A 191,107-nucleotide genomic window follows, 5' to 3' on the forward strand; every position below is an offset into this window, starting at 1 on the left:
CATCGCAATGCGCGCCGACAAGACCGACCAGAGCTTCACTTCAATGATCTATCTGGCCGCGGCCGCGATAAACTCCAGATGAATCCCAACAGACCCTAGGTCCAGCAAGCAGACGAGCTGCAATTGATCGTTGGGAGCTGGATCGAACCAAAGTTCGATCACGTCATATCGCTCGCAGAAGTCCGCAAGGGGCAAGTCTTTGCGATCCTTGATGCCCTTGGGCCACCGGATGCCCCAATCAGACCAATGATCACCTGGCCCGAGATTCGCGGAGCGCGCCGCGAAATAGGCTGCGAGCTTTTCGGGCGAGGGCAGCGGTCCCCACTCGAAGTGAAACGAGGATGAAATGACAAGCTCCGCTAACCCCGATCGGGCGAGCCCGCTTCCGAACGAACTGGTCAAGATCAGACGCTTCATCGCACCACCTGATCAATGCAACGCAAAACGAAACGGGCACTGACGACGTCGGCAACTCAACGTCTTCAGCGCCCGCTCCTCGCGAAAAACTCTAGGCTTGACGCTTACTCGTCCGCCGGCTCGTCGCCGTCGGCGTCACGCTCGGGGCTGCCGGCGAGAATCTGCTCGGCGATCAGGCCGGAGTTCTGGCGGATCGAGGTTTCGATCTTGGCGGTGATATCAGGATTGGCCTTCAGGAACGCTTTCGAATTCTCGCGGCCCTGGCCGAGACGCTGGCTGTCATAGGAGAACCATGCGCCGGATTTTTCGACGATGCCGGCCTTGACGCCGAGATCGAGGATCTCGCCCATCTTGGAGACGCCTTCGCCATACATGATGTCGAACTCGACCTGCTTGAAAGGCGGCGCCAGCTTGTTCTTTACCACCTTGACCCGGGTGGTGTTGCCGACCACCTCGTCACGCTCCTTGATTGCGCCGATGCGGCGGATATCGAGACGGATCGAGGCGTAGAATTTCAGCGCATTGCCGCCAGTGGTGGTTTCCGGCGAACCGTACATCACGCCGATCTTCATCCGTATCTGGTTGATGAAAATGACCATGGTGTTGGACTTGTTGATGGACGCGGTCAGCTTGCGCAGGGCCTGGCTCATCAGGCGGGCCTGCAGACCCGGCAACGCATCGCCCATCTCGCCCTCGAGCTCGGCTTTCGGTACCAGCGCCGCAACCGAATCGATCACCAGCACATCGACCGCGCCCGAGCGCACCAGCGTGTCGCAGATTTCCAGCGCCTGCTCGCCGGTGTCCGGCTGGGAGATTAGGAGTTCGTCGATGTTGACGCCGAGCTTGCGCGCATAGACCGGGTCAAGCGCGTGTTCGGCGTCGATGAAGGCGCAGATGCCGCCCTTCTTCTGCCCTTCCGCCACCGTGTGCAGCGCCAGCGTTGTCTTGCCCGAGGATTCCGGCCCGTAGATTTCCACGACGCGCCCCTTCGGCAAACCGCCGATCCCGAGCGCAATATCAAGCCCCAGCGAGCCCGAGGAGATCGCCTCGACATCCATCGAGCGGTCGTTCTTGCCGAGCTTCATCACCGAGCCCTTGCCGAACTGCCGCTCGATCTGGGAGAGCGCGGCGGCCAGAGCTTTACTCTTGTCCATGGAAGATCCTTCGACGATACGCAGGGCAGTGGTAGACATTGGGTCGTGCTCCTTATGGCGAGGATTCGCTAGAGGGACAAACGGCTGGCGGGGACGGCGCGGCGATAAAACAACGTACCCTATTTGTTCTAGGTTCGCAATATGTTCTTTTGCAGATTTGGGGTGCTGGCTGACGCACATCAAAGACCGATGACCTGGACGCCGTCAGAATTCCGTAATCCTGCGGCACCGAACCTTTTTGCCGTCTGCGGCCTTCTTCCGGGACACGGGACCGCAACTCCGGGGATCTCAGTCATGACGGACACGCACCACGATACGACCAGGCGCAATCGCCTGCTGGAGGCCGCGCGGCAAGAGATGATCAAGTTCGAGCGCAAGGAAAACGAGTTTCGCAAGAAGGATCGCGAAGAGCGGGCCGCCGAGCTCCGTTTGCCGCTGGACGCGATCAAGGTTCATTAGTCCGCACAGGACGGGCTTCCGCGCCGACGAAGGACACGCCGCCGAACGCGGCAGGCGGTGGCGGTGGCGGTGCCCGCCGCCCGGACCGCGCCGGAGACAATGCCCGCCGGAGCGGCCGCCTGTTCATCGCAAGGGACCGGCACGGGAGTCGGGATTCGCATATCCCGGTGGCGAGTCCGGGCACGATATGGTATCCAGATACTACCTGTAAGTCGTTGATGGAACGGGGACATTTTCCAGAGAGCTACTGTGCATGGGGTTGTTTTCGATTTTTTGAAAGCCGCGCATGCGCCTTCCACCACCGAAGCGCAATTTGGATCGGGCCGGCCGCCGTCTCACGGCATGCCTGCACCACCCCTACAGCAGAACCAGCAACCCGATGCCGATCACCAGCACCACGAAGCCAGCCGCCGTCGCGGCGGCGAATGACCGCTCTACGTTGTCCATGATGCCACCCCGTTGCCGGCGCGCCACGTTTCCCCCATGGCAGCACCGTCGGTGCGAAATCTCGCCCGCCGTTGTGTCCTGAGTTGTGCGAACGGATGTCGAAATTGGGACGGGTGCGGGGCCAGTCTGCGGCCTCGACTTTCGCCGCTACTGTCAGGCGCGCGTAAGCCTGCTCTCCTGCTCTGGTCGTGTCCGGTTGACCAACACCGGGCCTCCATACCCAGACTACGACCCCGCTCTCCCCGAGCGGGGTTTTCTGTTGCCGGGCACGAGCGAACGCAGCGGGCCGGATCCGATTCGCGTCATTGTCAGGCTGTCGTAAGCTGAGCCGGCTAGGCTCATCTGGCTATGGTGTTGCAGCCCAGCACCTCAGCCTCCAATAACCTTCTGCCCCGCTTGGCTCTCCCCAAGCGGGGTTTTTTCATGCCGGCCGGCCGGTTTGCGAGCCCCCCTCTTCCCGCGTCAGCCGCAGCGAGAAGGCGCGGATCGCCGGCGCTGCGAGCAGCACGATCGGCAGCATTGCGACCCATGCGATCAGCCACGACACCATCCAGTGCGTGAGGAAGACCATCGCGGTCCCTGCGGGAAAGCTGGCAATCCCCGCCGCGATCAGCGAGGTCAGGCCGGACTGGATGACACCGAAGACGAAATGAGAGTAGCGGCGAGGAATGCCGAGCATGATGCGCCCATGTTGTTTGGCCGTCATCAGGCCAAGCAAGCCACATGCCGTCGCAGCGCCCCTGCGGGACCCAGGAACTTCGTTCATGGTCGGAGAACCACGGGCACGGGCGCCCCGGATGTATTCCGTAGCCGCCCGGAATTGATCTCGGGATGGTTTGGGATTGGAGTGCGCGCGCCCATGACCTTGAAAGATGACCTTGAGGGATGGCCTTGAGGGATGGCCTTCCCTGGGGGATGTCACGCGCGATCGGTGCCAACCATGCCGCTCTACTTCTTCCGAATCCGGAACGGCCGCTATTCCGGCTGTGCCGACCAGGCGTCGGAATTTGCCGATCGCGATTTGGCCTGGAAGGAGATGACCAGCGTCTGCGCCGACATGGCCGCCGGCATCGCCCGCAAGCTCCAGGAAAATTCCGAATGGCACATGGAGCTGCTGGACGAGGCCAAGGAGCCCGTGTTCCGGATCCGCATCACATCCGAAACCTTCGAATAGGGCTGCCCCTAATCCGCGCTGGGCAGCCGCCGCATCGTGAATTCGATGTCGCCGCCGGGCAGCTCGCGCCAGTTCTCGACCGCGCTCATATAGCCGGCCTTGGGGTAGCGGGCGAAGAAAGCCTGCGCCCTCTCCCGCGCCGCCGCGCGCGGCAGCGTGAAGGTCTCGCGCAGATAGCCGTCGCCGGCCGTCGGGCCGGGCTTGCCGCCCAGCTTGCGCCGGCGCGCCATCCGCTCGGCGAGATCCCGCGGACGATCGGCCATGTCCTGCCTCCTCGAAATACGCTCTCACGAGATGTAGGAAGCAGGCCGGTCGAACAGGAGTCCCGGCCGGAGGCGTCAGCCGCCTCCGATCGGTCAGACGGTCAATTGGCAGTCGTGCCGGATTTCTTCTTCGGCGCACCGGTTGCGGCCGAGGCCTTTGGCACCGCCGGCTGCTTCGGCGGATCGGAGCGCATGCCGCCCCATGGATCGTTAGACGCCTTGGAGTCCGGAATCTTCTTCAGCGTTTCCTTGTAGGCCTTGTCACGCTCGGCTTCCGCGGCCTTCTCCTCGGGGGTCTTGCTCGGCCCTTCCTGCAGCAAATTGAGATTGGGCATTTGCGCATAGGCCGGTCCCGCCAGCACGGCCGGTACCGCCAGGACAGCCAGCACCGCGGCCATACGGAAAAGCTTCATCATCGACTCCTTGATCATCCATGGCGGCGCGGATCGCCCGCGCCTTGTCGCCCTTGTCGCAGCCGGGTCGCGACCGCGGGGACCGCTCGGCCCTAGAGCCGGTCCGATTTGCACGATTTCGGCGCCTGTAGCCAGTCGTCCCAGATCGGCCCGCACTTGGTGCACCCGTTCAGCGCGAGGCCGAGCGCGACCAGACCAAACACGAGGACATACCGACGCAACATCATCCACCCATCCCCACTGCGGGGCATCATATCGGGCGAAGTCAGGCATTTTCAAGCCGACAGGACCCGCGGCTGACCGGGTGACTTTGCCGCGCCGATCCGCTCACATGGCCGAAATATCCGGCAACACGGGAGGGAACGACAGCAATGCCATCGCAGCCAGAAGCCGAGTTCGGCATCACCGACGCCAGACGCATCCTCGGCGAGGTCTTTGCGCCCTGGGTCCAGGATCTCAACCTGTCGGTCGAAAGCATCGAGCACGTGCCGCCGCCGGACATGCCGGACTGGCAGCCGGCAGCGCTCCTGCGCATGCCGTTCTCGGAACGGCTGTGCCGCAACGGCGGCGTGGTCTGCGGCCAGGCGCTGATGGCGCTCGCCGACACGGCGATGGTGATCGCGAACCTCGCCGCCAACCGCGGCTATCGTCCGATGACGACGGTCGACCAGACCACGCATTTCATGCGCGCCGTCTCCTCGTCGGACGTGCTGGCCGACGCCCGCGTGGTGCGACTCGGACGCACCATGAGCTTTGGCCGCGTCACGCTGCTCTCGGCCACCGACAACAAGCCGGTGGCGATGGTGTCGAGCGCGTTCGCGATGCTGCCGGGGTAGGCATCAGCCGAAAAGAAGAAAGCCGCGTGAGCGCAAGGCGCACCGCGGCTTTCGATGGAGTTATGCCGCGAGGCGAAACGCGATCGCGCGTCGCGGCGTCGCACACGAGAAGTTACTTGCCGAGCACCTCGTCGGCCGCAGTGACGATGCTGACGTTCGGATTTTTTCCGCAATAGCTGCCGAACTGCTTGGCGTTCTCGACGAACACGTCGGTGTCGATGATCGCGTTCTCTTCGTCGCCCTTGTACCAGCCGTCCATCCAGGTCAGCACCATCTTGATGGTGTCGTCGCCGCTCTCGAGGAACTGCTTGCAGCTCATGGTCGCAAGATCGAGCTTGGTGGCGTGCGCGGGCATCGACGACAGCGAGAGCGCCGCGGCGAACAGAAGCGAAAGCGTGGTCTTCATCAATATCTCCATCGGCGCGTAACGCCATAAAGGAAAGGCTTGTGGGGAAAGTCGGCGGAGTGACCTCCGCTTCGACGTCGTAAACGAAGTCTGAAGCGCAGTGCAAGTAGCGCCAGTATTGAGTTTATTTCAACGTAATTTCTACTCGCTATTTTACAAACGTCATTATGGATTAACGCGATGATCGAGAAACGTGCAGCGCAGCGCTACCGTGTTTTCAAGGGGGGAACGATCACCTTTGAAAACAACGGCATCGCGTGCACGGTGCGAAACATGTCGGCGAACGGCGCCGCGATCGACCTCGACGCCGCCGTCACATTACCGCAATCGTTCACGCTCGCGATCGCGCGCGACAATGTCGTGCGGAATTGCCGCACCGTCTGGCGTAGCGACAGGCGCATCGGCCTCGCTTTCGTACAGTAGTGCATATGATGTGAATGAACGTTCGCATCGCGCGCGCGATGCTGGGTCATGTTCGCGCGATACGACGCCGGCGCCGCCAGCGCAGGCTTGCAACCACGAGCGCGACGATCGCGAGCGCGACCGCCGATGATGCCGCAAAAAATCGTCCACCGGGACGATCGATGGTACGCGACCATAGCGACGGCCCCTCGCCCGGCCGTGCCAGGCGAAAGGAAACGACGCTGTCGCCGATCGAGGTGCCTGCCTCGGAGTGGCCGCCGGCGCCGATGGCGACATACTGCTCGCCCTTCCAGAGATAGGTCATGGGATTGGCGACGCCGGGCACCGGCAGCCGGCCTTGCCACAGTTCGCTTCCGCTTCGTGCATCGAAGGCGCGCAAATAGGCGTCCATCGCGCCGGTGAAGACGAGCCCGCCTGCGGTAACCGCGAGCCCGTTGAGGAGCGGAGCGCCCCAGGGGAGCGGCACGCCGAGCGGCGCCAGATCCTCGGTTGTGCCGACGGTCGAACGCCAGAGGATCTTGCCAGCCTTCAGATCGACCGCAACCATTTCGCCCCAGGGCGGCTTGTTACAAAGAAAACCGAGCGGCGATGTCACCATCGCCCGCGACATCGCAAACGGCGCGCCATTCTGCTGGCCAAAATCGTGGCCGGGCGGCGGATTGAATCCGGCAGCCTCCGCGCGCGGAATCAGCTTGATCAGATGAACGGCGCGACTGGTGTTGGCATAGAGGATCTGGTTGACGGGATCGAAGGCCGCACTGCCCCAGTTCACGCCGCCGCCGGTGAAGGGGTATTCCAGCGTGCCTTGCGTTGAAGGAGGTGTGAACAGCCCCTCGTTGCGCGCTTCCGCGAACTGGCGTTCGCAAGAAGACCGGCGCAAGCCGGGCAAGAACGAGAGCGCATCATCTGCCGAGATCGTCTGCGACGTCAGCGCCGGCACATGTGTCGGGAATGGCTGCGTGGGCGACAGCCGTTCACCTTCCGCGGCCCCCTGCGGAACGCTGCGCTCCTCGACCGGCCACACCGGCTTGCCGGTATCGCGATCGAGCACGAAGACAAAGCCCTGCTTGGTTGGCTGGATCACGACATCGCGCTGACCTTCTCCAGTGTCGATGCGCGTGAGCGTCGGCTGCGCCGGCAGATCGTAATCCCAGACGTCGTGGTGCACGGTCTGGAATGCCCATACGAGCTCGCCGGTCTCGATGCGCAGCGCGACCACCGAATTGGCATGCTCGTTGTTGCCCGGCCGCTTGCCGCCCCAGAAATCCGGCGATGGAGAGGATGTCGGCAGGAACACCAACCCGCGCGTGGCGTCGACCGACATCGGCGCCCAGACATTGGCGTGACCGGCTTCGATACCGTCGCGCTTCAGCGGCTCGAATGTCCACCGCATTTGACCGGTGCGCGCGTCGAACGCGCGCACGACGCCACTTGGCGCGTCGACGCGGCGGTTGTCGCCGATCGCGGATCCGATCACGACGACACCGCGGCCGACCGCCGGCGGCGAGGTGATCTGGAATTCGCCCGGCCATTCCAGCTTCGTGCCGATATCGGGCCTGACCTCACCGCCCTTGCCGAAGCCGGCGCAGGGGATTCCCGTCTTCGCATCGAGCGCGATCAGGCGGACATCGTTCGTGCCCATGAAGATGCGCGATCGACATGCGGCATCTACAGGCGCCTCATCGTCGACCCAGTAGGTGACGCCGCGGCATACGTAGCGATTGGCGGGACGCTGGTTGATCGCGATCTTCGGATCGTAGCGCCATTTCTGCGCGCCCGTGCCGGGATCGAGCGCGATCACCTCGTTGAAAGGCGAGCAGAAGACCAGGCTGTCCTCGACGAACAGCGGCGTCGCCTGGAATTTGGTCCGCCGCATCAGCCCGGACGGCCGCGCCGCGAGATCGCCCGTGTGGAATTCGAAGGCCCGAACGAGGTTGTCGACATTGTCGGGCGTGATCTCTCGCAATGGCGAGAAGCGCGAGCCGCCGGGATCGCCACCCCAGCTCTCCCAGGCGATGCCTGGCCGCGACGAAAACAGGAGGAGCGTGATGAGAGCGGCCAAATAGCAGGGGCGGGTCGCCAACGCCCGCCCCATCTATTTCGGCTTCTTGGCAGGTTCAGGCGGACGCGCCCCGCTCCACGGATCATACTTCTCCTTGGACTCGGGAATGCGCTCGAGCGCGGCCTTGTAGGCCTTCTCGTCGACCTTTGGCTTGTTGTCCGCCTTCTGCCCGCCCTCGTTAGGCTGGCGTCTGCCGCCACCCATCTGCGCTTGCGCCGAGACAACCGTCAGCGCCAGCACCGCGGCCGCTATGACCAAAATCCTCATTGGCTCCCCACCGTCTGGGCACAAACTAGCCTGCAATCCCGGAATAGCAAATACCGCGGGTCCAGGCCCTCAGGAATCCTGCCTTCAGGAAATCTTGATCGGCCGGGACTTCGTCGGATCGCATTCGTGCCTATCTGTTGGCCCGCGGGGGACCTTCACGGGATGTTGCGGATTATTGCTCAAGCAGCGCTGCTGGCCGGCGTGCTCGCGCTCGGTGCGTGCGGCTTTGCCGATAGCCGCGCACCGGTGCCGGAGTTCATGCGCATCAAAGAAGCCGAGCAGGCGCCACCCGAATCGCCGCCCGACGTCAAGCGCGTCGTGCGCGAGCAGATCGAATTCGTTTTCCTCAGCACGTCCAATCCCCGCGAGGTGCATGTCGCCACGCCCCATCGTGAGGTGAGGGGACCGGGCTGGACAGCCTGCGTCCGCGCCCAGCTGACCTCCGCGACCGGCTCGGCGCTCGGCGCCCAGACCTACATCGTGACCATCACCGGCGGAAAAGTGGTCGATCGCCGGCGCGCCGAAGCGGACGACATTTGCGGGTCGGAAAACTACGAGCCGATCTAACAACGGTCCAAACCGACACGCGATCCGGTTCCGGGAAAAACCAGCATCACGGTCGGAACGATCACCGCCTCCCCTTCTTGTTACCGCCGAGGGCAGTTTCGGAGGAGGACACGATGAGGACATTCACGATTGCACTGCTGGCCGGAGTCGGAGCCTTGGCCGCAGCGAGCGGCGCGAAGGCCGCCGACATCTACACGACCAGCGAATACACCAGCCCCGATCTCGTTCAGCAGGTCCGGCTCGTCTGCGATGATTCCGGCAATTGCTACCGCAGCCGTCGCGGTGAGCGCGTGATCGTGCGCGATTCCTATAACACCATGCCGCGCGAGCGCTATTACGAGCGCCGCAGCCATCGCGACTGGGACGATGGTCCGCGCGGCGGCGTCGGCATTCGCACACCCGGCGTCAGCGTGGGCGTCGGTGTCGGCGGGGACCGCTGGTAGTCAATAAGATTGTAATGGGCAGGACTGGACGAGACAACTCGCCCGGTCCTGTTCCATGTCAGGTTTCGAGTTCAGGTTTCGAGCGGATCGGTCGGCGCGACGATACGCGTTGACGACGTGAGCTGCGCGATGAAGCGGGCGAGCACCATGCCGGCGCACATCGCAACGACGAAGATGAACGCGGAGGCCGAACCGAATCCAAGCGCGGTCAAAGCCGGTCCTGGACAAAAGCCACCAAGGCCCCAGCCGATTCCGAAGATGGCGGGACCGGTGATAATGTTGGGATCGATGTCTCTTCGCGTCGGAATGTAGAAGCGGTCGGCGAAGACAGGCCGCGCGAGCTTCAAGACGCGGCTGAAGCCGACGAAGGTCACCGCGACCGCGCCGGCCATCACGAAAGCGAGGCTAGCATCCCAGGTCCCTCTCGGGATCCCGCCGACGTCCAGAAAGTTCAGCACCTTTGCCGGGTTCGACATGCCGGAGACGATGAGGCCGAGGCCGAAGATCAGGCCGATCGCGAATTGAACAAGAATGGCCATCGCGATCAGCTCCAGTGCCGCATCGCGAAAACCGTCGCCACGCCGGTCGCCATGAAGGTGATGGTCGCGACCAGCGAGCGCACCGACAGTCGCGACAGGCCGCAGACGCCATGGCCGGACGTGCAGCCGCTGCCCCACACCGCGCCGAAGCCGGTGAGCAATCCGGCGACAATCAGAAGCGGCGTTGCCGCCGCGATCGTTTGCGCCGGCAGGCTTCCCGTGACTAGGCGCACCAGGATGGGCGCGATGACGAGGCCAGCGGCGAAGGCGAGCCGGCCGGCGAATTGCCGATCCTCGTAAGGCGGAAACAGCCGCGCCACGATACCGCTGACTCCGGCGATCCGACCCGCCGTCCACATCAGGAGCACGGCGGACAGACCGATCAATGCGCCACCAAGGAGCGACGCAATCGGCGTGAAAGGTGTGGCAACCATGATGATCCTCCGGGTCGAGAGCAATTCCGGCGTATCCATCGGGGCGTCCGGCCGCCGAGCGCCCTCATGCTCAATGAGACGTTAATATTACCACTCGAATTGAAGCGGCGTCCCAACTGTATTTTCCAATCTTTGCGCTAAACATGGCCTCCTGAACGGGGACGACGGGACGTGGTCGATATCGCGCACCAGGCTGCGACCAATCCGGCATCGGCAAAGCATGCCGCGGCATCGCGCGCGCGCGTCCCTCTTACGGCGATCGAACCCGGCCAATGGCGCGCGCTCGCGCAGCGCGCGATCGAACCGAATGGATATTATTTGCCGGGCTGGGAGCTCGCCGTGAGCGCATCCGCGCGCGGCCGCACGGATGCCTCGGCGCTTCCCGCTTTCGACGGAGCCTCGGCCCGGCTGATCGGGCTGATGCCGGTGACCTCGCTCTGGCGCGCGTGGAATATCCCCCTGCCCGCGCTGGTGAGCGCGCATCCCTATGGCACGCTGTGCAGCCCGCTGATCGACCGCGACGCTCCGATGGAAGCCGCCACGCGTCTGTTGCAGCGGGCGCGCGAAGCCGGAGCGCATGCGCTCGTGCTCAACGACGTCGCGCTCGACGGGGCGGCGATGACCGCCCTCAATCAGGTCCTGCATCGCGACGGCCTGCCGCCGAAAATCCTCAGCTCCTACATCCGCGCCAGCCTCGATGCGACGCAGGATGGCGAGACGCTGTTGCGCGAGGCGCTCGGCGCCCGCAAGCTCAAGGAGCTGCGCCGCCAGCGCCATCGTCTCGAAGAGCATGGCGCCGTCGCGTTCGAGGTCGCACGGCGGCCCGACGAGATCGGACCTGCGCTCGAAACGTTCCTGCAGCTCGAGGCCAGCGGCTGGAAAGGCAAGCGCGGCACCGCGCTGATCCAGCACGCGGGCGATGCGACCTTCATCCGCCGCGCCGTAGCGACGCTGGCAGAGACCGCGCAGTGCGAGATTGTGACCTTGCGCGCCGGTACGATTCCAGTGGCCGCCGGTATCGTGCTGCGTCATCAGGACCGCGCTTTCTTCTTCAAGCTCGGCATCGACGAACGCTTTGCAAAATATTCGCCAGGCGTGCAGCTCACTCTCGAGCTCACCCGCCACCTCTGCGCCGATCCCGCCATCGCCAGCGCGGATTCGACCGCGAGCGCTGACCACCCCATGATCAACCCGATCTGGCGCGGGCGCTTCGCAATCGGCGATGTGCTGATCCCGCTGCGGCGGAACGATCCGATCGTGGCGCTTGTTCATGGAGCGCTGATCGGCCTCAACGTCGCGCACGAGACCGCGCGACGCGCGGTCCGCCTGCTCCGCAAATAGGAGAAAACTACTCCGCCGCCTGGGCGTTGATCTCCGCCGAGACCTCACGGATGGCACGCGCGAGCATGTTGGGATCCTGTGCGCCGGAGACGGCGTATTTCTGCGCAAACACATAGGTCGGCACGCCGGAGATGCCCTTCTCGGCGGCTTCCTGTGCGTCCGCCGAAACGCGCGCGACGTCCTCGTCGGTGGCAAGGCGCTTGCGCACGTCGTCGGCGTCGAGGCCGACATCGGCAGCCGCCTGCACCAGCACGCTCACATCGGTGAGGTCGCCGCCGTCGCGGAAGTACAGCTCCATCAGGCGCTGCTTCATCTCGGGTGCCTTGTCGATCGTCTCGGCCCAGAGGATCAGGCGGTGGCAGTCGGTCGTGTTGGGCTGACGCGCGACAAGCTCGGGCTTGTAAGTGAGGCCCTCTTCGCTTGCGGCCGCGACCACACGGCCGGCAATGCCCTTATAAGCCTCGACCGAGCCGAACTTCTGGGTGAGATAGGCCTCGCGGCTGATGCCTTCGCGCGGCACCCAGGGATTGAGAAAGAACGGGCGGAATTTCAGCTTGACCGGAACGTCGGGCACCAGCGCCAGCGCGCTCTCGATCCGGTGCTTGCCGATATAGCACCAGGGGCACACTACGTCGGAGACGACGTCGATCTGGAGCGGCTTTAGCGTGCTCATATCAGGGCCTCCTTCGGGCACTTCGCGGGTTCGCCCCAAGATAAGCCGAACCCGCCCCGAGGCAAGGGTGCTAGGTCATGGGTGCTAGGTCATGGCTGCCGCCATCTGCTTCAGCCGTTCGGCTGTGCGCTCGTCGGCCGGAAAGAACGTCTCCAGCGCCAGCTCCGACAGCGTGATGTCGACGGGCGTGCCGAACACCATGGTGGTGGAGAAGAAACTTAGTATCTCTCCGTCATGGCGCAGCTTGAAGGGGATCGCGACATTGTCGCTCGACAGCGGCGCCGCGCGCGCCGGGATCGGATAGCTCTTCAGGTCGTTGTGGAGCCTGATCAGCTCGGGATCGGCGGTTGCCTCGCATTGCCGGTGCAGCCGCTCCAAAAGATGCCCGCACCATTCCGCGAGGTTGACCGTGCGCGGCGCCAGCGCCTCGGGATGCAAGGCGAGCCGCAGCACGTTCAAGGGCCGGCCTAGCAGCCGCGCGGGGATGCCGGCGAGCAGCGGCGCCAGCATGCGGTTGGCGGAGACCAGATTCCAGTGCCTGTCATAAGCCAGCGCCGGGTTGGGCTCATGCGCTTTGAGGACGAGGTCGATCGCCTGGCGGGCTGATTTCAAGGCGGGATCCTCCAGCGGGCGCTGCGGAAAGGCCGGGGCATAGCCGGCCGCGACCAGCAGCACGTTGCGTTCGCGCAAGGGCACGTCGAGACGTTCGGCGAGCCTCAGCACCATGTCACGCGAGGGTGCGGCGCGGCCGGTCTCGACGAAACTCAAATGCCGCGCCGAGATCTCGGCCTCGCCTGCGAGATCGAGCTGGCTCATGCGGCGGCGCTGCCGCCATTCGCGCAGATGGTCGCCGATATGGACGGGCTGGCTGGGTTCGGCCTGTGCCGTGGATGCATGTGCGTTCATGGTCGAAAACCTAGCACGCGGATTTCGGCTCTTCCATTACGTCGGAGGTAATCGAATTGGGCCACGGGCCGGCTCATCTTCGGTCGCAACAGGAGACGATCATGATCGCATTGCTGCTCTACCGGACCGTCGCAGACCACCTTGTTCCCTGGGCCATGGCGTTCGCAACCCGGATGCTGGCGCGCGCCCTCAACATGCCCGAGCCGCTGGTGCATTCGACCGGCGACTATGTCGTCGCGCAGGTCACAGCCTTCGAGCACAGCGTCGGCAAGACGCTCTGCCCGTTCCATCTCGCCCGCCTGCTCCGCGCCTGGTGGCGCGGATTGCACTGAGTTTCACCTCGAGCCCAACCCAACCATGGAGACCACGATGATCGACGCATCCAGCTTCCTCCGCCGCGCGCTTCTTGCCGACGCAATCTTCAGCGGCGTCTCCGCTCTCGGTCTCACTTTCGGCGCCGGCGCGTTCGCGTCGTTGTTCAACCTGCCCGAAGCGCTGCTGCGCGAGACCGGCCTGTTCCTGATCGCCTACGCCGCGCTCGTCGGCTGGCTTGCCTCGCGCGCCTCTGTGGCGAAGCCGCTCGTGCTGCTGGTCGTGGTCGGCAACGCGGCCTGGACGGTCGGCAGCATCGCGTTGCTGTTCTCAGGCGCGGTATCGCCGAACCTTGCCGGCGAGCTCATGGTCGTGGCGCAGGCGATTGCGACCGGCGTGTTTGCCGAGCTGCAGTATGTGGGATTGCGCAAGAGCGGCAGCGTGGTGGCGGCGTAAGGCTGAACGCTACCAGTCGTCGCCCGGTTTAACCGGGCGACGCATTATTCCAGAGACAGTATTCCAGACACAGTGGACGTATGCGGATAAGCCGCGCCGTCCTGGATGCCCCGGTCAAGCCAGGGCATCCAGGACGGCGGGAGGCAGCTGCGCAAGTGCAGGCTACGCCCGCGCGCGGCCGTTCTTCTTGCCAACCGCGTGGCCGTTGAGCTTCTTCTTTTTGGGGGCCTTCGCCCCCGCCTTCTGCGCTTTACGTTCCGCGCGCGCCTTCACCTTGGCGCGCTCGACCCGCGCTTCCGCGCGAAGCTTCTTGCGCTTCTTCTCGCACGAGGCGCACTTGCAGCCGATCGGCTTCAGATAGGCTTTGAAATAGTCGGTGCCGTAGTCATAGTTGATCTCGTCGCCCGGCTCGATGTTCTTGATGGCGCGGATGAAGACCTTGCGCTCGCGCGGCCGGACGTCGGATTCGGCGTTGGGCCGGCACGAATGGTTGATGTAGCGCGCGAGGTTCTTGCGCACCGAGCCGTCGATGGTCCAGCGGCCGTTGAGCTCGAACAGGTATTTGTTCTCGATGTCGTCCTGCTCGGGAATCCGCGAGTCCAGGATCGGTCCGTAATAACGGATGATCCGGGTGCCCTTCTTGATCGGCTGAGTGGCGAAGAGGCCGAGCCCGGTTTTCGAGCGGCCGACACGATAGGATTTTTGCGAGGAGATGGCTGTCATGATCAGGAGAAAGAGGACCGCGAACGAGGCCCGATGCCTCAAGCGAAGCCGCCCTTCTAGAACGATTCCGCGCCGCTGTCAGGTGTCTGTCGACGCTGTTTGAACCTTGCCCACAATCAAGACGTCTGATGGTACGGAGTTCCCGCTCGATCAAAGGCGTTGTCATGAACCGCATCACCACCGCAGGCATGGCCGTGTTGCTGTTGTGCACCGGTCTCGACTGCGCCGCAGCCCAATCCATGGGCAGCGCCTACACCTCGACGGCGCCGAAGGATTGCCGTCAAATCGGCAAGCCCGGCGAGCTCGACGGCAGCACCACGCGGGTCTGCAAGGGCAAGGATGGTCTCGTGGTCCTGATTGCCGAGGACGATCTTCGCGAAATCGTTTCCGTCGGCCGCAATCGCAAGGCGGCGGCCGAGGAACCGGCGGCAAAAGTCTGGTTCGGCCCGTTCAACTCGTCCGAAACAGCCGTCGAGTGGCGCGCAGCGGCCGCAAAACCGTTTGCGATCATTCAGCGCTGGCACATCGCCGATGGCACCGACCTCGACAAGCAGGGGCGGCCGAACACCAAGGCCATGCTCGTCGTGACCCGGCTGCCGCCGGGACCGGTCTGCCACGTCGCCTATGTCGACGCGATCGCTAACCCGAACAGCAATGAGCTCGCCCGCAAGGCCGCAGATGACTTTGCCCGCAGTTTTCGCTGCGGCAAGGACGAGGTGAAGATCATCGGCGCCCGCGGCCGCGCCGTGGAGCTGGCGACGATGCGCTAGGCGTTCGCCTGGCATCATGTCCCAATTGATCAGGGACCCGGCGGCTTCCCGGTTATGGGTGCCACCAGCATCGCCTCGAGCAGGCGTTCGGCCGTCGTCCCCTCGGGCAGCCGTCCCAGAATGTCCGAAAGCCGTCCGTCGAGCAGCAGCGTGGTAAAACCGTGCACCATCGACCAGGCGCGCGCGATCGCGGCGCCCTGATTGAGCGTCAGCGCATCGCCGCTGATCTGCTCCTGCCGCATCATGCCGACGGCATTGGCGAGCCCGGCGAAAGAAGCTTCGGCCGCCTCGTGCAGCGACGGCCTGGAATAGTCGAGGCGCTCGGTGCGGAACATGATGCCGTACATGCCGGGATGAGCCTGGGCATAGGCGACATAGGCTTTCGGCCGCGCCAGCGCGCGCGCGAGCGGCGTGGTAGCGGCGTCACAGGATGACGCCATCGCCGCATTGAACTGGCGGAAGCCGACCGCCGCGAGCTCACTGAGAAGCCCCATGAGGTCGCCGAAATGATGGGTGGGCGCGGCATGCGAGACGCCCGCCTCGCGCGCCACCGCGCGCAATGTCAGGCCGGCGAGCCCCTCGCGCTCCAGCACCCGTTCGGCGGCCCGGAGCAGCGCCTCGCGCAGCGCGCCGTGGTGATATGGCTCCTCGGTCTTGACGCTCGCCGGCCGTCGCGCGGAACGCGGCGGTGTCGCTGCCGATGATGTCTTTCGCGACGTGCGCGCGCGCCGCGGGGATTCGGTCCTGGTATCGCTCTTGCCCATCAACAAGCTATAAGACGCAATATTGACAGTGTAAAGATTTCACTTGACGGCCGCGACGATCGGAACTATTTCATCTTTACGATGTAAAGATAGAGAGAGATAGACTGTGCAGCAGGACGCCGTTGCCGAACGCCGCCACAACCTCGCGCCGATTCCATTCGAGGCCGACGCACCGTTCCTCACGATCATCGGCGAATTGCCGCGCGAATTGAACGGCACGCTCTATCGCAACGGCCCCAATCCCCAGTTCGATGCACCCGGCGCGCACTGGTTCGTCGGCGACGGCATGCTGCACGCCTTTCGCCTCGATAACGGCCGCGCCAGCTATCGCAACCGCTGGGTCCGCACGCCGAAATGGCTGGCCGAGCACGATGCCGGCCGCGCATTGTTCGGCGGGTTCGGCCGCAAGCTGCCGGATGCGCCAGCGAACCTCACCGACGGCGGCGTCGCGAATACCAACATCATCTTCCATGCCGGCAAGCTGCTGGCGCTGGAAGAAGCGCACCTGCCGACCGAGATCGAGCCGGGCACGCTCGCGACGCGCGGCTATCAGAATTATCAGGGCCGCGTCGCCGGCAGTTTCACAGCCCATCCCAAGGTCGATCCCGTCACCGGCGAGCTGGTGTTCTTCGGCTACAACGCCGCGGGACCGCTGACGCCTGCCCTCTCCTACGGGTCGATCGACGCGTCCGGCAAGGCGACGCGCTTCGAACGGTTCGAAGCGCCTTATGCCAGCATGGTGCACGACTTCATCGTCACCGCGAACCATGTGTTGTTTCCGATCCTGCCCGTCACCGGCAGCATGGAGCGTGCGATGAGCGGGCGGCCGCCCTATGCCTGGGAGCCGGACAAGGGCGCCTATGTCGGCGTGGTCAAGCGCAAGGGCAGCGCGAAGGACATCGTCTGGTTTCGCGCTGAAGCCTGTTACGTCTTCCACGTCATGAATGCGTGGGAGGACGGCGACCGTATCATCGCCGACGTCATGCAGTTCGAGGAAGCACCGCTATTTACCCATCCCGACGGCACACCCACCGATCCCAAGAAATCGTTTGCCCGGCACTGCCGCTGGACCTTCGATCTCTCGGGGAATACCGACCGCTTCCAGCAGACCTATCTCGACGATCTCACCGGCGAATTCCCGCGCATCGACGACCGCCGCGCCGGACTGATGAACCGTCACGGCTGGTACGCCTGCGCCAATCCGCGGCTGCCGATGTTCGGCGCGCTGTCCGGCATCGTTCATGTCGACGGCAATGGAAAGCGCCTCGGCCATTATCTGCTGCCGGCCGGCGACACCATTTCCGAACCGGTGTTCGTCGAGCGATCGACGGATGCAGCGGAAGGCGACGGCTGGCTGCTCGCAGTGGTCTGGCGTGCGCGAGAGAACCGCAGCGACCTCGCCGTGTTCAATGCCACCGATGTCGAGGCCGGCCCCGTCGCACTGGTGCAGCTCGGCCACCGCGTGCCCGATGGCTTTCACGGCAATTGGGTCGGCGCGCAGTAGCTATCGCTCGTCATCGCGGATGTCACCGTAGAGGTCTCTGATGCACATGCCCTCGATCACTGCGGACTGTCTCGTCGTCCTCGTCCTGATCTGCGCCGCGCTCTCACTCCAGATGATCCGGCTGAGGCGGAGCGGCCAAACCATCTTCAACGGCGGTATCTTGCTCGCCCTCGGCCTCTCGATCGCCTGCGCGCTACCCGTCCTGTCGCACCTGCCCTGGGCGGAATTCGCTGACGAAATCACCGAGCAAGCCGTTGCAACAATTCAGTTTTTGGAAGTCGCTTACGTAATTTTGACACTGTAAAGATATCGCTTGACCCTGCTTCGTCCCTGAACTACTGATCTTTACATCGTAAAGATTTGGCCTGACCGAGGCGGACCATGGCGATTTTCCTGATCCTCGCGCCCTACGGCGCCTACACCTTCCTGATGCTGACGACATCGGCCACGATCAGCGTGTTCGTGGCCGCGGCAATCTGTCTCGCCACCGTCGCGATCGATGTCGTGCGCGGCCGCTCCGTGAAGATCCTGGCCATGGGCTCGGCGCTGCTGTTTGCCGCGATCGGCCTCCACCTCGCGCTGTTCGACCCGGCGCTCGGCACGCTCGGTGTCAAGCTGTCGGTCGACATCGGCATCTTCGTCATCTCGCTCGGCTCGATGCTGGTCCGCCGTCCCTTCACGCTGCAATACGCGCTCGAGGCCGTGCCGGCCGAGGCAGCGGCGATGCCCGGCTTTCTCTATGCCAATTACGTCATCACCGGTGCATGGACCGCGGCCGCGCTCTTGATGGCGGCTGCCAATCTCGTGCTGCTCTATGTCCCCGGCTTGCCGCTGTGGTCGAGCCTTGCGGTCGCCTTCGCGGCCCGCAACAGCGCGATCTATTTCACAAAATGGTATCCGGAGTATCGCCAGATCAAGTACGCTACGCCATCCAGCGCAATGCCCCACACACGCTGAACAGGATCGACGATGAAGGACGTATTCGCCCGCCTCGCTTCCGACTTCCTCTCCGCCATCGTCTTCCTGGTCATCTACCTCATCACCGACAACATCGTCCTGGCAACGTCGGCTGCGATTGCCGGAGCAATCGCGCAGGTGATCTACGCCCGCGTCAAGGGACAGCAGCTCAACTACATGACCTATGCGAGCGTCGCGCTCGTCGTGGTGCTGGGCACGGTCACGCTGCTGACCAACGATCCCCGCTTCATGCTGGCGAAGCCCTCGATCGCGCATTTCGCGATCGGCCTCATCATGCTCAAGCGCGGCTGGATGCTGCGCTACATGCCGGCGATCGTCGTCGAGACCGTCCCGGAATATGTGACGGCCGCGGGCTATGCCTGGGCGGGGCTGATGTTCGTGATCGGTGTCGGCATGATCGCGGTCGCCTCCACAGGCGATCTGAAGCTGTGGGTGTTCTACATCACGGTGGTCGCAGGCGGCGCCAAGATCCTCGCCTTTGCCGTGCAGTATGTCGTGCTTCGCCTCATCGTCACCAGCCGACGGCGCGCGGCCGCCCGCGCCTGAATGCCTCCAACGGAGCGTAGGCAGCTGCTGCGAGTTGCGCTATACGCTCGGCCCGGGACTGGCCCGCGGATCGTCGCGGTCCGCCGGAATTATGGGAGACCCGAATGGCCGTGGACGGCAACTGGACTCTGACCATGACGACGCCCATGGGCGAGCGCAAGGCGACGCTGAGCCTCACGGCCGCCGGCGGCACGCTTAACGGCACGCAGGGTGCGGAAGGCAATACCGCCGAGATTTTCGACGGCGCCGTCAGCGGAGATGCCGTCAACTGGAAGGTCTCGATCACCAATCCGATGCCATTGACGCTCGAATTCATCGGAACCGTCTCCGGCGACAGCATGAGCGGGGAGATGGGCATCGGCCCGATGGGCAGCTTCCCATTCACCGGCACGCGCGCGTAAGGTTGCGCGGCAACCGTGCGCGCACTCGGCGCGCGCGGACGATGCCGAACCGGCGTGGCAGGCAAGCGCGCTCGCTATGGTGCCGGCAGGCTATGTCGCCGGCACGGCCTATCGGACCACCGACGGCGGGCCGAAGCGCAGCCTTGCTTGCAGCCGCCTCCGGGGCCTTGTCGAGAGCCAGGACGGCGTCCGTGGCTGGTGGCGCGCGCTGTGCTCCAACCAGGTCACCAATTGTAGCTGAGCGCGTAAGTCTCGTGTCTCGGACGCGATGCAGCGCGAAGCGGTGCGTCGCAGAGCCGGGACCCATGCTGCCAAAATGGATCCCGGATCAGCAGCGCATCATTTCATGCTGCGCAGCATCCGGGGAACGCCGCCTCAGCCCAAATTCAACTCCTTGAAGAAGTCGTTGCCCTTGTCGTCGATGATGATGAACGCCGGGAAGTCGACGACTTCGATGCGCCAGATCGCTTCCATGCCGAGCTCCGGATATTCGAGCACCTCGACCTTCTTGATGCAGTGCTCGGCAAGGTTCGCCGCGGCGCCGCCGATCGAGCCGAGATAGAAGCCGCCATACTTCTTGCAGGCCTCGCGCACGGCAGGTGCCCGGTTGCCCTTGGCGACCATCACCATCGAACCGCCGGCAGCCTGGAATTGGTCGACGAAGGAATCCATGCGGCCTGCGGTGGTCGGGCCGAACGCGCCGGAGGCGTAGCCCTCGGGCGTCTTGGCGGGCCCGGCGTAATAGACCGGGTGGTTCTTGAAATAGTCCGGCAGCGGCTCGCCCTTATCCAACCGCTCGCGCAGCTTGGCATGCGCGGAATCGCGCGCGACAATCATGGTGCCGCTCATCGAGACCCGTGTCTTGGTCGGGTACTTCGAGAACGTCGCCAAAATATCCTTCATCGGCTGGTTGAGGTCGATCTTGACGACCTCACCGCCGAGCGCCTGCTCCACCTGCGGCAGATACTGCGCCGGGTTGTGCTCGAGCTCTTCGAGATAGACGCCGTCCTTCGTGATCTTGCCGAGCACCTGGCGGTCAGCGGAGCAGGACACGCCGAGCCCGATGGGCAACGAGGCGCCATGACGCGGCAGACGGATCACGCGCACGTCGTGGCAGAAATACTTGCCGCCGAACTGCGCGCCGACGCCGAGCGACTGCGTCATCTTCAGAATTTCCTGCTCCATTTCGAGATCGCGGAACGCGTTGCCGTCGGGCGAACCGTGGGTCGGCAGCGCGTCGAGATAGCGGGCCGAGGCGAGCTTCACCGTCTTCATGCAGAGTTCGGCCGAGGTGCCGCCGATCACGATGGCGAGGTGATAGGGCGGGCACGCAGCAGTGCCCAGCGTCAACACTTTCTCCTTCAGGAAGGCGAGCAGCCGGTCCTTGGTCAGCACCGAGGGCGTGGCCTGGAACAGGAAGCTCTTGTTGGCGCTGCCGCCGCCCTTCGCCATGAACATGAACTTGTAGGCGTCATCGCCCTCGGCGTAGATCTCGCACTGCGCCGGCATGTTGTTGGCGGTGTTCTTTTCCTCGTACATCGAGAGCGGCGCGACCTGCGAGTAGCGCAAATTGCGGCGCAGGTAAGCATCGCGCGCGCCTTCCGAGAGCGCGGCCTCGTCGTCGCCGTCGCTGATGACGTTGCAGCCCTTCTTGCCCATGATGATCGCGGTGCCGGTGTCCTGACACATCGGCAGCACGCCGCCGGCCGCGATGTTGGCGTTCTTCAGAAAATCCAGCGCGACGAACTTGTCGTTCGGGCTCGCCTCGCCGTCCTCCAGGATCGCGCGGAGCTGCTTCAGATGCCCCGGCCGCAAATAGTGGTTGATGTCGCCGAAAGCCGCCTCGGACAGTGCCCGCAGCGCCTCACGCGACACCACCAGCATGTCTTTCCCCAGGACCTTCTCGACCCGCACGCCCTCGGCCGTGATCTTCTTGTAGGGCGTCTCGTCCCTGCCCAGCGGAAACAGCGGCGTGTGCTTGTAGGGCGGAACGGGTTTTGACGGGTCGGGGAAGGCGGTAGGAGCGTTCATGGGCTGAAATCTCGAGGTTTTGGGGCCCTCGCATGGGCCCCTTTCATAGAAGCGTTCTAAGCTTTTTTGCCGCAAAGGGAAGGCGGTCTGGTGCGGTCGGGGCATCCCGATTCGGCGGCATGGCGATCCTTTTTCGGCGGCTCTCGGGCGGACACGTGTCCCTCATGATGCCGGTGAAGACCCTGGGCGCACCCCTTGCGCTACGCGCGGGACGACGCTTGAATACGCCCCATAAGGGGCTTTTTATCATGACATTGAACTTGAACGTCCGCGGCGCGATCCTGGTCGCCGCCGCCATCATCGGCCTTGTGACCCTCGCCTCGCCCGCACGCGCCGACCGCTGCGACGACAGCGCCAAGGAGTTGGCGAACCAGATCGATCGCCTCAAGGTGAATTTCCGCGCCGCCAATGTCGTCTACCTCTCGCACCCCGCGGCCAAGGAATTGTCTGTGGCCTGCCGTGGCGACAAATATTCGATCGAGCTCTATGCCAAGGGCGATCGCAAGCCCAAGCCGGAGTTCTTTGCGCTGGTGGGGTCGATGGCGGCGATCGTCTTCACCGTGACGAAGGATGATACAACGACGGGCGCGACACGCTGCCTGAAGCGGATGGGACTCCTGCGCGGCGACAAGATCAGCATGCGTTATCGGCGTCTCAACATGGAATGCACCCGCACCAAAACCGACGCGTCCATCACGATCACGCGCGGCAAGGACGAATAGGCGGGGCGAGCGTAGCGAAGCACATCCAAACTGTCTCCGCGGTGACAGACTGGATTGCTTCGTCGCAAGGGCTCCTCGCAATGACGAGGTCCGAGAGCACATCCCACCGCACCGAATCGTTCGCATTTTAACGATTGCCTTGAAGGAAATTTCGCGCCTCGCGGTGCAAGGTCAATTGTTTCCATGTGTGAGGATTTGTGGATGAGCGTTTCTACCGTTTCGCCGCCGCCGATCGCGATCGTGGTGCCGAGCTACGACGCGACCAAGCAGCAGGACGATCAGACCAAGACCAAGGACAACGACCCGACCTATAAGCCGCCGCCGCCTGCGCCGCTGCCGCCGGGTCAGGGTACGCGGATCGATCAGCTCGCCTGATCCGTCCGTTTCGCAATGAAGCGCCCGATCCGGTCGATCGGGCCTTTCGCGCGTCCGGCCGCATCTTTGCCGGATAATGGGACCAATATCGTGCGCGTCTACCCTGAGACCTGCGCATGATCGCAAAACTGCTGCTACAGAACACGATTACCACTGTCGCAATGGGCGCGCTGCTGTTCGCTTGCGCCGGGACGATGCGTTGGCCTTCGGCCTGGGTGTTCCTTGCCACCTGCGCCCTGCTCGGCCCGCTCTGCGGCTGGTGGCTCTACCGGATCGACCCTGCCTTGCTCGCCGAACGTCTGCGGCCTGTCCTGCAAAAGGACCAGCCGGCCGCCGACAAGGCGTTCATGATCGCCTTCGTCGTCGTGATGCTGGTCTGGCTGGCTGCGATGGGGCTCGACAGGCGCACGCTATCCTCCGACATGCCGCTCGCGCTGCAGATGCTCGGCCTCGCATTATTCCTGCTCTCGACGCTCTTCATCCTCTGGGTCTTCCGCGAGAACTCGTTCGCCGCGCCCGTGGTGAAGCTGCAAGCCGAGCGCGCGCAGCGCGTGATCTCGACCGGGCCTTACGCGCATGTGCGCCATCCCATGTACAGCGGCATGATCCTGTTCTTCGCCGGCGTGCCGCTGCTGCTGGGCTCGTGGTGGGGACTTCTGATGGTGCCGCTCGTCCTCGTATTGTTTGCAGCCCGCATTCGCATCGAGGAACGCACGTTGCGCGAAGGCTTGCCGGGCTACTCCGATTATATGACGCGCGTGCGCTATCGCCTGCTGCCCGGCGCGTGGTGAGTGCGCATCACTGTCCTGTGCGATGCACGGAAGGAAGACGCGACGATGTTCTGAAGCGTTGGCAAGCGCTCGAAAGCCACGACGTGTTCGGGCGATTGATCGCGCCCGAAACGGCCGGTCCGGAACGGGGGCTGCCGCCAGCCTCCCTCCGGACCGGCTAATTATCGAGCTCTTTATACCGACGGAAGATGCCCTGCTCGTTGAAGGGAATACGGCGCTCGCTTTCGAGATAAGCCTTGATGTTCGGCCGCGCGGCGACCCGATCGTGCAGGCCGACGAGGCCCGGGATATCTTTCTCGAACGCCTTCATGCGCTTCGGGAACGCGTAGCGCAGGCCGTCGACGATCTGAAACAGCGAGAGATCGACATAGGTCAGCTTGCGGCCGGTGATATAGGCGCCGCCATTGCCGGCGAAAATGTCTTCGAAATAGCCGAGATATTTCGGCACGCGCTCGCCCCAGAAATCGGCCGTGCGCTTCTTCGCCGTCGGCTTCTGGTCTTCGTAATAGAGCGAGGGTCCGAGCGGATGATGGGTGTCGTGAATCTCGACCACAAGGTCGGTGATCGTGAGCTGAAGCTGATGCAGCCAGAGTTGGCCGGCCTCGGTCTTCGGGGCGAGGGCGTGGCGGGCGCCGAGATAGAGCAGGATGTTGGCGGTCTGGCCGACGATGAGTTTTCCCGCCTTGAGGAACGGCGGCGCAAAGGGCGGCGTGCCCTTGTGCGCGTCCATCATCTTCATCATCGCAGCCGTGCCGCGCGGACCGCGCGCCACGTCGACGTAGGCCGCCCCCGCCTCTTCCAGCGCCAGCCGCACATATTCGCCGCGGCCCTGGATCTCGGGCCAATAATAGAGTTCGTACTTCATGGGAGAGATCCGTGATTGCGTTGCGGCGAGTGTAGCACGCAACCACGAACGCCATGACGGGGGAGAGAGTTCCGCGTCTCAATTCGCCGCGAAGCAATACAGCAAGCCGTCGCCGCCGGTGCTCTTCAGATCGGCCTGCGAGCAGCCGCCATCGGGGCCGCGCGAGGGATGCGAACTGTTCCACGATTTCGATGGTTCGTCATCGCGCAGGCCTTGACGATCGGCGTGGCCGACGACCGCCGCGCCTTGCGTGCTCGACGTCCAGTTCTTGCAGATCTTGTCGTCACCCGCGGAAAAAGCCGTGCCGTTAGCTTGCGATCCCGTGGCCGCCGGATTTCAACCCGAGGCGCGTCCGCTTATTCCGGTTCCGCGATACGAGACGTCCCAAAAGAAAAAGGCGCCGTGCAAGAAGCACGACGCCCTGGCTTTCATGTCGTCTGCGATCAGTTGGTCTGCTGGATCGCCGACAATTCCCAGCCGCTGCCCGGGCGTCGGGCAAAGGTCCAGACTTCGGTGGCCTCGCCCGGCTGCTCGCTGCCGGCGACAACCGCGCCGGTGTTGCGGTCGAGCGTCTTGTCCGTGAGCGCGAAGCGCAGCGCCACTGTCGCGTAGTCGGTCTCGCCTTCGCGCCAGGATTCCGCGAGGTCGCCCTGCAACAGCTTCACATCGCTGACCTTGTTGACGACGTTGCGCCCGCGGTTCTGGCCGAGGTCCTGCTCGAAATAGGAGACCATTTCCGGCGTCGCGAGCGTGTGCAGCTTGGCCACGTCCTCGTTGGACCAAGCGGCCTGGACGTCGCCGAGCAGACGCTCGAACGCCTCATAGTCCGCCGGCTTGATCTCGAGCGGCGCGTTGTTGGCACCAAAGCCGAAGCCACTGCCAAGACCAATGCGGGAGTTCGTATCAGGTCCCGGGCCGGCACCGGCATTCGCGTTGGCATAGGCAGCCTGCGGCGTGTGGCGGCGCTGCCACCACGACATCGCCAGCCGCACCACGACCACCACCAGCACGATCTGGATGATCAGGCCCAGGATCGAGGACAGGCCGCCAAGGCCGCCGAACAGGCCACCGCCGAACAGCATGCCGAGCAGGCCCGCGCCGAGGAAGCCGGCCGCAAGGCCGCCCAGGAAGCCACCGCCGCGGCCGAACAGGCCGCCGCGCGCAGGCGCGGTTGCGGCCGAATTCATGCCTGCACCGGGCTGGGTGTAGGTGCGGTTGAACTGCGACGTCGAACCCGGCGCGGTCGTGGTCGACGGCGGGGCCGAATAGGTCCGCGCGCCGCGCGACCCCGACGACATGCCGCCACCGACGCGCGCGTCGGCTGACGAGATCGCCAGCGCGGTCGGCAGCGCAAGCGCCAGCACGACAGCGATCGTCTTGAAGAGACTGCGGGAGCGTTGTGAGAACTTCATGTGCGTTTCCCAAATCCCCGGCATGGGGACGTGTCCTTAAGATGGGCAGACTTCCCGAAAAGTGAAGATGGTTTCGGAACTTATGGCTGCGGCCCTCAGTCGCGGGGATGTGGCAAAAGCCCATATTTGGCGGGCGCTTGGCCGGGTGTGCGAGGGACTGCGGTCACGGGTTACCGGCGGCTTGGAGGGGAGAATTCCGCTTTTTCCTCAAAGCCTCACCCTACCTTCGTCATCGTCTCCTTCACAGCCGCCACGAGTTGGCTGAGCGTGAAAGGCTTTGGCAGGAAGTCGAACTGCTGGCCTTGGGGCAAGCTCTTCTCGAACGCGTCCTCGGCATAGCCGGAGACGAAGATGAACTTGATGTCGGGATTCTTCTCGCGCATCGCCTTGAGCAGGGTCGGGCCGTCCATCTCCGGCATCACGACATCGGAGACGACGAGATCGATGCCGCCGCTCTGCTCGTCCAGCAACTCCATGGCCTCGACGCCATTCTCGGCCTCGACCACGGTGTAGCCGCGCGAGCGCAGGCCGCGTGCGTTGAGCGCGCGCAGGCCCTCTTCGTCCTCGACCAGGAGGATGGTGCCCTGCCCGGTGAGATCGGTGCGGGGCTTGGCTTCCGCCGCAAGCCCGGCCTCCTTCGCCGCACCAACGACCGCCGCGGGCTGCTCGACCTGCTCTTCAGGCTCGGCGTGATGCCGCGGCAGGAAGATGTGGAACGAGGTGCCCTGCCCCGGCTCGGAGTCCACGTAAATGAAGCCGCCGGTCTGCTTGACGATGCCGTAGACGGTGGAGAGCCCGAGGCCGGTGCCCTTGCCGACTTCCTTGGTCGAGAAGAACGGCTCGAAGATCTTGTCGCGGATGTCGGCGGGAATGCCGGTGCCGGTGTCGGCAACCTCGATCCGCACATAGTCCGCGGCCGGCATGCCCTTGTAGGCGAGCCTGGCGGCTTCCTCTGTGGTGACGTTGGCGGTGCGGATGATCAGCTTGCCGCCCTCCGGCATGGCGTCGCGCGCGTTGACCGCGAGATTGACGACCACCTGCTCGAACTGGGAGACGTCGACCTTGACCGGCCAGAGATCGCGGCCGTGGATGGTCTCCTGCTTGACCTTCTCGCCGATCAGGCGGCGCAGCAGCATCGCGAGATCGGAAAGTGCGTCGCCGAGATCGAGCACCTGCGGCCGCAGCGTCTGTCGCCGCGAGAACGCCAGCAACTGCCGCACCAGCGTGGCGGCGCGCGTCGCGTTCTGCTTGATCTGCATGATATCCTGGAACGACGGATCGGTCGGCTTGTGCGCGTTCAGCAGGAAGTCGTTCGCCATCATGATGGCGGAGAGCACGTTGTTGAAGTCGTGCGCGATGCCGCCGGCGAGTTGGCCGACCGTCTCCATCTTCTGCGACTGGTTGATCTGGTTCTCCAGCGCGCGCCGCTCGGTGGTCTCGAGCATGTGCACGATGGCGGCTTCGGCGTCGTTCTCGGCCGCGTCCACCGGCGTAACGAAGAACTGGCCCCAGCGCTCCTTGGTGCCTTCGAGCGCGACTTCGACCGGCGCGACGTCGGCCTGTCCCTCCGCGGCCTGGTTGATGGCCGCGATCAAAAGGTGCCGGTCGCGCGAACTGACCGCGCGGAAGATCGACTTGCTGGCGCTGTCGAGCCCCAGCGCCTGCCCGAGCTTGGCGTAGCGCGCATTGGAGCGCACGACGTTGCCGCCGCGGTCCACCGTCGCAATCGCCATCGGCGTATGGTCGAAGAAGCGCATGAAGCGCACTTCGGCGGCGCGGTCCGGATCGCTGCGCTCATCGCGGGCACGGCTGATCACCAGCGTGCGCGACGGCCCCGGCGCACCGTCGGCGCCGAAGGCGAGCTTGTGATAGAGCCGCACCGGCATGGTCTTGCCGGTGCGCATGCGCAAGTCGATGTCGAAGACTTCGGTCTTCACCTCGCCCGGCACCGCCACGATCGCGGTAAGCAGCGAAGCGCCGTCGCCGGAGACGATGTCGGTGAGCTTCAGCCCGCCCGAGCCGATCTCGGCGAGGTCGTGGTCGAGCCAGTTCGCCAGCGTCGCGTTGACATAAGCGAGCTCGCCGGCCGGATTGACCGAGAAGAAGCCGCAAGGCGCGTGATCGAGATATTCGATCGCGTGCTGGAGTTCCTGGAACACGTCCTCCTGGCGCTCGCGGTCGCGGGTGATGTCGGCAATCGACCACACCGCGTATTTCGTCTCGCGCTTTCCCGTGCCAAGGGGCCGCACCCGCATGCGCAGCCAGCGGCCCTGGCTGCCGTCCTGGCCGGAGATCCGCACCTCTTCCTGCTGCCGCTTGCCCTCGCGCGCGGCTTTCAACAGGCGGAACACGGCTTCGGAGACGTCGGGGTTGCCGATGAAGACGCGCTCGACGGGGCGCACCTCCTGCGGGCCGGTGGCGCCGGTCAGCGTCAGATAGGCGGCGTTGGAATAGACCACATGGCCGCGCGGGTCGGTCACGGCCAGGCCATCGAAGGCGTGGTCGGCGATGCGCCCCATCACGGGGTCGTCGAGATTGCGATCGACGAAGCGGATGATGCCGGCCGCAAAGGCGAACAGGTTGAACAGGCCGACCATCGCCAGCACGGCGAGGATGCCGAGGATATAGGGCTGCGCCTGCGCGCGCCCGAGCGTCATCAGCCCGATGGCGACGGCGACGAGGCCGGCGGCCACCAGCAGCACCAGCGCAATGCTGCCCGAGCGCGGCGACGGTTCGGGCGCCGCAACGGGCTCGCGTGTGAGGTCGTGGTCGGTCTCAGCAGTCATCTCAAGCTGGCGCAGCCTGTCGGCAGAGAATCAACGCGCTACAGGGCGCGTGGGGTCCTCCCTGCCTGAATCGGACCCGCAGGCGCAAGGGCAGCAGGGACGAAAGGTACGCTGATTCCCAGATTACGGCCATGTCCAGTACTTTTCAGGGGTTTTATTGCCGGCTGGCGCCGAATCCGCTCTTCAGACGCATGACGTAGCCGATGACTTCGGCGACTGCATGGTAGTGCTCGGTCGGGATTTCCTGGTCGATCTCGACGGTGGCGTAGAGCGCGCGGGCGAGCGGCACGTTCTCGACGATCGGGATGTCGTGCTCGCGCGCGATCTCCCGGATCTTGAAAGCGAGGTTGTCGACGCCCTTGGCGACGCAGATCGGCGCCGACATTCCGCGCTCGTAGGACAGCGCGATCGAATAGTGGGTCGGGTTGGTGATGATCACGGAGGCCTTGGGAACCGCCGCCATCATGCGCTTCTTGGAGCGCTGCTGGCGCAGCTGCCTGAGCTTGCCCTTGATGTGCGGGTCGCCTTCGGACTGCTTGAACTCTTCCTTGATCTCCTGGAGCGACATCTTCTGCCGCTGGAACCAGCTGCGATACTGGAAGAAATAGTCGCCGATGGCGATGATCGCGAGCGCCGCGACCACCGCGCCGAGCAGATGAATGGTCAGGCTGGTGGTAGCGCCGAGCATGGCGGCCGGATCGAGCCTGACCATCGCCTCCATGCGATGCCGCTCGGGCCACAGGATCGCGGTCATGACCGCGCCGAGCACGATCAGTTTGCCCAGGCCCTTGAGGAAGTTCGCAGCCGCTTGCTTGCCGAAGATGCGCTTGAGGCCTTCGGCGGGCGACAGCTTGCTGAATTTGGGCTTGAGGGATTCGGCCGACCACACCAGGCGGTGCTGCAGCATGTTGCCCGCAATTGCCGCCAGCACCAGCATCAGCAGCGGCACGCCGACCGCCGCGAGCACCGCGACTTCGATCTGCTGCATCAGGGCGAGCAGAGCCCGGCCGTCGGTCTTGATCATCCAGGAATTGGCAAGCAGGTTGCGCATCGGCGTCATCAGCCCGCTGCCGACCGAGCCTGAGAAGCTCGATACCACAAGCGTAGCGCCCGCGATCATGAACCAGGTGTTGATCTCCTGGCTCTTGGCGACGTCACCGCGTTCGAGCGCATCTTCGAGACGTTTTTGCGTCGGGTCTTCTGTTTGACTCTCTGGATCGTTGTCTTCCGCCATCGATCACCCGGTCACTTGAGTGGCATCATCTGGTGCATGACACCGATGAAATAGTCGAGATAGGTGCCCATCATCGCCGTGAGCACCACGGCGAGCACCAGGAAACCGGCGAAGATCGACAGCGGCACGCCGACGAAATAGACCTGCATCTGCGGCATCAGCCGCGCCAGCACGCCAAGCCCGATGTTGAAGACGAGGCCGAACACCAGGAACGGGCCGGAAAGCTGCAAACCCAAGCGGAATGCGGCGGCGAAGGCGCGCGTCGCCAGCGCGGCGACATCGCCGCTCGACACGGTCTCGCCCGGCGCGAAGATCGCGTAGCTGTCGTTCAGCGCCGCGATCACCAGATGATGGCTGTCGGTGGCGAACAGCAGCGTCACCCCCAATATTGTCAGGAAGTTGCCGACCAGCACGCCCTGTTGTCCCTGCGTCGGATCGACCGAGGTGACGAAACCGAGCCCCATCTGCTGCGCGATCACGGCACCGGCAACCTGGAGCGCCGACAACGTCACCCGCGCGGTCGCCCCCAGCACGATGCCGATCACGATCTCATGCAGCATCAGGACGAGCAGCGCCGCGATCGATTCCATGTCGACGTGGTAGGCGCTCCGATGCAGCGGCAGGATGATCAGCGTGAGCAGCAGCGCGATCGACAGCTTGATCCGCGTCGGGATATTGGTCTCGCCCAGGCCCGGCAACAGCATCACCATCGCGCCGACCCGGGCGAAGGCGAGCATGAAGGAGGCGGCAAGCGCCGGCAGCAGCGAGACGTCGATGCGCATGACCGGCGCATTGTGCCTCAGCCGCCGATGATTCGCGACGATATCCGCAGCATGTGGGAATGCAGTGCGTCGGCCATGAACGGCAGCGCCAGCAGCATTGTGGCAAAGATCGCCAAAATCTTCGGCACGTAGATCAGCGTCTGCTCCTGGATCTGCGTCAGCGCCTGGAACAGCGACACGACGACGCCGACCACGAGCCCCACGATCATCAGGGGCGACGACACGATCACGATGGTCCAGATCGCATCACGCGCGACGTCGAGGGTTTCCGGTCCGGTCATTGCCAACTTCCTTTGTTCAAGTCTCATCCCCGCGCCTCGCGGTGATCGAACGCCCCCTCCCCGTCATTGCGAGCGCAGCGAAGCAATCCAGGCTGCCGCCCTGGAAAGATTCGCAATGACGACGGAGGTCGAAATCAGATCGGCATCTTCATGATGTCTTCATAGGCCGCGATCACACGGTCGCGGACGGAGACCAGCGTGGACACCGCGACGTCGGTGTCTGCGACCGCCGTCACCACGTCCATCACGTTGGCCTTGCCGGCGGCCATCGCCACCGTCTGCGCATCGGATTTGCGGCCGGACTCCAGGACGCTGCCGACAGTGTCTTTCAGAAGCGAGGCGAAGGACTGCCCGCTCGGCTCGCTGCCCTTGCCGACGCCGCTGTTCTCCAGCACGCGAGCGAGGTTTGCATAGGCGTTGGCGGCAATTGTCGGTGTTGCCATGGCTCAGATGTCCTGTTCAGCTCTTGAGGATGTCGAGGGTGCGCTGGATCATCCGGCGCGTCGCACTGATGATGTTGAGATTGGCCTCGTAGGACCGCTGCGCGTCGCGCATGTCGGTCATCTCGACCACCGAGTTCACGTTGGGATATTTGACGTTGCCGGTCGCATCCGCCGCCGGATTGTTCGGCTCGTATTTGGTGCGGAAGTTCGACTGGTCGGGCTTGATCCGGCCGAGGGTGACGACCTGCGCGTCGAGCGTTCGGTCGAGCGCGGAGGAGAAAGTCGGCACCTTGCGCCGGTAGGGATCGCCGCCGGCACTCTGCGACGTCGAATCCGCGTTCGCGATGTTCTCCGAGATCACCCGCATGCGCCCGGCCTGTGCCCGCAGACCGGAGGTCGCAATCGCCATCGAGCGGGCAAAGTCGCTGCTGTCATTCGCCATGATCTACCTCCAGCCCTAGCCTTTGCCGATCGCGGTCTTGAGCAGATGCAGGCTCTTCGAATAGAGCGAGGTCGCGGCCGCATAATCCATCTGGTTGCTGGCGGCCTTCATCATCTCCTCTTCGAGATTGACGGCGTTGCCCGCGGGGCGGGTCTCAAAACCCGCATTCTTGTTCTGGTCGAATCCGGAGGCCCCGCCTGATGGCGCGATGTGGGAACCGCTGGTGCGGGTGAGCGCCAGGGGGCCCATCGAACCCGTGACGGCGCCGGCCTTGTCCAGTTTCGGCTCGACCAGGTCGCGTGGCCGGAATTTGGGCGTGTCGGAATTGGAGACGTTCTCGGACAGGACGCGCTGGCGCTCCTGATGCCATTGCATCTTGGTGCGAAGCGCCGACAGCACCGGGAGATCGTTGATTGACATCGTTGCGGCTCCTTCCGCCTCACGGACCAAGTCCGAAGCTAGGCAGAATTTGCCGCGTGTATGGTTAACAGCTGGTTAAGGACGTCACGGGCGGATGTCCCCCGCCGGAACACGAATGCGCGCCCCCGTGATTCTACGCCTTCCAAAACGGCATTAACCCAACCCCTTGGCGGCGCGTGCACAGGCCAAGAAGTCGTTTTGGATCGAGCGATTCATAGGTTATTAAGAGTTGGGGACGGCAAAACTTGCCGTGGGACGTTAAGAAATCGCAGTTTGGGGCATCGTATGCCGGTGGTTGGCGCATCTGACCACGGGCACGAGAGAAGCGCCATTTGTCGGGGACAAGTATGCAAGGCAGCCCTATCACCTTCATCGTCGCGTTCATCGTCGTTCTGGCGTTGATCGGCGTCGCTGCATGGCTGGTTCGCCGATTCGCCACCAGCCGGCTCGGCGCCAACACCCAGCGCGGCCGCATGCCCCGGCTCGCCGTGATCGATGCCGCCGCGGTCGACGGCCGCCGCCGCCTCGTGCTGGTCCGGCGTGACAATGTCGAGCATCTGCTAATGATCGGCGGCCCCACCGACATCGTCGTCGAGCCCAACATCGTGCGCGCAGCGCCCGGCCGCGACCAGCTCCCGCAGCGTCCCAATGCCGCCGAGCCGCCGCGTCTTGCGCCAATGCCTGATACCAGCGGCTGGGCCGACGAAGCACCGCGGCCCGAACTGCTCGATCATCCCGAACCGCAGATGCCCGAGCCGCCGCCGCGGCCCGCGCGCCCGTCCTTCGCCGACGAAGTGCGCCGGCCCGCTCCCGCCATGGCCGAACGCCGCAACGAGCCGCCGCGGGGCGGCTTCATGTCCGAGCCGCTCGCGCCGCGCCCCGAGCGCGAGCTGCGTCCCGAACCTATTCCGCCGCGCGTTGCCCGCAACGAACCCCCTCTGATGCCGCGTCCGCCGCGCCAGAGCGAGCCCGTGAAGGTGCCTCCCGAGCGCGCAGCCGCGCCGCCGCCTCCTCCGCCTGTGCCGCAGGCTCCGCCCGTTCCGCCGCCGGCGCCCGCTCCTGCGGCGCCATCGAGCGCCGAGCAGAATCTCGCCGAGATGGCGCAGCGGCTCGAAGCTGCGCTGCGCCGCCCTGCCGGCGAGACGCTTGCCCCTCCGGTCGCGCCGGAGCCCCCGCGTGCGGCCCGCAGCGAACCGCCGGCACCACCGGCCTCACCCGCAAAGCCGGCCCCGGAAAAGACCAGCTTTGAAAATCTCGAAGACGAAATGGCCTCGCTGCTTGGCCGTCCAAAGCCGTCTTCGTGAGGCTGCCGGCCCTCCCGCGTAGAGTTTTTTTTCTTTCTATCCTGATCGGCGCGGCATCGCTCGCGATGCCGGCGCATGCGCAGGACATCAGCATTAATCTCGGCGGCAGTCCGGGCGGCGGCGGCGTCACCGAGCGTGCGATTCAGCTGATCGCGCTGCTGACGGTGCTGTCGATCGCACCGTCGATCCTGATCATGATGACGTCGTTCACGCGCATCGTGGTCGTGCTGTCGCTGCTGCGCACCGCGATGGGCACGGCGACCGCTCCGCCGAACTCGGTGATCATCGCGCTGGCGATGTTCCTTACCTTCTTCGTGATGGGACCGGTGTTGCAGAAATCCTACGACGAGGGCATCCGCCCGCTCGTCGCGAATCAGCTCAGCGTCGAGGACGCGCTTCAGCGCGCCTCCGTCCCCCTGCGCGGCTTCATGCAGAAGAACGTACGCGAGAAGGACCTCAAGCTGTTCCTGGATCTCTCCGGCGAGCCGCCACCCGCCACCCCCGACGAACTCGGCTTACGCATCCTGGTCCCCGCCTTCATGATCTCCGAGCTAAAGCGCGCCTTCGAGATCGGATTCCTGCTGTTCCTCCCCTTCCTGATCATCGACCTCGTCGTCGCCTCGGTACTGATGTCGATGGGCATGATGATGCTGCCGCCGGCAACCATCTCGCTGCCGTTCAAGCTGATCTTCTTCGTGCTGGTCGACGGCTGGTCGCTGGTAGCGGGAAGCCTTGTGCAGAGCTACGGGGGGTAATCTCCACCGCTGTCATGCCCGCGAAGGTTGCCGCCTCGCGCGGCAGCTGTCGAGAGGCGAGAGGTAGCAGGACTCCTACCGCGTCATCTTGATCTGCCGCACGACGGGGATCGTGGGCAGCGAACCGGTGTGGTCGGACTCGTCCTTGGCCTGCGGCGAGGCCGGCGCGCGGGCGGTGGCGTCGGGGAAGCGCTGCTTCATCTCGCGCAGGAAGCCGTCGAGCGTGTCGACGCTGGCAGCCAGCTTGGCGATCTCGGCGAATTCGGCGCTGGAGGCGCCGGACGGCTTGCTCGCGATGTCGAAGGCGAGCCGATCGGCACTCTCGCTCATCAGCGGCGCGTATTTCTCGCGGAAGCGCGACACGCCGATCGAGTCGTCAGCCAGCGCATAACCGACCGCAGCGCGAATGATGTCGCTTTTCTCCACCGTGTTGAGCGGCTTGAAGTCACGGAAACGCTCGCCGTAATAGAGCTCGATCTGCTCGGCGGATTCACGCCAGCGCCGCGCGGCCCAGAAGATGTCGGAGCGCAAGCGCAGCACTTCGCGTCCCGAGACGTTGGAGACGATGTCGAGCGCGAGATCGTGGCGGCCGACGTCGCTCTGCGCGCGCGCCTCCAGCAGCAGGCGCTGCTGCCGGAGCTCGCCGGAGAGGTCGCTGATGCGGCTCGCGCGCAGCGCCGTAATCGCCATGTCGGGTCTGCGGTTGGCGAGATAGATCATGGAGAGGCGCGCGGCAACTTGTGCACGCGCCGCGCCTTCGAGGCGGTGGTCGACCTGGTATTGCAGGAGCTCGGCGGCCTGGTCGAGCAGATCGATCGAGGCGAGCCGGTCGGCGAGGCGTCGGATCAGTTCGTCGCCGCGGCGGCCGATCGGCGTCAGCTCGCGGAACTCGTAGAACATCCCGAGCGCTTCGACCGGCGGCAGCTCGTCGCCTTTTGGCCCCAGGAAGATCTGCGTGAACAGGTCGGAGGCGAGGTCCTGCGCCTGCCGCGAGGCTTCCGCGTTCGGCTGCAGCTTCGTCGCGGTACGCGCCGCGGTGAGCGCGTCCCGGTAGCGCCCGTTCTCCGAATAGATCTGCGACAGCATCTGAAGCGTCTTGACCTCGATGGAGTCGCCGCGCCAGGTCATCGAGAGCGTCTCGAGCTCGCGCAGCGCGTCCTCCTTGCTGATCTCGTCGCGCTTCTGTCGCAGCGCGACCTCGAGCTGCTTGGCCTCGGCCGCGGCCGGCCGGTCGGTCGAGCCGACTGCGAACTTGTAGTCGTCGAGCGCGTCCTTGTCGTGGCCGAGCGCCTCGGCGAGCCGGCCGCGCAGCACGGCGAAGCCGGGAGCGGCCTCGGGCGGGACGCCGACCACCTCGAGCTCGCTGCGGCGCTTGGAGGCGCCGGCATAGTCCTTCACCTCGAGCGAAGCGCGCATCGCCTCCATCGTCACGATGCGCTGGATGTCGAGCGGCAGCGAGGCGATGGCGAATTCGACGTTCTTGAATTTCTCGCGCGCATCGGCCCATTTGCCCTGACGCGCATAGGCGAGCGCCTTCCAGAGCTGGGAATCGTGGCTGTTGCCGATGACGGGGTTGGCGAGGTCCTTGAGGCCCTGCGCCGGCCTGCCGATCAGGATGCTTGCGACCGCATGCATGATCAGCGCACCGCTCTCCTCCTTGTTGAGAGGATCAGCCAGCATCAATTCGGTGACGGCCTTGGCCTCGTGATACATCGCGCGCGACATGTAGAATTGCGCGAGGTCGAGCCGCGGCAGCGAACGCAGCGCCGGTTCGACGATGGAGATCGCCGTGATCAGGTCGTTCTGGCGCGCTATGAAGTTTTCCGACTGGCCCTTGCGCCAGCCTTCGGGGTTGAAGATCGGCCGCACTGCGGTCGGGGCGCGCTCGGCCGAGATGTCGACCGGCGACAGCGTCAGCCCGCCCTTCTTGCCGAGGATGACCTTGTCCGCGCCGACCTCGACGGCGACCTCGTCGGAATTCGGCCGGATCGCGATGCCGTGCGCGGATTCCAGCAACGCGAGATCGACCAGGTCCTGCCGCTTGATGAAGCCGCGCACCGGACGTTGCGCGGTGACGACATAGAGCGTGTCGCCGGCGTCGGGATCGATGAGCTTGTGCAGAAGGCCCGGATTGGCGAAGGGGATCGCGATGTTGGCAAGCGCGGGGTCGGTGATGTTGCGCGACATCATCAGCGGCAGCGGCGTCGCCTGGATCTTGTCGGCGAGGGTCAGGAGCCAGTTGGTCTCCTTGCCGACCTCCTCGCTCGTCAGCGAATAGACCAGCGGCCGGGTGAGACGGATACGCACCGCCTGTCCCTTGTCGAGCGGGATGCGGCCGACGTCGCCGATCATCGCACCGCCCTTGGTGCGGATCGCTTCGACGTCGATCGGCTTCGGCGTATCGAACACCAGCCAGACGGTGTCGCCACGTCGGAACGCCGCCGCAGGCGTTGCGACCTGAAGCGGGAAAGTCACGCGCAGGCCGTCGCTGTCGCGGCGGGCATCGACGCTGGCAACAGTGGGCTGCGGCGCGGCAGGCGCCTCTGCCGGCGCAGCCTTGACGGCTTCCTTGACCGGATCCTTCGCAGTCTCCTTGGCGGCTTCCTTCACAACCTCTTTGGGCGCTTCGGCCATGACGGGCTTGGCAGGCGCAGCGTGCTCCGCTTCGGCCGCGGGAGCCGGCGCCGATTTCGGCGCTTCAACGGGCGGCATGGCGGCCGGCGCTTCCGGCTTCACCTCGGGCTTGACATCGATCTTGGCTTCGCGCGCGATCACCTCGGACGTCGGCGGTGCAATCTCGCGATGGGCGTCCTTCGGCTTCTCGGCCGCCGGCTTTTCGGGCGCAGGCGCAGGTCCGTGGGCGGCGGGCTTGGCCTGCGCGATCGCGGCCTCGGCCGTCGCGGCGATCTTGCCCTTGTCCGGCTGGAAGGAAATGTCGACGACGTAGTTCTTGTCGTCGCGAAATGAATGCACGTCGGAATCGCCGATCAGCGCGATCTCGACACTGGTCTGGTCGATGTCGGCCTTCTGCTTGATCGAGGCGACGTTCGGCGGCGCTGCGACGACCGCGTCCGCCAGATCAAAATTGAGGTTGGCGTTGAAGGCGAGCGTCAGCTTCTGCTCGTTGAGCACGGAGGACACGCCGACGCCGTCGGGCATCTCGAACACGAAGCGGACGAAGGTCGGCTGCACCGAGGCGCGCACGCGGATCTGCGGACGCTTCTTGCTCTCGGCCGCGGCGCGCTGAGCGCGCAGGGCCCGTTCGGCGACGCGCGCGCGCTCGGCGAGTTCCTTGACCACGTCCATGGGCAGGCTCGGCGGCGGTCCCTTCCAACCCTCCGGCAAGAGGTCGATGAAGGTGCGTTCGCCGGCATTCATGGTGTTGACGGTGACGCGCCGCGCCAGCGACAGGCGGATGGCGCCGCCGTCGGGATCGCGGCGGGCGGAGTTGACGTAGTCGGGCGCGCCTTCCGGGACGCGATCGACGGGAACATCGACCGTCCGGTCGAAGCGGATAACGAGAATGGAACCGGCCGTCGTCACCTCGGAGGAGACGTCCTCGCCGAGCTTGATCACGAGACGGGCAAAGCCGTCCGCGGCCGAGAAAGCCGCCTCGCCCCTGACCACATCGGCCGCCCGGGACGGTGCGTTGAAGCCGATCAGGAGGCTTGCTGCCAGTAGCGGCGCCACCCGGACGTGACGCGACAGCCCCCGCGCCAAAGCGCGGGCTCGCGACACAAATCCAGCGGCAGCCTCTCGCGCCATTGGCAGTATTTCTTCCGATTCGACGGTCCATGCCGGCACTGGCGCCGGCCCGTGCCGTCGACTGTAGGTTTTGCCAATTAAGGACTTGTTAATGCTGTAATGACGACTGATCCGGCGCAGCGTGTCGCGACGCCCTGGATGCGGGCTGAAGCGTTCGCCCTTGCGAATTTGGAGAGCAAGTGGTTAGGGAGGTGTTAACATCCGGCCGACGCCCGCACCTCGAGGCCCGCGATTGGCGTCGACCGGCGACGCCAATCACGCCTTCAGTGTTGCTTTCCCGCGCAATCCGGCGCCGAGGAGTGCTCCCGCTCGAGACAAGCGTCATCAGAGTCGTCTTCTTCCTCTTGCGGCGGCCATGCATGCTGATGGTCTAGCGCGGACGTCCATGCGAACGTCATTGCTGCGATGAGCAGCCGATTGACGGCTTCGATTGCGCGTTCTGCTACGGACGAGTAATTCATAGCTTCCTCCCGCGCTGCTGATTGCGAATGGCGGAAGCCTAGGACGAACGCTTCAGCGCCACTGTACCCCACTTCACATTTGTACGCGTCAACTCATCGCAGCCTCAGAAGATGCCGCTTGCTTCGGCTGCATCCGCAACGCGAGTCGCATCGCTCCGTGCGGCAAGGAAGTCAACTCGCGGCGATCACCCCCACTCCCAGGCGTGTTTGATCTGGGTGTTTGGTTGCCGATTATGCGCGCACAACCCCAAAGGTGTTGCGGTCCATCAACGACTCTGAATCAATGTGATCACGGCGATGCGAATTCGATTGGTCGACTTTTGGGGGCAATCAATGAGCGGAGAAGCCAACTGCATTGTATGCAGCCGGACAAGAACGGTCGTAGCCGTCTTTCCAATCGCGCGGGGCTATGCCCTCAAGGTATACGAGTGCTCCTGCTGCCACAGCACCTTGCATCTCGTGACTCGAATGACAAAGGCTGCGCTGATCAAGCAGCACTGCGAGACCCTCCTTCCCGTCGAGAAACCGTTGAGCTCGGCCGGTCGCAGGGTTCAACAGCGGCACGCAAGCTAGACACGCAGGGCGTCTAGCTGCGCGCTGGCCGAACGGCCGCGCGAGGACGCGCAGGTTGCAGCGGTGTGCCGCGCCTCTCGAGCCCTCAATTCGGCTTTTGCGTCGGCTTGCCGTCGATCTTGGGCAGATCGCCGGCCGAGGCGGACTGATCGCCGCCGCCATTGGCCCGGCGGGCCATCTCGACGGTCAGCCGCTCGGCGGCCTCTGGCGACATCAGTCCCATGATGTCCGACATCTTTCGGGGCGCGATCTGCGAGGCGATCTCGATCAGCACGCCCATCTCCAGGCGGTCGAACACGCGCGCGGCATCCTTGGGCTTCATGCCCTCATACATGGTCACGAGGCCCTTCATGCGCTGGGCTTCGGCGGCCTTCTGCTCGGCCTGGGTCGCGGAGATGCGGGTTTCCACCGCCTTCATCTCCTCGACCTTGTTTTCGATGCGCTTCTCGGCGGATTTCAACAGGCTCTCGCGGATGTCGATCTCGCGCTGGCGGGCCTCGATCTCCTGGCGGCGCGACTGCAAGCGTTCCAGGATTGCGCGCTCCGAGGCCGAGATCTGCGGCTGGGCTTCCTCCACCTTGACCACGGTACCTTCGGGCTTGGTCTCGGGCGCGGCCGGCTTCGGCGCGCCGTGGGTCGAGCCTGTAATGTCGGGGTCCTCGCGGCTGCTCGGAAAGTTCAGATTCTCCTGCGCCCAGGATTTTTTGACCTGGTTCGGCTTGTAGTCGAAGACATAGCCGCCATTGAGCACGAGGCCCGCCACCTTCAGCGTGGCGAGGCCAGCGACGGCAACCAGCACGATCGGGATGACGCGGATGTTGCGAAAGGACTTCATACCCTGACTTTATGCGGCAAGACCGTTGGACCGTCGGCGCTCGGAGAAGGCTTCGGCCGCAGCCGCCACCGCCTTCGCCGACGAGGGCTTGGCTGCGGGCGCGGCGACCATATCCGGGTTCGTCATGGGACGCGCGGCGATCGCGATCTTGGACAGGCGCCGTACCACGTTGTCGGCTTCACCGAGCTGCTTGTAGAGCTGTTCGGACATCTGCGTCGCCGCCACAAGCTGGCTGCCGAGATTCTCGTTGACGTCGCGCACGGCGAGCTTCAGCCCGCCGATCGCGCGCTCGGCGATCTCGGTTGCGGTGATCAGCTCGCCGATGACCGCCTTCAGCGAATGCTCGTCCGCCTTCAGCCGCGTCAGCCGCTTGTTGAGCATCACGCAGTAGAAGATGGTCAGCATCAGCAGGATAGCCACCAGCGTCTCGATCGCCATTCCCAGGGAGTGGTTCATGGGGCCTCCATCATCTTGTTCTGCTCGTCGACCTTTTCGAACATCGCAAGTGTCGTACTTGGCTTGCGCAGGGGTTTCGTCACCCGAATCGCGACGCGATCGCCGACCCGGCCCATGCGTCCTTCGGTGATCGTGACGTCGCCGCAGCGAACAGTGACATTGGCATCCGCGCGCATGTCCAGCGGCAGCGTGTCGCCGACCTTCAGCCGCATCAGCTGCTTGAGCGGAATGTCGGCTTCGTAGAGCACGGCGTCGACGGAGATCTCGGCCTGGACGATCTCGGTGGCGAAATGGCCTTCCCAGACCTGGTCGCGGCCGAATTTTTCGCCCATGAACATCTGGAGCAGGACGCCCCGGATCGGCTCGATGGTCGCGTAGGGCAGCAAGAGCTCGATGTTGCCGCCGCGATCTTCCATGTCGATGCGCAGGCGCACCAGGATCGCGGCGTTGGCAGGCCGGCTGATCGCGGCGAAACGCGGATTGGTCTCGAGCCGGTCGATCGTGAAGGTCACCGGCGACAGCGGCCGGAACGCCTGTTCGGCATCGGCCATGACCACCTCGACCAGCCGCTTGACCAACTCTGTCTCGATCGTGGTGTAGGGCCGGCCCTCGATGCGGAGCTGGCTCGAGCCGCGGCGGCCGCCGAGCAGCACGTCGATCATCGAGTAGATCAGGCTGGAATCGACCACCGCCATGCCGAAATTGTCCCACTCCTCGGCCTTGAAGACGGTGAGGACGGCCGGCAGCGGGATCGAGTTCATGTAGTCGCCGAAGCGCACCGAGGTGATGCGGTCGAGCGAGACTTCGACGTTGTCGGAGGTGAAATTGCGCAAGGATGTCGTCAGCAACCGCACCAGGCGGTCGAAGACGATTTCGAGCATCGGCAGACGCTCGTAGGAGACCATCGCCGAATCGATGATGGCGCGAATGCCGGAATGGTCGTCGAGTGTGACGTCGCCGGCCGTGAAGCCGAGGAGGTTGTCGATCTCCTCCTGCGACAGCACCCGCTCGCCGGAATTCTTGCCGGCGCCGAGATCGCGGCTGCCGTCCTCGACCATGGCCGCCCATTGCAGGGCCATGGTCTCGGATAGTTCGTTTTCGGCAGCAGCCTTCGCGGCCTCGGCGGGATCCTCGGAATCGAGCGAGGCCTCCCATTGGGCGGCAATTGCATCCTGGTCGGGTTGGTCGGTGCCTGCCATGATCCCTAGACCGTCATGCTCACTGGATCACGACTTCCTTGAACAGCACCGCGCTGACCTGGACCGGGGCTACCGCCGCGTTGACGCGCTTGGTCAGCTCTTCCTTGAGACGGAAGACGCCGGCGGAGCCATTGAGGTCGGAGGAGCGCAGCTCGCGCACATAGGTCTGGAAGATGTCGGTGATGCGCGGCATCGTCGGCTTGATCGCCTCGATCTGCTTCTCTTCCTTCAGCTCCAGCACGATCTTGAGCTTCAGATATTGCACTCGCTCGCCCGGCGCACCGGCGAGGTTGACCATGATGTCGGGAACGTCGACGAAAGCCGGCGGCTTCGGCGGGGGCGCCGCCTCGGCGTGATGCTCGTCGTCGCCGTGACGGAAAAAGAAGAACCAGGTCGCGGCACCGCCGCCGAGGACCGCGAGCAGGCCTACGGCCATGACGATGATCTTGAGCTTGTTCTTCGGTGGAGCGGCTTCCGCGCCTGAGCCGCCTTCCGCTTCATTCTCTGCCATGGTCGCCGCGCTCGTTCATTTCTCAAAGGATCGAAAGAGCGAAGCTCCTGGCAGACAGTGACGCGATACAAATGCCCCAGCGCAGTGCGCTCCTCTTATGTGCAAACGCTACGGTAATAATGGTTAACGGAACCTTTCGATTGGGATCCCACTAGGAAAAATCTGCCGGGCAAACATGGCTAACAGTTCCTTTCTGCCGCCTCCCCGCGCCCTCAGAAAATAGATAAACGATTGAATTTACGTAATTTTCCCGGTTGGCACGACTTTCGCTAAGAAAGGGCCGAGACCTAAGGTTTGGGAGAACCCGAGGTCTCGTTCACGGGATCGGCCAAGGCGCTTGGCAGAGCGAGCTGGCGGATCTCACTCAGGGGAGATTTCCGATGCAGAACGCGCTTCTGATCGGCTTGTCACGGCAGATGACGTTGGAACGGCAGATGGATGTCGTCGCCAACAACGTCGCCAACGCCAATACCAACGGCTTCAAGGCCGACCATTCGTTGTTCGAGGAGTATCTCAACTCGAACGCGCGTGAGGACAATTTCGCCGGCTCCGACCGCCGGGTCTCCTATGTGCAGGACCGCGGCACCTTCCGCGACGTCAGCCAGGGGCCGATGGAGCCGACCAAGAATCCGCTCGACATGGCGATCAGCGGCGACGCCTATTTCGCGGTGCAGGCCAATGGCGCCGAGCGCTACACCCGCGACGGCAAATTCTCGCTCAACAGCACCGGCCAGCTCGTCACCTCCGACGGCAACCTCGTGCTCGGCACCGGCGGCCCGATCACCTTCCAGCCGACCGACCACGACATCAACGTCGCCCCCGACGGCACCGTCACCGTGCTTGAGGGCACGGCCAAGAACGACTCGATCCGCGGCAAGATCCGCATGGCCGCGTTCGACGACCCGGCCAAGCTGACCAAGCTCGGCGCCAACCTTTACAGCGCCGGCTCCGCGACCGCGCAGGCCGACACCAAGTCGACCGTGCAGCAGGGCTACGTCGAGAAGTCGAACGTGAACTCGGTCGGTGAGATGAGCCGCATGGTCGAAGTCATGCGCAGCTACACCGCCATCGCCAACCTGCTCCAGCAGCAGAGTGACATGCACAAATCGGCGATCGAGAAACTCGCCGACGTTCCGGCTTGATTGAGGGAGAACTGACATGCAGGCGCTTCACACCGCAGCGACCGGAATGGCGGCACAGGAACTCAACGTTCAGGTGATCTCCAACAACATCGCGAACTTGCGCACCACCGGCTTCAAGAAGCAGACCGCGGCGTTCCAGGACCTGATCTACGAACACGTCCGCCGCGTCGGCGCCCAGTCGTCCGACCAGGGCACCATCCTGCCGGTCGGCGTCGACATCGGCGGCGGCGTCAAGACCGTCGGTACGCCGCGCAGCATGACCCAGGGCACGCTGTCGCAGACCGGCAACGACCTCGACATGGCCATCACGGGCGAAGGTTTCTTCAAGATCCTGATGCCCGACGGCAGCTACCAGTACACCCGCGACGGCACCTTCCAGATGGACAATCAGGGGCGCATCGTCACCGCGCAGGGTAACCCGGTGCAGCCGACGATCACGATCCCGAACAACGCCTCGGGCCTCACCATCAACGTGCAGGGCCAGGTCTCGGTGACGCTGCCGGGTTCGTCGACGTCGGCGGTCCAGGGCCAGATCGGCCTGACCCGATTCATCAACAAGGCGGGCCTCCAGCCGGTCGGCAACAATCAGTTCACCGAGACGCCCTCCTCCGGCCCGCCGCAGGACGGCACGGCGACGGCCGAGGGTTTCGGCAACATCACCCAGAGCAGCCTCGAGCAGGCCAATGTCGACGTCGTCTCGGAAATGAGCGACCTGATCGCCGCCCAGCGCGCCTACGAGATGAACGCCAAGGTGATCAGCGCCGCCGACCAGATGATGCAATCGACCACGGCGCTGTTCCGCTGAGGTGATGACCATGATCCGCACCACCCTCGCCACGATCTCCGCTCTCCTCGTGCTGGCGCTGCCTGCACGGGCCGCCGACGATTTCATCGCAACGCCGACGCTGCGCGCGGGCATCTCCGTGACCTCGGACGTGGTGCGGGTCGGCGATCTCATCGACAATGCCGGATCCGCCGCGCTGATCCCGGTCTACCGCTCGCCCGATCTCGGCACCACCGGCGCGCTGCCGGTTGCCCACGTCCTGAGCGTGCTCCGTGCAAAGCAGGTGATCGGCGTGATGACCGGCGACATCAAGGAGGTCCAGGTTACCCGTCTCGCCCGCACGCTGGTGAACAAGGACCTCGAAACCGCGGTCGCCTCGGCGCTCGAGCGCCGCTTCGGACTTGGCGATGCCGCCAACATCACCGTGACGTTCGACCGCGGTGTCGCCGACATGCGGCTGGATGCCTCTAACACCGGCGCGCTGCAGCCGGTCGCAACCCGCTATGACGCCCGCAGCGGCCGCTTCGACATCGCCTTCGAGATCAACAACGACAACAATCCGGCGCCGACCAAGCTGCGCTTTACCGGCAATGCGATCGAAACGGTGGAAGTGGCCGTGCTGACGCGCGACATCGACCGCGCCGATCTCCTGAAGTCCTCCGACGTCGCCGTGGAACGCCGGCCGAAGGCCGAAGTCACCGGTGAGGCCGCCTCGCGCGATCGGACGCTCGGCATGCAGCTCCGCCGACCGATGCGGGCGGGGATGCCGATCCGCGTCGCCGACATCGTCAAGCCGGAATTCGTGCAGCGCGACCAGAACGTCACCGTCATCTACCAGGTCCCCGGGATCTACCTCACCACGCGCGGCAAGGCGATCGAGAGCGGCGCCGAGGGCGACATCATCAGCGTGCTCAACCTGCAGACCAAGCGCACGCTCACAGGCGTGGTCACCGCCCGCGGCCAGGTGACGGTCCAGGGCGCCAGCCAGGCCGCGCCGATGCCGGCCGCGGTCGAGCAGACCTCATCGCTCAAGCGTGACGAAACGCCCGCCCCCGCCCCCACGGCCGCAGCCCTCGCCCAGAGCCTGATCCAGACCCCGGCGTCCCCGGCCCAGATCGCACAAGCCCAGATCCCGCCAGTTCGCGTCTCGCAAGCTCCAGCCAAGTCAGAGTAAGTCATGTCCAGTTTCAGTTCGGCTTCCCGTCCTCGTCGCATCGCGATTACTGCCCTGCTGCTGGCGACTTGCGCGCTGGCGAGCGGCTGCTCCTCGATCGACCGCCTGTCGCAGATCGGCGAGCAGCCGAAGCTGGCGGCGATCGAAAATCCGACGACGCAGCCCGGCTACAAGCCGGTGCAGATGCCGATGCCGAAGCCGGAAGTCGCCTCCTACAATCCGAACTCGCTGTGGCGCAACGGCAGCCGAGCCTTCTTCAAAGACCAGCGCGCGACCCATGTCGGCGACCTCCTGACCGTGACCGTGAACATCACCGACAAGGCCAACCTCTCCAACGAGACCCAGCGCAGCCGCACCTCCAAGGAAGACTCGGGAATTACCGATTTTATCGGCAGCCAGACGGTCACGCAGCCACTCAAGATCCTGCCGGGTCGGCTTCTCACCACCGACTCGACATCCTCCGCCGATGGCAAGGGCTCGGTCAACCGCCAGGAAGCATTGCAGACCAACGTCGCAGCGGTCGTCACCCAGGTGCTGCCGAACGGCAATCTCGTGGTCGAAGGCAAGCAGGAGATCCGCGTCAACTACGAGATTCGCGAGCTCATCGTCGCCGGCATCGTCCGCCCCGAAGACATCCAGAGCGACAACACCATCGATTCCAGCAAGATCGCGCAGGCCCGCATCGCATACGGCGGCCGCGGCCAGATCATGGACGTGCAGCAACCACGCTACGGCCAACAAGTCATGGACGTGCTGCTGCCCTTCTAGTCTTCTCCCGAGCTCCCACATCGTGTTCGCGGACCTAGGCGCGAACGACGATGTACGACGCGGCCCTCGCTAGCTCCCCTGGCGAGGGCCGCATGTATTTTGGCGACGGCGTCGGCTGCAAGAAGCAAGTCAGAGGCGAGAAATTGTAGCGACACCGCTGCCCCAAACTCCGTCATTGTGGGCGCGGCGAAGCAATTCGGAGCGTCCGCGGAAAGATTCTGGATTGCTTTCGTCGCGAAGGGCTCCTCGCAACGATGGAGGCGAGAGCGTGCACATCACGCCACATCCATGACTGCGCGTATCTCCAGATGCACGCCGGTCTCCTCCTGAAGCGCGCGGATCACCGCCACCAAGTTGCCCATTGTTGGGTTTCCGCCCGGCCCGAACATCCGCATCAGACTCTTCTGCGGACGATCAAGCACCTCGCTCAATCGTTCGAAACCGATAGTGGCATTGATGTAAGTCCGCAGCGCGGTGCGACCGTAATCGGTGTCCCCCTGCAACAGGGTCTGCATCGCCTCCTGAAACAGCGCCTCGCGGAAAGTTGGATCGCGCTCTGCCCGCGCGCGAATGGTCTCTTGAAAACTGTGGGTCAACGGCATCGGGTCATCCCTCATTGCGCTTTCGCACCTTGTAGTCACGCCATCGACGAAGCGCGACGCTGATATCGCTCTGTTGCCTCTGCTTGGTGCCGCCACCCAGGAGGATCACCAGCACGCTGCCGTCCCACCCGAAATAGACCCGGTAGCCGGCGGTTGATCTTCAGTTCGGCCGCGCCCTCACCGATCGACTTGACGTTCGAGGTATTTCCATCGGCAAGTCGTCCAATTGCAACGGCGACAGCTGCGGCGGCCTGCGCATCGAGCCGGTCATACCATCCCGAAACGGGATACGACCGTCGATGCTGTATTCCGCGATCTCGATTTTTGGTACCATATTCGTTACCAATTTTCTATTTCAGAATTTTCGGATTTTAGAAATTTATTGTTGACGCGCTCCGATCGCTTCATTATGTTCCCTCTTTGTTCCTTCTCACAAGAGGGCGTCTCGCGACCGTCACGAAACGAGGGATGGAATGCAGTGGACGCGACGGCGTCGGGCGCGAAGAGCTTTGCAGGGCGGGAATCCTTCGATGGTATTCCGTGAGCAGAACCTCTCGCGTGACGACACGACGCTGACGGCGTCCCGGTTCGGCTTCGATGGTGAGCGCACGCCAGCCGTCGATGATGCGAGCGGGGATGCGCGCGGACGGAGAAGTCGTGTGGTCCTGACGCCCGGGGTCTGTGCGTCAAGTCTTGTAGTGATGTGTGCTGTCCGACCGGGCACGCGCATCAGCCATCTGCATGGCGACGGGGGCAATAGTGCATCGCTCCCCGGGGAGAGCACGAAGGACACCGTTAAAACCATTCGCGCAGGGAAGGCCGGGATGTCCCGGCGTCACCTGTGATCCACCCGTGCGCGTTTGATCCGCACACGGGATTGCGGGTGCCAGCCGGCGCCCGGCCTTCCCTGCACCTTCTTGATCTTCAGGAGGGCGAGACGATTGCAAAACTTGGGCGGAAGATGCCGCGAGGATGTGGTGGTGCGTCCGCAATTGCGATGTAAATTGAAAGAACGAAATCGTGCCCCAACCTCCGTCATTGCGAGCGCAGCGAAAGCAATCCAGACTGCCGCCGCGGAAAGATTCTGGATTGCCTCGTCGCGACGGGTTCCTCGCAATGACGGCGGAGACGTCACGTAAACTCCGCCTCGACCGTCCCCAGCCCATCCAGCTCCATCCGCACCTTGTCGCCGGCCTTCAGCCACAGCGTCTTCACCAGGCTCCCCGTCAGCACGAGCTGTCCTGCGTGCAAGCCCTTGCCCTCGGCGGCGAGATGGTTGGCGAGCCAGGCGAGTGCGTTGTGGGGATGGCCGAGCACGTCGGCGCCGGTGCCGTGGCTGACCTCCTCACCGTTGACGATGGCGCGGCCCTTGACCGATCTCAGGTCCGGCACGGACGAGCGCGGCACCCTCTCACCCAGCACGCAGCCGGCGGCGAAGAAATCGTCGGCGATCAAGGTCGGCGCGCCCATCGTCTCCCACTTCACATAGCGGTCGTCGACGATCTCGATCGCGGGATGATAGGCCTCGACGGCCTCGCCGACCCATTCGGCCGTGAACGGCGCCTCGCCGGCGGCAAGATTGCGCTTGAGCCGCACGGCGATCTCGCATTCGACGCCGACCCGGACATAGTCGGCAGCCGCAAGCTGCACGCCGCTGTCGTGCACGCCCTTCTTGAACACGCCGCCACCGCAAGGGTGCGGAATGCCGATATAATCCTGCATCACCTGGCTGGTGCAGCCGATCTTGTAACCGATGAGAGGGCCGACATGCGGCAGCAGCAGATCGTGCAGCGCGCGCTGGACCTGATAGCCCTCGGCTTCATCGGCCGGAGGAACTTCGAGCGCCGCGAGCGGCGCGTGGTTGCGGCGCGCGAGCGCAATCGCCTTTGCGGCCTTGAGAATATTGTCCATTGGCGCCGCCTCCCACGCTACGCAATCGAGGGCGGCACTTCAGCATCCCCGCCGGGGTGTGACAAGCGCGGGGCCGCACGGCAGCACGTCATTGCCAGCCCAAGCTGGATAAGCTGCGGACGCAGATCGGCCACATCACATGGGACAGCCTCATGGCCTGCTGCCAGCGTTTAAGGAAATATTGAACTGGTCCAGGCTTTATGGGGAAGCGCACCTTTTAGGGGCGCAACAGGCCTGATTGCAGCGACGCGTGAAGCTGCTGGATCGGTGTCTCAGCATTCGAGTCGATGTCGTTGACGCGACTCGCGAAACCTCCCGCACCCGAAGTGAAGGCTGTTGCTCATCCGAACTCACGTGAGCTCGGAGGAGTTAAGTCCAGCCCATTGATTACGATTCACTTTTCGCGATTGCGCTCGCGCGCCGCGGGGTTGCAAGCGACAGGCAAAATGCTAATCACGGCGCGAAACTGCGCTTTGCATCCAAAAAACAAAGAGCCGCATCTCTGCGGCTCAGGCTCTATTCGTCGCGATAGACCTTCTCGCGTTTCTCGTGGCGCTCCTGCGCTTCCACCGAGAGCGTCGCGATCGGCCGGGCCTCGAGCCGCTTCAACGAGATCGGCTCCCCCGTGTCCTCGCAATAGCCGTAGGTGTTGTCCTCGATACGCTGGAGCGCGGCATCGATCTTGGCGATCAACTTGCGCTGGCGGTCGCGGGCACGGAGTTCGATGGCGCGGTCGGTTTCGGACGACGCCCGATCGGCGAGATCGGGGTGGTTCACGTTCTCCTCCTGCAGGGCTTGCAGGGTGAGCTTGGACTCTTTGAGGATCTCATCCTTCCAGGCGAGGAGCTTCAAACGGAAGTACTCCTTCTGCCTGTCGTTCATGAAAGGCTCTTTTTCGGTCGGTCGGTAGTTTTTCAACTTTTCCAAGGGCGGCCTATCTGTCTAAGCAACGACTCGCAAACGGAACGGAGTCCGCTGAGCGGGGCGTTATATAGCGGCCTCATGTGACAGACAATGTTTCCCTGATCGCCCGATTGGCGCTCCCAAGCCCTTGCACAGGAAGGTTTATCCTACAGGAAGGTTTATCCTGGAGGGCCCCGGGGGCGGCCGAAGGCCTAGTAGCCGACCGTGAAACGCTGCTTCACATGGGCCGGCCGTTCGATCTCGTCGGCGAGCGCGATGGCGTAGTCAGCGAAGGTGATCCAGCTCTTCCCGTTCGCATCTGCGAGAAGCTGATCGGTCCCAAGCCGGAACTTGCCGGTGCGCTCCCCCTCGATGAACAGGGCCGATGGCGAGATGAAGGTCCAGTTCAGCTCTTTTTCCTGCCGCAGCAGGTCGAGAAAAGCCGAACCCGCCTCAGCCTCAGCCTTGTACTGAGCCGGAAAACCGGGAGTTGTAACCAGTTTGACGCCCGGAGCGACCTCAAGGCTGCCGGCCCCGCCGACCACGAGGTAACGACCGACCTTGGAATCCTTTGCCGCGCCGATCAGCTTGAGCGCGTCGCTGGCCAGAAAGTGCACGGAACTCACGGCGACGTCGTGCCCAACCCACAGCTTGGCAAGACCGGACCGGTCGAGGACGTCCCCCTTGGTGGGCGTGACGTTCGGCAGGACCGCGATCTTCTCGGGGTTGCGGGCGATGGCCGTGACCGCGTGGCCGCGGCGCGACAGTTCCTTGGTGATCTCCGACCCGGTCCGGCCCGAGGCGCCGGCAACTGCGATCTTCATGAAAGGCTCCTTTGCTTCTGTGGTAACTACCGGTGACTAGATATCATAAAGAATGCTGGTGTTAAGAGAGCACCTTGTGCTTACCTGCTTACGCAGGAGTAACCGGCGGCGGCCGGCAAATGAGCGGAATGGATCGTGAGGACCCGACGATGAAGCCGGACGTCTATGCAGCGAACTGCCCCACGCGACAGATCCTCGACCGCGTCGGCGACAAATGGGCGGTGCTGATCCTGCTACTGCTGCGCGAGGAGCCGATGCGCTTCAATCAGTTGCGCCGCACGATTGAAGGCATTTCGCAGAAGATGCTGAGCCAGGTTCTCAAGTCGCTCGATCGCGACGGATTGATCAAGCGTCACGCCATCGCAACCGTGCCGGTGACCGTGGAATACTCGATCACGCAGCTCGGCGTGACGCTCGCAGCTGCGGTCGATCCGCTCCGAGATTGGGCCGAGCAGAATCTGAAAGACGTGCTCGCCGCCCAGCGCCGCTACGACGCGCAGAAGGATGAAGCGGCGTAAGACGCTACGCCTGCCCGGCCTTGGCGAGTTCGACCTCGACGCGCAGCTCGATCTCGGACAGCACCGAGTCCAGACCAGGATCGCCGGAAGACGATTTCAGGTTCGCCGCAGCGTCACGCAGCCGCATCACGGTCGACGCATCGAGTTTGCCGGAGAGGAGCCCCATCTTGAGATCGTCGAGCACGTCGAGCGCGGTCTTGCCGCGCGTGACCGAGCGCTTGCGACGCTCGACGGGGTTCTCTTCGATGCCTTGCAGCGCGAGCAGCCCGTCGATGTTGGCGGCGGCCTTCGGTGCGGCAGCGCCCCGCGTCTCCTGCGCCGACGAGGTGTCGGGCAGCACGAAGGTGCCGGAGCTCGTCCGCCTGGCCTGGCTGGCCGGCGTTCCAAGCGTGGTGCCGTTCGGTCCGTAGATGCGCATCGGAAGCAATCCGGGTGATCGATGCGCCACATTCGCCGTTTTATGGTTAACGGCCCGTAAACAGCCCGGCAAAATCTGCCGACAGGCGGCAGTTTCGCTCCTCAGGGACAACACCGGCTGAGACCGCTCGAAACAGATTTACTCAACCTGTTCAGCCACCTACCCCCGCTGCTCCGAGTTGGCACAGCGCTCGCAAGGACAGCGTCGGACCAGCTCGTCATGGGAGTGTCGTGAGGATCCGTCGATTTGAGGAGCCTCGGGGAGCAGAGGATGCCAAGCGTTCGTTGGGTGAGGATTGTTGGGGTGGCCTGCGCCGCGCTGTCAGCGCTGGCGCTCTCGGTCACGTCTGCAAGCGCGACATCGCGCATCAAAGATCTCGCCAACATCGAAGGCGTGCGGCAGAACCAGCTCATCGGCTACGGCCTCGTCGTCGGCCTCAACGGCACCGGCGACACCCTCAACAACATCCCCTTCACCAAGCAGTCGCTGCAAGCGATGCTCGAGCGCATGGGCGTCAACATCCGCGGCGCCACCATCCGCACCGGCAACGTCGCCGCCGTCATGGTGACAGGCAATCTGCCGGCCTTCGCCACCCAGGGCACGCGCATGGACGTCACCGTCTCTGCGCTCGGCGACGCCAAGAATCTCCAGGGCGGCACCCTGCTCGTCACCCCCCTCCTCGGCGCCGACGGCAACGTCTACTCGGTCGCACAGGGCTCGCTCGCGATCTCCGGCTTCCAGGCCGAGGGCGAAGCGGCGAAAATCGTGCGTGGCGTGCCGACCGTCGGACGCATCGCCAACGGCGCCATCATCGAGCGCGAGATCGAGTTCGCGCTCAATCGCCTGCCCAACGTCCGCCTTGCGCTGCGCAACGCCGACTTCACCACGGCCAAGCGGATCGCCGCCGCGATCAACGACTATCTCGGCGTCAAAACCGCCGAGCCGATCGACCCGTCGACGGTGCAGCTTGCGATCCCGCCGGAGTTCAAGGGCAACGTCGTCGCCTTTCTCACCGAGATCGAGCAGCTCCAGGTCGAGCCGGATCTCGCCGCCAAGATCATCATCGACGAACGCAGCGGCATCATCGTGATGGGCCGCGACGTCCGCGTCGCCACCGTTGCAGTCGCACAAGGCAACCTCACCGTCACGATCTCCGAGAGCCCGCAGGTGAGCCAGCCCAACCCGCTGTCGCGGGGACGGACCGTGGTCGCGCCGCGCAGCAGTGTCAGCGTCACCGAGGACGGCAAGAAGTTCGCCGTCGTCAAGGACGGCGTCTCGCTTCAGCAGCTCGTCGACGGCCTCAACGGCCTCGGCATCGGCCCGCGCGATCTCATCAGCATCCTGCAGGCGATCAAGGCCGCCGGTGCGATCGAAGCCGACATCGAGGTGATGTGATGCAGACCGGCATGGTCAACACCGCACGCGTCGCCAGCTCTGCCTTCTCGGTGGAGAGCCGCAACGGCCGGCCGGATTTCGACCTCGCCGCGGCCCTGCAGAAGGTCCCGCAGAAGCAGCAGGCCAAGGCGCAGAAGACCGCCACCGACTTCGAGGCGATGTTCCTCAACAGCATGTTCTCGCAGATGACCTCGAGTCTGAAGGGCGAAGGTCCGTTCGGCGACACGCCGGGCACCGGCGTGTGGCGCTCGATGTTGACCGAGCAATATTCCAAGAACTTCGCCAACGCCGGCGGCGTCGGCGTCGCCACCGAAGTCTATCGCACCCTCATCATGCAGCAGGCGAAAACCATCCGCACGGCATAAGGTCAAACGAGATGAACCACTTCAACGCCTCGCGTCAGCCGGTGCAAGCGCAGCGCCCGAACACCGCACCCGGCAGCGCCGAGGCGCGCAAGGTCGCCGAGCAGTTGATGGATGCGATGAGCGCCCTGCTCGGAGTGATCGAGCGCGAGACCGAGCTCGTGCGCGCCGGACAGGTCCGCGAGGCGATGACCCTCGAGAGCAAGAAGCAAGAGCTGTCGCGAAACTATGTCGGCGCCGTCAGCCAGTTGAAGGCCAACCAGGCCCAACTCGCGAAATCCGAACCCGAACTGCTCTCGACGCTGCATCGGCACCACGATGCATTCCGCGCGATGCTCCAGGTCAATCTCACCGTGCTCGCAACCGCACACGCGGTCTCGGAAAGCGTCGTGCGCGGCGTCAATGCCGAGATCCAGAAGCGCAACGTGCCGAACACCTACACGGCCGCGGGGCGGCGCGCCGCTCCGGGCCCGCGCCACATCACCCCGCTGGCGGTCAGCCGCTCGCTCTGAGCGCGCGCAAGAACAAGCGACAATTTTACGAAAAACCGCGCGGCAACGTGGTCGCGCGGTTAGGCACGTTTCCTTACCGGGTCTTCAATCCTGGTGTTCCATGGTTGCGCATTGAGAGGGGTTGGGATTTGACTCACGTGAGGCAACCAGGAGGCTGCCATGAGTACAGATTTCAGCATCAGGCCGGTGGGGATACCGGCTGCCGTGCAGATCGTAACGACGTCGAACGCGGCGGCACACGAAGCCGTGCAAACCGAGCTGCCAGTGAGCCAGACAGTGGCCGCTGGCGATGCGAGCGCGCCTGCACGCAATGATTTGCGGAGCAACGAAAACGTCTCACGCCAGGTCGTGTTCGACCAGGCGGCGGCGTCCTTCGTCTTCCAGGTCGTCAACGACAGGACCGACGCCGTGGTCAACCAGTTCCCCGACGAAGCAATGCTTCGCCGGCGGGCCTATTTCCATGCGCAGGATTTGAAATCCGAGCCCTCGCGTCCGGCCAGCACCGACCTCAGCGCCTGACGATCAGGCGTCGAGCGTCGCAACGGCAGTGTCGAGATAGCTCGACCCGGTCGCAGGATCGGTGACGACGTTCCTTGATCTGCGCCTTGCCGGCATCCGTCAGCATCAACTTGGTGTTGCCGAAGCGGAACGAGCCGTCCTTGATCACGGACGGCCGGACAGACCGGCGGCGATATTGCGGTTGATCTCGATCAGCGGACGGAAGTGATCGAACTGCGGACTCATCTGCAGCGCGGCGGTCTGGCTCAGCACGAACACGCTGATGTTGGCGATCTTCTGCCGGACGTCGAGCGGCTGCGGATTGTTCTCGCGCATGGCCTCGCTCAGGAAAATCGTCCAGAGCTTGCGATTGAACATCAGGGCTTGCGTGGTCTGCTCGCTGAACGGCTCGGCGTTGTTGATCGCATCCTGAAGCTTGTTGGCAGCCTTGAGCAGGGTCTGCGCCTCGACGTCGCGAGGGGATGCTGTGGTCGTTGCAACACGCGCGTAGGCCGAGGCAGCGGAATTCGACATCAATCACACCTTGGAGGTTACCTAGCCCGTTGAACGCGCTTAAGGATTTCTTTCCCAACCCTAGGCAGCACCGCTTAAGATTTGCTTACATGTGTGCTTGGAAGCACTCCGGAGTATTACGGGTCCCGAAGTCCTTCATCACGAAGCTAGATGTGCACGTGCACGCTGTAAATAAGCCTCGCACGATGCGCATCAATCTCAGCTAATCCTGTCTTAGCGATCTGCGTAAAATGAACGGCGGAGCCTTGGCCCCGCCGCGAAATCGAGTAGCGATCTTGCGCTGCGAATTAGCGGAGCAGCTGCAGCACGCTCTGTTGCGACTGGTTGGCCAGCGACAGCGCGGACACCGCGATCGACTGGCGAGTCGACAGCGCCTGGCTGTTCGCCGCTTCCTCATTGGTGTCGGCGAGCGTCAGGTTGGACGAGCCGGTCTGGAGAACGTTGATCAGGTTCTTGGAGAAATCCTGACGCACCTGGACGATCGACAGGTTCGAACCGAGCGACGAACCTTCGGAGCGTAGCGTGCTCGAGGCCGCATTCAGGCTGGCCAGCACCTTGTTGGTGGCACCGTTGTCGATGAAGTCCGTGCCGGGAACCAGATTGCTGAGACCGAGGCCGGCCGCGTTGAACACCACGCCGTTGATGCCGAGCGTCGAGCTGCCGTTCTCGTTGAAGACCAGCTTCAGCGTGTCGCCGTTGAGCAGGTTGACGCCGTTGAAGGACGAGTCCTGCGAGGTCGTGTCGATCTGCGCCAGGATGTTGTTGAACTGACTGACCAGGCCGGAGCGCGCCGTCTGCGCGACGGGATCCTGAATCGGGGGCTGCGCGGTGGTGAAGGCCAGCACGCCGGTGAGCGTACCGCCGACCGTGCCGCCCGCGGCAGTCGAGCCGAGGGTCGAGGACGCGTACTCGTTGACGGTGGTGACCGTAAGCACGCCGTTGGCGTCGATCGTCGCCGTCAGGTGGTTGGCCTGAAGCTGCACATTGAGCTGGTCGAGCGTCTTGACGGTGCCGTTGGTGCCGTCGCCGAAGGTGACGCTCACCGGGGTGCCGCCGTTAAAGGAGGTGAAGGTCAGCGTCTTGCCGCTGACGCCACCAACACCGGAGTTGCGGGCCGCGGCGAAAGCGGTTGCCGTTCCCGTGTTGCCGCTAAGACCGAAGGCGTTGAGCGCGTTGCCGGTGCCGGTGATCGACAGGTCGGCGTTGATGCCGGTCGAGAGCGCAAGCTGACCGCTGCTGTTGACCGACGACGGGATCTGGCCCGCGGTGGTCGACAGGGTCGCCGCGCCGTTGAAGATGCTGGCGGTCTTGACGCCGGTGGCAAGGTCGATCGAGTTGAGCAAATCGGTGAGTGTCGCGCTCTGGATGTAGACGGTCGAATTGCCGTTGCCGTCGGTGACGACGTTGCCGTTGACGCCGCCGGAGGTGACGCTCAACGCCGACTGGGGCGTCTGGGCGTTCTTGAAGGTGATGGTGTGGCCGTCGATGTTCAGGGTCGAACCGTCTTGAACAAGACTGCCCAGCGAGCCGGCCGTCGTCGACCGATTTGCGGTCACGTTGGCATTGCCTGCACCGGTCGCGGTGGTCAGACCGAGCGCCTTGAGGAAATCGGCCTTTCCGGTCAAGCTTACGTCGGCGCCGGTCGAGCTCTTCAGCGTAACCGCGCCGCCTCCCGAGATGGACGATGCCACCTGGAGCGTGCCGATCGGACCGGCCGAGCCGCTGACAACGATGGTCGCAGCGCCGGCGCTGATGGTCGCGGTCTTGACGCCACTGGCGAGGTCGATCGCGCTGAGGACGTCGTTGACTGTCGCCCCCGGTGCAGCCGCCGTTCCCTCATAGACGATCGAATTGCCGTTGCCGTCGGTGGCGATGTGTCCGCTGGGGTTGAGGCCCCAGCCGGTCGGCTGCGTGTTCGGAGCGACGCCGGTGCGGAAGGTGATGGACTTGCCGTTGACCGTGATGGTGTCGCCATCAGCGGGCGCCGTGCTGAAGGTGGTGGATGCCGTGGTGCCGAGCAACGTAGCGGTACCGGACAGTGCGGTGGTGCCATCGGCGGCGAGCGCTGCTGTTCCGGTAAAGGCGCCGGCGGTCGAGCCCAGCGAGGCGCCAAGTGCGGCGGTCCCCGTGACCGGGGTCACGCCACCGGGTGCGCCGGTATAGAGCACGTTGCTGTTGGCGGTCGCGCTTGCATAGGAGGTCGTGCCGCGCAGGTCGGCGGGCGTCGCACCGGGAATCGTGGTGGAGACGTTCGACTTGGTGGAATAGCCGACCGTGGTCTGGAGCGCCTGGTTGGCGATCGACTTGGCGCTGTCGATCAGCTTCTGCAGCGATGTGATGCCGGTGTTGGCCGCCTGGAGCACCTGCACACCGTTGTTGATGCCATCCAGCAGGTTGCTGATGTCGCTCGCCCGGTTGTCCAACCCCTGCGCTGTGAAGAAGTTGGTGGGATTGTCGAGTGCCGTGTTGACCTTCTTACCGGTCGACAGCCGCTCCTGCGTCGTGGCCAGCAAGTCGGCCGTCGACTGCAGCGACAACAGGTTCTGGCGAACGGACGCCGAGAGAACGATGTTGGACATTGGCGAGTCTTCCTCTTGAACCGGGTACGAATCGGCCGCGCGGTCTGGAAAGCGGGCTTTTGTCCAGTCTTAGAGGGTGTCCTTTAAAGTATGGTTAACGCCGGTTTAAGGGATAGGGTTAATGGCGGGTGAACGCCCCTGCCCGCCTCCGGACGCAAAAAAGAGCGGCGGGGCAACTGGCCCCGCCGCTCGATTTATTTAGTAGTTTCAGCTGCTTAGCGGAGCAACTGAAGCACGCTCTGCTGCGAGGTGTTGGCCAGCGACAGCGCGGAGACCGCGATCGACTGGCGGGTCGAGAGCGCCTGGCTGTTGGCGGCTTCGACGTTGGTGTCGGCCAGGGTCAGGTTGGACGAGCCGGTCTGCAGCACGTTGATCAGGTTCTTGTTGAAGTCCTGACGCACCTGCACCACCGAGAGGTTCGAACCGAGCGCTGAGGCTTCCGAGCGCAGCGTGCTCGACGCGGCGTTCAAATTGGTCAGCACGCGGTTGGACGCGGCGTTGTCGATGAAGTCGACACCGACGGTCAGCGCAGCGAGGCCGAGACCCTTGGAGTTGTAGGTCACGCCGGTGATGTTGAGGCTCGACTTGCCGGTCTCGTCGAACACCAGCTTGAGCTGGTCGCCGTTCAGCAGGTTGACGCCGTTGAACGAGGAGTCCTGCGAGGTCGTGTCGATCTGGTTCAGGATGTTGTTGTACTGAGACACCAGGTTCGCACGGGCCGTCTGCGCGACGGCATCCTGGACGGGGCTGGAAGCCGTCGAGAATGTCAGCGCCGAGGTGAGCGTGCCGCCGATCCCACCGCCTGCGACGGTCGAACCGATCGTCGAGGACGCGTAGTCGTTGGACGCCGTGATGGTCAGCCGGCCGTTGGCGTCGATCGTGGCAGCCAGGTTGTTGGCCAGAAGCTGCGTGTTGAGCTGATCGAGCGTCTTGACGGTGCCGTTGGTGCCGTCGCCGAAGGTGACGTTGACCGCCGTGCCGCCGTTGAAGGCGGAGAAGGTCAGGGTCTTGCCGGCAATGCCGCCGACACCGGAGGTGCGCGCCGCAGTGAACGCCGACGCGCTGCCGGTGTTGCCGGCGAGCCCGAACACATTCAGCGCATTGCCTGAGCCCGTGATCGACAGATCGGCGTTGATGCCGGTCGAGAGCTTGAGCTGACCGGACGTATTGATCGTCGAGTTCGATTGGCCGGTCGCGGTCGTAAGCGCAGCAACGCCGCTGGCGTTGATCGTCGCGGTCTGCACGCCGGTGGCAAGGTCGATCGCCTTCAGCACGTCGGCAACCGTGCCGGACTGCAGATAGACGGTCGAGTTGCCGTTACCGTCGGTGACGATCGCGCCGTTCGCACCATACCCGCTCGGAACGCTCGGAGCACCGGTCGTACCCGGGGTCGGCGCGTTCTTGAAGGTGATGGTGTGACCATCGACGTTCAGCGACGAACCATCCGTAAGGGTCGCACCCAGCGAGCCCGCGCTCGTGGTCCGGTTGACGGACACGCTTGCATTGCCTGCACCGGAAGACGTCGTCAGGGCGAGAGCCTTGAGCAGGTCGGCCTTGCCGGTGACGCTCAGATCCGCACCCGTCGAGCTCTTCAGCGTGACGGCGCCGCCAGCAGCGCTCGAGGCGGTCTGGCCGACGCTGGTGGCGATCGTCGCGGCACCCGCAGTGATCGAAACCGTCTTCACGCCGCTGGCGAGATCGATCGCGGTCAAGAGATCGTTGACGTTTGCAGCCGGCGTGCCGGCGGTGCCTAGATAGACGGTGGTGTTGCCGCTGCCGTCGGTGACGAGATTGCCGCTGACGCCCGAACCGGACGTAACCGCAGTCGAGGCCGGAGCAGAACCCGAGCGGAAGGTGATGGTCTTGCCGTTCACGGTCAGTGTGTCGCCGTCGGCGGGCTGGGCGTTGCCGACCAGACCGGTTGCGGTCGTGCCCGAAGTGGCGATCAGGGTAATGGTGCCGGTCAGGGCCGTGGTGCCGTCGCCGGCCGTTGCGCCAGTGCTTGCAAAGGAGCCGATGGTGGCGCCGAGCGTCGTGGTGCCGCTTGCCGCCGTGGTGCCGCCGGCCGTGCCGTTATAGAGCACGTTGCTGCTTGCAGTCGCGCTGGCGAAGGACGTGGTGCCGCGCAGGTCGGCCGCCGTCGCACCCGCGATCGAGGTGGAGACGTTGGACTTGGTGGAGTAGCCGACCGTGGTCTGCAGCGCCTGGTTGGCGATCGACTTCGCAGAGTCGATCAGCTTCTGCAGCGAGGTCAGGCCGGTGTTGGCGGCCTGCAGCACCTGCACGCCGTTGGCGATGCCGTCGAGCAGATTGTTGATGTCGCTGGCGCGGTTGTCGAGCGACTGGGCTGTGAAGAAGTTGGTGGGATTGTCCAGGGCCGAATTGACGCTCTTGCCGGTCGACAGACGGTTCTGTGTGGTGGCGAGGAGGTCGGCGGTGGACTGGAGAGACAGCAGGTTCTGACGAACCGACGCAGAGAGAACAATACCGGACATAACACTTACCCTTCTGGTTTACGCGTCTTCGTTCGATCGCTTCGGATCGAGTGACGGGGACAGCGTGCCGCGACATGGCTAACAAAGGGTGAAACGACACGCGCCCGCGTTAAGCGCGGGTTCACCATAAGTGCGCGGAAGGCGTGGTCGCGGCCGGCAATCAGGCTGAAATCATTGGCGTTTATCCGCGCTTACCCTCCATTAACCATAACCGCTGGTTACTTTTTCAGAGCGTTGCGTGGCTGCGAATGTCGGCTGACGCACGAAAAAAAACGGCGGAGCCGAAGCCCCGCCGCCGGATCTTGCTTGCGATGTCTTCCGCTTGTTAGCGGAGCAGCTGGAGCACGCTCTGCTGCGACTGGTTGGCCAGCGACAGCGCGGAGACCGCGATCGACTGGCGGGTCGACAGCGCCTGGCTGTTGGCGGCTTCGACGTTGGTGTCGGCCAGGGTCAGGTTGGACGAACCGGTCTGCAGCACGTTGATCAGGTTCTTGTTGAAGTCCTGACGAACCTGCACGATCGTCAGGTTCGAACCGAGGCTCGACGCTTCCGAACGCAGCGTGCTCGAGGCCGTGTTCAGGTTGGTCAGCACCTTGTTGGTGGCGGCGTTGTCGATGAAGTCGACACCGCCGGTCAACGCAGCGAGGCCGAGACCCTTGGAGTTGTAGGTCACGCCGGTGATGCTGAGGTTCGACTTGCCGGTCTCGTCGAACACCAGCTTGAGCTGGTCGCCGTTCAACAAATTGACGCCGTTGAACGAGGAGTCCTGCGAAGTCGAGTCGATCTGCTTAAGGATGTTGTTGTACTGAGACACCAGGTTCGAACGCGACGTCTGGGCAACCGTATCCTGGACGGGGCTGGAAGCCGTCGAGAAGGTCAGCGCCGAAGTGAGCGTGCCGCCGATCGAACCACCTGCGGCGCTCGATCCGATGGTCGAGGACGCGTAGTCGTTGGTGGTCGAGACCGTCAGCAGGCCGTTGGCGTCGATCGTCGCGGTCAGGTTGTTGGCCTGAAGCTTCGAGTTGAGCTGGTCGAGCGTCTTGACGGTGCCGTTGGTGCCGTCGCCGAAGGTGGCATTGACCGCCGTGCCGCCGTTGAAGGCGGAGAAGGTCAGGGTCTTGCCCGTGAGGCCGCCGACGCCCGAGGTCCGTGCCGCGGTGAAGGCGCTCGCAGTGCCGGTGTTGCCGGCAAAGCCGAGCCCGTTCAGCGCGTTGCCGGTGCCTGTGATCGAGAGGTCGGCATTGACGCCGGTCGAGATCTTGAGCTGACCAGATGCGTTGATCGACGAGTTGGTCTGGCCGGTTGCAGTCGTAAGCGCAGCAACGCCGCTGGCGTTGATCGTCGCGGTCTGCACGCCGGTGGCAAGGTCGATCGCCTTCAGCACGTCGTTAACCGTGCCGGACTGCAGATAGACGGTCGAGTTGCCGCTGCCGTCGGTGACGACCGCACCGCTCGCACCATACCCGCTCGGAACGCTCGGAGCACCGGTCGTACCCGGGGTCGGCGCGTTCTTGAAGGTGATGACGTGACCGTCGACGTTCAGCGTCGAACCGTCAGCGATCGTCGCACCCAGCGAGCCAGCGCTCGTGGTCCGGTTGACGCTCACGGTGGCGTTGCCGCCGCCCACTGCCGAGCTCAGGCCGAGAGCCTTGAGCAGGTCGGCCTTGCCGGTGACGCTCAGATCCGCGCCCGTCGAGCTCTTCAGCGTGACGGCGCCGCCGCCGACGCTCGAAGCGGTCTGGTTGACGCTGGTGGCGAGCGTCGCGGCACCCGCGGTGATGGACGCCGTCTTCACGCCGCTGGCGAGATCGACCGCGGTCAAGAGATCGTTGACGGTCGCAGTCGGGGTGCCCGCGGTGCCGAGATAGACGGTGGAGTTGCCGCTGCCGTCGGTGACGAGGTTACCGCTGACGCCAGAACCGGAGGCCACCGCAGTCGACGCCGGAGCAGAGCCCGAGCGGAAGGTGATGGTCTTGCCGTTCACGGTCAGCGTGTCGCCGTCGGCGGGCTGGGCGTTGCCGACCAGGCCGGTTGCGGTCGTGCCCGAAGTGGCGATCAGGGTGATGGCGCCGGTCAGGGCCGTGGTGCCGTCGCCGGCCGTTCCCGCGGTACCCGTGAAGGTGCCGAGGGTGGCGCCGAGCGTCGTGGTACCGCCTGCCGCCGTGGTGCCGCCGGCCGTGCCGTTATACACGACGTTGCTGCTCGCGGTCGCGCTGGCGAAGGACGTGGTGCCGCGCAGGTCGGCCGCCGTCGCACCCGAGATCGAGGCGGAGACGTTGGACTTGGTGGAGTAGCCGACCGTGGTCTGCAGCGCCTGGTTGGCGATCGACTTCGCAGAGTCGATCAGCTTCTGCAGCGAGGTGATGCCGGTGTTGGCAGCCTGCAGCACCTGCACACCGTTGGCGATGCCGTCGAGCAGATTGTTGATGTCGCTGGCGCGGTTGTCGAGCGACTGCGCGGTGAAGAAGTTGGTGGGATTGTCCAGGGCCGAGTTGACGCTCTTGCCGGTCGACAGACGGTTCTGCGTGGTGGCGAGAAGGTCAGCGGTGGACTGGAGGGAGAGCAGGTTCTGGCGAACCGACGAGGAGAGGACGATACCTGACATGACTCTGTTACCTTTCTGGTAAACGACGCTACTGTTACTCGTCTGCTTGGATCGAGATGGACCCAGCGACCGGCGGACCGTGGGGCGGAGTCCTCTAACGAAACATGAAATGGAATCGGCGCTTTTGCTGAGTCGGCGCGCGATTCGCCCGATCTGCACACGAGCGACGCTGCGCCGCCGGGCGATTTCGACGTTGATGTAATTGAGCTTTTCGGCGGCGTGGGCCGGGATTTACAACTCGTTAACTAGTCTTGATGGAGTATTGCGCCCTGACCCGCCGCAACACACGCTCGGTTACGAAAGCGTTGATGGAGAACAGGCATGGCCCTCAAGGTCGAGCTCAGACCGCACGAACGCATCATCGTCGGTAACTGCGTGATAACCAACACCGACCAGCGCGCCCGCCTTCTGATCGACGGCGACAACGTGCCGATCCTGCGCGAGCGCGACATCCTCACGCCGGAGACCGCCGACACGCCCGCCAAGCTCGTCTATCTGGCGGTCCAGCTCATGTACATCTCGCCGGATCCGCAGACCCAGCACGGCACCTATTTCAACCTCGTGCGCGACATCGTCACCGCGGTGCCGAGCTCCTGGCCGATCATCGAAGGCATCAACAACAACATCCTCAACGGCGATCTCTATCGCGCACTGAAGGACGCCCGCAAGTTGATCGCCTACGAAGAAAAGCTGCGGGGCCAGTTCGAGGCCACGCGTCCCAAGGCTGAAGCGGACCAGGACGACGTCAGCACCGCCGCCTGATATAGCCCGTTCGCGCGGCAGCGCTGCGCAAACGACCAGACCGCGCAAACGACAACGGCCCCGGATCGCCTCCGGGGCCGTTGTCGTTTCAGGCCTGCATCAATACTCCTGCGCCGCGAGCGGCGGCGCTTCGACCTCGATCACAGTATCGCGGCTCCGCCGTCCGCCGAATTCCAGCACCGCTGCGACCAGCGCGTCGATGTCCGTCTCGTCGGTTCGGTGATTGACGATCGCGGCGCGGATCGCAAACTTGCCGCCCAGCGTCGTGCTTGAGGGCGCCGCGATACCGGACTCCTGGATGTCGGCGACGATCTCCCGATTGACCTCATCGGGGGCGCGGTAGCGGAAGCAGACGATGTTGAGATTGACCGGTGCCAGCAATTCCAGCCGCGGCTCGGCGAGAACGCGCGTCTCCAGATATTTCGCCAGGGCACAGCTTCGCGCGATCACCGCGCCAAGCCGATCGGTGCCGAACGTCTTCAGCGTGAACCACGTCTTCAGCGCACGGAAGCCACGCGATAGATCGGGACCGAGATCACAGGGCCAGATCGCGCCCGCCGCAAGCCCTCTCGCCTCGCGGCGCAGATAGGCCGCGGGCTGCGCAAAGGCCTGCCGATGCTGCTCGCCGTCGCGCACCAGCAGAAAGCCGGCGTCATAAGGCACCTGCCCCCATTTGTGGAAGTCGAGCGCGATAGAATCCGCAAGCTCGATGCCGCCGATCAGCGGCGCAAGCTCGGGCGACAGGATCGCCAGCGCTCCGAAGGCGCCGTCGACGTGAAACCAGATTCCCTCCTCGCGGCACAGCTCCGCGATCGCCTTGAGATCGTCGACCGCGCCGATGTCGACCGTACCGGCGGATGCGACGACCAGGAACGGCTTGAAGCCGACATCGCGATCAATCGCGATCTGCGCACGCAGCGCGGCGACGTCGATACGATGATCGGCATCGACGCCGATCTTGCGCAGCGCATCGGTGCCGAGCCCGGCGACGTCCATCGCCCTCGCGACGCAACCATGCGCGGCCTGCGATGTGTAGGCGGTCAGAAGTGCGCCATCATTGCCGATGCCGTACTGCCGCGCCAGCGTGCCGAGCGCGCTCGTACGTGCCACCAGCACCGCCATCAGATTGGCCATCGACGTGCCCGTCACGAAGATGCCGCTCGCGCTGTCGGGAAAGGCGAACAGGCGGCGCATCCAGCCGACGATCTGGCGTTCGACCTCGATCGGCATGTGGTCGCGGCCGCCGAGATTGGCGTTGAGGCCTGCCGCGAGCATTTCCGCGAGCATGCCGACCGCGGTGCCGCCGCCATGCACCCAGCCCATGAAACCCGGATGGACATTCCCCGTCGCGTAGGGCGCGACGTGCTCGGCGAATTCGCGATAGACGTCGGCGAGATCGCTTGCCTCGCGCGGCACGTCGGCCTTGAATGCCGCACGGACGCCGTCGGGGATCGGCTGCCACACCGGACGTGCGCGAACGTTGACGATGCCGTCGATCGTCTCGTCAAGCATGCGATGGGCGAGCGCACGAAACTCGCTCCAGTCCTGTGGATCGAGCGAAGTGTGCGTGACGGAGCTTTGCGTGTTGCGGATGATCTCGTTCATGCTGCGCTCTCCTCGCCCGCTCTTGCATGCCGCGACAGCATCGTCGTGAATGCCGCAAATATCTTGCGCATCTGCGGCGGCTTGTACGGAAACACGGCCGGCGGATCCATGTTGTGCACGACGGCAGTATTGTCGGCTTCGAAGACCAGCAGCTCGCGGTTCTGGTTCTCGGCGCAATCGACGATGAAGTAATCGAGGCCGACGCGCCTGCTCATCTCGTCGAGCGCGGCTTTGTGGCGCGCGGCGAAAGCATGGTCGAAATCGAGCATGAAGACGGCTTCTTCGGCCCGCTTCTCTTCGCTGAACGCCATGAAGGCGTTGAGATACCAGATGTCCCAGCGATCGGCGATCGCCATGTGGCAGGCATAGGGTTTGCCGTCGACCATGGCGAGACGATATTTGCGGTAGAGCCCGTCGGGACTCGCATAGTCGACGAAACGCGCAAGGAAGAAGTCGTTCTCTTGCCGCTCGGCAAGATAGGCCGCGAGGGCCGCCGCGTCATCGAGCTTGGCGAGCCCGACGCCGGCATGCGAGCCGCGCGGCCGCGCGATCATCGGAAAGTGCAGTTCGCCCGCGATGTCTTCGCAGGCGACGTTCCCTGTCGAGAGATCCGACAATTGCGCGCGCGTCGCGTGGATGGTCGCGGGAATGTCGAGGCCGGGCACGCCCGCCAGCAACCGATACAGCTTGTCGCGATCGAGATTGCCGATGAGATCGGGGCGATTGAGCAGCGGCCGCGGCCAGCGCGGCGCTGCCTTCTCGATCAGCGCGAGCGCCTCCCGGCATTCTTCGGAATCGGATGCAATCACGATGGCGACGTCGTGCTCGGGCAGATTTTCCGGCAGGCCGATGCCCTTGACCACGTAGAGCGTCAACAGCTCAATGTCGGAGTCTTCAAGCAGGAAGTCGATCGGCGTGTTGCCGCCCATGTCGATATCGGCGGCGAGCGCGAGCACGCGCAGGCGGGGTTTTGGAACAGCGCAAGGCGTACGAAACAATTGGTGGAAGGAGAGTACCTCGGTCTGGATCACGAGCCCAGCCTCCTTCTCGCCGAGAAGCTGGGCAATCAGCGACAGATCCAGGCCTTCGCCCGCCTCCGCCGTCCCCTCATCGATCCGCGTCAGGAGCCGGTCGCGCAACGGATGCAGGTCGCCGCCCTCGAATGCCCGGCGCGTCAATTGCGCAAAGCCGATGCGGTCGGCATGGTTCGGCGCGGTCACGCCGATCGACGCGGAAACTGGATGTTGCATCTCACACCTCGAACGCGGACTTCTCGATCTTCACCAGGACATGGGTGATGCGATCGAGAACGTGTTGCACATTGCGTTGCGCCTGCAGGCCTTTCAGCACCAGCAGCGCGCCGCTGAAAGTGGGGTCGCCAAAGAATTTCGAGCCGGTGGTCAGCACCATGTAACCGCGGTCGAGATAGGGGCGCAGCCGCCGGCGGCCGAGCCGCGCCTGACAGGCGTCGACGACGATTTGAACCTTGCGCGGCCAGCGCCGCGCGATCTCATCAAGACACGCCTCGCTTGGGGCACGCCGACCGAGTTTTGACGAATCCATGATCTGCAACAAAACGCGCCGGCCTTGCGCGAGGCTGGTCTCGACCGCGCGCAGCACCGCTGCACCGGCGTCCGGGCGCATCGCAATGCCGGCCGCCATGTCAATCAGCGGCACCGCCATGCTATCGCCGGCGAGCCCCGTCACCGCGCCGTCCTTGCGCACGGCAATTCCGCCTGCCGTCTGCGAGATCGTCGAGCCGGTCGAGGAGGCGTAGCTGACAGACGGGATGCGCCGGCGCTCATCCCGAAAGCCTCACGCCGCATCGGCCGCGGCGGCAGCGGGCGCCGGTGCGAATTGCGAGGTGATGTCGCCGTGGAACACCGACGGCCCGACGTGATCGAGCGAGCTCTGGATGTCCGCCCAGATCTCGCCGCCGATGTCGGTCCAGCGCTTGCAGAAGGCGAAGTCCTCGGAGAGATAGGTGCCGGTCGCCGGATCGATCATGCATTCGAACAGGGCAAACCGGTTCTGGCTCGCCACCAGCGTGTCGTGCGAATGCTCGCGGAAGAATTGCAGGCTGGCGTAGTCCGGATGGCGGCCCATCGCCTCCAGCACGTGGCGCCGGATCATCAGGAAGCCGGTGCCGGCGTAGCGCACGCGAGTGAAGCCGTTGACCACCACGATGCGGTCTGGATCCTCGATCTCGAGCACGTAATCGAGCGATGCGGCCGGCACGTCGGTGCGGCCGGCTTCGATCGCGCGCTTCGCCTTGTCCCAATTGACCCGCTTGATCGGATAGCAGCCGGCAACGACATCCGCGCCGCACTCGATCAGCCGGAACACCTGCACCGGCTTGAAGCCGATGTCGGCGTCGATGAACAGGAAATGCGTCGCGTCGGGATCGTCCAGGAACATCGCGGCCAGATTGGCCCGCGCCCGCGTGATCAGCGCGTCGCCGTCCCGCAGCAGCACCTTGAGCTCGATATTGGCCATGCCGTGTACGGCGCGCTGGAGCGCGAAGATCGAGCTTGCATAGATGCTCGTCACCTGCCCGCCAAAACATGGCGTGGCCACCACCAGCTTCATCTTGTCCGACATCGGCAGCTCCGCCCCGCTCCAATCCTCACCAAGAGGTAAAGAGGCATGGTTAACGGCGCCTTAACGCCCCTTACAGGAACTTGACGAGCGAGAGCTGCGAGAGGTTCGAGGTGACCTGATAGGACGCCTGGAGCGCGTTCTGGAGCGACAGGATCTCGCTCGCGACCTGGTCCGGCGAGGCCGATTCCGCCTGGTCGATGATGGTCTGGAGCTGCGCCTTGGCCTGGGTCTGGCGCGAGCTTGCGTCCTTCATCGTGTTCTGGGACATCGCGAGGTCGGTCTGGATGTCCTCGATGCGCTGCTGGCCGGGTTGCTTGGTCAGCGCCTGCGTCACCCGCAGGCTGAGCGCGGCGACCTGCCCGCCCGAATATTGTCCGGCCGGCGAGGTCGAGAACGTCCCGAACACGGCGACCGCCTGCAATTCCTTGCGGATCGCGTCCTCGTTGGCCTGCGCGCCGTACTGCACCGTGACGGAATCGTCGACCCGCGCCATCGCGGTGGAGCGCGGCGAGCCGGGGCCGTCATTGCCCTGGTACCATTTCACGGTGGTGGCCAAGCCGTTGACCAGCGTCGTCCCCGAGCTTGCTGGCGACGAGCCGACGCGCAGCGGCGGTTGCGTGGCGGTCACGGGCGTGGAAGCGAAACCAAGCGAACCCAGCGCTCCCGTATTCGAGGTCGTGATGCTCAGGTTCGCCGCATCGTCGGTGTTGATCGTGATCGAGCCGCCATGGACCGTCGAGGGCTTCGAGGTCCCCGTGATCTGGTCGATCTTGCTCATCAGCGTCTGGATGCTGTCGCCGACGTTGAGCTGGTTGCCGGCCGCCCCCGAACTGACGAAGGAGAGCGTGGTGCCGTTGACGGTGATGGTGTCGCCGGCGACGAAGCCCGGCGAGATCGAGTCCGAGGGATTCGCGCCGGACAACGCCGTCGCGCCGGTCACGGGCGCCGGCGGCGCCGCCTGGTTGTTGACGGGCATGCCGATCGCAGAGCTCGCGGTGTTGAAGAAATTGTCGCCGGCAGTCACCGCGGATGCCGCCACCAGCGCAGTGTTGGCGAGCTTCGTGATCGCGGTGTTCAGCGCGGTGTTGAGACTGGTCTGGGTGTTGGCCGGGTTGACCGGAACGCTTGCATCGATCGCAAAGCTGCCGACGGGCGTCGGCGTGGCGGTGGACGCAGTCAGGTCGATCTGCTCGGTCGAGCCGTCGGGCAGCGTGAACTTCACGCTGAGCTTGTCGCCATTGTTCGGATTGGTGCCGTTGAGATTCACCGAGAATGACACCGGCGAGCCGCTCGGGCCGGTGACCGTCGCGCCCGTCAGCGTCGAGGAGACCGCCGCGACCTTGAGCCCGAATGGCGATCCGGCAACGTCCTCGGACACCTGCACCGCGCCCGACGGCAATGACGTCTGCACCAACCGCCCCGTGCCGGTGCCGAGATCGGCCGCCTGGCGCTCGGCAAGGACGGTCTTGAAGCCCGCCTGCGTCGTGGTGCCGTTGATGATGTCGCCGGCATCCGCGACCGGCTGCGTGTTGACGGCGGTTCCGGAGAACAGATAGCGGTTGCCCGCCTGCGTGTTGAGCACGCCGACCATCGACCCGAACTGGGCGGCGGCGGTGTTCTGCGCGACCGTCTGGCCGTTGACGTTGAGATCCTGCGCGGTGTTGGCCGAGCCCGTCTGCACCGTGTTGCGGATCGTGGTCAGCGCCTGCAGCGCGGTGTTGGCGAGGTTGATGCTGACGTTGACGTTGGTGATCGTGTCGGTATAGGCCGCGATATTGGACAGCTGCGCGCGCCCGGCGATCGCAAAGCCCTCGTTGGTCCCCATTCCGGAATAGTTCTGCGACAGCTTGCCGGTCGAGAGCTGCGTCGACAGGTCGGTAAGCTGCGTGTTGATGTTGCGGATCTGCGAGCCGAGAACCGACGAGGAGTAGTTGATGCTGCTGATCGACATATTTCAGAGCCCTGTTACTAGTTACACTTGAGCCTGGAGCAACGTGTTCATCATGCTCTGCACCACCGACATGACATGAGCGTTGGCGGCGTAGGCATTCTGGAGCTGGATCAGGTTCGACATCTCCGAGTCCAGATTGACGCTGGAAGTCGAGTTGAACTTGGCCTGCAGCGTCGAGACCACGACGCTCTGGCCCTGCTGGAGCTGGGTCGCCTGGGTCGCGGCATTGCCCTGAACGCTCAGGAACTGCTGGAGATAGTTCGAAACACTGCCGGTGAAGGGCTGGCTCGCCGAGCCGAGACCGCTCTGCGGCGAATAGGAGTACACCGCCGAGGTGAGCTGCGAATAGAGAAAGTCGGAGCGCGTGGTGTCGCCCGCGGGCGTCACCGGCGAGGTGTTGTAGACCGACAGCCTGGTCGGGTCGGTGGTCAGCTGCGTGTTCACGGCGATGCGCCCGGCAAGTCCGGTCATCTGCGAACCCGATGCGGTGATCGCGCCGGTGTAGAGCGCCTGCCCGCCGTCGGTGAACAGCGGCAGTTGCGGATTGCCCGAGGTCAGCGACGAGATCGTCTTGGTGATCGAGGACGAATTGACCTTGGCGAGGCCGGTGTTGTCGTCGGTCACCCGCAGTGTGGTGGCCGTCGCCGGCGACGGCGCGGCGGCGAACGACAGATGCGAGCTGGAAAGCGCGGTGTTGAGCGCCGAGGCGATCGCGCCCATGCCGCCGGAGAAGTTCACTCCGATCTGCATCGGATTGGCGTTGGTCGCGTTCTGGAGCGGCAGCGCCGCCGGATCGGTCACGTTGACCAGCGTGATCTGGCGCTGCGTGTTGGTGCTCGTGTCCGTGTAGGTGATGTTGACGCTGTTGCCCGGCGCTGCCCCGGCGAGGTCGAGATCGAACCCGGCCGGCGGACCGGACACCGTGCTGCCGGCCGTGGTCTTGTCCGACAGCGCGCTCGACATCGTGGCGGCGAGCTGGTCGATCTGGTTCTGCGCCTGCACCAGCGTCTGGTCGCGCAGCTTGAGATCGGCCGCGATCTGGCCCGAAGAAACCACGTTGTTGGCGACGACGTCGACCTGCGCGCCGTTCGGGAGCTTGATGTTGAACGCGCCCACACCGGACTTGGCCGGATCGATGTCGTAGAGCGAGGTCGCCGACAGCGCGCCGGCAGACGCAAAGGTGAATTGCGAGGCGAGCCCGGCGCCGACCAGCTGGATGCCGGTGGTGGTGTAGATGTTGGCCTGGTTCGAACCGTCGGTGGTGACGCGGACGTCGACATATTTCGACAGATTGTTGATGGCCTGGTCGCGCTGGTCCATCAGCGTCGCAGCCGAGGGGTCGGTTGCCGGCAGGCCCTGGAGCCTGGTGTTGATGTCGGCGATCTGCTGCATCGACCCGTTGGCAGCTAGCGCCGAGGTGCCGAGATCCTGCTCGACGTTGGAGCGCAGCGACTGGATGCCCTTGGTGGTGAGGTTGAGCTGCTGCGCCAGCGTCTGCGCCGCACCGAGAGCGACCGTTTGCGCCGACGACGAGCCCGCGCTGGTCGACAGCGCCTGCAACGCCGTGGTGAAATTGTTCAGCGCGGTTTCGAGCGTGCCGCTGTTGCCGGGCGTGCCATAGACATTCTGAAGCTGCTTCAGGATGTTGGCCATCTGGTCGGCGTAGCCGCTGCCGCCGGTCTCGGTGCGCAGCTGGTTCTGCACGTATGTGTCGAGCTCGCGGCTGACGCCGGTCGTCATCGCCGTCGAGCCGAAGTCACCGGTGGTGACCTCGATCTGGTTCGGCTTCTGGACGACGTAACCCGGCGTCTGCGAGTTGGCGACGTTCGAGGAAACGATCGAGAGCGCGGCCTGGTTGGCACGCAGACCGCTCATCGCACTGGCGAGGGCTGAACTCAAACCCATGTTGACTAGCCGCCTTTGGTTACGTCACGCGCAGATCAGCGCAACACGTTCAAGAGGTCCTGCACCATCGAATTCGCCGTCGTGATCACCTTGGTGTTGGCCGAATAGGCCTGCTGGGTCACGATCAGCTTGGTGAATTCGTCGGCGATGTCGGTGTTCGAGCCTTCCAGCGACGAGCCGCTGATGCTGCCCGAAGCGCCGTCGATCGCAGGTCCCGACTGTTCGGTCGCAGCGTAGGCGCCGCCGTCGAGCGCCTTGAGATAGTTGGTGCCGTTGAAATGTGACAACGAGACCTGTGCGAGGTCGAGATTCTGGCCGTTGGAGAAGGTTCCGACCACGAGGCCGTTATTGTTGACGGCAACGGAGCGGAGCTGACCCGCGGCGTAGCCGTTCTGCGTGATGGTGTTGATGGTCACCGCACCGCTCGTGCTGGCATATTGCGTCAGCCCGCCCGAGGAAATGTTGAACGAGACCGAGCCGAGCGACTGTCCGCTGACGCTGACGTTGTTGATGGTGATGCCCGAGCCGCTCGGCGAAGTCAGCGAGCCGTCGGAGGCAAAGGTGAAGGCCTGGCCGGTGTTGACCCAGCCGACCGTCGTACCGGTCGCGTTCGGGTCGGTCTGGTAGAACATGTTCCAGCTATCAGCATGGCCCGCGCCCAGCGAGGCACTGTCGGTCTTGGCCCAGCGCAGCTGCAGGTTCACCGGCGTGCCGGCCGCGTTGTAGGCTGTCACCGCGCCACCACTGATCGATTCCTTGGTGAAGGTGGCGATGTCGTTGCCGATCACACCACCGGTGCCAGCGACGCCGCCGCCGTCACGATTCTTGTTGATGGTCGAGGTGAAGCCGAGCGCGGCGAAGGCTGCGCTGTTGGAGCTCGACACGGACAGGTTGGAAGCGGTGCCTGTGTTCAGCGTGATGACGCCGCCGCTGCTGACCGACGACCCCGTTGCACCGGCGAGAAAGTCGATCTTGCCGAGCAGGGTCGCGATGTTATCGGTGACGCTGATCTGGTTCGGGTTCGGCGTGGGCGCGGAGACGAAAGTCAGCGTCTGACCATTCACCGTGATCGTATCGGGCAGAACGACGGGCGGCCCCGCCGATCCCGCCTGGAAGCCCGACGAAAGCACCTCGGCGCCACCGGCCGTCGCCGCGCCGCTTAGCGCCGTGGAGCTAGAGATCGCAGGCGAGGACAACACGTTGCCGCCGCGCGTCAAGCTGCTGATGCCGAGGGCCGTGGCCACCTGGCCGCTGCCGACCGGCACGTCGGTGCTGGTGCCGCTGGAGATCACGATATTGCCGCTGGCGTTCAGCGACGCTGTAACGCCGGCGCCGCCGGCGGTCTGGATCGCCTGCAGGATGTCGGCCACCGTGGCCGTCGTGCCCGCGCCGAGACCGATCGTGGTGTTGCTTCCGACCGTCGCGACGGTGGTGCCGCCGTTGAAGGTAATCGTATTGTTGTTGATGGTCAGCGTCTGCCCACTGAGCTGTGTGAGGATGCTCGATGCGAGATGCGTGCCGATGGAAGCATCCAACGACGTCGTCGTGGACGCCACAGCCGAAGAATTGTTCTGGAGCGCGACCGTGCCCGTCGCAGTGGTCGATGAGTAGGGCGAACGGATATTGCCGGTTGCGGCAGCGCCGGACGCAGTGGCGTTCGTATAGGGCGGAGGCGGCGTGCCAACCGGCAGCGGGTTGGCCGCGAAGTCCGACGGATTAATTCCGCCAGCGGCCAGCAGCGTGCCGGTCGCCGCCGTCGTGCTCGCCACCGTGTTCGGCTGGGTCGGCAGGTTCGCCGCGTACTGGATCGAGGTGGTCGCCTGCGCCGGGATGAAGTTGTTCTGAAATTTCAAGACCGTCGCCACGTTGCCTTGCGGATTGCCGGTCTTCGGATCGACGGTGACGCCCATCAGGTAATAGCCGGCGCCGTTGACCAGATTGCCGTTGGCATTGAGCTGGAAGTCGCCGCGCCTCGTGTAATAGGTGACGCCGCTGAACTGCGGCAAGTTGTCGACGATGCCGGTCGCCTTCTGGATCGAGAAGAAGCCGTCGCCGGTGATCGCCATGTTGGTGGCGACGGTGGAGCCCGAGATCGTGCCCTGCGTGGTGATGGTGGCCTTGGCGTTGGCCGTCACGCCGCCGGCGACCTGCTTGCTCGGCACCGAGGAGTCCGGAATGAGATCGACGAAGCTGGTCCCGATGCCCTTGTAACCGGTGGTGGATGAGTTCGCGATGTTGCCGGAAATGTTCTGCAGCGCGTAGGACTGCGCCTGCAGGCCACCCACCGAGGTGTTCATTGCATCGAAGATACCCATAACTTTGTCTCCAGATCCGATCTCGGCGGCCGGTCGACCATGGCCGCAGTCGGAGGAGACTGTCGCAAGGGCTATGCCAATGCGGGTTTTCTCAGGAAATCAATGACTTAAATAGGAATGCCCCGGTCGCATGACCGGGGCACAATTGCCGGGCCGGCAACAATTGCCGGGATCTCATAGCGTTTTCGAGCGAAGTGGCACCCGGTTCGCGTGAAGAAAACGCGTCAATCAAAGAGCCTTCACGTCGCCGATGCAGCAGCGGGGTGGAACACCATCCCGAAACCGTCGATGCAGTAGCGCAATCCGGTCGGCTTCGGACCGTCGTCGAAGACGTGGCCGAGATGGCCGCCGCAACGGCGGCAATGCACTTCGGTGCGGAGCATGCCGAAAGTGCGGTCCTCGGTCTTGCCGACATTGCCCTCGATCGGCTGGTAGAAGCTCGGCCAGCCGGTGCCGCTCTCGAATTTGGTGTCGGACGCAAACAGCGCCAGGTCGCAGCCGGCGCAGGCGAAGACGCCCTTGCGATGCTCCTTGAGCAACGGGCTGGAGCCCGGCCGCTCGGTGCCCTCCTTGCGCAGGATCTCATATTGCTGCGGCGTGAGCTGGGCACGCCACTCGGCGTCCGTCTTCTCGATCTCGAATTTTTGCGCGGCCTTCTCACCGGCTTCCGCGGGCGATGCTCTGAGCCAGCGGAAGGCCGCAAGGCCGAACAGGCCGGCGACAGTCGTCAACAGGATGCGGCGGTCAAACATCTCATTCTCCGTGCGCAGGAAGTCCACGCTCTGAGATACGGGCTCTAACGGCCGACGTTACACTTCCGGGCGGAATTCTTCTCAACTTATTGCGAGACGCCCTGGTCTTGCGAGGCCGGTTCCAACGCCTCGGCCGCAGGTTTCGGCGGCTGGGCCAGCCGCGGCCTGACGCCCGGCGGCGGCGGGCGGCGCGGACCGGTGCCGGCGGCCCGGTTGGCTTCGGCGAGGCGCGCCTCGCGTTCCCGGTCCTTGACCCGCGCCCGTTCACGGTAGCGGGCGAGCGAGCCTGCGGCAGCGGAACTCGCCCTGCCCCAGATCCCGACCATCTGGCCCGCGGCGCGGCCGGTCGCGCCGCCCGCCCAGACCAGCTCGAACGGCGAGAACAGCCGCCAGCGCTCGTCGCCCAACAGAATGCTGCGCGCGATCATCTGCCCGGCCATGGCCGAGGTGTTCATGCCCTGGCGGCCGAACCCGCTTGCCACCCACAGGCCTTTGCGCAACTGGCCGATCTGCGGCATGCCGTGCACGGTCTGGCCAGTGGCGCCGCCGAATGTTTCGGTGATTTCGACATTGCCGAGTTGAGGGAAGATGGACCGGACCCGCCGCCTGACGGTGCCCGAAAAGCGTTGCGGTCGCGCCGCCCAGGTGGTCTCCGGGCTCTCCCACATCAGGCGGTCGCCATCGACGATCCGGAAATGGTCGACGCCATCGGAATCCATCACCGATCCCTTGAAGGCGATGACCTCGTGCACGCGCTCGCCGAGCGGCGCGGTGATTCCGGCATAGCGCCAGACCGGCAGCAGCGTTTCCGACAGGCGCCGCAGCGGCGCACCAAGATGGATGTTGCCGGCGAGCACGATGTGGGTGGCGCGCAGCCGCGCCGAGGGCGTGACGATGCGCTTGCGAATGCCGGAATGATCGATGCTGACGACCGGCGTGTCCTCGAAGATGCGCGCTCCGGCCCGCCGCGCCAGCGCCGCGAGGCCGTGCACATATTTGCGGCCGTCGACCTGGAACGCCCGCGGATAGTACACCCCGTGGAAATAGCGATCGGTCTTGAGCACCTCGCGGACGCGGTCGGCCTGCCAGCCCTCGACGTCGGTGTCGAAATCCCCGGCGAGCATCTGCAACCGGCTAATCAGCCGGTCGCCGGCATCGACGTTGGAGACCTCCAGCACGCCGTCGCTCGGGCCGATCCCCGGCATGTTCGCTTCCGTCGCGTTGGCCCGAACGAACTCGGCGCCCTGCTTCGACAACGTCCACAATTCCCGCGCGTCCTCGAAGCCGATGCGCTCGATCAGCTCGGTGAGCGGCAGCGCGAATCCCGGCATCACGGTGCCGAGCTGGTTGCCCGAGGCGTTCCAGCCGATATGGCGGCCCTCGAGCACCGCGACGCTGGCCCCGAGCCGGGCCGCCTCCAGCGCGATGGAGAGCCCGGCAAGCCCGGCCCCGATGACGCAGATGTCCGCATCGAGGTCGAACGACAGCCGCGCGCGGTCGCGAAAGCCGGCTTCTTCCTGGGACACGCTTGTGAAAGTCTCGTTCATGTTGTTTTCTTAGAGCATGATCCGGAAAAGTGTGCAGCGGTTTTCCGAAAAGATCATGCTCAAGGCAATAATTTAAAGCGCGATGATCATTTGTCCCAATCTCATTGCGCTTTAAAGGACTGAGCGGCCGCTTGTCACCTTGTCCTCGACCAGCGCCTGTAGATTATCCTGGTCGCGTAACGATTCGAGAATGCCATGCGCCGTTTACTGCTGCTGCGTCACGCCAAGACCGAGATCGACGCGCCGAGCGGCCGTGACCAGGATCGCCGTCTCGACGACCGCGGCCAACGGGATTCCGCGCAGCTCGGCGACTGGATCGCCGCCCATCCGCCGTTCCCCGAGGCCGTGCTGGTGTCGCATGCCGTCCGGGCCCGGCAGACCTGGGACATCGTCTGGGAGGCGATGAAGGACCGCGTCGCGGCGCCGCAGGTCGAAATCCTGTCGGAACTCTACGGCGCCGATCCCGCGCAGATCCTGGAGACCATTCGCGCCGCAACCGTCCCGGCCGACCCTAAGCAGTTGCTGCTGGTCGGGCACAATCCGGGCATGCATGAGGTCGCCTTGATGCTGATGGGTGGCGGCGATCCGGCCGGCGCCAAGGCGATCGCCGACAACCTGCCCACCGCAGGGCTTGCTATCTTCGATTTTGACGTCAAGGATTGGGGCGATGTGGCCTACCGCCGCGGCAAACTGGTGCAGTTCGTCAGCCCAAAGCTGCTTCGTTAGCTTAAGGCTGCTTCGATCGGAATGAGACGCGCGGGCGCCGTCTCGACCGTTTGATCCAGCCTGGTCAAAAGAACTTCCTGACCGGAAGATTGGAGGCGTAGATGTTCAAGTCCATCCTCGTGCCCATCGATCTCGCCGACACCGATCTGGCCAAGCCGGCGATCGCGACCGCGGCAACGCTGTCGCAGACCTGGAGCGGCGTGGTACGCCTGCTCAACGTGCTGCCGATGACGCCCGTGATGCTGGCCGAATACGTGCCGGCCGATTTCGACGAACAGCAGCGCCAGGCCTCGGAAGAAGCCCTCGCCATCGTCGCGCGCGAATCCGGCATCGAGGCTTCCCGCATCTCCAGCGTGGTGCGGCAGGGCGGCATCTACCACGAGATCCTGGAGGAAGCCGTCCACATGAAGGCCGAGCTGATCGTGATGACCTCGCACCGGCCGGCGATGCGCACCTATTTCCTCGGCTCCAATGCCGGACATGTTGTGCGTTACGCGAAATGTTCGGTGCTGGTGGTCAGGCACTGAGCGGTGCTCCGTCATTGCGAGCGCAGCGAAGCAATCCAGAATCTTTCCGCGGCGACAGTCTGGATTGCTTCGCTGCGCTCGCAATGACGATGTTGAAGCATTGTGCGCCTATCACCCCGGCTACGAGATCTTGCGAAGCCCGTCGGGCAAAACACGCGAGCGATGGGTCAACCCGCGCCGCCAAAATATTCCACTTTACCGAAATTCGGAAACGGCGTATGTCTCGCCTCACTCCGGCCCAAGGAAGAGGGGCGTATCGCGATCGTCACGAACGCGGGCCGGACGGCGGCGGACGCTGATAACATCGGCGCGAACGGCTTCGCAGGGCGGGCAACCGTGAGCAAAGGCCTCGCGCACACGACCGGTGTGATCGGCGTACGGCAAAATCGTGTGGTCCTGGCGCCCGGGGTCTGTGCGCCAAGTCTTGCGGTGATGTGGCGGCCCGACCGGGTCCGCACATCAGCCATCCGCAAGGCGACGGGGGCAATAGTGCATCGCTCCCCGGGGAGAGCACGGCATAAGCCGTAAAACCGCTGCGCAGGGAAGGCCGGTTGTTTGGCTTCACCTGTATGCCGCTGTGCAATTTTCTTACGACAACCTCGCACAGTGGACCGCGGGTGCCAGCCGGCACCCGGTCTTCCCTGCGCCCTCTTTCTCGAGAGGGCAAGGCGACGAAGCAAAGCTCGGGCGAAACAAGCCGCGAGGATGAACAGCTGTGTCTATCGATGAGCAACGGTCCCGTGCCCCGGACGCAGCGCAGCGCTACTTCAGCGGTGCGCTGCAGAGCCGGGGCCCATGCGTCAGCGAGTGCAGTTGGCCTTTGGGTCCCGGCTCTGCGCCGCAACGCTTGCGCGCTGCGTCGCGTCCGGGACACGAGAGAGCGTCCTACAAATACCGCGTCAGTTCGGCTTTGACCTGGCCGTAGACCGCGTCCTCGATCTGGCTGCGCGTGATCCCGATGTCGCGCAGGGCGCGGTCGTCGAGCTCGTTCAGTGTCTTGACGGCGGAGCGGTGCTCCAGGCGCTCGAACAGCGCATAGGCGCCGTTGGCGAGGGTGCGGAAGAATCCGCCCGTCGAGGATGAGCGTAAACTCCGCCCGGCAGTCTGCGAGATCGTGGTCATTGTCCTTCTCCGGCCTATGGTCCACGCGGCGAAGCGGATGCCGTTGGCGCAAGCGCTTGAGCGCCTGCACCTGATTTGCCATCGGATTGCTCTCGCTTTCCTCGGCTCAATCGTGGACCTTGATGGAACTTAAATGCTCCAGTACACTACTCGGAGCAAGTGAAACATTGCTCTCGGTGCAATAATGTCCAAGTTCGAATACGTGAAGCTTGCCGATGCCATTGCTCTCGATATCTCTAACGGCACGTTAAGACCCGGCGACCGGCTGCCGCCGCAGCGCAATTTTGCCTATGACCGTGGCATTGCGGTCTCGACCGCGAGCCGGGTTTATACGGAGCTTTTGCGCCGCGGGCTTGCCGTCGGCGAGGTCGGACGCGGCACCTTCATCTCCGGCGACGTCAGGCGCGAAGTCGAGACGTTGAGCGAGCCGCGCGAGGCGCGGATCGACTTCGAGGTCAATTACCCGCTGCTGCCGCAGCAATGGGCGATGATCGCGAAGAGCCTTGCGGGGCTGGAGCGCGTCGACGCGCTCGAATCCGCATTGCGCGTCTCCACCAGTACCGGCACCAAAAGTGCGCGCAATGCAGCCGCCGCCTATCTCGCGCGCAAGGATTTTGCGCCGCAGGCCGAGCAGATCGTCTTCACCGCCAACGGCAAGCAATCGCTCGCGGCTGCGCTCGCAGCCCTCGTCCCCACCGGCGGCCGCTGCGGCGTCGAGGCGCTGACCTATCCTTACGTCAAGAGCATCGCGGCGCGGCTCGGCGTGACGCTGGTCCCGATTCCGATGGACGAATTCGGCGCGCGTCCCGACGCCATCCAGAAGGCGCATCGCGAGGCCCACCTGTCGGCACTGTATCTCCAGCCCATCATCCAGAATCCGCTCGGCGTCACCATGAACGCGGCACGGCGCGCCGACATCATGCGCGTCGCCGAAAAGCTCGACCTCACCATCATCGAAGACGCCGTCTACGGCTTCCTGGCCGACGACACGCCGCTTGCGGCACTCGGACCCGACCGCTGCATCGTGCTCGACAGCCTGTCCAAGAAGGTCGCGCCGGGCCTTGCGCTCGGCATCCTGGTCGCGCCGCCGCACTTGCGCGAAAGCGTGATGAGCGCAGTGCGGACCGGCGGCTGGATCGCCTCCGGCCATGCGTTGGCGGCGGGGCACCGCCTAATGGCCGACGGCACCGTCGCCGAGCTGACGCGGCTGAAACGCATCGACGCCGCGCGCCGCCAGCAGACCGCGGCAAGGCTGCTGGCCGGCTATCAGCTCGCCGCCGATCCCCGTTCCTATCATCTCTGGCTGACGCTGCCGGCACACTGGCGCTCGCAGACCTTTGTCGCCGCAGCAGCCCGGCGCGGCATCGCGCTGACGCCGTCCTCGACCTTCGCGATCGCCCATGGCCATGCACCGAATGCGGTCCGGCTCGCGCTTGCCCCGCCCTCGTTCGAGCAGCTCGATTCCGGCCTGCGCACGATCGTGTCGCTGCTCGGCACCAAGGAAGAGGATTTTGACTCGACCGAATAGCTAAAGCGCAAGGATCTCGAGCCTGCTCAGGCTTCCGGCCATTCCGCGATGAAGCCTTTCGCCTTGTACGGCTCGATCTTGTCCCATTCGTGCAGCATGCGGCGGCGAAATTCCGTGTCGGTGTGCCAGAGCGCGCGCGGCGTCGCAAAGCTGTCGACGGTGAGCAACATCTTCTCGACCTCCGGCCAATGCCGGTGCAGCGTCATCGGATAACGCCGCGCGGTCCACGTATTGCCGAGGCAAATCACGCTCCGGATATTGTCCAACCCCAGCGCGGCCTCGATGATCGGCAGCGAGAAAATCACGTTCTCGCCGGTGTTCATCGCACGCTGCTCCTCGAGGATACGGTCCGCCGGAATGCCCGCCGCGGCCATCGCCGCCCTGATGATGGTGCACTCGGATTGCTCCGAGCCTGGCGTCACGCCCCCGCTGACAATCGACCAGCGGAACAGGCCCTCGCGCCACAGTCTCGCGGCGGTGTCGGCGCGTAGCGCGACATCCTCTCGGGTTCCGAACATGAACAAGAGGTCGGCCGGCCGGAGCGGCGTATCGATCAGATGCGCGCGGTTGATCTCGGCGATCTCATCCGCCGAAGGCCTACGCGTGCTGCGATCCATGGCTGACATGGCCCGCACGATGCGACACCCGCGCAGGCGCGCGAAGTCACGTTTGATTGCGGCCGATTGCACCTAGGGCAGCAAAGCCATTCAGGGCAGCAAGGCCTTGTCTAGGGCAGCAAGCCTTGTCTAGGGCAGCAAGGCCTTGGGCACATGATCGAAGCTGTAGCTCTGCGGCTGGTTGCGCCGCACGAAGCCGCCGACCTGCCAGGCGAACAGTGCGGCAAAGCCGATGATGAACAGCGCGCCGGCGAATTCGCCGATCATGAGTGCGCGGATCAGGAGCCCCGTCATCGCGACCGTTAGCACCGCCAGAAACGCCAGCACCGCGGCATAGGTCCTGCGGCCGAGGCCTGCGGTCAATTCGGCGCGGCTGCCGGCCTTCGCCATTCGCGCGTGCAGCTCGACGATGAACGTGCGGAAACCGTTGTCCTGCGGCGCCATCAGGGCCGCGGTCTGCCAACTCGTCGACAGGATCGCGATGCGGCCGCCGCCGGTGTGGCTGACATCGGCGCGAAAGCGGTGCTGCTGCATCGACACGGGGCGGAACGACAGCCGGATTGCACTGATCTCGTCGTAACGCCACAGGCCCGAACGGCCGCCGATGTGCCAGGACAGCCCCTCGTCCGTCAGCTCGAAGCGATGCGCCGAACCGATCAGCGACGCCTTGTAGGCATAGCTCGCGCCCGCAGCCGCCTCGGCTCCCGAATCCTGCATGTTCACATCAATCCAATCCGCGTGGTCACGTCTGCGATCCGCTTGCGCGATCGCCCTGCCCCATCCTACAAGCGAGACATGGCTGAGACGATTTTTTTTCCGCGCCGCCTGATTCTCGGCGCCGCCGTGATCTCCGGCGTGCTGCTGGCGCTCGCCGTGCACATGCTGGGCGCGCGCTACGGGCTCGACCTCGGCGGCCTCTGGCACTCCGACACGCATGAGTTCATACCGGCGGGCGCGGCGATCGCCTGGTGGCTGATCGCCTCCGTCGGCTTCTCCGGCGGCTATTTCACGGCGACCTTGATGCAGAGCGCCGTCTCCGGCCAGATCCCGCAACGGATGCGGCAATTCCTGATCGCGGTCGGCGTGCTGCTGCTGGCGGGTGCGGGCCAGGTGGCCGCGGCGCCGAGCGCGATCCCGACGGTCTCGGGCGTGCTGGCCGGGCTTGCTGCGCTGTGCCTCGGTGCCGTGATGGCGTTCTGCGGCGCGCGTTTCGCGCTCCACCGCGGCTAGAGCATGATCCGGACAAGTGCGCAGCGGCTTTCCGACGAGATCATGCTCAAACAACGGACTATCACGCCGACGCGCGCAGCTGCGGCCGGTTCAGCATGATCGCGACATCGCAGGCGGGCCGCGGCTTGCTGAACAGATAGCCCTGCGCCTGTGTGCAGCCCTCGCGCCGGAGCAGCTCGAGCTGGGCGTCGTTCTCGACGCCTTCCGCTGTGGTGACGATGCCGAGGCTCCGCCCCAGCCCGGTCACAGCGCGGATGATCGCCATGGAATCCTCGCGGGTCGCGAGTTCCGACACGAAGGAGCGGTCGATCTTGATCTTGTCGAAGGGGAAGCTGCGCAGATAGCTCAGCGACGAATAGCCGGTGCCGAAATCGTCGAGCGAGATGCGCACGCCCATGGCGCGGAGCTCATGCAGCGTGGTCAGCGTCGCCTCGCTGTTCTGGAGCAGCACGGATTCGGTGATCTCAAGCTCGAGCCGGCGCGCATCGAGTCCCGAAGCGGCCAGCGCCGCGGTGACGGACGCGATCAGGTTCGGATTCTTGAACTGTACCGGTGACAGGTTGACGGCGACGTCGACATCGTCGGGCCAGGTGGCCGCGTCGGCGCAGGCGGAGCGCAGCACGAACTCGCCGAGCTGGATGATCAGTCCGGTCTCCTCGGCCAGCGGAATGAAGTTGAGGGGCGCGATCAGGCCGCGCTGCGGATGGTTCCAGCGCAGCAGCGCCTCGAAGGCGACGACGCGACCGCTGGCGACGTCGCGGATCGGCTGATAATACGCCTCGAACTCGTCGCGTTGCACCGCGGCGCGCAGGTCCATCTCCAGCAGGCGCCGCGCCTGCGCGCGCGCATCCATGCCGGTCTCGAAGAACCGATATGTGCCGCGGCCGTCCGCCTTGGCGCGATACAATGCGAGGTCGGCATTCTTCAACAGCTCGTCCGGATTGCTGCCATCCTGCGGCGACAGCGAGATGCCGATCGAGACGCCGATGACGATCTGATGATCGTCGATCTCGTAAGGCGCCGAAATCACCTCGACGAGGCGGCCGGCAAGGGATCGTGCCGCAGTTTCCTCGGAACGTCCGATCTGGACCACGGCGAACTCGTCGCCACCGAGTCGCGCGACGGTGTCGCTCTCGCCGACGGTGGCCTTCAGCCTGCGGCCGACCTCCTTGAGCAACGCATCGCCGATGGGATGGCCGAGCGAGTCGTTGATGTCCTTGAAGTGATCGAGATCGAGACAAAGCACCGCAAGCTGGTCGCCCGATCGGGTCCGGCGCAGTCCCTGCACGAGCTGCTCGTGGAACAGCACGCGGTTCGGCAGGCTGGTCAGGGCGTCATGACGGGCCATGTGCGAGATCTTGGCCTGGGCCTCCAGCCATTCGGTGATGTCCTCGAAGGTCGCGACCCAGCCGCCGCCCTGCATCGGCTGGTTGACGACCCGGATGGACCGGCCGAACCTGGTCGCGACGTCGGTCGTGGTGCGGCTCTCGCGCGCGTCGGCGACAAGGCGCGCGAAGAACTCGCCCGCATCGCCCTGCCACTGACCCTTGGCCTGCTCCTCCCGCAGCACGTCGACCAGCAGGCGGCCCGTGAGCAGGATGTCGGTGCGGCCGAGCATGGCGGCATAGCGCTCGTTGAACAGGATGATCTTGCCGTCCGCGTCGAACATGCACAGTCCCTGCGACATGTTCTCGAGCGCCGTGTCCAGCACGATCTGCTGCCGGCCCAGTTCGCCCTTGGCGCGGCGGTCGAGCAACGCGGCTACGAGCGCAATCGCGATGATCGCGACCGCGGCACCCGCGGTGAGGAAGGACAACGAGGCCGGCGGGATCGACAACCCGCTGATCGCGAGCGTCGGATCCGGCGTCAGCACAGCCGCGCCCATTGCGGTGAAATGATGCGCGACGATGGCGACCGTCAGCAGGGTGGTCGCGCTCAGCGCATGGAAGAGGTCGTCGCGCCGCGCGGCGACGAACAGCGCGAGCGCTGCAAAGACAACTCCGAACAGCACCGAGACGGTAACCGTGCTTCCGATCCAGTCGACGCGTGCCGGCATCTCCAGCGCCGCCATGCCGGTGTAATGCATCGTCGCGACCCCGGCGCCGACGATGGCACCGCCGAGCACGATCCACGGGGCGCGCGAGGACGATACCGCGATGCTCAGCCCCACGAACGTCACGGCGATCGCGAAGATCAGCGAAAGGATGGTCATCGGGATGTTGTAGGCGCCGGCGCCGCCCGGCCCGTAGGCGAGCATCGCGATGAAATGCGTCGCCCAGATGCCGCATCCGCTGACGGCGGCATCCAGGGCGATCCAGACCAGACGCCCGGGGCCGTGCGTCGCGCGCGCCCGGTGAAACAGACTGATCGCCGCCGCGCTTGCGAGCAGGCACACCGCGCCGCCAAGCGCGACCAGTCGCCAGTCGTGCTCCTCGGTGAGACAGTAGAGAACTTGATACATTGCGGGCCCCTATCGACCCGCACTTGAACCGACAGAGATGGACAGTCGGTAACCGGCTACGTGCCTGTTTCGGAAATGGTGAACGGAAGATGTGTTCGTTCACTCGGATTGATCATCCGCGCGGAGGCGCGCCGAAGCCGATCACGGCGGCGGCGAGCAGCAGCACGGCCGCGGACACGACCAGCGACAGATGCAGGCCCGTCATGAACGCCCCCTCCGAGGCCACCAGCGAGCCGAACAGGGCGACGCCGAGGACGCTGCCGGTCTGCCGCGTCGCGTTCAGGACTCCCGCTGCGATGCCGGAGCGCGCCTTCTCGACGCTGCCCAGCAAGGTCGAGGTCAGCGGCGGCACCAGCAGCCCAAGTCCGCCGCTGATCGCGATCATCTGCGCAAAGATCGCCCAATAGCTCGTGCCGGCTTCGATCCGGAGCAGGCCGAGGCAACCAAACGCCGAGACGCAGGCGCCGACGACGATGGTCGGGCATGAGCCGATACGCTCGGCGAGGCGCGGCGCCAGCAGATTGACCGGCAGCACCGCCCCCATCATCGGCACGAAGGCGAGACCGGTCCACCACGCCGACAGCCCGTTGATCCTCTGGAAATACAGGCTGAGCACGAAGATCAGGCCGTAGATCGCGACGTTGACGAGCAGGCCGACGAGCGAGGTCAGCGCGAACAGCCGATGGCCGAACAGCGACAGCGGCAGCATCGGCTGCGCTGCGCGGCTCTCGCGCCAGACGAAGAGCACGGCGAGAATTGCGGCTGCGACAAAGGCTGCGATCACGGCTGGATGTTCCCAGCCAAGCGCGCCGCCTTCGATGATCGCGCCGGCGAGCGCCCCCAGCGCACCGATCGCGGCAAGCTGGCCGGGCAGATCGATCTCGCGCGAGCGCGAACGCGTGGTTTCGGCCGCATAGCGCCAGCTCAGCCACAGGCCGGTCAGCCCGATCGGCAGATTGACCAGGAAGATCGCGCGCCAGCCGACCAGTGTGATCAGCGCGCCGCCGACGAAGGGACCGGCCGTGAGCGCGAGGCTCGCACCGGCGGCCCAGATCGCAACGGCGCGGCCGCGCTGCCGGTCGTCCGGATAGGCATGGCTGAGCAGCGCCAGAGAATTCGGCACCAGGATCGCGGCCGCCAGCCCCTGGACCAGCCGCGCTGCGATTAGCACGGTCGCATTGGGCGATAGCGCGCAGGCGAGCGAGGCTGCGGTGAAGATGGCGAAGCCCGCCATGAAGACGCGCTTGGCGCCGATCCGGTCACCGAGCGCGCCGGCGGTCAGGATGAAGGCAGCAAACGCGATGGTGTAGGCGCTGACCACCCATTGCAGCTCGGCGACGCCGCCGCCGAGCGACTTGCCCATCGCATCGAGCGCGGTGTTGACGATGGTGACGTCGAGCTGCACCACGCCATAACCAAGGCTCATCGCGGCAAGGGTGAGGGAAGTCGCAAGATGCGAGCCGGCATGCGACGCGCCGGCCCCGAAGGCTTCGTATCTGATGGTGCTTACTCGCATGCTGCCACCTCGGTTGCAGCCCCATGCGAAACATATGCTTCCAGCCCGCCGTCATGTTTCGACAACGATCGAATTATGGATGCGTAACGTGCGAGCGTCGCGCGGATGACCGCGCGACGCTCTATCCTTGGCTACGCCTGGTCCTAGCTCGCCGCGCGCAAGTTCACCTTGCTCTCGGCGAGCGTGGTCAGCTTCTTGTCGGTCGCCTTCTCCTCTTCCAACGTCTTGGCGAGCACGCTGGCGCAGTCCGTGCGGCCGAGTTGCTTGGCCCAGGCGATCAGGCTGCCGTAGCGGACGATCTCGTAATGCTCCGCGGCCTGTGCCGCGTTGATCAGCGCGGCGTCGAGCACCGCCTTGTCGGCGACTTCGCCTGCAGTCTCGTCGGCTTCCTCGATGATGCCGTCGATCGCGGGGCAGTCGACCGCCTTTACCTCCGCACCGTGCATCTTGAACACTTCCTCGAGGCGCTTGACGTGCTGCTTGGTTTCTTCGAGGTGCGTCAAAAAGCCCTGCTTCAGCTGCGGATCCGTCGCCTTATCTGCCATTTTCGGCAGCGCCTTGGTGAGCTGCTGCTCGGCGTAATAGATGTCCTGGAGCTGGTGCACGAACAGGTCGTTCATGGTCTTGATGTCTTTTGTGAACAGTCCCATCGGTCTGATCCTCTCGGTTTTTTGGAACACGGAGGCATCGGCTTGCGCGAAAGCCGCCTGTTCCGCCATGTTCAATTGCTGATGGGGCGCTAACCGGCGCACGGCATTGACGTTCCAAACGCACGGCATTGACGTTCCAAAAAAGCCCGCATCCTTTGCGCTGGAACAATGCCAGCCGTGCATGATCTGAAACCATGTCAGATAGGGACGCGATCGGGCCCACGACTCATATGCTTAACGCGCCTCCGATGTGAACCGCGTGTGACAAAAGTAGCGTGTCCAGCGCAGAACCTATCGTTGTCAAGGGCTGCACAAGTCACTGTTTTTGCCTTAAATGAGCTACATCATGCCTAAATGAGCTACATCATGCCTAGCGATCAACGCCGACCTTTGGCCTTGGATCGTACCCGACCGGCCAATGTCTGGCCTGGTCGGTCTTGCCCCTGCCGGGAGGATGAATGCACGGATTGCTGCCCGCGCTGAAACGCGGCTTCACGAGATGGATCGGCTGGCGACGCCTCGGCATTGCGGCGAGCGTCTTCATCATCGCTTTCGCCATCACCACGCTGGTGCGGACCCTCAAGGGCATCGATACCGGGGTCATCCTGACCGCGCTGACCGAGATTCCCCGCGGCAATATCGGGCTGGCGGCGATCTGCGTGTGCTTCGCGTTCTGTACGCTGACCTTCTACGACTTTTTTGCACTGCGAACGATCGGCAAGAAGCACGTGCCCTATTGCATCGCAGCGCTCTCCAGCTTCACGTCCTATTCGATCGGTCACAATATCGGCGCCACGGTTTTTACCGGCGGGGCGATCCGCTTCCGGATCTATTCGGATTACGGGCTGAATGCGATCGACGTCGCGAAAATCTGCTTCCTGTCCGGCCTGACCTTCTGGCTCGGTAACATCTTCGTGCTCTCGATCGGCATGGCCATCCACCCGGCTGCCGCCTCCTACATGGATCAGCTGCCGTCGTCGATCAATCGGCTGATCGCGCTCGGCGGCCTCGCCTCGATCGGCGCCTATCTGGTCTGGCTCTGCATGGGCGAGAAGCGCCGCGAGCTCGGCCAGAAGGGCTGGAAGGTGGTGCTGCCATCGGCGCCGCTGACGCTGGTGCAGATCCTGATCGGCGTCGTCGATCTCGGTTTCTGCGCGCTGGCGATGTACCTTCTGGTGCCGGCCAATCCGCAGATCGACTTCCTGTCGCTCTCGGTGGTGTTCATCCTGGCGACACTGCTCGGCTTCGCCAGCCATGCTCCCGGCTCGCTCGGCGTGTTCGACGCCGCCATGCTGGTGGCGCTGCCCGAATTCGGCCGCGAGCAGCTTTTGGCCACGCTCCTCGTCTTCCGCATCCTCTATTTCGTCATCCCGTTCGGTCTTGCCATCTCCATCATGGGCGCACGCGAGCTCTGGATGAATGTGGTGGAGCCCTGGCAGGAGCGCCGACGACTGGCGGAGGCCTGCGCGCAGTCCAACCTGCCCCAGCAGGTGGCAGCGATGGAGCGCGAGCGGTCGCTTCGGCAGGCCAGCAAACGCTAGACGGCGGCCAGCAAAGCCGTCAGACCAATGTTGCAGGCGGGGAGCTGTTCCTCTCTTATTTCCGCCTCAACTTTGCCGTTGAAGACGCGGGCCATGATCCCTATATCTTTTCGCCGTTTCCTCGCCGGCGCCCTGCTGCTCGCCGGGCTCCTCACCGCCTTGCCGCTGGAGCGGGTGGCCGCGCAAGATGCGGGCGCCATGCAGATCAGTTGGGAGGTGCGCAACCGCTTCCGGTTGTTCCGCGAGGAGCGCGACTTCCAGCTCCATGTCGAGAGTGCGCGTAACCGCAGCATCCTCGCCGCCGAGCAGTCGCTCGAACTCCAGAGCGAGGGCCGCGGCTGGGCCCGCAACATGGTCAACCGACTCTGCATCGACCTCCAGGGCCGGGTCAACCAGCCCTGCACCCGCGACAATACAAAGGAAGACTATATCACCCCGGTTGACCACCCTGTCACCGTGCGCCTCACCGGTGCAGTGCCGGTCGGCGCCACCTGCGCCTGGTCGTTCGACGACGGCGAAGGGCCGCAACAATCCACCTTCGACTGCGCCGAGCCAGTCAATCTGCGGGTCCGCTACGGCAAGCAGACAGTCGCGACCGTCGACGTCTCCTCCGGCTCCGATCCGACCCAACGGGTCCAGACCGAGATCCAGGTCCGCGACATCTTCGTCGCTGGCCTCGGGGATAGCATCGCCTCGGGCGAAGGCAATCCGGACCGGCCGCTGGCGCTGTCGGACGAAGGTTTTTGCTTCCGCTCTTATCTCGGCACCGCCGGCGCGCAGTATTACCGGCCGAGCCGGGCCGGATATAAAGGCGGTCGCGCCTGCGAGGCGCCGGATACGCTCGCCAATTGGCAGCGTTACAGCGCGCTCTGGTTCAACTCGCCCTGCCATCGCTCACTCTACAGCTACCAGGCCCGCACCGCGCTGGCGCTCGCGGTACGCTACACCCACGTCGCCGTGACCTTTCTGCCGCTCGCCTGCACCGGCGCCAGCATCGGCGACGGGCTGCTCGGCTCGCAGCGCGCCCGCGAATGCCCGCCCGGCAAGACCGGCGTCTGCAACACCAGCGTGAACGCACAAGTCGCCGAGCTGCGCGAGGCGCTGACCGCCGCAAAGAAGCGCCAGCCCGAGCGCACGCTCGACCTCGTGCTGCTCTCGGTCGGCGCCAACGACGTCTATTTCTCCGGCCTCGTCGCCGACGTGATCGTCGAGACCGCAACTGAGCGCGCGCTATTCCGCCGCTCCGGCGTGATGGCGAGCGTCGATGATTCCCGCGATGCGCTGGCGCGCGAGCTGCCGCAGAATTTCGTCAAGCTGCGCGAGGCGCTGAAGCCGCTGGTCGGCGGCGACCTCTCGCACGTGGTCTACGTCTCCTACGCCAACCCGGCGCTCGCAGACGGCGGCGTGCCCTGCCGCGGCGGCCGCGCCGGGTTCGACATCCATCCCGCCTTCAACGCCGATCCGCAGCGCCTCGCCCGCGTCTCGACTTTCGTCGACACCGAATTCTTGCCGGCGCTAAAGGGGCTCGCCACCTGCACCCGGGGCGCGCTGTGCCGCGATCCCGAGGCCGACCGCATGACCTTCGTGGATTCGCATCAGGCGGCTTTCGCCGATCACGGCTTCTGCGCGCATTCGGGCAACGATCCCGAATTCGACCGCACCTGCTTTGCCGAGAACGGCCAGAGCTTCAATCCTGATATCGTGAGCGCGGCGAGCCAGCCGATGCTGTGCGGCCGCGGCGCCTCCGAATTCCGCGCCTATTTGCCGCGCGCGCGCTGGATCCGCGACGCCAATGACAGTTACTTCGCCGCGATGACCTATCCGCAAGGCTTGCCGGCGGCGAGCCAGCCGACCGACATCCACGACGCGACCTGGGGCGTGCTCTCCGCCATCTATGGCGGCGCCGTGCACCCAAGCGCCGAAGGCCACGCCGCGATGGCGGATGCCGCACTGCCGGCCGCGGCCGCAGTGCTTGGTCTGGATGCCGCGCCGCCGGGCGTGACACGCGGGCTGCTCGCACCGCTGCTGCCGGGCGCGCAGCAATAGTTCACGCAACCTCTACACGCACACTGCCATCGCCCGCCTTGTGCGCCCTTGCGCACTGGGGCGGGCGATCGAGTACTCCGTGACAGACGTGATTGAATCGAGACGTCGCGGCGTCCAGGATTCCCCGCCTTCGCGGGGAATGACAACGGCACGCGTGGCGCAATCGGGTTCGCCATCACCACACATCGTTCCCGCTCACCTACCGTTCCATCAATCCAAAAACGGCATCGATCGATGCTGCCTTGAGCTTGGACACTTTGCCGCGCGCGCCTCTAGGAGTCGTCGTGAGGAAACGTTCGAGTTCTAAGGAGGCGCGTAATGAGCGCAGTGATGTCCACAGCGGACGTGAGGAGGTCTCGCGTCAGGCTGTTCATCGTGACCATGTTGTTCCTGGTCACGACCGTCAATTATGCCGACCGCGCCACGCTGTCGATCGCGGGTCCCGCGCTCTCCAAGGAGCTGCATCTCGATCCCGTCGCCATGGGCTACATCTTCTCGGCCTTCGGCTGGTCCTATGTGCTCGCGCAGGTGCCGGGCGGCTGGCTGCTCGACCGCTACGGCTCGCGCCTCGTCTATGCCTTCAGCATCATCGTCTGGTCGCTGTTCACGACCCTGCAGGGTTGGGTCGGCTTCTTGAGCGCCGGCACCGCAATCACCGTGCTGTTCGGCCTGCGCTTCCTGGTCGGCATCGCCGAAGCGCCCTCATTCCCCGCCAATGCCCGCATCGTTGCGGCCTGGTTTCCGAGCAACGAGCGCGGAACCGCGTCCGCCTTCTTCAATTCCGGGCAGTATTTCGCGACCGTGATCTTCGCGCCGCTGATGGGCTGGATCGCGCATGACTACGGCTGGCGCTACGTGTTCTTCGTGATGGGCGCGCTCGGCGTCGTGATGGGTCTGGTCTGGATCAAGACCATCTACGGTCCGAAGGAGCATCCTGGCATCAACGAGGCCGAGTTCGACTACATCAAAGAAGGCGGTGCACTGGTTGACCTCGATGCGCCCAAAGACGATCTGAAACATGAGCGCGCGGCGGCTTCCGGCCCCGGCTGGGATCACATCCGCCAGCTGCTCTCCAACCGCATGATGCTCGGCGTTTATCTCGGCCAGTACTGCATCAACACGCTGACTTATTTCTTCCTGACCTGGTTCCCGGTCTATCTCGTCAAGGAGCGCGGCCTGTCGATCCTGCAGGCCGGCTTCGTCGCGACGCTGCCGGCGCTGTGCGGCTTCATCGGCGGCGTGCTCGGCGGCGTCATCTCCGACGCCATCCTGCGCAAGACGGGTTCGCTGACCATGGCACGCAAGATCCCGATCGTCGGCGGCATGCTGCTCTCGATGTCGATCATCGCCTGCAACTATGTCGACGGGCAGGCGCTGGTGGTCGGCTTCATGGCGCTCGCCTTCTTCGGCAAGGGCATCGGCGCGCTCGGCTGGGCTGTCGTCTCCGATACCTCGCCCAAGGAAGCCGGCGGCGTCTCGGGCGGCCTGTTCAACACCTTCGGCAATCTCTCCTCGATCAGCACCCCGATCGTGATCGGCTACATCCTGGCCGCGACCGGCTCGTTCAACGGCGCGCTGATATTCGTCGGCGCCAATGCGCTGGTGGCCGCATTCGCCTATCTCGTGATCGTGGGCAAGATCGAGCGCGTGGTGCTCAAACGTTCCTCCTGAGGGCTCCCATGGGAGCTTGACCAGGAAACTTAACGGCGGCTTCACAGCCGCCGTCTTTGTTTTGGGGGTAATCGATGCTAGAAGTGCCGGGGAAACGCCTTATCCATCTAAGGCATGTATCGATGTTTGACCTTAACCAGCTCCGCTGTTTCGTCACGGTGGCGGAAGAATTGCATTTCGGCCGCGCCGCGGCGCGGCTGAACATGACCCAGCCGCCGCTGTCCCGGCAGATCCAGGTGCTCGAGCACATCATCGACGCGCCGCTGCTGGAGCGCACCAGCCGCTCGGTGCGGCTGACGCCTGCCGGGCGCAGCTTCCTGCCGGAAGCGCGGCGCATCCTGAAGCTTGCGGAAAGCGCCTCGCAAGTCGCCCGTCGCATCGCGCTCGGCAAGACCGGCTCGCTGAAGATTGGCTTCACCGCGGCCGCCGCCTACGGCTTCCTGCCCGAGCTCGTCGCGGCCTGCCGCGCCAAGCTGCCCGAGGTGGACTTCTCACTGAAGGAGATGGTGTCCGGCGACCAGTTCGAGGCGCTGTCCTCGGGCCAGATCGATGCCGGCCTGCTCAGGCCTCCGATCGCGCGTCCCGAGATCGCCAGCCGCCGCGTCGTCGCCGAGCCCCTGCTCGCCGCGATCCCGAAAAAACATCCGCTGGCGAATGCCGAGAGCATCACCATCAAGGATTTCGACAACCAGCCCTTCGTGATGTATTCGCCCTATGAGAGCCGCTATTTTCACGACGTGCTGGTGGCGATGTTCACCCGCGCCGACATTTTGCCGCGCTACGTGCAGCACCTGAGCCAGATCCACTCGATCCTCGCCATGGTGCGCGCCGGCCTCGGCCTTGCGATCGTGCCGGCGGCGGCGGCGAGCCTGAAGATCGCGGACGTCCGCCTGCGGCCGCTCAAGCTGCGCACGCGCGTTCCCGTCGAGCTGTTCATGGTCTGGCGGCGCGACGACGAGAATCCGCTGCTCTCGGCGCTCGTCAAAATCGCGAGCGAATTGTCCTCGGCGGAGGTGAGGGAAGATTGATGCTGATTTCGCATTGGTCGATATAGGCTTTGGCTTGGACGCGCATCGAACGGTCTCCTAAACCACGGCGCATGGACGCGCAGGCTTGCGTCCTCCACAACACGAGACAAGGGAGCAGCGCCCATGAGCAAGATGACCCCGCAGGAAATGGCCCAGAAGATCGGATCCGGCCTCCTGTCCTTCCCCGTCACACCGTTCAAGGCGGATTACTCCTTCGACGAGACGACCTACCGCGCCAACATGGACTGGCTGTGCGGCTATGACGTTGCCGGCCTGTTCGCCGCCGGCGGCACCGGCGAGTTCTTCTCGCTGACCGCGGCAGAGGTTCCGCATATCGTCAAGATCGCCGTGGACGAGACCAAGGGCCGCGTGCCCGTGCTCGCCGGCACCGGCTACGGCACCGCCACCGCGCGCGAGATCGCGATCGGCGCCGAGAAGGCCGGCGCCGACGGCCTTCTACTGCTGCCGCCCTATCTCACCCATGCCGAGCAGGACGGCCTCGCTGCCCATGTCGAAGCGATCTGCGCCTCCGTGAAGATCGGCGTCATCGTCTACAACCGCGACAACGCGATCCTTCAGCCCGATACGCTCGCTCGCCTTGCCGAGCGCTGCCCGAACCTCGTCGGCTACAAGGACGGCATCGGCGACATCGAGCTGATGACCCGCGTCTACACCAAGCTCGGCGATCGCCTCACCTATATCGGGGGCCTGCCGACCGCGGAGACGTTCGCGCTGCCCTATCTCGACATGGGCGTGACGACCTACTCCTCCGCCGTGTTCAACTTCGTTCCGGAATTCGCCACCAACTTCTACGCCGCCGTGCGCAAGCGCGACCATGCGACGATCCACGCCGGGCTGAAGGATTTCATCCTGCCGCTGATCGCGATCCGCAACCGCAAGAAGGGCTATGCGGTCTCGATCATCAAGGCCGGCATGAAGGTGATCGGCCGCGATTCCGGTCCGGTCCGCCCGCCGCTCACCGACCTCTCCGAGCAGGAGATCGCAGAAGTGGCCGCGCTGGTGAAGAACCTGCCCGCCATTCGATCGTCACAACAGGCGGCAGAATAACGATAGAACACAACAGGGAGGAGCGTGCGATGGCCCAGACTGAAATCTCGGGTGCACCGGTCGTCACGGCGATGCAAGTGATCCCGGTCGCGGGCCGTGACAGCATGCTCCTCAATCTGAGCGGCGCGCATGCGCCGTTCTTCACCCGCAACATCGTCATCCTCACCGACAATGCCGGTCACACCGGCGTCGGCGAGGTGCCGGGCGGGCAGAAGATCTGGCAGACGCTGCAGGACGCCCGTGATCTCGTGATTGGCAAGACCGTCGGCGCGATGAACAACATCCTCGCCGATATCAGGACCGCCTTCGCCGATCGCGATTCCGGCGGCCGTGGCAAGCAGACCTTTGATCTCCGCGTCATGATCCACGCCGTCACGGCCGTGGAGTCCGCGCTGCTCGATTTGCTCGGCCAGCATCTCAACCTGCCGGTCGCAGCCCTGCTCGGCGAGGGCCAGCAGCGCAACAGCGTCGAGACGCTCGGCTATCTCTTCTTCGTCGGCGACGTCAGCAAGAGCAAACTCGCCTACGTCAAGGGCGAGACCGGCAAGGCCGAATGGTTCAACCTCCGCCATCAGCAGGCGATGACGCCGGAAACCGTGGTGCGGCTCGCGGAAGCCACCCACGACCGTTACGGCTTCGCCGATTTCAAGCTGAAGGGCGGCGTGCTGCGCGGCGAGCAGGAGATCGAAGCCGTCACCGCGATCGCCAGACGCTTTCCGAACGCGCGCGTGACGCTCGATCCGAACGGCGCATGGTCGCTCGACGAGGCTGTCAGCCTCTGCAAGGACATGCACGGCATCCTCGCCTATGCCGAAGACCCCTGCGGCGCGGAAAGCGGCTTCTCCGGCCGTGAGATCATGGCCGAGTTCCGCCGTGCAACTGGCCTGCCGACCGCGACCAACATGATCGCAACCGACTGGCGGCAGCTCTCTCATGCGTTGCGGCTGGGCGCGGTGGACATTCCGCTGGCCGATCCCCATTTTTGGACCATGCAAGGCTCGGTGCGCGTGGCCCAGACCTGCCGCGACAACGGCCTGACCTGGGGCTCGCACTCCAACAACCATTTCGACATCTCGCTCGCCATGTTCACCCATGTCGGCGCCGCCGCCCCCGGCAAGGTCACTGCGATCGACACCCACTGGATCTGGCAGGACGGCCAGGCGCTAACCAAGGAGCCGCTCCAGATCAAGGGCGGCAAGATCGCCGTGCCTGACAGGCCGGGCCTGGGTATCGAAATCGACAGGGCCGCCATCGACGCAGCGCATGACCTCTACAAGCAGCATGGACTCGGCGCCCGCGATGACGCTATTGCCATGCAGGACCTGATCCCCGGCTGGACCTTCGACGACAAGCGTCCCTGCCTCGTGCGTTAAGAATTCAGGCATGATCCCGGACAATTGGACACCGGTTTTCCGACAAGGATCATGCTTCTCAAATAAGGAGGACAACATGACTGCGATCCTGAAGAACTTCATCGGCGGCGAATGGGTCGATGGCTCCGCCGTCACCAGGAACATCAACCCCTCCAACACCAACGACGTCGTCGGCGAATACGCCAAGGCCGACAAGGCGCAGACCGAGAAGGCCGTGGCCGCCGCCAAGGCCGCCTTCCCCGCCTGGGCGCAGTCGACGCCGCAGGTGCGCTATGACGCGCTGAACAAGATCTCTCTCGAGATCATCGCCCGCAAGGAAGAACTCGGCCGCCTGCTCGCCCGCGAGGAAGGCAAGACGCTGCCCGAAGGTATCGGCGAGGTCGCGCGCGCCGGCCAGATTTTTGCGTTCTTCGCCGGCGAAGCGCTGCGCCTGATCGGCGAGAAGGGCGCCTCGGTGCGTCCCGGCATCGACGTCGAGCTCACCCGTGAGCCGGTCGGAGTCGTCGGCATGATCACGCCCTGGAATTTCCCGATCGCGATCCCCGCCTGGAAGATCGCGCCGGCGCTCTGCTACGGCAACACTGTCGTCTTCAAGCCGGCCGAGCTGGTGCCGGGCTCGGCGCATGCGCTGTCCGAGATCATCACCCGTTCCGGCATTCCCGCCGGCGTGTTCAACCTCGTGATCGGCTCCGGCTCGGTGGTCGGCCAGACCCTGCTCGAGCACCCGGATGTCGCCGCGATCTCCTTCACCGGCTCGGTGCAGACGGGGCGCAAGATCGCGCAGGCCTGCGTGCTCTCGAACCCGATGAAGAAGTTCCAGCTCGAGATGGGCGGCAAGAACCCGCTGGTCGTGCTCGACGACGCCGATCTCAAGACCGCCGTCGAGGTCGCCGTCAACGGCGCCTATTTCTCGACCGGCCAGCGCTGCACTGCTTCGTCTCGCCTGATCGTCACCGAAGGCATCCATGACCGCTTCGTCGCCGCAATGGCCGAGCGCCTGAAGGGCCTGTCGGTGGACGACGCGCTCAAGGCCGGCGTGCATATCGGCCCCGTGGTCGACCAGAGCCAACTCGACCAGGACCTGCGCTACATCAAGATCGGCCAGGACGAGGGCGCCAAGCTCGCTTGGGGCGGCGAGCTGCTCAAGCGCGAGACGCCCGGCCACTACCTGCAGCCGGCGCTGTTCACCGAAGCCAACAACAACATGCGCATCGCGCGCGAAGAGATCTTCGGGCCGGTGGCTACGGTCATTCGCGCCAAGAACTACGAAGAGGCGCTGGCGATCTCCAACGACACCGAGTTCGGCCTCGCTTCCGGCATCTGCACCTCCAGCCTGAAATACGCCTCGCACTACAAGCGCAACAGCGAGTCCGGCATGGTGATGGTCAATCTGCCGACCGCCGGCGTCGACTATCACGTGCCGTTCGGGGGCCGGAAGGGTTCGAGCTACGGTGCCCGCGAGCAGGGCTCCTATGCCCGCGAGTTCTACACGACGGTGAAGACCGCCTATACGTATCCCGGCTAACCACGGGGAATATCAAATGGACCAGGACGTCGCAGCGAAAGAGCAGCCGCGCTACATCAAGCTCCACGAGCGCGACAATGTCGCGATCGTGGTCAATGATTTCGGGCTTCCCGCCGGCTCCCGCTTTGCCTGCGGGCTGACGCTGCGCGCCTTCGTGCCGCAAGGACACAAGACGGCCCTGGTCGACATTGCACAGGATCAGCCGATCATCCGCTACGGCGAGGTGATCGGCCACGCGCTCTCGCCGATCCTGGCCGGCGAATGGGTGGACGAGGCGCGCATCCGCATGCCGGAGGCCCCTGCCCTCGACAAGCTCGAAATCTCGACCGCCGTGCCCGCGCCGCTGCCGCCGCTGGAAGGTTTTACCTTCGAGGGCTTTCGCAACTCGGACGGTTCGGTCGGCACCAAGAACATCCTCGGCATCTCCTCCTCCGTGCAATGCGTCAAGGGCACGATGGAATATGCGGTGAAGCGCATCCGCGCCGAGCTACTGCCGAAATATCCGAACGTCGACGACGTCGTGCCGCTGACGCATGCCTATGGCTGCGGCGTCGCCATCAACGCGCCCGACGCCGTGATTCCGATCCGCACGCTGCAAAACATCGCGCAGAATCCGAACTTCGGCGGCGAGATCCTGGTCATCAGCCTCGGCTGCGAAAAGCTCGCGCCCGAGCGCCTGGTGCCGGAAGGCGTCAGCAACGCCATCGTGCGCATGCAGGACGAAGCCTTCGACGGTTTTGGCGCGATCGTCGACGCGATCATGACCCAGGCCGAAGCCCGCCTGAAAATCCTCAACAAGCGCACCCGCGAAACCTGCGCGGCCGCCGATCTCGTCATCGGCCTGCAATGCGGCGGTAGCGACGCGTTCTCCGGCGTCACCGCGAACCCGGCCGTCGGCTTCGCCGCGGACCTGCTGGTGCGCGCCGGCGCCACCGTGATGTTCTCCGAAGTCACCGAAGTGCGCGATGCGATCCAGCTGCTCACCCGACGCGCCATCAACGAGGACGTCGGCCGCGCGCTGGTGCGCGAGATGGCCTGGTACGATTCCTATCTGGCCCGCGGCGGCGCCGATCGCAGCGCCAACACCACGCCCGGCAACAAGAAGGGCGGACTTGCCAACATCGTCGAGAAGTCATTGGGCTCGATCGTCAAGTCCGGATCAAGCGCCATCACCGGCGTGCTCTCGCCCGGCGAGAAGGCGACGCAGAAGGGCATGCTGTTCGCGGCAACGCCTGCGTCCGACTTCATCTGCGGCACGCTGCAGCTCGCCTCCGGCATGACGCTGCAAGTGTTCACCACCGGCCGCGGCACGCCTTACGGCCTTGCGGCTGCGCCCGTGATCAAGGTCGCGACCCGCAGCGAGCTTGCGCGCCGCTGGAAGGACCTGATCGATTTCGATGCCGGCGGCATCGCCACCGGCGAGAAGACCATCGAGGAAACCGGCTGGGACCTGTTCCGCTTGATCCTCGACGTCGCCAGCGGCCGCACGCAACCCTGGTCGGATCGCTGGGGCATCCACAACGATCTCACGCTGTTCAATCCGGCGCCGGTGACGTGAGCGTCGCGCGTAGACACTGACCGAAAATCAAGAGGACGTCTCAATGTCCCGCATCACGACCTTGCGCACCATCCGCATCGAGGAACGGCCCAACCTGATCTGGGTCGAAATCGAAACGGACGAAGGGCTCACCGGCCTCGGCGAGAGCTTTCGAGGGGCGCAGGCCGTTGAGGCTGCCGTCCATGAGCTCGCAGCACCGCTGGTGCTCGGCCAGGATTCCCGCCGCATCGAAGCCGTATCGCGTCAGTTGCTGACGCCGTATCTCGGCTTCCACAGCGTCAGCGCCGAGGTGCGCGCCGCCAGCGCCATCGACATCGCGTTGTGGGACCTCAAGGGCCAGCGCCACGGCATTCCCGTGCACGAGGCGCTCGGCGGCGCGAGCCGACTCGAAATCCGCGCCTACAACACTTGCGCCGGCTACGCCTACAATACGAAGAGCGCCAGGCGCCGCGAGATCGGCGCGGACGACGCCGCGCTCGGCCCCTATGACGATCAGATCGCCTTCATGCGCGACGCCGGAGCGCTCGCCGAAAGCCTTTTGAGCGAAGGCTATGGCGCCATGAAGATCTGGCCATTCGACCCCTTTGCCGCCAATGGCGGCCATTCGATTTCCCTGATCGACCTCAAGACCGGTCTCGAACCGTTCCGGAAGATCCGCGCCGCCGTCGGCGAACGCATCGAGATCATGTGCGAGCTGCACAGCCTGTGGGGCGCGCAGACCGCCGAGCGCATCTGCCGCGCGCTCGAAGATTACGGCGTGTTCTGGGTCGAGGATCCCCTCGGCAAGATGGACGATGTGCAGGGCCTTGCCGACCTCAGACGGCGCGTGAAAACGCCGATCTGCGGCAGCGAAACGCTGGCGGGCGCGGCGAGCTTCCGCAATCTGCTTGCAGCCGACGCCATCGACGTGGTGATGCTCGACATCGCCTGGTGTGGCGGATTGACCGAGGCGCGCAAAATCGCCGTCCTGGCCGAAGCCTACAACAAGCCGCTCGCCCCGCACGATTGTACCGGCCCGGTCGCGCTGATGGCGGGGCTCATCTGGCGCTGCATGCGCCGACCGCGATCTTCCAGGAGGTCGTGCGCGCGACGCTCTCGACCTGGTATCGCGATCTCGTCACCGCTCTTCCGACCGTGAACAACGGCATCGTGTCTGCGCCGCGTGCGCCCGGCCTCGGGCTTGCGCTCAATCCGGACGTGCGCCGCCGCGCGGACGTAGTGGTGCGAGAGTCCATTTTCAGCGCGTAGGGCACGACCGACGCGTCATCGCGCGACGACTCCCGCGGGGAATGACAGCGGAGCTAAGCGGGGAACGTCCTACTGCTTCGGCGCGGGCGCCATCATCGCGCCGCCCTTCTTCGCCGCGGGCGCGGGCACGGGCTTGGTCGCGGCGGTCGCTTGCGCCGGGAGATATTTCGCGACGATGGCGGGGTCGACCTGGGCAATGTTGGCGTCGGGCAGACGCGTCCAGGTCTCGTCCTTGCCGAACAGGGAGATGCCGAGGAAGCCGCGCATCGTCAGCGTCTGGCCATCAGGGCTGACCGTCATCTTGGCCTTCCAGACGTTGCCGTCGCGCGGATTGACCACGTTGCCGCCGTCGTACTTCAAGCCGTCGCGCTTCATGTCGCGGATGAAGGAGAGCCCGAGCACCGGCGCGTTCTTGCGATCGTCCGTGCATTTCGCGCAGATCTCGTTCGGATCGTCGCCGGGCCGCGGAAAGGTTTTTGCGATCACGCCTTCGAACACACCGCTGTGGTCGATGAAGAGAAACCATCCCACCGTCTTGCCGTCTTCGACCTTCTGCCAAAGACCCGCGGCGGTTGGCTGCTGGACTTGCGCCGCAGCCGGGCTCACCGCACCGAGCGACATCGCGAGCGCGAGGAGCGAGAACAGCCGAAAGCTGGAAAAGAGATTCCGCATTATCATCACCTTGCTAAGCCAATCGGCCTTGCTGAGCCGTCACTCCAATGGCCGCAGACTACGGCGATTTCGCGAACGGTTCCAGCACCAGAAACATGGGCACCGCCTCCCCGCTCGCCGCCGTCAGTTGACACCGAGCTTCTTTTGCAGGCTGGAGGACGAAGTCGTGTACTGGAACACGAGCCGCTTCTCCGGATAGACATAGCGATGGGCTTTTTGCGACATCAGCGCGCCCTCGTGGAAACCGCACAGGATCAGCTTGAGCTTGCCGGGATAGGTGTTGATGTCGCCGATCGCGAAGATGCCGCGCACATTTGTCTCGAACGCGGACGTCTCGACCGGCACTAGATTGTTCTCCAGCGAGATGCCCCAGTTCGCGACCGGACCGAGTTTCATGGTCAGCCCGAAGAACGGCAGCATGGTGTCGCAGGCAATGTCGGTCACACTGTTGTCGTTGCCCTTGATCGTGGCACCGGTCAGCTTGCCCTCATTGCCTGACAGCGCGGTGACCTGGCCGAGCCGCAGATCCATCTTGCCGCCAGCGACCAGCGCGCGCATCTGCTCGACGCTGTGGGGGGCGGCGCGAAAATCGTCGCGACGGTGCAGCAGCGTGATGCGGTTGGCAATCGGATGCAGATTGAGCGTCCAGTCGAGCGCGGAATCGCCGCCGCCGACGATCAGCACGTTCTTGTCGCGGAACGTCTCCATCTTGCGCACGGCGTAGTGCACCGAACTTCCTTCATAGGCTTCGATCCCCGGCACCGGCGGACGCTTGGGCTGGAACGAGCCGCCGCCGGCAGCGATCACCAGCACCTTGCATTCGAACACCTTGCCGGCGTCGGTGGTGCAGCGGAACAAGGGATCGCCGATCTTCTCCACGGTCTCGATCATCTCGCCAAGATGGAAGGTCGGATGGAACGGCTTGATCTGCTCCATCAGCGCCTCGGTGAGACCCTGGCCCGAAACCTGCGGAATGCCGGGAATGTCGTAGATCGGTTTTTCCGGATAGAGCTCGGCGCACTGGCCGCCGACCTTGTCGAGGATGTCGACGAAATGCGCCTTCATGTCGAGAAGGCCAAGCTCGAAGGCGGCGAACAGACCGCAGGGGCCGGCGCCAATAATCAGCACATCGGTTTTGATCACATCGCTCATGTCGTCTCTTTATCGGTCGTTATCGGTGGCACGGCGCCCGGCGGGCAGAGGTGACCCTGCCTGTCTAGCCAACGGGGATGGATCAGGGAAGGCATAAAAGCGGGAGCGCCCCGCAGCCGCGCCCACTTGCCGGGTCAGGATAACTGGGCTGTAACGAGCAACGATATGACGGAGATCAATCGGTGAACGCACCACGCCGCCTCGATACGACGCCGCGCCTGGAGGACTACCCTTTTCGCCTCAGCGACAATGTCCGCTTCGGTGATCTCGATCCCAACCAGCACGTCAACAACGCGGTCTACGCCACCTATTTCGAGACCGGCCGTGTCACGCTGATGAAGCTTCCGGAATACGGCCTGACGCCGCCAGGACTTGCCTGGATCATGGTGCGGCTCGACATGCATTTTCGCGCCGAGTTGCACTGGCCGAATACGATCGAGCTCGGCCTCGGCGTGGTGAAGCTCGGGCGGACATCGGTGACCTTCGAGCAGGTCGTGTTTTCGAACGGGAAATGTATTGCGTCTGCGACATCAGTCGGCGTCATGCTCGACGAGACGACGCGACGGCCGGCACCGCTGACCTCAGAAGTGCTCGAGAAGCTCAGACCCTGGCACAAGCGCGGCATTGAGGTCGCGCCGCCGAGCACATGATAGCTACGGAGAGTTAGGCCTGGCGTTCCGGCGTCGCCACGACGAGGCCGTCGAGTTCGTCGGAGACCTTGATCTGGCAGGACAGGCGCGAGTTCGGGCGCACGTCGAAGCCGAAGTCGAGCATGTCCTCTTCCATCGGCGTCGGGCTGCCGACCTTCTCGCGCCAGGCTTCGTCGACATAGACATGGCAGGTGGCGCACGCGCAGGCGCCACCGCATTCAGCCTCGATGCCGGGAATGCTGTTGCGGATGGCGGCTTCCATCACGGTCGCGCCGTTCTCGACGTCCACCGTACGGGTTTCGCCCTTGTGATCGACAAAGTGAATTTTGGCCATGTGTGCTCGTACTGCCGCGATCTTGGGAATGAAGGAGGGTCCGGGCTGTCCTATAACGGGTCGGTCAGCCCGGCGCCATAGCGTTTTGATAAGACGTTAATCCCGCTTCGCGGCAAGAAAACCCGTCAAAACAAAAGACTAGGGCACGGGTCGGCCCTGTCGTCCTAAGGCTTCAGGATCGTCTCGATGGCGGCGCGAGCCTCGGTCACCGCCTCTTTCAGCGCGGCGAAGGCGTGGGGCCGGCCCTGGCCGGTCCGGATCGCGGTCTCGAGGCTGGCTGCGGCATCCGCCACCGCAAAGGCGCCGATCCCGCGCGCCGAGCCCTTGAGCTTGTGGGCGAGTGCGCCGGCATCACTCGGCAGCGCTGCCATAGCCGCAATCAGGCGGACCGCCTGCTCGGCAAACATCGCCAGCACTTCCTGTTCCAGCTCAGCGTCGCCGAGCGTCATGCGGGAGAGGTGATCGAGGTCGAGCAGGTTGTCGATGGGTGCAAGCGGGGGCGAGGGCATCCAGTCCATCCGTTGCAGTTCAGGCATCATGGCGCAGGCCCCGGCATCGCGCGATGTCCGCCGGTTCGGCGGTCAGGTTCCCTCCACCGAAGCATGGAAATGGTTAACGAAGTGTTCCGGCAGTTTTGCGCAAATCCGCCTGTTTATTGACGAAAAGTTGCCGCAATCCGGCGAGTCCGGTGGAGAATTTCATGTATTGCTAAGGCGTTACGGCGCGATCCTGTTAACGATGATTAAGAATGTCTTAATCGCAGCCATTTCATTCGCGACGCTCTGCCAATAGGATGTTTTGGAAATTGGCGGACAAGCCGTCCGGGTGGGGACGGCTCGGAAATCCGCGCAAGCGGCATGATCCGGACTGTGGGCTTGCGTAGCGCGCAGAGCTCGCGGAGGGACGCGTACAAGTAACGAGGGCTCGGACTGAACATGGCAAACACTCCGAAAAAGGTCAAAGACCCGACAGAAGATGCGCTTTCTGCGATCCAGGAAGCCCTGAACATCAGCGACACGGCTGCGGACACCAGCCGCAACGCCTCGATGCGTAACGAAACGTCGCCTCCGGCCGCGCCACCGACCCCCCCGATGTTCGACGAACCGAGCTTCGACCCGCGTCCTGCCGCGAACGAACGCGCGATGTTCGACCAGATCGAGGAGCCGCGCTCCTCGCGCCGCGCCGCCAATGACGACCGTGCGACCATCGGCCAGCTCTTGCAGACGTTGCAGACGGGACGCCCGACCCGCAACATCTACACCGGCGCGACAATCTTCACCGTCATCTGGCTCGCGGCCTGCGCCGCGCTGACGGTCGGCTTCCTGCCTTCGATCCAGGCGGCGATGGGCCAGAGCGGCGGCGTGTTGGCCATTGCCGGCCTCGTCACGATGTTCTTCGCGCCGATCATGCTGTTCTTCTTCCTGGCGAGCCTCGTCTGGCGCGGTCAGCAAATGAGCTCGGTCGCGCAGGCGATGGCGCAGGTTGCGATCCGCTTCTCCGAGCCGGAAGGTTCGGCTTCGGATTCCATGGTGACCGTCGGCCAGGCCATCCGCCGCGAGGTTGCGGCGATGGGCGACGGCATCGAGCGCGCGATCGCGCGCGCCGGCGAGCTCGAGACGCTGGTCGCCAACGAGGTCGCGGCGCTCGAACGCGCCTATTCCGACAACGAAGTGCGCATCCGCGCCCTGCTCCAGGACATCGCGCATCAGCGCGACAATCTGGTCGGCCAGGCCGAGCAGGTCCGCAGCGCCATCTCCGGCGTGCAGATCGACCTGCGCCATGACATCGCGCTGATCTCGGACGCGATCGCCTCGCGCGTCGACGAGGTCGCCAAGTCCATCACCGGCGCGCTCGAAGAGCGCGGTGCCCACATCACCGGTGCACTCAGCAACGCCGGCGACAACATGATCCTCGCGCTCGGCGAGCGCGGCGGCGACCTGCTCGACCGCCTCGAAGAGGCCAGCAACGAGACCACGCGCGCGGTGCTCGACGCCAGCGAGCGGCTGACCACCAGCCTCAATTTCAAGACCGGCCACGTCCACGACGAGTTCGTCGACCTAGCCGACCGCGTCCACGAGATGCTGAACGAGCGCATCGACCGCATCACCGGCGAGTTCGAGCAGCGCTCCGCCGCGATCGTCGACGGCATCTCCGAGCGCACCGAGCAGGTGCACGACAGCCTGAAGAATTCGTCGGACTCGCTGCTGCTCGAGCTCGAGCTGCGCTCCAACGACCTCTCCGCCAAGATCGACGACGCCGGCAACCGCCTCGCCGGCCACATCATGACCTCCGGCGACAAGGCGAGCGAAGCGCTCGACGCCACCGTCAACACCCTGGTCGCCAAGGTCGTCAGCCAGACCGAGACCGCGCACGACTCGCTGTCGCTCCAGATGAGCGCCTTCGACGAGCTGGTGAGGAACCAGGGCAGCGAGCTGGTCGAGAAGTTTGCCCGCGACTCCGGCACGCTCGGCGCATTGATCACCCGCCACATCTCCGAATTCGACCGCACCGTGAAGACGTTCGGCGGCGAGATCGTCGATCGCATGGGCCAGCGCACCCAGGACATCCACGAGAGCCTGAAGAGCTACGTCGACAATTTCGACACCCGCTTCACCTCCAACGGCGGCGCGATCACGGCTGTCCTCGACCAGCGCCTGGTGCAGTTCGAGACCACAATCGGCGAGCGTGTCACCAACTTCGATGCCTCGCTGAACGGCAAGATCTCCGGCCTCGACTCTGCAATCGACGGTCACATCAAGATCTTCGACGAACAGCTCGTCGGCCGCGTCGCCGCGCTCGAACAGTCGTTCGATACCCGTGCGAAGTCGGTCACCGAGACCATCGACGGACGGCTCAACACGCTCTCCTCGTCGCTGACCGACGGTGCCGCGCAGGCGATCCAGTCGATCGACTCCCGCCTCACCCACCTCACGACGTCGCTGACCGACGGCGCATCGCAGGCGATCGAGACGATCGACACCCGCCTCAACTACCTCGCGACCTCGCTGACCGATGGCGCATCGCAGACCATCCAGACGATCGATACGCGGCTGACGCATCTGATGACCACCCTCACCGGCGGCGCCTCGCAGGCGCTCGAATCCATCGACACCCGCCTCACCTACCTGACCACCGCGGTGACGAACGGCGCCTCGCAGGCCGTGCAGTCGATCGACACCCGCCTCACCCTCCTGACCTCGACGCTCACGGACGGCACCGCGCAGGCGATCGAGGCGGTCGACCGCCGCATCACCAGCGTCGGCGAACTCATCGACGGCCGCAGCATGCATCTGACCGACACGGTCACGGCGCGCTTCCAGGACATCCAGCAGGCCATCGAGACCAAGGTCGGTTCGGTGGCCAGCGACATCGACATGCGCGTGGCGCAGTTCGAGGACCTGCTCGGCTCGCGCGTCGAGGCCGTCGCCGGCCGCATCGAGAGCAGCGGACGCCAGGCCAGCGAGGACATGATGTCCCGCGCCGAGATGATCTCGACCGCGATCCGCTCGCATGTCGAGGACGCCGAGCGCTCGCTCACCAACCTCGTGGTCAACACCAGCGAGACCATCCAGACCGGTGCGCGCACCGCGCAGCAGTCGCTGATGACGGTTTCCTCCGACGTCAACGCCCAGCTCAAGATGACCTCCGCCGAGGTCGAGCGCGCGCTGACCGCGGTCGGTACCGGTGCCGCGAACTCGATCCTGAGCAGCGCCCGCGAAGCACAGTCGACGCTGGTCGCCGCATCCGGCGAGGCCTCCAACCAGATCAAGGGGCTCGCGGCCGACGTCGAACGCACGCTGTCGTCGGCGGGCTCGGCGACCGCAGCCTCGATCCTGGCCGGTGCCCGCGAGGTGCAGACCACGCTGGTCACGGCGTCCTCGGACGCGGCCAACCACGTCAAGACCCTCACCGCCGACGTGCAGCGCTCGCTGTCGATGGCCGGCTCCTCCACGGCGGAATCGATCACAGCCGGCGCCCGCGATGCGCAGAGCACGCTGATCGCGGCCTCGAGCGAGACCGCCAACCAGATCAAGGCGCTGTCTTCGGACGTGCAGCGCTCGCTCTCGATGGCCGGGACCGCGACGGCCGAGACCATCATGACCGGGGCCCGCGAAGCCCAGAGCACGCTCGTCAACGCGTCCTCGGATGCGGCGAGCCAGGTCAAGTCGCTGGCGGCCGAAGTGCATCGGTCGCTCTCGCAGGTCGGCCAGTCGACCGCCGAGACGATCACGACCAGCGCCCGCGACGCCCAGAGCACCCTGCTGGCGGTCTCCGCCGAACAGACCGGCCAGGTCCGTTCGCTGGCGGCCGAGATGCAGCGCGCGCTGGCGACCGCCGGCGGCGCCACCATCGAGGCGCTCACCAGCGGCGTACGCGAGGCCCAGGGCACGCTGATCTCCGCCTCGACGGACGCAGCGAGCCAGATCAAGTCGCTGACCACGGATATCGAGCGCACGCTGACCTCGGTCGGCGCCGACACCGCCTCGACCATCCTCAACAGCGCACGCGAGGCGCAGACCTCGCTGACCACGACGTCGGCGGACGCCGCAAGCCAGATCCGCACGATCTCGACCGAGATCGAGCGCACGCTGAGCACGGCCACCGCGAACGCGACCAACGACATCCAGACCAGCGCGCTCAACGCCCAGAACGCGCTGATCAACGCCTCCAACGAGGCGAGTTCGCGGGTCAAGTCGAGCTCGGCGGACGTCGAGCGCTCGGTGCTCGCCGCCAGCAGCAGCTTCGGCCAGGCCATGACCGGCAAGACCGACGAGATCGTCACCTACGTGCAGCAGCAGTCCGACCGTCTTGCCAACATGATCGATGCCAAGCGCGGCTCGCTCGTGGACGCGATCGGCTCGAAGACCAGCCAGCTCACGCTCGACATCGATCGCGTCACGTCCGACGCGCTGAAGTCGATCGAGACGCGCGGCCACGCGTTCTCGCAGACCATGATGGGCAACGGCTCCGAAGTGGCACGGACCATCAACTCGGCGAGCGAGATGGCGACGGGTGCCGTCAACAAGTCGCTCAAGGACCTCGAGCAGGCCTCGCGCGTGGCGATCGACCAGTCGCGCCAGGTCTCGATCGCGGCCGTCACCGAGATGCAGGAGACCAGCAAGATCCTGCGCACCGACACGGTCGCCCTGTTCGAGCGACTGCGCGAAGGCAACATCCTGCTCCAGGAGGTGCTGACCGGTGCGCACGACAACCTCAACTCGCTCGAGCGGGCGCTGGTGACGCGCGTCGCCGACTTCGTCTCGGCGATGAACGACGTCACCTCGCGCAACGGCGCTGCGACGCAGAACCTGGAAGACCAGCTCAACGTCTTCAACAGCAAGACCACGCGGGCGCTCCAGGATCTCGGCGAGCTGTCGACCCAGTTCGACGCGCACGGCAAGGCACTCGTCGAGGCCGCGCAGGTCGTGGAGCAGAGCAACAAGAACACCACCGCCTCGCTCGCCGAACGCAAGCTGGCGCTGGAATCGCTCGTCACCACGATCGACCTGCGCACGGCCGATCTCGACCAGCGTCTGTCGCGCTTCACCGGCCTGCTCGATGAATCGCTGGCGGCCGCCGAAGAGCGCGCTCGCGACATCGCCCGTGTCGTGGCCGAGACGGCCGGCGCCGGTTCCGCCGCGATCACCCGCCAGTTCGAGGCGGTACGGTCGGCCTCCGAAGAGGAGCACCGGCAGACAGTCGAGGCCATGCACGACATCTACCGCCAGACCACCGACGAGGCGGATACGATGTTCAAGCAATCGACCGAGAAGTTCACCAACCTCGTCTCCAGCATGAAGCAGATGGCGTTCGAGATGCACAACGAGCTCGAAGCCACCCGCAACGAGCTGCGCCGCGGCGTGCTCGAGATGCCGCAGGAGGCCGCCGAGAGCACTGCGCAGATGCGCAAGGTGATCGTCGACCAGATCGAGGCCCTCGCCGAGCTCAACCGCATCGTGGCCCAGCATGGCCGCGGCCTCGATGTCTCCACGACGGGCCGCGCCAGCGTGCAGCGCCAGGAGGAGCCGATGCTGGCGACCGCGGGCGGCCGCAGCACAGAGACCCGCATGCGCGACACCGGCAGCGCCTCCACGCTGCCGCCGCCGGACCTCGGCATGCCGGCCTCGCGCCGCACCGAAGCTCCGCCGGTCGCGCCCGCCGGCAACGACCAGGGCCGCGACGGCTGGCTGTCGGACCTGTTGAGCCGCACGGACGCCAACCAGGGTGCGCCGACCGGACGTGAAGCCCAGCGCGGCCGCCAAGCCGCCGCACCGGCTCCGCAGCCACAGGCGCCGCAAGGTGGCGGCAATCCGCTGGAATCGCTGTCGCTCGACATCGGCCGGCTGATGGACCGCAACCTCGCTGCCGAGATGTGGGACCGCTACCAGCGCGGCGAGAACAAGGCCTTCACCAAGCGCCTCTACACGCCCGCCGGCCAGAAGGCTTTTGACGAGGTCGCCCGCAAGTACCGCTCCGATCGCAACTTCAAGGGCACGGTCGACCGCTACGTCGCCGAGTTCGAACGCCTGCTCGACGAAGTCGCCCGCGACGGCCGCGGCCCGCAGGAGCTGCGCAACCACCTGACCTCGGAGACGGGTCTGGTCTACACCCTGCTCGCGCACAGCGCGGGACGGCTGGGGTAAGCGGCTCGCAGCGATAGCGAACAGCGAATGAAAAACGGAGCCCTCGCGGGCTCCGTTTTGTTTGAAGTTACGCCGGTGCAATGATGGGGATGGGAAAAGCGAACGCATCATTCGCTCTCGTGCCCCGGACGCAGCGCAGCGCCCTCGGCGGTGCGCTGCAGAGCCGGGGCCCATATCGCGGGCATTGTATCGTGTTGCCTTCTGGGTCCCGGCTCTGCGCAGCAGCGTTACACGCTGCAGCGCGTCCGGGACACGAGACCCAGCGCTACGACCAGGCCAAGCCCTACTGCCGCCTGCGCTCCGGCGTCGCGGGCTTTAGCGGCTCTGGCGGCGGCGGAGCGGCGGCCGGCGCGCTGTTGCTGGCGCCGAACAGCACGCGGGTCGGGTTGCGGTCGAAATTGTTCACGGCGCGGCTGATGTCGCCCAGGGTACGGCGGCCGTCGGTCATCAGCGCGCCGGAGCGCTTGTCGAAATCGTCGGCCAGTTCGCGGATCGACTTCACCGCCAGGAATAGCTCACCGCCGTCCTTGCCGCCGGCGAGCGTGCTGAGGCCGAGCATGAGGCTGTCGGCCTTGAGCATGACGCCGTCGACCTTGGCCATCACGCCATCGATCTTCTCGGAGTTGCGGGCGAGCGAGTTGGTGAAGGTCTCGAGATTCTTCAGCGAATTCTTCACCGATTCCTGATTGTCGGCGACGATCTTGTTGATGTTCTGGAGCGTGCCGCGGATCGCCTCGGTGACGTCCTGGAGCTTGTTGGGATCCGCCGTCAGCGACGGAATACCGTCCTCGTCGAGCGGTGGCGGAGGTGCCGCCTCCTCGCCGCCCTTGAGCGAGATCGCGGCGACTCCGGTCAGGCCCTGGAATTCGAGGCCGACCAGGGTGTCCTTGCGGATCGGGGCGTTGTTCTCGACCATGGCGAGTGCGACAACCCGCCGCGGGTTGTCGAGCTTCACCGAGACCACCTCGCCCACTCGGATACCGTTGAAATTGACGCTGCCGCCGTTGCGCAGGCCCGCCGCCGGGCCCTCGAAAACGACGCGCAGGGGGCTGCGCTGCTTCGTGGTGTGCAACGACTGAAACCACAACACGAAGCCGATCGCAGCGGCGATCACCGCCAGGGTGAACGATCCGATCAGCACGTAATTTGCACGCGTTTCCATCAGCTACTCCGGCACCTCAGCCCATCACCGCGCGAGCGCGCTTGCCATGGAAATATTGCCTCAGCCAGGGATGCTGCGAGGCCTGCATGTCGGCGATCGACCCTGCCGCAATGATCTTACCGTTCCCTAAAACGGCGATGCGGTCACATGCTGTGTAAAGGCTATCGAGATCGTGGGTTACCATGAAAACAGTCAGCCCCAAAGTGCGCTGGAGGGTCCTCACCAGCTCGTCGAAGTCGCCGGCGCCGATCGGGTCCAGGCCTGAGGTCGGCTCGTCCAGAAACACCAGATCCGGATCGAGCGACAGCGCGCGCGCAAGCGCCACGCGCTTGATCATGCCGCCCGACAATTCGGAGGGAAAGCGATCGGCGACTTCGGGCTTGAGACCCACCATGGTGAGCTTGGCGATGGTGATCTCGTCCATCAGCCGCTGCGAGACGCGCAGATATTCGCGCATCGGAAACTGGATGTTCTGCCGCACCGTCAGCGAGGAGAACAGCGCGCCCTGCTGGAACAGCACGCCCCAGCGCCGCTCCACGTTGCGACGCTGCGACGTATTGGAGGCGTCCAGATCGACGCCGAACACCTCGATGCTGCCTGCGACCTTCGGCACGAGGCCGATGATGGTGCGCGTCAGCACCGATTTGCCGGCACCCGAGGGGCCGACGAAGCCAAGAATTTCGCCGCGCTTGACGTCGAGGTCGAGGCCGTCGAGCACGCGCGTCGCGCCGAACTGCACGGTGATGTCGCGGACGCGGATGATCGGGTTTTGAATTCCGTTTTGGACTTCCTGCGCCATCGTCACATCCCGATCGAGGCGAAGAAGATGGCGAACACACCGTCCATGACGATGACGAAGAAGATGCCCTTCACCACGGACGCCGTCGTGTGCTGTCCGAGCGATTCCGCGCTGCCCTGCACGGCGAGCCCTTCGACACAGGCGACGATGCCGATCACAGCGGCCATCACAGGTGCTTTCACGATGCCGACGATGAAATGGTCGATCGAGATGGCGTCGCGCAAGCGCAGCAAAAACGCTTCGGGATCGACGCCGCCATAGAGCCAGGCGACGAGACCGCCGCCATAGAGCGCGGCCATGGCGCCGAGGAAGGCCAGGATCGGCAGCGCCAGCACCAGCGCCAGCATGCGCGGCAGCACCAGCACCTCGATCGGGTCGAACCCCATGGTGCGCAATGCGTCGATCTCCTCGCGCATCTTCATCGAGCCGAGCTCGGCGGTGTAGGCGCTGCCCGAGCGGCCCGCGACCATGATCGCGACCAGGAGCACGCCGATCTCGCGCAGCACCAGCACGCCGAGCATGTCGACGACGAAGATGTCGGCGCCGAACCTGCGGAAATGGAAGATGCCCTGCTGGGCGATGATGCAGCCGATCAGGAAGGTGATCAGCACCACGATCGGCACCGCGCGCCAGCAGACCTGCTCGAGATGATGCACGGTCGAGGTCAGGCGGAACGAGCGCGGGTGAATCAGGGTGCGCGCGCCCGCCGCGAGCACCGCGCCGAGCATGTCGATCAGGCCTGCCACGGTGCCGCCAACGCCAGCCACGGCCCGGCCGATCTGCTCCAGCATGCCGGTGATGGTGACGGCGCTAGTGTCGATCACGGGCGTCGCCCTGACCCGCCGCACCTCGTCCACGAGGCTCGAATAATTGGCGGACAGCCCCGCGATCTGCGCCTCGACGGCGCCTTGGGTCAGGCTGCGGCGCAGCCGTTCGATCAGCCAGGCGCCGAACGTGTCCAGCTTGGCCACCTCGGAAACGTCGATGAAGACGCTTTGCGAACCGCCCGCGAGCTTCTCGGCGTCAGCCACCATCCGCTCCAGGACCGGCGCGAAGCTCGCGGTCCAGGTTCCGGTGGCGCAGAGTGCCAGCGCGTTGCCTTTCGCAATCCGTTCCAGCTTCGGATCGCCGCTCAAGATGTCCGCTCCCGTGCCGGGGCGCTGGAAACGGATGAAATCAGATGGTTGCGCACGCGCCCTTACCCAGAGAAGGTGTCCCCGACTGGTTAACCTTAGTTGCTAGAGGTAACTAGCAGGTTCAGATTTCGCCAGAGTTCAAAATGACTTCCAGCAAAGTTCCGGCCCTGGCCGCGCGAATCGAGCGCTTTCCCATCGCGGGCAGTTTCACCATCAGCCGGGGCGCCAAGACCGAGGCCGTAACCGTCGTGGCCGAGGTGAGCCGGGACGGCCTGATCGGCCGCGGCGAATGCGTGCCCTATCCCCGCTACGGCGAAACGCCCGAGGTAACCCTAGCCGCCATCCAGGCCATGCAGGAGGCCGTGGCGAGCGGACTCACCCGGCGGACCCTGCAAGCCGCCATGCCGCCCGGTGCGGCCCGCAATGCCCTGGATTGCGCCCTGATCGATCTGGAAGCCAAGGCGGCGGGGCTGCGGGCCTGGAGCCTGCTCGACCGCCCGGTGCCGGGCGAGCGCACCACGGCCTACACGATCTCGCTGGGCACCCCCGAGGCCATGGCGGCGGCGACCGCCAAAGCGGCGCACCGGCCGCTGCTCAAGATCAAGCTCGGCGGTGACGGCGACGGGGAGCGGATCGCGGCGGTGCGCAAGGCGGCCCCCGAATCCGAGCTGATCGTGGACGCAAACGAGGCCTGGACCGAGGCCAATCTGGAGCACAATCTCGCGGCCTGCGAGGCCGCCGGCGTCACCCTGGTCGAGCAGCCGCTACCGGCCGGCAAGGACGACGCGCTGGCGCGGATCAAACGGCCGCTCGCGGTCTGCGCCGACGAGAGCGTGCATGACCGCCACTCGCTCGCACCCTTGCGTGAGCGCTACGACGCCGTGAACATCAAGCTCGACAAGACCGGCGGCCTCACCGAGGCGCTGGCGATGGCCGATGCCGCGCAGGCGCTCGGCTTCGAGATCATGATCGGCTGCATGGTCGCAACCTCGCTGTCGATGGCGCCTGCAATGCTGGTGACGCCGCAGGCCCGCTTCGTCGATCTCGACGGCCCGCTGCTGCTGGCGCGCGACCGCGATCATGGTCTTCGGTATGACGACAGTCTGGTCTATCCGCCGGATTCTTCGCTCTGGGGATGAGCTCTCAGCCGGTGCCGCGCCGACCAGATCAGAAGTGCACCGGCGCCGGCCATCGCAGCCATGACGTAATACAGGCCGTCGCCGATGCGGGCGTAGATCGCGCCTGACGCGATCGAGGTGGTCGCACCCAGCAGCCCGTTGCACGCGGCGTAGTAGCCCTGCCCCCGCGCGATCTGATGCGACGGCACGCGCTGCACCAGGAGATTCATGGTGCCGAGGATGGTCATCCCGAAGGTCAGGCCGTGGCCGAGCTGTACGACCGCGAGCAGCGCAAGCGGCGGATCGTGCGCGGTGACGACCCAGCGCACCACCGCGCTCGCGCCCCCGATCGCCATGAGCGAGGACGGGTGCAGCGAGAAGCGCGGCGACAGCGCGAACACGATGATCTCGGCGATGACGCCCAGCGTCCAGAGGCCCGCGATCGTCAGCCCGCCGAGGCCCTGGGCCTGCCAGTTGATGGCCGAGAACGTATAGTAGGCGACGTGACTGCCCTGGATCAGCGCGGCGGAAACGATGATGGCCCAGAAGCCGGCATCGTGCAGCAGCGCCTTGCCGGCGCGCGCCGCTGTCGTCCTTCGCCTGACATCGTCGAGCGGCTGCAGCAAAAGGCTGGCGGCGACCGCAACAACGGTCCAAGCGACGATGACCCAGATCAGATCGCGCGCCGCGATGTGGTCTACGAGATAGCCGCAGGCGAGCGAGCCGGCGGCGAATGCTGCCGAGCCCCACAGCCGCACCGGTCCGTAGTCGAGCCCGTAACGGGCGACACCGCGCAGCGCATAGGCGTCGGTCAGCGGGGTCGTCGGCGTCCACATCATGCAGGTCAGCGCGTAGATCAGGAACAGCGCCAGCGGCTGCCCCTGCAGGCCGACGGCTGTAAATCCGATCGCCGTCGCCAGCACGGAGACCATGATGCCGGCGCGAATGGCATGTCGCTTTTCGGCAAGGGCCGTGATTTGCGGCAGCGTGGTGAAGCGCGTGATCGCCGGCAGCGCGTTGATGAGGCCGATCCAGGCCGCGTCGATGCCGATCGCCTTCAGCCAGACCGGAAAGAACGGCAGATGCGTACCCGACACCGCGAACACGGCCGAGTAGAACACGGCGAGGCTCACGGCGAATCGCCGCTTCTGAGATACCGCGATGGGGATTTGTGATTCGGGTGCCATCAAACCAATTGCGATTCGGTCGATATCGTGGTGATCGTTACTGTAACGCGCCGTGATTTGCGCGACGAGATTGACATGGCCAACGAAGCATTCGCCCTCTCGCCTATGTCTGCCCGCGCGGCCGAGCCGAACGAGCAGGATTACGACGCGATCCGCGAAGCCTTCATGGAGACCGCGCGCGGCCGCTGGTTCCTCGGTGAATACGCCAAGCGCAACCGCAATGCGGACACCCGCATGGTGCTCGACGCGGTCGCGAAAATCGAAGAAACCCTTGCGACACAGCGCCAACCCGTCGTCGAGGACCGCCTGCCCGAGGCGCTGGTCGCAATCCGGCACGCGATCCGCGAAGCCGAGACGATCGCAATCGCGGCCCTCGATCCCGCGGCGATCGAGGCGAGCCTCGCGCCGATCCCGCGCGGCCTCCGCATCATCAAGGAGATCTCCTGGCGCTGGCGCGAGATCGGCGCCGATGGGCGAATCTGCGACCTTATTGATTCGCAGCTTGCCTCCATCGAGGCGGCCTGCGCGCAAGTTTCGACCATCGACCCCCGTACCGACCTCAAGGCCGCATTCGATCTGCTCATGGACCGGATCGACCAGATCGACGGCGACGCAACGCCGCAGGCTGCGCACCCCTCGCCGGCCGCGGTGCAGGACGCGCCGTCGTCCGCGGCGGAAGCTCCGCTTGCGGAGGTCGCGCCTGCCGCAATGGCCAGCGAAGCAGCCGTGGCTTTTGCGGAGGCGCCGCAGGACATAGCAGCGATCGAGCCCGAAGCAGCCGTGGAAGCGGCCGGCGTCGCTGAAGCCTTCTCCGTTGCCGAGCAGGCGATGGACGCCGCCCTGGAGCCGGAGATCGTCGCCGAGAGCCAGACCGCGCCTGAAGCCGCCGCTTTTGAAGAGCCGGCCGCTGAGCCCGCCGCCTTCGCCGAGGTGACGGACGAATTTTCGCTCGACGCCGCCGCGGAAGCCGAGCACGAGGCCATACTCGAGGCCATCGCACTGGAGATGGCCGCGCCCGATCCGGAGTTCGACGAGATCATCGAGCCGGTCGAGATGGAAGCGGCCATTCCGGAGCAGGTGGTTGCGGAGGCCGCAGCGCCCATTGCAGCCGAGATGCCGGAGCCGATCGGACTTGAGCCCGCCGCTCCGCCGGTCGTGGAGGAGCCCATAGAGGAAGCGCCGATCGCGATGGAATCGCTTGCGCGCCTCACCAACGCCATTGCGGAAGCCGCCGCCGAAGTGATGGAGCAGCCGGCGTCGGCCATGGCAGCCGCCGCGACATTCGGCGCAGCGCCGAGCACGACGCTGCCGATGCCCTCGCCGGTCCCGGAAGCCTCACTCGGCGCCACCATCCTCGCCAGCGGCATCCTGCAAAAGCCCCGCGCCGCCGCAAACGATCCCATGGCGCCGATCCGCCGCATGACCCAGGCCGAGAAGATCGCGTTCTTCTCGTAAGGGGACGCGGCATGCTCCGTCTCGTGTCCCGGACAAGCGAAGCGCAGATCCGGGACCCAGGAGCCACAGCTTCCGTCGCAACGTGGGCCCCGGCTCTGCAGCGCACCGTCGAAGAGACGCTGCGCTGCGTCCGGGGCACGAGAGCGGAGTGAGGAGAACACTCTCTCCTCAACGTCATTGCGAGTTGGGACCGGCATTGAGGAGCCGGCGAAGCAATCCAGATTGTCACCGCGGAAAGACTCTGGACTGCTTCGCTACGCCGCTACGCTAGGAATGACGGATGATCAGCGATCACCCGCAATTCCACACCGCGCCGATCGGTGTCCGCGTCCAGCACGGCCCAAAACTGCCGCCATTGTAGCGGCCGCCGCCAAAGCCGGGCCGGCCGAAATAGCGCCACTCGCCGTCCCAGCCGTAATATTGGGGGACCGGATCGATGTACCAATGGCGCCGGTCGCTGCGCGACATCCGCCGCATCGCTTCCTTCTGCTTATAGAGCGGAACGCTGTTGCTGAGCGGCTGGCGATAGCCCGGCAGGAAGCCGTAGCCATGCCAGGCTTGCTTGGGACGCTTTTGAATTGACGCGGCCGGCGCGACAGCCGGCAGCAGCGACAGGATGACAGCAACAGACAGACACATAAGGCGCGACATGGATTGACGATAGACAGTCGAGTCCGGGAACGCCATTCAAATTCGAGTGCCAAGCTATTTGCACGATCGCGCACCAATCGGGATGGTCGGAGCATTCCCCTAGCTGACCACACCCTTCCTGATCAGGAAGCATCCGTAACCCCTGCTGTCGCCGACCTGCACGACGCCAAAGCTCGCTGCCGCTGCCCGGTAAAAATCCGGCCGCGCGAGTTTTCCGGGCGTGACGGGGCGGCCGACGGCGCGTTCGATCTCGGCCAGCACCACACGCTGTACGTCGGGGACGCGGTCGGGATCGTCGACCGGCACCATCACGCGCACCGGATCGGGATCGAAATCGTCGAGCGGGTAGACTGACATGATGGCGCGGATCGCGGTCTCCATGGTCATGCCCGGCAACTGGATCAGGCGCTGCGACGCCGTGCTCTGCGCGATGCGGGTTGCCGGGTGATTGGCATCGACGAAAACGAGGTCGTCGCCGTGGCCCATGGCCGCGAGCAGCCAGAGCAGGTCGGGCGTGAGGATGGGATCAATCGACTTCAACATGTGACGGCATTTCCTTGAAAAGCATGTCATCGCCGGCGACCCGGCCCGGCCGGACACCGGCCGCTCACCCTAGCAGGTTCCAAGCGTGATTCAGATCACGTAGGCCACAATGGTGATCGCGATCACGGACCAAAGGCTCGAACGCGGCCAAGCTTCCTCGCAACCAATCTCGTATCGAGATCAGTGCCAGAGGAGCACACCATGTTCCCCCTAAAGCCTTTCCTGATGACTGCGGGCCTCGTGGGAAGCCTGTTCGGCTTCGCCTGCGGCCCTGTTTCCGCGCAAGTCGCCCCGGTCGAGCCGGCTCCCACCGCGCTGCAAGGCCCTGAGCAGCGGGTCGCGCTGGTGATCGGCAATTCGAACTACCAGAACGCGCCGCAGCTCGCCAACCCCGACAATGACGCGGAGTCGATGGCGAAGTTCCTGAACTCGGCCGGCTTCGAAGTGGTCGCCGCGACCGACCTGACTCAGAACGACATGCTTCGCGTGGTGCAGGACTTCTCCGCCAAAGTGTCAGCGCGCGGTCCGAACACCGTGGCGATGGTCTATTACGCCGGTCACGGCGTGCAGCTCGCCGGCGAGAATTACCTCGTTCCCGTCGATGCCAAGGTCTCGAGTCAGACCGAGCTGGTCAATAATTCGGTGCGTCTGGTCGACGTGATGTCGACGCTGGAGACGATCCCGAGCCGCATGCGCATCGTCATCCTCGACGCCTGCCGCAACAACCCCTTCCCCAACGTCAACGACGCCGGCCGCGGCTTGGCCATCGTCGATGCCCCGAACGGCTCGATCGTCGGCTACTCGACCGCGCCAGGCGCCGAAGCGCAGGACGGCATCGGCGGCCACAGCCCCTACACGCAAGCCTTCCTCAACGTTGCGCGCGAGCCCAACGTCCCGATCGAGCAGCTGTTCAAGCGCGTGCGCCTCGAAGTGAACCAGACCACCAGCGGCGCACAGATCCCCTGGGAGAGCTCGTCGCTGACCTCTGACTTCACCTTCTTCGGCGACACCGCTGTTGCCGCCAACCGCGCGCCGGTGAATGCGCCGGTCGTGCAGATGGCCTCCAACCTGCCGAGCCGCTCGACGCGCCAGGCCTATGACTACGTCGTGTCCGAAGCCCGTCCGGAGTACTATCAGGAGTTCATCACGATGTATCCGCACGACCCGCTGTGCGATCACGTCCGCTGGCTGCTCAACAACCTGCTGCTCTCGCAGGCCTGGCACAAGGCGGTGCTCGCGAACTCGCCGCTCGGCTACAAGAACTTCTACGACAGCTACGGCAACACGCCCTATGCGCAGGTCGCGCTGAAGCTCCAGATGCAGCCGAAGCAGATCCCCTTGATGCAGGCGACCAAGTTCCTGGCGCCGCAGAACATCAACCCGACCTTCAAGATCGGCAATCTCGGCCAGCCCAAATACATGCCGCTGCAGGGCAATGGTGGGTCGCAGATCAACGGCAATCTGCCGATCGTGCAGAAGCCGGGCGACAACAACGGCATCGGCAAGCTCGGCAATGGCGGCACTGCCAACGGCGCTCCTGGCAAGATCGTGAGCATGCCGGTGAATGTCGGCAAGGGCGGCACGAACGTCGGTGCGAAGCCGGTCACAGTTCAAACCCAGAACAATCCGATCCGCATCAACAACGGCGCGAAGATCAACAACAACCCGGTGAACAAGGTGCAGATCCAGAACAACTCCCACCCGCAGTTCAACACGACCAACCGGATCGGCAATGGCGGCAGCAACAATTTTCGCCAGTCGATGAACCAGAGCCAGGGCAACAACGGTGGTGGCAACAATCGCCGGAGCTTCGTGCACTGATCGCGCGGAGAAGAAGGTGCGCTCCCTCCCCCGCTTGCGGGGGAGGGTTGGGGAGAGGGTGCTTCCGCACAGAGACTCCCCAAGAGGAAACAGCCCCCACCCGGCGCTTCGCGCCGACCTCCCCCGCAAGCGGGAGAGGTTGCACCGAGCAAGCGGCAAGTTCGAATCCACCAACGAAAATACAGAAAGGGGCAGAGCGGCAACGCTCTGCCCCTTCTTCATATGAGACGATTAGAAAATCAGGCCACCAGCTCCGCGAACAGATCGGCATCGACATTGCCGCCGGAGAGCACGATGACGACGTTCTTGCCGGCAACATCAAGACGCCCCGCAAGCAGCGCGGCCAATCCTACCGCTCCGCCCGGCTCGACCACGAGCTTCAGCTCGCGATAGGCGAATGCGACGGCCGCGCCAACTTCCTTGTCCGACGCGGTCACGCCGCGCGCGAGCAGCTTGCTGTTGATCGCAAACGTCATCTCGCCTGGGATCAGGGCCATCAGCGCATCGCAGATGGTGCGGCCTGCCGGCCCGTGCGGCTCGCGATGACCTGCGGTCAGCGAAAGGCCGTGATCGTCGAACGACTCGGGCTCGGCGACGACGATTTGGGCCAGCGGATAGCGCGCCTTTACTGCCGTCGCGACGCCCGCGATCAGGCCACCGCCGGAGGCCGGCGCGACCACGATGTCAGGGGCGAGACCGAGCGCTGCCATGTCTTCCGCAATCTCGCGACCGGCAGTGCCTTGGCCTGCGATCACGAAGGGATCGTCATAGGGCCTGACCAGCGTTGCGCCGCGCTTCTCGGCGATGCCGCGCGAGATCGCCTCGCGGTCGTCGCGATCGCGGTCGTACAGCACGACCTCGGCGCCATAGGATTTGGTGCGCTCGCGCTTGGACAGCGGCGCATCCGCGGGCATCACGATAGTCGCCTGCATGTCGAGGATTTTTGCCGCCGCCGCCACACCCTGGGCATGGTTGCCGGAGGAGAACGCGACCACGCCACCGGCGCGCTTGTCCTGCGGGATCGAGGCGACCTTGTTGAAAGCACCGCGAAACTTGAACGAACCGGTGCGCTGGAGCATCTCCGGCTTCAGGAACACCTTCGCGCCGACGCGCTCGTTGAGCACGGGAAAGGACAGCAGCGGGGTGCGGACCGCGAAGGGCGCGATCACGCGCGCTGCGGCATCGATATCGGCAGGGCCGATCGGGAGGAGCTGTTCGGTCATAGCCGACCATATCGCGGCTATCGAGGCGCGGGCAAGACACCTCCACGCGAGGATTTCTTCCGCTCAGGCGACGAAGCGCGCCGGCTCCGCCCCGTTCCGGCCCGGCAGCACCGCGCCGACCGCCAAAATGCTGTCGATAAAATCCCGGGCCGAGGCTTCCCAGGTGTAGTTGGAGGCGAATTCGACACAGTCCTGCCGGGAGATGTCGAGCGCGGCGAAGCAGGCGCTGCGCAGATCGTGATCGAGCGCCCCGACTGGCGCATCGCCGATCACGTCGCGGGGCCCCTTCACCGGGAACGCCGCAACCGGCAGGCCGCTTGCGAGCGCTTCGAGCAGGACAAGGCCAAAAGTGTCGGTCTTGCTCGGAAACACGAAGACGTCGGCGGCCGCGTAGATATCCGCCAATTCCTCGCCGTGCTTTTCGCCGAGGAAAATCGCGTCCGGATACGCCTCCTCCAGCGCGACACGCGCCGGACCGTCGCCGACGATCACCTTGGTGCCGGGCAAATCGAGGTCAAGGAATGCCTCGAGGTTCTTCTCCACCGCAACCCGGCCGACCGAGAGGAACACCGGTGCCGGCAAGCAGAGATCGATCGCGCGAGGATGGAACAAATGGGTGTCGACGCCGCGGGGCCACAGCACCACATTGTCGAAGCCGCGGTCGGTCAGCTCGCTGGCGAGCGCAGGCGTCGCCGCCATCACGGCGCGGCTGGGGCTGTGGAATCGGCGCAGAGCCCGCCAGATCAGCGAGCCCGGCACCGGCACGCGCGCGCGGACATATTCGGGAAAGCGGGTGTGGAAGCTGGTCGTGAAGGGCAGCTTGCGCTGGCGGCAATAGCGGCGGACCATGAGGCCGATCGGACCTTCTGTCGCAATGTGGATGCTGTCCGGGCGCGCCTCTTCGATCAGCTTCGCGATCCGTGCCGGGCGCGGCATGGCCAGCCGCACGTCACGATAGCTCGGCATCGCAAAGGTGCGGAACGATTGCGGCGTCAGGAACGCGAATTCGACGCCGAGGCTTTTGGCGGCGTCAGTAAGCTTGGTCAGCGTCCGAACCACACCGTTGACTTGCAGGTGCCAGGCGTCGGTCGCGACCAGGATGCGCATCAGGCTGCCCTTGTTATGCAGCTTTGGCTGCGACCTGCGGGATCTGTGCCGGCTTCTCGGCCTGGTCCGCCCAGGTGATGATCTCGAAACGGCCGTCGTCGTGCTCGACCAGCGCCGTGCAGCTCTCGACCCAGTCGCCGCAATTCATGTAGCGGATGCCGCCCTCGTCGCGGATCACGGCGTAGTGGATGTGGCCGCAGATCACGCCGGCGGCGTCGTGGCGCCGCGCCTCGGCGGCGAGCGCCTGCTCGAACGCGCCGATATAGTTGACGGCGTTCTTGACCTTTTGCTTGGCCCATTGCGACAGCGACCAATAGGGCACTTTGAACATGCGCCGGAAGAAATTGACGAAGCGATTCATCTGGATCGCGAAGTCGTAAGCCTTGTCGCCGAGATGGGCGAGCCAGCGCGCGTTCTGCACCACGAGGTCGAAGATGTCGCCGTGGATGACGAGATAGCGCTTGCCGTCCGCGCCGGTGTGGACAGTGTTCTCGACGACGTCGATGCCGCCGAAATGCGTGCCGTAATAGTTACGAAGGAACTCGTCGTGATTGCCGGGGATGTAGATGACCTTGGCGCCCTTGCGCGCCTTGCGCAAAAGCTTCTGGACCAGGTCGTTATGCGATTGCGGCCAATGCCAGCTCGATTTCAGCGCCCAGCCGTCGACGATGTCGCCGACGAGATAGATCGTGTCTGCATCATGGAAACGCAGGAAGTCGAGCAGAAGGTCGGCTTGAGAACCGCGGGCTCCGAGATGAACGTCGGAGATGAACAACGTGCGAAAGCGCCGCTCAGGGCTCTCGTCACTCACATCGTAACTTCCCATGCGACAGCCTGTAACAATGTCCCGTGACAGGGGGATGACCAATTGAACCTTTGACGCACCCTCGGATACGAATCGCGCCTTGCCTCGCCCTCCCCGCGAATATCAGTCGCATGCGACAATCAGGCGACATCACGCCGCAGCAACCTCCGCAAGAACCCGGAACTGCTGGCTGGATGGGTTAACGGCCGCGCGCTCGCGGCCGGTCTCAGTAAAATCTGTGGAAATGATGGATCGGCCCGTGGCCGTGGCCGACGCTGAAGCGGTCGGCGGCCGCGATCGCCGCGCTGATCCAGGCCTTGGCGTTGCGCACGGCGCGCTCGAGATCCTCGCCTCTGGCCAGCCCGGCGGCGACCGCCGACGACAGCGAGCAGCCTGTGCCATGAGTGTTGCTTGTGGCCACGCGCGGCGCGGCGAGCGCGATCGTGGTCTTGGCATCGACGAGATAGTCGATGCTCTCGGGGCCCTCGCCGTGCCCGCCCTTGATCAGGACCGCACGGCAGCCCAACGCCAGCAGCCGGCGCCCCTGGCTCTCGATCTCGGCCTCGCTAGTCGCAACCGGCTCGTCGAGCAGAGCCGCAGCTTCCGGCAGATTGGGCGTGATCACCGAGGCCAGCGGCATCAGTTTGATGCTCAGGGCGTCGATGGCTTCGGACGCGAGCAGGCGATCACCCGATGTCGCCACCATCACGGGATCGAGCACGATGTGTTGGGGCTTCCAGCGCGACAGTGCGGCCGCGATCGCATCGATGCTGGCGGCCTGCGCCACCATGCCGATCTTGACCGCGCCGACCTCGAGATCGGAAAACACCGCGTCGATCTGCGCGGTGACGAACTCGGCCGGCACGGCGTGAATGCCGGTAACGCCGCGCGTGTTCTGCGCCGTCAGCGCCGTGATGGCGGAAGCGCCGAAGACACCGAGCGCGGCAAAGGTCTTCAGGTCTGCCTGGATGCCGGCCCCGCCGCTCGAATCGGAGCCGGCGATGGTGAGCGCCACGGGGGTCGTCATGGGCCGACTTTCCGCTTCCTGGGGACCATGGCCCCTCCTAGCGCGCATATACGGAGGCAGCAAGTTCGCTTGCCAAATCCGGCCGGTTTTGGCCTATTAGCCGGTCAGATATGCCTTCGGAGTGACTGCAATGGTTCCTTTTTTCGTCCAGATCAAATGCAAGCTCGGCCAATCCTATGTGGTCGCCAATGCGCTTGCCGAAGCCGAGATCGCCTCCGAGATCTATTCCACGGCCGGTCAATACGACCTGCTGGTGAAGTTCTACGTCGACAACGACACCGATATCGGCCACTTCGTCAACGAGAAGGTGCAGGTGCTGCCGGGCATCCAGGACACCCTGACCATCATCACCTTCAAGGCGTTTGGCGCGACCTAACTTCCTTCTTTACGCTTCGGTCGCGGCGGACCGTCCACCGACGGCAGCGATTTGAGATAGTCCGCCATCGCCGCGCGATCCTCGTCCGGCAATTGCGAGGTGTTCTTGATCACCCGCGTCATCGCACCGCCGACGCTGTCGCCGTCGGGGAGTTCGCCGGTCTTCAGGAGATAGGCAATATCCTTCGCGCTCCACTCCCCAAGGCCCTTCTGCGTGATGTTGGGCACCCAGCCCTCGCCTTCCGGATTGGGCCCGCCGGCGAAGCGTTCTCCGGCGATGATGCCGCCAAGCGCATTGCGCGGGCTGTGGCATTCCGCGCAATGGCCAAAACTGTTGACGAGATAGGCGCCACGATTCCATTGCGGCGACTTCGCGCTGTCGGCGACGAAAGGCTTACCGTCCATAAACAAAAGTTTCCAGATGCCGACGTTGCGCCGGATGTCGAAGGGAAAGCGCACATCGTGGTCGCGCACCTTGCCTGCAACGGCCGGCAGCGTTTTCAGATAGGCAAAGAGATCAAGCACGTCCTCGCGCCTGGCATGCTGATACGAGGTATAGGGAAAGGCCGGAAAATAATGCTGTCCGTCGGGCGAGACCCCGTGCATCACCGCGTTGACGAATTCAGCGTCGCTCCATTTGCCGGTACCGTCGCTCGGATCGGGGGAGATGTTCGGCGCGTAGAATGTTCCGAACGGCGACTTGATCGCGACGCCGCCGCCGAGCCTGAGACGATCGGGCTGGTCGGGGACGGCATGGCATGAGGCGCAGCCGCCGGCGTTGAACATCACCTCGCCATTGGCAAGATCAGGCACGCGGGCAGCCGCGGTGCCGGCGGCCGCCACCACCGGCGCGCTGAGCCACCAATAGACGCCGGCTGCAGCGAGTGCGGCGAGCAGCGCCACGGAGATTGTTCGTCGCAACATACGGTCCCTTCGTGCATCGCCGCGAACCTTATGACCGATGTCTTCGTCGCTCCAACCACGAAGAATTTAGCCCACCGCGGCCTGAAACGGGAATAAACTGAAATGCCGGCTGTTGGAAGTTTGGCAGCCCAAACGGGTTCAGCAGGGAGAAGAGTCATGAACAAGACCGTCATCGCCGTGTCAGTGCTCGGCGCCGTTGCCTTTGCGGGTTCGGCCAGCGCGGAAAAGCTGAAAGCAACGCTCGACGCCAAGTCCGAGGTGCCCGCAACGACCAGCAGCGGCACCGGAACGGCCGATCTGGACTACGACGCCGCCAGCAAGAAGCTGTCCTGGAAGGTCACCTATTCCGGCCTGTCCGGCCCCGCCACCGCCGCCCATTTCCACGGACCCGCCGAGGCCGGCAAGAACGCCGGCGTCGCGGTCCCGATCCCCGGCGCCGCCAAGAGCCCGGCGGAGGGCTCGGCGACACTGACCGACGCGCAGGCCGCCGATCTGCTCGCCGGCAAGCTCTACGTCAACATCCACACCGCGGCCAATCCGGGCGGAGAGATCCGCGGTCAGGTGATGAAGTAACCTTTCGCACTGTCCGACAAAAGGGCGGCTGCTTACGCAACCGCCCTTTTCGATTCACGGAGCCCGCGCTGGCGCATGCGTCACACGTCCGGTTCGGCCGCATTCAACGCCTGCGCGAGGTCGGCGATCAGGTCCGAGGGGTGTTCGATGCCGATCGACAGCCGGATCGTGGAATCGAGGACGCCGATTTTCCGGCGGATATCGGCGGGAACGCCGGAATGGGTCATGGTGGCAGGCAGGCTCGCAAGCGACTCCGTTCCACCAAGGCTCACCGCCAGCTTGAGGATCTGCAGCGCGTTGAGGAATTTCATGGCCGCCGCCTTGCCGCCGATGATGTCGAACGAGAACGTGGATCCCGCCCCTGAGCATTGCCGCGCGAACACAAGTCCGGCCGGCGAAGCCGCTTCGTGATGACCGAGATAGTGGACCTTGGCCACTTTGGGATGATCGCGCAGATAGTCGGCCACGAGGCGCGCATTCGCATCGGCCTTTTCCATCCGCAGGCTCAGCGTCTCGAGCGACCGATTGATCATCCAGCAGGAATGCGGATCGAGCTGGGTGCCGATGGCGCCCCGGAGCGCCTTGATGCCTTTCACGACCGCCTTCGCGCCGAGCGCGGCGCCCGCGATCAGGTCTGAATGACCGCCGACATATTTCGTGAGCGAGTACAAGGAAATATCCGCGCCGTGCTCGATCGGCCGCTGAAACACCGGTCCGAGCAGCGTATTGTCGCAGGCGATGATCGGAACGTGTCCTTGCTTCTTTCCGATGACGTCGGCGACACGGCGCATCATCGCGACGTCGACCAGCCCGTTGGTCGGGTTGGCCGGGGTTTCGATCAGGATCATCGAGACCCGGCCCTTGCCCATGGCCTCTTCCGCGGCCTGGCTGACCACAGCTTCGTCAACACCATCGGCGAAGCCGACGGCGCCGATCGACAGACGCGCAAGCGTATTCGTCAGCAGGGTTTCCGTCCCGCCATAGAGCGGCTGGGAGTGCAGAATGACATCGCCAGGGCGGACGAAAGCCAGGATCGTGGTTGCGATGGCCGCCATGCCCGATGAGAACAGCGCACAGCTCTCGGTGCGCTCGTAGATCGCGAGCCTGTCCTCGACGATTTCGCTGTTGGGATGATTGAAGCGCGAATAGACCAGGCCCGCACCCATCCCTTCCGGCGGCTCGCGCCGGCCGGAGACGAAATCGAAGAAGTCCTGCCCATCCTCGGCCGTCTTGAACACGAAGGTGGAGGTCAGGAAAACCGGTGGCTTGACGGCGCCTTCCGACAATTGCGGATCATAGCCATAGGTCAGCATCAGCGTTTCGGGATGCAGCATATGGTTGCCGATGTGCGTCTTCGACGGGAACGGTTTCACCATGGCTTGTCTCGCTGTTTGATTCAGATCCTGCCGCGTTGGAACTCCTGACGTCATAAAGTCGTCAGGAGCCAGATGCGCCAGCATCCAACAGCTCGCATCGACGCCGCGGCGGCCGAGCTGAAGATAGCCGCTCTGACAGCGATCCGTCAGGCCTTGCGAATAGAATTTGCTGCGCCTGTCATTCCCCGCGAAGGCGGGGATCCAGTATTCCAGAGACGTCAAACGTCCCCAGCAGCGCCGCGGCGTACTGGATCGCCCGCCTTCGCGGGCGATGACGCTGAGCTTGTGGTGTCGTGCGTGCCGCTACTTCAGCTTGACCCGATAAGTCTCGTGGCAGTCAGTGCAGCGATCGTTGATCGCGGTGTATGCGGCCTTCAGGCTCGCCACGTCGGTGATCTTGCCTTTGACCTCCGCGATCGCCTTCTGCACCGGCGGGATTTTGGAATCGAAATCGGCCTTGTTCTGCCAGACCTTTGATGACGCCCCATAGGTGGCGTTCACCACATCCTGCTTGGGATTGATCGCGAAGGTCTTCGCGATCTTGCCGACGTCGGCTTCAATGCTCTCGATGGCCTGATCGACTGCCTTCCGATCGTAGGGGATATCTCCCTTCGTCATCTTCTGGATGATGCCGTACTGATTTTTGGCAATAGAGCGCATCAGGTTGTCCTGCTGAACGGCAATCTCCTGCTGCGCCATCACGGCACCCACACCCAGCAAGAGGGTGCTGACGACGATCATCATCCGTTTCATCGGCTTGTTTCTCCGGCTTGTATGGGTTGGGGGAGCGCCATCATGATAGAACCCGGCGGCGGGTGTTTATTCCCGCCGCGGAGATCGCCGTTTACAGGCTGTGACGGCGATGGTGCTCGTTGATGGCGATCCACACCCGCTCCGCGGTCGCGGGCATGTCGATGTGGTCGATCTTGTACTCGCGCCAGAGTCCGTCGACGATGGCATTGACGACGGCCGGACAGGAGCCGATCGCGCCGGCCTCGCCCGCGCCCTTCACCCCCAGCGGATTGGTCGTGCAGGGAACGTTGGCAGTCTCGAACACGAAGGCAGGTCCGTCCGCCGCGCGCGGCAGCGCGTAGTCCATGAAAGTCGCGGTGATGAGCTGGCCGTCGCTGGCGCCATAGACCACCTGCTCCATCAGCGCCTGGCCGATGCCCTGCATGGCGCCGCCATGCACCTGGCCGGCCAGCAGCAGCGGATTGAGCGTCTTGCCGAAATCGTCGACGATCACGTAGTTGACGATTTTGATGATGCCGGTGGCCGGATCAATCTCGACCTCGGCGACATGCGTGCCGTTCGGATAGGTGCCGTCGGCGCTGGCGAAGGTCGCACTCGCGTTCAGCTTCGACGGGTCGGCGCCGGGGCGCTTGGCGAGATCGGCGAACGAGATCGAACGGTCGGTGCCGGCGATGCGCACCACGCCTTCTGAAATCTCGAGGTCGCCGGCGCTGGCCTCCAGCGCTTGCGCCGCGATCTCCTTAAGCTTCGCGCCGAGTTCGCGGGTCGCACGCTCGACGCTGACACCGCCTGAGGGAATCGAGGCCGAGCCGCCGGTGCCGAGGCCCGTGGCGATCATATCGGTGTCGCCCTGGTGGACGTGCACGCGCTCGGGCGCAACACCGAACTGCTCGGCGACGATCTGCGCATAGGCGGTCTGGTGGCCCTGCCCGCTCGACTGCGTGCCGATCAGGACGGTGATGTCGCCATTGGGATCCATCCGCACATTGGCGGTCTCCTCGCCCATGGTGCCGCAGACCTCGACATAGCTCGCAAGCCCGATGCCGCGGATCAGGCCGTTCTTCTTGGCGAGCTTTGCGCGCTTTCCAAACTCCTTCCACTCGGCGATCTCCATCGCGCGCTTGAGATGCGCGGCGAAGTCGCCGGAATCGTAGACCTTGCCGGTCGCGGTCTTGTACGGCAGCGCCTTCGGCTGAATGAAATTCTTGCGGCGGATGGCGTCCGGCGTCATGTCGAGTTTTCGCGCGCAGGCATCCACGAGGCGCTCGATGACATAAGCAGCCTCAGGCCGCCCCGCACCGCGATAGGCGTCGACCGGCACGCTGTTGGTGAAGATGGTGCGCACGCGGCAATGGAACGCCTGGATATCGTAGAGGCCCGGCAACATGCCGGCGCCGCCATGCGGGATGTAGGGGCCGAAGGTCGACAGATACGCGCCCATGTCGCCCATCAGGTCGCAATCCATCGCGAGGAACTTGCCGTCCTCAGCCAGCGCCATCTTCGCGGTGGTGACGTTGTCGCGGCCTTGCGCATCACCGATGAAATGCTCGGTGCGGTCGGCCGCCCATTTCACCGCCTTCTTCAGCTTTCGCGCGGCGACTGCCAGGAGGGCGTATTCCCGATAGGGAAACAGCTTCGTGCCGAAGCCGCCGCCGACGTCGGGGCAGATCACCCGCATCTTATCGGTCGGGATGTTCAGCACGTTCTGGCAGAGGATGTCGCGCAGGCGATGGCTGCCCTGGCTGCCGACCGTCAGCGTCAGATGGTCGCGCTTGGCGTCGTATTCGCACACGGCAGCGCGCGCCTCCATGAAGCTCGCGACCACACGCGGATTGACGATCGAGATTTCGGCGACCGCATGCGCCTTGGCAAACACAGCTTCGGTCGCGGCCTTGTCGCCGATCGAGACGTCGAACAGCACATTGCCGGCCTTGTCCGGCCAGACCTGCGGCGCGCCCTTCTTGATGGCGTTGACGACGCCGGTCACCGCCGGCAGCGGGGTCCATTTGACGTCAATCGCCTCGATCGCGTCGCGGGCCTGGTCGATGGTCTCAGCCACGACGAAGGCGATGGAATCGCCGACATGGCGCACCTCGTCCTTGGCGAGGATCGGGTAAGGCGGGCCGGTGAAGGGATCGGTTTCGAGATTGAACAGGCAGGGCAGATTGCCGAGATCCTTGACGTCGTCGGCGGTCAGGATCAGCGCGACGCCGGGCAGCCCGCGAGCGCGGCTCGCATCGATGGTGTATTTGGCATGGGCATGCGGCGAGCGCAGCATCAAGCAGCGGAGCGCAGCCTGCGGCGCATAATCGTCGGTATAGCGGCCCTTGCCGCGGATGAGCGCGTCATCCTCCTTGCGCAGCACGCTTTGGCCAACGCCGAACTTGATGGGAGCCGCCATTTTCTTGTCCCGTCCTATGGTTGTTTTGCCGGCATATTGCCGTGGAAAAACTGGCAAGGCAAATGGCTTTAGTCGGGCACACATTGATCGCAGGCAGGGAAGAGCGCCACTGATCCGTCATAGCACGGGGGCTATCGCATATGGCGTTCTGGAAGGCGGGACAGAGTTCGGCCTTCATGGTTCGAGACGCGCCCCAAGCGGCGCTCCTCACCATGAGGGTCCAGGATTGCGCCGCGGAAACGAGACCTCATCCTGAGGAGCCCGCCAAAAGCGGGCGTCTCGAAGGATCGTCCGCGAAGGAGCAGCCCGCCAAGCTCCTCTACAAGTTACATCACACCACGGCTCCACGGATATATGGTGCTATCTCTAAGTCTATCGATAGCTCGTTCAGCTGTGATGTAGTCGATCTCACTGCGCGTCAGGCCGATATCCATCAGCTCCCTGTCACTGAGGTCCTGCAAATTGGCTCGTAAGCTCTGGCGCTGTCGCCGCCCCTGAAACGCACGCCAAAATCGCCTGAGCAAGCCCAGGACGCCTCGCGTCGATGCGGCAGCATCCTTTTCCGGCAAAGCGTAGTCCAGCGCCGCAGCGGTCGCCTTGAGGCGCGCTGCCAACGCTGCGTCCATCGCGTCCCTCGCCGACACGATGGAGACGTTGAGGCCGCGTCCCTCGGCATCGGCCTCAATCCCGGATGTGACGTTCGTCTGTTGGGGTGGCATCGGATGCTCCTGCTGTTGTGCCGGCAGGGAGCATGGCCAAACAAAAGGCCCCGTCCGATGCCGGCGGGGCCTGGTGGAAGAGATGTCGTCGTCGAATTCCTAGCGCGCGACTCCTCCCACGGCCCAGCCGAAGCGGGTTATGTGCATCGAATTGATGTTGCGCACTGATTTAGTCATGAGCCGCGAATACCACAGCAATCTCGCAAAATCAAGAGATGTGTGGCCGTCGGTTGCATCCTGGAGGCGAGCCCTCGCTCCGGCGCTCTCTTCCCCCTGCACGCCTTCACGACTTCTTCTGCCTCGCTTCCACGTGTCGTGCGAAGTTGTCGAGGATGGCCTGCCAACCGCCTTGCTGCTGCTCGACCGAGTGCGTCGATTCGCCATCGAAGACAACGCGGACGAGAATGCCCTTCGGGCCGGGCACAAACTCGACTTCGGCTTTTCGCTCGCCGAACGCGTATTCGATCCGCTTGTGCTCGACGATCTTCGTGTAGGTGCCGGCAAAGTCAAAGCCCATGCTGCCGTCCTTGGCCTCCATGCGAGATGAGAAGGCACCGCCTTCTCGCAGGTCGACGGCAGCCTTAGTCGTATGCCAGTCGTCGGACGCGGCGTTCCACTTCATGACTTCGGCAGGCGTCGTATAGGCACGCCAGACCTGATCGATCGGGGCTGCTACGTTGGTTTCGACGGTGATCCTCATAAACAGTGCTCCTGGTTCGATTTTGCCGGATCGAGGTGACGGCATCACTTCACGTGTGCAGGGTCCATCCACCGCACTTCCGCGATGTGTCCATCCAAGGACGATCGAGACTGGTCCGTGCCGACAAGGTCGAGCCGTCAATGCGTTGAAAATTCGAAGAAGCTAGCCGCGCACCAGCGAGACCAGCCAGCGGCGGCCGAACAGAACCAGGATCGCGAGCGCGTAGACGATTGTGCCCCCAAGGGCCAACAGGACCAGCGTCAGTTCGTCTTGGAAGTGCATCGAGGCAAGATAGGCGCCGCTGAACCGCGCGATCAGCCAGAAGGCGGCGGCCAGGATGATGCCGGTCAGCAGGAATTTGGCCAGCGACAACAGCCAGGCACGGTCCAGCACGAGAAAGCCCCGCCGCACTGCGAAGAAGAGCACCAGCAGCAGATTGGTCCAGACACCGACGGCTGTTGCGAGCGCCAGGCCGATCTGGGCGAGCGATCCCATCAAGGCGACTTTCAGGGCGACGTTGACCGCGATGCCGGTCAGTGACGCTCGAACCGGCGTCGCCGTGTCCTTGCGCGCATAGAAGGTCGCGACCGCGCTGCGGATCAGCACGAAGGGGATCAGACCGATGGCATAGGCGGCGAGCGTGGCGCCGGCGACGGCGGCATCGGCCTTCGAGAACGCCCCGCGGGCGAACAGCGCACGCATGATCGCGTCGGGCACGGTGAGGAAGGCGGCGACGAACGGCACCGAGAACAGCAGCGTGAAATCGAACGCGCGGCGCTGCGCCTTCATCGCGCCGTCATGGTCGTTGGCGGTGATCCGCCGCGACATCTCCGGCAGCAGCACCGTGCCGATGGCGATGCCGATCACGCCGATCGGCAGCTGGTTGAGGCGGTCGGCATAGTAGAGCGCCGACAGCGCGCCCGCGGGCAGGAAGGTCGCGATGATGGTGTCGGCAAACAGCGCGACCTGCGTGCCCATCGAACCCAGCGTCGCGGGCCCGAGCGCCCTAAAGAAGCCGCGGACGTCTTCGTCGAGCTTGAGTGGCGCAAAGCGCGGCAGGCCGCCATGGCGCGCGAGATCGCCCGCCAGCAGGAAATATTGCAGGAAGCCCGAGATCAGGACGCCCCAGGCGGCGGCATGGCCCGCGCTGGGAAACCAGACAGCGAGCGCCAGCGTCATCATCATCGAGATGTTGAGGAAGATCGAGGCCGCCGCAGCGCTGGCGAAGCGCTGCATCACGTTGAGCATGCCGCCATAGAGCGTGACCAGCGTGATCAGCAGCAGATAGGGAAAGGTGATCCGGGTGAGCTCGATCGCGAGCCTGCGCTGCTCGGCATCCTCGCTAAAGCCGGGCGCCAAAATGCTCATGGCCTGCGGCATGAACAGCCAGGCGACTATCAGCAGCACCACTTGCGAGGCCAGCAGCAGCGTGAAGATGCGGTCGGCGAACAATCTTGCCGCCCCCTCCCCGCGCTCGCCATGGACGTGGGCATAGGCCGGCACCCAGGCGGCGTTGAACGCGCCTTCGGCAAAGATCGCGCGGAAATGATTGGGCAGCCGCAGCGCCACGAAAAAGGCGTCGGCCACGGGGCCGGCGCCGAGGATCGCCGCGAGCATGATGTCGCGGGCAAATCCCGTCAGCCGCGAGAGCAGCGTATATCCGCCAACCGTGAAGATGCGTCCGAGCATGCGTATGTTTTAGAGCATGGCGAGATTAGGTCTAGGTGCAAGCTGCGGCGCAGGTCCGCTCCCTCCCCCGCTTGCGGGGAGGGTTGGGGAGAGGGTGTTTCCGCAATTGAGCCCCCCAGAGGAGAGAACCCTCACCCGGATCGCTTGCGCGATCCGACCTCTCCCGCAAGCGGGAGAGGTAAAGAATAACGGCGAAATCAGGTTGAAAGCGCGCCGTGCACGGCCGCGATGATTCGCTCCTGATCGACTTCGGTCAGATAAGCGTGCATCGGCAGGCTGATGACGTCCTGCGACAGGCTCTCGCAGCCCGGCAGGCCGCCTTCTGCGACCGGATACTGCTTGTAGGCGGTCTGCTGATGCATCGACTTGCCGTAATAAATCGCAGTCGGCACGCCCTGGGCCTTCAGCGCGGCGGCAAAGCCGTCGCGGTCGGTGCCCGCAGGGAGGCGGACGGTGTACTGCGCCCAGACCGAACTATTGCCGGGAGCCACGCGCGGCACGGTCACCACATTGCTGAGCCCGCGCGCGTAGCGCTCGGCGACCTTGTTGCGGGCGGCGATCTCGTCGTCGAAGATCTTCAGCTTCTCGATCAGGATCGCGGCCTGCATGGTGTCGAGCCGGCCGGTCAGGCCGAGGCGGACGTTGTCGTACTTGTCGACGCCCTGCCCGTGCACCCGGATGCTGCGCAGCGTCGCCGCGAGCTCGTCGTCATTGGTGAAGATCGCGCCGCCGTCGCCGAAGCAGCCAAGCGGTTTTGCGGGGAAGAAGCTGGTCGCGGTGGCGAGCGCCAGCGTGCCGAGCTTGCGGCCCTTGTAGCTCGCACCAAAGCCCTGCGCGGCGTCGTCGAGCACGAACAGGCCTTCCGCCTTGGCGATCTCGGCAATGGCGTCGTGATCGGCGGGCTGGCCGAACAGGTCGACCGGAATGACCGCGACCGGTTTGAGGGCCTGCTTGCGAGCGGTCGCGATGCCGCGCTTCAGCGATTCCGGGCTCATGTTGAAGGTCGCTTCGTCCACGTCGACATAGACCGGCGTTGCGCCGGTCCGCGCCACCGGCGAAGCCGTCGCGATGAAGGTGAACGACGGACAGAACACGGCGTCGCCCGGTCCGACATTCTTCGCCATCATCACCATCAGGATCGCATCGGTGCCGCTCGCGCAGCCGATAACGTGCTTGGCGCCGCAATAGGCCGCAAGCTGCTTCTCGAACTCGGCGACTTCAGGGCCGTTGACGAACTGGCAATGGTCGAGAACGCGCTTGACGGCGGCATCGAGCAAGTCGCCGAGCCGGCGGCGCTGCGAGGCGACGTCGATGAAGGGAATGGGTTCGGAACGCAGATGCTGGTTCATGGCCTGGTTCTTGGCGCCTTCTTGAATGGTCGACATGGAAAAGGATCAGCCGGCGACGCGGCGCGGACCCTTGCGGGCGGACGACGTGGCTGCGGGGCGGGACGGCGTTTCCAGGCACTGCGTCGCGATCTCGAGGCTGGCAACACCTTCGTCGCCCGTGACCGCCGGCGTCTCGCCGTTACGTACGGCCTTGAGGAACGCGATCAGCTCGGCGCGAAGCGGCTCGTCATGGCCGACCGGCAGATGCCGCATCGAATAGCTGCCGTCCGGCTTGAAGCCGAAGCATTCGGTGACCTGACGCGTCAGGAGATCGCCCATCACGTATTTGCCGCGGGTTGCGACCGTGACGCTGCGCGCCTTGAACGGGGTCAGCCAGTTGGTGTTGATGTGCGCGAGCACGCCGTTGGCGGTGCGGAACTGCAGCAGCGCGATGTCCTCGCGCTCGGCGATCGCGCTCGACAATTGCGGTTGCACCTCGACGATGTCGGATTCGGTGAACCAGCGGATCAGGTCGATGTCATGCACGGCAAGATCGATGACGACGCCGACGTTGGACATGCGCGGGGGGAACGGGCCGACGCGCGTGATCGCGATGGAGAGGATATCTTCGCCCGCGATCGCCTGCTTGACGGCGGCGACCGCCGGATTGAAGCGCTCGACATGGCCGACCATCAGCGTCACGCCGGCCTTTTGCGCGGCGGTGACGATCTCGCGGCCCTCCGCGACCGTGGAGGCGATCGGTTTCTCGACCAGCACGTGGATGTTCTTGGCGATGCAGGCGAGCGAGACCTCGTGATGCAGATGGGTCGGCGCCGCAATGGTGACGGCATCGATGCCCTCGGCCAAGAGCTGGTCGAGCGTCTCGAAGCCCGTGCAATTGGCAAGCTCCATCGCGCGCGTGCGATGGGCCGGCGAAGGATCGACGACGCCGACAAGGCTGACGCCGGGCAAGCCGCTCAGCACGCGCGCGTGGTTGCTGCCCATCACGCCGGCGCCAATGACGCCGACGCGCAAGCCGGCCTTTGCCGGTGCATATCCGTTGGAACTCATCTGAGCAAACCCCGATTCAACGCAAAATCCCCGGCGCAGCTCTAGCACGGACGCCACATTTGTGGCGAATGCCGCCCTCACGATCCGGACACGATTTGATTCAAAAAGTTACACGTTCCCTGGGCCTTAAGCCTCTGAAAGAGACCAACGTTTCAGCCCGCGTTGCGTGATTCGGAGCTTGCTGGCTACGACCGTTGATAGTCGTCTTCAATCCGGATGATGTCGTCTTCGCCGAGATAGCTTCCGGTCTGGACCTCGATCAGCTCCAGCATGATCTTGCCGGGGTTCTCCATCCGGTGCACCGCGCCCATCGGGATGTAGATCGACTCGTTCTCGTGCACCGTCTTGACGGTCTCGTTGACGGTGACGCGGGCGGCGCCGCGGACCACGATCCAGTGCTCGGCGCGATGGTGGTGCTTCTGCAGCGACAGACGCCCGCCCGGCTTCACCACGATGCGCTTGACCTGGTGGCGCTCGCCATTGTCGACCGACTGGTAGCTGCCCCAGGGCCGATGCACCCTAAGGTGCTCCTCGGTGACCTTCGGTGCCACCGCCTTGAGCTTGGTCACGAGCCGCTTCAGGCCGTTGGCATCCTTCTGGCGCGAGACCAGCACTGCATCCGCGGTCGCGACCACGACGAGATCGTCGACGCCTTCGAGCGCGACCAGCGCGGAATCGGTGGTGACGTTGCAGTTGCGGCTATCTTCGAACACGGCGCTGCCGTGCGAAGCATTGCCTTGCGCGTCCTTGTTGGACAATTCCCACACCGCGTGCCAGGAGCCGACGTCGGACCAGCCGCAGGACACCGGCACCACTGCTGCGCGCGCGGTCTTCTCCATCACCGCATAGTCGATCGAGATCGCCTTGGCCGCGCCGAACGCTTCGGGCTCCAGCGTCACGAAGCCGAGGTCGCGGCCGGCATTGGCGACGGCATTGGAGATCGCCTCCACGCTCGCCGCGTCAACCTTGCGGTATTCGTCGAGCAGCACGCTGGCCGGGAACATGAAGTTGCCGCTGTTCCAGAGATAGCCGGAATTGACGTAGTCGGCCGCCTTCACCGCGTCCGGCTTCTCGACGAAGCGTGCGACCGCGTGCACCGTGCCGGAGATCACCTCGCCCGGGCTGATATAGCCGTATTCGGTCGCCGGCCGCTCCGGCTTGACGCCGAAGGTGACGATCCGCCCGGCGCTCGCAGCGATCAGACCTTCGCGGCACGCCGCGACGAAGGCGGCATTGTCCTGCACCACGTGGTCGGCGGCGAGCGCGAGCACGATGGCTTCACTGGCGCGGTTCTGCGCGAACACAGCGCCCGCGGCAATCGCGGGGCCGGAATCGCGCCGCATCGACTCGAGGATCACGTCGGCCTCGATGCCGATCTCGGCTAGCTGCTCCAGCACCATGAAGCGATAGGAGGCATTGGTGATCACGATCGGACGACCGAACAGCGAGGCCTCCGAGACGCGCGAGAGCGTGTCCTGGAAGGTCGAGCGCGCGCCGAACAGCGGCAGGAATTGCTTGGGGCGCACCTCGCGCGAAGCCGGCCACAGCCGCGTGCCGGCACCGCCGCACATGATCAGGGGGATAATGCGTTTGTCCATCGTCATTTCAAACCTTGAAGTAGTCCCGATACCAGGTGACAAAATTACGAACCCCGTGCGCAATCGGCGTTGACGGTGCAAAGCCGGTGTCGCGCATCAGATCCGAGACATCCGCGAACGTTTCCAAAACGTCTCCCGGCTGCATCGGCAGCAATTCTTTGACCGCCGTCCGACCGAGCTCCTGCTCCAGAAGTCCGACGACATGCATCAGTTCTTCCGGATGGTGGTTGCCGACATTGTAGACCTTAGACGGCGCATTTGCGGCAGCCGGGTCATCCGCGGGCACCTGATCAATCAGCTTGGACACCACGCGGGTGACGTCGTCAATATAGGTGAAGTCGCGACGCATTTTGCCATGGTTAAAGAGCCGGATCGGCCGATCGGCCATGATGGCGTTCACGAACAGAAACATGGCCATATCGGGCCGACCCCAGGGGCCGTAGATAGTAAAGAAGCGCAGGCCCGTGACCGGCAGCCGATAGAGATGGCTGTAGGACTGCGCCATCACCTCGTTCGCCTTCTTGGTCGCAGCGTAGAGGCTCACGGGATGGTCGGTCCGGTCCTGCACGGCAAATGGCAGTTTTGTGTTGGCGCCATAAACGGAGGATGACGAAGCGTAGACGAGATGACGACAGCCATTGTGCCGGCAGCCCTCCAGCATGTTGAGAAAGCCCTGGAGATTGGAATCGGCGTAGGCGTGCGGCTGCTCGATCGAATAGCGCACGCCGGCCTGGGCCGCGAGATGCACGACTTTGGCAAATCGGTGTCGCGCAAACAGCGCCGCGATGGTCTCGCGGTCGGCGAGATCGGCCTCGACGAAGGAGAAACGGGAATCCCCGCGCAACAGCGCAAGGCGCGCCTGTTTCAACGCCGGGTCGTAATAGCCGTTGAGATTGTCGAGCCCGACGACGGGCCGGTCCTCGCTCAGAAGCTGCCGGGCGACGTGAAAGCCGATGAAACCGGCCGCACCCGTAATCAAAATCGCCTGATCCGTCATTCTGTTCCCGAGAAATCCTTCGCCCGTGAGGCCTCTTTAGCGGGGAGCGCAATAGCTCCGCCACCCTGCATGGGGCTGTTCATGAGAACTCTTAATAACCGCTATTGCAAGATCGACGCCAAAACCATACCAAAGCGGCCGAATTCGGCGCCTCGCGTCGGGTGGTTTCAAATCCCTTGTTCACGCGGGCGAAATGCGCCGAATCCTGCTGTCGACGGCCAAGATCCTGATTTCCGGAGCGCTGCTCTATTTGGCGCTGCGCAAGGTCGATCTGTCCGAACTGTTTTCGCGTTTCACCGTGACCAGCCTGTTCTGGATCGGCCTGGCAATCGCGATCGCGTTCCTGCAAATCTTCGTCGGCGTGCTGCGCTGGCGCGAGATCAGCGCGGAATGCGGCGCGCCGCTCGAGCTCGGCCGGGCCATGCGCTACAACGTGATCGGATCGTTCTTCAACCAGACCCTGCCGTCGGCGATCGGCGGCGATGCGGTCCGGCTCTGGCTCGTCGCGCGCGCGGGCGCCGGCTGGCGCGCTGCGACCTACTCGATCTTCGTCGACCGCGCGATCGGTTTGATCGCGCTCGCGATCACCATCGTCGCGAGCCTGCCCTGGAGCTACGCCCTCATCGCCGATCCGCACGGGCGCTCGGCGCTGCTGCTCGTCGACCTCGCGGCGCTCGCGGGTGGTCTCGGCTTCCTGGTCTTCGGCGCGCTGAAATGGCACTGGCTGAAAACCTGGTGGGCCACGCATCACATTCACGCCTGTGCCGTGATCGCCAACCGCGTGATCTTCAGCCGCTCGCGCGGACCGGCGGTCGTGATCCTGTCGCTCGCCGTGCATGTGCTGGCCGTCGTGGTCGCCTGGTGCGTCGTGCAGTCGATCGCGGCGCCGGTCGGCTTCAGCGACGTCTTTATGCTCGTACCGCCGGTGATGCTGATCACGATGATGCCGATCTCGATCGCCGGCTGGGGCGTGCGAGAAGCCACCATGGGCCTCGCGTTCGGCTTCGCGGGACTTGCCACGAACGAGGGCGTCAACGTCTCGCTCCTGTTCGGCGCCGTGTACTTCATCGTCGGCGCTATCGGCGGCCTGGTCTGGATCCTCAGCGCGGAGAAAGCCGCGCAGGGGTCGGCCGCCGCTCGGGGTGCGTGAATAAGCGTTCACAAAGCCGGCACGAAAGCGCAGCAAACTCCGCAGTGATCTATCAACCCTCGGGGTTCTTTCCTATAATCTCCGGCGCGTAGCATCACGGACACGGAATGAAGATCAGCGTCATCACAGCCAGCTACAACTCCCAGGCGACGATCGGCGCCACCATCGAATCCTTCCTCGGCCAGACGCATCCCGATAAGGAGATGCTGGTCGTCGACGGTGCCTCAAAGGATGCGACGCTGAAGCTCGTGGAGTCGTTCGGCTCCAGCGAGATCCGCGTGATCTCCGAGCCCGACAAGGGTGTCTACGACGCGATGAACAAGGGGCTGCACTTGTTCAAGGGTGACGCGATCGGCTTCCTCAATTCGGACGACACGTTCCATAACGACAGCGCGCTGGCTGCGATCGCGGCGGCGCTGCAACAGGCCGATGTCGTCTATGGCGACCTCGACATGGTCACCGATCACCAATCCAAGGCCCTCGTGCGTGCCTGGCGTGGCGGACACTACGGTCGCTACTCGTTTCAGCTCGGCTGGGTCCCGCCGCATCCGACGTTCTACATGCGGCGCGAGGTTGCCGAGACGGTCGGCGACTACGATCTGAGTTACGTCACGACTGCCGACTACGATTACATGCTGCGTGCGCTGGCGCTGAACGACTACAGGGTCGCCTACCTTCCGCGCGTCATTGCTGATTTCCAGATGGGCGGCATCAGCACCAGCGGCTGGCGCGTGACCTTACGCGGCAATCTGGAGTGCCTGCGGTCGCGGCGGCAGCATCTGAACGCGCCGGTCATCGATGCCGCGTTCTTCCTGCGCTTTGTCCGGCGCATCTTTCAGCTCCGCTCGCCAGCGTCCCTCAGGATGCAACGCTCGCGTTGACGCCGAACTCTGGAACGGCATCCTTCAGGATGGTCCTGATGGTGGCACGATCGTCATGCACGATGGCGAGCTCGAGCGCGGAGATCCATTTGAGCAGCGTCTGCATCGGCGGTTCGTTGGGCTTCGCCGCCATAACGCCTGCGACCCCGATATCGACGGTTGGCTCCTCAGAGGCGAACAGAATCTCGTTCAGCCGCTCGCCGGGCCTCATGCCGCTGAACACGATCTCGATGTCGTGGCCGGGCTGCAAACCTGAGAGCCGGATCATCCGTTCCGCCAGATCAACGATCTTCACCGGCTGGCCCATGTTCAGCACGTAGACCGAAACGTCGAAACGCCTGGCGCCGAGCGCGTGGGTCGCGGCCGTGATGACGAGATCGCAGGCTTCGCGGATGGTCATGAAATATCGGACCATGTCGGGATGCGTCACGGTGACCGGACCGCCGGCCTCGATCTGCGCCTTGAACTTCGGCACGACCGACCCGTTCGAAGCCAGCACATTGCCGAACCGCACCGAGATGAAACGCATCGCCGGCTTGTTACCGCCGGCCTGCGCCACGAGGTCGTGGTCGAGCGCCTGGCAATACATCTCCGCGAAGCGCTTGGTCAGACCGAGCATCGAGACAGGCTCGATCGCCTTATCGGTCGAGATCATCACCATGGCCTCGGCGCCCGCCGCAAGCGCGGCATCGGCCACGTTGATCGAACCGAAAATGTTGGTCTTGACGCCCTCGCTCCAGTCCCGCTCCAGGATCGGAACGTGCTTGAGCGCGGCAGCATGGAATACGATGTCCGGCCTGAACTCCGCCATCAGACGCGTGATGCGCTCGCGGTCGCGGATATCGGCGATCCGGCCTTCGATCTCAGCGCCGGAACCGTGCGCGGCGAGCGCCTCGGTGACTGCATAAAGGGCCGGCTCCGAATTTTCGACGATCAGGAGACGCGCCGCGCCGAACGCAACAACGCGCTCGCATATCTCCGAGCCAATCGAGCCGCCACCGCCGGTGATGATGACCCCCTTGCCCTTGATCAGGGCTTCCAGCCGCGCATAGTCGATCGTCTCGCTCGGCCGCAGTAGCAGGTCCTCGACCGCAACCGAGGTGAGCCGCGGTACATCGCCCTGCTCGAGCGACGGCAGACGGCTGACGATCAGGCCAAGCCGCCGCGAGCGCATCAGCACGGATTCGGGACGCGATTCGGGCTCGAATGCGGAGGGCGTCATCACGACCCTGGCGATCGATTTGTTGCGCTTGGCGAAGCTAGCGATGACGTCCTCGATGTCGTCGATCGCGCCGACGACCGGCACGTTCCGGATGAGCTGGCCGAGATCGGCCCGGGACGGCGACAGCACCCCGACCGGGCGGAGGTGCTTGATGGCACCGCTCTCGACGCCGCGCAGCACGACCTCGGCATCGGCGGCGCGCCCGATCAAGAGCGTTGTCGCGGCATTTTCGGTCCTGACGTGATGCATCACGCGGGTATAGCGGAAATAGCGATAGGTCAGCCGCAGCGCGCTCAGCGCGGAGATTTCCAGGAACCAGTAAAGGACGATGGTGATCTTGCCGAGAAAGAAGGTGCCGTGGACGTTCGGCGCGACAAAGATGTAGTCGAGCGCGAGAAGGGCGACGGTGAGCACAGTGGCGACGCGGATGATGTTAAGCGCATCGGGCAGCGAGATGAAGCGCCACTTCGTTGTCGTCAGGTTGAAGACGTAGAAGACGACCACGCTGAAGGCGAGGAAATAAGGCAGGATCTGCAGCAGCAGCGGCAAGCGGGCCGTAAAGCCCGCGCCACCTTCGAAGCGAAGATAGAACGCGACGAACAAGGCCGCAGCCGTCGCCGCTACGTCGTGAAGCGCGATCAGGAAGTTACGCAAGGTAAGATGCGAAAGACGCGTCATCTGAGGCCGAACATCTCCTGCAGTATACAACCTGACTGCGCTGATAGCGCATCTCGCCGGGACTTGCCAGCGCTCCGAATCTCAGCCGCGAGCTTCTTCCGGGCTTCGGCCGTTCCGGCGCGAATTGAGCACCATGCCGCCGGCTACACCGACACCGAGCACGTACATCCACCCTTCATGGAAGTCGAAAAGATGGGAATTGAAGAGCGAAGTGAATACGTTCTGGACAACGACCAGCAACCCGATCCAGCTGGCGAGCGCGTCGCCGCGGAACAGGAGGAGATGCACCGCCCACATCGCATACAGGATGATGATGCCGACAGCGCCCCATTGCACGGCCACGTTCAGTGTTTGGTTATGTGGATTGCCGATCACCTCGTTTGAGGCCTGGTAGGGGCCGCCAGTCGCAGCCTGCTCGAACAGGCCGCGCGTCGAGCCGGTTCCATGACCGAAGACCGGCGCCTCGGCAAAGAAGCCCAGCGATTTGCGCCAGAACTCGAGCCGAAGTCCGATCGATGTCGGGATTCCCTTGTCCTTGTAGAGCTCGTACTGCACGGAGAATGTATCAATCGTGTTGTGCAGCGTCGACGAGGTCGTCCATGTCAGCGCGGTGAGGGCCGCGACAGCCGCGAAGATGATCAGGACGCTGCGCCATTTCAAATGCAGCAGCCCGAACACCGCCAGCATGATCGGCGCGGTCACGAGTGCGGTGCGCGAGATCACCACAAAGGCCATGTTGACGAAGAAGCTGAGCGCGACAGCCGCCACCAGAGCGGCCAGCCAGATCCTCTTCTGCTGCAGCAGCTTCACGATCGGAAGCGCGAGCGCGACACCACACAGCGTGAATTCCTGGCTCTGGTCGATGTAGTTCTTCACGAAGATGCCGCGCGAGTCGAGCTCGTCAGGCGGCTTCAGCGAGAGCGTGGGATGGAAAAGCACCAGCCAGGACATCACCGACAGCAGCACGCAGGACAGCAGAAACGCGATGAACACGAGGTGCCCGCGCGAGGAGCGCTCGAAATGATAGATCAGGACCGGGAGCGCGAGCAGCTTCGTCGTCGGGTTCACGGCGTAGAACCGCGCGCCCCAGGACGCCCCCGACCACAGCGTGCCGACGAGCGCGAGCAGGAACAGCGCGATCGGCAGCGCGCAGATCGGTCGCTTCAGCGACTGCAGGAAGTCCCTGACGTCGAGAAACGGCACCACGCAGACGAGCATCAAGACATTGAAGATCGCCGCGAGCGACGTCGACCACGGCAGTGAGGCCGCGGTCAAGATGGCAAACAGATCGACCGTCTCAGACCATGCCGCCCGACTGCGCAGGCGCCGCAGCGTCGTCCCCCACATTGACTCCCGCGCGAGCTCCGTCACTTCGTCTCTCCGCGCGCGCGATGAACCAGCGCGGTCGTGCTGAAGCCCCGGAGAATGTCGACCAGCACGACCGTCCCGCCCGCGGCTTCGACGACCTCATGGCCAACCACCTGCTCGCGGGTGTAATCGCCGCCCTTCACCAGCGCGCTCGGCTTGATGCGGGTGATGAGGTCGATCGGCGTATCCTCCTCGAAGATGACGACGAGATCGACGGCTTCGAGCGCCGCCAGCACTTCCGCACGCGCCCGCTCGTCCTGAACGGGGCGATCCCCGCCCTTCAGCCGCCGCACCGAGGCGTCGCTGTTGAGTCCCACGATGAGACGGTCGCAGGCGGCGCGCGCCGCGGTCAGCACCTTGACGTGACCGGGATGCAGGATGTCGAAGCAGCCATTGGTGAAGCCGATGCGCTGGCCCTGCTGCTTCCATTCCGCGAGCTGCGTGTCGAGCGTATCAGGCTCGAGCACGATCTTCTCCTCGGCCGCGAGATAGGCATGCGGCAATATCTTTCGCTTCAGCTCGGCCGTGCTCACGGTGGCGGTGCCCTGCTTGCCGACGGCGACGGCGGCGGCGGCACTGGCCATGCGCAGGGCCGTATCCCAGTCCGCGCCCGTGGCGAGCGACACCGCGAGCGCGGCGGCGACGGTGTCGCCGGCGCCGGAGACGTCACGCACCTTGACCGGGACCGCCGGAACGTGAACGGCCTCGCCGTTGCGCGGCACCAGCGTCATGCCGTGCTCGCCTTGCGTGACCAGGATCGCCTCGCAATCGGCGAGCCGCATCACGTCCTCGCTTGCATCGACGATGCTTTGTGAAGTGTCGGCGCGGCTTCTGGTCGCCTCCGAAAATTCCTTGCGATTGGGCGTGAGGAGCGTCGCGCCGCGATAGATCGCCCAATTGAGACTCTTCGGATCGACGATCACGGGCTTGCCGAGCTTTCGCGCGGCGTCGATTGTGTGGCGGATCACGCGGGCGGTCAGCACGCCCTTGGCGTAGTCGGAGAGCAGCACAATGTCGGCGCGCGGGATCTGCGGCAGGATCGCTTCGATCAGCCTGGTCTCGATCGTATCGGAGGCAGGTTGTGCCTGCTCCCAATCCGCACGCAGCATGTGCGTGGAAAAATGCTCGGAGACGAAGCGGACCTTTCGCGTGGTCGGGCGCGAGGGATCGCACACCAGCACGCTTTCGATTGCACCCTGCTCCGCAAGCGCCGAGGCGAGCTGCCTGCCCGCATCGTCCTCGCCGACGAGGCCGACGAAGATGCAGCGCGCGCCGAGGGAAGCGACGTTGCGCGCGACATTGCCGGCACCGCCGATATGGATCTCACTGCGCTGCGCCGCTAGGACCGGCGCCGGCGCTTCCGGCGATATCCGCGACACCTCGCCATAGACGAACTCGTCAAGCATGATGTCGCCGATGCACAGCACCGTGCGGCCTGAGATGGCTTGCGCGAGGGCATCGAAATCGAGAATGGGCGTCGGCATGGTGATGGGCCTCAGCGGAAGCGGTCGGGCCGGTCGAGGTAATCCCCGACATAGGCCTTCACCGCGTCCTCGAGCGTCGTGAAACCACCATTATAGCCGGCGCAATGGAGGCGATCGACCTCGCTCTGGGTGAAGTACTGGTAGCTGCCGCGGATCTGCTCGGGCATGTCGATATATTCGATGTTGGGCCTCGCGCCGAGCGCGGAATAGGCCGCGAGCATCAGATCCCTGAAGCTGCGTGCGTTGCCGGTGCCGACGTTGAAGATGCCGGACACCGACGGCGTCGCCAGCAGCCACATGACGACGCGCACGACGTCGTCGACATAGATGAAATCGCGCCGCTGATCGCCGTCGGCGATGCCCTCGCGATGCGACTTGAACAATTGCACGACCCGGCCCGCTTTGACATCGTCGAAGCGGCGCGCCAGCACGCTCATCATCGAGCCCTTGTGGTATTCGTTGGGGCCGAACACGTTGAAGAATTTCAGGCCGGCCCATTGCGGCGGCAGCTTCTCGCCGTTCGCTGCGCGCTCGGCGACGGCGAGATCGAACAGGTGCTTGCTCCAGCCGTAGAGATTCATCGGCCGCAGTTTTTTCAGCGCAGGCACAGAGCTGTCGTCGTCAAATCCTGCCTCGCCGTCGCCATAGGTCGCCGCCGAGGAGGCGTAGATCAACGGCACCGCATTCGCCGTGCACCAGTCCAGGAGGCGCATCGACAGGCGGAAGTTGGTCTCGAATACGAGGTCGCCGTCGGTCGCGGTGGTCGCGGAGATCGCCCCGAGATGGATCATGGCATCGAGCTTGCGGCCCTTCAGCCAGTCCGGCAGCTCAGCCGGCGGCACGATATCCACAAGCTGCCGCTTGGCGAGATTGCGCCATTTGCCGTCTTTGCCGAGGAAATCACAAACCACGACGTCGCAACGGCCGGCCTCGTTCAGCGCGGCGACGACATTCGATCCGATAAAACCGGCCCCGCCGGTCACCAGCAACATTCCAACTTCCCCGCCAGATTTCGCCTGCCCGAAGTTTTGCGGCCCGGTCCTGCCCTAGCGCATGATCCGCCAAAGTGTAAGCGGTTTTGGGATTGCCGCTCCTGCCGGCTTTACCTGCCGGCCCGGAGCGGCTAACCGAACCGCCACATCAGCGAACCCACGGTCCAATATAACGAATGAACAAAGATTCGCAATTTGGCGGAGATACAGATCGGAGCGACACCCGACCGATCCTGATCGTCCCGTACATGTGGATCGGCGATTTCGTCCGAAATCACACTGTGGTGCGGGTCCTGAACGAGCGCTGGCCGAACCGGCCGATTGATCTCCTGACGACATCCCTGTGCGCTCCTCTGGTCGACTATATGCCCGGCGTTCGCGAGGGCGTCGTCTGGGACCTGCCGCGCAGCCAACTCGCCGTGGGCCGCCAGCTCGGCTTGGCGAAGCTCCTGCGCGAGCGGAACTACGGGACCGCCCTGGTGCTGCCCCGGACCTGGAAGGCCGCCATCGCGCCCGCTTTGGCCGGGATTCCGGAAAGGGTCGGCTTCGTCGGCGAATTCCGGTTCGGCCTGCTCAACCGCTGGCGCTGGGGCGAAAAGAAACTGCCCCGCTTCATCGACAAGAACGCCACGCTGGCCCAGCCCGACGGCGCCCCCCTACCCCCGGAATGGCCGGTGCCGCAATTGCGGGTCCCGGCCGAGGACATCGTCCGCTGGCGGCAGACCAACGGCCTGAGCGCTGGGGCCGCCGTAGCGCTGGCCCCCGGCTCGGTCGGGGTGTCAAAGCGCTGGACCTACTATCCCGCGGCCGCCCGCTTGCTGGCCGAGCGCGGCTTTGAGGTCTGGGTGGTCGGCGGCCCCGGGGAAAAGGGCCTGGCCCAGGAGATCGTCGCGGCCGGCGGCCCGGGAGTCCGGGACCTCACCGGCAACGATCTGCGCAACGGCGTGCTGGCCATGGCTGCGGCCGGCGTCGCAGTCTCCAACGATTCCGGGCTGATGCATATCGCCGCCGCCCTGGGCACGCCGACCATGGGCATCTTCGGCCCGACCAGCCCCTATCTCTGGGCGCCCCTCAACGGCCTCGCAGCGACCGTGGTCCAGGACAAGAGCGTGCTGTCATGCCAGCCCTGCCAGAGCACGATCTGCAAGATGAACGACCACCGCTGCATGCGGGATATTGCGGCACAGGAAGTGGTCGAGATCGCAAGAGACGTGCTGGCCAGGACGCAGGGACTTGCAAATGTCTGACGGCCGCGCGGCGAAACCCGCCGCATTCCTCGATCGTGACGGCGTCATCAATCGTGACGATGGCTATATCGGCACGCGAGACCGCATCCGCTGGATGCCCAACGTAGCCAGCGCCATCCGCCGTCTCAACGAGGCCGGCTATTTTGTGTTCGTCTTCACCAACCAGTCCGGCGTCGCGCGCGGCCTCTTCACCGAAGCCGATGTGCACGGGCTGCACAACTGGATGCGCGACGAGCTCGCCCGCGACGGCGCTGGGATCGATGACATCCGCTTCTGTCCCTATCATCCGCAAGGAACGGTCGACGGCTACATCGGGGAGCACGATTGGCGCAAGCCTGCGCCCGGCATGTTGCGCGATCTCGTCCAGCACTGGCCGGTGCAACTCGACGGCAGCTTCGTGATCGGAGATCAGGCCCGGGACATCGATGCCGGCAAGGCCCTCGGACTGCCGGGCTTTCTCTTTCCAGGCGGCGACCTCGACGCGTTCGTGGTCGATGTGCTTGCGCAGACCGGACGCCGGTAGAAGGTTCCGATCCGGCAGGTCCCGAAAACGCGAAAACAACCCATGGACAGTAGCCCTGCGGCAGCGAAATCGATGGCTTACGGGCGACCCGCGACGTTATGCGGATTTTAGGAATTTTGTTTGACCCGCAGAGCAAAACAGCTGTAAGCAGACAGCATTGCAGATCATGCGCGCCGTTCAGTCTGAACTTCGATCTGCTGTCGCGACAGTGCCCACTCAGAGCAGTGGCCGATAGACTTCGCCGATCCGCGCCGCCTCGGCCTCAAGGCTGAACTTCACGCGCACGCGCTCGCGACCGCGCTCGCCCATCGCGGTCGCCAGAGCCACATCGCGCATCAGCGGCTCGAGCGCCACCGCCAGCGCCTCCGCATCACCGGTCGGGACCAGCACGCCGCTCACTCCATCCTCGACCACGAGCTCGGCCGCACCGGCGCGCGCAGCGACCAGAGCGCTACCGGCCGCCATCGCCTCGATCAGTGTCAGGCCAAAACCTTCGTTGCGTGAGGTGAAGGCGTAGATGGTCAGCCGCTGATACCAGCGCTGCACCTGTTCGATCAGCAACTCGCCGGTGATGGCGATACGCGATTCCAGGCCGGCTGCTTCGATGCGCTTCTTCAGATCGTTCGCAAAGGGCGTCTGCTCGGGTGTAACCTGGCCGACGATGATTGCGGTGAAATCCGGATAGCGCGGCAGCAAGCGGCACATCGCATCGACGAACAAATCAGTACCCTTCTGCGCGCGCACGCGGCCGAAGCAGCCGATCGCGTAGCGGCCCGGCAGCGCGGCTTCCGCGAAGGCCGCCGCGCGATCTGCCGGCGGAGCATAGACGGCGGTGTCGACGCCGTGCGGAATCACCGTCGCCTTCACTTTCAGGAACGAGGCCGAAAGATCTGATGTCGCGATGATCGCGTCCATGCGCCGGATCAGCCAGCGCGTGATCCAGCTATGGTGCCGCTGTGCTGCGGAGGTAAAGACCAGTTTCAACGGCCAGCCGAGCGCACGCAGCACGACGCCCGCGATCATCTCGTTGTTGCGCCGCGCATGCCAGATCAAGGGCTCCTTGCGGCGCCACAATTTCAGGAGATCGGCACTGCTCAGTCGCGCGATCCCCTCCGGCGCGTCGGAGCCGAACCAGCCTGCGCGAAACAGCTTCGCCAGCCGCGGCGCCACCATCCGGTTGGTCGCGGTGACCCCGGAATAGCGCCTGTGCAGATTTGGCACGATCACGTCGAGATCATCAGGGGAATTCGCCACGTCATGCTCCGCTTCGTTGGCCCCCTATACGCAACATTAAGCATAGTGACCAGTTCAGCCGCGCCGATACCCCCTCTTCACCCCGCAGACGTTAACTTGCAGCGTTGATCGAAGACGGGTGAGACCATGACTGTGCTAGTCACCGGCGGCGCCGGCTATATCGGAAGTCACACGGTTCTGGCGCTGGCGGAAGCCGGCGAGGACGTCGTCGTGATCGACGATCTCTCCACCGGTTTCTCCGCGTATCTGCCCGAAGGCGTGCCGCTGTTCATTGGCGATGCCGGCGACGAGAACCTGCTCGAAGGCGTGATGGCCCAGCACAATATCGAGAGTATCATCCATTTCGCGGGCTCGGTGGTCGTGCCGGATTCGATGCGCGATCCGCTCGGCTATTACCGCAACAATTTCATGACCGCCCGCAACCTGCTCAACGTCGCAGTCAAGCGCGGCATCAACCGCTTCATCTTCTCCTCGACCGCCGCCGTCTACGGCAATCCGGACCTGGTGCCGGTGCCCGAACACGCGCCGACGCGGCCGCTGTCGCCCTATGGTTCGTCGAAGCTGATGACCGAGATCATGCTGCACGACGTCGCCGCCGCCTACGGCATGCAATACGTGACCTTGCGCTACTTCAACGTTGCGGGTGCCGATCCGCAGGCCCGCATCGGCCTTGCAACCGTCGGTGCTACGCATCTGCTCAAGATCGCAGTGGAAGCCGCGACCGGCCAGCGTGCCAAGATCGACGTTTTCGGCACCGACTATCCGACCCAGGACGGCAGCTGCATTCGCGACTTCATCCACGTCACGGACCTGTCGCAGGCGCATCGCTCGGCGCTCGCGTATTTGCGCAATGGCGGCGCCTCGACGACGCTGAATTGCGGGTATGGCCGCGGCTATTCCGTGCTGGAAACCATCGACGCGGTGCGCCGGGTTTCCGGGCGCAGCTTCGCCGTGCAATACGCCCCGCGCCGGTCCGGCGACATCATGACCATGGTCGCCGACACCAGCCGCATCCGCAGCCTGCTCGACTGGAAGCCGCAATACGACGACCTCGAGACCATCGCCGCGCACGCGCTGGCGTGGGAGGACAAGCTGTTCCGCGAGCACCACGGCGAACTCCGCCAGGCCGCCTCGGCCTAGATTCCATCCGGGCGCAAGTCCTTAATTGGGCTTGAAAAGCGCGGCTTTAGCGGGCACAGAGGCCGTTCGATCCCTGACGCGCGGGCAGGCTTTTTTCCTGTGCCGTCAATGGACTACGGATGGCCCAGTTTCCAAAGAAAATCACCGACGATCCCTATGCGGCAGCGGTCCTCGTTCGCCGCCTTGTCACGGAACAAGGGGTCATCTACTGGCGGCGTTACCTCGTCGCCTTCGCGCTGATGGCGCTTGCCGCCGGATCGACCGCGGGCGCGACCTACGTGCTCGGCCAGGTCATCAACCAGGCCTATGTCGACAAGAACATCCCGGGTATCGCGATGTTCTCGGGCATCACGGTGATCCTGCTCTTCATCAAGGGCGTGGCGACTTACGGCCACATGGTGATCCTGACCAAGATCTCCAACGCCATCCTCGCCACCAACCAGCGCCAGCTGTTCGCCAAGCTGATGCTCGAGAGCGTCGGATTCTTCTCCGAGCGGCATTCGTCGGAGTTTTTGGCGCGGCTGACGGCCGGAGCAAAGTCCATCACCGATGTCCTCAACATGCTGGTCAACGCCGTCGGGCGCGACCTCATGATGCTGCTCGCTATGATCGGCGTGATGGTGTGGCAGGACCCGGTGATGTCGTTCATCGGCCTCGTCGTGGTTCCGCCGGCGATGCTAGTGCTGCGCAAGCTGGTCAAGCGCATCAAGGGTCTCGCCTATAACCAGTTCACCGGCACCGCCGACATCCTGGAGACGATGCAGGAATCGCTGCAAGGCATTCGCACAGTCAAGGCGTTCACGCTCGAAGACACCATGCAGAACCGCATCGACGAGAACATCGCGATCGTCGAGCGCAACGCCAACAAGATGGCCCGCGTCGCCAACCGCTCCAACCCGCTGATGGAGATGCTCGGCGGCTTCGCGGTCGCCGGTTGCCTGCTTTATGGCGGCTATAGCGTGGTCGCGCTCAACGCCACGCCCGGCGCGTTCTTCTCGTTCATGACCGCGTTCCTGATGGCGACCGAGCCCGCCAAGCGGCTGGCGCGGCTCAACATCGACCTCAACAGCCAGCTCGTCGGCGCCCGCATGCTGCTCGAAGTCGTCGACAGCCCCGCGAGCGAGCACTCTGACGACGACAAGCCGGCGCTGAAACTCTCGGATGCACGCATCGAGCTCAACGACGTCAGCTTCTCTTACCGGACCGGCGAGACCGTTCTCAACCGCATGAGTTTCGTTGCCGAGCCCGGCAAGGTCACCGCATTGGTCGGCCCCTCCGGCGGCGGCAAGTCGACCGTGCTGGCGCTGCTGCTGCGCTTCTACGAGGTGACTCAAGGCGACATCGTGATCGACGGCCAGTCGATCGGCTCGATCTCGCGCAAATCGCTTCGCGCACAGACCGCCTATGTCGGCCAGGACGTCTATCTGTTCCGCGACACCATCCGCAGCAACATCGCCTTCGGCCGGTCTGGTGCGACCGAAGAACAAATCATCGATGCTGCGAAAGCAGCCTGCGCACATGATTTCATCATGAGCTTCCCGCTCGGCTACGACACGCCGGTCGGCGAGCACGGCACGCAGCTGTCCGGCGGCCAGCGCCAGCGCATCGCGGTCGCGCGCGCGCTGATCAAGAACGCGCCGATCATCCTGCTCGACGAAGCCACAGCCGCGCTGGATTCCGAGTCCGAGCGGCAAGTGCAGGAGGCGATCGAGCATCTCTGCCGGAACCGCACCACCATCGTAATCGCGCACCGCCTGCACACTATCATGCACGCGGATGCGATCCTGGTAGTCGAGGGCGGCGAGATCGTCGAGCAGGGCCGGCATGACGAGCTGCTCCGCCGCGGCGGACGCTACGCTTCGTTCTTCCGCCTGCAACATCACGACGCAGGCGCTCTGGCGCCGATCAGCGCAACCGCATAGAGTTCGTTTCACCCCAAGAGCAGCGAGACCGCTTCATGAACGCCGCCTCCTACGTCATCCCGCTTCCGACCCAGGCATCGCTTCCCGTCGTCGGGGAAAGCGGTCGTTATCCCGTGCGCCGCATCTGGTGTGTCGGCCGCAACTATCTCGAGCACATCCGCGAGATGGGCAACGACGAGCGCGCCCCGCCGTTCTTCTTCGCCAAGCACGCCGACATGCTTGTGCCTGACGGCGCCACCATTCCCTATCCGCCGCTGACCAAGGATCTCCATCACGAGGTCGAGCTGATCGTCGCGATGAAAAGCGGCGGCCTCAATATCCCCGCCGACAAGGCGCTCGACCATGTCTACGGCTACGCCGTCGGCATCGATCTCACCCGCCGCGACCTCCAGATCGCCTCGCGCAAGAAGGAGCGTCCGTGGGAAGTCGGCAAGTCGTTCGACGGCTCCGCCCCTTGCTCTGCGGTGCAGCCGGCATCGAAGATCGGCCATCCCGCCAAGGGCAAGATCTGGCTCACGGTCAACGGCAAGGAAGCGCAGAAGGGCGACCTTACCGAGCTGATCTGGAACGTGCCTGAGATCATCTGGCAGCTCTCGCAGCAGGTGAAGCTCGCCGCCGGCGACATCATCATGACGGGCACACCGGCCGGCGTATCGCAGCTCCAGCCCGGCGACAAGCTCGAATGCGGCGTCGATGGCGTCGGCACGCTGAAGGTGTCGATCGGCCAGCCGGAATAAGGCTCGCGGCGGCGCACAAATAAAAAGGCCCCGGACATGTCCGGGGCCTTTTGCATTTCGATCGCGGACGATGCCGATCTATCAGGCCTTCACCGGCCGGTCGGCGTGGCTTGCCTGCGGCACACCGCGATTGAGCGACATGTGGGAATGCACGCACAGCCAACCATCGGCATTGCAGGAAAACACCATGGTGGCGCGGCCCGGACGCGGAAACGGGCTGCCATCGGGGTGATAGCCCGTGCTCGTGAACGGCGCGATCACGGTTGCCATCGCGCTGTCCCGTGATGCCAGGATCGAGGTTTGCTCAATCACGGAAGTCGGTCGTCTTCGGCCAGACGTTGTCCCATTGCGTCGAGACCCATTGATCGAGGCCTGGGATGACATCGTTATGCGTGCCGAAGGCCAGCACATCCGGATGGAAGAGCGGCCGCGCCGAAGCATAATCGACCTCGCGGACATAACCCGCGAAGGTTTCCAGCCACTCGCGGAAGAATTGCACGAGCTCAGTGTTCGCAACTGGCAACGGGGCCATTGCCTGCTCCATGTTTGACCGCTCATCCATGCAATCTTGTTGCCATGGGGCGAACCGTCCAGCAAGATATGTGGAGAGCACCGGTGGAGACGATCAACGAACCCGGGCCCGATTTCATGGAGCCAGCTCATGAGACGCCTTATCCTGCTTGCGGCCACACTTATTGTCTCGTGCAACGCTGCCAGCGCGCAGTCCAGTCAGCCCTATGCTGGCCTTGAGCAGCGCCCCATCAAGGCGCTGTCGCACCAGCAGGTCGACGATCTTCGAACAGGTCGTGGCATGGGCTTGGCGCTTGCCGCCGAACTCAACGGATATCCCGGTCCGAGCCATGTTCTTGAGTTCGGTGATCGGCTTGACTTGACCGCGGATCAGCGCATCCAGGTTCAGCGCCTCTTCGATGCCATGAAGCAAGAGGCGGTCCCGCTGGGTAACAAGCTGGTCGAGCAGGAAACGGAGTTGGACCGGCTCTTCTCTGCCCGCGTCGTGACCCCGGAGTCACTCAAGGCGACCCTCGTTGCTATTTCGGAAACCCAGGCACTGCTCCGCGAAAGCCACCTCAAATATCATCTGTCGACAACAGCCTTGCTCGATCAGAGCCAAATGCAGCGATACGCGGAGCTGCGAGGTTACCAGCGCCCTGATAGCTCCGAAGGACACAAGCACCAGCACTAGAAAATGCTGACGGTTTGCTTCGCCACCCCATGCAAACGCGATCACCGCAATGCCGACATCACGATGAGGCCGAGGATCAGCGCCGTCAGCGAATATTTCAGCGTGTAGTAGACGTTGCGATTCCATTGCTTGACCTTGCGGCTCGCAAGGTGGATCTCGTAGAGCTTGCCGAACAGCTTGTTGAGGACGCCGACATCCTCGCCGTCGACGTTCTGCGTCGCCGACGTCTTGACGATGTGATGGCTGACCCAGCGGTTGATCGCGGTCATGAAGCCGTACTTCATCGGACGCTCGACGTCGCAGAACAGGATGATGCGGTTGACGTCGGTCTCATTCTCCGCGCTGTGGATGAAGGTCTCGTCGAACATGAAGGCCTCGCCGTCGCGCCAGACGCATTCGACGCCGTCGACCAGGACCCGGCACTTGTTCGAGTTCGGCGTGACGAGGCCGAGGTGGTAGCGCAGCGAGCCGGCGAAGGGATCGCGGTGGGCGCCGAGCTTGCCGCCCGGCGGCAGCATCGCGAACATCGCGCCATGCACGCTCGGGATAGAGTTGAGCAGCTCCACCGTCTTCGGGCACAGCGTGCGCGCCGAGGGTAGAAAGTCGTCGTACCATTTCAGGTAAAACCGCTTCCAGCCGCTCTTGAAGAACGAGTAGAAACCCCAATCGTTGTTCTTCGCCGCTGCGCGAATGAAGCCTTCGTCGAACAGGCGAACGGCCTCGTCGCGAATAGTCTCCCAATTCTCGCTGAGCGGCTTGAGCTCGGGAAACTGATCGACCGGGATCACCGGCCTGTTCGGCACCGCCGATCCCGCATACATCAGCACGTTGTAGGGCGAGAGATAGGTGGAGTGATCGCCGAGCTGGCGCGCGAAGCGCAGCCGGTGCTTGCCGCGGAAATGAATGTAGATCGTCGACGCCGCCAGCACATAGAGCATGACGAGCTGCGGTGCAAAAAGCTGTTTCAGCATCTCCCGTTCCCCCAGTGATCCAGCCGGGAACGTGATCTACCCCGACACCGCCCGACCGGCAAGATATTCACCGGTGGGTTGCAATCACGCTCGAGAGAGTAAGGACGGGTGACTTGAGGCTGAAACGAGCCGAATCAGAGCCGCGACAGCGCCTGGAGACCCTTGAAGGTCAGGCGCTTGGGGTCGGTTACGCCGGCGAGATAGAGCCGGCGGATGAAGGCGATGACGGCGTCGCGGTCGCAATCGGTCAACGCGACGACGGCGTCGACCGCGATCTTCTGGGCTTCCATTGGGCTCACCTCGACCTTGCAAGTAACCCCAGCCGAGACAGGCTAGGACTCCGCGGTTAATCCTGCGTTAACCGTTCGGCCAGCATGGCCGATTCACCGGGATGACCGAATACGCGAAACCCAACGCATTGCCGAGCGCGCAGCCGTTCAACGCGCCTTGATGCTCTTCTTCAGTTGCGCAAAGTGCTTCTTCAGCCGGGGCACGGCAAAGTCGGTGAAGGCTCGCACTTTGGGCACCGAGAGCCGGCCCTGCGGGCAGATCAAATGCGCGGGCATCTCCGGATCTTCGTCGCCGGCCAGCACGATCTCTAATTCGCCGCGCGTGACCTGCTCGGCTACCTGGTACGAATACATCCGCGCCACGCCACGCCCGGCGACGGCGGACGCCACGGCCGCATAGGTGCTGTTGACGGCGAGCCGCGGCGTGAACTGGACCGTCCGGGCTACCGACGAGCCGGCCTGCGGCGCAAAACTCCAGGAATTGGGAAGGTGCGCCATCGCGACGACCTGATGCTTGGCGAGATCGCCGGGCTCGGCGATGCGCGGGTGCTGCTTCAGATAGCGCGGTGATGCCACCACGACGCGGCTGATCTCGCCGACCCGCATCGCGACCATAGCCGAATCCGCGAGAGGACCGATGCGAAGCGCGACATCGACACCCTCCTCGATCAGATTGACCGCGCGGTCGAACAGCAGGAGTTTTGCCGTCACCGCCGGATAGGCGTCGAGAAACGCATCGAGGATCGGCCGCAGCACCATCTCGCCCGACACCACAGGGGCGGTGATCGTGAGCAGGCCGCGGGGGGCCGTGCGCGGACCGGCCGCGATGTCGTCGGCCTCCTCCAGCTCGGTCAGCACGCGGCGGCAGATCGCGACATAGCGCTCGCCCTCCTCGCTCAGCTTAATCGATCGCGTCGTCCGGTGCAGCAGCTCGGCACCGACGCGTTCCTCCAGAAAGGCGATGGCGCGGCTCACCGCCGCTGGCGAGCGGCCGAGCTTGCGCCCTGCGGCCGCGAGGCTGCCCTCGTCCACGGCAAGGACGAACACCTTCATCGCATCCAGACGATCCATACGTTTCCCGCCAGCCCATCAGAATCCGACTGCAAACTAGGCGTTCGCTCCCGTCGCGACAAGCATCGCCGACCGCCGGTCCGGCATTCGTTCGCGCCGCGAAAGAGTGTCTGCCGGACAGCGCGTATTCGCAGCCGGGCCATCGCGGCGTACCTCAGCGGGCAAGCCAGCCGCTGCTGGCGCAGGTTCTCAAGCCAACAACAGGAGCCCGTCATGGGTATTGAGCAGAAGGTCGCCATCATCACCGGAGCATCGCAAGGCATCGGCGCCGCACTGGTCCGGGGTTTTCGCGATCGGAACTATCGCGTCGTCGCAACCGCGCGCTCCATCAAGCCATCGGGCGACGATGATGTCCTTGCTATTCGCGGCGACATCGCCGACCGGAGCACCGCCGAACGCGTGGTCTCGCAAGCCATCGCCCGCTTCGGCCGCGTCGACACGCTGGTCAACAATGCCGGCATCTTCGTCGCGAAGCCGTTCACGCAGTATACGGCGGAGGACTACGCGGCGGTGATCGGGACCAATGTCGCAGGGTTCTTCCACATCACGCAGCTTGCCATCGCCGAGATGGAGAAGCAGGGTTCTGGCCACGTTGTCCAGATCACGACCACGCTCGCCGATCAGGCCAATTCGAACGTGCCCTCGGTGCTGGCCTCGCTGAGCAAGGGCGGGCTGAACGCCGCGACGAAGTCGCTGGCGATCGAATATGCCAAGCGCGGTATTCGCGTGAACGCGGTGTCGCCCGGCATCATCAAGTCGACGATGCACCCCGTGGCGACGCACGCGCAACTCGGCGCGCTGCACCCGGTGGGCCACATGGGCGAGACGTCCGACATCGTCGATGCCGTGCTCTATCTCGAGCAGGCGAGCTTCGTCACCGGCGAGATCCTGCATGTCGACGGCGGCCAGAGCGCCGGTCACTGAGCAGAGGAGAATCGAATGCCCATCGTCACCATTCAAGTGACTCGGGAGGGAACGACGCCGGGAGCGGCGTCGCTCACCGCGGAGGAGAAGGCGGCTCTGATCAAGGGATCAAGTCAGCTTCTCCTCGACGTACTCGGCAAGCCGCTCGATTCCACCTTCGTCGTGATCGAGGAGGTCGAGACCGAGAACTGGGGTTGGGGCGGGCTACCCGTGCCGGAATTCCGGCGTCGCCGCGCCACCCGGACAGGATGAGCCACGCGCCGTCGTGCACAAGAGGATGACATGACCGAGCTCAATGCAGATACCGAGCACAAGACCCGGCCGCATCAGCAGCCGGGATCAGACCTAAGATCGCCCCCGCAGCAAACCTGGCGATATGCCGGGGCGGGATTGTCGGCGTCGCTGGTCGGACTTGGCCTCGCCCGCTTTTCCTACACACCGCTGATCCCGGCGCTGATCGCCGCAAAGTGGTTCAGCGCGTCTGATGTTGTTTATCTCGGTGCGGCGAATTTGGCCGGCTATCTCGCGGGCGCGCTCGCGGCGCGGGCTGTGGCTACCCGCATCGGTGCGGTGCCTGCCCTGCGCGCGATGATGCTGCTTGCCACCCTCTCATTCTTTGCGAGTTCGACGCCGGTGTCGTTCACCTGGTTCTTTGCCTGGCGCTTCCTGTCCGGCCTCACCGGAGGAATCATCATGGTGCTGGCGGCCTCCGTCATTCTGCCGCACACTTCGACCGCGCGGCGCGGCATCGTCGGCGGCGTGATCTTTGCGGGCGTCGGGCTCGGCGTCACAGCGTCGGGCTCGCTGGTGCCGCTGCTGCTGCAACTGGGCCTGCAGCAGAGCTGGTATGGGCTTGGTGCGCTATCCGGCCTGCTCACGCTTGTGAGCTGGTGGAGCTGGCCCACTGAGGCCAAGGCCGATGCGGCGCCTTCGCATCACGCGAAGCACGACCATGCTTCGCCCGCTGTCCGCGCCCTGCTGGTCCAATACGGCCTCAACGCGGTGGCTCTGGTGCCGCACATGGTCTTCATCGTCGATTTCGTCGCGCGCGGCCTCGGCCAGGGCATTGCGGCCGGCTCGCGCTACTGGGTGCTGTACGGCCTTGGCGCAATCGTCGGCCCGCTGGTCACCGGCCATCTCGGCGACCGGTCGGGCTTCGGCCCAGCGCTGCGCGCCGCCTTCCTGATCGAAGCAGCCGCCGTGCTGCTCCCGACGGTCAGTACCGCACCTCTCTCGCTGATCGTGTCGAGCGTGGTGGTCGGCGGCTTCACACCCGGTATTGTGCCGCTGGTGCTCGGACGCATCCATGAGCTGGTCCCACACCCTACCGAGCAACAGCGCGCGACGTGGAGCCACGCCACGACCAGCTTCGCGCTGTTCCAGGCGGCGGCGGCCTATGGTTTCTCCTGGATCTACGCGCAAACCGGGGGCGACTATCTGGTTCTGTTCGCACTCGGCGGCGGCGCCGTGGTGATGGCTCTTGCGATCGATCTCGCCCTCGCGCTCACCACGCGCAAGGCATAGAAGCTGGCGGCGACGCGATCAGGAATACCGCATCACGCCGTCGTCGATCCGGCCGAACCGCAAGGAGACGATGTCGAACGCATAGTTCTGGTAAAGCCGCCACGGCTGCTTCGAGCCTTGCTTCGGCATCTTCGCGACTGAGCGCTGCACGTAACCGGAGGTGAAATCGAGCGACGGCTGCCCGGTGATCTCCGGGTCGTCATTATGCGGCATGCACTGCCGGAAATTGTGCCGGTCCATGTAATTGATGAGCCGGCAGACATATTCGCAGGTGAGGTCGCATTTCAGCGTCCATGATGCGTTGGTGTAACCGAACGCCGAAGCCATGTTCGGCACGTCGGCGTACATCATGCCCTTGTAGGTCAGCGTATCGGCGAAATCGACGGCGCGGCCGTCGACACTGATGTCGAGACCGCCGACGACCTGGAGCACCAGCCCCGTCGCGGTCACGACGATGTCGGCCGCAAGCTCGCTGCCGTCCTTCAGGCGGATGCCGTCGTGCGTGAACGTGTCGATCTCTTTGGTGACCACGGAGGCGCGCTGCTCGCGGATCGCCTTGAACAGATCGCCATCCGGCACGAGGCAGAGCCGCTGGTCCCAGGGATTGTAGCGCGGCGTGAAATGGGTCGCGACGTCATAGTCGGAGCCGAGGGCCATCTGTACGCCCTTGAGAACCAGCGCCTTCACTTTCGCCGGGCGGCGGCGACTGAGCTGGAAGAAGAACATCCCCCACATCACGTTGCGCCATCGGATCAGGTGATAGGCAAGGCGCGTCGGCAGATTGCGGCGCAATTTGTTGGCGACGGGATCCTGCGCCGGACGCGACACCACATAGGTCGGCGAGCGCTGGAGCATCGTGACCCGCGCAGCCGTCTTGGCGAGCTCCGGCACCAGCGTCACCGCGGTCGCGCCCGAGCCGATCACGACGACGCGCTTGCCCGCGCAGTCAATGTCGTCGGTCCATTTCTGCGGATGCACGATGCGGCCGGCGAAATCCGCGACGCCCGAAAACTCCGGCGTGTAGCCCGCCTCGTATTTGTAATAGCCCGAGCACATGAACAGAAAATTGCAGGTGAAGCGCACGGTTTCGGCCGCGCCCTCGCCCGTGATGCGCTCGACCTCGATCGTCCAGCGCGCCTCACTCGTCGACCACGCCGCACGCTTGACACGATGGCGGAAGCGAATGTGCTTCTCGATGCCGTTCTCGGCTGCGGTTTCGCGCACATAATTCAGGATCTGCGACCCGTCGGCGATCGCCTTCGGGTCGGTCCACGGCTTGAAGGAATAGCCGAGCGTGAACATGTCGCTGTCGGAGCGGACGCCGGGATATCGAAACAGGTCCCAGGTGCCGCCGATGCAGTCGCGCCCCTCGAGGATGACGTAGCTCTTGCCCGGGCATTTGGTCTGAAGATGATAGCCCGCGCCGATGCCGGACAGGCCGGCGCCGACGATCAGCACATCGAAATGGTCTTGGGCCATGGTTTCCTCCGCCGCCAAGGATTGTCTGACCGAGACGATCGCGCGTCAACTAGCAATCGGCCCTGACACAACTGCGAGGAGACACGTGCGTCGCGCTCAAAACAACAAAGCCCCAGATCGCTCCGGGGCTTTGCGTCGATGATCGATACGATCAGCGCCTCAGTACCGATAGTGGTCCGACTTGTACGGACCTTCCTGCTTGACGCCGATGTAGTCGGCCTGGTCCTTACGCAGTTCGGTGAGCTTGACGCCGATCTTGGCAAGGTGCAGGCGCGCGACCTTTTCGTCGAGCGACTTCGGCAGCACGTAGACTTCCTTCTTGTACTTGCCGTCCTTGTTGTTGGCGAAAAGCTCGATCTGCGCCAGCGTCTGGTTGGTGAAGGAGGCCGACATCACGAACGAGGGATGGCCCATGGCGTTGCCGAGATTCACCAGGCGGCCTTCCGACAGCATGATGATGCGGTGCTTGTCGGGGAATTCGATCTCATCGACCTGCGGCTTGACGTTGGTCCACTTCAAGTTGCGCAGACCCGCGATCTGAATCTCGTTGTCGAAGTGGCCGATGTTGCAGACGATGGCGCGATCCTTCATCGCGCGCATGTGCTCGATGGTGATGATGTCCTTGTTGCCGGTCGCGGTGACGAAGATGTCGGCGCGGGGGGCGGCGTCTTCCATGGTCACGACTTCGTAGCCTTCCATCGCAGCCTGGAGCGCGCAGATCGGATCGACTTCAGAGACCAGCACGCGGCAGCCGGCCTGGCGCAGCGAGGCGGCCGAACCCTTGCCGACGTCGCCGAAGCCCGCGACCATCGCGACCTTGCCCGACATCATCACGTCGGTGCCGCGACGGATGCCGTCGACCAGCGATTCACGGCAGCCATAGAGGTTGTCGAACTTCGACTTGGTGACGCTGTCGTTGACGTTGATGGCAGGCCACAGCAGTGTGCCCGCCTTCTGCATGTCATACAGACGATGCACGCCCGTGGTGGTTTCTTCGGAAACGCCCTTGATGCTCTTGGCGATCCCGGCGAAGTAGCCCTTCGGCTTTTCCTTGAGCTGCTTCTTCAGAAGCGCGAAGAATACTTCCTCTTCTTCCGAACCCGGGTTGTCCAGGAACTTGGTGTCGCCGTTCTCGGCGCGCAGACCGAGATGGACGTACATGGTGGCGTCGCCGCCGTCGTCGAGGATCATGTTCGGGTGACCGCCGCCGTGCCAGTCGAACAGCTTGGCGGTGTAGTCCCAGTATTCGGTGAGGCTCTCGCCCTTGACCGCGAACACCGGAATGCCGGCGGCCGCGATCGCGGCCGCGGCGTGGTCCTGCGTCGAGTAGATGTTGCAGGAGACCCAGCGGATGTCGGCGCCGAGTGCGGCCAGCGTCTCGATCAGCACGCCAGTCTGGATCGTCATATGCAGTGAGCCGGCGATGCGTGCGCCCTTCAGCGGCTGCTTCGGGCCGTATTCTTCCCGCGTGGCCATCAGGCCGGGCATCTCGGTCTCGGCCAGCGAGAGTTCCTTGCGGCCGAAATCGGCGAGCGAAATGTCCTTGACGATGTAGTCGGTGAAGCCGGGCTTCGCATTCATAGCGGAGGTCCTGTTGTTGAATTGGTCATTCCGAGTCGCCCTCGAAGAGACGAACGCGGAATCTCGATACGATGGATAAGGTTCCGGGTTCGCCGCTGTCGCGGCGCCCCGGAAATGACGTCGATGATCAGACGGCGCGCTTGAGCGCTTCGACGAGATCGGTCTTCTCCCAGGAGAAGCCGCCCTCGTTGTCCGGCGTGCGGCCGAAATGGCCGTAGGCGGAGGTGCGCGCATAGATCGGGCGGTTGAGATCGAGATGGCTGCGGATGCCGCGCGGGGTGAGATCCATCGCCTTGGCAGCGGCCTTCTCGAGCTGATCCTCCGACACCTTACCGGTGCCGTGGGTGTCGATGTAGATCGACAGCGGGCGCGCCACGCCGATGGCGTAAGCGAGCTGCAGCGTGCAGCGATCGGCGAGACCGGCCGCGACGATGTTCTTGGCAACGTAGCGGGCAGCGTAAGCCGCGGAGCGGTCGACCTTGGTCGGATCCTTGCCGGAGAACGCGCCGCCGCCGTGCGGGGCCGCACCACCGTAGGTGTCGACGATGATCTTGCGGCCGGTCAGGCCGGAATCGCCGTCGGGACCGCCGATGTAGAACTTGCCGGTCGGGTTGATGTGCCAGATGGTCTTCGCCGTGATCCAATCCTTCGGCAGCGCCTCGCGCACGTAGGGCTCGACGATGTCGCGAATTTGCTTGGACGAGATGTCCTCGACGAGATGCTGATGCGACACCACGATCTCGCGCACGCCGACCGGCTTGCCGTTCTCGTACTGCACGGTGACCTGGCTCTTGGAGTCAGGGCCCAGCACCTTCTCGCGGCCGGAGTGGCGCGCTTCGGAGATGAGGCGGAGGATCTTGTGGGCGTAGAAGATCGGCGCCGGCATCAGATCGGGCGTCTCGTTGGTGGCGTAGCCGAACATGATGCCCTGGTCGCCCGCGCCTTCTTCCTTGACTTCGCCCGGCTGCAGCGCATCGACGCCCTGCGCGATGTCGGCGGACTGCGGATGCAAGAGGATCTCGATGTCAGCGGTGTTCCAGTGGAAGCCGTCCTGCTCGTAGCCGATGTCCTTGATCGCGGCGCGGACGACGCCTTCGATCTGCTCGTTGGTGACGGATGCGGGACCGCGGGTCTCGCCGGCGATCACGACCTTGTTGGTGGTCGCGAGCGTTTCGCAGGCGGCACGAATTTGCCAGGGATCGATGCCTGCTTTCGGTCCTTCGCGGTAGAACAGATCGACGATCTCGTCGGAGATCCGGTCGCACACCTTGTCCGGATGGCCTTCGGACACGGACTCGCTGGTGAAGAGATAGGACGCGCGCATCAGTAACCCCTTGTTCCGCCGCTAGCTGGCGGACGTTGCGATATTTAGCTTGGATGATGTCAATCACGCCGGCGCGAGATGACGTAGGATTCGTCGAGAAACCAGAGCCCATTGTACTTTCGCAGCACGTCCCTGGCGGCATCCAGAGTGCGGCCGTTTTGAGTCATTTCTGTCAACCGGTCGTCCTCGATCTGAGCGACGTACACTGCCGCATTCCACGCTGCAAAGGCCGTCGAGGTGCCGATAGTGCCTGTCACCTCGTTGGGCAGAGCTTCCATATCATACCTGAAGATCGAGCGGTTATCCGCATAAGCATTAAAATTTAAGTCGCGGCCCACCGAGCCGAGCTCGTACTTCACTGCGCGCAATAGCTCATGACGGCTCACTGAGAAAGGATTTTCTCCGGGCCAGATCGCCTGGATCATTTCCATGCCCGGATCCTGGCCGTGGGAGTGAATTCCGATCAGGCGGCCGCCTGCCCGCAAGGCCCGCGCCAGGGGCGCAATGATCCGTTTTGCCCGAAAATTGACCGAGGACAGCGCGCGGTATGGCTGGGATGCAATAACGAGGTCGAAATTGGCCTCGGTCTGGCCTGGCCGCGGAATGGTCGAATCGAGCAGAAATCGCTGGTCTTCCCGGTAAAGCACCAGCACGACAGGCCGCTCATACAGCGGCATGCCCGTGCGCGGGCTGACCGCCGCACGCCAATTCTGCTCCAAAAACGGCTTCAGCTCCGCGATCTGGGTCTCGAACTCGCCCGAGGAAGCCCCCCGCAAGGGAACCTCGTGCCAGACCGTCGCCGCGGCCGCCGCGGGCGATGCCGGCGTGAGCCAGGGCGCCTCGGAGTAGAACATGTTGGTAAAGACGAACACCGACGCCGGATGCTCGAAAATGCGATCCGGAACCTTCTCCAGCGTCAGGCGGAGGTCCTCGAGGCTGAGCTCCTTGCCGGCGACATAGAACGGCATGTGCGGAAAGCGCTGATGCATCGAGCGCAGCACGCGCGCCAGCACCGTGCCGTCGCCCACGCCGGCGTCGAACACGCGCAGCGCCGGGGGCCGCGGATGGATGCTGGCAAGCTCCAGCGCCACGCGCTCGGCGACCACCCGCTTCTCACTGCAAGTGTGGACGAACAGCAGGTATTTCTGGCGGTTCTCGAAAAAGCGGAAATTGCCGCGCGGATCGCGCTTTTCCGGCGGCACCTGAAGCCCCCGCGGGGGCGGCACGCCGCCGGCCATCGATGCGGCCATGTAGGCCTGGATCCGGTCCAGCGTGTCGATGGTAATGCGCTTGCCCTCGCGCAAGCGGTGCACGAGCTTCCCATCGTTCACCGCGCGCCGGCCGAACGTCGACTCCGCCATGTCCGCCTTACGGCAGAACTCGGTGATTTGGCTCAGGATTTCGTCGTTCTTCATGGAGTGGGACGCGGTGGGCAGAAGGGTTGGGTACTGCCTCCTAGCAAAATCTGCCCACCGAGGGAATAGGGGATCGCGCCGCCCTCCGTTTGCCGTGTGCACAACGGCGAGGCCGTGAACCACGGCGCCCCGCCGGACAACAAACAGACGCCTCTCCTCAACGGGACCACCGCCAATGCGTCGCCTGCTCGTCGCGTTCTGCCTGCTCGCCGCAACCCTGTGGTCGGCGCCCGCTTTTGCGCAGGCGCGCAGCCAGCTTGGGCCGCTCTGCACTACCGACACCACGCCGGCGGATCAGATGATCGACGCCTGCACCAGGATCATTGCGCTGAAGGTGTTCAAAGGCGAGCAGCTCGCGACGGTCTACTTCTGGCGCGCGGTAGGCTGGAACAAGAAGGGCGATTACGCCAAGGTCATCACTGACGCCACGGAAGCGATCCGGCTCCAGCCGAACCAGGCACTCCACAACCTGCGCGGTTCGGCGTATTACGACAAAGGCGACTACGAGATCGCAGTCGCCGATTTCGACGATGCGCTGAAGCTCGGCCCGCCTGATGGCACCATCTTCCACAATCGCGGCAATGCCTGGCGCGGCAAAGGCGGTTACGCCAAGGCGATCGCCGACTACGACATGTCGATCACGGCCAATCCAAAATCGGCATTCTCGTACCAGAATCGCGGCATCTCCAAGGAGGCGCTCGGGGACCTCGACGGCGCGCTCGCCGATATCAACCAGGCGATCCGGCTCGACCCGACGCTGCCGCAGCCGCTGATCAACCGGACCGCCATCTGGCGTGTCAGAGGCGATTACGATCGCGCGATTGCCGACGGCAGCGAAGCGATCCGGCTCGCGAAGGAAAAGCCGCCCGTCAACATCCTGACGCCGCCGAACAGCGTGCTGATCTCGGGCTACACCCATCGCGCGCTCGCCTATGAGGCAAAAGGCGACTACCCGCACGCGCGAGACGACTACAAGGCGACGCTGGCGATCGTGGCATCCGATGCCGGCAGCAAGGCCAACCAGGCCACCGCAAAGGTGCGGCTGTCGCTGGTCGCGGACGCAAGCGCGCCGATCCCGCGCGATGCCCCGTCAGCAGTGACGCAGCCGGCACAGGCACCGGCGCCTCAGCAAACGAACACAGCCCCCTCACCTGCTCCGGACACTCGCGGCACGCGCATGGCGCTGATCATCGGCAACGGCGCCTATGCGCATGTCAAGGCACTGCCCAATCCGCCCAACGACGCACGCGCCGTCGCGAAGAGACTGCGCGACATCGGCTTCACCGTGTCGGAAGGCGTCGATCTCGACCGCGCAACGATGCAGAGGATGACGCGCGATTTTTTGCGGGAGGCGGCGCGGGCGCAGGTGGTGGTGGTTTATTATGCCGGCCACGGCGTGCAGGTCGACGGCCGCAACTATCTCATTCCGGTCGACGTCGAACTCAAGCCGGGCGCGAGCATGACGGACGCGATGATCGACATGGACACGATCATGGCCGGCCTCGACGACCAGGTCCGCACCAACATTCTGATCTTCGATGCCTGCCGCAATAATCCGATGGCACAACGGGTCGCATCGGCCGGCACCAACCGCGCCCTCGAGGGGGCCTCGGGCCTCGCAGCGCCAACCAGCCTGGGGACGGGCGCGACGCTCGGCGCGGGCACGCTGATCGCCTTCGCTACCGCACCGGGCCAGGTCGCGCTCGACGGCGAAGGCGCCAACTCGCCGTTCTCCGCCGCGCTCTCCCGCCATCTCGGCACGCCCGGCCTGGAAGTACAGCAGATGCTGACGCGGGTGCGGGCAGAGGTGGTCTCGAGCACGAAAAACAAGCAGGTGCCGTGGTCGAACTCGTCCCTGCTGGGCGAGGTTTATCTGGCGGAGAAGTGAGATATTCTCGTGCCCCGGACGCAGCGCAGCGCCTCTTCAGCGGTGCGCTGCAGAGCCGGGGCCCATGTCTCCGCGATGCAGTTCGTGGCCTTCTGGGTCCCGGCTCTGCGCAGCAACGCTAAAGCGTTGCAGCGCGTCCGGGACACGAGCGAGGCGAGCGTCGCACCAGCCTGTCAGTTGCCCCACACTTCCTTTGCGATCTCCACCGCAAGGCCGAGCTTGGCCCACTGCTCTTCTTCGGAGAGGACGTTGCCCTCTTCCGTCGACGCAAAACCGCACTGCGGGGAGAGCGCAAGCTGCTCAAGCGGCACGAACTTGGCGGCTTCTTCCAGACGGCGCTTGATGGCGTCCTTGTTCTCGAGCTCGCCGAATTTCGAGGTGATGACACCGACCACGACGACCTTGTTGCCTTTGGGCAGGAAGCGCAGCGGCTCGAAGCCACCGGCGCGGTCGCTGTCGTATTCCAGGAAGTAACCGTCGTAATTTGTGCCGGCGAGCATGGTCTCGGCCACGGGCTCGTAGCCGCCTGAAGAAATCCAGGTCGAGCGGAAATTGCCGCGGCAGACATGGGTCGTTACCACCATGTCGGCCGGCTTCTCGGCCAGCGCGTAGTTGATGATGCGCGCATAGATCTGCTGGAGACCCTCGGGATTGTCGCCGCGCTCGCGTGCCTTCTGCAATTCGTCCTGCGAGCAGAGATAGGCCCACACGGTGTCGTCGAACTGGAGATAGCGGCAGCCGGCGTCGTAGAACGCCTTCACGGCCTTGCGGTAGGTCTTGCCGAGGTCCTCGTAGAAGGCGTCGAGATCGGGATAGACGTCCTTGGAGATCGCCTTGCGGCCGCCGCGAAAGTGCAGCACCGCCGGCGACGGGATCGTCATCTTGGCGGTGACGTGAGCCTGATCGGCGACCTTCTTCAGGAAACGGAAATGGTCCAGCATCGGGTGGTCATCGGGAAAGTCGAGCTTGCCGATCACACGCACCGCGTCGTGCCGCGTCTCGACGCCCGCGAACTGGATGCCCGTGTCGGGGTGGAACATTTCACAGCCGGTGAGCTTGGCCAGGAAGTCGAAATGCCACCAGGAGCGGCGGAATTCGCCGTCGGTTGCGAGCTTCAGGCCGACCGAGGCCTGCTTGTGCACGACCTTCTCGATCTCCATGTCCTCGATCTTGCGCAGATCGTCGGCCGAGATCTCCCCCTTCTCCAGCCTGGCGCGGGCTTCCTTGATCTTGGCAGGACGCAGAAGGCTGCCGACCTCGTCGGCGCGGAAGGGGGCTTTGGTTCGCTGCATTCTTCTAACTCCCGGGAATCTCTAGTGGGCCGCCGCCCCTGCGACGCCGAGGTGGCGCTCCAGCACCGACGGGTCGGCCTTCAGCGCGGCGCTCGGGGCGTCGTGGACGATCGTTCCGCGCTCCAATATCACAACGCGGTCGGCCAGCCCCAGAATCTTTTGGGCATTCTGCTCGACGATGATCGAGCAGATGCCGCCCGCCCGAGTGATGGCGCCGATCGCCTTTAACAGCTCCTCGACGATGATGGGGGCAAGGCCCTCGGTCGGCTCGTCCAGGAGAAGGACCTTCGGATTGAGGGTCAGTGCGCGGCCAATCGCCAGCATCTGCTGCTCGCCACCGGAGAGCTGGTTGCCAAAATTGCTCCGCCGCTCCTTCAGCCGCGGGAACATCTCGTAGACCCTCTCGACGGTCCAGGAACCGGGCTGGGCCACCGCGGTCATGTTTTCTTCTACCGTGAGCGAGCGAAAGATATTGCGCTCCTGCGGCACCCAGCCGATGCCGGCGCGCGCCCGCTGGTCGGGCCGCAAGGTCGTGACGTCAGCACCGGCCAGTTCGACAGTGCCGGAGAAGCGCCGGGTGACGCCGACGATCGAATTGATCAGCGTGGTCTTGCCGGTGCCGTTGCGCCCCAACAGCGCCAGCACCTGGCCCTCGGCGAGACGGAGGGACATGTTCGGCAGCACCACCGCTTCGCCATAGCCGGCGCGAAGCGAGTCGATCGCGAGCAGGTCAGACATTGACCGCCTCCTCGCCGAGATAGACCGCCTTGACCTGCGGGTCGCGCGCGACCTGCTCGGGCGGGCCTTCGGTGAGCAGCGCGCCCGAGACCAGCACCGAGATGCGGTCGGCAAAGGAGAAGACAAGGTCCATGTCGTGCTCGATCAGGAGCACGGTGACGTCGCGCGGCAGGCTGCCTACGACGGCGAGAATGTCGTGGCGCTCGCTCTCGGGCACGCCTGCGGCAGGCTCGTCCAGCAGCAGCACGCGCGGCTTGCCCGCGATCGCGACCGCGATCTCGAGCAGGCGCTGCTTGCCGTACGGCAGCGTCACGGTCTGTTCGTTCATGACGTCGAGCAGATGGAAACGCGTCAGGAGGTCGGCGATCTCGCCGTTGACGTCGCTGCGCGTGCCCATCCGCCGCCACCAGTCGCCGCCATGGCCGAGGCGCTCGGAAACCGCGAGACCGATGGTCTCGAGCGGCGTCAGGTCGGGATAGAGCTGGTTGATCTGGAAGGTGCGTGACAGGCCGCGCAACACGCGCTTGTGCACGGGAATATCGGTGATGTCCTGGCCTTCAAGCAGAATGCGGCCGGAGTTCGGCTTGAGCACGCCGGTGAGCTGGTTGATGACCGTGGTCTTGCCGGCGCCGTTCGGACCGATCAGCGCGTGGCGGGCGCCTTGTTCGATTTTTAGAGACAAGTCGCGGGTGACGCGCAGCCCGCCGAACTGCTTTTCGAGATTTTGGGTTTCGAGCGCGATGGTCATGCGTCGCTCTCCGGCACGGCAACCACGGCCTTGCGCCCGGCAATCTGTTTGATGACCAGGTTCGGCAAATACAGCACCCAGCGATGCAGGCGCTGACGGCCGATCAGGACGATCACGACCAGCACCAGGCCGATCCAGAACTGCCAGTATTGCGGGGTGATGGTGGAGAACAATTCCTGGAGCATGCGGAACAGCACCGCGCCAACCAGCCCGCCATAAAGATAGCCGGTGCCTCCGATCACGAGCACCAGCATCAGGTCCGCCGAGCGCTCGAAGGCGAACACATCGAGCGAGGCGATCGCGGTGGTCTGGGTGAACAGCGCACCGGCGATGCCGGCATAGAACGCCGCGAGCGTGTAGATCGCGATCAGGCGGCGGTTGACGGGGATGCCGATGGCGGCAGCGCGCAGCGGATTGTTCTTGATCGCCCGCAATGACAGGCCGAACGGGGAATGCACGACGCGGCGGGCGAACAGGAACAACAGGAACAGAACGGCGAGCGAATAGAAAAATCCGGTCTTGCCGAACATGTCGAACGGGATTTCGCCGAATATCGGCTGCATCTCGATGCCTTGCAGCCCGTCGGTGCCGCCGGTGAGGTTGGAGAAGCGTTCGGCCAGCGCCTCAAGCAGCAGCGCGATGCCGAGCGTCACCATCAGCCGCGTCAGGTCGGCGCCACGGATCACCAGGAAACTGGTGGCAAAGCCGAGCACCATCGCGACAAGGCCGGCGACGACAAGCGCAAGCACGGGCTCGTTGACGATCCCGTCCAGCGCAAGAAGCCCCGCCGCATAGGCGCCAACGCCGAAGAAGGCGGCATGGCCGAGCGAGACGATGCCGGCGTAGCCGAGGACGAGGTCGAGCGACATCGCAAACAGCGCCAGCCGCAGGATGTCGGTCATGATCAAATAGCGCGTGGGAAATGCGAAGCCGCAGGCCAGCACGATCAGCCAGAAGGCGGCCTCGCCATAGTGCCAGCGTGCCTGGCGCTGGGCGTGAAAGCCGACGTCGGAGGAGGCGCTCATCGGCGAACTCAACGCGCGGCCGTGCGGCCGAACAGACCGTTCGGGCGCCAGATCAGGATCACGATCATCATGGTGTAGATCACGAAAGGTCCCATCTTCGGCACATAATATTTTCCGGCCACGTCGCCGATGCCGAGCAGGAGCGAGGCCAGAAACGGGCCGGTGATCGAGGACGAGCCGCCGACGGTGACCACGATCAGGAAGTAGATCATGAACTTCAGCGGGAAATACGGGTCGAGGCCGAGGATCTCGGCGCTCAGCGCGCCGCCGAGGCCGGCGAGGCCGCAACCGAAGGCAAATGTAAAGGCGAACACCTGCGGCACGTTGATGCCGAGGCCGCTCGCGGCGCGGGGATCATCGACCGCGGCGCGCAGGCGGCTGCCGAACCGGGTCTTGGCCAGCACCATCTGGAGACCGATGGTGAGCAGCCCGCAGATCACGATGATCATCAGGCGGTAGCGACCGATGCCGACGCCCAACACGTCGAACTGGCCCTGGAGCGCGGCCGGCAGGTTGATGAAGACCCGCGACGAGCCCTGGATGTAATCGACAGCCGCGACCGACATGAAGGTAAGACCAATGGTGAACAGCACCTGGTCGAGATGGCTGCGCGCGTAGAGGTGCCGGTACAGCGTGCGCTCGAGCACGATGCCGATCGCAGCAGCGGAGACGAAGGCAAGCGGAAGTGCGGCGAAGAACGGCCAGCCCATCCGGTTGACCAGCACCATGCAGACATAGCCGCCGGCCATGGCGAAGGCGCCGTGGGCGAGGTTGACGAAGTTCATCAGGCCGAGCGTGACCGCAAGCCCGCAAGCGAGCACGAACAGCAGCATGCCGTAGGCAACGCCATCGAACAGGTTGGTGAGGATAGAGGTCATCGTCTCAGCTTGGACTTGGGCGTCATGGCCGGGCTTGTCCCGGCCACCCACGTTCTGTCTGGTGTTTCTTTTCCCGGCTTTGCGTGGATGCCCGGGACAAGCCCGGGCATGACGCAGACACCGGAGGCGGGCTCCGGGATGACGCGCTTTCGCGCGTCACTTCTTGGTCTTACCGAGATCCTTGACAGCCTCGAAGGTCGCGAACTCGACGTTGTAGAGCTCGCCGTCGACCTTCTCGACCTTGCGGATGTAGATGTTCTGCACGATGTCGCGGGTCTCGGGGTCGATCGAGATCGGGCCGCGCGGGCTCTCCCACTTCTGGCCCTTCATGGCTTCGACCAGCTTGGTGCCGTCGGTGTCGCCGTTGGTCTTCTTCAGCGCTTCGTAGATCAGGTGAATGCCGTCATAGCCGCTCACCGCCATGAAGCCCGGCCGGTTTCCGTACGCCTTCTTGTAGGCCGCGACGAAATCCTTGTTCATCTGCGAGGGATGCGCCGCCGAATAGAGGTGCGCGGTGACCGTGCCCAGCACGGCGTCGCCCATGTTGTTGAGGAGGTCGTCGTCGGTGACGTCGCCCGGTCCGATCACCTTGATGCCGGCCTTGTCGAGCCCACGCTCGGCATACTGCTTCATGAAGTTGCCGCCCTGGCCGGCCGGCACGAACACGAAGATCGCGTCGGGTTTTGCGTCCTTCATGCGCTGGAGGAACGGTGCGAAATCGGGATTGGCAAGCGGCGTCTTCACCTCTTCGACCACCTCGCCGCCGCCGGCGGTGAAGTTCTGCTTGAAGAAGTTGAGCGCGTCATTGCCCGGCGCATAGTCCGAGGTCAGCGTCGCCACCTTCTTGATGCCGTTCTTCACCGCCCAGTCGGCGATGATGGTGGAGGACTGCGCCAGCGTGAAGCTGGTGCGCACGATATAGGGCGAGCGCTCGGTGATGATGGAGGTGCCGGCCGCCATCACGACTTCCGGGATCTTGGCCTGCGTCGCGAGCGGAGCCGCAGCGAGCGCGGCCGGCGTCACGCCAAAGCCGGCGATGAAATTGACCTTGTCGTTGACGATCAGTTCCTGCGCGGCCGTCTTGGTCTTGTCCGGCACCGCGCCGTCGTCCCTGAGGATGATCTCGATCTTCTTGCCGGCGACGGTGTCGCCGTTCTGCTGCATGTAGAGCTTGATCGCGTTCTCGATCTGCTTGCCGGTCGAGGCCTGGCCGCCGGTCATCGGCAGGATCAGGCCGACCTTGACGCTGTCCTCGGCCTTGGCCGGAGCGACGGCAGCAAGGCCGGCGATGGCGGCCACTGCTGCGGCCCAAACAGCCTTATGAGACAATTGTTTGCGTTCGAACATCAGATGTCCCTCCCCTTCATTCCTGATCTCTTGTGCGCCGGACCGAGTGCCGGTCCTTGCGCTAAGTTTAGGTCACGCACGCGTGATGTCGCGCGCCACAAGGCGTCTTTCGCGCCCTTATTGTCAATCGGACGTTTGGCGACCATTCGGCGCAAGCCGAGTGTTCCGATTGCCGACATCCGAAAGCGATGTCGGAGTTACGTCAGGGTAACCCGGGCATCGCGACTGCGGTCGTCATCATTTGTACGATTGTACAAGTAAAATGGACCTGTCAACGAAAAAACCCCCTCGCTGATCAAGCCACTTTGCCGCGAGCCCTTGCCGGGGTCTACAAGCGCAGCCAGCCGGGTGGATGGAGGATTTCGCCTTTCATTTGCAGAATTTGAATATCTTCGTGGCTTGGATCGGCATTCTTCGGTATCTTATTACCTACCTCGAATAAGTCTCTTTTATCTTGTTGAAGGCTACTCTCACGGCGCCAGCCCTGGCGTCCAAAATGACTGACCTCGCGCGTGCCGGTACAATGCCCAAGTCTTTTCGTTCCCTCCTGATCCTCCTCGCACTCGCCGGGGGGCTATCCGGCTGCGGCACCATGAACGAAAAGCTCTCGTCCGGCATGGGCGACTACGTCCCGCAATGGGCCGGCGGCTTGCCGGCGGACGCCCCGCCGCGGGCGGGCACGCCGCAATACGATGCCTACATGAAGGAGCGCGAGCGCAAGCGGCTGATGCCGGCGGCCGATCGCGAAAAGGAAGAGCAGGAGCCGCTCCAGCCCGCAGCACCACGCGACGAGGTCAAAGCTGGCCGGAGCAGGCTTGACCCCGCGCAACAGCGTTGATTGTAAACGGCGGTCGGAATAGCAGCATGCTGGACGGCAGTAGAGGCAAGCAGACGGAATGTCTCGTGATCGGCGGCAGCGGACTGGTCGGCGGCTACCTAGTCGACCATCTCGCCCGCCGGCATGGGCGTGTGTTTGCCGTCTCCCGTTCGTCCCGCAGCACGACGGCCAGCGTGGCGTGGATTCAGGCCGACCTGACGCAGCCGGACACTCTGAAATTTCCTGATATCACGACGCTGTACTGTACCAGCGACGCAATTCTGCTGGCTAAGGCATTGCCCCTGATCCTCGCATCCACCGTCAATCGTGTGGTGGCTCTGAGTTCGACCAGCGTGCTCACCAAGCAGGATACCGAAGTTGCTGAGGAGCGCGAAATCATCCGAAACCTGACCGATGCAGAGCAGACGATCGCCCGGCTCTGCGAACAGCGCCAGGTCAGCTGGACGATCTTGCGACCGACCTTAATTTACGCAGAAGGACGGGACACCAACATCACGCCGTTGTCACGGCTGATTCGTCGGGCCGGCTTCATGCCCCTCGTCGGTGGCGCGAAGGGTCTTCGGCAGCCGGTGCATGCAGAGGACCTCGCGATCGGCGCGATCGCTGCAGCCGAGAGTCCGGCAGCACACAACAAATTCTATTCGCTGCCGGGAGCGGAAACGCTCCCCTACAGCGAAATGATTGGCCGGGTGTTTGACGGCATGGGTCGCCCTCGGCGGCTGGTGTCCGTCTCCCCGTGGCTGTGGCGCGTCATCTTTGCGATGGCGAAGCCGCTGTTTCCTACCGCAAACGTCGCAATGGGCTTGCGCATGATGAAGGACATGGCGTTCGATGCCACTCCAGCGATCGAGGATTTCGGCTGGAACCCACGGCTCTTCCGTCCGGTTTTCGATTAAGCCACACGATTGCGACGGCGCGCGTCAGCCCGAATTTGCGCCTCAGGTTTTGATGATCTGGTCCACGCCGACGCCCTGCCCGCGCAACGTCGCCCAGAGCAGACCGAGATCGCCAACAAAGCTCTGGGAGTTGAGGTATTGGGCATCAAGTTCGGCGAGCCGATCCGCGTTCGACATATCGACGCCGCGAACCTGGGCCAGCCCGGTAATACCGGGACTTACGTTGAGCACGCCGAGCTTGCGTCGCGCCTCGACAAGCTCGACTTGCGACGGCAGGCACGGCCGCGGGCCGACTAGACTCATGTCACCGGCCAACACGTTGAAAATCTGCGGCAGCTCATCGATTTTGAAACGCCGCATGTGATAGCCCAGCCGCGTGACCTTCCCTGCCGAGACCTGATGGGTCGGAAGATCGCCCGTATCCGGGGCCATTGTCCGGAATTTGTAACAGGTAAAGCGCTGTCCGTTCCTCCCGACGCGAACCTGCCGAAAAATCGCGCCCCCCCGGCTATCGAGCCGGATGGCACTAGCGACAATAAGGAAGATCGGCCAAAGCACGAGCAGGAGCACCGCACAGACCGAGACATCCAGCAGACGCTTCATCTGGAGGACGCCTGCGGCAGCGACCTCGCCCCCTGCATCATCGCGCGCAGTCCATCCTTTGTCTGCACGCGGGGAGACCAACCGATGCTCTGAAGATCGGCCGAACTCGCGACGAGGTCGCGTCCGATGCGATCCCAGAGCCCGCGGCGGCCCGCGGCAAAAACCAGCGCTCGCACCGCAGCCGGCGGTATCGGAACGAGATTGCGCGTCCGCCCGGACGCCTCGCGCAACGTCCCGATCATTTCCGCAAGCGTGATCGGTTCTGGATCACAGACGATGAAAGTCCGATTGATCGTCTCCGGATTGCCGAGGCAGAACTTCACCGCCTGCACGAGATTGTCGATCGAGAGCAGCGAACGGCGATTCTTGAACGCGCCAAACGGGAGCGGCATGGGCAGCGAGGCAATCCGCATCATCATGGCCATGTTGGCCTTGGCTCCCGGTCCATAGACGATGACCGGCCGAAGAATGGTGAACGGTACGCCGCAGTGACGAACCTCCTCTTCCGCCGCGAGCTTGGCTCGATCATAGGCCGTGATGGGCCACGGCTCGTCCTTCTCGGTGACGACATGGTCGGCGGCAGAGCCCGCCTGCGCGCCAATCGACGACATGAAGATGAGGCGCTTGATCCCTTGCTCGGCACAGGCCTTGACCAGGTGCGCCGTCGCCACACGATTGGCCCGGGTGTACTGCCCGCTGTCAAGGTGAGTGCGATGAGCAATGGCCGCGAGGTGAATGACAATGTCGAGGCCCTCAAGAAGTGGGGCCCAATCCACCTCGCGCTCAAGATCAGACAGTTGCGCCCATTCGCTTCCAGGCGCATTCGTCAGTACCATCGGCTTGCGGGACGCCGCCCGAACGAAGTGGCCCTCGTTTGCCAACGCATGGGTCAGGGCAGACCCTATGAAGCCGGAAGCGCCGGTCACTAATATTCGCAACGACATCTGCTCACTCGCCCCGATGGCCGAAAAGACAGAAGCTTCCGCTCGGCCGGAATGTTCCACTAGGTGGTGCACGCAAACTGCCCGCGGGCGATGGATCTAGACATTCTGATCACTGTAGCGGTTCCGGCACAACCGCGGATGCTACAATTTGCTGCACGGCAGCAGACGACGAAAACATAGAGCGCCCCAATTCCCGACCGCGCTCCGACATGGACCGCCGCAATTCTTCATCATCCATAAGTTGTTCTGCTATCTCCTTCAACTCGGCCACCGAGTTGCCGGCATACGCCCTCCCCACCTGCTCGGCCTCGATCAACTTCATCAGGTCCGTACCCGGATTCACACGCGCGAGAACCGGCACCCCATATTGCACGTAGGAGACGAACTTACCCGGGATATTGTGCGTTTTATGGTCGGGATGCAGCGCGACCATGCCGACGTGGCACTGGGCGAGAAGGCCCGGAATCTCCCTTGAATCGATCTCGCCGAAGAACAGCGCATTGCTGAGATCGCGTGATGCCTTCTCGGCCTCAAGGCGCGCAAATTCGGTACCGCGCCCGACGAATAGGAACCCAATATCGGGGCGCTCGCGCAGGCTGTGAATCAAATCGATGAAAATATCCATGCCCTGCGCTACGCCCATATTGCCGATATAAACGAAGATCTTACGGCCTGCGAACGGCGTATTCTTAACGACGATGCTGCTGCCGACGTCGGGCGTCACCTCGAGCCAGTTGCGCAGCACCTCAATGCGACGTGGGGGGCGTGCCCACCTCGCGAGGTAGTCGAGATTAGACTCGGTCTGCACGCCGATCACCTGGGCGACGCTATATTGGAACGCCGCAATGGCCTTGAAGACCAGGTAGACCGGGCCCCGCCGGACCAGGCCAAGGTCGACCGCCCATTCCGGAAAAATGTCGCGCAGGATGAGATAGGTCCTCGCCTTGTTCTTGCCCTTCGCTTTGCGCCGCAATTTCGCAACCAATGGGCCGAAGAAGATCGGTGGGGAATACCACACCAGAACGTCCCAATTCGCCGAGGCAAACGAGCTGCGTCGGATGTTGAGGTACATAGCGAACGGCAGCCACATTTCGGCAATGGCTCGTCGGACGAATGACGGCGAGCGCGTCGGCGGCGCAGCCACGCGCAACACCTCGACGCCGTCGAGCTGCTCCACCACCCACGACTTATCCGACATTGGCGACGGAACAATGACAACCGGCCGATGACCCTGCGCGGCAAACTCCCGTGAAAGATCCCGCAACTGCACCGCCGCGGACGTCCGCAGCGGCGGATAGTCCGTCGAGATCAGAGCAATCAGCAGGCCACGCTCCATGTCGGTGCTTCATCCAGATGCGGCGGCGGCTCGCCGCGAGGCTCAGAAGAAGTTCGTGATCTTGGTGCGGATCGCATTCACCACCACCGACGAGGGCAAATAATCCTCCTCGAACTCGTAGCGCGCGGCCCAGGGCAGGCTGACCGCTAGCGTCACCGCCTCGACGATGTTCTCGGCCTCCATGCCTGAAACGATCGTAGCACCGCTTTCGAGCGTCTCCATGCGCTCCGTCGCCATGCGCAGGCTGACATTGGGCACCTTGTAAAACAGCCCCTCCTCGGCCGCAGTGCCGGAATCGGAGAGCACCACGTATGACTGCTTCAGCAACTGGTTGAAATCGTAGAAGCCGAGGGGCGCCATGATCCGGATGTTTGGCGGCACGTCGATGTTCTTCAGCTTGCTGGTCGTGCGCGGATGCATCGGGAAGATGATCTCGCGCTTGAGCCGCTGGTTGAGGACGCCGAGCGCCTTGAAGATATTGGCGAGATTCCGTGGATCGTCAACGTTCTCGCTGCGGTGCGCGGTCACCAGGATGTAGCTCCTCGGCTCGAGGCCGAGGCGCTTGAGAATGTCGCTGTTCTCGATCTCCGGCATAAAGGCCCGCATCGCCTCGAACGTCGTATTGCCGGTCACGATGATCTTCGAGGGATGGATGCCCTCACGCAGCAGGTTCTCGCGATGATAGTGGTTATAGGGCAGCAGGATATTGCTGATGTGGTCGATCAGAATGCGATTGCGCTGCTCGGGCATGCGGCGGTCCCACGCGCGCAGCCCGGCCTCCATGTGGAAGATCTTGATGCCGCGGTGCGACGCAGGCAGCACGCTCAGCCCGCTATAGGTGTCACCGAGGATCAGCAGGGCATCGGGCTTCACCTTCTCCATCAACGCGTCGGACTTCCTGATCACATCCGCGACTTCCGGGCCATACCCCGAGGTGTCGATGTCCAGCTCGTAGTCGGGCTTCCTGAGCTTGAGATCCTTGAAGAAGAATTCGCGCAGCTCAGGCGTGAAATTCTGGCCGGTATGGACCATCACATGATCGAAATTGTAGTCGTCGAGCTTCTTCAGGGTCGACCACATCTTGATCATTTCCGGCCGCGTACCGAAAATCGACATCACCTTCATTTGCGTGTTCCGTATGGCTTTCGTTAAACCGGTGCTTGAGAGCGAGAACTTAGGTTGGACGGCGGAAAGATCGAGACCTTGGGCAGCGGCAGGATCATGCGGCCGCCCTTCTCCAGATAGGCAGCGTTTCTCTTCCTGATCTCGTCGAAGAAGCTCCAAGCGAAGACCAGGAGATAATCCGGCGGATTGTCACTGCCGAGAATTGTGCTCGGGTGAATTTGGAAGTGCGATCTCGGCGTGTAGAAGCCCGCCTTCGCCGGTGCATCGTCGATCATGTAGTCGAGATGATCGTGGCTGATGCCGCACCACTGGATCATGGTGTTGGCACGGCCTGACGCGCCGTAGCCGGCGATGCGCGTGCCCTCGGCCCGCAGACGGTTCAACAGCCCGATCAGCTCATCGCGATGGGTGGCGACGGCCGCGGAAAACGCCCGGAAGGTCTCGAAGCGATCGAACCCGCGCGCACGCTCCTCCGCCTCGAGCGCCTTGACCGAGGGCGAAACGGCCGCGCTGTGCTTACTGCCATTCTTGCAGGTGTAGAAGCGGATCGAGCCGGCGTGGATCGGGACCGGCTTGATGTCGAATACCATCATATCGTAGCGGGCGAGATGGTTCATCACCGATAGCAGCGAGTAGTAATAGAGGTGCTCGTGATACACCATGTCGTATTGCAGCTCGTCGATCACCTTGCCGAGATAGTGCACCTCGAAGGCGAACACGCCGTCAGGACCGAGCGCCGCAGCAACCGCGCGCGTCGTGCCCTGGATATCGGGAATATGCGCATAGACGTTGTTGGCCATGATCAGGTCGACACCACCGTGCTCAGCAACGAGGCTACGCGCCACGCTTTCGGTGAAGTAATCGTTTACCACCTTGATCCGCGGGTCGTTGATGGTTGCGACCACGTTGGAAGCCGGATCGACGCCGATCACGGTGCGAATGCCCCGGTCCGCGAGCGGGCGCAGCAGCACGCCGTCATTGCAGCCGAATTCGAGAACCGTCGCCTTGGCCGGATCGAGAAAGCGCCTGGTGACCTCGCCGGCATAGTCGCGGAAATGATCGCGCAGGGTGCCGATCGACGACGAGAAATAGAAATAGTCCTTGAACATCACTTCGGCCGGCACCTTGTCGGTCACCTGCACGGCGTAGCAGTCCTTGCAGAAGTGCAGGCGCATGGGAAAGGTGGGTTCAGTCGCGAACTGCTCAGGCTTGAGGAAGCCGCCCGCGAGGCCGACCCTGCCGAAATCCATCACCAGTCCGAGCCGCCGGCTGTCGCAAAACGCGCAGCACGGCTGGGCGGAATCACCCGGTTCCATCGCGTATAGTCCCCTGTTCCCTGCCTTCGGCAGTGACCCTGGCACAACCGTCGGTAACGGAGGTGCGAGGTAGCATAGTCATTTCGTTAGGTCGATAACCGTGAAAAACTAGATCTCTGCAATTTCGCCGTCCGTGCCCCGGAGATGCCGCTGGATGAAATCCAGCTTGAGGAGCAGCGCCTTGACGCCAGGAACGGTCAAACGTTCGGTATTATGTGACGTATAATCGTCGAGTGTCGAAATCTCCCGCTGGCCGTCGGTGAAATACATCGCGTAGTTGAGGTCGCGATTGTCGGCCGGGATCCGGTAGTAGCGGTCCATGTCCTGGACGCGGGCCATTTCCTCGCGTGAAACGAGTGATTCGTACAGTTTTTCGCCGTGACGCGTGCCGACGATCTGGACCGGATTGTCCGCGTTGAAGAGCTCCTTGAGCGCCTGAACAAGGTGGGCGATCGTGGCTGCCGGCGCCTTCTGCACGAAGATGTCGCCCTGCTGGCCGTGCTCATAGGCGTGCAGCACCAGCTCGACGGAATCGTCGAGCGACATTAGGAAGCGCGTCATGTTCGGATCAGTCACGGTCAGCGGCTTGCCGGCCTTGATCTGCTGGACGAACAGCGGGATCACCGAACCGCGCGACACCATGACGTTGCCGTAGCGCGTCGCACACAACAGGGTCTCCGACGGCGACTGCTGGCGTGCCTTCGCCACCATCACTTTCTCCATAAGCGCCTTGGTCTGCCCCATAGCGTTGATCGGATAGACCGCCTTGTCGGTCGAGAGCACGACGACCTTCTCGACCTTGTTGGCGATCGCCGCGCTCATGACATTTTCGGTGCCGAGAACGTTGGTGCGAACCGCCTCCAGCGGATAGAATTCGCAAGACGGCACCTGCTTCAGCGCGGCGGCGTGAAACACGTAGTGCGCGCCCTTAAGGGCTTGATGGATGGAGTCATAGGCGCGCACGTCGCCGATGTAGAACTTCAGGCGGCCGTTGTTGAACAGCGTGCGCATCTCCTCCTGCTTCTTCTCGTCACGGCTGAAGATGCGGATCTCGGCAACCTCCGTCGACAGGAAGCCCCTGAGGATGTGCTGCCCGAACGACCCGGTTCCGCCTGTGATGACTACAACCTTATCCTTGAACATCGCGTCCTACCGAACTGAATTTGTCGCGGTACATTGCATCAACCAGCGCCGGCCAGTCCGGCGGCTTGTACCCGGTCGCCCGTTCGAAACAATCCGCAACCAGCGAGCGATCCGGCGCCGGCCGATCGTCCGCAACCAATTTGATCCTTTTGCCGTAACGCTCGGCAACCATCAATAGCAGATCGAACTTCGAAATCGGCCGGGTCGCAACGTGATAAATGCCGCAGAGCTTCGGTCGCGGGATTACGACATCCCGGATCATATCGGCCAGCACGATGGTCGGGAAGCCGGAGAAGATCGCCCGCGTGAAGGCGCGGCATTCGTCCTGCTGCGACAGGAACCATTCCAGCAATCCTCTTCCGGGCTGCAATTCGTGGCCGATGATCGACGTCCGCAGGGTGACGGCGTGCGGGGCATCGACTTCGCCGAGGAACTTCGATGTCCCGTAGACGTCATCGGCATCCGGCACGTCGGCCTCGGTATAGGCGCCGCGGTGGCCTGCGAACACACCATCCGAGCTGATCTGGACGAGACGGGCCTCGGCCCGCCTGCACAGATACGACAGCCGTTGCGGCAGCACCGCGTAGACCGCAACCGACCGCATGGGGTCGGCGGGTGCAGGCCGGCCAACCGCGATGCAATTGACGACGAAATCGGGACGAACCGCCTCGAAAAGCTCCGCTTGCTGCGCAGGATCCTCAATGTCGCTGACCGCAACGAGGCGCCCGGCGTCTGCGGGATCGAACAGCTTGCGGGCCGTCTCCTGCCGAACCGTCCCTGTCACCTCCGCACCAGGCATCCGCGACAGGCTGCGAAACACCGCATTGCCGAGCAGACCGGTGGCTCCGAGCACGAGCACCTTCAAGGCATACTCCATCAAGGCCCGGACATCATGCGGGCTGGACCAGGCTCTGGAGCAGCCGGTCGCGGTCCTCGATGGTCGGGTAATTCACCAGCACTGCGCGGTAGATGCCCTTGAAGACAAAGAGGCTGCCGGCCGCGATGCCGATGACGCCGAAATTGCGGATCAACTCCTCAATATGGGCGAGCGAGCCGGCACCGCCCAGGATGGTGACGGGCACCGTCGAGGCCGCATCGATCTGCCGCGCCAGCTCGAGATCGTAGCCCTTCATCTGGCCGTCCCGCTCGATCGCGTTGACCACGATCTCTCCGGCCCCGAATTTCTCGGCTACGGCGGCGACTTCGAGCATGGTCCGCCCGGTGTTGACCTTGGCGTTGTGCGTCCAGACCTCGTAAACGTTGCTGCGCGGACGCGGCTTGACGTCGAGCACGACGACGACGCTCTGGCTGCCGACCGCTTCAGCGGCGGCGGCGATCAGGTTCGGATTGGCGACCGCAGCCGAGCTGATCGCCACTTTCTCGATGCCGAGACCGATGATAGTCTTGACTTGGTCCACCGTCTTCACGCCACCGCCGTAGCACAGCGGCATTCGGGACTCGACGGCGAGATTCTCCAGCATGAGATAGTCGGGCTCATGGCCGCGCACGGTTGCATCGATGTCGTAGATCGCAAGCTCGTCGACCAGTTTCTCGTTGAAGATGCGGACGACGTTGATGGGATCGCCGACATATTTCGGATTGGAGAACCCAACCGTCTTGACGAGGCCCTTGTCCTGGACGAGCAGCGAGGGGATGATGCGGGGGCGCAGCACGGGTCAAAGCTCGGCGAAGTTCTTGAGGAGTCGCATGCCGTAATTGTGGCTCTTCTCGGGGTGGAACTGGACGCCGTAAATGTTGTTCGAGCCCACGGCACAACTGAAGGCCATGCCGTATTCGGACGTGGCTAGGACATTGTCATTGGAGGTGCAGTCGAAATAGTAGGAATGCAGGAAATAGAAGCGGGAGTCCTGCTCGAGGCCGTCGAACAACTGGACGCCTTTCTTCGGCACCACGTCATTCCAGCCCATGTGCGGCAGGCGCGCCGGGCGCGGCAGTCGGCTTTCGTCGAAACGTCGCACCCGTCCCTCGATCCAGCCGAGGCCGGCGAGCTTGCCTTCGTCGCTTGAGCCGGCGAGAATCTGCATGCCGACGCAGACGCCGAGCACAGAGACCTTCCGGTTCATAACGAGATCGTCGACCTTGTCACGCATGCCTGAGGCGTCGAGTAGCTCCATGGCATGGTCGAAGGCGCCGACCCCCGGCAAAATCAGCTTCGTCGCACCTTCGAGATCGGTGGCGCCGCTCGCGATCTTCGCCGGGACGTTCATCCGCTTGTAGAGGTTGGCGAAGGCCTGAATGTTGCCGAGCCCGTAATTGATGATGGTGATCATCGGAAGATCCGGTTGTCCAATCCGAGGGCGTTCGAGATCCTGGCGCCGAGCGTGATCATGAACAAGTTGTTCTTATAGTCGCGGAACGACCTGTTCTTGCCGTGGAAGATCTCCTCGAACTCGGCGACCGTCCAGCCGAGCTTCGTCGCCACATATTCGAACTCGTGGCGCAGCGTCTCCTCGTCGAGATCGGGCTTTTCGAGGCGCTTGAGCGCCTCGTCGCGGCTCATCTGACCGGTGAGGATCTCGCTCGAGAAATAGGCGCGGCGCTTGTCATAGCCGAATTTGCGCGGCGTCCAATAGGCCTCATAGAAGCGGGTGAAGCGAGACTCGTAGTGCTTCTGCGGATAAGGCTGCCAGCCGAACTTTTCGGTCAGCTCCCGGATCGCGTCCTTCTTGATGAAGGGGACGCTGTCCAGCAGCTTGATGACTCGCATGCCCTTCACCAGGCGGTAGTACAGTCGGTATTTCAGGATGTCGCAAGCCGGGAATGTCTTCAGCTCGCGCGCGCCAAATTTCTTGTGGATGTCGTGCACGTGGACCATGTCGGTGGAGAAGTAGGTCCATTCGATCGATTCGCGCACGCATTCCGTCGAATTGTTGCCGCCGGTGATGACGTATTTGAAGCCGTTCTTGGCTGCGAAATTGTACATCGCGGAGAACAGCGCAAGATCCTGCGGCTGGTCCTGGAACGCAACCTGCGACAGGAAGAAGGCGCGCTGCAGATCCTTCATCTCCTCCCAGTTCACGACCTCGGTGACAAGATCGAGATGCATGCCCTCGATGACCTTCTGGATGTTGCTGACACCAAGATCGGAATTCCAGCCGGTGTCGCAGTGAAACATCAGAGGCCGGAGGCCAAACTTTTCCTTGGCGATGTAGGTGACGTAGGAACTGTCCAGCCCGCCGCTGATCCCAATGATGCAGTCGTGATCTCGGTCCTTGCCCTCTTCCTTGATCTTCTCGATTACGGGCATGATTTCCTGGACGCCCCGTTCATCGGGGTGCCAGTTCGGCTTGATGTTCGCATGGAAGTTGCAGCAGTACTGACACCAGCCGCGCCCATCGAACTGGAGCGTCGAATCGCTGGTGTCCATGACGCAGTTGGTGCAGATCTGGTATGGTCTGACAGTCATCTTCACGAAAATCGCTCTTGAACCTATGCCCCGGACCTACAATGCAATTTTTGTCCGGTACGGGTGTGCTGGACACCCTTTAATCGGTCTGGCGTATCAGATAAACACCTATTGACGGTCAGAATGCCGATTTTCGCGCCTAGGCAACCTTTTGGCCTTCAGCCCGCCAGAAGGCCCGCCGGTCAGGAAGACAATCTGCGCCGCCGCGCGGCAAGTTCCTGCATGCTCCTCAGGAAGACCCAGCGGGACCAGAGCTTTTGAAACAGCGGGCGTTTCGACTTCGTGCTCGTCGTATTGCTGCCGTGGCGGCGCTTCAGCAGAGTCCTGTCGTCGAGATGGAGGTTGGAACCGATCTGATTGGCCGCCAGCGCGATCCAGAGATCATGAGACTCAACGTAGGCGGGAATCGGGGTAATTAGCGGCACCAGGCTGCGCTGGAATGCCATCGCACAGCCGAAATAGTTGGTTTTGCCGACGAAGATATCGAGGATATTGCCGAGATGCAGGTTTGAGGCCTGCGCGGACACGCCATCGAAAGCGACATCGATCGGGCGCTCGTCGGCGTCCGTCCATTCGAAATTGGTAGAGACCAGCGCCGCCCCTGACGCCAGCAGCCTCCCCGACATCAACTCGGCCCGGCCGGGCACCCAGACGTCGTCCTGATCCGCCATGAAGATGATATCGCCCTTCGCCAGCTCGATGGCGCGTCCAAACGAATAGACCTCGCGTCGGTTGACGGGATTGCGGTGAACGGCAATGCGCGCATCCCCGATGGCTTCAATGACTTCGACGGTCCGGTCGCGCGAGCAATCGTCGACGACGATGACCTCGTCGTCCGGGCCAAGTTGCTCCAAGATCGACCGAAGCTGTCGCTCGACATAGTCCGCGCCCTGATAGGTCGCCATGCAGACGCTGATTTTCATGGGCAAAAACCACCTGGAAACACCGAGCACGTCCTCTCCATCAGAATGCCCTAGCAGCTTTGGACACCAAGCCAAATACTGATTGTTGTGGGCCAACGGTTCCGATATGCCCCGATGACGTGTTGCGATTGAAGCAGAGCTGATGAATTGGTGGCCTCCAGCCTTGAGCTTGCGAAAGCTTCGGAACCGGTACTCGATCGGCGCCGCAATGGCGCTCTCGATGCAGATCACGGGCGCGGCCTTGTCGTTCGTCGTCAGCCTGCTGCTCGCCAAGCTGGTCGGTCCAACCGGACTTGGTCTCTACTTCCTGGGCGTCACAAGTGTCGAAATCTTTTCAACGGTTGCGCGGCTGGGTCTCGACACGGCCGCGCTGAAATTCATCTCGATCGCCAATAACGGCGCCGAGCACGGCATCGTTGCAACCATATACCGCAAATGCGTGGGAATCGCAGCGCTTTGTGCCATCGCGATGATCGGGCCGGCCTGGCCCATCCTCAACTGGGCGCCGATCGGCGCGAGCCACCATGCCGAATTCGCCGTACTGGTGCCGGTCCTGATGGTCGCCTTGATTCCGGTGGCTGTCCTGTCGGTCCAAACGGAAGCCTTCAAGGCGATCGGGCGGCCGGGAACCGCCGTTTTCACTCAGGCCGTCCTCCCGCAATTGCTATTGCTGCTGGTTGTGTCGGGGCTCGCCCTGAACGGGACAGTTACACTTTCTTCTATCCTTGCGTACTATGCCGGAGCATTCCTTGTCGCGATGCTTCTGGCGTTTGTCCGCTGGAGAATGATCGTCCGCGATGCCTGGCGGAAGGCGAGTTTCTCAACCGCGATCTTGCTGCGCACCAGCCTGCCGATCCTGATCGTGACCAGCCTCAACCTGGTGATGGCCTGGACCGATACGCTCGTGCTGGGCATCCTCTCCAGCGCCGATCAGGTTGGCATCTACGGGGTGGCACTTCGCATCTCGGCGACCACCTCATTCGTGCTGATCGCAGTCAACAGCGTCGTTGCACCGCAATTTGCCGCCCTTCATTCGAGCGGCAAGCACGCCGAGCTCGAAACACTGGCGCGCCGCAGCACCTTCTGGACACTGGCGATCGCATCGCCGCTGATCGTCCTCTTCCTAGTCTTCCCGACGGAGATCCTGCGCGTGTTCGGTCCCCAGTTCGAAGGCGGCGCATGGCCGTTGCGGCTATTGACGCTGGCCCAGCTCGTCAATGTTTCGACGGGCCTGCTGACGTCGTTGCTGATCATGACCGGCCACGAAAAGCTGATGCGCAACAATTTGATACTGTCGGCAACCGTCAACCTTGTCGGCAATCTGCTGCTGGTTCCCGTGCTCGGCGCGCTAGGCGCAGCGATCAGCACCGCCACCTCCATGACCGTGTTGAAGGTCGTGAGCTGGTGGATCGCGCGGCGCAAACTCCACATCAACACGGTCAACTATCTCAATTTCAAATCACCCAGATGAGGCCGCCCGCCGTGTGGCGCGCGGTAAGGGGGCGCCGGCGCTCAGCTCGTCAGTGACTTTCCGACCAGAGGCTTGGTAGGCCTGCCATACCACGCCACGCGTTCCGGCTCGTTCGCAAGGACTGACAAGCATGCAAGGACGATAAACACCGTTCCCAGGCCGATCGAGCCAGTGAGAACCGTGTTGGTCGCGGTCGAGATGAAGAAGAACAAGGCGCACAGCAGCAAGGCCCGCCCGAGCGTCTTGTTGACATCAGGCACCCGGAGATAGAGCCAGCAGATATAGGCGAGCAGGGCGAACCAGAATGCGAGGCCGACGACGCCCTGCTTGTAGAGAATTTCGAGATAGGTGAGCTCGATCTTTGTGCGCTGCCCGATCTTCGCGGCGAAGCCGTGCCCGATCGCCAGGGTTGTGAGGGTCATGTTTTCCCGCACCAGCCCGATGTCCGATCGCCGAATGCTATCCGTCGGGCGGACGAGTTCGATCGCAGGGCCGGCGGCCGGCGGATCCTTGTCGCGCCACTCCTGCACCTCCGTGCGGATCGGTCGGCTTAGGGGCGCCTGCAAGAAGTTGCTTTCGATCCCCAGGCCGACGGACGTTACGACCATCAGCAGAAGCACTTGACCGGCGAGCTGCATCCTCTGCCACCAGCGGCCCCCTGGCATGGCCGCAATAATGCAAACGCCCAGCGCCACCGAGAGGCTTCTCGTCAGGGTCAGCGCCACAGCCACGACCGCGACCGTACCCATCAGCTTCGTCATCCGGAATGGATCGAGCAGCAATAGCAGCGCCGCAACGCAGGCGTAGTACATGCCCTTATAAAGAAAGCCGACGTAGGGATTCACCCTGAATATGATCTCGTCGCTGCCCCTCAAATGCCCATACAACGTCGAATACGGGACAAGACCGGAATGCACGCTGGCGAGCGCGAGCAGATAGATCGTCGCCAGAGCTGCACCGGCCACCATCAGGATCGTGACCACCATCGTGACCTCGCGCCGCGATCGAATCGCGGTCACGAAGAAAAGCAGCATCGCAAAATAAGTGAGCGGCTTCAGCTCGCCGACAAACGCGGCGCGCGGACTGGGATCGACCATGACGACGGGACCGACATTCATCGCTATTCCGGCGCTGAAATTGTCGTTGAGAAATCCGATCAAGACGCCGAACGCCGTCGTCGCGACGAATGCCCCGAACAGCCACCACACCTGTGGCGCCGGCCGCGCCTCCTTGCGGGAGACCAGCGCAGCGACGGTCCAGACCATGCACAGGATGAAGAGCAATTCGCGCACGCGAAACGGCCCGACCTTGATCAGATAGCCGTTCCCGCCCAGCGCGAGGTCGCCCACGACCAACACCAGGAGCGCAGTTCCGATCGCCTGCCTCGACACGATCTCAGCCGAAAGTAGCGCCCAACGCGGCAGGAACCTGAGCATTGTGACCGAGATCCAAAACGTCAATCGTCGTGAGAGAATACACGACGGACTGTAGCAGCCTATGCCATCTTCGGATAAGCAGATCAAGCGAGCCGGCCTTGTGGCTGACAACGTCCGGTCGCAGCACGCACTCCGACAATGTGCAATGCCAAATTCTGATGGTAAGCTGAACTCGCAGCCAGTACGATAATGACTGGCCCGCTCCAGGGCATTCCCATCAGACATTGCGCGCGGCCAAGAGACAGAGCTTGATGCATCTAAAGACCCTTGTTGAAAACGAACTCGTGGAGGATCCGTCGTCGGTCTGGTTGCTCCGCGGCCATCAAACGTTCGCTTACTCCGACGGAGCGGCCTCCGAGATTTATCTGGATGGCGTGTTCCGCGCCGCGAAGGACCTGAGCTCGCGTTCCAGCGAACTCGAGAGTCACATCAAGGACTGGACGAGCGAGTATCATCTGACCAGGAAGCGGTCCCAGCTGCTCTCCGGATTCACATTCGATCGTAATCTGAGCGTCCTGGAAGTCGGTTGCGGCTGTGGCGCGATCACGCGCTATCTCGGAGAGAATTTTGACAGCGTGGTCTCGGTCGAAGGCAGCATTGCGCGCGCCCGCCTGGCCCGCCTCAGAACGAAGGATCTGCCCTCGGTCTCCGTGATCTGCGCGCCGTTTCAGGAAATCCGGTTCTCCAAGAAGTTCGACATCGTTTTCGTCATCGGCGTGTTCGAATACTCGGCATCTTTCGTCAAGGGCGATGATCCCTACGAAGCTGCGCTGCAATATTACGCTGACATCCTGGCCCCGGACGGAATGATCGTCCTCGCGATCGAGAATCAATTCGGGCTCAAATATCTCAATGGCTGCCACGAGGATCATCTCGGGATAAAGTTCGAAGGCGTCGAAGGGTATCATGGGGGCAAAGCTCGCGTCCGTACATTCGGCCATGGCGAACTGGTCAAGCGCATCGGGCGTCATTTTCGAGACGTTCGCAGCTTTTACCCTTACCCGGACTACAAGATTCCGGACGCTGTGCTGAGCGCGGAGTTTGTTGGATCCGGTCAGGCCGGCGAGCTCATCTCGCAGATGCCCTCGCGCGACTATGTCAGACCCTACAAACCACTCTGGAACGAGCCGACCACCGTACTGGAGCTCGCCCGGAACTCGATGCTGGAGTTCTTTTCAAATTCATTCCTCATCGTGGCCGGCCGCACGCAGATTCACGGCGTTTCCTTCGACCAGCTTGCGGACCTCTATTCGTCGGGGCGCACGCCCAAATTCCTGACCCGGACGCGAATTGTCGGCGAACCCGATGGAGCCTGGCGGGTCCTGAAGAAACCAACCGCCGGCACAGCGGTCGTCGACGGAGGCTTCATCCAACTGGTCGCAAACGAATCACTTTGGATAGGCGGAAACTCGCTGCTTACGCGCGTGATGCTTCGAGCAAGGTCCAAGAACAATTCGATGGACGATATTTTCGAGCCATGCCGGGCATGGCTCGCATTTCTCGTTGCAAAGTCGCACGAGCACGGCGGCGTACGGATGCTCGACGGCCTGTTCATCGACTCGATCTGGCCGAACACCTATTTCGAGCACGAAGTCCTCAAGCTCGCGGATCAGGAATGGAAGCTGACCGAAAGCTTTCCCCTGAACGTGCTCGTCATCCGCGCCATCTTCGATTTCCTCGCCAGGATGGAGGACAGCCCGACGCGCAATCCCGCCCTGAACGGACGAGGAGGTTGGCACGTCATCGAAGCCGTAGCGCGATCCCTCGGCGTAAATCTGTCATCCGAGGATTTCGAACGCTTCGTTGCGATCGAGTCTCGCATGCAGAGCGTCGCTACTGGAGCAGGCGAGAGACGTTTCCGGCTCTATTGTCGCTGGTTCCTGGCAGACCGCCCATCCCTGCGGGCCTTCATCGGCAGCGTTCAGGCGCTCTCACGATGGAAGGCTCGGGCGGCATCTCTGGCTTCCAGGATACTTGGCCGATTGATGCCGAGGTGATCCGGCCCCCATCGTTTTCCCTGGGCTGACAGCGCCGCTTACGCGATCCCCTTTATGCTATACTCGGCCCAACTGGCGCGGGAATGATCGATGTTCGAGTGTTTGCGGCCCTACAAATGAGTATTGGCGAAGCGAATTTTCGCGATCGAACGATTGCGCTCCTGTCAATCCCGGTTCTGTATTTTGTCTGGTTCATTGCCCTCGCGGCATCCGGATTCTTCTTCGGGCTTTGCATCTCCGCGACCTTCCGAGCTGTTGCAGCGTGGGTCGGGGCATCCTTCCTGCTCGCCCTGATCCCGGTGTTTTTTCAGCTTCGGGGCATAAGAGCCGACAGGCGCGAACGCATAGACATCGTCTTTGCGGCCTGTGTCGTGCTGATGTGCACGGCGACGGGATTCCTCGCCAGTTCGATCAACCAGCCCAACGAAGACGACTCCGTCTATGCGACCAAGGCGGTTTTCTACCGTGAGAATCCGGATCAGATTCTGGACAAGAAGATCAACTGGATCGAAGACCTGCCGGCGACTGCCGAGCTCATCAGCTTCCAGTACTATGAGACCATACAGGCGGCCGTTGCTTATCTGTTCGATCTCCCCTTCCTGGATGTGTATCATGTAATCACTCCCACAATCGTCGGCTTGCTGATGATCCTTGCGACGTTGCTGGCGTTGTCGGTCTTCGAGCAGCGAAGATGGGTTCTGGCGCTTGGGTTGCTGCTGTTTTCGCTGGTCACGCTCTCCCTGGGAGAGACGGACGTCACGTTTGGCAACTACAGCATCGCCCGAGCATTTCAAGGCAAAGTCTTTTTCATCGCAGTCGGACTCCCTGTCTGGCTTTATCTCTCACTTCGATTCCTGACGTTGAGAGGATTCGGGACCTGGCTCTTCCTCCTGGCCACGGGGGTTTGCTTCATGGCTGCCACCACCACGGCACTCGTCCTGCTGCCTCTGTTTTCCGCTGTGATCTTTCTTTCCTACATATGCTGCGGGAAAGAGATATTCACCCGCAAGAATGTCGAACTGGGGCTCGCCTACGTTTCATCTCTTGCGCCCGTTGCCTGGGCTGCATGGGAGCTTCACGCAATTGCTCAGCGATCACTCGGCACCGGCTCTCCGGTCAGCACGGGGTTCCCCCTCACCTTTGGCAAGCAGATCGTCTTCTTCATCAATCCTTATCTTCCATTGACGCCGATCTTGTTTTGCGCGGCGCTGTTCGTGACTTTGCGATATTCGCCGCACCGTCGGTTTTTTGCGATCTGGGTCACCGTAACCGTTGCGGCATTTCTGAACCCGATGGTGTTCCGCTTCATGTTGAAGACCGTCGCGCCGGAAACGATCTACTGGCGGCTGGTCTTCCTTCTTCCGTTTCCGATCGTCGTCGTGACGGCATTTTTCGCAACGCTCGGAAGACGGCGGTCTTCCGCGGTCGCGATCGCCACGTTCTCGGTCTTCGCACTCGCGGTTATTTTTGGACCTACCTCGGTGCTCAGGAAGAAGGCCGACATGACCCTTGGCTGGCCCGGCGTGAAGATTGCCGAGCCGGAACTTTCAGCCGTCAAGGAAATCGTGGCGACCGTCCCGGCGAGTAGCATGCTCGCTCCGATCCCCATCTCCAGCAATCTGCTGATCTATTCGTCGAACTATCGGCAGTTTCATACGCGTGAGGATTTTCTTGTCCACGTGGCGCGTCAATCCGGCGTGGACCAACTGTTTCTCGATCGATCGAGCATCTACTCGTTCATCTACGAGGACAGCAAAAATCCTGGCGCAGGAGAAGTGTTGAACCGAATGCTGTCGTCACCTGGACGTCCGCAGGTCGTGGTCCTGCCGGATCGTACCGCCTCGATCCCGGAGATCCGCAGCTTGCTTGGCCGCAACAACTACTCCATGCGGCATCTCTCCTCCGCGCCGTACGCCCTCTTTATTGCATCTCCGCTCTAACAGTCTGCTGAAAAACCTTGAAATGGAGGATTTTCATTTTTCCGCCGGTCGTTTTTGGAGCGGCGCGGTAGAGTTGGATGTAATTTCTAGCTTGTCATTGAGTGTGCCCCGGCGCGGGGTGGCTATGCGGCGAGCAGTTTGGGAATTCGGATCAGGTTATAGGCGATCAGATTAAGCAGGAAGTCGGCGGCGACGCGAGCGATGCCCCGATGTTTGGTCTTGCGCATGGTGCCATGCTGCTTGCCCCATCCGAAAATGCACTCGACCATCGCCCGGCGTGATTGCGACATGCCGTATCCCGGATGCCGCGGCGTTCGGCGGTGCCATTGGCATGCGTGACCCTGCCGGCCACCGCCAGCCCATGCCGGTTCTCCATGGTGGCGTGGCCCATATAGCAAAGCTTGGCC

Annotated in this window: 176 protein-coding genes and 6 pseudogenes; 69 read left to right on the forward strand and 113 right to left on the reverse strand. The window is 64.1% G+C overall.

What is annotated here, in order from left to right; translation table 11 throughout:
- Window positions 1-48: 48 nt before the first annotated feature.
- Together IVA74_RS34865 and recA are read right to left on the reverse strand one after the other, a co-directional pair.
- The gene (locus IVA74_RS34865; RefSeq protein ID WP_247351872.1) at window positions 49-417 is read right to left on the reverse strand and encodes a hypothetical protein; all 369 of its coding nucleotides are present in this window, start codon (window positions 415-417) and stop codon (window positions 49-51) included.
- A 104-nt stretch (window positions 418-521) separates the two neighbouring features.
- Window positions 522-1,610, reverse strand: coding sequence for a recombinase RecA (gene recA / locus IVA74_RS34870; protein WP_247351873.1), 1,089 nt, complete (start codon window positions 1,608-1,610; stop codon window positions 522-524).
- A 255-nt stretch (window positions 1,611-1,865) separates the two neighbouring features.
- Between recA and IVA74_RS34875 the strand changes: the two genes are divergently transcribed.
- Window positions 1,866-2,030 (forward strand): hypothetical protein, encoded by a 165-nt coding sequence (locus tag IVA74_RS34875; RefSeq protein WP_247351875.1) that lies wholly within the window; start codon window positions 1,866-1,868, stop codon window positions 2,028-2,030.
- An 868-nt stretch (window positions 2,031-2,898) separates the two neighbouring features.
- On the opposite strand, the gene IVA74_RS34880 is transcribed toward IVA74_RS34875, so the two are convergent.
- The gene (locus tag IVA74_RS34880) at window positions 2,899-3,156 is read right to left on the reverse strand and encodes a DUF2798 domain-containing protein (protein ID WP_247352184.1); all 258 of its coding nucleotides are present in this window, start codon (window positions 3,154-3,156) and stop codon (window positions 2,899-2,901) included.
- A 261-nt stretch (window positions 3,157-3,417) separates the two neighbouring features.
- Here IVA74_RS34880 and IVA74_RS34885 point away from each other — a divergent pair, with 261 nt between their 5' ends.
- Window positions 3,418-3,651, forward strand: a complete 234-nt coding sequence (locus IVA74_RS34885) for a hypothetical protein (RefSeq protein WP_247351877.1) — start codon at window positions 3,418-3,420, stop codon at window positions 3,649-3,651.
- Between the two features lie 8 nt (window positions 3,652-3,659).
- Here the strand turns inward: IVA74_RS34885 and IVA74_RS34890 are convergent, their stop codons facing one another.
- From IVA74_RS34890 to IVA74_RS34900, 3 genes are all read right to left on the reverse strand, one after another.
- Entirely contained in the window at window positions 3,660-3,914 is a 255-nt protein-coding gene (locus IVA74_RS34890) for a hypothetical protein (protein ID WP_247351879.1), read from the reverse strand.
- 101 nt (window positions 3,915-4,015) lie between these two features.
- Window positions 4,016-4,327, reverse strand: coding sequence for a hypothetical protein (locus IVA74_RS34895; protein ID WP_247351880.1), 312 nt, complete (start codon window positions 4,325-4,327; stop codon window positions 4,016-4,018).
- Between the two features lie 92 nt (window positions 4,328-4,419).
- On the reverse strand, window positions 4,420-4,554 hold the full coding sequence (locus tag IVA74_RS34900; RefSeq protein WP_247351882.1) for a peptidylprolyl isomerase: 135 nt from the start codon (window positions 4,552-4,554) through the stop codon (window positions 4,420-4,422).
- 144 nt (window positions 4,555-4,698) lie between these two features.
- Between IVA74_RS34900 and IVA74_RS34905 the strand changes: the two genes are divergently transcribed.
- Window positions 4,699-5,163 carry a PaaI family thioesterase gene (locus tag IVA74_RS34905; protein ID WP_247351884.1) on the forward strand — a complete coding sequence of 155 codons (465 nt, stop codon included), beginning with the start codon at window positions 4,699-4,701 and terminating at the stop codon, window positions 5,161-5,163.
- Between the two features lie 112 nt (window positions 5,164-5,275).
- Here IVA74_RS34905 and IVA74_RS34910 read toward each other — a convergent pair whose 3' ends face one another.
- Complete coding sequence (locus IVA74_RS34910) at window positions 5,276-5,569, reverse strand: HdeA/HdeB family chaperone (RefSeq protein WP_027567633.1); 294 nt, start codon at window positions 5,567-5,569, stop codon at window positions 5,276-5,278.
- A gap of 180 nt (window positions 5,570-5,749) precedes the next feature.
- Between IVA74_RS34910 and IVA74_RS34915 the strand changes: the two genes are divergently transcribed.
- On the forward strand, window positions 5,750-5,992 hold the full coding sequence (locus tag IVA74_RS34915) for a PilZ domain-containing protein (RefSeq protein WP_247351886.1): 243 nt from the start codon (window positions 5,750-5,752) through the stop codon (window positions 5,990-5,992).
- A 46-nt stretch (window positions 5,993-6,038) separates the two neighbouring features.
- On the opposite strand, the gene IVA74_RS34920 is transcribed toward IVA74_RS34915, so the two are convergent.
- Window positions 6,039-8,087: a pyrroloquinoline quinone-dependent dehydrogenase gene (locus IVA74_RS34920; protein ID WP_247351888.1), complete on the reverse strand. Its 2,049-nt coding sequence runs from the start codon at window positions 8,085-8,087 to the stop codon at window positions 6,039-6,041.
- On the reverse strand, window positions 8,088-8,321 hold the full coding sequence (locus tag IVA74_RS34925) for a hypothetical protein (protein ID WP_247351890.1): 234 nt from the start codon (window positions 8,319-8,321) through the stop codon (window positions 8,088-8,090).
- A gap of 162 nt (window positions 8,322-8,483) precedes the next feature.
- Here IVA74_RS34925 and IVA74_RS34930 point away from each other — a divergent pair, with 162 nt between their 5' ends.
- Both IVA74_RS34930 and IVA74_RS34935 read left to right on the forward strand, forming a co-directional pair.
- Window positions 8,484-8,888: a hypothetical protein gene (locus IVA74_RS34930; RefSeq protein ID WP_247351891.1), complete on the forward strand. Its 405-nt coding sequence runs from the start codon at window positions 8,484-8,486 to the stop codon at window positions 8,886-8,888.
- 113 nt (window positions 8,889-9,001) lie between these two features.
- Window positions 9,002-9,331 (forward strand): hypothetical protein, encoded by a 330-nt coding sequence (locus IVA74_RS34935; protein WP_247351893.1) that lies wholly within the window; start codon window positions 9,002-9,004, stop codon window positions 9,329-9,331.
- A gap of 71 nt (window positions 9,332-9,402) precedes the next feature.
- Here the strand turns inward: IVA74_RS34935 and IVA74_RS34940 are convergent, their stop codons facing one another.
- Both IVA74_RS34940 and IVA74_RS34945 read right to left on the reverse strand, forming a co-directional pair.
- On the reverse strand, window positions 9,403-9,870 hold the full coding sequence (locus tag IVA74_RS34940) for a DUF6691 family protein (RefSeq protein WP_247351896.1): 468 nt from the start codon (window positions 9,868-9,870) through the stop codon (window positions 9,403-9,405).
- A 5-nt stretch (window positions 9,871-9,875) separates the two neighbouring features.
- Window positions 9,876-10,304, reverse strand: a complete 429-nt coding sequence (locus IVA74_RS34945; protein ID WP_247351898.1) for a YeeE/YedE family protein — start codon at window positions 10,302-10,304, stop codon at window positions 9,876-9,878.
- Window positions 10,305-10,475: 171 nt separating this feature from the next.
- On the opposite strand from IVA74_RS34945, the gene IVA74_RS34950 reads away from it, so the two are divergent.
- A complete protein-coding gene (locus IVA74_RS34950) occupies window positions 10,476-11,645 on the forward strand; it encodes a GNAT family N-acetyltransferase (protein ID WP_247351900.1) in 1,170 nt (389 codons plus the stop codon).
- A 7-nt stretch (window positions 11,646-11,652) separates the two neighbouring features.
- Here the strand turns inward: IVA74_RS34950 and IVA74_RS34955 are convergent, their stop codons facing one another.
- Entirely contained in the window at window positions 11,653-12,318 is a 666-nt protein-coding gene (locus IVA74_RS34955) for a DsbA family oxidoreductase (protein WP_247351902.1), read from the reverse strand.
- Between the two features lie 84 nt (window positions 12,319-12,402).
- Window positions 12,403-13,224 carry a helix-turn-helix transcriptional regulator gene (locus tag IVA74_RS34960; RefSeq protein ID WP_247351904.1) on the reverse strand — a complete coding sequence of 274 codons (822 nt, stop codon included), beginning with the start codon at window positions 13,222-13,224 and terminating at the stop codon, window positions 12,403-12,405.
- Window positions 13,225-13,325: 101 nt separating this feature from the next.
- Between IVA74_RS34960 and IVA74_RS34965 the strand changes: the two genes are divergently transcribed.
- On the forward strand, window positions 13,326-13,556 hold the full coding sequence (locus tag IVA74_RS34965; protein ID WP_247351906.1) for a hypothetical protein: 231 nt from the start codon (window positions 13,326-13,328) through the stop codon (window positions 13,554-13,556).
- 37 nt (window positions 13,557-13,593) lie between these two features.
- Window positions 13,594-13,992, forward strand: a complete 399-nt coding sequence (locus tag IVA74_RS34970; protein WP_247351908.1) for a hypothetical protein — start codon at window positions 13,594-13,596, stop codon at window positions 13,990-13,992.
- 162 nt (window positions 13,993-14,154) lie between these two features.
- Here the strand turns inward: IVA74_RS34970 and IVA74_RS34975 are convergent, their stop codons facing one another.
- A complete protein-coding gene (locus IVA74_RS34975) occupies window positions 14,155-14,715 on the reverse strand; it encodes an SET domain-containing protein (protein ID WP_247352186.1) in 561 nt (186 codons plus the stop codon).
- A 164-nt stretch (window positions 14,716-14,879) separates the two neighbouring features.
- On the opposite strand from IVA74_RS34975, the gene IVA74_RS34980 reads away from it, so the two are divergent.
- On the forward strand, window positions 14,880-15,485 hold the full coding sequence (locus IVA74_RS34980; protein ID WP_247351910.1) for a hypothetical protein: 606 nt from the start codon (window positions 14,880-14,882) through the stop codon (window positions 15,483-15,485).
- Window positions 15,486-15,514: 29 nt separating this feature from the next.
- Here IVA74_RS34980 and IVA74_RS34985 read toward each other — a convergent pair whose 3' ends face one another.
- Window positions 15,515-16,249, reverse strand: a complete 735-nt coding sequence (locus tag IVA74_RS34985; protein ID WP_247351912.1) for a TetR/AcrR family transcriptional regulator — start codon at window positions 16,247-16,249, stop codon at window positions 15,515-15,517.
- A 106-nt stretch (window positions 16,250-16,355) separates the two neighbouring features.
- On the opposite strand from IVA74_RS34985, the gene IVA74_RS34990 reads away from it, so the two are divergent.
- The 6 genes and pseudogenes from IVA74_RS34990 to IVA74_RS35015 all read left to right on the forward strand — a co-directional run.
- Window positions 16,356-17,753 (forward strand): carotenoid oxygenase family protein, encoded by a 1,398-nt coding sequence (locus IVA74_RS34990; RefSeq protein ID WP_247351914.1) that lies wholly within the window; start codon window positions 16,356-16,358, stop codon window positions 17,751-17,753.
- 40 nt (window positions 17,754-17,793) lie between these two features.
- On the forward strand, window positions 17,794-18,057 hold the full coding sequence (locus tag IVA74_RS34995) for a hypothetical protein (protein ID WP_247351916.1): 264 nt from the start codon (window positions 17,794-17,796) through the stop codon (window positions 18,055-18,057).
- A 77-nt stretch (window positions 18,058-18,134) separates the two neighbouring features.
- A complete protein-coding gene (locus tag IVA74_RS35000) occupies window positions 18,135-18,710 on the forward strand; it encodes a hypothetical protein (RefSeq protein WP_247351918.1) in 576 nt (191 codons plus the stop codon).
- 12 nt (window positions 18,711-18,722) lie between these two features.
- Window positions 18,723-19,277 carry a septation protein IspZ gene (locus IVA74_RS35005; protein WP_247351921.1) on the forward strand — a complete coding sequence of 185 codons (555 nt, stop codon included), beginning with the start codon at window positions 18,723-18,725 and terminating at the stop codon, window positions 19,275-19,277.
- A 104-nt stretch (window positions 19,278-19,381) separates the two neighbouring features.
- Entirely contained in the window at window positions 19,382-19,678 is a 297-nt protein-coding gene (locus tag IVA74_RS35010; protein WP_247351923.1) for a hypothetical protein, read from the forward strand.
- 118 nt (window positions 19,679-19,796) lie between these two features.
- Window positions 19,797-19,919 (forward strand): annotated as a pseudogene (locus IVA74_RS35015) (SH3 domain-containing protein); the annotation flags it as partial.
- A 134-nt stretch (window positions 19,920-20,053) separates the two neighbouring features.
- Here the strand turns inward: IVA74_RS35015 and IVA74_RS35020 are convergent.
- The gene (locus IVA74_RS35020; protein WP_247351926.1) at window positions 20,054-21,709 is read right to left on the reverse strand and encodes a fumarate hydratase; all 1,656 of its coding nucleotides are present in this window, start codon (window positions 21,707-21,709) and stop codon (window positions 20,054-20,056) included.
- A 248-nt stretch (window positions 21,710-21,957) separates the two neighbouring features.
- Between IVA74_RS35020 and IVA74_RS35025 the strand changes: the two genes are divergently transcribed.
- The 3 genes from IVA74_RS35025 to IVA74_RS35035 all read left to right on the forward strand — a co-directional run bounded on the left by IVA74_RS35025 (window position 21,958) and on the right by IVA74_RS35035 (window position 23,597).
- A complete protein-coding gene (locus IVA74_RS35025; protein ID WP_247351928.1) occupies window positions 21,958-22,431 on the forward strand; it encodes a hypothetical protein in 474 nt (157 codons plus the stop codon).
- Window positions 22,432-22,632: 201 nt separating this feature from the next.
- The gene (locus tag IVA74_RS35030; protein WP_247351930.1) at window positions 22,633-22,806 is read left to right on the forward strand and encodes a hypothetical protein; all 174 of its coding nucleotides are present in this window, start codon (window positions 22,633-22,635) and stop codon (window positions 22,804-22,806) included.
- A gap of 116 nt (window positions 22,807-22,922) precedes the next feature.
- Entirely contained in the window at window positions 22,923-23,597 is a 675-nt protein-coding gene (locus IVA74_RS35035) for an isoprenylcysteine carboxylmethyltransferase family protein (RefSeq protein ID WP_247351932.1), read from the forward strand.
- Between the two features lie 157 nt (window positions 23,598-23,754).
- On the opposite strand, the gene IVA74_RS35040 is transcribed toward IVA74_RS35035, so the two are convergent.
- From IVA74_RS35040 to flgB, 10 genes and pseudogenes are all read right to left on the reverse strand, one after another.
- Window positions 23,755-24,462 (reverse strand): glutathione S-transferase, encoded by a 708-nt coding sequence (locus tag IVA74_RS35040; RefSeq protein WP_247351934.1) that lies wholly within the window; start codon window positions 24,460-24,462, stop codon window positions 23,755-23,757.
- A gap of 78 nt (window positions 24,463-24,540) precedes the next feature.
- A pseudogene (locus tag IVA74_RS35045) lies at window positions 24,541-24,786 on the reverse strand (lectin); the annotation flags it as partial.
- A 119-nt stretch (window positions 24,787-24,905) separates the two neighbouring features.
- A complete protein-coding gene (locus IVA74_RS35050; RefSeq protein WP_247351935.1) occupies window positions 24,906-25,898 on the reverse strand; it encodes a Tim44 domain-containing protein in 993 nt (330 codons plus the stop codon).
- 191 nt (window positions 25,899-26,089) lie between these two features.
- Window positions 26,090-28,660, reverse strand: coding sequence for a PAS domain-containing protein (locus tag IVA74_RS35055; protein WP_247351937.1), 2,571 nt, complete (start codon window positions 28,658-28,660; stop codon window positions 26,090-26,092).
- 154 nt (window positions 28,661-28,814) lie between these two features.
- Window positions 28,815-29,894 (reverse strand): flagellar biosynthesis protein FlhB, encoded by a 1,080-nt coding sequence (gene flhB, locus IVA74_RS35060; RefSeq protein WP_247351939.1) that lies wholly within the window; start codon window positions 29,892-29,894, stop codon window positions 28,815-28,817.
- A gap of 11 nt (window positions 29,895-29,905) precedes the next feature.
- Window positions 29,906-30,676: a flagellar biosynthetic protein FliR gene (gene fliR / locus IVA74_RS35065; protein ID WP_247351941.1), complete on the reverse strand. Its 771-nt coding sequence runs from the start codon at window positions 30,674-30,676 to the stop codon at window positions 29,906-29,908.
- A 17-nt stretch (window positions 30,677-30,693) separates the two neighbouring features.
- Entirely contained in the window at window positions 30,694-30,957 is a 264-nt protein-coding gene (gene fliQ, locus IVA74_RS35070; protein ID WP_129268713.1) for a flagellar biosynthesis protein FliQ, read from the reverse strand.
- A 134-nt stretch (window positions 30,958-31,091) separates the two neighbouring features.
- Complete coding sequence (fliE, locus tag IVA74_RS35075; protein ID WP_247351943.1) at window positions 31,092-31,400, reverse strand: flagellar hook-basal body complex protein FliE; 309 nt, start codon at window positions 31,398-31,400, stop codon at window positions 31,092-31,094.
- A gap of 16 nt (window positions 31,401-31,416) precedes the next feature.
- Window positions 31,417-31,842: a flagellar basal body rod protein FlgC gene (gene flgC, locus IVA74_RS35080; RefSeq protein ID WP_027567607.1), complete on the reverse strand. Its 426-nt coding sequence runs from the start codon at window positions 31,840-31,842 to the stop codon at window positions 31,417-31,419.
- Between the two features lie 15 nt (window positions 31,843-31,857).
- On the reverse strand, window positions 31,858-32,262 hold the full coding sequence (gene flgB / locus IVA74_RS35085) for a flagellar basal body rod protein FlgB (protein WP_247351945.1): 405 nt from the start codon (window positions 32,260-32,262) through the stop codon (window positions 31,858-31,860).
- Between the two features lie 347 nt (window positions 32,263-32,609).
- Between flgB and IVA74_RS35090 the strand changes: the two genes are divergently transcribed.
- Complete coding sequence (locus IVA74_RS35090) at window positions 32,610-33,566, forward strand: flagellar biosynthetic protein FliO (RefSeq protein WP_247351947.1); 957 nt, start codon at window positions 32,610-32,612, stop codon at window positions 33,564-33,566.
- On the forward strand, window positions 33,563-34,321 hold the full coding sequence (fliP, locus tag IVA74_RS35095; protein ID WP_247351949.1) for a flagellar type III secretion system pore protein FliP: 759 nt from the start codon (window positions 33,563-33,565) through the stop codon (window positions 34,319-34,321). The genes IVA74_RS35090 and fliP overlap by 4 nt, the downstream gene beginning before the upstream one ends.
- Before the next feature lie 75 nt (window positions 34,322-34,396).
- On the opposite strand, the gene IVA74_RS35100 is transcribed toward fliP, so the two are convergent.
- From IVA74_RS35100 to fliL, 5 genes are all read right to left on the reverse strand, one after another.
- A complete protein-coding gene (locus IVA74_RS35100; protein ID WP_247351951.1) occupies window positions 34,397-38,086 on the reverse strand; it encodes a tetratricopeptide repeat protein in 3,690 nt (1,229 codons plus the stop codon).
- Window positions 38,087-39,205: 1,119 nt separating this feature from the next.
- The gene (locus IVA74_RS35105) at window positions 39,206-39,955 is read right to left on the reverse strand and encodes a flagellar protein FlbB (RefSeq protein ID WP_247351952.1); all 750 of its coding nucleotides are present in this window, start codon (window positions 39,953-39,955) and stop codon (window positions 39,206-39,208) included.
- A gap of 9 nt (window positions 39,956-39,964) precedes the next feature.
- On the reverse strand, window positions 39,965-40,411 hold the full coding sequence (locus IVA74_RS35110; RefSeq protein ID WP_247351954.1) for a DUF6468 domain-containing protein: 447 nt from the start codon (window positions 40,409-40,411) through the stop codon (window positions 39,965-39,967).
- Complete coding sequence (gene fliM / locus IVA74_RS35115) at window positions 40,408-41,610, reverse strand: flagellar motor switch protein FliM (protein ID WP_247351956.1); 1,203 nt, start codon at window positions 41,608-41,610, stop codon at window positions 40,408-40,410. The genes IVA74_RS35110 and fliM overlap by 4 nt, the downstream gene beginning before the upstream one ends.
- Window positions 41,611-41,629: 19 nt before the next feature.
- The gene (gene fliL / locus IVA74_RS35120) at window positions 41,630-42,121 is read right to left on the reverse strand and encodes a flagellar basal body-associated protein FliL (protein WP_247351957.1); all 492 of its coding nucleotides are present in this window, start codon (window positions 42,119-42,121) and stop codon (window positions 41,630-41,632) included.
- A 380-nt stretch (window positions 42,122-42,501) separates the two neighbouring features.
- On the opposite strand from fliL, the gene flgF reads away from it, so the two are divergent.
- Genes flgF through flgH form a run of 4 tightly spaced genes read left to right on the forward strand, consistent with a single transcriptional unit; the run spans window position 42,502 to window position 45,989 of the window.
- Window positions 42,502-43,263 (forward strand): flagellar basal-body rod protein FlgF, encoded by a 762-nt coding sequence (flgF, locus tag IVA74_RS35125; protein WP_247351958.1) that lies wholly within the window; start codon window positions 42,502-42,504, stop codon window positions 43,261-43,263.
- A gap of 16 nt (window positions 43,264-43,279) precedes the next feature.
- Window positions 43,280-44,068, forward strand: coding sequence for a flagellar basal-body rod protein FlgG (flgG, locus tag IVA74_RS35130; RefSeq protein ID WP_211397591.1), 789 nt, complete (start codon window positions 43,280-43,282; stop codon window positions 44,066-44,068).
- 10 nt (window positions 44,069-44,078) lie between these two features.
- Window positions 44,079-45,221: a flagellar basal body P-ring formation chaperone FlgA gene (gene flgA, locus IVA74_RS35135; protein WP_247351960.1), complete on the forward strand. Its 1,143-nt coding sequence runs from the start codon at window positions 44,079-44,081 to the stop codon at window positions 45,219-45,221.
- A gap of 3 nt (window positions 45,222-45,224) precedes the next feature.
- A complete protein-coding gene (gene flgH, locus IVA74_RS35140; RefSeq protein WP_247351962.1) occupies window positions 45,225-45,989 on the forward strand; it encodes a flagellar basal body L-ring protein FlgH in 765 nt (254 codons plus the stop codon).
- A gap of 275 nt (window positions 45,990-46,264) precedes the next feature.
- Here flgH and IVA74_RS35145 read toward each other — a convergent pair whose 3' ends face one another.
- The 4 genes from IVA74_RS35145 to IVA74_RS35160 form a co-directional block, all read right to left on the reverse strand.
- Window positions 46,265-46,591, reverse strand: coding sequence for a transcriptional regulator (locus IVA74_RS35145; RefSeq protein WP_247351964.1), 327 nt, complete (start codon window positions 46,589-46,591; stop codon window positions 46,265-46,267).
- 1,131 nt (window positions 46,592-47,722) lie between these two features.
- The gene (locus tag IVA74_RS35150; protein ID WP_247351966.1) at window positions 47,723-48,502 is read right to left on the reverse strand and encodes a fumarylacetoacetate hydrolase family protein; all 780 of its coding nucleotides are present in this window, start codon (window positions 48,500-48,502) and stop codon (window positions 47,723-47,725) included.
- Between the two features lie 516 nt (window positions 48,503-49,018).
- Window positions 49,019-49,384 carry an RNA polymerase-binding protein DksA gene (dksA, locus tag IVA74_RS35155; protein ID WP_008554760.1) on the reverse strand — a complete coding sequence of 122 codons (366 nt, stop codon included), beginning with the start codon at window positions 49,382-49,384 and terminating at the stop codon, window positions 49,019-49,021.
- A gap of 233 nt (window positions 49,385-49,617) precedes the next feature.
- Window positions 49,618-50,229, reverse strand: a complete 612-nt coding sequence (locus tag IVA74_RS35160; protein WP_247351968.1) for an NAD(P)-dependent oxidoreductase — start codon at window positions 50,227-50,229, stop codon at window positions 49,618-49,620.
- Between the two features lie 149 nt (window positions 50,230-50,378).
- Between IVA74_RS35160 and IVA74_RS35165 the strand changes: the two genes are divergently transcribed.
- On the forward strand, window positions 50,379-50,747 hold the full coding sequence (locus tag IVA74_RS35165) for a helix-turn-helix domain-containing protein (RefSeq protein ID WP_247352188.1): 369 nt from the start codon (window positions 50,379-50,381) through the stop codon (window positions 50,745-50,747).
- 4 nt (window positions 50,748-50,751) lie between these two features.
- On the opposite strand, the gene IVA74_RS35170 is transcribed toward IVA74_RS35165, so the two are convergent.
- The gene (locus tag IVA74_RS35170; RefSeq protein WP_247351970.1) at window positions 50,752-51,165 is read right to left on the reverse strand and encodes a flagellar assembly protein FliX; all 414 of its coding nucleotides are present in this window, start codon (window positions 51,163-51,165) and stop codon (window positions 50,752-50,754) included.
- 270 nt (window positions 51,166-51,435) lie between these two features.
- Between IVA74_RS35170 and IVA74_RS35175 the strand changes: the two genes are divergently transcribed.
- The 4 genes from IVA74_RS35175 (at window position 51,436) to IVA74_RS35190 (ending at window position 53,953) form a co-directional block, all read left to right on the forward strand.
- Entirely contained in the window at window positions 51,436-52,560 is a 1,125-nt protein-coding gene (locus tag IVA74_RS35175) for a flagellar basal body P-ring protein FlgI (RefSeq protein ID WP_247351972.1), read from the forward strand.
- Complete coding sequence (flgJ, locus tag IVA74_RS35180; protein ID WP_247351973.1) at window positions 52,560-52,925, forward strand: flagellar assembly peptidoglycan hydrolase FlgJ; 366 nt, start codon at window positions 52,560-52,562, stop codon at window positions 52,923-52,925. Before IVA74_RS35175 ends, flgJ begins: the two co-directional genes overlap by 1 nt.
- An 11-nt stretch (window positions 52,926-52,936) precedes the next feature.
- The gene (locus tag IVA74_RS35185) at window positions 52,937-53,434 is read left to right on the forward strand and encodes a hypothetical protein (protein ID WP_247351975.1); all 498 of its coding nucleotides are present in this window, start codon (window positions 52,937-52,939) and stop codon (window positions 53,432-53,434) included.
- Window positions 53,435-53,593: 159 nt separating this feature from the next.
- A complete protein-coding gene (locus IVA74_RS35190) occupies window positions 53,594-53,953 on the forward strand; it encodes a hypothetical protein (RefSeq protein ID WP_247351977.1) in 360 nt (119 codons plus the stop codon).
- Here the strand turns inward: IVA74_RS35190 and IVA74_RS35195 are convergent.
- The 5 genes from IVA74_RS35195 to IVA74_RS35215 form a co-directional block, all read right to left on the reverse strand.
- Window positions 53,943-54,101 carry a hypothetical protein gene (locus IVA74_RS35195; RefSeq protein ID WP_247351979.1) on the reverse strand — a complete coding sequence of 53 codons (159 nt, stop codon included), beginning with the start codon at window positions 54,099-54,101 and terminating at the stop codon, window positions 53,943-53,945. The genes IVA74_RS35190 and IVA74_RS35195 overlap by 11 nt on opposite strands.
- Window positions 54,098-54,466: a flagellar biosynthesis regulator FlaF gene (flaF, locus tag IVA74_RS35200; protein WP_247351981.1), complete on the reverse strand. Its 369-nt coding sequence runs from the start codon at window positions 54,464-54,466 to the stop codon at window positions 54,098-54,100. Before flaF ends, IVA74_RS35195 begins: the two co-directional genes overlap by 4 nt.
- A gap of 287 nt (window positions 54,467-54,753) precedes the next feature.
- Window positions 54,754-57,045: a DUF1522 domain-containing protein gene (locus tag IVA74_RS35205; protein ID WP_247351983.1), complete on the reverse strand. Its 2,292-nt coding sequence runs from the start codon at window positions 57,043-57,045 to the stop codon at window positions 54,754-54,756.
- A gap of 215 nt (window positions 57,046-57,260) precedes the next feature.
- The gene (locus IVA74_RS35210) at window positions 57,261-59,540 is read right to left on the reverse strand and encodes a DUF1522 domain-containing protein (protein ID WP_247351985.1); all 2,280 of its coding nucleotides are present in this window, start codon (window positions 59,538-59,540) and stop codon (window positions 57,261-57,263) included.
- 325 nt (window positions 59,541-59,865) lie between these two features.
- Entirely contained in the window at window positions 59,866-62,145 is a 2,280-nt protein-coding gene (locus IVA74_RS35215) for a DUF1522 domain-containing protein (protein ID WP_247351987.1), read from the reverse strand.
- A gap of 321 nt (window positions 62,146-62,466) precedes the next feature.
- Here IVA74_RS35215 and flbT point away from each other — a divergent pair, with 321 nt between their 5' ends.
- A complete protein-coding gene (gene flbT, locus IVA74_RS35220) occupies window positions 62,467-62,907 on the forward strand; it encodes a flagellar biosynthesis repressor FlbT (protein ID WP_247351989.1) in 441 nt (146 codons plus the stop codon).
- 99 nt (window positions 62,908-63,006) lie between these two features.
- Here the strand turns inward: flbT and IVA74_RS35225 are convergent, their stop codons facing one another.
- The 9 genes and pseudogenes from IVA74_RS35225 to IVA74_RS35265 all read right to left on the reverse strand — a co-directional run bounded on the left by IVA74_RS35225 (window position 63,007) and on the right by IVA74_RS35265 (window position 75,583).
- Complete coding sequence (locus IVA74_RS35225; protein WP_247351991.1) at window positions 63,007-64,512, reverse strand: aspartate aminotransferase family protein; 1,506 nt, start codon at window positions 64,510-64,512, stop codon at window positions 63,007-63,009.
- On the reverse strand, window positions 64,509-65,762 hold the full coding sequence (locus IVA74_RS35230) for a hypothetical protein (protein ID WP_247351993.1): 1,254 nt from the start codon (window positions 65,760-65,762) through the stop codon (window positions 64,509-64,511). Before IVA74_RS35230 ends, IVA74_RS35225 begins: the two co-directional genes overlap by 4 nt.
- An 85-nt stretch (window positions 65,763-65,847) precedes the next feature.
- A pseudogene (locus tag IVA74_RS35235) lies at window positions 65,848-66,255 on the reverse strand (hypothetical protein); the annotation flags it as partial.
- 72 nt (window positions 66,256-66,327) lie between these two features.
- A complete protein-coding gene (locus IVA74_RS35240) occupies window positions 66,328-67,113 on the reverse strand; it encodes a hypothetical protein (RefSeq protein ID WP_247351995.1) in 786 nt (261 codons plus the stop codon).
- A 70-nt stretch (window positions 67,114-67,183) separates the two neighbouring features.
- A complete protein-coding gene (locus IVA74_RS35245) occupies window positions 67,184-69,064 on the reverse strand; it encodes a flagellar protein (protein ID WP_247351997.1) in 1,881 nt (626 codons plus the stop codon).
- Window positions 69,065-69,085: 21 nt separating this feature from the next.
- The gene (gene flgK, locus IVA74_RS35250) at window positions 69,086-70,969 is read right to left on the reverse strand and encodes a flagellar hook-associated protein FlgK (protein ID WP_247351999.1); all 1,884 of its coding nucleotides are present in this window, start codon (window positions 70,967-70,969) and stop codon (window positions 69,086-69,088) included.
- A gap of 35 nt (window positions 70,970-71,004) precedes the next feature.
- Window positions 71,005-73,284: a flagellar hook-basal body complex protein gene (locus IVA74_RS35255; RefSeq protein ID WP_247352001.1), complete on the reverse strand. Its 2,280-nt coding sequence runs from the start codon at window positions 73,282-73,284 to the stop codon at window positions 71,005-71,007.
- Between the two features lie 239 nt (window positions 73,285-73,523).
- The gene (gene msrB, locus IVA74_RS35260) at window positions 73,524-74,036 is read right to left on the reverse strand and encodes a peptide-methionine (R)-S-oxide reductase MsrB (RefSeq protein WP_247352003.1); all 513 of its coding nucleotides are present in this window, start codon (window positions 74,034-74,036) and stop codon (window positions 73,524-73,526) included.
- An 86-nt stretch (window positions 74,037-74,122) separates the two neighbouring features.
- On the reverse strand, window positions 74,123-75,583 hold the full coding sequence (locus tag IVA74_RS35265) for an FAD-binding oxidoreductase (protein WP_247352006.1): 1,461 nt from the start codon (window positions 75,581-75,583) through the stop codon (window positions 74,123-74,125).
- Window positions 75,584-75,778: 195 nt separating this feature from the next.
- Between IVA74_RS35265 and IVA74_RS35270 the strand changes: the two genes are divergently transcribed.
- A complete protein-coding gene (locus tag IVA74_RS35270) occupies window positions 75,779-76,309 on the forward strand; it encodes a histidine phosphatase family protein (RefSeq protein WP_247352008.1) in 531 nt (176 codons plus the stop codon).
- 101 nt (window positions 76,310-76,410) lie between these two features.
- On the forward strand, window positions 76,411-76,836 hold the full coding sequence (locus IVA74_RS35275; RefSeq protein WP_247352010.1) for a universal stress protein: 426 nt from the start codon (window positions 76,411-76,413) through the stop codon (window positions 76,834-76,836).
- Window positions 76,837-77,721: 885 nt separating this feature from the next.
- Here IVA74_RS35275 and IVA74_RS35280 read toward each other — a convergent pair.
- On the reverse strand, window positions 77,722-77,958 hold the full coding sequence (locus IVA74_RS35280) for a DUF1127 domain-containing protein (RefSeq protein ID WP_247352012.1): 237 nt from the start codon (window positions 77,956-77,958) through the stop codon (window positions 77,722-77,724).
- Window positions 77,959-78,142: 184 nt separating this feature from the next.
- Between IVA74_RS35280 and IVA74_RS35285 the strand changes: the two genes are divergently transcribed.
- Entirely contained in the window at window positions 78,143-79,486 is a 1,344-nt protein-coding gene (locus IVA74_RS35285) for a PLP-dependent aminotransferase family protein (RefSeq protein ID WP_247352014.1), read from the forward strand.
- Window positions 79,487-79,512: 26 nt separating this feature from the next.
- Here IVA74_RS35285 and IVA74_RS35290 read toward each other — a convergent pair whose 3' ends face one another.
- Both IVA74_RS35290 and IVA74_RS35295 read right to left on the reverse strand, forming a co-directional pair.
- Entirely contained in the window at window positions 79,513-80,112 is a 600-nt protein-coding gene (locus IVA74_RS35290; protein WP_247352016.1) for a YdcF family protein, read from the reverse strand.
- 120 nt (window positions 80,113-80,232) lie between these two features.
- Entirely contained in the window at window positions 80,233-80,820 is a 588-nt protein-coding gene (locus IVA74_RS35295) for a hypothetical protein (RefSeq protein ID WP_247352018.1), read from the reverse strand.
- Window positions 80,821-80,898: 78 nt separating this feature from the next.
- Between IVA74_RS35295 and IVA74_RS35300 the strand changes: the two genes are divergently transcribed.
- On the forward strand, window positions 80,899-81,333 hold the full coding sequence (locus tag IVA74_RS35300) for a hypothetical protein (protein WP_247352020.1): 435 nt from the start codon (window positions 80,899-80,901) through the stop codon (window positions 81,331-81,333).
- A gap of 61 nt (window positions 81,334-81,394) precedes the next feature.
- On the opposite strand, the gene IVA74_RS35305 is transcribed toward IVA74_RS35300, so the two are convergent.
- The 3 genes from IVA74_RS35305 to IVA74_RS35315 all read right to left on the reverse strand — a co-directional run bounded on the left by IVA74_RS35305 (window position 81,395) and on the right by IVA74_RS35315 (window position 85,960).
- Window positions 81,395-83,794 (reverse strand): EAL domain-containing protein, encoded by a 2,400-nt coding sequence (locus IVA74_RS35305; RefSeq protein WP_247352022.1) that lies wholly within the window; start codon window positions 83,792-83,794, stop codon window positions 81,395-81,397.
- A 112-nt stretch (window positions 83,795-83,906) separates the two neighbouring features.
- On the reverse strand, window positions 83,907-85,310 hold the full coding sequence (locus IVA74_RS35310) for an MFS transporter (protein WP_247352024.1): 1,404 nt from the start codon (window positions 85,308-85,310) through the stop codon (window positions 83,907-83,909).
- A gap of 143 nt (window positions 85,311-85,453) precedes the next feature.
- Window positions 85,454-85,960, reverse strand: coding sequence for a ferritin-like domain-containing protein (locus IVA74_RS35315; RefSeq protein ID WP_247352026.1), 507 nt, complete (start codon window positions 85,958-85,960; stop codon window positions 85,454-85,456).
- A gap of 458 nt (window positions 85,961-86,418) precedes the next feature.
- Here IVA74_RS35315 and IVA74_RS35320 point away from each other — a divergent pair, with 458 nt between their 5' ends.
- The 9 genes and pseudogenes from IVA74_RS35320 to IVA74_RS35360 all read left to right on the forward strand — a co-directional run bounded on the left by IVA74_RS35320 (window position 86,419) and on the right by IVA74_RS35360 (window position 99,018).
- Window positions 86,419-87,501, forward strand: coding sequence for a YbhN family protein (locus IVA74_RS35320; protein ID WP_247352028.1), 1,083 nt, complete (start codon window positions 86,419-86,421; stop codon window positions 87,499-87,501).
- Window positions 87,502-87,594: 93 nt separating this feature from the next.
- Entirely contained in the window at window positions 87,595-89,547 is a 1,953-nt protein-coding gene (locus IVA74_RS35325) for a hypothetical protein (RefSeq protein ID WP_247352030.1), read from the forward strand.
- 318 nt (window positions 89,548-89,865) lie between these two features.
- Window positions 89,866-91,218 carry an MFS transporter gene (locus IVA74_RS35330; RefSeq protein WP_247352031.1) on the forward strand — a complete coding sequence of 451 codons (1,353 nt, stop codon included), beginning with the start codon at window positions 89,866-89,868 and terminating at the stop codon, window positions 91,216-91,218.
- A 122-nt stretch (window positions 91,219-91,340) separates the two neighbouring features.
- Window positions 91,341-92,246, forward strand: coding sequence for a LysR substrate-binding domain-containing protein (locus tag IVA74_RS35335; protein ID WP_247352033.1), 906 nt, complete (start codon window positions 91,341-91,343; stop codon window positions 92,244-92,246).
- Window positions 92,247-92,369: 123 nt separating this feature from the next.
- Entirely contained in the window at window positions 92,370-93,314 is a 945-nt protein-coding gene (gene kdgD / locus IVA74_RS35340) for a 5-dehydro-4-deoxyglucarate dehydratase (protein ID WP_247352035.1), read from the forward strand.
- 29 nt (window positions 93,315-93,343) lie between these two features.
- Complete coding sequence (gene gudD / locus IVA74_RS35345) at window positions 93,344-94,687, forward strand: glucarate dehydratase (RefSeq protein WP_247352037.1); 1,344 nt, start codon at window positions 93,344-93,346, stop codon at window positions 94,685-94,687.
- A gap of 76 nt (window positions 94,688-94,763) precedes the next feature.
- Window positions 94,764-96,212, forward strand: coding sequence for an aldehyde dehydrogenase family protein (locus tag IVA74_RS35350; protein WP_247352039.1), 1,449 nt, complete (start codon window positions 94,764-94,766; stop codon window positions 96,210-96,212).
- Window positions 96,213-96,228: 16 nt separating this feature from the next.
- Window positions 96,229-97,770, forward strand: coding sequence for a galactarate dehydratase (garD, locus tag IVA74_RS35355; RefSeq protein ID WP_247352041.1), 1,542 nt, complete (start codon window positions 96,229-96,231; stop codon window positions 97,768-97,770).
- Window positions 97,771-97,813: 43 nt separating this feature from the next.
- Window positions 97,814-99,018: pseudogene (locus tag IVA74_RS35360) on the forward strand (mandelate racemase/muconate lactonizing enzyme family protein).
- Window positions 99,019-99,087: 69 nt separating this feature from the next.
- Here IVA74_RS35360 and IVA74_RS35365 read toward each other — a convergent pair.
- The gene (locus tag IVA74_RS35365; RefSeq protein ID WP_247352043.1) at window positions 99,088-99,690 is read right to left on the reverse strand and encodes a DUF2147 domain-containing protein; all 603 of its coding nucleotides are present in this window, start codon (window positions 99,688-99,690) and stop codon (window positions 99,088-99,090) included.
- Between the two features lie 123 nt (window positions 99,691-99,813).
- The gene (locus IVA74_RS35370) at window positions 99,814-100,842 is read right to left on the reverse strand and encodes an NAD(P)/FAD-dependent oxidoreductase (RefSeq protein ID WP_247352045.1); all 1,029 of its coding nucleotides are present in this window, start codon (window positions 100,840-100,842) and stop codon (window positions 99,814-99,816) included.
- A gap of 182 nt (window positions 100,843-101,024) precedes the next feature.
- On the opposite strand from IVA74_RS35370, the gene IVA74_RS35375 reads away from it, so the two are divergent.
- Window positions 101,025-101,492, forward strand: a complete 468-nt coding sequence (locus tag IVA74_RS35375; protein ID WP_247352047.1) for a thioesterase family protein — start codon at window positions 101,025-101,027, stop codon at window positions 101,490-101,492.
- A 13-nt stretch (window positions 101,493-101,505) separates the two neighbouring features.
- Here IVA74_RS35375 and IVA74_RS35380 read toward each other — a convergent pair whose 3' ends face one another.
- Entirely contained in the window at window positions 101,506-101,826 is a 321-nt protein-coding gene (locus tag IVA74_RS35380) for a 2Fe-2S iron-sulfur cluster-binding protein (protein WP_045008721.1), read from the reverse strand.
- A 164-nt stretch (window positions 101,827-101,990) separates the two neighbouring features.
- Window positions 101,991-102,365, reverse strand: coding sequence for an Hpt domain-containing protein (locus IVA74_RS35385; protein ID WP_247352049.1), 375 nt, complete (start codon window positions 102,363-102,365; stop codon window positions 101,991-101,993).
- Here IVA74_RS35385 and IVA74_RS35390 point away from each other — a divergent pair.
- Window positions 102,364-102,618 (forward strand): hypothetical protein, encoded by a 255-nt coding sequence (locus IVA74_RS35390; protein ID WP_247352051.1) that lies wholly within the window; start codon window positions 102,364-102,366, stop codon window positions 102,616-102,618. The genes IVA74_RS35385 and IVA74_RS35390 overlap by 2 nt on opposite strands.
- 143 nt (window positions 102,619-102,761) lie before the next feature.
- Window positions 102,762-108,470 carry a negative regulator of septation ring formation gene (locus IVA74_RS35395; protein WP_247352052.1) on the forward strand — a complete coding sequence of 1,903 codons (5,709 nt, stop codon included), beginning with the start codon at window positions 102,762-102,764 and terminating at the stop codon, window positions 108,468-108,470.
- Between the two features lie 283 nt (window positions 108,471-108,753).
- Here IVA74_RS35395 and IVA74_RS35400 read toward each other — a convergent pair whose 3' ends face one another.
- From IVA74_RS35400 to IVA74_RS35410, 3 genes are read right to left on the reverse strand one after another with little or no spacing between them, the layout of a single operon-like run.
- Window positions 108,754-109,632: an MlaD family protein gene (locus IVA74_RS35400; RefSeq protein WP_247352055.1), complete on the reverse strand. Its 879-nt coding sequence runs from the start codon at window positions 109,630-109,632 to the stop codon at window positions 108,754-108,756.
- A gap of 16 nt (window positions 109,633-109,648) precedes the next feature.
- The gene (locus IVA74_RS35405; protein WP_247352056.1) at window positions 109,649-110,431 is read right to left on the reverse strand and encodes an ABC transporter ATP-binding protein; all 783 of its coding nucleotides are present in this window, start codon (window positions 110,429-110,431) and stop codon (window positions 109,649-109,651) included.
- A gap of 2 nt (window positions 110,432-110,433) precedes the next feature.
- A complete protein-coding gene (locus tag IVA74_RS35410) occupies window positions 110,434-111,567 on the reverse strand; it encodes an ABC transporter permease (RefSeq protein ID WP_247352057.1) in 1,134 nt (377 codons plus the stop codon).
- Window positions 111,568-111,710: 143 nt separating this feature from the next.
- On the opposite strand from IVA74_RS35410, the gene dgcA reads away from it, so the two are divergent.
- A complete protein-coding gene (gene dgcA / locus IVA74_RS35415; RefSeq protein WP_247352060.1) occupies window positions 111,711-112,706 on the forward strand; it encodes an N-acetyl-D-Glu racemase DgcA in 996 nt (331 codons plus the stop codon).
- On the opposite strand, the gene IVA74_RS35420 is transcribed toward dgcA, so the two are convergent.
- On the reverse strand, window positions 112,676-113,872 hold the full coding sequence (locus IVA74_RS35420) for a major facilitator superfamily domain-containing protein 6 (RefSeq protein WP_247352062.1): 1,197 nt from the start codon (window positions 113,870-113,872) through the stop codon (window positions 112,676-112,678). The genes dgcA and IVA74_RS35420 overlap by 31 nt on opposite strands.
- A 75-nt stretch (window positions 113,873-113,947) precedes the next feature.
- On the opposite strand from IVA74_RS35420, the gene IVA74_RS35425 reads away from it, so the two are divergent.
- Window positions 113,948-115,327, forward strand: a complete 1,380-nt coding sequence (locus tag IVA74_RS35425) for a hypothetical protein (protein ID WP_247352064.1) — start codon at window positions 113,948-113,950, stop codon at window positions 115,325-115,327.
- A 291-nt stretch (window positions 115,328-115,618) separates the two neighbouring features.
- Here IVA74_RS35425 and IVA74_RS35430 read toward each other — a convergent pair whose 3' ends face one another.
- Together IVA74_RS35430 and IVA74_RS35435 are read right to left on the reverse strand one after the other, a co-directional pair.
- The gene (locus IVA74_RS35430) at window positions 115,619-115,978 is read right to left on the reverse strand and encodes a hypothetical protein (protein WP_247352190.1); all 360 of its coding nucleotides are present in this window, start codon (window positions 115,976-115,978) and stop codon (window positions 115,619-115,621) included.
- Window positions 115,979-116,077: 99 nt separating this feature from the next.
- Entirely contained in the window at window positions 116,078-116,521 is a 444-nt protein-coding gene (locus IVA74_RS35435) for an RbsD/FucU domain-containing protein (protein WP_247352066.1), read from the reverse strand.
- Window positions 116,522-116,722: 201 nt separating this feature from the next.
- On the opposite strand from IVA74_RS35435, the gene IVA74_RS35440 reads away from it, so the two are divergent.
- Entirely contained in the window at window positions 116,723-118,342 is a 1,620-nt protein-coding gene (locus tag IVA74_RS35440) for a caspase family protein (RefSeq protein WP_247352067.1), read from the forward strand.
- Window positions 118,343-118,581: 239 nt separating this feature from the next.
- Here the strand turns inward: IVA74_RS35440 and IVA74_RS35445 are convergent, their stop codons facing one another.
- The 4 genes from IVA74_RS35445 to thiD all read right to left on the reverse strand — a co-directional run bounded on the left by IVA74_RS35445 (window position 118,582) and on the right by thiD (window position 122,504).
- Window positions 118,582-119,565, reverse strand: a complete 984-nt coding sequence (locus tag IVA74_RS35445; RefSeq protein ID WP_247352069.1) for a threonine/serine dehydratase — start codon at window positions 119,563-119,565, stop codon at window positions 118,582-118,584.
- A gap of 63 nt (window positions 119,566-119,628) precedes the next feature.
- A complete protein-coding gene (locus IVA74_RS35450) occupies window positions 119,629-120,672 on the reverse strand; it encodes a glycosyltransferase family 1 protein (protein ID WP_247352071.1) in 1,044 nt (347 codons plus the stop codon).
- 13 nt (window positions 120,673-120,685) lie between these two features.
- On the reverse strand, window positions 120,686-121,498 hold the full coding sequence (locus IVA74_RS35455) for a UDP-2,3-diacylglucosamine diphosphatase (RefSeq protein ID WP_247352073.1): 813 nt from the start codon (window positions 121,496-121,498) through the stop codon (window positions 120,686-120,688).
- A 205-nt stretch (window positions 121,499-121,703) separates the two neighbouring features.
- Window positions 121,704-122,504 (reverse strand): bifunctional hydroxymethylpyrimidine kinase/phosphomethylpyrimidine kinase, encoded by an 801-nt coding sequence (gene thiD, locus IVA74_RS35460; RefSeq protein WP_247352075.1) that lies wholly within the window; start codon window positions 122,502-122,504, stop codon window positions 121,704-121,706.
- Window positions 122,505-122,634: 130 nt separating this feature from the next.
- Between thiD and IVA74_RS35465 the strand changes: the two genes are divergently transcribed.
- A complete protein-coding gene (locus IVA74_RS35465) occupies window positions 122,635-122,880 on the forward strand; it encodes an Lrp/AsnC family transcriptional regulator (protein WP_247352077.1) in 246 nt (81 codons plus the stop codon).
- On the opposite strand, the gene IVA74_RS35470 is transcribed toward IVA74_RS35465, so the two are convergent.
- Window positions 122,877-123,803, reverse strand: a complete 927-nt coding sequence (locus IVA74_RS35470; RefSeq protein WP_247352080.1) for a cytochrome c — start codon at window positions 123,801-123,803, stop codon at window positions 122,877-122,879. The two genes, IVA74_RS35465 and IVA74_RS35470, sit on opposite strands and share 4 nt — an antisense overlap.
- 156 nt (window positions 123,804-123,959) lie before the next feature.
- On the opposite strand from IVA74_RS35470, the gene IVA74_RS35475 reads away from it, so the two are divergent.
- Window positions 123,960-124,376: a CHRD domain-containing protein gene (locus tag IVA74_RS35475; protein ID WP_247352082.1), complete on the forward strand. Its 417-nt coding sequence runs from the start codon at window positions 123,960-123,962 to the stop codon at window positions 124,374-124,376.
- A gap of 80 nt (window positions 124,377-124,456) precedes the next feature.
- Here IVA74_RS35475 and IVA74_RS35480 read toward each other — a convergent pair whose 3' ends face one another.
- From IVA74_RS35480 to IVA74_RS35525, 10 genes are all read right to left on the reverse strand, one after another.
- Window positions 124,457-125,752: a cystathionine gamma-synthase family protein gene (locus IVA74_RS35480; RefSeq protein ID WP_247352084.1), complete on the reverse strand. Its 1,296-nt coding sequence runs from the start codon at window positions 125,750-125,752 to the stop codon at window positions 124,457-124,459.
- Between the two features lie 303 nt (window positions 125,753-126,055).
- A complete protein-coding gene (locus IVA74_RS35485) occupies window positions 126,056-126,505 on the reverse strand; it encodes a cytochrome c (RefSeq protein WP_247352086.1) in 450 nt (149 codons plus the stop codon).
- 91 nt (window positions 126,506-126,596) lie between these two features.
- Entirely contained in the window at window positions 126,597-128,906 is a 2,310-nt protein-coding gene (locus tag IVA74_RS35490; protein ID WP_247352088.1) for a xanthine dehydrogenase family protein molybdopterin-binding subunit, read from the reverse strand.
- Window positions 128,907-129,232: 326 nt separating this feature from the next.
- A complete protein-coding gene (locus IVA74_RS35495) occupies window positions 129,233-129,625 on the reverse strand; it encodes a DUF1127 domain-containing protein (RefSeq protein ID WP_247352090.1) in 393 nt (130 codons plus the stop codon).
- A 283-nt stretch (window positions 129,626-129,908) separates the two neighbouring features.
- Window positions 129,909-130,325: an SRPBCC family protein gene (locus IVA74_RS35500; protein WP_247352092.1), complete on the reverse strand. Its 417-nt coding sequence runs from the start codon at window positions 130,323-130,325 to the stop codon at window positions 129,909-129,911.
- A 162-nt stretch (window positions 130,326-130,487) separates the two neighbouring features.
- Entirely contained in the window at window positions 130,488-132,014 is a 1,527-nt protein-coding gene (gene murJ / locus IVA74_RS35505; RefSeq protein ID WP_247352093.1) for a murein biosynthesis integral membrane protein MurJ, read from the reverse strand.
- A gap of 197 nt (window positions 132,015-132,211) precedes the next feature.
- Window positions 132,212-133,399: a DegT/DnrJ/EryC1/StrS family aminotransferase gene (locus IVA74_RS35510; protein ID WP_247352095.1), complete on the reverse strand. Its 1,188-nt coding sequence runs from the start codon at window positions 133,397-133,399 to the stop codon at window positions 132,212-132,214.
- Between the two features lie 9 nt (window positions 133,400-133,408).
- A complete protein-coding gene (locus tag IVA74_RS35515; protein WP_247352097.1) occupies window positions 133,409-134,413 on the reverse strand; it encodes a Gfo/Idh/MocA family oxidoreductase in 1,005 nt (334 codons plus the stop codon).
- A 185-nt stretch (window positions 134,414-134,598) separates the two neighbouring features.
- The gene (locus IVA74_RS35520) at window positions 134,599-136,011 is read right to left on the reverse strand and encodes a mannose-1-phosphate guanylyltransferase/mannose-6-phosphate isomerase (RefSeq protein WP_247352099.1); all 1,413 of its coding nucleotides are present in this window, start codon (window positions 136,009-136,011) and stop codon (window positions 134,599-134,601) included.
- A gap of 7 nt (window positions 136,012-136,018) precedes the next feature.
- Complete coding sequence (locus IVA74_RS35525; protein WP_247352101.1) at window positions 136,019-137,008, reverse strand: SDR family NAD(P)-dependent oxidoreductase; 990 nt, start codon at window positions 137,006-137,008, stop codon at window positions 136,019-136,021.
- A 193-nt stretch (window positions 137,009-137,201) separates the two neighbouring features.
- Between IVA74_RS35525 and IVA74_RS35530 the strand changes: the two genes are divergently transcribed.
- Window positions 137,202-138,158 (forward strand): lysylphosphatidylglycerol synthase transmembrane domain-containing protein, encoded by a 957-nt coding sequence (locus IVA74_RS35530; RefSeq protein WP_247352103.1) that lies wholly within the window; start codon window positions 137,202-137,204, stop codon window positions 138,156-138,158.
- Between the two features lie 107 nt (window positions 138,159-138,265).
- Entirely contained in the window at window positions 138,266-139,039 is a 774-nt protein-coding gene (locus IVA74_RS35535) for a glycosyltransferase family 2 protein (protein ID WP_247352105.1), read from the forward strand.
- Here IVA74_RS35535 and IVA74_RS35540 read toward each other — a convergent pair.
- The 4 genes from IVA74_RS35540 to rfaD form a co-directional block, all read right to left on the reverse strand.
- Window positions 139,017-140,939: an SDR family NAD(P)-dependent oxidoreductase gene (locus IVA74_RS35540; RefSeq protein WP_247352106.1), complete on the reverse strand. Its 1,923-nt coding sequence runs from the start codon at window positions 140,937-140,939 to the stop codon at window positions 139,017-139,019. The genes IVA74_RS35535 and IVA74_RS35540 overlap by 23 nt on opposite strands.
- A gap of 81 nt (window positions 140,940-141,020) precedes the next feature.
- Window positions 141,021-142,310 (reverse strand): O-antigen ligase family protein, encoded by a 1,290-nt coding sequence (locus IVA74_RS35545; RefSeq protein ID WP_247352108.1) that lies wholly within the window; start codon window positions 142,308-142,310, stop codon window positions 141,021-141,023.
- Entirely contained in the window at window positions 142,307-143,791 is a 1,485-nt protein-coding gene (gene rfaE1 / locus IVA74_RS35550) for a D-glycero-beta-D-manno-heptose-7-phosphate kinase (RefSeq protein ID WP_247352110.1), read from the reverse strand. The genes IVA74_RS35545 and rfaE1 overlap by 4 nt, the downstream gene beginning before the upstream one ends.
- Before the next feature lie 11 nt (window positions 143,792-143,802).
- A complete protein-coding gene (gene rfaD, locus IVA74_RS35555; RefSeq protein WP_247352112.1) occupies window positions 143,803-144,783 on the reverse strand; it encodes an ADP-glyceromanno-heptose 6-epimerase in 981 nt (326 codons plus the stop codon).
- Window positions 144,784-144,959: 176 nt separating this feature from the next.
- On the opposite strand from rfaD, the gene waaF reads away from it, so the two are divergent.
- Window positions 144,960-146,030 carry a lipopolysaccharide heptosyltransferase II gene (gene waaF, locus IVA74_RS35560; protein WP_247352114.1) on the forward strand — a complete coding sequence of 357 codons (1,071 nt, stop codon included), beginning with the start codon at window positions 144,960-144,962 and terminating at the stop codon, window positions 146,028-146,030.
- Complete coding sequence (locus IVA74_RS35565) at window positions 146,023-146,553, forward strand: HAD family hydrolase (RefSeq protein WP_247352115.1); 531 nt, start codon at window positions 146,023-146,025, stop codon at window positions 146,551-146,553. Before waaF ends, IVA74_RS35565 begins: the two co-directional genes overlap by 8 nt.
- A 216-nt stretch (window positions 146,554-146,769) precedes the next feature.
- Here the strand turns inward: IVA74_RS35565 and IVA74_RS35570 are convergent, their stop codons facing one another.
- On the reverse strand, window positions 146,770-147,807 hold the full coding sequence (locus IVA74_RS35570) for a glycosyltransferase family 4 protein (protein WP_247352117.1): 1,038 nt from the start codon (window positions 147,805-147,807) through the stop codon (window positions 146,770-146,772).
- A 126-nt stretch (window positions 147,808-147,933) separates the two neighbouring features.
- On the opposite strand from IVA74_RS35570, the gene galE reads away from it, so the two are divergent.
- The 3 genes from galE to IVA74_RS35585 all read left to right on the forward strand — a co-directional run bounded on the left by galE (window position 147,934) and on the right by IVA74_RS35585 (window position 151,606).
- Window positions 147,934-148,947, forward strand: a complete 1,014-nt coding sequence (gene galE, locus IVA74_RS35575) for a UDP-glucose 4-epimerase GalE (protein ID WP_247352119.1) — start codon at window positions 147,934-147,936, stop codon at window positions 148,945-148,947.
- 119 nt (window positions 148,948-149,066) lie between these two features.
- On the forward strand, window positions 149,067-150,869 hold the full coding sequence (locus IVA74_RS35580) for an ABC transporter ATP-binding protein (protein WP_247352121.1): 1,803 nt from the start codon (window positions 149,067-149,069) through the stop codon (window positions 150,867-150,869).
- Window positions 150,870-150,904: 35 nt separating this feature from the next.
- The gene (locus IVA74_RS35585) at window positions 150,905-151,606 is read left to right on the forward strand and encodes a fumarylacetoacetate hydrolase family protein (RefSeq protein WP_247352123.1); all 702 of its coding nucleotides are present in this window, start codon (window positions 150,905-150,907) and stop codon (window positions 151,604-151,606) included.
- An 81-nt stretch (window positions 151,607-151,687) separates the two neighbouring features.
- On the opposite strand, the pseudogene IVA74_RS35590 reads toward IVA74_RS35585, so the two are convergent.
- A pseudogene (locus IVA74_RS35590) lies at window positions 151,688-152,138 on the reverse strand (nuclear transport factor 2 family protein).
- Between the two features lie 129 nt (window positions 152,139-152,267).
- On the opposite strand from IVA74_RS35590, the gene IVA74_RS35595 reads away from it, so the two are divergent.
- On the forward strand, window positions 152,268-152,810 hold the full coding sequence (locus tag IVA74_RS35595) for a periplasmic heavy metal sensor (protein ID WP_247352124.1): 543 nt from the start codon (window positions 152,268-152,270) through the stop codon (window positions 152,808-152,810).
- 41 nt (window positions 152,811-152,851) lie between these two features.
- Here IVA74_RS35595 and IVA74_RS35600 read toward each other — a convergent pair whose 3' ends face one another.
- The 3 genes from IVA74_RS35600 to IVA74_RS35610 all read right to left on the reverse strand — a co-directional run bounded on the left by IVA74_RS35600 (window position 152,852) and on the right by IVA74_RS35610 (window position 155,142).
- Window positions 152,852-153,781: an aspartyl/asparaginyl beta-hydroxylase domain-containing protein gene (locus IVA74_RS35600; RefSeq protein ID WP_247352126.1), complete on the reverse strand. Its 930-nt coding sequence runs from the start codon at window positions 153,779-153,781 to the stop codon at window positions 152,852-152,854.
- Between the two features lie 134 nt (window positions 153,782-153,915).
- Entirely contained in the window at window positions 153,916-154,071 is a 156-nt protein-coding gene (locus IVA74_RS35605; RefSeq protein WP_247352127.1) for a hypothetical protein, read from the reverse strand.
- A gap of 147 nt (window positions 154,072-154,218) precedes the next feature.
- A complete protein-coding gene (locus IVA74_RS35610; protein WP_247352129.1) occupies window positions 154,219-155,142 on the reverse strand; it encodes a LysR family transcriptional regulator in 924 nt (307 codons plus the stop codon).
- Between the two features lie 213 nt (window positions 155,143-155,355).
- Here IVA74_RS35610 and IVA74_RS35615 point away from each other — a divergent pair, with 213 nt between their 5' ends.
- The 3 genes from IVA74_RS35615 to IVA74_RS35625 are packed head-to-tail and all read left to right on the forward strand — an operon-like array spanning window position 155,356 to window position 157,590.
- Complete coding sequence (locus tag IVA74_RS35615; RefSeq protein WP_247352131.1) at window positions 155,356-156,066, forward strand: SDR family oxidoreductase; 711 nt, start codon at window positions 155,356-155,358, stop codon at window positions 156,064-156,066.
- A 15-nt stretch (window positions 156,067-156,081) separates the two neighbouring features.
- Complete coding sequence (locus tag IVA74_RS35620; protein WP_247352134.1) at window positions 156,082-156,318, forward strand: 4-oxalocrotonate tautomerase family protein; 237 nt, start codon at window positions 156,082-156,084, stop codon at window positions 156,316-156,318.
- Window positions 156,319-156,348: 30 nt separating this feature from the next.
- Window positions 156,349-157,590: an MFS transporter gene (locus IVA74_RS35625; protein WP_247352136.1), complete on the forward strand. Its 1,242-nt coding sequence runs from the start codon at window positions 156,349-156,351 to the stop codon at window positions 157,588-157,590.
- Between the two features lie 18 nt (window positions 157,591-157,608).
- Here IVA74_RS35625 and IVA74_RS35630 read toward each other — a convergent pair whose 3' ends face one another.
- The 4 genes from IVA74_RS35630 to IVA74_RS35645 form a co-directional block, all read right to left on the reverse strand.
- Window positions 157,609-159,069: an NAD(P)/FAD-dependent oxidoreductase gene (locus IVA74_RS35630; protein ID WP_247352137.1), complete on the reverse strand. Its 1,461-nt coding sequence runs from the start codon at window positions 159,067-159,069 to the stop codon at window positions 157,609-157,611.
- A gap of 159 nt (window positions 159,070-159,228) precedes the next feature.
- Window positions 159,229-160,650 carry an adenosylhomocysteinase gene (gene ahcY, locus IVA74_RS35635; protein WP_247352139.1) on the reverse strand — a complete coding sequence of 474 codons (1,422 nt, stop codon included), beginning with the start codon at window positions 160,648-160,650 and terminating at the stop codon, window positions 159,229-159,231.
- Between the two features lie 127 nt (window positions 160,651-160,777).
- A complete protein-coding gene (gene metK / locus IVA74_RS35640) occupies window positions 160,778-161,974 on the reverse strand; it encodes a methionine adenosyltransferase (RefSeq protein ID WP_247352142.1) in 1,197 nt (398 codons plus the stop codon).
- A gap of 59 nt (window positions 161,975-162,033) precedes the next feature.
- Window positions 162,034-163,389, reverse strand: a complete 1,356-nt coding sequence (locus tag IVA74_RS35645) for a hypothetical protein (protein ID WP_247352192.1) — start codon at window positions 163,387-163,389, stop codon at window positions 162,034-162,036.
- Between the two features lie 175 nt (window positions 163,390-163,564).
- Between IVA74_RS35645 and IVA74_RS35650 the strand changes: the two genes are divergently transcribed.
- Window positions 163,565-165,277 (forward strand): caspase family protein, encoded by a 1,713-nt coding sequence (locus IVA74_RS35650; protein ID WP_247352144.1) that lies wholly within the window; start codon window positions 163,565-163,567, stop codon window positions 165,275-165,277.
- 173 nt (window positions 165,278-165,450) lie between these two features.
- Here the strand turns inward: IVA74_RS35650 and IVA74_RS35655 are convergent, their stop codons facing one another.
- The 6 genes from IVA74_RS35655 to IVA74_RS35680 form a co-directional block, all read right to left on the reverse strand.
- Window positions 165,451-166,569, reverse strand: a complete 1,119-nt coding sequence (locus tag IVA74_RS35655) for a cobalamin-independent methionine synthase II family protein (RefSeq protein WP_247352145.1) — start codon at window positions 166,567-166,569, stop codon at window positions 165,451-165,453.
- 21 nt (window positions 166,570-166,590) lie between these two features.
- Window positions 166,591-167,307, reverse strand: a complete 717-nt coding sequence (locus IVA74_RS35660) for an ABC transporter ATP-binding protein (RefSeq protein WP_247352147.1) — start codon at window positions 167,305-167,307, stop codon at window positions 166,591-166,593.
- Complete coding sequence (locus IVA74_RS35665) at window positions 167,300-168,055, reverse strand: ABC transporter ATP-binding protein (RefSeq protein WP_247352149.1); 756 nt, start codon at window positions 168,053-168,055, stop codon at window positions 167,300-167,302. The genes IVA74_RS35660 and IVA74_RS35665 overlap by 8 nt, the downstream gene beginning before the upstream one ends.
- Window positions 168,052-169,080 (reverse strand): branched-chain amino acid ABC transporter permease, encoded by a 1,029-nt coding sequence (locus IVA74_RS35670; RefSeq protein ID WP_247352151.1) that lies wholly within the window; start codon window positions 169,078-169,080, stop codon window positions 168,052-168,054. Before IVA74_RS35670 ends, IVA74_RS35665 begins: the two co-directional genes overlap by 4 nt.
- An 8-nt stretch (window positions 169,081-169,088) precedes the next feature.
- Window positions 169,089-169,958, reverse strand: coding sequence for a branched-chain amino acid ABC transporter permease (locus tag IVA74_RS35675; RefSeq protein WP_247352153.1), 870 nt, complete (start codon window positions 169,956-169,958; stop codon window positions 169,089-169,091).
- Window positions 169,959-170,114: 156 nt separating this feature from the next.
- A complete protein-coding gene (locus IVA74_RS35680) occupies window positions 170,115-171,305 on the reverse strand; it encodes an ABC transporter substrate-binding protein (protein WP_247352155.1) in 1,191 nt (396 codons plus the stop codon).
- 523 nt (window positions 171,306-171,828) lie between these two features.
- Between IVA74_RS35680 and IVA74_RS35685 the strand changes: the two genes are divergently transcribed.
- Together IVA74_RS35685 and IVA74_RS35690 are read left to right on the forward strand one after the other, a co-directional pair.
- Window positions 171,829-172,143, forward strand: a complete 315-nt coding sequence (locus tag IVA74_RS35685; protein WP_247352194.1) for a hypothetical protein — start codon at window positions 171,829-171,831, stop codon at window positions 172,141-172,143.
- Window positions 172,144-172,169: 26 nt separating this feature from the next.
- The gene (locus IVA74_RS35690; RefSeq protein ID WP_247352157.1) at window positions 172,170-173,039 is read left to right on the forward strand and encodes an NAD(P)-dependent oxidoreductase; all 870 of its coding nucleotides are present in this window, start codon (window positions 172,170-172,172) and stop codon (window positions 173,037-173,039) included.
- A gap of 42 nt (window positions 173,040-173,081) precedes the next feature.
- Here IVA74_RS35690 and IVA74_RS35695 read toward each other — a convergent pair whose 3' ends face one another.
- From IVA74_RS35695 to IVA74_RS35745, 11 genes are all read right to left on the reverse strand, one after another.
- The gene (locus IVA74_RS35695; RefSeq protein ID WP_247352158.1) at window positions 173,082-173,642 is read right to left on the reverse strand and encodes a sugar transferase; all 561 of its coding nucleotides are present in this window, start codon (window positions 173,640-173,642) and stop codon (window positions 173,082-173,084) included.
- Entirely contained in the window at window positions 173,639-174,586 is a 948-nt protein-coding gene (locus IVA74_RS35700; protein WP_247352160.1) for an NAD-dependent epimerase/dehydratase family protein, read from the reverse strand. Before IVA74_RS35700 ends, IVA74_RS35695 begins: the two co-directional genes overlap by 4 nt.
- Window positions 174,587-174,695: 109 nt before the next feature.
- Complete coding sequence (locus IVA74_RS35705) at window positions 174,696-175,922, reverse strand: glycosyltransferase family 4 protein (protein WP_247352163.1); 1,227 nt, start codon at window positions 175,920-175,922, stop codon at window positions 174,696-174,698.
- Between the two features lie 42 nt (window positions 175,923-175,964).
- Entirely contained in the window at window positions 175,965-177,047 is a 1,083-nt protein-coding gene (wecB, locus tag IVA74_RS35710) for a UDP-N-acetylglucosamine 2-epimerase (non-hydrolyzing) (RefSeq protein WP_247352165.1), read from the reverse strand.
- 23 nt (window positions 177,048-177,070) lie between these two features.
- A complete protein-coding gene (locus IVA74_RS35715; RefSeq protein ID WP_247352166.1) occupies window positions 177,071-178,363 on the reverse strand; it encodes a class I SAM-dependent methyltransferase in 1,293 nt (430 codons plus the stop codon).
- A gap of 108 nt (window positions 178,364-178,471) precedes the next feature.
- Window positions 178,472-179,506, reverse strand: a complete 1,035-nt coding sequence (locus tag IVA74_RS35720) for a polysaccharide biosynthesis protein (protein WP_247352168.1) — start codon at window positions 179,504-179,506, stop codon at window positions 178,472-178,474.
- Complete coding sequence (locus tag IVA74_RS35725) at window positions 179,493-180,365, reverse strand: SDR family oxidoreductase (protein WP_247352195.1); 873 nt, start codon at window positions 180,363-180,365, stop codon at window positions 179,493-179,495. The genes IVA74_RS35720 and IVA74_RS35725 overlap by 14 nt, the downstream gene beginning before the upstream one ends.
- Before the next feature lie 31 nt (window positions 180,366-180,396).
- Window positions 180,397-181,179: an AglZ/HisF2 family acetamidino modification protein gene (locus IVA74_RS35730; protein ID WP_247352170.1), complete on the reverse strand. Its 783-nt coding sequence runs from the start codon at window positions 181,177-181,179 to the stop codon at window positions 180,397-180,399.
- A gap of 3 nt (window positions 181,180-181,182) precedes the next feature.
- On the reverse strand, window positions 181,183-181,797 hold the full coding sequence (hisH, locus tag IVA74_RS35735) for an imidazole glycerol phosphate synthase subunit HisH (protein WP_247352172.1): 615 nt from the start codon (window positions 181,795-181,797) through the stop codon (window positions 181,183-181,185).
- Window positions 181,794-182,933, reverse strand: coding sequence for an N-acetyl sugar amidotransferase (locus IVA74_RS35740; protein WP_247352197.1), 1,140 nt, complete (start codon window positions 182,931-182,933; stop codon window positions 181,794-181,796). Before IVA74_RS35740 ends, hisH begins: the two co-directional genes overlap by 4 nt.
- Before the next feature lie 182 nt (window positions 182,934-183,115).
- Entirely contained in the window at window positions 183,116-184,087 is a 972-nt protein-coding gene (locus IVA74_RS35745) for a glycosyltransferase (protein WP_247352174.1), read from the reverse strand.
- Between IVA74_RS35745 and IVA74_RS35750 the strand changes: the two genes are divergently transcribed.
- Window positions 184,077-185,327, forward strand: a complete 1,251-nt coding sequence (locus tag IVA74_RS35750) for a flippase (protein WP_247352176.1) — start codon at window positions 184,077-184,079, stop codon at window positions 185,325-185,327. The genes IVA74_RS35745 and IVA74_RS35750 overlap by 11 nt on opposite strands.
- A gap of 41 nt (window positions 185,328-185,368) precedes the next feature.
- On the opposite strand, the gene IVA74_RS35755 is transcribed toward IVA74_RS35750, so the two are convergent.
- Window positions 185,369-186,763, reverse strand: coding sequence for a hypothetical protein (locus tag IVA74_RS35755; RefSeq protein WP_247352178.1), 1,395 nt, complete (start codon window positions 186,761-186,763; stop codon window positions 185,369-185,371).
- Window positions 186,764-187,014: 251 nt separating this feature from the next.
- Between IVA74_RS35755 and IVA74_RS35760 the strand changes: the two genes are divergently transcribed.
- On the forward strand, window positions 187,015-188,760 hold the full coding sequence (locus tag IVA74_RS35760; protein WP_247352180.1) for a class I SAM-dependent methyltransferase: 1,746 nt from the start codon (window positions 187,015-187,017) through the stop codon (window positions 188,758-188,760).
- An 83-nt stretch (window positions 188,761-188,843) separates the two neighbouring features.
- Window positions 188,844-190,700, forward strand: a complete 1,857-nt coding sequence (locus IVA74_RS35765) for a DUF6077 domain-containing protein (protein WP_247352182.1) — start codon at window positions 188,844-188,846, stop codon at window positions 190,698-190,700.
- Between the two features lie 122 nt (window positions 190,701-190,822).
- On the opposite strand, the pseudogene IVA74_RS35770 reads toward IVA74_RS35765, so the two are convergent.
- Window positions 190,823-191,107: pseudogene (locus tag IVA74_RS35770) on the reverse strand (transposase); the annotation flags it as partial.

Origin of the sequence: Bradyrhizobium sp. 132, assembly GCF_023074185.1 — a bacterium.
Taxonomy (GTDB): Bacteria; Pseudomonadota; Alphaproteobacteria; order Rhizobiales; family Xanthobacteraceae; genus Bradyrhizobium.

What these genes read in the sequence shown, in the direction of transcription:
- IVA74_RS35350 (WP_247352039.1), top strand. Translation starts at nt 94,764, where the DNA reads ATGACTGCGATCCTGAAGAACTTCATCGGCGGCGAATGGGTCGATGGC.
- IVA74_RS35520 (WP_247352099.1), bottom strand. Translation starts at nt 136,011, where the DNA reads ATGGACAAACGCATTATCCCCCTGATCATGTGCGGCGGTGCCGGCACG.
- IVA74_RS35420 (WP_247352062.1), bottom strand. Translation starts at nt 113,872, where the DNA reads ATGGCACCCGAATCACAAATCCCCATCGCGGTATCTCAGAAGCGGCGA.
- IVA74_RS35145 (WP_247351964.1), bottom strand. Translation starts at nt 46,591, where the DNA reads ATGCCGTTGACCCACAGTTTTCAAGAGACCATTCGCGCGCGGGCAGAG.
- IVA74_RS35750 (WP_247352176.1), top strand. Translation starts at nt 184,077, where the DNA reads ATGCAGATCACGGGCGCGGCCTTGTCGTTCGTCGTCAGCCTGCTGCTC.
- IVA74_RS35170 (WP_247351970.1), bottom strand. Translation starts at nt 51,165, where the DNA reads ATGCGCATCTACGGACCGAACGGCACCACGCTTGGAACGCCGGCCAGC.
- IVA74_RS35400 (WP_247352055.1), bottom strand. Translation starts at nt 109,632, where the DNA reads ATGGAAACGCGTGCAAATTACGTGCTGATCGGATCGTTCACCCTGGCG.
- IVA74_RS35255 (WP_247352001.1), bottom strand. Translation starts at nt 73,284, where the DNA reads ATGGGTATCTTCGATGCAATGAACACCTCGGTGGGTGGCCTGCAGGCG.
- flhB (WP_247351939.1), bottom strand. Translation starts at nt 29,894, where the DNA reads ATGGCGGAAGACAACGATCCAGAGAGTCAAACAGAAGACCCGACGCAA.
- flgF (WP_247351958.1), top strand. Translation starts at nt 42,502, where the DNA reads ATGCAGAACGCGCTTCTGATCGGCTTGTCACGGCAGATGACGTTGGAA.
- IVA74_RS35535 (WP_247352105.1), top strand. Translation starts at nt 138,266, where the DNA reads ATGAAGATCAGCGTCATCACAGCCAGCTACAACTCCCAGGCGACGATC.
- IVA74_RS35335 (WP_247352033.1), top strand. Translation starts at nt 91,341, where the DNA reads ATGTTTGACCTTAACCAGCTCCGCTGTTTCGTCACGGTGGCGGAAGAA.
- IVA74_RS35290 (WP_247352016.1), bottom strand. Translation starts at nt 80,112, where the DNA reads ATGTCAGCCATGGATCGCAGCACGCGTAGGCCTTCGGCGGATGAGATC.
- IVA74_RS35090 (WP_247351947.1), top strand. Translation starts at nt 32,610, where the DNA reads ATGCAAGGCAGCCCTATCACCTTCATCGTCGCGTTCATCGTCGTTCTG.
- thiD (WP_247352075.1), bottom strand. Translation starts at nt 122,504, where the DNA reads ATGACGACCCCCGTGGCGCTCACCATCGCCGGCTCCGATTCGAGCGGC.
- flgJ (WP_247351973.1), top strand. Translation starts at nt 52,560, where the DNA reads ATGCAGACCGGCATGGTCAACACCGCACGCGTCGCCAGCTCTGCCTTC.
- IVA74_RS34915 (WP_247351886.1), top strand. Translation starts at nt 5,750, where the DNA reads ATGATCGAGAAACGTGCAGCGCAGCGCTACCGTGTTTTCAAGGGGGGA.
- IVA74_RS35175 (WP_247351972.1), top strand. Translation starts at nt 51,436, where the DNA reads ATGCCAAGCGTTCGTTGGGTGAGGATTGTTGGGGTGGCCTGCGCCGCG.
- IVA74_RS35695 (WP_247352158.1), bottom strand. Translation starts at nt 173,642, where the DNA reads ATGAAGCGTCTGCTGGATGTCTCGGTCTGTGCGGTGCTCCTGCTCGTG.
- flgH (WP_247351962.1), top strand. Translation starts at nt 45,225, where the DNA reads ATGTCCAGTTTCAGTTCGGCTTCCCGTCCTCGTCGCATCGCGATTACT.
- IVA74_RS34955 (WP_247351902.1), bottom strand. Translation starts at nt 12,318, where the DNA reads ATGAGCACGCTAAAGCCGCTCCAGATCGACGTCGTCTCCGACGTAGTG.
- IVA74_RS35690 (WP_247352157.1), top strand. Translation starts at nt 172,170, where the DNA reads ATGCTGGACGGCAGTAGAGGCAAGCAGACGGAATGTCTCGTGATCGGC.
- IVA74_RS35530 (WP_247352103.1), top strand. Translation starts at nt 137,202, where the DNA reads ATGCGCCGAATCCTGCTGTCGACGGCCAAGATCCTGATTTCCGGAGCG.
- IVA74_RS35705 (WP_247352163.1), bottom strand. Translation starts at nt 175,922, where the DNA reads ATGGAGCGTGGCCTGCTGATTGCTCTGATCTCGACGGACTATCCGCCG.
- IVA74_RS35425 (WP_247352064.1), top strand. Translation starts at nt 113,948, where the DNA reads ATGGCCAACGAAGCATTCGCCCTCTCGCCTATGTCTGCCCGCGCGGCC.
- IVA74_RS35390 (WP_247352051.1), top strand. Translation starts at nt 102,364, where the DNA reads ATGGCGCAGGCCCCGGCATCGCGCGATGTCCGCCGGTTCGGCGGTCAG.
- IVA74_RS34875 (WP_247351875.1), top strand. Translation starts at nt 1,866, where the DNA reads ATGACGGACACGCACCACGATACGACCAGGCGCAATCGCCTGCTGGAG.
- IVA74_RS34890 (WP_247351879.1), bottom strand. Translation starts at nt 3,914, where the DNA reads ATGGCCGATCGTCCGCGGGATCTCGCCGAGCGGATGGCGCGCCGGCGC.
- IVA74_RS35280 (WP_247352012.1), bottom strand. Translation starts at nt 77,958, where the DNA reads ATGACCACGATCTCGCAGACTGCCGGGCGGAGTTTACGCTCATCCTCG.
- IVA74_RS35190 (WP_247351977.1), top strand. Translation starts at nt 53,594, where the DNA reads ATGAGTACAGATTTCAGCATCAGGCCGGTGGGGATACCGGCTGCCGTG.
- hisH (WP_247352172.1), bottom strand. Translation starts at nt 181,797, where the DNA reads ATGATCACCATCATCAATTACGGGCTCGGCAACATTCAGGCCTTCGCC.
- IVA74_RS35720 (WP_247352168.1), bottom strand. Translation starts at nt 179,506, where the DNA reads ATGTTCAAGGATAAGGTTGTAGTCATCACAGGCGGAACCGGGTCGTTC.
- IVA74_RS35755 (WP_247352178.1), bottom strand. Translation starts at nt 186,763, where the DNA reads ATGCTCAGGTTCCTGCCGCGTTGGGCGCTACTTTCGGCTGAGATCGTG.
- IVA74_RS35245 (WP_247351997.1), bottom strand. Translation starts at nt 69,064, where the DNA reads ATGTCGATCAGCAGCATCAACTACTCCTCGTCGGTTCTCGGCTCGCAG.
- IVA74_RS35480 (WP_247352084.1), bottom strand. Translation starts at nt 125,752, where the DNA reads ATGGTGAAACCGTTCCCGTCGAAGACGCACATCGGCAACCATATGCTG.
- IVA74_RS35605 (WP_247352127.1), bottom strand. Translation starts at nt 154,071, where the DNA reads ATGGAAGCCCAGAAGATCGCGGTCGACGCCGTCGTCGCGTTGACCGAT.
- IVA74_RS35465 (WP_247352077.1), top strand. Translation starts at nt 122,635, where the DNA reads ATGGTTCCTTTTTTCGTCCAGATCAAATGCAAGCTCGGCCAATCCTAT.
- IVA74_RS35230 (WP_247351993.1), bottom strand. Translation starts at nt 65,762, where the DNA reads ATGCAACATCCAGTTTCCGCGTCGATCGGCGTGACCGCGCCGAACCAT.
- flgC (WP_027567607.1), bottom strand. Translation starts at nt 31,842, where the DNA reads ATGGCGAATGACAGCAGCGACTTTGCCCGCTCGATGGCGATTGCGACC.
- IVA74_RS35305 (WP_247352022.1), bottom strand. Translation starts at nt 83,794, where the DNA reads ATGTATCAAGTTCTCTACTGTCTCACCGAGGAGCACGACTGGCGACTG.
- IVA74_RS34865 (WP_247351872.1), bottom strand. Translation starts at nt 417, where the DNA reads ATGAAGCGTCTGATCTTGACCAGTTCGTTCGGAAGCGGGCTCGCCCGA.
- IVA74_RS35610 (WP_247352129.1), bottom strand. Translation starts at nt 155,142, where the DNA reads ATGGATCGTCTGGATGCGATGAAGGTGTTCGTCCTTGCCGTGGACGAG.
- IVA74_RS35240 (WP_247351995.1), bottom strand. Translation starts at nt 67,113, where the DNA reads ATGTCGGACAAGATGAAGCTGGTGGTGGCCACGCCATGTTTTGGCGGG.
- IVA74_RS35515 (WP_247352097.1), bottom strand. Translation starts at nt 134,413, where the DNA reads ATGAGTTCCAACGGATATGCACCGGCAAAGGCCGGCTTGCGCGTCGGC.
- IVA74_RS35760 (WP_247352180.1), top strand. Translation starts at nt 187,015, where the DNA reads ATGCATCTAAAGACCCTTGTTGAAAACGAACTCGTGGAGGATCCGTCG.
- IVA74_RS35105 (WP_247351952.1), bottom strand. Translation starts at nt 39,955, where the DNA reads ATGAAGTCCTTTCGCAACATCCGCGTCATCCCGATCGTGCTGGTTGCC.
- IVA74_RS35215 (WP_247351987.1), bottom strand. Translation starts at nt 62,145, where the DNA reads ATGTCAGGTATCGTCCTCTCCTCGTCGGTTCGCCAGAACCTGCTCTCC.
- IVA74_RS35585 (WP_247352123.1), top strand. Translation starts at nt 150,905, where the DNA reads ATGAACGCCGCCTCCTACGTCATCCCGCTTCCGACCCAGGCATCGCTT.
- gudD (WP_247352037.1), top strand. Translation starts at nt 93,344, where the DNA reads ATGGCCCAGACTGAAATCTCGGGTGCACCGGTCGTCACGGCGATGCAA.
- IVA74_RS35580 (WP_247352121.1), top strand. Translation starts at nt 149,067, where the DNA reads ATGGCCCAGTTTCCAAAGAAAATCACCGACGATCCCTATGCGGCAGCG.
- flgB (WP_247351945.1), bottom strand. Translation starts at nt 32,262, where the DNA reads ATGTCAATCAACGATCTCCCGGTGCTGTCGGCGCTTCGCACCAAGATG.
- flgK (WP_247351999.1), bottom strand. Translation starts at nt 70,969, where the DNA reads ATGGGTTTGAGTTCAGCCCTCGCCAGTGCGATGAGCGGTCTGCGTGCC.
- IVA74_RS35320 (WP_247352028.1), top strand. Translation starts at nt 86,419, where the DNA reads ATGCACGGATTGCTGCCCGCGCTGAAACGCGGCTTCACGAGATGGATC.
- IVA74_RS35740 (WP_247352197.1), bottom strand. Translation starts at nt 182,933, where the DNA reads ATGACTGTCAGACCATACCAGATCTGCACCAACTGCGTCATGGACACC.
- IVA74_RS35395 (WP_247352052.1), top strand. Translation starts at nt 102,762, where the DNA reads ATGGCAAACACTCCGAAAAAGGTCAAAGACCCGACAGAAGATGCGCTT.
- IVA74_RS35040 (WP_247351934.1), bottom strand. Translation starts at nt 24,462, where the DNA reads ATGAAGTACGAACTCTATTATTGGCCCGAGATCCAGGGCCGCGGCGAA.
- IVA74_RS35700 (WP_247352160.1), bottom strand. Translation starts at nt 174,586, where the DNA reads ATGTCGTTGCGAATATTAGTGACCGGCGCTTCCGGCTTCATAGGGTCT.
- IVA74_RS35685 (WP_247352194.1), top strand. Translation starts at nt 171,829, where the DNA reads ATGCCCAAGTCTTTTCGTTCCCTCCTGATCCTCCTCGCACTCGCCGGG.
- IVA74_RS35405 (WP_247352056.1), bottom strand. Translation starts at nt 110,431, where the DNA reads ATGGCGCAGGAAGTCCAAAACGGAATTCAAAACCCGATCATCCGCGTC.
- IVA74_RS35485 (WP_247352086.1), bottom strand. Translation starts at nt 126,505, where the DNA reads ATGAAACGGATGATGATCGTCGTCAGCACCCTCTTGCTGGGTGTGGGT.
- fliM (WP_247351956.1), bottom strand. Translation starts at nt 41,610, where the DNA reads ATGGCAGGCACCGACCAACCCGACCAGGATGCAATTGCCGCCCAATGG.
- IVA74_RS35595 (WP_247352124.1), top strand. Translation starts at nt 152,268, where the DNA reads ATGAGACGCCTTATCCTGCTTGCGGCCACACTTATTGTCTCGTGCAAC.
- IVA74_RS35005 (WP_247351921.1), top strand. Translation starts at nt 18,723, where the DNA reads ATGAAGGACGTATTCGCCCGCCTCGCTTCCGACTTCCTCTCCGCCATC.
- IVA74_RS35475 (WP_247352082.1), top strand. Translation starts at nt 123,960, where the DNA reads ATGAACAAGACCGTCATCGCCGTGTCAGTGCTCGGCGCCGTTGCCTTT.
- IVA74_RS35565 (WP_247352115.1), top strand. Translation starts at nt 146,023, where the DNA reads ATGTCTGACGGCCGCGCGGCGAAACCCGCCGCATTCCTCGATCGTGAC.
- IVA74_RS35265 (WP_247352006.1), bottom strand. Translation starts at nt 75,583, where the DNA reads ATGAACGAGACTTTCACAAGCGTGTCCCAGGAAGAAGCCGGCTTTCGC.
- recA (WP_247351873.1), bottom strand. Translation starts at nt 1,610, where the DNA reads ATGTCTACCACTGCCCTGCGTATCGTCGAAGGATCTTCCATGGACAAG.
- IVA74_RS34910 (WP_027567633.1), bottom strand. Translation starts at nt 5,569, where the DNA reads ATGAAGACCACGCTTTCGCTTCTGTTCGCCGCGGCGCTCTCGCTGTCG.
- IVA74_RS34930 (WP_247351891.1), top strand. Translation starts at nt 8,484, where the DNA reads ATGTTGCGGATTATTGCTCAAGCAGCGCTGCTGGCCGGCGTGCTCGCG.
- IVA74_RS34945 (WP_247351898.1), bottom strand. Translation starts at nt 10,304, where the DNA reads ATGGTTGCCACACCTTTCACGCCGATTGCGTCGCTCCTTGGTGGCGCA.
- IVA74_RS35020 (WP_247351926.1), bottom strand. Translation starts at nt 21,709, where the DNA reads ATGAACGCTCCTACCGCCTTCCCCGACCCGTCAAAACCCGTTCCGCCC.
- IVA74_RS35300 (WP_247352020.1), top strand. Translation starts at nt 80,899, where the DNA reads ATGGCTGAGACGATTTTTTTTCCGCGCCGCCTGATTCTCGGCGCCGCC.
- IVA74_RS34985 (WP_247351912.1), bottom strand. Translation starts at nt 16,249, where the DNA reads ATGGGCAAGAGCGATACCAGGACCGAATCCCCGCGGCGCGCGCGCACG.
- IVA74_RS35050 (WP_247351935.1), bottom strand. Translation starts at nt 25,898, where the DNA reads ATGCCGGGGATTTGGGAAACGCACATGAAGTTCTCACAACGCTCCCGC.
- rfaD (WP_247352112.1), bottom strand. Translation starts at nt 144,783, where the DNA reads ATGTTGCTGGTGACCGGCGGGGCCGGTTTTATCGGATCGAATGTCGTC.
- fliL (WP_247351957.1), bottom strand. Translation starts at nt 42,121, where the DNA reads ATGGCAGAGAATGAAGCGGAAGGCGGCTCAGGCGCGGAAGCCGCTCCA.
- IVA74_RS35600 (WP_247352126.1), bottom strand. Translation starts at nt 153,781, where the DNA reads ATGCTGAAACAGCTTTTTGCACCGCAGCTCGTCATGCTCTATGTGCTG.
- IVA74_RS35625 (WP_247352136.1), top strand. Translation starts at nt 156,349, where the DNA reads ATGACCGAGCTCAATGCAGATACCGAGCACAAGACCCGGCCGCATCAG.
- IVA74_RS35655 (WP_247352145.1), bottom strand. Translation starts at nt 166,569, where the DNA reads ATGCAGCGAACCAAAGCCCCCTTCCGCGCCGACGAGGTCGGCAGCCTT.
- IVA74_RS35325 (WP_247352030.1), top strand. Translation starts at nt 87,595, where the DNA reads ATGATCCCTATATCTTTTCGCCGTTTCCTCGCCGGCGCCCTGCTGCTC.
- IVA74_RS34940 (WP_247351896.1), bottom strand. Translation starts at nt 9,870, where the DNA reads ATGGCCATTCTTGTTCAATTCGCGATCGGCCTGATCTTCGGCCTCGGC.
- fliQ (WP_129268713.1), bottom strand. Translation starts at nt 30,957, where the DNA reads ATGACCGGACCGGAAACCCTCGACGTCGCGCGTGATGCGATCTGGACC.
- IVA74_RS35030 (WP_247351930.1), top strand. Translation starts at nt 22,633, where the DNA reads ATGAGCGTTTCTACCGTTTCGCCGCCGCCGATCGCGATCGTGGTGCCG.
- IVA74_RS35210 (WP_247351985.1), bottom strand. Translation starts at nt 59,540, where the DNA reads ATGTCCGGTATTGTTCTCTCTGCGTCGGTTCGTCAGAACCTGCTGTCT.
- IVA74_RS35275 (WP_247352010.1), top strand. Translation starts at nt 76,411, where the DNA reads ATGTTCAAGTCCATCCTCGTGCCCATCGATCTCGCCGACACCGATCTG.
- IVA74_RS35660 (WP_247352147.1), bottom strand. Translation starts at nt 167,307, where the DNA reads ATGTCTGACCTGCTCGCGATCGACTCGCTTCGCGCCGGCTATGGCGAA.
- IVA74_RS35285 (WP_247352014.1), top strand. Translation starts at nt 78,143, where the DNA reads ATGTCCAAGTTCGAATACGTGAAGCTTGCCGATGCCATTGCTCTCGAT.
- IVA74_RS35055 (WP_247351937.1), bottom strand. Translation starts at nt 28,660, where the DNA reads ATGACTGCTGAGACCGACCACGACCTCACACGCGAGCCCGTTGCGGCG.
- IVA74_RS35510 (WP_247352095.1), bottom strand. Translation starts at nt 133,399, where the DNA reads ATGTCGACCATTCAAGAAGGCGCCAAGAACCAGGCCATGAACCAGCAT.
- flgG (WP_211397591.1), top strand. Translation starts at nt 43,280, where the DNA reads ATGCAGGCGCTTCACACCGCAGCGACCGGAATGGCGGCACAGGAACTC.
- IVA74_RS35670 (WP_247352151.1), bottom strand. Translation starts at nt 169,080, where the DNA reads ATGAGCGCCTCCTCCGACGTCGGCTTTCACGCCCAGCGCCAGGCACGC.
- murJ (WP_247352093.1), bottom strand. Translation starts at nt 132,014, where the DNA reads ATGCTCGGACGCATCTTCACGGTTGGCGGATATACGCTGCTCTCGCGG.
- waaF (WP_247352114.1), top strand. Translation starts at nt 144,960, where the DNA reads ATGAACAAAGATTCGCAATTTGGCGGAGATACAGATCGGAGCGACACC.
- IVA74_RS35765 (WP_247352182.1), top strand. Translation starts at nt 188,844, where the DNA reads ATGATCGATGTTCGAGTGTTTGCGGCCCTACAAATGAGTATTGGCGAA.
- IVA74_RS35620 (WP_247352134.1), top strand. Translation starts at nt 156,082, where the DNA reads ATGCCCATCGTCACCATTCAAGTGACTCGGGAGGGAACGACGCCGGGA.
- IVA74_RS35445 (WP_247352069.1), bottom strand. Translation starts at nt 119,565, where the DNA reads ATGACCGAACAGCTCCTCCCGATCGGCCCTGCCGATATCGATGCCGCA.
- metK (WP_247352142.1), bottom strand. Translation starts at nt 161,974, where the DNA reads ATGCGCGCGTCCTATCTCTTCACCAGCGAGTCCGTGTCCGAAGGCCAT.
- rfaE1 (WP_247352110.1), bottom strand. Translation starts at nt 143,791, where the DNA reads ATGCCGACGCCCATTCTCGATTTCGATGCCCTCGCGCAAGCCATCTCA.
- IVA74_RS34970 (WP_247351908.1), top strand. Translation starts at nt 13,594, where the DNA reads ATGATCGACGCATCCAGCTTCCTCCGCCGCGCGCTTCTTGCCGACGCA.
- IVA74_RS35650 (WP_247352144.1), top strand. Translation starts at nt 163,565, where the DNA reads ATGCGTCGCCTGCTCGTCGCGTTCTGCCTGCTCGCCGCAACCCTGTGG.
- IVA74_RS35430 (WP_247352190.1), bottom strand. Translation starts at nt 115,978, where the DNA reads ATGTCGCGCCTTATGTGTCTGTCTGTTGCTGTCATCCTGTCGCTGCTG.
- wecB (WP_247352165.1), bottom strand. Translation starts at nt 177,047, where the DNA reads ATGAAGGTGATGTCGATTTTCGGTACGCGGCCGGAAATGATCAAGATG.
- IVA74_RS34880 (WP_247352184.1), bottom strand. Translation starts at nt 3,156, where the DNA reads ATGCTCGGCATTCCTCGCCGCTACTCTCATTTCGTCTTCGGTGTCATC.
- IVA74_RS35680 (WP_247352155.1), bottom strand. Translation starts at nt 171,305, where the DNA reads ATGTTCGAACGCAAACAATTGTCTCATAAGGCTGTTTGGGCCGCAGCA.
- IVA74_RS35495 (WP_247352090.1), bottom strand. Translation starts at nt 129,625, where the DNA reads ATGCCACCCCAACAGACGAACGTCACATCCGGGATTGAGGCCGATGCC.
- IVA74_RS34995 (WP_247351916.1), top strand. Translation starts at nt 17,794, where the DNA reads ATGCACATGCCCTCGATCACTGCGGACTGTCTCGTCGTCCTCGTCCTG.
- IVA74_RS35500 (WP_247352092.1), bottom strand. Translation starts at nt 130,325, where the DNA reads ATGAGGATCACCGTCGAAACCAACGTAGCAGCCCCGATCGATCAGGTC.
- IVA74_RS34885 (WP_247351877.1), top strand. Translation starts at nt 3,418, where the DNA reads ATGCCGCTCTACTTCTTCCGAATCCGGAACGGCCGCTATTCCGGCTGT.
- IVA74_RS35270 (WP_247352008.1), top strand. Translation starts at nt 75,779, where the DNA reads ATGCGCCGTTTACTGCTGCTGCGTCACGCCAAGACCGAGATCGACGCG.
- IVA74_RS34925 (WP_247351890.1), bottom strand. Translation starts at nt 8,321, where the DNA reads ATGAGGATTTTGGTCATAGCGGCCGCGGTGCTGGCGCTGACGGTTGTC.
- IVA74_RS35525 (WP_247352101.1), bottom strand. Translation starts at nt 137,008, where the DNA reads ATGACGGATCAGGCGATTTTGATTACGGGTGCGGCCGGTTTCATCGGC.
- IVA74_RS35205 (WP_247351983.1), bottom strand. Translation starts at nt 57,045, where the DNA reads ATGTCCAACATCGTTCTCTCGGCGTCCGTTCGCCAGAACCTGTTGTCG.
- IVA74_RS35435 (WP_247352066.1), bottom strand. Translation starts at nt 116,521, where the DNA reads ATGTTGAAGTCGATTGATCCCATCCTCACGCCCGACCTGCTCTGGCTG.
- IVA74_RS35330 (WP_247352031.1), top strand. Translation starts at nt 89,866, where the DNA reads ATGAGCGCAGTGATGTCCACAGCGGACGTGAGGAGGTCTCGCGTCAGG.
- flaF (WP_247351981.1), bottom strand. Translation starts at nt 54,466, where the DNA reads ATGTCGAATTCCGCTGCCTCGGCCTACGCGCGTGTTGCAACGACCACA.
- IVA74_RS35000 (WP_247351918.1), top strand. Translation starts at nt 18,135, where the DNA reads ATGGCGATTTTCCTGATCCTCGCGCCCTACGGCGCCTACACCTTCCTG.
- IVA74_RS34895 (WP_247351880.1), bottom strand. Translation starts at nt 4,327, where the DNA reads ATGAAGCTTTTCCGTATGGCCGCGGTGCTGGCTGTCCTGGCGGTACCG.
- flgA (WP_247351960.1), top strand. Translation starts at nt 44,079, where the DNA reads ATGATCCGCACCACCCTCGCCACGATCTCCGCTCTCCTCGTGCTGGCG.
- IVA74_RS35310 (WP_247352024.1), bottom strand. Translation starts at nt 85,310, where the DNA reads ATGCGAGTAAGCACCATCAGATACGAAGCCTTCGGGGCCGGCGCGTCG.
- IVA74_RS35715 (WP_247352166.1), bottom strand. Translation starts at nt 178,363, where the DNA reads ATGGAACCGGGTGATTCCGCCCAGCCGTGCTGCGCGTTTTGCGACAGC.
- IVA74_RS35160 (WP_247351968.1), bottom strand. Translation starts at nt 50,229, where the DNA reads ATGAAGATCGCAGTTGCCGGCGCCTCGGGCCGGACCGGGTCGGAGATC.
- IVA74_RS35675 (WP_247352153.1), bottom strand. Translation starts at nt 169,958, where the DNA reads ATGACCTCTATCCTCACCAACCTGTTCGATGGCGTTGCCTACGGCATG.
- IVA74_RS35440 (WP_247352067.1), top strand. Translation starts at nt 116,723, where the DNA reads ATGTTCCCCCTAAAGCCTTTCCTGATGACTGCGGGCCTCGTGGGAAGC.
- IVA74_RS34935 (WP_247351893.1), top strand. Translation starts at nt 9,002, where the DNA reads ATGAGGACATTCACGATTGCACTGCTGGCCGGAGTCGGAGCCTTGGCC.
- flbT (WP_247351989.1), top strand. Translation starts at nt 62,467, where the DNA reads ATGGCCCTCAAGGTCGAGCTCAGACCGCACGAACGCATCATCGTCGGT.
- ahcY (WP_247352139.1), bottom strand. Translation starts at nt 160,650, where the DNA reads ATGAATGCGAAGCCCGGCTTCACCGACTACATCGTCAAGGACATTTCG.
- IVA74_RS35315 (WP_247352026.1), bottom strand. Translation starts at nt 85,960, where the DNA reads ATGGGACTGTTCACAAAAGACATCAAGACCATGAACGACCTGTTCGTG.
- IVA74_RS34905 (WP_247351884.1), top strand. Translation starts at nt 4,699, where the DNA reads ATGCCATCGCAGCCAGAAGCCGAGTTCGGCATCACCGACGCCAGACGC.
- fliE (WP_247351943.1), bottom strand. Translation starts at nt 31,400, where the DNA reads ATGGCAACACCGACAATTGCCGCCAACGCCTATGCAAACCTCGCTCGC.
- IVA74_RS35365 (WP_247352043.1), bottom strand. Translation starts at nt 99,690, where the DNA reads ATGCGGAATCTCTTTTCCAGCTTTCGGCTGTTCTCGCTCCTCGCGCTC.
- IVA74_RS35665 (WP_247352149.1), bottom strand. Translation starts at nt 168,055, where the DNA reads ATGACCATCGCGCTCGAAACCCAAAATCTCGAAAAGCAGTTCGGCGGG.
- IVA74_RS35100 (WP_247351951.1), bottom strand. Translation starts at nt 38,086, where the DNA reads ATGGCGCGAGAGGCTGCCGCTGGATTTGTGTCGCGAGCCCGCGCTTTG.
- garD (WP_247352041.1), top strand. Translation starts at nt 96,229, where the DNA reads ATGGACCAGGACGTCGCAGCGAAAGAGCAGCCGCGCTACATCAAGCTC.
- IVA74_RS35225 (WP_247351991.1), bottom strand. Translation starts at nt 64,512, where the DNA reads ATGAACGAGATCATCCGCAACACGCAAAGCTCCGTCACGCACACTTCG.
- IVA74_RS35110 (WP_247351954.1), bottom strand. Translation starts at nt 40,411, where the DNA reads ATGAACCACTCCCTGGGAATGGCGATCGAGACGCTGGTGGCTATCCTG.
- IVA74_RS35035 (WP_247351932.1), top strand. Translation starts at nt 22,923, where the DNA reads ATGATCGCAAAACTGCTGCTACAGAACACGATTACCACTGTCGCAATG.
- IVA74_RS35490 (WP_247352088.1), bottom strand. Translation starts at nt 128,906, where the DNA reads ATGGCGGCTCCCATCAAGTTCGGCGTTGGCCAAAGCGTGCTGCGCAAG.
- IVA74_RS34975 (WP_247352186.1), bottom strand. Translation starts at nt 14,715, where the DNA reads ATGACAGCCATCTCCTCGCAAAAATCCTATCGTGTCGGCCGCTCGAAA.
- IVA74_RS35615 (WP_247352131.1), top strand. Translation starts at nt 155,356, where the DNA reads ATGGGTATTGAGCAGAAGGTCGCCATCATCACCGGAGCATCGCAAGGC.
- msrB (WP_247352003.1), bottom strand. Translation starts at nt 74,036, where the DNA reads ATGTTTGACCGCCGCATCCTGTTGACGACTGTCGCCGGCCTGTTCGGC.
- fliR (WP_247351941.1), bottom strand. Translation starts at nt 30,676, where the DNA reads ATGCGCATCGACGTCTCGCTGCTGCCGGCGCTTGCCGCCTCCTTCATG.
- IVA74_RS34900 (WP_247351882.1), bottom strand. Translation starts at nt 4,554, where the DNA reads ATGATGTTGCGTCGGTATGTCCTCGTGTTTGGTCTGGTCGCGCTCGGC.
- dgcA (WP_247352060.1), top strand. Translation starts at nt 111,711, where the DNA reads ATGACTTCCAGCAAAGTTCCGGCCCTGGCCGCGCGAATCGAGCGCTTT.
- IVA74_RS35385 (WP_247352049.1), bottom strand. Translation starts at nt 102,365, where the DNA reads ATGATGCCTGAACTGCAACGGATGGACTGGATGCCCTCGCCCCCGCTT.
- IVA74_RS35470 (WP_247352080.1), bottom strand. Translation starts at nt 123,803, where the DNA reads ATGTTGCGACGAACAATCTCCGTGGCGCTGCTCGCCGCACTCGCTGCA.
- kdgD (WP_247352035.1), top strand. Translation starts at nt 92,370, where the DNA reads ATGAGCAAGATGACCCCGCAGGAAATGGCCCAGAAGATCGGATCCGGC.
- IVA74_RS34965 (WP_247351906.1), top strand. Translation starts at nt 13,326, where the DNA reads ATGATCGCATTGCTGCTCTACCGGACCGTCGCAGACCACCTTGTTCCC.
- IVA74_RS34980 (WP_247351910.1), top strand. Translation starts at nt 14,880, where the DNA reads ATGAACCGCATCACCACCGCAGGCATGGCCGTGTTGCTGTTGTGCACC.
- IVA74_RS35540 (WP_247352106.1), bottom strand. Translation starts at nt 140,939, where the DNA reads ATGACGCGTCTTTCGCATCTTACCTTGCGTAACTTCCTGATCGCGCTT.
- galE (WP_247352119.1), top strand. Translation starts at nt 147,934, where the DNA reads ATGACTGTGCTAGTCACCGGCGGCGCCGGCTATATCGGAAGTCACACG.
- IVA74_RS34920 (WP_247351888.1), bottom strand. Translation starts at nt 8,087, where the DNA reads ATGGGGCGGGCGTTGGCGACCCGCCCCTGCTATTTGGCCGCTCTCATC.
- IVA74_RS35025 (WP_247351928.1), top strand. Translation starts at nt 21,958, where the DNA reads ATGACATTGAACTTGAACGTCCGCGGCGCGATCCTGGTCGCCGCCGCC.
- IVA74_RS35645 (WP_247352192.1), bottom strand. Translation starts at nt 163,389, where the DNA reads ATGAAGAACGACGAAATCCTGAGCCAAATCACCGAGTTCTGCCGTAAG.
- IVA74_RS35450 (WP_247352071.1), bottom strand. Translation starts at nt 120,672, where the DNA reads ATGCGCATCCTGGTCGCGACCGACGCCTGGCACCTGCAAGTCAACGGT.
- IVA74_RS35295 (WP_247352018.1), bottom strand. Translation starts at nt 80,820, where the DNA reads ATGCAGGATTCGGGAGCCGAGGCGGCTGCGGGCGCGAGCTATGCCTAC.
- IVA74_RS35455 (WP_247352073.1), bottom strand. Translation starts at nt 121,498, where the DNA reads ATGGGAAGTTACGATGTGAGTGACGAGAGCCCTGAGCGGCGCTTTCGC.
- IVA74_RS35185 (WP_247351975.1), top strand. Translation starts at nt 52,937, where the DNA reads ATGAACCACTTCAACGCCTCGCGTCAGCCGGTGCAAGCGCAGCGCCCG.
- IVA74_RS35380 (WP_045008721.1), bottom strand. Translation starts at nt 101,826, where the DNA reads ATGGCCAAAATTCACTTTGTCGATCACAAGGGCGAAACCCGTACGGTG.
- IVA74_RS35010 (WP_247351923.1), top strand. Translation starts at nt 19,382, where the DNA reads ATGGCCGTGGACGGCAACTGGACTCTGACCATGACGACGCCCATGGGC.
- IVA74_RS35150 (WP_247351966.1), bottom strand. Translation starts at nt 48,502, where the DNA reads ATGGACAATATTCTCAAGGCCGCAAAGGCGATTGCGCTCGCGCGCCGC.
- IVA74_RS35630 (WP_247352137.1), bottom strand. Translation starts at nt 159,069, where the DNA reads ATGGCCCAAGACCATTTCGATGTGCTGATCGTCGGCGCCGGCCTGTCC.
- IVA74_RS34960 (WP_247351904.1), bottom strand. Translation starts at nt 13,224, where the DNA reads ATGAACGCACATGCATCCACGGCACAGGCCGAACCCAGCCAGCCCGTC.
- IVA74_RS35370 (WP_247352045.1), bottom strand. Translation starts at nt 100,842, where the DNA reads ATGAGCGATGTGATCAAAACCGATGTGCTGATTATTGGCGCCGGCCCC.
- dksA (WP_008554760.1), bottom strand. Translation starts at nt 49,384, where the DNA reads ATGAACGACAGGCAGAAGGAGTACTTCCGTTTGAAGCTCCTCGCCTGG.
- IVA74_RS35165 (WP_247352188.1), top strand. Translation starts at nt 50,379, where the DNA reads ATGAAGCCGGACGTCTATGCAGCGAACTGCCCCACGCGACAGATCCTC.